This window comes from Nonomuraea sp. NPDC048892 (assembly GCF_040649735.1).
Classification (GTDB): domain Bacteria; phylum Actinomycetota; class Actinomycetes; order Streptosporangiales; family Streptosporangiaceae; genus Nonomuraea; species Nonomuraea maheshkhaliensis.
The window spans coordinates 227,623-454,449 of the sequence record NZ_JBEZFZ010000003.1; the positions used below are offsets into that span (position 1 = coordinate 227,623).

The 226,827-nt window shown below is 71.3% G+C and carries 212 protein-coding genes and 1 riboswitch (2 of these 213 cut by a window edge); of the genes, 94 read left to right on the plus strand and 118 right to left on the minus strand.

Annotated elements, in window-relative coordinates; genetic code table 11:
* A protein-coding gene (locus tag AB0C28_RS10745; protein WP_357844713.1) for a hypothetical protein crosses the window boundary here: on the minus strand, positions 1–841 show its 5' portion. It extends 287 nt beyond the left edge of the window; the window shows 841 of its 1,128 coding nt (coding positions 1–841); it begins with the start codon at positions 839–841; the stop codon falls past the left edge of the window.
* Positions 842–981: 140 nt separating this feature from the next.
* Here AB0C28_RS10745 and AB0C28_RS10750 point away from each other — a divergent pair, with 140 nt between their 5' ends.
* Positions 982–4,104 (plus strand): LuxR family transcriptional regulator, encoded by a 3,123-nt coding sequence (locus AB0C28_RS10750; RefSeq protein WP_358073697.1) that lies wholly within the window; start codon positions 982–984, stop codon positions 4,102–4,104.
* Positions 4,105–4,106: 2 nt separating this feature from the next.
* Positions 4,107–4,982: an alpha/beta fold hydrolase gene (locus AB0C28_RS10755; protein WP_358073698.1), complete on the plus strand. Its 876-nt coding sequence runs from the start codon at positions 4,107–4,109 to the stop codon at positions 4,980–4,982.
* 62 nt (positions 4,983–5,044) lie between these two features.
* On the opposite strand, the gene AB0C28_RS10760 is transcribed toward AB0C28_RS10755, so the two are convergent.
* Positions 5,045–5,530 (minus strand): glutathione peroxidase, encoded by a 486-nt coding sequence (locus tag AB0C28_RS10760; RefSeq protein WP_106234396.1) that lies wholly within the window; start codon positions 5,528–5,530, stop codon positions 5,045–5,047.
* Between the two features lie 188 nt (positions 5,531–5,718).
* On the opposite strand from AB0C28_RS10760, the gene AB0C28_RS10765 reads away from it, so the two are divergent.
* Both AB0C28_RS10765 and AB0C28_RS10770 read left to right on the plus strand, forming a co-directional pair.
* A complete protein-coding gene (locus tag AB0C28_RS10765; RefSeq protein WP_357844704.1) occupies positions 5,719–6,117 on the plus strand; it encodes a transglycosylase SLT domain-containing protein in 399 nt (132 codons plus the stop codon).
* 335 nt (positions 6,118–6,452) lie between these two features.
* Positions 6,453–6,908 (plus strand): lytic transglycosylase domain-containing protein, encoded by a 456-nt coding sequence (locus tag AB0C28_RS10770; protein ID WP_357844701.1) that lies wholly within the window; start codon positions 6,453–6,455, stop codon positions 6,906–6,908.
* Between the two features lie 28 nt (positions 6,909–6,936).
* Here AB0C28_RS10770 and AB0C28_RS10775 read toward each other — a convergent pair whose 3' ends face one another.
* The 3 genes from AB0C28_RS10775 to AB0C28_RS10785 all read right to left on the minus strand — a co-directional run bounded on the left by AB0C28_RS10775 (position 6,937) and on the right by AB0C28_RS10785 (position 12,496).
* On the minus strand, positions 6,937–7,584 hold the full coding sequence (locus AB0C28_RS10775) for a TetR/AcrR family transcriptional regulator C-terminal domain-containing protein (RefSeq protein ID WP_358073699.1): 648 nt from the start codon (positions 7,582–7,584) through the stop codon (positions 6,937–6,939).
* Positions 7,585–10,654: 3,070 nt separating this feature from the next.
* Positions 10,655–11,938 (minus strand): ATP-binding protein, encoded by a 1,284-nt coding sequence (locus AB0C28_RS10780; protein ID WP_358073700.1) that lies wholly within the window; start codon positions 11,936–11,938, stop codon positions 10,655–10,657.
* 84 nt (positions 11,939–12,022) lie between these two features.
* Entirely contained in the window at positions 12,023–12,496 is a 474-nt protein-coding gene (locus AB0C28_RS10785; protein ID WP_358073701.1) for a nucleoside deaminase, read from the minus strand.
* A 214-nt stretch (positions 12,497–12,710) separates the two neighbouring features.
* Between AB0C28_RS10785 and AB0C28_RS10790 the strand changes: the two genes are divergently transcribed.
* Together AB0C28_RS10790 and AB0C28_RS10795 are read left to right on the plus strand one after the other, a co-directional pair.
* Positions 12,711–14,435, plus strand: a complete 1,725-nt coding sequence (locus tag AB0C28_RS10790) for an ABC transporter ATP-binding protein (protein WP_357844690.1) — start codon at positions 12,711–12,713, stop codon at positions 14,433–14,435.
* Positions 14,432–16,273 carry an ABC transporter ATP-binding protein gene (locus AB0C28_RS10795; protein ID WP_357844687.1) on the plus strand — a complete coding sequence of 614 codons (1,842 nt, stop codon included), beginning with the start codon at positions 14,432–14,434 and terminating at the stop codon, positions 16,271–16,273. Before AB0C28_RS10790 ends, AB0C28_RS10795 begins: the two co-directional genes overlap by 4 nt.
* A 100-nt stretch (positions 16,274–16,373) precedes the next feature.
* Here AB0C28_RS10795 and AB0C28_RS10800 read toward each other — a convergent pair whose 3' ends face one another.
* The 5 genes from AB0C28_RS10800 to AB0C28_RS10820 form a co-directional block, all read right to left on the minus strand.
* On the minus strand, positions 16,374–16,658 hold the full coding sequence (locus AB0C28_RS10800; RefSeq protein ID WP_357844684.1) for a hypothetical protein: 285 nt from the start codon (positions 16,656–16,658) through the stop codon (positions 16,374–16,376).
* Between the two features lie 122 nt (positions 16,659–16,780).
* On the minus strand, positions 16,781–17,116 hold the full coding sequence (locus AB0C28_RS10805; protein WP_357844681.1) for a DUF202 domain-containing protein: 336 nt from the start codon (positions 17,114–17,116) through the stop codon (positions 16,781–16,783).
* A 3-nt stretch (positions 17,117–17,119) separates the two neighbouring features.
* A complete protein-coding gene (locus AB0C28_RS10810; protein WP_357844678.1) occupies positions 17,120–17,446 on the minus strand; it encodes a DUF202 domain-containing protein in 327 nt (108 codons plus the stop codon).
* 66 nt (positions 17,447–17,512) lie between these two features.
* Positions 17,513–17,899: a hypothetical protein gene (locus AB0C28_RS10815; RefSeq protein ID WP_357844675.1), complete on the minus strand. Its 387-nt coding sequence runs from the start codon at positions 17,897–17,899 to the stop codon at positions 17,513–17,515.
* A gap of 47 nt (positions 17,900–17,946) precedes the next feature.
* Positions 17,947–18,900: an alpha/beta hydrolase gene (locus AB0C28_RS10820; protein ID WP_358073702.1), complete on the minus strand. Its 954-nt coding sequence runs from the start codon at positions 18,898–18,900 to the stop codon at positions 17,947–17,949.
* Between the two features lie 228 nt (positions 18,901–19,128).
* On the opposite strand from AB0C28_RS10820, the gene bla reads away from it, so the two are divergent.
* The 5 genes from bla (at position 19,129) to AB0C28_RS10845 (ending at position 25,746) form a co-directional block, all read left to right on the plus strand.
* The gene (bla, locus tag AB0C28_RS10825; RefSeq protein WP_357844669.1) at positions 19,129–20,073 is read left to right on the plus strand and encodes a class A beta-lactamase; all 945 of its coding nucleotides are present in this window, start codon (positions 19,129–19,131) and stop codon (positions 20,071–20,073) included.
* Positions 20,073–22,283: a transglycosylase domain-containing protein gene (locus AB0C28_RS10830; RefSeq protein WP_358073703.1), complete on the plus strand. Its 2,211-nt coding sequence runs from the start codon at positions 20,073–20,075 to the stop codon at positions 22,281–22,283. Before bla ends, AB0C28_RS10830 begins: the two co-directional genes overlap by 1 nt.
* A 170-nt stretch (positions 22,284–22,453) precedes the next feature.
* The gene (cseB, locus tag AB0C28_RS10835; protein ID WP_358073704.1) at positions 22,454–23,164 is read left to right on the plus strand and encodes a two-component system response regulator CseB; all 711 of its coding nucleotides are present in this window, start codon (positions 22,454–22,456) and stop codon (positions 23,162–23,164) included.
* Positions 23,165–23,271: 107 nt separating this feature from the next.
* Positions 23,272–24,684, plus strand: coding sequence for an ATP-binding protein (locus AB0C28_RS10840; protein ID WP_358073705.1), 1,413 nt, complete (start codon positions 23,272–23,274; stop codon positions 24,682–24,684).
* Positions 24,685–24,765: 81 nt separating this feature from the next.
* Positions 24,766–25,746, plus strand: a complete 981-nt coding sequence (locus AB0C28_RS10845; RefSeq protein ID WP_358073706.1) for a hypothetical protein — start codon at positions 24,766–24,768, stop codon at positions 25,744–25,746.
* Positions 25,747–25,863: 117 nt separating this feature from the next.
* Here the strand turns inward: AB0C28_RS10845 and AB0C28_RS10850 are convergent, their stop codons facing one another.
* Genes AB0C28_RS10850 through AB0C28_RS10875 form a run of 6 tightly spaced genes read right to left on the minus strand, consistent with a single transcriptional unit; the run spans position 25,864 to position 32,577 of the window.
* Complete coding sequence (locus AB0C28_RS10850; protein WP_357844654.1) at positions 25,864–27,153, minus strand: ABC transporter substrate-binding protein; 1,290 nt, start codon at positions 27,151–27,153, stop codon at positions 25,864–25,866.
* Positions 27,154–27,169: 16 nt separating this feature from the next.
* On the minus strand, positions 27,170–28,336 hold the full coding sequence (locus AB0C28_RS10855; RefSeq protein ID WP_357844651.1) for a branched-chain amino acid ABC transporter permease: 1,167 nt from the start codon (positions 28,334–28,336) through the stop codon (positions 27,170–27,172).
* Complete coding sequence (locus AB0C28_RS10860; RefSeq protein WP_358073707.1) at positions 28,333–29,220, minus strand: branched-chain amino acid ABC transporter permease; 888 nt, start codon at positions 29,218–29,220, stop codon at positions 28,333–28,335. The genes AB0C28_RS10855 and AB0C28_RS10860 overlap by 4 nt, the downstream gene beginning before the upstream one ends.
* Entirely contained in the window at positions 29,217–31,067 is a 1,851-nt protein-coding gene (locus tag AB0C28_RS10865) for an AMP-binding protein (RefSeq protein WP_357844648.1), read from the minus strand. The genes AB0C28_RS10860 and AB0C28_RS10865 overlap by 4 nt, the downstream gene beginning before the upstream one ends.
* On the minus strand, positions 31,064–31,828 hold the full coding sequence (locus AB0C28_RS10870; RefSeq protein ID WP_357844645.1) for an ABC transporter ATP-binding protein: 765 nt from the start codon (positions 31,826–31,828) through the stop codon (positions 31,064–31,066). Before AB0C28_RS10870 ends, AB0C28_RS10865 begins: the two co-directional genes overlap by 4 nt.
* Positions 31,816–32,577, minus strand: a complete 762-nt coding sequence (locus AB0C28_RS10875; RefSeq protein ID WP_346110659.1) for an ABC transporter ATP-binding protein — start codon at positions 32,575–32,577, stop codon at positions 31,816–31,818. The genes AB0C28_RS10870 and AB0C28_RS10875 overlap by 13 nt, the downstream gene beginning before the upstream one ends.
* A gap of 127 nt (positions 32,578–32,704) precedes the next feature.
* Here AB0C28_RS10875 and AB0C28_RS10880 point away from each other — a divergent pair, with 127 nt between their 5' ends.
* Complete coding sequence (locus tag AB0C28_RS10880; protein ID WP_326638317.1) at positions 32,705–32,962, plus strand: UBP-type zinc finger domain-containing protein; 258 nt, start codon at positions 32,705–32,707, stop codon at positions 32,960–32,962.
* Between the two features lie 35 nt (positions 32,963–32,997).
* Here the strand turns inward: AB0C28_RS10880 and AB0C28_RS10885 are convergent, their stop codons facing one another.
* Entirely contained in the window at positions 32,998–34,572 is a 1,575-nt protein-coding gene (locus tag AB0C28_RS10885; RefSeq protein ID WP_357844641.1) for a Na+/H+ antiporter, read from the minus strand.
* A 156-nt stretch (positions 34,573–34,728) separates the two neighbouring features.
* Positions 34,729–36,006 (minus strand): hypothetical protein, encoded by a 1,278-nt coding sequence (locus AB0C28_RS10890; RefSeq protein ID WP_358073708.1) that lies wholly within the window; start codon positions 36,004–36,006, stop codon positions 34,729–34,731.
* A gap of 251 nt (positions 36,007–36,257) precedes the next feature.
* Here AB0C28_RS10890 and AB0C28_RS10895 point away from each other — a divergent pair, with 251 nt between their 5' ends.
* A complete protein-coding gene (locus AB0C28_RS10895) occupies positions 36,258–38,234 on the plus strand; it encodes an ATP-dependent DNA helicase (protein WP_358073709.1) in 1,977 nt (658 codons plus the stop codon).
* A 43-nt stretch (positions 38,235–38,277) separates the two neighbouring features.
* Here AB0C28_RS10895 and AB0C28_RS10900 read toward each other — a convergent pair whose 3' ends face one another.
* The 8 genes from AB0C28_RS10900 to AB0C28_RS10935 all read right to left on the minus strand — a co-directional run bounded on the left by AB0C28_RS10900 (position 38,278) and on the right by AB0C28_RS10935 (position 44,851).
* Entirely contained in the window at positions 38,278–39,033 is a 756-nt protein-coding gene (locus tag AB0C28_RS10900) for an SGNH/GDSL hydrolase family protein (RefSeq protein ID WP_358073710.1), read from the minus strand.
* A complete protein-coding gene (gene aroQ / locus AB0C28_RS10905; protein WP_357844631.1) occupies positions 39,030–39,464 on the minus strand; it encodes a type II 3-dehydroquinate dehydratase in 435 nt (144 codons plus the stop codon). Before aroQ ends, AB0C28_RS10900 begins: the two co-directional genes overlap by 4 nt.
* On the minus strand, positions 39,461–40,531 hold the full coding sequence (gene aroB, locus AB0C28_RS10910) for a 3-dehydroquinate synthase (RefSeq protein ID WP_358073711.1): 1,071 nt from the start codon (positions 40,529–40,531) through the stop codon (positions 39,461–39,463). Before aroB ends, aroQ begins: the two co-directional genes overlap by 4 nt.
* 64 nt (positions 40,532–40,595) lie before the next feature.
* Positions 40,596–41,096: a shikimate kinase gene (locus AB0C28_RS10915; protein WP_346110651.1), complete on the minus strand. Its 501-nt coding sequence runs from the start codon at positions 41,094–41,096 to the stop codon at positions 40,596–40,598.
* Positions 41,097–41,174: 78 nt separating this feature from the next.
* Positions 41,175–42,356 (minus strand): chorismate synthase, encoded by a 1,182-nt coding sequence (gene aroC, locus AB0C28_RS10920; protein ID WP_358073712.1) that lies wholly within the window; start codon positions 42,354–42,356, stop codon positions 41,175–41,177.
* A gap of 44 nt (positions 42,357–42,400) precedes the next feature.
* Positions 42,401–42,982, minus strand: a complete 582-nt coding sequence (locus tag AB0C28_RS10925) for an A24 family peptidase (RefSeq protein ID WP_358073713.1) — start codon at positions 42,980–42,982, stop codon at positions 42,401–42,403.
* A gap of 220 nt (positions 42,983–43,202) precedes the next feature.
* Positions 43,203–43,742: an SseB family protein gene (locus AB0C28_RS10930; RefSeq protein ID WP_357844618.1), complete on the minus strand. Its 540-nt coding sequence runs from the start codon at positions 43,740–43,742 to the stop codon at positions 43,203–43,205.
* 11 nt (positions 43,743–43,753) lie between these two features.
* A complete protein-coding gene (locus AB0C28_RS10935) occupies positions 43,754–44,851 on the minus strand; it encodes a ring-opening amidohydrolase (RefSeq protein ID WP_358073714.1) in 1,098 nt (365 codons plus the stop codon).
* A 183-nt stretch (positions 44,852–45,034) separates the two neighbouring features.
* Here AB0C28_RS10935 and AB0C28_RS10940 point away from each other — a divergent pair, with 183 nt between their 5' ends.
* Positions 45,035–45,697, plus strand: coding sequence for an alpha/beta fold hydrolase (locus AB0C28_RS10940; RefSeq protein ID WP_358073715.1), 663 nt, complete (start codon positions 45,035–45,037; stop codon positions 45,695–45,697).
* A 72-nt stretch (positions 45,698–45,769) separates the two neighbouring features.
* Entirely contained in the window at positions 45,770–46,882 is a 1,113-nt protein-coding gene (locus tag AB0C28_RS10945) for an FUSC family protein (RefSeq protein WP_358073716.1), read from the plus strand.
* Positions 46,883–46,954: 72 nt separating this feature from the next.
* Here AB0C28_RS10945 and AB0C28_RS10950 read toward each other — a convergent pair whose 3' ends face one another.
* From AB0C28_RS10950 to AB0C28_RS10960, 3 genes are all read right to left on the minus strand, one after another.
* Entirely contained in the window at positions 46,955–47,329 is a 375-nt protein-coding gene (locus AB0C28_RS10950; RefSeq protein ID WP_357844606.1) for a type II toxin-antitoxin system death-on-curing family toxin, read from the minus strand.
* On the minus strand, positions 47,326–47,511 hold the full coding sequence (locus AB0C28_RS10955; protein WP_358073717.1) for a CopG family transcriptional regulator: 186 nt from the start codon (positions 47,509–47,511) through the stop codon (positions 47,326–47,328). Before AB0C28_RS10955 ends, AB0C28_RS10950 begins: the two co-directional genes overlap by 4 nt.
* A gap of 109 nt (positions 47,512–47,620) precedes the next feature.
* The gene (locus AB0C28_RS10960) at positions 47,621–48,787 is read right to left on the minus strand and encodes a pyridoxal phosphate-dependent aminotransferase (RefSeq protein ID WP_358073718.1); all 1,167 of its coding nucleotides are present in this window, start codon (positions 48,785–48,787) and stop codon (positions 47,621–47,623) included.
* Positions 48,788–48,812: 25 nt separating this feature from the next.
* Here AB0C28_RS10960 and AB0C28_RS10965 point away from each other — a divergent pair, with 25 nt between their 5' ends.
* Genes AB0C28_RS10965 through AB0C28_RS10995 form a run of 7 tightly spaced genes read left to right on the plus strand, consistent with a single transcriptional unit; the run spans position 48,813 to position 55,542 of the window.
* On the plus strand, positions 48,813–50,519 hold the full coding sequence (locus tag AB0C28_RS10965) for an alpha/beta fold hydrolase (protein ID WP_357844597.1): 1,707 nt from the start codon (positions 48,813–48,815) through the stop codon (positions 50,517–50,519).
* Positions 50,516–51,442, plus strand: a complete 927-nt coding sequence (locus tag AB0C28_RS10970) for a DUF418 domain-containing protein (protein WP_357844594.1) — start codon at positions 50,516–50,518, stop codon at positions 51,440–51,442. The genes AB0C28_RS10965 and AB0C28_RS10970 overlap by 4 nt, the downstream gene beginning before the upstream one ends.
* The gene (locus AB0C28_RS10975; RefSeq protein WP_357844591.1) at positions 51,402–52,178 is read left to right on the plus strand and encodes a carbon-nitrogen hydrolase family protein; all 777 of its coding nucleotides are present in this window, start codon (positions 51,402–51,404) and stop codon (positions 52,176–52,178) included. Before AB0C28_RS10970 ends, AB0C28_RS10975 begins: the two co-directional genes overlap by 41 nt.
* Positions 52,179–52,223: 45 nt before the next feature.
* Positions 52,224–52,670: a hypothetical protein gene (locus tag AB0C28_RS10980; RefSeq protein WP_357844588.1), complete on the plus strand. Its 447-nt coding sequence runs from the start codon at positions 52,224–52,226 to the stop codon at positions 52,668–52,670.
* Positions 52,667–53,059, plus strand: coding sequence for a hypothetical protein (locus AB0C28_RS10985; protein WP_346110638.1), 393 nt, complete (start codon positions 52,667–52,669; stop codon positions 53,057–53,059). The genes AB0C28_RS10980 and AB0C28_RS10985 overlap by 4 nt, the downstream gene beginning before the upstream one ends.
* Positions 53,060–53,110: 51 nt before the next feature.
* A complete protein-coding gene (locus AB0C28_RS10990; RefSeq protein ID WP_357844585.1) occupies positions 53,111–53,590 on the plus strand; it encodes a sigma-70 family RNA polymerase sigma factor in 480 nt (159 codons plus the stop codon).
* Positions 53,587–55,542 (plus strand): hypothetical protein, encoded by a 1,956-nt coding sequence (locus tag AB0C28_RS10995; protein WP_358073719.1) that lies wholly within the window; start codon positions 53,587–53,589, stop codon positions 55,540–55,542. Before AB0C28_RS10990 ends, AB0C28_RS10995 begins: the two co-directional genes overlap by 4 nt.
* On the opposite strand, the gene AB0C28_RS11000 is transcribed toward AB0C28_RS10995, so the two are convergent.
* Both AB0C28_RS11000 and AB0C28_RS11005 read right to left on the minus strand, forming a co-directional pair.
* The gene (locus AB0C28_RS11000) at positions 55,539–57,023 is read right to left on the minus strand and encodes a carboxyl transferase domain-containing protein (RefSeq protein WP_358073721.1); all 1,485 of its coding nucleotides are present in this window, start codon (positions 57,021–57,023) and stop codon (positions 55,539–55,541) included. The two genes, AB0C28_RS10995 and AB0C28_RS11000, sit on opposite strands and share 4 nt — an antisense overlap.
* Before the next feature lie 74 nt (positions 57,024–57,097).
* The gene (locus AB0C28_RS11005) at positions 57,098–58,255 is read right to left on the minus strand and encodes a CoA transferase (protein ID WP_358073723.1); all 1,158 of its coding nucleotides are present in this window, start codon (positions 58,253–58,255) and stop codon (positions 57,098–57,100) included.
* A 77-nt stretch (positions 58,256–58,332) separates the two neighbouring features.
* Between AB0C28_RS11005 and AB0C28_RS11010 the strand changes: the two genes are divergently transcribed.
* Entirely contained in the window at positions 58,333–58,863 is a 531-nt protein-coding gene (locus AB0C28_RS11010) for a hypothetical protein (protein ID WP_357844574.1), read from the plus strand.
* Positions 58,864–58,870: 7 nt separating this feature from the next.
* On the opposite strand, the gene AB0C28_RS11015 is transcribed toward AB0C28_RS11010, so the two are convergent.
* On the minus strand, positions 58,871–59,554 hold the full coding sequence (locus AB0C28_RS11015; protein WP_358073725.1) for a histidine phosphatase family protein: 684 nt from the start codon (positions 59,552–59,554) through the stop codon (positions 58,871–58,873).
* A gap of 70 nt (positions 59,555–59,624) precedes the next feature.
* On the opposite strand from AB0C28_RS11015, the gene AB0C28_RS11020 reads away from it, so the two are divergent.
* Positions 59,625–60,518: an NAD(P)-dependent oxidoreductase gene (locus AB0C28_RS11020; RefSeq protein ID WP_357844569.1), complete on the plus strand. Its 894-nt coding sequence runs from the start codon at positions 59,625–59,627 to the stop codon at positions 60,516–60,518.
* A 31-nt stretch (positions 60,519–60,549) separates the two neighbouring features.
* Here AB0C28_RS11020 and AB0C28_RS11025 read toward each other — a convergent pair whose 3' ends face one another.
* From AB0C28_RS11025 to AB0C28_RS11035, 3 genes are read right to left on the minus strand one after another with little or no spacing between them, the layout of a single operon-like run.
* Positions 60,550–62,358: a hydantoinase B/oxoprolinase family protein gene (locus AB0C28_RS11025; RefSeq protein WP_357844566.1), complete on the minus strand. Its 1,809-nt coding sequence runs from the start codon at positions 62,356–62,358 to the stop codon at positions 60,550–60,552.
* A complete protein-coding gene (locus AB0C28_RS11030; RefSeq protein ID WP_357844563.1) occupies positions 62,351–64,351 on the minus strand; it encodes a hydantoinase/oxoprolinase family protein in 2,001 nt (666 codons plus the stop codon). Before AB0C28_RS11030 ends, AB0C28_RS11025 begins: the two co-directional genes overlap by 8 nt.
* A gap of 6 nt (positions 64,352–64,357) precedes the next feature.
* A complete protein-coding gene (locus AB0C28_RS11035; RefSeq protein WP_357844560.1) occupies positions 64,358–64,741 on the minus strand; it encodes a hypothetical protein in 384 nt (127 codons plus the stop codon).
* A 76-nt stretch (positions 64,742–64,817) separates the two neighbouring features.
* Here AB0C28_RS11035 and AB0C28_RS11040 point away from each other — a divergent pair, with 76 nt between their 5' ends.
* Positions 64,818–65,492, plus strand: coding sequence for a thymidine kinase (locus tag AB0C28_RS11040; protein WP_358073727.1), 675 nt, complete (start codon positions 64,818–64,820; stop codon positions 65,490–65,492).
* Here the strand turns inward: AB0C28_RS11040 and AB0C28_RS11045 are convergent.
* The 4 genes from AB0C28_RS11045 to AB0C28_RS11060 are packed head-to-tail and all read right to left on the minus strand — an operon-like array spanning position 65,449 to position 68,341.
* Positions 65,449–65,868, minus strand: a complete 420-nt coding sequence (locus AB0C28_RS11045; RefSeq protein ID WP_346110626.1) for a MarR family transcriptional regulator — start codon at positions 65,866–65,868, stop codon at positions 65,449–65,451. The two genes, AB0C28_RS11040 and AB0C28_RS11045, sit on opposite strands and share 44 nt — an antisense overlap.
* 59 nt (positions 65,869–65,927) lie before the next feature.
* A complete protein-coding gene (locus tag AB0C28_RS11050; protein ID WP_357844553.1) occupies positions 65,928–66,599 on the minus strand; it encodes a DsbA family oxidoreductase in 672 nt (223 codons plus the stop codon).
* Positions 66,600–66,647: 48 nt separating this feature from the next.
* Positions 66,648–67,544 carry a hypothetical protein gene (locus AB0C28_RS11055; protein ID WP_357844550.1) on the minus strand — a complete coding sequence of 299 codons (897 nt, stop codon included), beginning with the start codon at positions 67,542–67,544 and terminating at the stop codon, positions 66,648–66,650.
* A 56-nt stretch (positions 67,545–67,600) separates the two neighbouring features.
* Positions 67,601–68,341: a carbon monoxide dehydrogenase subunit G gene (locus AB0C28_RS11060; RefSeq protein WP_358073729.1), complete on the minus strand. Its 741-nt coding sequence runs from the start codon at positions 68,339–68,341 to the stop codon at positions 67,601–67,603.
* Between the two features lie 95 nt (positions 68,342–68,436).
* Here AB0C28_RS11060 and AB0C28_RS11065 point away from each other — a divergent pair, with 95 nt between their 5' ends.
* The 3 genes from AB0C28_RS11065 (at position 68,437) to cydB (ending at position 71,793) form a co-directional block, all read left to right on the plus strand.
* Positions 68,437–69,351: a polysaccharide deacetylase family protein gene (locus tag AB0C28_RS11065; protein WP_358073731.1), complete on the plus strand. Its 915-nt coding sequence runs from the start codon at positions 68,437–68,439 to the stop codon at positions 69,349–69,351.
* 197 nt (positions 69,352–69,548) lie between these two features.
* Positions 69,549–70,904, plus strand: coding sequence for a cytochrome ubiquinol oxidase subunit I (locus AB0C28_RS11070; protein WP_358073733.1), 1,356 nt, complete (start codon positions 69,549–69,551; stop codon positions 70,902–70,904).
* Between the two features lie 10 nt (positions 70,905–70,914).
* The gene (gene cydB / locus AB0C28_RS11075) at positions 70,915–71,793 is read left to right on the plus strand and encodes a cytochrome d ubiquinol oxidase subunit II (protein WP_357844539.1); all 879 of its coding nucleotides are present in this window, start codon (positions 70,915–70,917) and stop codon (positions 71,791–71,793) included.
* Between the two features lie 14 nt (positions 71,794–71,807).
* Here cydB and AB0C28_RS11080 read toward each other — a convergent pair whose 3' ends face one another.
* The 5 genes from AB0C28_RS11080 to AB0C28_RS11100 are packed head-to-tail and all read right to left on the minus strand — an operon-like array spanning position 71,808 to position 76,388.
* Entirely contained in the window at positions 71,808–72,539 is a 732-nt protein-coding gene (locus AB0C28_RS11080; RefSeq protein WP_358073735.1) for an ABC transporter ATP-binding protein, read from the minus strand.
* Between the two features lie 28 nt (positions 72,540–72,567).
* The gene (locus tag AB0C28_RS11085; RefSeq protein WP_357844532.1) at positions 72,568–73,299 is read right to left on the minus strand and encodes an ABC transporter ATP-binding protein; all 732 of its coding nucleotides are present in this window, start codon (positions 73,297–73,299) and stop codon (positions 72,568–72,570) included.
* Positions 73,296–74,255: a branched-chain amino acid ABC transporter permease gene (locus AB0C28_RS11090; RefSeq protein WP_357844529.1), complete on the minus strand. Its 960-nt coding sequence runs from the start codon at positions 74,253–74,255 to the stop codon at positions 73,296–73,298. The genes AB0C28_RS11085 and AB0C28_RS11090 overlap by 4 nt, the downstream gene beginning before the upstream one ends.
* A 28-nt stretch (positions 74,256–74,283) precedes the next feature.
* Positions 74,284–75,162, minus strand: a complete 879-nt coding sequence (locus AB0C28_RS11095; protein ID WP_358073737.1) for a branched-chain amino acid ABC transporter permease — start codon at positions 75,160–75,162, stop codon at positions 74,284–74,286.
* Entirely contained in the window at positions 75,159–76,388 is a 1,230-nt protein-coding gene (locus tag AB0C28_RS11100; protein ID WP_358073739.1) for an amino acid ABC transporter substrate-binding protein, read from the minus strand. Before AB0C28_RS11100 ends, AB0C28_RS11095 begins: the two co-directional genes overlap by 4 nt.
* Positions 76,389–76,489: 101 nt before the next feature.
* Between AB0C28_RS11100 and AB0C28_RS11105 the strand changes: the two genes are divergently transcribed.
* On the plus strand, positions 76,490–77,602 hold the full coding sequence (locus AB0C28_RS11105) for a LacI family DNA-binding transcriptional regulator (RefSeq protein WP_357844519.1): 1,113 nt from the start codon (positions 76,490–76,492) through the stop codon (positions 77,600–77,602).
* 69 nt (positions 77,603–77,671) lie between these two features.
* Here AB0C28_RS11105 and AB0C28_RS11110 read toward each other — a convergent pair whose 3' ends face one another.
* From AB0C28_RS11110 to AB0C28_RS11155, 10 genes are all read right to left on the minus strand, one after another.
* The gene (locus AB0C28_RS11110; protein WP_357844516.1) at positions 77,672–78,088 is read right to left on the minus strand and encodes a hypothetical protein; all 417 of its coding nucleotides are present in this window, start codon (positions 78,086–78,088) and stop codon (positions 77,672–77,674) included.
* 77 nt (positions 78,089–78,165) lie between these two features.
* Complete coding sequence (locus tag AB0C28_RS11115) at positions 78,166–78,591, minus strand: hypothetical protein (RefSeq protein ID WP_357844513.1); 426 nt, start codon at positions 78,589–78,591, stop codon at positions 78,166–78,168.
* 96 nt (positions 78,592–78,687) lie between these two features.
* A complete protein-coding gene (locus tag AB0C28_RS11120) occupies positions 78,688–79,689 on the minus strand; it encodes a hypothetical protein (RefSeq protein WP_357844510.1) in 1,002 nt (333 codons plus the stop codon).
* 68 nt (positions 79,690–79,757) lie between these two features.
* Entirely contained in the window at positions 79,758–82,118 is a 2,361-nt protein-coding gene (gene cutA, locus AB0C28_RS11125; protein WP_358073741.1) for an aerobic carbon-monoxide dehydrogenase large subunit, read from the minus strand.
* Complete coding sequence (locus AB0C28_RS11130; RefSeq protein WP_357844504.1) at positions 82,115–82,594, minus strand: (2Fe-2S)-binding protein; 480 nt, start codon at positions 82,592–82,594, stop codon at positions 82,115–82,117. Before AB0C28_RS11130 ends, cutA begins: the two co-directional genes overlap by 4 nt.
* Positions 82,584–83,450 (minus strand): FAD binding domain-containing protein, encoded by an 867-nt coding sequence (locus tag AB0C28_RS11135; RefSeq protein ID WP_358073743.1) that lies wholly within the window; start codon positions 83,448–83,450, stop codon positions 82,584–82,586. The genes AB0C28_RS11130 and AB0C28_RS11135 overlap by 11 nt, the downstream gene beginning before the upstream one ends.
* Positions 83,447–84,859, minus strand: a complete 1,413-nt coding sequence (locus AB0C28_RS11140) for a solute carrier family 23 protein (RefSeq protein WP_357844498.1) — start codon at positions 84,857–84,859, stop codon at positions 83,447–83,449. Before AB0C28_RS11140 ends, AB0C28_RS11135 begins: the two co-directional genes overlap by 4 nt.
* 211 nt (positions 84,860–85,070) lie before the next feature.
* A complete protein-coding gene (locus AB0C28_RS11145; protein ID WP_357844495.1) occupies positions 85,071–86,393 on the minus strand; it encodes a solute carrier family 23 protein in 1,323 nt (440 codons plus the stop codon).
* Positions 86,394–86,535: 142 nt separating this feature from the next.
* A complete protein-coding gene (locus tag AB0C28_RS11150) occupies positions 86,536–86,739 on the minus strand; it encodes an RNA-binding S4 domain-containing protein (protein ID WP_357844493.1) in 204 nt (67 codons plus the stop codon).
* 22 nt (positions 86,740–86,761) lie between these two features.
* Positions 86,762–88,363, minus strand: coding sequence for a PucR family transcriptional regulator ligand-binding domain-containing protein (locus AB0C28_RS11155; protein ID WP_346111616.1), 1,602 nt, complete (start codon positions 88,361–88,363; stop codon positions 86,762–86,764).
* Positions 88,364–88,493: 130 nt separating this feature from the next.
* On the opposite strand from AB0C28_RS11155, the gene AB0C28_RS11160 reads away from it, so the two are divergent.
* The 8 genes from AB0C28_RS11160 (at position 88,494) to AB0C28_RS11195 (ending at position 98,630) form a co-directional block, all read left to right on the plus strand.
* The gene (locus AB0C28_RS11160; protein WP_357844489.1) at positions 88,494–89,348 is read left to right on the plus strand and encodes a DUF2877 domain-containing protein; all 855 of its coding nucleotides are present in this window, start codon (positions 88,494–88,496) and stop codon (positions 89,346–89,348) included.
* A complete protein-coding gene (locus tag AB0C28_RS11165; protein ID WP_358073745.1) occupies positions 89,345–90,703 on the plus strand; it encodes an FdrA family protein in 1,359 nt (452 codons plus the stop codon). Before AB0C28_RS11160 ends, AB0C28_RS11165 begins: the two co-directional genes overlap by 4 nt.
* Positions 90,700–92,079 carry a DUF1116 domain-containing protein gene (locus AB0C28_RS11170; protein ID WP_358073747.1) on the plus strand — a complete coding sequence of 460 codons (1,380 nt, stop codon included), beginning with the start codon at positions 90,700–90,702 and terminating at the stop codon, positions 92,077–92,079. The genes AB0C28_RS11165 and AB0C28_RS11170 overlap by 4 nt, the downstream gene beginning before the upstream one ends.
* 256 nt (positions 92,080–92,335) lie before the next feature.
* Positions 92,336–94,486 (plus strand): protein kinase, encoded by a 2,151-nt coding sequence (locus AB0C28_RS11175; RefSeq protein WP_358073749.1) that lies wholly within the window; start codon positions 92,336–92,338, stop codon positions 94,484–94,486.
* Between the two features lie 41 nt (positions 94,487–94,527).
* The gene (locus AB0C28_RS11180) at positions 94,528–95,100 is read left to right on the plus strand and encodes a TetR/AcrR family transcriptional regulator (RefSeq protein ID WP_358073751.1); all 573 of its coding nucleotides are present in this window, start codon (positions 94,528–94,530) and stop codon (positions 95,098–95,100) included.
* A gap of 52 nt (positions 95,101–95,152) precedes the next feature.
* Positions 95,153–96,448 carry an MFS transporter gene (locus AB0C28_RS11185; RefSeq protein ID WP_358073754.1) on the plus strand — a complete coding sequence of 432 codons (1,296 nt, stop codon included), beginning with the start codon at positions 95,153–95,155 and terminating at the stop codon, positions 96,446–96,448.
* Positions 96,445–97,272, plus strand: coding sequence for an MOSC N-terminal beta barrel domain-containing protein (locus AB0C28_RS11190; RefSeq protein ID WP_357844472.1), 828 nt, complete (start codon positions 96,445–96,447; stop codon positions 97,270–97,272). The genes AB0C28_RS11185 and AB0C28_RS11190 overlap by 4 nt, the downstream gene beginning before the upstream one ends.
* Before the next feature lie 80 nt (positions 97,273–97,352).
* Positions 97,353–98,630, plus strand: coding sequence for an MFS transporter (locus AB0C28_RS11195; protein WP_358073757.1), 1,278 nt, complete (start codon positions 97,353–97,355; stop codon positions 98,628–98,630).
* 13 nt (positions 98,631–98,643) lie between these two features.
* On the opposite strand, the gene AB0C28_RS11200 is transcribed toward AB0C28_RS11195, so the two are convergent.
* A complete protein-coding gene (locus AB0C28_RS11200) occupies positions 98,644–100,146 on the minus strand; it encodes a bifunctional 3'-5' exonuclease/DNA polymerase (protein ID WP_358074414.1) in 1,503 nt (500 codons plus the stop codon).
* A gap of 207 nt (positions 100,147–100,353) precedes the next feature.
* Positions 100,354–101,565, minus strand: a complete 1,212-nt coding sequence (locus AB0C28_RS11205) for a metallophosphoesterase (RefSeq protein WP_357844466.1) — start codon at positions 101,563–101,565, stop codon at positions 100,354–100,356.
* Between the two features lie 423 nt (positions 101,566–101,988).
* On the opposite strand from AB0C28_RS11205, the gene AB0C28_RS11210 reads away from it, so the two are divergent.
* A complete protein-coding gene (locus AB0C28_RS11210; RefSeq protein ID WP_357844463.1) occupies positions 101,989–102,402 on the plus strand; it encodes a tetratricopeptide repeat protein in 414 nt (137 codons plus the stop codon).
* Between the two features lie 117 nt (positions 102,403–102,519).
* On the opposite strand, the gene AB0C28_RS11215 is transcribed toward AB0C28_RS11210, so the two are convergent.
* Positions 102,520–104,196 (minus strand): FAD-binding oxidoreductase, encoded by a 1,677-nt coding sequence (locus AB0C28_RS11215; RefSeq protein ID WP_358074417.1) that lies wholly within the window; start codon positions 104,194–104,196, stop codon positions 102,520–102,522.
* Between the two features lie 31 nt (positions 104,197–104,227).
* On the opposite strand from AB0C28_RS11215, the gene AB0C28_RS11220 reads away from it, so the two are divergent.
* From AB0C28_RS11220 to AB0C28_RS11240, 5 genes are all read left to right on the plus strand, one after another.
* Complete coding sequence (locus AB0C28_RS11220) at positions 104,228–104,737, plus strand: TetR/AcrR family transcriptional regulator (protein ID WP_357844460.1); 510 nt, start codon at positions 104,228–104,230, stop codon at positions 104,735–104,737.
* On the plus strand, positions 104,730–106,226 hold the full coding sequence (locus tag AB0C28_RS11225; RefSeq protein ID WP_358073760.1) for a glycerol-3-phosphate dehydrogenase/oxidase: 1,497 nt from the start codon (positions 104,730–104,732) through the stop codon (positions 106,224–106,226). Before AB0C28_RS11220 ends, AB0C28_RS11225 begins: the two co-directional genes overlap by 8 nt.
* Positions 106,227–106,329: 103 nt before the next feature.
* Positions 106,330–107,205 carry a sucrase ferredoxin gene (locus tag AB0C28_RS11230; RefSeq protein ID WP_358073763.1) on the plus strand — a complete coding sequence of 292 codons (876 nt, stop codon included), beginning with the start codon at positions 106,330–106,332 and terminating at the stop codon, positions 107,203–107,205.
* Positions 107,206–107,305: 100 nt separating this feature from the next.
* Complete coding sequence (locus tag AB0C28_RS11235; RefSeq protein ID WP_080036407.1) at positions 107,306–107,617, plus strand: WhiB family transcriptional regulator; 312 nt, start codon at positions 107,306–107,308, stop codon at positions 107,615–107,617.
* Between the two features lie 300 nt (positions 107,618–107,917).
* A complete protein-coding gene (locus AB0C28_RS11240) occupies positions 107,918–108,568 on the plus strand; it encodes a maleylpyruvate isomerase N-terminal domain-containing protein (RefSeq protein ID WP_357844451.1) in 651 nt (216 codons plus the stop codon).
* A gap of 48 nt (positions 108,569–108,616) precedes the next feature.
* Here AB0C28_RS11240 and AB0C28_RS11245 read toward each other — a convergent pair whose 3' ends face one another.
* On the minus strand, positions 108,617–108,850 hold the full coding sequence (locus AB0C28_RS11245; RefSeq protein ID WP_106234268.1) for a DUF397 domain-containing protein: 234 nt from the start codon (positions 108,848–108,850) through the stop codon (positions 108,617–108,619).
* Positions 108,851–108,986: 136 nt separating this feature from the next.
* Positions 108,987–109,868 (minus strand): helix-turn-helix transcriptional regulator, encoded by an 882-nt coding sequence (locus tag AB0C28_RS11250; protein ID WP_357844447.1) that lies wholly within the window; start codon positions 109,866–109,868, stop codon positions 108,987–108,989.
* 129 nt (positions 109,869–109,997) lie between these two features.
* Here AB0C28_RS11250 and AB0C28_RS11255 point away from each other — a divergent pair, with 129 nt between their 5' ends.
* On the plus strand, positions 109,998–110,471 hold the full coding sequence (locus AB0C28_RS11255) for an ATP-binding protein (RefSeq protein WP_357844444.1): 474 nt from the start codon (positions 109,998–110,000) through the stop codon (positions 110,469–110,471).
* Between the two features lie 91 nt (positions 110,472–110,562).
* Here the strand turns inward: AB0C28_RS11255 and AB0C28_RS11260 are convergent, their stop codons facing one another.
* Complete coding sequence (locus tag AB0C28_RS11260) at positions 110,563–111,189, minus strand: phosphoribosyltransferase family protein (protein ID WP_357844441.1); 627 nt, start codon at positions 111,187–111,189, stop codon at positions 110,563–110,565.
* Positions 111,190–111,337: 148 nt separating this feature from the next.
* Positions 111,338–112,435: a ribosome small subunit-dependent GTPase A gene (gene rsgA, locus AB0C28_RS11265; protein WP_357844438.1), complete on the minus strand. Its 1,098-nt coding sequence runs from the start codon at positions 112,433–112,435 to the stop codon at positions 111,338–111,340.
* 295 nt (positions 112,436–112,730) lie between these two features.
* Between rsgA and AB0C28_RS11270 the strand changes: the two genes are divergently transcribed.
* The 3 genes from AB0C28_RS11270 (at position 112,731) to AB0C28_RS11280 (ending at position 115,431) form a co-directional block, all read left to right on the plus strand.
* Positions 112,731–113,279 carry a sigma-70 family RNA polymerase sigma factor gene (locus tag AB0C28_RS11270; RefSeq protein WP_357844435.1) on the plus strand — a complete coding sequence of 183 codons (549 nt, stop codon included), beginning with the start codon at positions 112,731–112,733 and terminating at the stop codon, positions 113,277–113,279.
* Positions 113,276–114,019, plus strand: a complete 744-nt coding sequence (locus tag AB0C28_RS11275; protein WP_358073766.1) for a zf-HC2 domain-containing protein — start codon at positions 113,276–113,278, stop codon at positions 114,017–114,019. The genes AB0C28_RS11270 and AB0C28_RS11275 overlap by 4 nt, the downstream gene beginning before the upstream one ends.
* A 161-nt stretch (positions 114,020–114,180) precedes the next feature.
* Entirely contained in the window at positions 114,181–115,431 is a 1,251-nt protein-coding gene (locus AB0C28_RS11280) for a CHRD domain-containing protein (protein ID WP_357844429.1), read from the plus strand.
* Between the two features lie 257 nt (positions 115,432–115,688).
* On the opposite strand, the gene AB0C28_RS11285 is transcribed toward AB0C28_RS11280, so the two are convergent.
* Genes AB0C28_RS11285 through AB0C28_RS11310 form a run of 6 tightly spaced genes read right to left on the minus strand, consistent with a single transcriptional unit; the run spans position 115,689 to position 122,240 of the window.
* On the minus strand, positions 115,689–116,666 hold the full coding sequence (locus tag AB0C28_RS11285; protein ID WP_357844426.1) for an oligopeptide/dipeptide ABC transporter ATP-binding protein: 978 nt from the start codon (positions 116,664–116,666) through the stop codon (positions 115,689–115,691).
* Positions 116,666–117,640, minus strand: coding sequence for an ABC transporter ATP-binding protein (locus tag AB0C28_RS11290; protein WP_357844423.1), 975 nt, complete (start codon positions 117,638–117,640; stop codon positions 116,666–116,668). The genes AB0C28_RS11285 and AB0C28_RS11290 overlap by 1 nt, the downstream gene beginning before the upstream one ends.
* A gap of 34 nt (positions 117,641–117,674) precedes the next feature.
* On the minus strand, positions 117,675–118,922 hold the full coding sequence (locus tag AB0C28_RS11295) for a threonine synthase (protein WP_358073769.1): 1,248 nt from the start codon (positions 118,920–118,922) through the stop codon (positions 117,675–117,677).
* Positions 118,919–119,773: an ABC transporter permease gene (locus AB0C28_RS11300; protein ID WP_358073771.1), complete on the minus strand. Its 855-nt coding sequence runs from the start codon at positions 119,771–119,773 to the stop codon at positions 118,919–118,921. The genes AB0C28_RS11295 and AB0C28_RS11300 overlap by 4 nt, the downstream gene beginning before the upstream one ends.
* Positions 119,773–120,690 carry an ABC transporter permease gene (locus AB0C28_RS11305; RefSeq protein ID WP_357844415.1) on the minus strand — a complete coding sequence of 306 codons (918 nt, stop codon included), beginning with the start codon at positions 120,688–120,690 and terminating at the stop codon, positions 119,773–119,775. The genes AB0C28_RS11300 and AB0C28_RS11305 overlap by 1 nt, the downstream gene beginning before the upstream one ends.
* Positions 120,687–122,240, minus strand: a complete 1,554-nt coding sequence (locus tag AB0C28_RS11310; protein ID WP_358073774.1) for an ABC transporter substrate-binding protein — start codon at positions 122,238–122,240, stop codon at positions 120,687–120,689. Before AB0C28_RS11310 ends, AB0C28_RS11305 begins: the two co-directional genes overlap by 4 nt.
* Positions 122,241–122,355: 115 nt before the next feature.
* On the opposite strand from AB0C28_RS11310, the gene AB0C28_RS11315 reads away from it, so the two are divergent.
* The 3 genes from AB0C28_RS11315 (at position 122,356) to AB0C28_RS11325 (ending at position 125,239) form a co-directional block, all read left to right on the plus strand.
* Positions 122,356–123,096: an IclR family transcriptional regulator gene (locus AB0C28_RS11315; protein ID WP_357844409.1), complete on the plus strand. Its 741-nt coding sequence runs from the start codon at positions 122,356–122,358 to the stop codon at positions 123,094–123,096.
* Between the two features lie 26 nt (positions 123,097–123,122).
* Positions 123,123–124,118, plus strand: a complete 996-nt coding sequence (locus tag AB0C28_RS11320) for a serine hydrolase domain-containing protein (protein ID WP_357844406.1) — start codon at positions 123,123–123,125, stop codon at positions 124,116–124,118.
* Positions 124,119–124,282: 164 nt separating this feature from the next.
* Positions 124,283–125,239 (plus strand): hypothetical protein, encoded by a 957-nt coding sequence (locus AB0C28_RS11325; protein ID WP_358073777.1) that lies wholly within the window; start codon positions 124,283–124,285, stop codon positions 125,237–125,239.
* A 161-nt stretch (positions 125,240–125,400) separates the two neighbouring features.
* Here AB0C28_RS11325 and glyA read toward each other — a convergent pair whose 3' ends face one another.
* The 4 genes from glyA to AB0C28_RS11345 form a co-directional block, all read right to left on the minus strand.
* Entirely contained in the window at positions 125,401–126,651 is a 1,251-nt protein-coding gene (gene glyA, locus AB0C28_RS11330; RefSeq protein WP_357844400.1) for a serine hydroxymethyltransferase, read from the minus strand.
* Between the two features lie 25 nt (positions 126,652–126,676).
* Positions 126,677–126,759: riboswitch (ZMP/ZTP riboswitch) on the minus strand.
* A gap of 53 nt (positions 126,760–126,812) precedes the next feature.
* Positions 126,813–127,745: a YihY/virulence factor BrkB family protein gene (locus tag AB0C28_RS11335; protein WP_358073779.1), complete on the minus strand. Its 933-nt coding sequence runs from the start codon at positions 127,743–127,745 to the stop codon at positions 126,813–126,815.
* A 109-nt stretch (positions 127,746–127,854) separates the two neighbouring features.
* Positions 127,855–128,229 carry a YccF domain-containing protein gene (locus AB0C28_RS11340; protein ID WP_357844394.1) on the minus strand — a complete coding sequence of 125 codons (375 nt, stop codon included), beginning with the start codon at positions 128,227–128,229 and terminating at the stop codon, positions 127,855–127,857.
* Positions 128,230–128,283: 54 nt separating this feature from the next.
* Positions 128,284–129,048: a TIGR03084 family metal-binding protein gene (locus AB0C28_RS11345; RefSeq protein ID WP_357844391.1), complete on the minus strand. Its 765-nt coding sequence runs from the start codon at positions 129,046–129,048 to the stop codon at positions 128,284–128,286.
* 18 nt (positions 129,049–129,066) lie between these two features.
* Between AB0C28_RS11345 and AB0C28_RS11350 the strand changes: the two genes are divergently transcribed.
* The 5 genes from AB0C28_RS11350 to AB0C28_RS11370 all read left to right on the plus strand — a co-directional run bounded on the left by AB0C28_RS11350 (position 129,067) and on the right by AB0C28_RS11370 (position 132,759).
* Positions 129,067–129,192, plus strand: coding sequence for a hypothetical protein (locus AB0C28_RS11350; RefSeq protein ID WP_326638150.1), 126 nt, complete (start codon positions 129,067–129,069; stop codon positions 129,190–129,192).
* A gap of 60 nt (positions 129,193–129,252) precedes the next feature.
* Complete coding sequence (locus AB0C28_RS11355; protein ID WP_311132608.1) at positions 129,253–129,336, plus strand: putative leader peptide; 84 nt, start codon at positions 129,253–129,255, stop codon at positions 129,334–129,336.
* A gap of 111 nt (positions 129,337–129,447) precedes the next feature.
* The gene (locus AB0C28_RS11360) at positions 129,448–131,136 is read left to right on the plus strand and encodes a nitrite/sulfite reductase (protein ID WP_357844388.1); all 1,689 of its coding nucleotides are present in this window, start codon (positions 129,448–129,450) and stop codon (positions 131,134–131,136) included.
* Between the two features lie 136 nt (positions 131,137–131,272).
* Positions 131,273–132,001, plus strand: coding sequence for a phosphoadenylyl-sulfate reductase (locus AB0C28_RS11365; protein WP_358073782.1), 729 nt, complete (start codon positions 131,273–131,275; stop codon positions 131,999–132,001).
* 23 nt (positions 132,002–132,024) lie between these two features.
* A complete protein-coding gene (locus tag AB0C28_RS11370) occupies positions 132,025–132,759 on the plus strand; it encodes a sirohydrochlorin chelatase (protein ID WP_357844381.1) in 735 nt (244 codons plus the stop codon).
* 27 nt (positions 132,760–132,786) lie between these two features.
* Here the strand turns inward: AB0C28_RS11370 and AB0C28_RS11375 are convergent, their stop codons facing one another.
* Complete coding sequence (locus AB0C28_RS11375; protein ID WP_357844378.1) at positions 132,787–133,509, minus strand: DUF1707 domain-containing protein; 723 nt, start codon at positions 133,507–133,509, stop codon at positions 132,787–132,789.
* Between the two features lie 184 nt (positions 133,510–133,693).
* Here AB0C28_RS11375 and AB0C28_RS11380 point away from each other — a divergent pair, with 184 nt between their 5' ends.
* Positions 133,694–135,043: an ankyrin repeat domain-containing protein gene (locus tag AB0C28_RS11380; protein ID WP_357844375.1), complete on the plus strand. Its 1,350-nt coding sequence runs from the start codon at positions 133,694–133,696 to the stop codon at positions 135,041–135,043.
* A gap of 103 nt (positions 135,044–135,146) precedes the next feature.
* Here the strand turns inward: AB0C28_RS11380 and AB0C28_RS11385 are convergent, their stop codons facing one another.
* The 4 genes from AB0C28_RS11385 to AB0C28_RS11400 form a co-directional block, all read right to left on the minus strand.
* Positions 135,147–135,722, minus strand: coding sequence for an HD domain-containing protein (locus tag AB0C28_RS11385; RefSeq protein WP_346101114.1), 576 nt, complete (start codon positions 135,720–135,722; stop codon positions 135,147–135,149).
* Positions 135,723–135,949: 227 nt separating this feature from the next.
* A complete protein-coding gene (locus tag AB0C28_RS11390) occupies positions 135,950–136,840 on the minus strand; it encodes a maleylpyruvate isomerase family mycothiol-dependent enzyme (protein ID WP_358073785.1) in 891 nt (296 codons plus the stop codon).
* Complete coding sequence (locus AB0C28_RS11395) at positions 136,840–137,055, minus strand: hypothetical protein (protein WP_358073788.1); 216 nt, start codon at positions 137,053–137,055, stop codon at positions 136,840–136,842. Before AB0C28_RS11395 ends, AB0C28_RS11390 begins: the two co-directional genes overlap by 1 nt.
* Complete coding sequence (locus AB0C28_RS11400) at positions 137,055–137,612, minus strand: sigma-70 family RNA polymerase sigma factor (RefSeq protein ID WP_219911586.1); 558 nt, start codon at positions 137,610–137,612, stop codon at positions 137,055–137,057. Before AB0C28_RS11400 ends, AB0C28_RS11395 begins: the two co-directional genes overlap by 1 nt.
* Positions 137,613–137,763: 151 nt before the next feature.
* Here AB0C28_RS11400 and AB0C28_RS11405 point away from each other — a divergent pair, with 151 nt between their 5' ends.
* The 5 genes from AB0C28_RS11405 to AB0C28_RS11425 all read left to right on the plus strand — a co-directional run bounded on the left by AB0C28_RS11405 (position 137,764) and on the right by AB0C28_RS11425 (position 142,834).
* Complete coding sequence (locus AB0C28_RS11405) at positions 137,764–138,189, plus strand: OsmC family protein (protein ID WP_346101117.1); 426 nt, start codon at positions 137,764–137,766, stop codon at positions 138,187–138,189.
* A 110-nt stretch (positions 138,190–138,299) separates the two neighbouring features.
* Positions 138,300–140,426 carry a glycogen debranching protein GlgX gene (gene glgX / locus AB0C28_RS11410; protein ID WP_357844363.1) on the plus strand — a complete coding sequence of 709 codons (2,127 nt, stop codon included), beginning with the start codon at positions 138,300–138,302 and terminating at the stop codon, positions 140,424–140,426.
* A gap of 59 nt (positions 140,427–140,485) precedes the next feature.
* Positions 140,486–141,241, plus strand: coding sequence for a pyrimidine reductase family protein (locus AB0C28_RS11415; RefSeq protein WP_358073790.1), 756 nt, complete (start codon positions 140,486–140,488; stop codon positions 141,239–141,241).
* Positions 141,204–142,469: an ATP-dependent DNA ligase gene (locus tag AB0C28_RS11420; RefSeq protein WP_357844357.1), complete on the plus strand. Its 1,266-nt coding sequence runs from the start codon at positions 141,204–141,206 to the stop codon at positions 142,467–142,469. Before AB0C28_RS11415 ends, AB0C28_RS11420 begins: the two co-directional genes overlap by 38 nt.
* A gap of 26 nt (positions 142,470–142,495) precedes the next feature.
* On the plus strand, positions 142,496–142,834 hold the full coding sequence (locus AB0C28_RS11425) for a hypothetical protein (RefSeq protein WP_358073793.1): 339 nt from the start codon (positions 142,496–142,498) through the stop codon (positions 142,832–142,834).
* 118 nt (positions 142,835–142,952) lie between these two features.
* On the opposite strand, the gene AB0C28_RS11430 is transcribed toward AB0C28_RS11425, so the two are convergent.
* From AB0C28_RS11430 to AB0C28_RS11450, 5 genes are all read right to left on the minus strand, one after another.
* A complete protein-coding gene (locus AB0C28_RS11430) occupies positions 142,953–144,134 on the minus strand; it encodes a hypothetical protein (RefSeq protein ID WP_358073796.1) in 1,182 nt (393 codons plus the stop codon).
* Positions 144,121–144,612, minus strand: a complete 492-nt coding sequence (locus AB0C28_RS11435; protein ID WP_357844349.1) for a SigE family RNA polymerase sigma factor — start codon at positions 144,610–144,612, stop codon at positions 144,121–144,123. The genes AB0C28_RS11430 and AB0C28_RS11435 overlap by 14 nt, the downstream gene beginning before the upstream one ends.
* Before the next feature lie 126 nt (positions 144,613–144,738).
* A complete protein-coding gene (gene pgeF / locus AB0C28_RS11440) occupies positions 144,739–145,449 on the minus strand; it encodes a peptidoglycan editing factor PgeF (RefSeq protein ID WP_357844346.1) in 711 nt (236 codons plus the stop codon).
* Positions 145,450–145,497: 48 nt separating this feature from the next.
* Entirely contained in the window at positions 145,498–146,268 is a 771-nt protein-coding gene (locus AB0C28_RS11445; protein ID WP_358073799.1) for an enoyl-CoA hydratase/isomerase family protein, read from the minus strand.
* Positions 146,265–147,479, minus strand: a complete 1,215-nt coding sequence (locus AB0C28_RS11450) for a CaiB/BaiF CoA-transferase family protein (RefSeq protein ID WP_357844340.1) — start codon at positions 147,477–147,479, stop codon at positions 146,265–146,267. Before AB0C28_RS11450 ends, AB0C28_RS11445 begins: the two co-directional genes overlap by 4 nt.
* A gap of 118 nt (positions 147,480–147,597) precedes the next feature.
* Here AB0C28_RS11450 and AB0C28_RS11455 point away from each other — a divergent pair, with 118 nt between their 5' ends.
* Positions 147,598–148,530 (plus strand): U32 family peptidase, encoded by a 933-nt coding sequence (locus AB0C28_RS11455; protein ID WP_357844336.1) that lies wholly within the window; start codon positions 147,598–147,600, stop codon positions 148,528–148,530.
* Positions 148,531–148,578: 48 nt separating this feature from the next.
* On the opposite strand, the gene AB0C28_RS11460 is transcribed toward AB0C28_RS11455, so the two are convergent.
* Positions 148,579–149,652, minus strand: a complete 1,074-nt coding sequence (locus AB0C28_RS11460; RefSeq protein WP_357844333.1) for a class I SAM-dependent methyltransferase — start codon at positions 149,650–149,652, stop codon at positions 148,579–148,581.
* A 129-nt stretch (positions 149,653–149,781) separates the two neighbouring features.
* On the opposite strand from AB0C28_RS11460, the gene AB0C28_RS11465 reads away from it, so the two are divergent.
* Both AB0C28_RS11465 and AB0C28_RS11470 read left to right on the plus strand, forming a co-directional pair.
* Positions 149,782–151,215 (plus strand): aldehyde dehydrogenase family protein, encoded by a 1,434-nt coding sequence (locus tag AB0C28_RS11465; RefSeq protein ID WP_357844330.1) that lies wholly within the window; start codon positions 149,782–149,784, stop codon positions 151,213–151,215.
* 19 nt (positions 151,216–151,234) lie between these two features.
* Entirely contained in the window at positions 151,235–152,110 is an 876-nt protein-coding gene (locus AB0C28_RS11470; protein WP_357844327.1) for a tetratricopeptide repeat protein, read from the plus strand.
* A 123-nt stretch (positions 152,111–152,233) separates the two neighbouring features.
* Here AB0C28_RS11470 and AB0C28_RS11475 read toward each other — a convergent pair whose 3' ends face one another.
* Both AB0C28_RS11475 and AB0C28_RS11480 read right to left on the minus strand, forming a co-directional pair.
* Entirely contained in the window at positions 152,234–152,626 is a 393-nt protein-coding gene (locus AB0C28_RS11475) for an RNHCP domain-containing protein (protein ID WP_358073802.1), read from the minus strand.
* A 1-nt stretch (position 152,627) separates the two neighbouring features.
* Positions 152,628–152,975 carry an RNHCP domain-containing protein gene (locus tag AB0C28_RS11480; protein ID WP_245955453.1) on the minus strand — a complete coding sequence of 116 codons (348 nt, stop codon included), beginning with the start codon at positions 152,973–152,975 and terminating at the stop codon, positions 152,628–152,630.
* Positions 152,976–153,306: 331 nt separating this feature from the next.
* Here AB0C28_RS11480 and AB0C28_RS11485 point away from each other — a divergent pair, with 331 nt between their 5' ends.
* Positions 153,307–155,670, plus strand: a complete 2,364-nt coding sequence (locus tag AB0C28_RS11485) for an acyl-CoA dehydrogenase (protein ID WP_358073805.1) — start codon at positions 153,307–153,309, stop codon at positions 155,668–155,670.
* Here AB0C28_RS11485 and AB0C28_RS11490 read toward each other — a convergent pair whose 3' ends face one another.
* From AB0C28_RS11490 to ligD, 4 genes are all read right to left on the minus strand, one after another.
* Positions 155,671–156,309, minus strand: coding sequence for a class F sortase (locus AB0C28_RS11490; RefSeq protein WP_358073808.1), 639 nt, complete (start codon positions 156,307–156,309; stop codon positions 155,671–155,673).
* Between the two features lie 214 nt (positions 156,310–156,523).
* Entirely contained in the window at positions 156,524–157,378 is an 855-nt protein-coding gene (locus tag AB0C28_RS11495; protein WP_358073811.1) for an MBL fold metallo-hydrolase, read from the minus strand.
* Between the two features lie 53 nt (positions 157,379–157,431).
* A complete protein-coding gene (locus AB0C28_RS11500) occupies positions 157,432–157,959 on the minus strand; it encodes a hypothetical protein (protein WP_357844311.1) in 528 nt (175 codons plus the stop codon).
* A 158-nt stretch (positions 157,960–158,117) separates the two neighbouring features.
* Positions 158,118–159,119, minus strand: coding sequence for a non-homologous end-joining DNA ligase (gene ligD / locus AB0C28_RS11505; protein WP_357844308.1), 1,002 nt, complete (start codon positions 159,117–159,119; stop codon positions 158,118–158,120).
* Between the two features lie 407 nt (positions 159,120–159,526).
* Here ligD and msrB point away from each other — a divergent pair, with 407 nt between their 5' ends.
* On the plus strand, positions 159,527–159,928 hold the full coding sequence (gene msrB, locus AB0C28_RS11510) for a peptide-methionine (R)-S-oxide reductase MsrB (protein ID WP_358073814.1): 402 nt from the start codon (positions 159,527–159,529) through the stop codon (positions 159,926–159,928).
* A gap of 162 nt (positions 159,929–160,090) precedes the next feature.
* On the opposite strand, the gene AB0C28_RS11515 is transcribed toward msrB, so the two are convergent.
* Complete coding sequence (locus AB0C28_RS11515) at positions 160,091–160,915, minus strand: hypothetical protein (protein ID WP_358073817.1); 825 nt, start codon at positions 160,913–160,915, stop codon at positions 160,091–160,093.
* 263 nt (positions 160,916–161,178) lie between these two features.
* On the opposite strand from AB0C28_RS11515, the gene AB0C28_RS11520 reads away from it, so the two are divergent.
* From AB0C28_RS11520 to AB0C28_RS11530, 3 genes are read left to right on the plus strand one after another with little or no spacing between them, the layout of a single operon-like run.
* On the plus strand, positions 161,179–162,117 hold the full coding sequence (locus AB0C28_RS11520; protein ID WP_358073820.1) for an ABC transporter ATP-binding protein: 939 nt from the start codon (positions 161,179–161,181) through the stop codon (positions 162,115–162,117).
* Position 162,118: 1 nt separating this feature from the next.
* Positions 162,119–163,264, plus strand: coding sequence for an ABC transporter permease (locus tag AB0C28_RS11525; protein WP_358073823.1), 1,146 nt, complete (start codon positions 162,119–162,121; stop codon positions 163,262–163,264).
* Positions 163,261–164,397 carry an ABC transporter permease gene (locus tag AB0C28_RS11530; protein WP_358073826.1) on the plus strand — a complete coding sequence of 379 codons (1,137 nt, stop codon included), beginning with the start codon at positions 163,261–163,263 and terminating at the stop codon, positions 164,395–164,397. Before AB0C28_RS11525 ends, AB0C28_RS11530 begins: the two co-directional genes overlap by 4 nt.
* A gap of 19 nt (positions 164,398–164,416) precedes the next feature.
* On the opposite strand, the gene hemQ is transcribed toward AB0C28_RS11530, so the two are convergent.
* Together hemQ and hemG are read right to left on the minus strand one after the other, a co-directional pair.
* Positions 164,417–165,118 (minus strand): hydrogen peroxide-dependent heme synthase, encoded by a 702-nt coding sequence (hemQ, locus tag AB0C28_RS11535; protein WP_346101140.1) that lies wholly within the window; start codon positions 165,116–165,118, stop codon positions 164,417–164,419.
* Between the two features lie 5 nt (positions 165,119–165,123).
* Positions 165,124–166,527 (minus strand): protoporphyrinogen oxidase, encoded by a 1,404-nt coding sequence (gene hemG / locus AB0C28_RS11540; protein WP_358073829.1) that lies wholly within the window; start codon positions 166,525–166,527, stop codon positions 165,124–165,126.
* Between the two features lie 119 nt (positions 166,528–166,646).
* On the opposite strand from hemG, the gene AB0C28_RS11545 reads away from it, so the two are divergent.
* A complete protein-coding gene (locus tag AB0C28_RS11545; RefSeq protein ID WP_357844287.1) occupies positions 166,647–167,684 on the plus strand; it encodes a DUF4349 domain-containing protein in 1,038 nt (345 codons plus the stop codon).
* Between the two features lie 55 nt (positions 167,685–167,739).
* Here AB0C28_RS11545 and hemE read toward each other — a convergent pair whose 3' ends face one another.
* The gene (gene hemE, locus AB0C28_RS11550; protein WP_357844284.1) at positions 167,740–168,768 is read right to left on the minus strand and encodes a uroporphyrinogen decarboxylase; all 1,029 of its coding nucleotides are present in this window, start codon (positions 168,766–168,768) and stop codon (positions 167,740–167,742) included.
* 328 nt (positions 168,769–169,096) lie between these two features.
* Between hemE and AB0C28_RS11555 the strand changes: the two genes are divergently transcribed.
* From AB0C28_RS11555 to AB0C28_RS11580, 6 genes are all read left to right on the plus strand, one after another.
* Positions 169,097–169,306 carry a hypothetical protein gene (locus AB0C28_RS11555; RefSeq protein WP_357844281.1) on the plus strand — a complete coding sequence of 70 codons (210 nt, stop codon included), beginning with the start codon at positions 169,097–169,099 and terminating at the stop codon, positions 169,304–169,306.
* A gap of 60 nt (positions 169,307–169,366) precedes the next feature.
* On the plus strand, positions 169,367–169,960 hold the full coding sequence (locus AB0C28_RS11560; RefSeq protein ID WP_357844278.1) for a DUF3000 domain-containing protein: 594 nt from the start codon (positions 169,367–169,369) through the stop codon (positions 169,958–169,960).
* A gap of 45 nt (positions 169,961–170,005) precedes the next feature.
* Complete coding sequence (locus tag AB0C28_RS11565; RefSeq protein ID WP_358073832.1) at positions 170,006–171,232, plus strand: ribonuclease D; 1,227 nt, start codon at positions 170,006–170,008, stop codon at positions 171,230–171,232.
* A gap of 118 nt (positions 171,233–171,350) precedes the next feature.
* Positions 171,351–172,496 (plus strand): Gfo/Idh/MocA family oxidoreductase, encoded by a 1,146-nt coding sequence (locus AB0C28_RS11570; RefSeq protein ID WP_358073835.1) that lies wholly within the window; start codon positions 171,351–171,353, stop codon positions 172,494–172,496.
* The gene (locus AB0C28_RS11575) at positions 172,493–173,659 is read left to right on the plus strand and encodes a dihydrodipicolinate synthase family protein (protein ID WP_358073838.1); all 1,167 of its coding nucleotides are present in this window, start codon (positions 172,493–172,495) and stop codon (positions 173,657–173,659) included. Before AB0C28_RS11570 ends, AB0C28_RS11575 begins: the two co-directional genes overlap by 4 nt.
* Positions 173,656–174,522, plus strand: a complete 867-nt coding sequence (locus AB0C28_RS11580) for a sugar phosphate isomerase/epimerase (protein ID WP_358073841.1) — start codon at positions 173,656–173,658, stop codon at positions 174,520–174,522. The genes AB0C28_RS11575 and AB0C28_RS11580 overlap by 4 nt, the downstream gene beginning before the upstream one ends.
* Before the next feature lie 95 nt (positions 174,523–174,617).
* On the opposite strand, the gene AB0C28_RS11585 is transcribed toward AB0C28_RS11580, so the two are convergent.
* The 7 genes from AB0C28_RS11585 to AB0C28_RS11615 all read right to left on the minus strand — a co-directional run bounded on the left by AB0C28_RS11585 (position 174,618) and on the right by AB0C28_RS11615 (position 184,207).
* The gene (locus AB0C28_RS11585; protein WP_358073844.1) at positions 174,618–174,746 is read right to left on the minus strand and encodes a hypothetical protein; all 129 of its coding nucleotides are present in this window, start codon (positions 174,744–174,746) and stop codon (positions 174,618–174,620) included.
* A 595-nt stretch (positions 174,747–175,341) separates the two neighbouring features.
* Positions 175,342–177,918, minus strand: coding sequence for a PEP/pyruvate-binding domain-containing protein (locus tag AB0C28_RS11590; RefSeq protein ID WP_358073847.1), 2,577 nt, complete (start codon positions 177,916–177,918; stop codon positions 175,342–175,344).
* 131 nt (positions 177,919–178,049) lie between these two features.
* A complete protein-coding gene (locus AB0C28_RS11595) occupies positions 178,050–178,991 on the minus strand; it encodes an alkaline phosphatase family protein (protein WP_358073850.1) in 942 nt (313 codons plus the stop codon).
* Positions 178,992–179,113: 122 nt separating this feature from the next.
* On the minus strand, positions 179,114–179,887 hold the full coding sequence (locus tag AB0C28_RS11600; RefSeq protein ID WP_358073853.1) for a TIM barrel protein: 774 nt from the start codon (positions 179,885–179,887) through the stop codon (positions 179,114–179,116).
* Between the two features lie 153 nt (positions 179,888–180,040).
* A complete protein-coding gene (locus AB0C28_RS11605) occupies positions 180,041–181,033 on the minus strand; it encodes a LacI family DNA-binding transcriptional regulator (protein WP_357844253.1) in 993 nt (330 codons plus the stop codon).
* A gap of 260 nt (positions 181,034–181,293) precedes the next feature.
* Positions 181,294–182,460 carry a hypothetical protein gene (locus tag AB0C28_RS11610; RefSeq protein ID WP_357844250.1) on the minus strand — a complete coding sequence of 389 codons (1,167 nt, stop codon included), beginning with the start codon at positions 182,458–182,460 and terminating at the stop codon, positions 181,294–181,296.
* 235 nt (positions 182,461–182,695) lie between these two features.
* The gene (locus AB0C28_RS11615) at positions 182,696–184,207 is read right to left on the minus strand and encodes an LCP family protein (protein WP_357844247.1); all 1,512 of its coding nucleotides are present in this window, start codon (positions 184,205–184,207) and stop codon (positions 182,696–182,698) included.
* Between the two features lie 208 nt (positions 184,208–184,415).
* Between AB0C28_RS11615 and AB0C28_RS11620 the strand changes: the two genes are divergently transcribed.
* The 4 genes from AB0C28_RS11620 (at position 184,416) to AB0C28_RS11635 (ending at position 188,952) form a co-directional block, all read left to right on the plus strand.
* Positions 184,416–185,144, plus strand: coding sequence for a hypothetical protein (locus AB0C28_RS11620; RefSeq protein WP_358073856.1), 729 nt, complete (start codon positions 184,416–184,418; stop codon positions 185,142–185,144).
* Positions 185,145–185,205: 61 nt separating this feature from the next.
* On the plus strand, positions 185,206–186,369 hold the full coding sequence (locus tag AB0C28_RS11625) for a thiolase family protein (RefSeq protein ID WP_357845279.1): 1,164 nt from the start codon (positions 185,206–185,208) through the stop codon (positions 186,367–186,369).
* Entirely contained in the window at positions 186,366–188,468 is a 2,103-nt protein-coding gene (locus AB0C28_RS11630; protein WP_357844241.1) for a 3-hydroxyacyl-CoA dehydrogenase NAD-binding domain-containing protein, read from the plus strand. Before AB0C28_RS11625 ends, AB0C28_RS11630 begins: the two co-directional genes overlap by 4 nt.
* A 97-nt stretch (positions 188,469–188,565) precedes the next feature.
* Positions 188,566–188,952, plus strand: a complete 387-nt coding sequence (locus AB0C28_RS11635; RefSeq protein WP_346101158.1) for an SSI family serine proteinase inhibitor — start codon at positions 188,566–188,568, stop codon at positions 188,950–188,952.
* Positions 188,953–188,987: 35 nt separating this feature from the next.
* On the opposite strand, the gene AB0C28_RS11640 is transcribed toward AB0C28_RS11635, so the two are convergent.
* Both AB0C28_RS11640 and dxs read right to left on the minus strand, forming a co-directional pair.
* Positions 188,988–190,460, minus strand: coding sequence for an amino acid permease (locus AB0C28_RS11640; RefSeq protein ID WP_358073859.1), 1,473 nt, complete (start codon positions 190,458–190,460; stop codon positions 188,988–188,990).
* Between the two features lie 166 nt (positions 190,461–190,626).
* The gene (dxs, locus tag AB0C28_RS11645) at positions 190,627–192,525 is read right to left on the minus strand and encodes a 1-deoxy-D-xylulose-5-phosphate synthase (protein ID WP_357845276.1); all 1,899 of its coding nucleotides are present in this window, start codon (positions 192,523–192,525) and stop codon (positions 190,627–190,629) included.
* A gap of 177 nt (positions 192,526–192,702) precedes the next feature.
* Here dxs and AB0C28_RS11650 point away from each other — a divergent pair, with 177 nt between their 5' ends.
* Genes AB0C28_RS11650 through AB0C28_RS11660 form a run of 3 tightly spaced genes read left to right on the plus strand, consistent with a single transcriptional unit; the run spans position 192,703 to position 195,186 of the window.
* On the plus strand, positions 192,703–193,548 hold the full coding sequence (locus tag AB0C28_RS11650; RefSeq protein ID WP_357844235.1) for a neutral zinc metallopeptidase: 846 nt from the start codon (positions 192,703–192,705) through the stop codon (positions 193,546–193,548).
* Between the two features lie 47 nt (positions 193,549–193,595).
* On the plus strand, positions 193,596–194,411 hold the full coding sequence (locus AB0C28_RS11655; RefSeq protein WP_357844232.1) for a neutral zinc metallopeptidase: 816 nt from the start codon (positions 193,596–193,598) through the stop codon (positions 194,409–194,411).
* A gap of 16 nt (positions 194,412–194,427) precedes the next feature.
* Entirely contained in the window at positions 194,428–195,186 is a 759-nt protein-coding gene (locus tag AB0C28_RS11660) for a neutral zinc metallopeptidase (RefSeq protein WP_358073862.1), read from the plus strand.
* Between the two features lie 72 nt (positions 195,187–195,258).
* Here the strand turns inward: AB0C28_RS11660 and AB0C28_RS11665 are convergent, their stop codons facing one another.
* Genes AB0C28_RS11665 through AB0C28_RS11680 form a run of 4 tightly spaced genes read right to left on the minus strand, consistent with a single transcriptional unit; the run spans position 195,259 to position 199,696 of the window.
* Positions 195,259–196,464: an ROK family transcriptional regulator gene (locus tag AB0C28_RS11665; RefSeq protein WP_357844226.1), complete on the minus strand. Its 1,206-nt coding sequence runs from the start codon at positions 196,462–196,464 to the stop codon at positions 195,259–195,261.
* Positions 196,465–196,499: 35 nt separating this feature from the next.
* Entirely contained in the window at positions 196,500–197,762 is a 1,263-nt protein-coding gene (locus AB0C28_RS11670) for an ABC transporter permease (RefSeq protein WP_357844223.1), read from the minus strand.
* A complete protein-coding gene (locus AB0C28_RS11675; RefSeq protein ID WP_357844221.1) occupies positions 197,759–198,523 on the minus strand; it encodes an ATP-binding cassette domain-containing protein in 765 nt (254 codons plus the stop codon). Before AB0C28_RS11675 ends, AB0C28_RS11670 begins: the two co-directional genes overlap by 4 nt.
* A 57-nt stretch (positions 198,524–198,580) precedes the next feature.
* Complete coding sequence (locus AB0C28_RS11680; protein ID WP_357844218.1) at positions 198,581–199,696, minus strand: substrate-binding domain-containing protein; 1,116 nt, start codon at positions 199,694–199,696, stop codon at positions 198,581–198,583.
* A 462-nt stretch (positions 199,697–200,158) separates the two neighbouring features.
* Here AB0C28_RS11680 and AB0C28_RS11685 point away from each other — a divergent pair, with 462 nt between their 5' ends.
* On the plus strand, positions 200,159–200,689 hold the full coding sequence (locus AB0C28_RS11685; RefSeq protein ID WP_358073865.1) for a GNAT family N-acetyltransferase: 531 nt from the start codon (positions 200,159–200,161) through the stop codon (positions 200,687–200,689).
* Between the two features lie 220 nt (positions 200,690–200,909).
* Here AB0C28_RS11685 and AB0C28_RS11690 read toward each other — a convergent pair whose 3' ends face one another.
* From AB0C28_RS11690 to AB0C28_RS11700, 3 genes are all read right to left on the minus strand, one after another.
* Positions 200,910–201,614: a sulfite exporter TauE/SafE family protein gene (locus AB0C28_RS11690; protein WP_357844212.1), complete on the minus strand. Its 705-nt coding sequence runs from the start codon at positions 201,612–201,614 to the stop codon at positions 200,910–200,912.
* A gap of 549 nt (positions 201,615–202,163) precedes the next feature.
* A complete protein-coding gene (acnA, locus tag AB0C28_RS11695) occupies positions 202,164–204,905 on the minus strand; it encodes an aconitate hydratase AcnA (protein ID WP_357844209.1) in 2,742 nt (913 codons plus the stop codon).
* 143 nt (positions 204,906–205,048) lie between these two features.
* Positions 205,049–205,777, minus strand: coding sequence for a metal-dependent hydrolase (locus tag AB0C28_RS11700; protein WP_358073868.1), 729 nt, complete (start codon positions 205,775–205,777; stop codon positions 205,049–205,051).
* 310 nt (positions 205,778–206,087) lie between these two features.
* Here AB0C28_RS11700 and AB0C28_RS11705 point away from each other — a divergent pair, with 310 nt between their 5' ends.
* The 9 genes from AB0C28_RS11705 to AB0C28_RS11745 all read left to right on the plus strand — a co-directional run bounded on the left by AB0C28_RS11705 (position 206,088) and on the right by AB0C28_RS11745 (position 216,380).
* Positions 206,088–206,807 (plus strand): PadR family transcriptional regulator, encoded by a 720-nt coding sequence (locus AB0C28_RS11705; RefSeq protein WP_358073871.1) that lies wholly within the window; start codon positions 206,088–206,090, stop codon positions 206,805–206,807.
* 31 nt (positions 206,808–206,838) lie between these two features.
* Positions 206,839–207,378, plus strand: coding sequence for a DUF1707 domain-containing protein (locus tag AB0C28_RS11710; RefSeq protein ID WP_357844200.1), 540 nt, complete (start codon positions 206,839–206,841; stop codon positions 207,376–207,378).
* Positions 207,379–207,467: 89 nt separating this feature from the next.
* A complete protein-coding gene (locus tag AB0C28_RS11715; RefSeq protein WP_357844197.1) occupies positions 207,468–208,148 on the plus strand; it encodes a DUF6879 family protein in 681 nt (226 codons plus the stop codon).
* Positions 208,149–208,318: 170 nt separating this feature from the next.
* Positions 208,319–209,377: a sugar ABC transporter substrate-binding protein gene (locus tag AB0C28_RS11720; RefSeq protein WP_357844194.1), complete on the plus strand. Its 1,059-nt coding sequence runs from the start codon at positions 208,319–208,321 to the stop codon at positions 209,375–209,377.
* Positions 209,377–210,927, plus strand: coding sequence for a sugar ABC transporter ATP-binding protein (locus AB0C28_RS11725; RefSeq protein WP_358073874.1), 1,551 nt, complete (start codon positions 209,377–209,379; stop codon positions 210,925–210,927). Before AB0C28_RS11720 ends, AB0C28_RS11725 begins: the two co-directional genes overlap by 1 nt.
* Entirely contained in the window at positions 210,924–211,889 is a 966-nt protein-coding gene (locus tag AB0C28_RS11730) for an ABC transporter permease (protein WP_106234126.1), read from the plus strand. The genes AB0C28_RS11725 and AB0C28_RS11730 overlap by 4 nt, the downstream gene beginning before the upstream one ends.
* On the plus strand, positions 211,886–212,614 hold the full coding sequence (locus AB0C28_RS11735) for an LLM class flavin-dependent oxidoreductase (protein ID WP_358073877.1): 729 nt from the start codon (positions 211,886–211,888) through the stop codon (positions 212,612–212,614). The genes AB0C28_RS11730 and AB0C28_RS11735 overlap by 4 nt, the downstream gene beginning before the upstream one ends.
* Entirely contained in the window at positions 212,611–214,656 is a 2,046-nt protein-coding gene (locus AB0C28_RS11740; protein ID WP_357844186.1) for a hydantoinase/oxoprolinase family protein, read from the plus strand. Before AB0C28_RS11735 ends, AB0C28_RS11740 begins: the two co-directional genes overlap by 4 nt.
* Positions 214,653–216,380: a hydantoinase B/oxoprolinase family protein gene (locus tag AB0C28_RS11745; protein ID WP_358073879.1), complete on the plus strand. Its 1,728-nt coding sequence runs from the start codon at positions 214,653–214,655 to the stop codon at positions 216,378–216,380. Before AB0C28_RS11740 ends, AB0C28_RS11745 begins: the two co-directional genes overlap by 4 nt.
* An 87-nt stretch (positions 216,381–216,467) precedes the next feature.
* On the opposite strand, the gene AB0C28_RS11750 is transcribed toward AB0C28_RS11745, so the two are convergent.
* The 5 genes from AB0C28_RS11750 to AB0C28_RS11770 form a co-directional block, all read right to left on the minus strand.
* Positions 216,468–217,346, minus strand: coding sequence for an ATP-binding cassette domain-containing protein (locus AB0C28_RS11750; RefSeq protein WP_357844180.1), 879 nt, complete (start codon positions 217,344–217,346; stop codon positions 216,468–216,470).
* Positions 217,346–218,287, minus strand: coding sequence for an ABC transporter ATP-binding protein (locus AB0C28_RS11755; RefSeq protein WP_358073882.1), 942 nt, complete (start codon positions 218,285–218,287; stop codon positions 217,346–217,348). The genes AB0C28_RS11750 and AB0C28_RS11755 overlap by 1 nt, the downstream gene beginning before the upstream one ends.
* Positions 218,284–219,168 (minus strand): ABC transporter permease, encoded by an 885-nt coding sequence (locus tag AB0C28_RS11760; protein WP_358073884.1) that lies wholly within the window; start codon positions 219,166–219,168, stop codon positions 218,284–218,286. Before AB0C28_RS11760 ends, AB0C28_RS11755 begins: the two co-directional genes overlap by 4 nt.
* Positions 219,165–220,160, minus strand: coding sequence for an ABC transporter permease (locus AB0C28_RS11765; RefSeq protein ID WP_357844171.1), 996 nt, complete (start codon positions 220,158–220,160; stop codon positions 219,165–219,167). The genes AB0C28_RS11760 and AB0C28_RS11765 overlap by 4 nt, the downstream gene beginning before the upstream one ends.
* A gap of 88 nt (positions 220,161–220,248) precedes the next feature.
* Positions 220,249–222,000 carry an ABC transporter substrate-binding protein gene (locus AB0C28_RS11770; RefSeq protein WP_357844168.1) on the minus strand — a complete coding sequence of 584 codons (1,752 nt, stop codon included), beginning with the start codon at positions 221,998–222,000 and terminating at the stop codon, positions 220,249–220,251.
* Between the two features lie 386 nt (positions 222,001–222,386).
* Here AB0C28_RS11770 and AB0C28_RS11775 point away from each other — a divergent pair, with 386 nt between their 5' ends.
* The gene (locus AB0C28_RS11775; protein ID WP_358073886.1) at positions 222,387–222,851 is read left to right on the plus strand and encodes a lamin tail domain-containing protein; all 465 of its coding nucleotides are present in this window, start codon (positions 222,387–222,389) and stop codon (positions 222,849–222,851) included.
* Between the two features lie 94 nt (positions 222,852–222,945).
* Here the strand turns inward: AB0C28_RS11775 and AB0C28_RS11780 are convergent, their stop codons facing one another.
* The 5 genes from AB0C28_RS11780 to AB0C28_RS11800 all read right to left on the minus strand — a co-directional run.
* Positions 222,946–223,638: a carbonic anhydrase gene (locus AB0C28_RS11780; protein ID WP_357844161.1), complete on the minus strand. Its 693-nt coding sequence runs from the start codon at positions 223,636–223,638 to the stop codon at positions 222,946–222,948.
* Between the two features lie 85 nt (positions 223,639–223,723).
* Complete coding sequence (locus AB0C28_RS11785) at positions 223,724–224,299, minus strand: hypothetical protein (RefSeq protein WP_357844158.1); 576 nt, start codon at positions 224,297–224,299, stop codon at positions 223,724–223,726.
* Positions 224,300–224,428: 129 nt separating this feature from the next.
* Positions 224,429–225,028 carry a response regulator transcription factor gene (locus tag AB0C28_RS11790; RefSeq protein ID WP_357844155.1) on the minus strand — a complete coding sequence of 200 codons (600 nt, stop codon included), beginning with the start codon at positions 225,026–225,028 and terminating at the stop codon, positions 224,429–224,431.
* Positions 225,025–226,137: a histidine kinase gene (locus AB0C28_RS11795; protein ID WP_358073889.1), complete on the minus strand. Its 1,113-nt coding sequence runs from the start codon at positions 226,135–226,137 to the stop codon at positions 225,025–225,027. Before AB0C28_RS11795 ends, AB0C28_RS11790 begins: the two co-directional genes overlap by 4 nt.
* Positions 226,134–226,827: the 3' portion of a histidine kinase gene (locus AB0C28_RS11800; protein ID WP_357844149.1), read on the minus strand. It continues 440 nt past the right edge of the window; only the last 694 of its 1,134 coding nucleotides appear in the window; the start codon falls outside the window, past its right edge — the gene reads right to left on this strand; the stop codon is at positions 226,134–226,136. Before AB0C28_RS11800 ends, AB0C28_RS11795 begins: the two co-directional genes overlap by 4 nt.

The window sequence follows — 226,827 nt, forward strand, 5'->3', positions numbered from 1 at the left end:
CGCCGGCCAGCCGGACCTTCGGGTTCAGCCCGAACAGGCCGTGCCGCATGTAGAAGCCGCCCGGCGCGTACCTGCGCAGCTGCTCGGCGGCGACCCCGCCCTCGATCTTGCGGACCAGGTTGCCTTCCAGCGTGATGCGCAGCGGCTCCTCCGGCACGCCGGTGACGGTGGAGTCCTCGACGACGAGCACGCCCTCGGTCTCGGTCGGCCAGAAGTTGGCGCCGCCGTACGGGAAGGGCCGCCAGTCGCCCGGCCGCAGCGCGCCCGGGTCGGGGTCGAAGGTCAGCCCGGAGAACGTCACGTCGGTCCCGCGCGGTGACGTCACCCGGATCGAGGAGGCACGCGACAACTGGCTCAGCGCCCGCCGCAGCAGCGCGTAGAAGACCTCGGCGGGCAGCCGGCCGCCGGTCAGCAGCGCGCCGGCCGTGGCGGTCATGTGCAGGGACAGGAAGCGGGCGGAGCGGGACTTGATCTGGTCGAAGAAGAGCGGCGCCGTGTGCACCTCGCCCCACCAGGTGCCGCTGATCACGACGTCGGCCTCGCGGAAGGCGGCCGTCTCGATGCCGAGCCACGCCTCCCTGTCCCATCCGCCCGGGGTGAACGGCGGCACCGACAGGATGCGCACGTCCGCGTCGCGCAGGGCCGCGGCGGCGGCGATGGCCTGCACGACGACGGGGTCGACGGTGTGCTCCATCATCAGCAGCACGCGCTCGCCCGGCTCAAGCCGGACGTATTCGCACAGGTTTCGCACACCGGGCATCAGCTCCACGATCGCGTACGGCGACACGGCTGGTTCCGCGACATAGCTGAACGGCGATCCGGAGTAAGGGTTGGTCGTCATGGCGCGCTCCCTGCGGGACGTGGGTCTCGATGCGGTGCCATCCGCAACCTCGTTTCGATACCCCGCCGGTAAGGTGGCGTACCGCATTCGTACCACTACTGTGCGAAGTAGATGCCTTGACGGGGATACAGTCGGCCATTGTGCTTTTCGGCAGATCGGCGGAGATCGCCGCCATCGACGACGTGATCGCCCGGGCCCGAGGGGGCGCGGGCGGGGCCCTGGTGCTGCGCGGGGAGGCGGGCGTAGGCAAGACGGCCCTGCTCGACCTCGCAGCCTCGCGGTGCGGCGCGATGCGGGTCCTTCGGGCGACCGGCGTAGAACCCGAATCCGACCTGGCCTTCGCCACCCTGCACCAACTGCTGCGCCCGGTGACGCTCCCGGCCGGCGGGCTGTCGGGTGGGGTGCCGGGCGGGCCGGCGGGCGGGCTGATGGACGCGCTGCCGGAGCCGCAGCGGGAGGCGGTGCGCGGGGCACTCGGGCTGACCGGGGCGGCCTCCGGTGACCGGTTCCTGCTGGCGGCCGGGGTGCTGTCGCTACTGGCGGAGGCGGCCGTGCCGGACGGGCTGGTCTGCGTGGTGGACGACTTCCAATGGGTGGACCGGGCGTCGGCCGACGCACTGCTGTTCGCCGCCAGGCGCCTGGGCACGGAACGGATCGCGATGCTGCTGTCCGTCCGCGGCGACCTGCCGGTCAAAGGCGTGCCGTCACTGAACCTCGGCGGCCTCCCACCCGACGCCGCCACCGCCCTGCTCACCACCGGCGTCACGACCGCAACGACGGGAGCTGATGCCGGCGCCGTGCCCGGTGCCGATGCTGGAGCCGGAGTGGTGCCCGGTACCGGAGCTGGGGTCGGTGCCGGAGACGGGGCCGTGCCCGGAGCCGGGGTCGTGCGGGAGTTGGTGGGGCTGACCGGTGGGAACCCGCTGGCGTTGCGTGAGATCGTGCGGCTGCTGAGCCCTGCCCAGTTGGCCGGTCGCGAACCGCTGCCGGACCCGCTGCCCGGCGGTGCCCAGCTCTTCGGCGAGCAGGTGGCCGCGTTGTCTCCCCGGGCCCGCCAGGTCGCCCTGCTGGCGGCCGTCGAGGGCGATCTGGACCTGGTGCTGCGCGCCGCCGCCACGATGAACGCCTCGCTGGGTGCCCCTGTGGGTGTTTCAGCGGGTGGCTCGGAGGGCGGCTCGGAGGGCGGCTCGGAGGGCGGCTCGGAGGGCGGCTCGGAGGACCGTCGGGTTGGCGCAGACCGCAGCGCCGCCCCGACGGGCCCTCCGACCGACGCACCGCGAACCGAGTCGCAAGACTACACACCCGCCCTGATCAGGGACTCGACCGATGCGGGGCGGGCTGAGTTGCATGAGTTGGAGGCCGCCGGGCTGGTGCGGGTCTCCGGTGGGGTTGTGCGGTTTCGGCATCCGCTGATCCGTTCGGCCGTGTATGAGGCGGCGGCCCCTGCCGACCGGCGTGCGGCGCACGGGGTGCTGGCCGGGCTGTGTGAGGGGGATCGCCGCGCCTGGCATCTGGCGGCGGCCGTGCTCGGGCAGGACGAAGGGGTCGCCGCAACGCTGGCCGCGACCGCCGCGCGGGCCCGGGAGCGGGGCGGTTACGGCGACGCCGCCAGCGCACTGGCGCGGGCCGCCGAGCTGACCCCCGACCCGGTGATCAGGGCGGCCAGGCTGAAGGACGCGGCCGTCGCGGCCTGGCTTGGCGGTCGTCCTGGGCAGGCCGAGTCGCTGCTGGCCGAGGCCCGTGAGCGGGCCGGCTCCGATCCCGTGACGGCGGCCGAGATCGACCAACTGCGCGGCAGGTTCGAGCTGAACTCGGGCAGCGCCGCCGAGGCCGTGCGGATCCTGTCCGGGGGCGAGAGCTTGAGCATGCTGGCCGACGCGATGGAGGCGGCCTCGTACGTCGGCGACACCGAGGCCATGATCCGGTTCGGGAGCCGGGCGGCGGCCCATCCGGAGGGTTTCCTGCGTGACGTGCTCGTGGGCATCGGCCTGATGCTGTCCGGCGACGGGTCCGATGGCGAGTCCGATGGCGGAGCTGGCAGCAGGTCCGGTGAAGGGGCCGGCAGCAAGTTCGGCGGGCGGGCCGAAGGCGGAGGGCGTGGGCTGCTTGTTCGGGCTCTTGGGCGGGTCGGGGAGCTCACGGAGGCGGCCGAGTTTCTGTGGGCCACGGCGGCGGCCAGTCAGCTCGGTGAGGCCGACCTGTCGGCCGAGTTGGCCGGGCGGGCCGGGCGGGTGGCCAGGGTGTCGGGGATGGCGGGGCAGCTGCCGGTCGTGCTGGAGTTCGTGGCCACCGGCGAACGGATCTCCGGGCGGCTGGCGGAGAGTCAGGCCATCTCCGAGGAGGGGCTGGAGCTGGCCCGTGAGGCCGGTTACCGCAACACGGTGGCCGCGCACCTGGCCAACCTGGCGGTGCTGGCGGCGTTGCGTGGCGAGGAGGAGGACTGCGGGCGGCTGGCGCGGGAGGCGCTGGCCATCGCCGTGCCGCACCGGGTGGGGCTGCGCGTGGGCGTGGCCTCGTACGCGCTGGCCATGCTGGAGCTGGGGCTGGGCCGGTTCGCCGCGGCGCACGACCGGTTCACCGCGATGGCGGCGGCGGGTCCCGGGGCCGGGCATCCGGCCGTGGTGTGGCGGTCGGCGCCGGACCGGATCGAGGCCGCCGTTGGGGCGGGCGACACGCGGGCCGCACGGGCGGCGCTGGAGGCGTACGGGCGATGGTCGGCGCACGCCCGCACCGATGAGTCGCGCGCGCTGCTGGCCCGCTGTCACGCCCTGGTCGAGGACGACGACGGCGGGTTCGAGGAGGCGCTGCGGCTGCACGCCAACCCGTTCGAGGCGGCCAGGACCGGGCTGCTGCTGGGCGAGCGGCTGCGCCGGGCGCACCGTCCAGGCGAGGCGCGGCCCCGGCTGCGGGCGGCCATGGAGACATTCGAGGCGGCAGGGGCGCGGCCGTGGGCGCGGCGCGCGCGGGCTGAGCTGCGCGCGGCGGGCGAGAGCGCGGAGCCCACGCCAGGGCCCACGCCAGGGCCCGCGCCGGGGCCGGGCCCGCTGCTCGACGCGCTGACGCCACAGGAGCTGCGCATCGCCGGGCTGGTCGCCGAGGGCCTATCGAGCAAGGAGATCGCCGCGCGGCTGTTCCTCAGCCCGCGCACGGTCGAGTACCACCTGTACAAGATCTATCCGAAGCTCGGCATCGGCACCCGTACTGAACTCGCGCGGCTGGTAGTTCTACGGAAGGCGGGCACGGCCCGGCAGGACATGCTTTGAGCATGCATATCGACATCTGGAGTGAAGAGTTCGGCGCCGCCACCGACGTGCCGATCCTGCTGGTCATGGGGTCGATGTCCCAGGGGATCCTGTGGCCGGACGAGTTCGTCGGCAGGCTGACGGCGGGCGGTCGCCGGGTGATCCGGTACGACCACCGCGACACCGGCCTGTCCGGCACCGTGGACTTCGCCGCGCACCCGTACACGTGGGAGGACATCAAGGACGACGTGCTGCGGGTGATGGACGCGCACGGACTGGAGAGCGCGCACCTGGTCTGTCATTCGGCGGGCGGGCTGCTCGGGCAGCTGATCGCGGTGGAGCGGCCGGAACGGGTGCGGACGCTCACCGTCATCGGCTCGTCACCGCTCGGCGGCGGCGAGGGCATGGTGATCATGCGGGCGCTGATGGGGCAGCCGCAGCCGGAGGGCAGCCTGCCCGAGCCCGCGCCTGAGTTCACCGGCTTCTACCGCGAGCTGATCGCCGCGCCGCCGCCCCAGGACCGCAGGGAGCGGATCGAGCTCATGATCGCCGAGCAGCGCGTACTGCACGGCACGGCGCTGCCGTTCGACGAGGACGCCGCCCGCCGTCTGCAAGAGCGGATCTTCGACCGGGCCCGCGACCTGGACGCCGTGGCCAACCATCGCCTGGCGGCGGCGGCCAGGCCCGACTTCGAGCCGGTGGGCGTGCTGGGCCGGATCACGGCGCCCACGCTGGTCGTCGAGGGCACCCACGAGCCGGCCAAGCCGGGCCACGGCGCGCTGATCGCGAAGGAGATCCCGGGGGCGCGGCTGCTGATGATCGACGGCATGGGGCACACGCTGCCCCTGGAGGTGCACGAGGAACTGGCCACGGCCGTCCTCGCGCACACCGCCGAGTGACGGCGGCCAGGTAGCACTGCCGGGGTGGCGGCGTCGGGTGGCGCCGCCGGGTTGCCCGCCCGTCAGAGGAGTTTTTCGATGGCCCCCGTGACCGCGGGGTCCTCAGGGGTGGTGCGGGGGCGGAAGCGGGCCACGACCCGGCCGTCGCCGTCCACCAGGAACTTCTCGAAGTTCCACTGGATGTCGCCGGCCTCCCCCTGCTCGTCGGCCGCCTGGGTCAGCTCGGCGTAGAGGGGGTGCCGGCCGGGGCCGTTGACCTCGGCCTTCTCCAGGAGCGGGAAGTCCACGCCGTACGTGGTGGCGCAGAACTGCTCGATCTCCTCCGCCGAGCCGGGCTCCTGGCCGGCGAACTGGTTGCACGGCATGCCGATGACGGTGAAGCCGCGGGGGCCGTACTGCCGCTGGAGCTGCACCAGGCCGCCGTACTGGGGCGTGAGGCCGCACTTCGAGGCCACGTTGACGATGAGGGCGGGCTTGCCGCCCGTCAGTTCCGCCAACGTCGTGGGGGCGTCCGCGAGGGTGCGGAGCGGGATGTCACTGAGGCTCATGATGTGACCCTACAGAACGAGTCAGGACGATAAATGTGACGCAGTCCTCAATCTCGCCACCAATCCCCTGAAAAAGGTATATATCGAGATCTTTACTGACGATCCGCCTTTCCATGGTCAATTCGCTGTAAAGGGAATCAGTCGGGCACTGTGCTGCGGTCCATGAACCCCCTCGAAAGGGAACCCGCATGCCCATGCTCCGCCGTACCGGCGTCCTGGTCCTGACCGCCACCCTGGTGGCGGCGGGCGGCGCCTCGGCCGCACAGGCGCAGAGCTCCCAGACCAGCGGCAAGAACAAGTCCATCGCCCGGCCCCTGGTGGCCGCGCGTGGCTGGAACCTGGCCCAGTTCGGATGCCTGGTGAGCCTCTGGCACAGAGAGAGCGGATGGAACCACCGCGCCGGCAACCGCGCCTCAGGCGCCTACGGCATCCCGCAGGCCCTCCCCGGGCACAAGATGGCCTCGGCCGGCCGCGACTGGCGGACCAACCCCCGCACCCAGATCAGGTGGGGCCTGTCCTACATCAAGGAGCGTTACTCCTCGCCGTGTCGCGCCTGGGCGCACTTCCAATCCCACGGTTGGTACTGACCCAAACCCCAGGTTTGATCGCGTTTTCCGGCAAGGCCCGCCCAGGCAGGCGGCGAACCGGGCAATCCCGCTCCAGCGAGAGGACCTTTTATCCGCAACGATCACACAAACACCTGTCCTTCGCGTGTCCCCATCCGTGAACAGCGGTGACAGCGCGTAATAGGAATCGTGCTAGAGGACACGTCGCGGTGCCCTCCGGGCCGCCCAGCGAGATCGGGCGGAGACAGGAATCCCGGAGGGCCGCGCGGACCCTCCGCGCCCGAGCCACTGGCGCGGACCGGCAGGGCGCCGGCTGACGGCGCCCGTCCGCACGCGACCCGACAGTGAGGATTCACGTGGACAAGCGCGCCCTGAGCGGCACACTCATCTCCGTCACCGCGATCACCGCGTTCGGCACCGCCCTACCGGCCGTGGCCGAGTCCCGGCCACCGATCAGGACCGGGATCTGGACCACGTCGGCGCAGCCGAAGATGGCGGCAGTGCGGCCGTCCAGCCGGAACAAGAAGATCGCTCTCGACCACGTCGTCCAGCGCTCCTGGAACGCCCGGGAGTTCCACTGCCTGGACAACCTGTGGACGCGCGAGAGCGGATGGAATCACAAGGCGCTCAACCGCTCGTCGGGCGCCTACGGCATCCCGCAGGCCCTTCCCGCCGGCAAGATGAGCGGTGCCGGCCGCGACTGGAAGTCGAACCCGGAGACGCAGATCCGGTGGGGCCTGGCCTACATCAAGGGGAGGTACGGCAGGCCTTGCGGCGCCTGGGGGCACTGGAGATCACACAACTGGTACTAGCCCGTTCCGGAGGGCATCCGGAGCGAGCTCACCGGGTGCCCTCCCGACGGCCCGCGTGCGCCTCGATCGCCTTGATCAGCAGTTCGAGCCCGAACTCGAACTCGGCCTCGTGGTCGCACTCGGCCAGCAGCTCCGCCAGCGAGCTCACCTCGGGGAACAGCGTGGGATCGACGCCGTCTGCCGTGATCGTCCTGGTCTGCTCGGGCGCGAACGCGGGCGTCACCCCGACCTCGCGCAGCAGCGATCCGACGATGTAGGCGATGAACATGCGCAACATCCGCACCGCGTCCGCCCCGTCGAACCCGGCACTGCGCAGCGTGGCCAGCGCCCGCTCGACCGGCAGCAGACCGGCGGCGGAGTGGAGCTGGCGGCTGACGACCAGCATGGTCGAGCGCGGATGGTGGTGGGCGATCTGCCGGAAGGCCCGCGCCTGCGTGCGCACCCGGTCGGTCCAGTGGGCATCGGGGTCGTCGGTGAACTCGATCCGGCTCAGCACCGCCTCGGCCACCCCGTTGAGCAGGGCGTCCTTGTTGGGCACGTGGTTGTAGAGCGACATCACGCCCACGCCGAGCTCGGCCGCGATGCGCCGCATGGAGACCGCGTCGGCGCCCTCGCGCTCGATGAGGTCGATGGCCGCGGCGATGATGCGGGCCCGGTTGAGGGGCTCGGAGTGCATAGCTCATTCTACGGATCGCGGTGATCTCAACGATCGCGCCCGGCGCGGGCGCCGATCCGGCAGACTGGGCGTGATGCGGCGGATAGTGACCTATCGCGACGCCGTGGCGCTGCTCGGCGGGCCGAGCGCGATCACGGACGTCCTCGACAAGGCGTCGTCCATGGCCCTGTTCGGGCTGGGCGCGATCGACCTGTTCGACGCGCGGGCTGAGGCCGTACGGCTCGGCGACGTATTCATCCGCCGGTTGCGCGACAAGGTCAAGGGCCTGAGCCGGTACGACACGACGCAGCGGCTGGTGGCGGCGCACGCGGTCATCGTGGTCACCGCCTACCTCGACGCGCTCGTCGAGGTGGATGTACTGCGCGAGCTCACGCCGGACGACCAGCGGAGGATCATCGGCGCGGAGGAGGTCGGGCAGTTGCTGACCTCCTACCAGGCGCCGCTGCCCACCCCCGCCGTCCCGTTCGAGCAGGTGCTCAAAGAAGTCAAGCGGGCCTACACGCACTACACCGCCCAGCTGACCGACATCCTGGCCGGGCTGGAGTGCTGGGATCGCCGGGACGAGACCACCAGGGCCAGGCTCACCCGCGACCTACCTCTGCGCGCGCGACGCCGCTACGAGGAGCTGTTCCACCGGCTCGCGGCCGACTTCCCCGAGGTGGCGTGCTGGGCCGATCGCGTCGATCACCAGGCCACCCGGGCGGAGGTCAGGGAACTGGCGCGCGGGCTCGACGGGATCAGGCGGCAGCTCGCCGCGATCCCGGCGACGCGCACGCCGTCCGACCGGCTGGCGGCGCTGATCAGGTCGAACCGGGCCGTGCTCGACCACCCGTCCGTGTCCGCTGCCAGGACTCCGCCGGGGATGCGGATCCCCCCGCTGGAGCGGGGCTACGTCAACCCCGCCTACCGCCTCCTGCCCTGGCTGCCGACGCCGTATCTGGTCACCGCCGAGGAGGAGTGGGCGGCGCTGCCCCGCCGTCACGACCTGGACTCCTTCCTGGTCGGCCATCTCACCCTGCCGGAGGCCACGTACGCGCCCCTCCTCGTCCTTGGTCAGCCGGGCGCGGGCAAGTCGGTGCTGACCCGGGTGCTAGCCGCCCGGCTGCCTGAGAACGAGTTCCTGCCGCTCCGCGTCGAGCTGCGCGACATCCCCGCCGACAGCGACGTGCTGGCCCAGATCGAGCATGGCATCAGGGCCACGCTGGACGAGGCGATGTCGTGGCCGGATTTCGTGTACGCGGGCAGAGGTGCCCTGCCGGTCGTCCTGCTGGACGGCTTCGACGAACTGCTCCAGGCGACCGGAGTGAACCAGAGCGACTACTTGGAGCGGGTAACCCGCTTCCAGGAGGCCCAGGCCGAGCGGGGCCGGGCGCTGGCTGTCGTCGTCACCTCCAGGACGGCCGTGGCCGACCGGGCGCGGATCCCCCCGGAGACGTCCGTCATCCGGCTGGAGCCGTTCGACGACGAGCAGATCCGTCAGTGGGTCGGCACCTGGAACGACGGCAACGACGGCTACTTCCGCGAGCGCGGCCTCCAGCCGCTGCTGGTGGACCGGGTGCTGACCGTGCGCAACCTCGCGGAGCAGCCGCTGCTCCTGCTCATGCTCGCCCTGTACGACGCCGACGCGAACGCGCTGCGCCTCATGAGTGAGGACCTGCACGAGGCGGAGCTGTACGAACGCCTGCTGCAGGGCTTCGCCGCCCGCGAGATCGGCAAAGTATGCACAGACCTCACGGACGAGGAGCTGGCGCGGGCCGTTGAGAACGCACTGCTGCGCCTGTCGGTAACCGCGTTCGCGATGTTCAACCGGGGCCGGCAGTGGGTCGCCGAGCCCGACCTGGACGCCGACCTGCGGGCGCTGCTGCCGGAGGAGACCTCTTCCGCCCAGAGCCAGGGCCTGCGCCGCTCGCTGACCCCGGCCGAGAGCGTCATCGGCGGCTTCTTCTTCGTGCACACCACCCAGGCGCTCCGCGACGATCAGCGGCTCAAGACCTACGAGTTCCTGCACGCCACGTTCGGCGAGTACCTGGTCGCACGGCTGGTCGTCAGGGAGCTGGCTGACCTGGCGGAACAGCTCGCGTCCACCGCGACTCGCCGCCGTCCCACCCGGCCCGACGACGCCTTCCTGCACGCACTGTTGTCGTTCGCGGCCCTCAGCCTCCGCGCCCCCATCGTGGACTTCCTCAGGTACGGGCTGGCCGCCGTTCCGTCCCACCGGCGCGCGCTGCTCACCCGACACCTGTGTGAGCTGTTCGCCGGCTCGCTGATGGAGCGGCCCGGCTCCCCATACCACGCCTACCAGCCGATACGGGCGGAGGCGACTCTCCGGTACGCCGTCTACAGCGCCAACCTGCTGCTACTCGCCGTGCTGTCGGCGGGTGAGCCCGTCACGGGCACGGACCTGTTCGGCACCGCCCAGCCGGAGCAGGCGAACGAGCGGTGGCGCCGGATCTCCCGGCTATGGCACGCGCAGCTCAGCAGGGCGGAGTGGGACTCGCTCACCCGCACGGTCAGGATCCGCCACTTCGTGAGCGGCCGGAACAGAATGATGACGGCCGCGTTCGAGCGGGATCCGGTCATCGACAGCCACGAGTTGGCCTTCTTCACCTGGCCGGATGGCGAGGACGAGGGCCAGGCTGAGAGCCCGTACCGGATCCGGTCGAGCCGCTCGGCCTGGATGCGTGAGATCGCCTTCCGCGACGACACCACACTCGCTCACCTCTTCGTCGACCTGCTCCCCTACATGACGGAAATCAGCGAGACCCTCGACGCCCACCCCCGCAGTCCCGTCGCCGATCTGCTCGCCCTCCTGCTGAGCCGTGCCCCCGACGTCCGCCCCTACCTGCGGGCGCTGGACCGGCCGCCCACGACGATGTACCTGGATCGTGTGCTGCAGCAGCTGGAGGTGGACGCCCGCCACCTGCCCGGCGCCGACGTGCTGCATATCCTCAACGCCGTCTACGTCGGGGGGCGGGAGAGCGTCCAGCCCGACCGGTTGGAGAACGTCCTGCGCGTCCTGCGCGACCGGCCGGACACCGACCCGGACGCGCTGGCGGAGATGGAGGAGTTGCTAGTCCACTGGGAGGCACAGGACGAGCCGGGTTTCCGGTCCTTCCCCGATCCTGAGGTCTCCCCCGTGGGCCCTGGCGATGTCGCGGGCGATGGGCAGGCCGAGCCCGCTCCCCCCGGTGTCGCGTGACCTGGTCCTGTCCAGCCGAGTGAACCGCTCGAACACGGTCTCCCTCATGTCCTCAGGAATCCCGGGCCCGTCGTCCGACACCTCCAGCAACGCCTCGTCCCCCCGCCGGCACACCGACACCCGCACCCGCGTGTCCCCGTACCGATCGGCGTTGGACAGCAGGTTGGTGAACAGCCGGGCCAGCCGCAGCCGATTCCCCCGGACGAACACGCACGGTTCGAGGCTCAGCGTGACCGGCAGCCGCCCGGGCCGGCGCCCCACCTCCTCCTCGACCATCCGCCCCAGGTCGATGCGCTCCTGCCGGATGTCGCCGCCGGCGTCCAGCCGCGCCATCAGCAGCAGGTCCTGCACGATGTCGGACAGCCGCCGCGCGTCGTTCAGCGCGGCCCGCCAGTCCTCGGAGGTACGCTCCTCCATCCCCGCCTCCAGCCGCACCATCAGTGCCGTGATCGGCGTGCGCAGCTCGTGGGAGGCGTCGGAGACGAACCGGCGGTGCCTGGCCACGGCGTCCTCCAGCCGGGCGAGCGTGTCGTTGACGGTCGTGGCCAGTTCGGCCACCTCGTCCTCGGTGCCGGGCACCTCGATGCGCCGGCTCAGGTCCTCGGCGCTGATCCGCTCCAGGCCGCTCCTGATCCGCTCGACGGGGGCCAGGACGTGGCCGACCCCGTACCAGGCGCCCCAGCCCATCAGCGCCAGCAGCACGCCGGAGGCGCCGAACAAGAGCGCGGCGATGTAGGACGACTCCAGCTGGAACGGCTCGCGGATCGCAGCGTAGGCCACCACCGACCCGTACGCGGTGGCGCGGTTGCTGGTGCCCACGACCACCAGGCAGCCCTCGGGCAGGCACACCCGGGAGCTGACCCGCGAGTCGCCGCCCTCGGGCCGCTCCAGGGTGAGCGGCGGCCGGCCAGCCAGCCCGGCGCTGGCCGCCACCACCTCGCCCTTCAGGTTGACGACCTGCAGCAGGCCGACGCCCGCCTGCGGCGGGATCGGCCCGGTGAACCTGCGGTCGTCGATGAGCGTGGTGATGCGCCGGCTGGCCTCGTCCGCCTGGTCGACGATTCGGTCCCTGGCCCGCGACGGGTACAGGAGCGAGATCGCCGTCGCCCCGCTCAGCAGCAGGATGCCGAACACGACCACCGTCGCGACCGTCATCCTGCACCTGATGGACCGACAGTGCGTCATGCGTCACACTGTGCCACTTTCATGACAAAACGCAGGTCAAACCCACACCCACCGTCAACCGTGGTAGCGGCGGTGCAGCTCGTGGACCTCCTCCGTCAGCTCGGGCACCGGGCCCTCGACGACGACCCCGGGGGCGATCTCGTTGACCGGCAGCGAGCGGACGGGCGAGGCGGGGACGCCCAGCTCGCGCAGCCAGCCGTCGAGCTGGGCGGAGGAGGCGACGTAGACGATGCGGCCAAGACCGACCCAGGCGTGCGCGGCGGCGCACATCGGGCAGTGCTCGCCCGAGGTGTAGACGGTGGCCTCGGCCCGCTGCTCGGGCGTCAGGTGCTCGGCCGCCCAGCGGGCGAGCGCGAACTCCGGATGCCGGGTGCGGTCTCCGGTCGCCACCCGGTTGTGGTCCTCGGCCAGGGCGGCGCCGTCGCCGGAGACCAGTACCGAGCCGAACGGCTCGTCACCCAGTTCCAGGGCTCGGGTGGCCAGCTCGACGCAGCGGCGCAGGTGCGGCAGCTCGGATTGCTCGATCATGGATTCACCATCTCAAACGTGTGTGCGACCGCCGCACGAGCGGGAAACGGTCCGCCGGAAGTGCACGATCTTTCACGTTTGCGCACGTCACATACGGAAACCCCACCGTGAGGCCACAGAAAATCGGTTGATCCCACGTATTAGCCTAGAAGGGATGCCTCCCGATACGCACAAACCTCGCCGTCCCCTGCTCTCCTCCAACTCACTGTGGCGGATGAAGTCCTACCTCCGCCCCTACGTCACCAGATTGATCGTCATCTGGCTGACGGCGATCGCCGGAATCGCCACCGTCATCTCGTTCCCTCTCATCATCGAGAGAGTCATCGACGGGCCCGTGCAACACGGTGACCCCGGCGGGCTGTTCCCCCTCGGGCTGCTCGCGATCGGCGTCGGCGCCCTGGAGGCGCTGCTGATCCTGTTCCGGCGCTACATGCAGGTCCGTCCGGTGCTCGGCCTGGAGACCGCGCTCCGCGACGACCTGTACGAGCACCTGCAGCGCCTGCCCATGGGCTTCCACGGAGACTGGCAGTCAGGGCAGCTGTTATCACGGGCGACCACCGACCTGTCGACGATCCGCCGCTTCCTCGGCTTCGGCATGCTCTTCCTGGTCATGAACGTGCTGCAGGTCGGCGCGGTCACCGTGCTGCTGCTGAACAAGTACTGGCCGCTCGGGCTGCTGGTGCTGGCCTCGGTCGTGCCGATCGTGTGGACCTCGCTGCGCTTCGAGAAGCGCTACATCAGGATCTCCCGCCAGGTCCAGGACCAGCAGGGCGACCTCGCCACGCTCGTCGAGGAGTCCGCGATCGGCATCCGCACGATCAAGGCGTTCGGCCGCCGCCACCACGTCTACGACCAGTACGACGACGCCGCGCTCAAGGTGTACGGCACGTCGATGGACAAGGTGCGCCTGTCGGCCAAGTTCTTCTCCTTCCTGGAGATCATCCCCAACGTCACGCTGGCCCTGGTGGTGCTGCTCGGCGCGCTGGCGGTCGGCCAGGGCGCCCTGACGCTGGGCGCGCTGGTCGCCTTCACCACGCTGATGCTGCAGCTCGTCTGGCCCGTGGCCAGCCTGGGCTACCTGCTGGCCATGGCCCAGGAGGCGATGACCTCCGCCGACCGGCTCATGGAGGTCATGGACACCGTCCCGGCCATCGAGGGCGGCACCGGCACCATCGAGGAGCCGCGCGGCCACCTGCGCTTCGAGGGCGTCGGCTTCCGCTTCGCCGACTCCGAGGAGCCGGTGCTGCGTGACGTCTGGCTGGAGGTGCGGCCGGGCGAGACCGTGGCCATCGTGGGCGCGACCGGGGCGGGCAAGACCACCCTGACCGCGCTGGTGCCGCGCCTGCTCGACCCCACCTCGGGCCGGGTCACGATCGACGGCCACGACGTGCGTGACCTCGACCTGAAGACGCTGCGCTCGGTGGTGGCGACGGCGTTCGAGGAGCCCACGCTGTTCTCGATGAGCGTGCGCGAGAACCTCATGCTCGGCCGGCTCGACGCGACCGAGGAGGAGCTGGCGCAGGCCATCCAGACCGCGCAGGCCATGTTCGTCTACGACCTGCCGTGGGGCCTCGACACCCGGATCGGCGAGCAGGGGCTGTCCCTGTCCGGCGGCCAGCGGCAGCGGCTCGCCCTGGCCAGGGCGGTGCTGAGCAAGCCGCGCGTCCTCGTGCTCGACGACACGCTGTCGGCGCTCGACGCCGAGACCGAGGCCCTGGTGGAGGAGGCGCTGCGGCACGTGCTGCGCGAGGCGACCGGCATCGTCGTCGCCCACCGCGCCTCCACCGTGCTGCTGGCCAACAAGGTCGCGCTGCTGCGTGACGGCACGATCACCCATGTCGGGCAGCACCGCGAGCTGCTGGCCCGGGTGCCCGAGTACCGGGAGCTGCTGGCTCAGGACGCCGACTTCGACGACGCCTCGGAAGGAGCACTGCGATGACCACGACAGCTCCGGAGAAGGGCGGCGACTGGCGCGGCGTCGCCTCCGAGGATCAGGACGAGCTGCCGCAGAAGGTGTCCGTGCTGCTGCGGTCGCGGTCACGGCGGCTGCTCGGCGACCTGCTGCGGCCGTACCGGAAGAAGATCGCGCTGCTCGTCCTGATCATCGTGACCTCCAACGCGGCCGGGCTGTCGATCCCGTTCCTGGTCTCGGTGGGGATCGACGAGGGCATCCCGCCGATCGTGTCCGGCTCGGGCGCCACGGTCCTGGTGACGGTGGTCGGGGTGATCCTGGCCGCCGCGATCATCCAGGCGTTCACCCGGCAGGCGTTCCTCGGGCTGATGGGCTCGATCGGCCAGAACATCCTGCTGGAGCTGCGCCGCAGGGTGTTCGACCACTTCCAGCGGCTGTCGCTGAGCTTCCACGAGGGCTACACCTCCGGCCGGGTCATCTCCCGGCTGACCTCCGACATCGAGGCCATCGCCGAGCTGGTGCAGTCGGGGTTCGACGCGCTGGTCAAGGCGGTGCTGACGCTGGTCGGCACGGCGGTGCTGCTGCTCATCCTGGACGTGCACCTGGGCCTGGTGGCGCTGGTCCCGCTGCCGCTGCTGCTGCTGTTCACCAAGTGGTTCCAGCGGCAGTCGGCCATCGTCTACCGGCGCACCCGCGAGGCGGTCGCCCTGGTGATCGTGCACTTCGTGGAGTCGATGATCGGCATCCGCGCGGTGCAGGCGTTCCGCAGGGAGCCGCGCAACCAGGAGATCTTCAAGCAGCTCAACGACGACTACCGGGCCGCGAACGCGCGCAGCATGTACCTCGGCGCGACGTTCATGACCGGGGTCAGGCTGATCGGCAACATGACGATCGGCGCCGTGCTGCTCTACGGCGGCTACCTGGCTCTGCACGGCGAGGTCAACATCGGCGTGCTGGCCGCGTTCCTGCTGTACCTGCGCCAGTTCTACGAGCCGATGCAGGAGATCAGCCAGTTCTACAACACGCTGCAGTCGGCCGGCGCGGCGCTGGAGAAGCTCTCGGGCGTGCTGGAGGAGGAGCCCTCGGTGCCCGAGCCGCGCGAGCCGGCGTCGCTGCCGCAGGGCAGGGCGCGCGGCAAGGTGCGCTTCGACGGCGTCGAGTTCGCCTACGTCAAGGAGATGCCGATCCTGCCCCGCCTCGACCTGACCATCCCGGCGGGTCAGAGCGTGGCGCTGGTCGGCGCGACGGGCGCGGGCAAGACCACGCTGGCCAAGCTGATCTCCCGCTTCTACGACCCGACCGAGGGCGCCGTGCTGCTCGACGGCGCCGATCTGCGCACGCTCGACGAGCCGACGCTGCGCCAGGCCGTGGTCATGGTGACACAGGAGAACTTCCTGTTCAGCGGTACGGTCGCGGACAACATCAGGTTCGGCCGCCCCGACGCCACCGACCGCCAGATCCGCGAGGCGGCCAAGGCCATCGGCGCCCACGAGTTCATCTCGGGCCTGCCCGACGGCTACGACACCGAGGTGGGCAAGCGCGGCGGCCGCATGTCGGCCGGGCAGCGGCAGCTGGTCGCGTTCGCCAGGGCGTTCCTGGCCGATCCGGCCGTGCTGATCCTCGACGAGGCGACCTCCAGCCTCGACGTGCCGAGCGAGCGGCTGGTGCAGCGGGCGTTGCGGACGATCCTGGCCGACCGGACGGCACTGATCATCGCGCACCGGCTGTCGACCGTGGAGATCGCGGACCGGGTGCTGGTGATGGAGCACGGGCGGATCGTCGAGGACGGCCCGCCCGACCAGCTCATCGCCGCCTCGGGGCGCTTCGCCGGGCTGCACCGGGCGTGGCTGGAGAGCCTGAGCTAGCGTCGCGGTGAGCGAGCGTGGCCAGATAGCCAGATGGTCGCGGTGATCGGCCGCGCAGGCGTGCCCGTCAGGAGCGGGCACGCCTGCCGGCCGTCGGTACTTACCAGTACAGCGGTTTGCGCACCGGGGTGAGCAGCGGCGTCGCGTCGGGCGCGGGCGGCTCGGCCGGTGGGATCAGCTCCGGATGGCGCGACAGGTAGCCGTCCGGGAACATCGTGACGTCCTGGCACCCGCACTGCGGGCAGTTGACGCCCGCCGACGGCGGCGCGGCGGGAAGGCCACGCCGCAGCCAGATCTCCCCCGTGTTTCCGTGGTCGTTCTCGAAGTGCCTGACGACGTAGTCCTCCTGCCAGACGTGCCAGCAGTGGCGGCACTCGAAAGGCACGCTTCTGTGTACTTCTTCCACGAGGTCACCCCCTGCTTCGAGTGTCCGTCCCCTTCCCGGCTTCCCGCAAGCGGCCTTACCGAACACTGACGAGCGCGAGCGGCCGCACCGGACGCCGAGCCTTACCGGACGCCGACGACGAAGGCGATGGCGCCCGCGACCACGCTCAGCGTGCCGAGCCAGGCGAAGACCGCGTCGAGTCCCGCGTCCAGCGGCCGTCCGGCGTGCAGCGCCGCCTGCACGCGGCGGAAGCGCAGTCTCGTCCTGATCAGCAGCACGCCGCCGCAGAGCGCGGCCAGGGCGAAACCGGCGATCGCGAACGCGGGCAGGGCATGCCGCAGGGCCAGCCCGGTCGCCGCCAGGCCGCCCGTGGACAGGGCCACGGCCGTGCGCACCCAGGCCAGCCGGGTGCGCTCGCTCTGCAGGCCCTCGTCCCAGATCTTCTCGCTGCCGGGCACCGGTCAGCCGGACACGACGATGAGGACCAGGGCGGCCACGGCCACGGCCGCGACGCCGTAGCCGAAGACGGCCGCGAGGGCGGGCGGAGGCAGCGGCGCCCGCTGCCGCAGGGCGCGCTGGATGTTACGCCAGCGGGGGTAGGCCATGCCGGCCGCCAGCGCCGAGAGGGTGACCAGCACGACGGCCAGCGTCGTGCGGATCCACGGGACGAACACGTCGGAAGGCAGCGCCGCCATGGCCACCCCGCCCGCGCTGAGCGCCAGCGCCGTGCTCAGCCAGGTGAGGAAGGTGCGTTCGTTGGCCAAGGTGAAACGCGGGTCGGGTTCCATAGGAGAAACGGTAATTCGTCACCATTTCCCCTAGAGAAGGCGGGATTCTCCCGGACGGCTTCAGGCTCAGGTGCAGGCCTGGGTGATCTTCTCCACGTACGCGGCCCCGTCGGTGCCGACCTTCTGCACGGCGTCGACCGCGTCGTTGGCGTCCTTGACGGTGATGCCGGTCAGCGTGGCGGCCAGGTTGTCGGAGGCTTCCTTGATCGTGGTGTTGGCGGCCTTGTCGGAGACGTCGTTGAGCTTGGTCGCCGCGTCGTCGAGCGCCTTGTCCATGGCCTGCGGGTCGTTGGTCAGCTTGGCGATCTCGGCGCCCAGCTCGGCGACGATCTTGGGTGCCTCCAGGCAGGCCTGGGCCTTGTCGATGGTGCTGTTGACCTCGCTGCAACCGGCGGCGAGGACACACGAGGCGAAGAGGGCCAGGGGCACGAACCGGCTTCTGTAGTGAGGCATGATTCGACCCTACCCAAGGGTATGGCCACGTGCTGTGAACGATCGGCTCAGGATAGCGACCGTAGCCATCCGGTGAGGAGCCGGTTGACCTCGTCCGGGCGCTCCTGCTGCACCCAGTGGCCGCAGCCGTCGAGCAGGTGCGCGCCCGACAGGCCGGGCAGCGTCCTGGGCAGGGCCTCGATGGCGCCGCCCATCCACGACGTGGTGGGGTCGAGCTCCCCGCCGACGAACAGCGCCGGCCGCGTGATCGCCGCGCCGTCCCACGCGGCGAGGTCCTCCCAGTCGCGGTCCAGGTTGCGGTAGCGGTTGAGCGCCCCGGTCAGGCCCGTACGCTCGAACTCGCCCGCGTAGACGTCGAGGTCGGCCTCGGTGAGCCAGGCCGGCCTGACGCCCTCGGGGAAGCGGTCGCGCAGCCGCCCGCCGGGCCGGACGCGCCAGGCGCTGTCGCCCATCGTGTCGCCCGACAGGCTGGCGTAACAGCCGGCCAGCCAGCCGCGCACGTCGGGCTCGATCTCGGCCTCGGCCCGCCCGGGCACCTGGAAGTAGCTGACGTAGAACTCCTCGTCGCCGCCCATCCTGGCGAACCCGTCGGTGGGGCGGCGGGGGCCGCGCGGCGCGTACGGGACGCTGAGCAGGCCGACCGCGCGGAAGAGGTCGGGCCGCAGCAGGGCGGAGTTCGCGGCGATCGGCGAGCCCCAGTCGTGCCCGACGATCACGGCGGAGCGCTCGCCCAGCGCCCGGACGACGGCGGCGTTGTCGGCGACGCAGGCCAGCATCCGGTAGTCCGCGACGCGGGCCGGCTTGGACGAGCGGCCGTAGCCGCGCACGTCCACGGCCGCCGCCCGGAACCCGGCCGCGGCGAGCGCGGGGAGCTGGTGGCGCCACGAGTACCACGACTCGGGGAAGCCGTGCACCAGCAGCACCAGCGGGCCGCTGCCCTGCTCGGCCACGTGGATCCGGCCTCCCGGCACCTCGACGAGCCGATGCGTGATCTCGGACATCTCCACCTCTCCCTGCCTCAGCGCGTGCACCCAGCACTATGGCGCGCGCCCGGCGGCCCGCGCCAATCACGTTGCCGTTACGGCAAAGAAGTCCGCTGATCCAGGTTGACCTGCGGTCATTCCGGATCCGATATGAGTTCTTTCGCGATATCGCTATTAGACATCGGCCGAGGGCATCTGCTTTGCTCCTGCCCTCCGGATCCCGATCGACGAAAGCAAGGACTACGTATGCGCAACCTCCGCTGCCCCGCCGCCCTGCGGGCGACCGCGCTGACGGTCTCCCTCCTGGCGGGCGCCGCCCTCGCCTCCGCCCCTGCCACTGCGGCGGCGACGGCGCCCGCAGCGCAAGCGGCACCGTCGGGTGAGGCTCAGGTCAAGAAGGAGCTGCGGGCGCTCGAAGCGTCGTTCGACGGCCGCATCGGCGCGTACGCCATCGACACCGCCAGCGGCAGGACCCTGGCCTACCGGTCAGGTGAGCGTTTCCCGCTGCTGTCCACGTTCAAGGCGATGGCCTGCGCGGCGGCGCTGCACCGGGCCCGCACCAGCGAGCCTGGCCTGATGGACAAGGTGGTCAAGTGGACCGCCGCGGACCTCAAGCCCAACTCGCCGACCACGGAGAAGCACGTCAAGGACGGCCTGACGGTCGCCAAGCTGTGCCAGGCGGCCATCACCCTGAGCGACAACACCGCGGGCAACATGGTGCTCAAGCAGATCGGCGGGCCGGCCGGGCTGACGCGGTACTTCCGTACGCTCAAGGACCCGGTCTCGCGCCTCGACCGCTGGGAGACCGAGCTCAACGACTGGGCGCCCAAGGACAGGCGCGACACCACCACGCCCGCCGCCATCGCCCGCGACCTGCGCGCGGTCACCGCCGGCGGCGCGCTGAACCCGAAGGACCGCGAGCGGCTCAACGGCTGGCTGATCGCGACCGAGACCGGCGGCGCCCGCATCCGCGCCGGTCTGCCGAAGACCTGGACGGTCGGCGACAAGACCGGCACGAACACCGAGATCGGCGCCGGCAACGACATCGCCGTCGTCTGGCCCGCCGGCCGCAAGGCCGCCCCGATCATCCTGGCCGTCTACACCAACCGCGAATCCGCCGGCGCCGTCACGAACGACGCGGCCATCGCGCGTGCCGCCACCATCCTGGCCCGCGGTCTCGGCAGGCTCTGATGGAACGACGGGGGACGAAGATCGCACGCCTGGCCGCGGCGGGGGCCGCGGCCGGCGTTCTGGTGGCGGCCATCGTGATCCCGGCCGTGGGGGGCGCCGGGGCCGGGTTCGTGGCGGCGGCCGAGGAGGTGAACCTCGCGCCCGCCGACCTGACCGAGCCGCCGCCGGCCGAGGTGACGATCGTGCGGGACGCCAAGGGCGGCGAGATCGCCCGGTTCTACGAGGAGTACCGCGAGGTCGTCGGCTTCGACGAGATCTCGCCTGTGATGAAGACGGCGATCGTGGCGATCGAGGACTTCCGCTTCTACCAGCACGGGGCGATCGACATCGAGGGCACGCTGCGCGCGCTCGCCACGAACCTGCGCTCCGGCGGGGTGAGCCAGGGCGGGTCCAGCATCACTCAGCAGTACGTCAAGCAGGTGCTGTTCAACGCGGCCACCACGGACGAGGATCGCCACGCGGCCCTGGAGGCGAGCTACGCGCGCAAGCTGAACGAGCTGCGGTACGCGATGGGCATCGAGGAGAAGTACACCAAGGACCAGATTCTTGCGAAATATCTGAACATCGCGTACTTCGGCGCGAGCGCGTACGGGGTGGAGGCGGCGGCCAAGCGCTTCTTCGGCACGCACGCGGCCGACCTGACCCTGCCGCAGGCGGCGACGCTGGCCGGCGCCGTCCAGGACCCGAACGCCACGGACCCCAACCTGGGCCGGGCGCAGCGCGACCGCCTGCTCAAGCGGCGCAACGTCGTCCTGGACCGGATGGCCGAGCTGGGCGAGATCACCGCGGATCAGGCGGCCGAGGCCAAGGCGGCCAAGCTCGGGTACAAGGGCACTCGCCTGCCCGGCGGCTGCGAGTCCAGCAAATATCCGTATTTTTGTCTTTATGTCCGCCAGGAGATTCTCCGCAATCCCGACTTCGGCCCCACCGCCGAGGCTCGGCTGGCCAGGCTCAACCGCGGCGGCCTGACGATCACGACCACCCTCGACCCCGGCATGCAGGCGGCCGCCGAGCAGGCCGTCGCCCGTTACGTGCACCCCTCCGACTCGCCGGTCGCGGCCCAGGCCCTGGTCCAGCCCGGTACGGGGGCGATCAGGGCGATGGCGGCCAGCAGGCGGTACGGGACGAAGGCGGCCAGGAACGAGATCTCGTACAACGTGGTCGCCGACACCGCGCACGGGGGCGGCATCGGGTTCCAGCCCGGCTCGACCATGAAGACGTTCACCCTGATCACCGCGCTGAAGCAGGGCATGAAACTGGACGACGGGCTGGCCGCCGGGGCGGGCTACCGGGCGCCGTCGTACGCGACGTTCAAGAACTGCGCCGGACAGAGCATCGGCGACCCCGGCCACACCGTCACCAACGACGAGGGCTCCCCCGGCTGGAAGACGCTGCGCAGCGGCACCTGGAACTCGGTGAACACGTTCTTCATGGAACTGGAGGAGCGGGTCGGGCTCTGCGAGACGGTCAAGACGGCCAAGTCCCTGGGCGTGCGGCGGGCCGACGGGAAGAAACTGCAGGAGTACGAGACATTCACGCTCGGCATCAACGAGAGCGACCCGGTCACCATCGCAACCGCCTACGCGGCCATCGCGGCGCGGGGCGAGTACTGCGCGCCCATGGCCGTCACCCGGATCACCGGCCGCGACGGCGAGAGCACCCGCTACCGGCCCAAGTGCCGCCAGGCCCTCGACCCGGCCGTCGCGGACGCCACCGCCGAGGTCCTGTCGGGCGTGTTCACCAAGGGCACCATGCGCGGGGTCGGCGGCCTGGGCCGGGACGCGGCCGGCAAGACGGGCACCACGGACGACTACGCCTCGGCCTGGTTCGCCGGCTTCACCCCCGACCTGGCCGGCGCGGTGAGCCTCGGCGACCCCCGGGGCTCGCAGCGGTACAAGCTGACCGGGGTGACGATCGGCGGACGGTACTACGGGTCGGTGCAGGGGGCGAGCATCCCCGGCCCGATCTGGCGAGACACGATGCTGTCGGCGCTGCGCGGGGTGCCTCCCACGGCGTTCACCCCGGTGGATCAAGCCCGCTTCGGGGGCTGCGCCGAGAGCTGCCGCCCGGAGAAGCAGGACCCTGAACCGACCCCTCTGGGGACCGCCACGCCCGAAACGCCCACCACAGGGGCACCCGTCACGGAGACGACCGCCCCGGCGGCGGAGACCCCGGAGATGACTCTGGACCCCGGCGACATCCTCAACTGACCGCCGACCGCGTCGGGGCGGGGCAGGCGATCAACGCGGCCGGCGTGCCGCCCGCGCCGGGGCGGGCGACCGACCCGCCTCGGCCCGGCGCCCTCCGGCTCGCGTCGTGTGGCGGCGTTCTCCGGCGCGCGGGGTGAGCGGGGGTCGGCCGGGGGCACGTATCGTACAGCGTGACCTGCATCCTGCTCGTCGAGGACGACGACGTCATCCGCAAGACCGTCTCCATGGCACTCGGACGCTACGGTTACCAGCTCGACACCGCCGCCGACGGGCTGAGCGGGCTGGAGGCGTTTCGCGGTGGCGGGCACGATCTGCTCGTGCTCGACGTGATGCTGCCCGAGCTGGACGGCATCAGCCTGTGCCGCCGGGTCAGGGAGTCCAGCCAGGTGCCGATCCTGATGATGTCGGCGCGGGGCGACTCGCTGGACGTGGTGTCCGGGCTGGAGGCGGGAGCCGACGACTATGTGGTCAAACCGGTCGACATCCCGGTGCTGGTGGCCCGGATCAGGTCGGTGCTGCGCCGCGCCGCCGCCCCGGCGGAACCGTCCGGCGGGGCCTCGTCGGGTGGGGCCTCGTCCGGCGAGGCATCGTCCGGTGTGCTGACGTTCGGCGAGCTGAGCGTGGATCCGGCCGCGCTGGAGGTGCGGCTCAGCGGGCGACTGGTCGAGCTGGCCCCGACCGAGATGCGGCTGCTGCTGGAGTTCGCCGCGCATCCGGGCATCGTGCTGGAGCGGGCCACGCTGCTGCGCGAGGTGTGGGACTACGGCTGGGACGGTGACAGCCGTGTCGTCGACCTGTGCGTGCAACGGCTGAGGAAGAAGATCGGCGCGGACCTGATCGAGACCGTGCGCGGATTCGGCTACAAGCTGCGCAGGTCATGAGACGGCGAACTGAGCGGGTCGTGAGACCGGGGTCGTTGCCAGGGCCGTCGTGGTGGACGGTGGCGGGGTCGTTGCCGGGATCAGCGCCATGGAAGGTGGCGGGGTAGGTGCCAGGGTCATTGCGGTGGAAGGTGGCGGCGCTGATCACGGTGGCCTGTTGCGCCGTCGCTGCCGTGGTCGGGGTGCTGGTGCACCGGATGACGTTGGAGCGCACGATGCGGCTGGGCGAAGGCCGGGCGCTGACGGACGTGGCCACGGTCGCGGCGCAGTACCGGACGGGCGCCGCCCCCGAGCAGCCCGTCCCGTGGACCGACTGGATCCGGGATCCGGCCGAGCTGCCCGCGGCCTTGCGCGCGCGGCTCCCCGCCGAGTCCCCCACCGAGTCCTCCACTGGGTCTCCCACCCGATCGCCCACCGACTCGCCGGCCTGGGCGCCCGACGGGTCAGCCGTCACCTGGTACGACGACCAGAAGCCGGATCAGCCGTGGATGTGGGCGGCGCTGCGGGTGCACGGCGGGTTCGTCGCCACGTCCAAGATCGACATGAGCTCGGACCTCGCGGGCCTGCGCGCACTCGACCGCGCCATGGTACTGGCCGCGCTGACCGCGCTCGCCGTGGTGGTACCGCTCTCGGCCCTCCTCGCCGAGCCGGCCAACCGGCGACTCCGCCGGGTCGCCGTCACCGCCCGCCGGATCGCAGCCGGCGACCTGGACGCCCGCGTCGCCACGGCGAAGAGAGATGATCCGGGAGGCCAGGACGAGATCGCCACGAGAAAGGGGCGCGGTCCTGGTCAGCGGCAAGGGATCGGCGTGACGAAGCGGCCCGGCCGGGGGGACGAGATCGCTGACATCGCCGTCGCCGTGGACTCGATGGCGGCGAGCCTGCAGCACCGCCTGCTGGCCGAGCAGCGGTTCACCGCCGACGTCGCGCACGACCTGCGCACCCCCATCATGGGCCTGGTCGCCGCCGTCGAGTTGCTGGACGAGGGTGAGGCGGCCGACCTGGTACGCGACCGCGTACAGGTACTGCGCTCCCTGGTCGAGGACCTGCTCGAAGTGTCCAGGCTGGACGCGGGCGCCGAGGTGGCCGATCACGTACGGGTGCCGCTGGCCGAGCTGGCAGCGCAGTCCGCGGCCCGGGTGGGCGTCGAGGCACGGGTGGTGATCCCGGACGGCGGCGAGCCGGTCGCCGTGACCGATCCGCGCCGTCTGGACCGGATCGTGGCCAACCTCGTGCTGAACGCCCGCCGCCACGGCGAGCCCCCGGTGCTGATCACCGTACGAGACCACCTGGTCGAGATCCGCGACCACGGCCCGGGTTACCCGCAGGAACTGCTGGCCGAGGGCCCGCGCCGCTTCCGCACCGGCGCCGCCGAACGCGGCCGGGGACACGGTCTCGGGCTCACGATCGCGCTGGGCCAGGCGGGTGTCATCGGCACGGAGCTGTCCCTGGCCAACGCCGAGGACGGCGGCGCGCTGGCCACCCTCCGTCTCCCCCGCCGGGATCCGGGCACCTCCTGATACAGGGTTGATACACGATCAAGCCGGTCCGGAGACACGGTCACGACGGGACGAACACATGGGCGGCGCAGCATGGCCGCCATGTCACGTTCATCCGCGTTCAAGCTGCCGGTCCGGCTGCCGCGCCTGCTGCCGATCCTGACCGTCGTCCTGCTCGCGGTGAGCGGCCTGGCCGGCTGCGGAGCCGTGCCGCACGTCGCCGGCGCGACCGTCTCCGGCGTGTCCCTGCCATGGCCGGGCGAGGGGCAGGCGGCGGTCGAGGTGGAGGGGCTGGGCAGCCTGGGCGTCAGCGGCGAGGCGGAGCCGGTGCCGATCGCCAGCGTGACGAAGGTCATGACCGCGTACGTGATCCTGCGCCGCCACCCGCTGAAGCCCGGCGAGGACGGCCCGCTGGTCGAGGTGGACCGGACGGCCGCGGACGAGTCGTACTCGGGGCAGGAGTCCACCGTGCCGCTCCTTGAGGGGCGGCGGATCCGGCTGCGCCGCCTGCTGGAGCTGATGCTGGTGCCGTCGGGCAACAACGTGGCCCGCCTGCTGGCCCGCTGGGACGCCGGTTCGGAGGAACGCTTCGTCTCGCGGATGAACGCCGCCGCCCGCCGCCTGGGCATGGCTGCCACCATGTACACGGGAGCCAGCGGCAACGAGGACAGCACCGTCAGCACCGCCGCCGACCAGCTCGTGCTGGCCGGGGCGGCGATGCGCGACCCGGTGTTCCGCGCGGTGGTGGCGCAGGGCGACGCCGCCGTGCCGGGCGACGTCAGAAGGCTGCCCAACACGAACGCGCTGCTGAACCGGCACGGCGTCGTCGGCATCAAGACCGGCTCGGGCACGGCCGCAGGGGGCAACCTGATGTGGGCGTCCCGGGTGCGGGGCCGCCTGGTGCTGGGGGTGATCCTGGGTCAGGCGGCCGGAAGTGACCCGGTCACCGGCAAGACGGCCGCGCTGGAGGCGGGGGCGAGGATGAGCGCGGCGGTCGAGCGGTGGCTGCTCGAAACGACGACGGCCCAGGCCCACCCCGGCTCAGGGGCGGGCGCGGCGGCGGGCGATCCGGCTCACAAGTGAGCGCGGCGGCGGCTCACCCGTCTCGCGGGCGAGCGCGCCACCGCACAGCGCCACCGCACAGCGCCACCGCCCAGCGCCACAGCCCAGCGCCACCGCCCGGCAAGCGCCGCCGAGCGGCTACAGCTTGGTGTAGCAGGGCCCGTCGAACGTGTACGCCTGCGCCGTCGGCCCCACGAAGAAGTCCTTGGCGATCGTCACCCCCGTCGTCGCCTTGTCGTCCACCTTGTTGATCAACGTCTGCCGGAACACGGACGCCCCGCTGGCGTCGGCGTAGTTCCCCGCCTCGGGCGGCAGCATGCCCTCGTAGTCCACGCTGGTGAGCGTCTTCACCGCGGCGAGCAGCCCCTTCCTGCTGATGTCCCCGCCGGCGACCATCTTGTCCAGGGCGGCCTTCATCGGGTACGCCCACGCCCACCCCGAGGTGTAGCCGTCGTTCGGGGTCACGCCAGGCAGGGCATCGCGCATCGCCTTGTGGCCGGGGGTGTCGGCGTCCCAGGGCTTACCGGGGGCCGACTGCTCGTACAAGGCCTTCAGCGCGGGCGCGGCCGGCGACTGGAGAAGGGCGGGGTTCCAGGTGGGGCCGGTGCCGATGAAGCGGCCCTTGTAGCCGGCCGCCGCCGTCTGTCCGACGATCGTGGCGGCGTCCGCCGGGCCGGTGGTCAGGATGACCAGGTCGGGCTTGTTCTTGGTGATCTCGGTGATGGCCCGGCCCTGCTCGGTCGCGCCGGACGGCGTCTCGACGCTGGTGAACGTCAGCTTGTTGCGCTCGGCGGCCACCTTGGCGCCGGCCGCGGCGTCCGCGCCGTAGTCGCCGGCCAGGTGCACGGCCATGACCGACTTCGGCTTGTACGTCTCCACCGCGTAGTCCACCGAGTTCATCGCCTCCACGCAGTAGTTGGAGCCGGTCTCGATGATGACGTCCTCGAACTCCCAGGCCGAGGTCCAGGAGGCGGGGGCCGCGACGATGGAGTTCGCCTTGAGGTCGCCGATGATGGCGGCCGTGGTGGGCGAGCCGAGCGTCTGGGCCAGGCCCAGCACCTGGTCCTTGATCTCGTTGTAGACCTGCCGGTGCACCTCCGGGTTGTACTTGTTGTCCTTGACGTACCGGGTGACGTCCACCTCGTACCGGCCGCCGATGCCGCCCGCCTTGTTGACCCGGGCCCAGAACGCCTTCTGGGCGTCGGTGATCGGCACGGCCAGCGCGGCGAAGGGGCCGGAGGTGAGGTCGGAGACCGTGCCGAGGTAGATGCAGCCCTTCTTGGTGTCGACGGCGGACGGGCACGGTTCGGTGGTGACGCCCGGAGCCTGGGCGCCGCCCTTGCTGCCCTCGTCGTCCCCCCGGATGACGCCGCACGCGGACAGAAGGGCCACTATGGCGATACTCACCAGCACATAGCGACTCTTCATCAGGAATCCCTTCTGATCAGTACGAGAAAGGCCAGGACTTCCAGTAGTTGCGGACCCGGATCCACAGGCCGAACAGGCCCCGGGGCTCGAAGATGAGGAACAGCACGATCAGCAGCCCGTACAGGACGGTCTCGACCTGGAACACGTTCGGCGTCTGCGTGGTGTCGCCGCTGATGAACGGCACCAGCGCCGGCAGCGACCTGGTCACCGGCTGCAGCAGCGAGATGAACAGCGCGCCCGCGATGGCCCCCGACACCGTCGCCACCCCGCCGATCAGCACCATCGCGATGAACTGCACCGACAGCAGCAGGTTGAACGAGCCCGGCTCGACGTAGCCGGAGATCGTGTAGAGCAGGCCGCCCGCGCAGCCCGCGTAGAAGGAGGAGATGCCGAAGGCGAGCACCTTGTACCTGGTCAGCGGCACTCCGATCACCGCGGCCGCGATGTCCCGGTCGCGGATGGCGGCGAAGGCGCGGCCGACGCGGGAGCGGGCCAGGTTGCGGGCGGCCACGGCGAAGACGATCAGCAGCGCCAGCATGAGCGTGTAGAGGACCTGCTCCTTGGTGCCGAACGGCCCGTCCTGGTCGAGGCGGACGCCGAGCAGCTCGGGCACCGCCGCCTCCCGGCCGACGCCTGGGCCGCCGGTCAGTTCCTGCCACTCCTTGAAGACGTGCTCGCCGAGGAAGACCAGCCCGAGCGTGACGACGGCCAGGTAGAGGCCGCGCAACCGGCCGGCCAGCGGCGCCACCAGCACCCCGGCCGCGGCGGCGACCAGGCCGGCGGCGGGCAGCCAGATCCAGACCTCCGCGATCCCGAAGCCGATGTTCTCGCCGTCCACCGGGCCGGAGAGCGCGGCGGCGGTGTAGGCGCCGATGGCCACGAAGAACGCGTGCCCGAGCGAGACCTGGCCGGCGTACCCGGTGACGATGTTGAGCCCGATCGCGCCGATGGCCAGCACGTACGCCCCGGCCAGCACCTCCAGCGACCGGTCCTGCAGCAGCACCGACAGCCCGAACGCCAGCGCCACCAGCAGCAGCGTCCACAGCCGCTTGGCGGGGGTGTCGAGCAGGGCCATGTCCTGGGCGTAGGAGGTGTAGAGCAGCGGCCGGCCGCGCACCCTCCGAGACCGGCCGGTCGGTATGTCTGGGGCGACGGATGCCGCCTCTTCCCGCGTCTCGGTCATACCCGTTCGACCTCCCGGGTCCCGAACAGCCCGTACGGTTTCACCAGCAGGACGATCAGCATCACCACGTACGGCGACACGATCGCGAAGTTCTGCCCCAGCCACGGCGCGAACTCCCCCTGGTACGACTGGAACAGCGACTCCACCACCCCCACGACGAGCCCGCCGGCCACCGCGCCGCCGAGCGAGTCGAGCCCGCCCACGATGATCGCCGGCAGCGCCTTCAGCGCGATCACCCAGGTCATCTGCTCGATCCCCTGGCCGGTGCCGACGAACATGCCGGCGATGGCGGCCAGGAATCCGGCCAGGCCCCACGACAGCGCGAAGACCGCGCCCACGGAGACCCCCTGCGCCAGCGCGGTCTCCTGGTCGAAGGCCGCCGCCCGCATGGCCAGCCCGTAGCGGGTGTGGCGGAAGAAGGTGAACAGCAGCGTGACGAGCACGGCGGTGACCACCATCATGGCCAGCCAGCGCGACTGCACGACCAGCGGGCCGAGCGACACCTGAGTGAACCCCCACGGGTCGCCGACCTGGCGCACGTCCCTGCCGATGAAGCCGTTGACCACCACCCGCACGACCACGTCGATCCCGAGCGTGATGATCGCCACGACGAAGACCGGCCGGCCCACCATCGGCCTGATCGCCACCCGTTCGATCGCCAGCGCGACACCGGCGATGAGCAGCGCCGACAGCAGCACGGCCAGGTAGAAGCCGGTCACCTCGGCCAGGTAGCTGACGGCGACCGCGCCGGCCAGCATGAGGGCGGGCTGGGCGAAGCTGATCACCCGCGTGGCCTTGTAAATGATCACGAAGCCGAGCGCGAGTAACGCGTAGACCGAGCCGTTGCCCAGCCCCCTGATCACCGTCTCCAGCAGGCCCTTCACCGGGCGTACATCCCTTCGACCAGGTCCTCGAAGAGCTTGGCCACGGCCGAGCGCTTGACCTTCTGGGTGGCGGTCAGCTCACCGTCCTCGTGGTCGAGCTCCTTCGGCAGGAACGCGAACCGCTTGATCTGCTCGACGTAGGCGAAGCGGGCGTTCACCTCGGTCACGACCCCCTGGACGAGCTCCCGCACCTCCGGTTTCTCCGACAGGTCCCGATACGTCGTGTACGGCAGCCCGCGCCGCCGCGCCCACTCCCCCACCGTGTCCGCCTCGATGCCGATCAGCGCCACCAGGTACGGCCGCTGGTCCCCGACGACCACGGCCTCCTTCAGGTACGGCGACGCCTTCAGGACGTTCTCGATCTCGCTCGGCGCGATGTTCTTGCCGCCGGCCGTGATGATGATGTCCTTCATCCGGTCGGTGATCCTGATGTGCGTGCCCTCGGCCCATTCGCCCACGTCGCCGGTGTGCAGCCAGCCGTCCTCGTCCAGCACGTCCGCCGTGGCGCGCGGGTTGCGCCAGTAGCCGGCGAAGTTGCCCGGATGCCGGGTCATGATCTCGCCGGTGGCCTCGTCGATCTTCACCTCGGCGCCGGGGTGCGGCTCGCCGACCGTGCCCAGGCGAACCCGTCCTGGACGGTTGGCGGTGGCGATGGCGGTGTTCTCGCTCATGCCGTACACCTCGTGCATGGGCAGGCCGATCCCCATGTAGAACTTGAGCACGTCCGGCGCGATCGGCGCGGCTCCGGAGGCGGCGTAACGCACGCGCCGCATGCCGAGCCGCTCGCGCAGCGCGCGGTAGCAGAGCAGCCAGCCCGCCCCGTACGCGGCCCGCGTCCAGAACGTGTGCCTGCCGCCGGTGCGCACCAGCGCGGTGCCGATGCGGTCGGCCACGCGCAGCCAGAACCGGGTCAGCGCCCGCTTGACCGGCGAGGCCGACTCCAGCCTGATGTCCACCTGGGCCAGCACCTTCTCCCAGATGCGCGGCACCCCGAACAGGATCGTCGGCTGCACCTCGCGCAGGTTGGCCTGGACGGTGTCGATGGACTCGGCGAAGTTCACCTGCACGCCGGCCGCCGCGTTGAACCAGACCGTGAACGCCCGCTCGGCCACGTGGCACAGCGGCAGGTACGACAGGATGAGATCGCGTTCCGACGGCGGCGGCGAGGCGAACCCGCCGCCCTCGACCAGGACGCGTACGGCGAACTCGACGTTCGCGACGGTCAGCATCACGCCTTTGGGCGGCCCGGTGGTGCCGGAGGTGTAGATGAGCGTCATCACGTCCGACGGGCGCGCCTCGGTCATCCGGCGCTCGACGGCGCCGGGGTGCGCGGCGCGGTGCCCGGCCCCGAGGGCGAGCAGCTCGGGCCAGGACATCAGGACGTCGTCGTCGTAGCGCCCGCGGATGCCGCGCGGCTCCAGATAGACGATCCGCCGCAGCTCGGGGCACTCGCCGAGGACGGACAGCGCCTTGTCCACCTGCTCCTGGTCCTCGGCGACGAGGATCTTCGCGCCCGAGTCGGCCAGCAGGTAGGCGACCTCGGCGGACGGGTTGGTCGGGTAGAGGCCGACCGTGATGGCCCGCACGGCGACCGCGCCCAGATCGGCGTACAGCCATTCGGGGCGGTTCTCCGCGTGCACGGCCACCCGGTCGCCCGGCTCGACGCCGAGCGCGAGCAGGGCGTGCGCGACCAGCTCCACCTGCGTCCAGTACGCGCCCCAGGTGACCTCCTGCCAGATGCCGAGGTCCTTGTGCCGCATGGCGACGGCCCCGGGATCGCGCGCGGCGCGCTCGCGCACCCTCGTGACGATGGTCGCCGTGGCCTGGGCCTCGGTCCGCACGCTCATGCCGTTCCTCCCAGGTACGCCTCGATGACCGCCGGGTCCCGCTGCACCTCCACCGGGGCGCCGAGCGCGACCTGGCGGCCGAAGTCGAGCACGAGCACCCGGTCGGCCAGGTCCATGACCAGCCCCATGTCGTGGTCCACGAGCACGACGGGGATGCCCAGCTCGTCTCGGATGTCCATGACGAACCTGGCCATGTCCTCGGTCTCCTCCAGGTTCATGCCGGCCACCGGCTCGTCCAGCAGGAGCAGCTTCGGCTCCATCGCCAGCGCGCGGCCCAGCTCCACCCGTTTCTGCACCCCGTACGGGAGCAGCCGCACGGGGTGACGGCGCCACGGCTCCAGTTCGAGGAAGTCGATGATGTCCTCGACCTTGGCGCGGGCGGCCAGCTCGGCCCGGCGGGCGCGGCCGTACCAGAGCAGGGCCGACAGCGCGCCGTAGCGGAAGTGGTGGTGGCGGCCGAGCATCAGGTTGTCCAGGACCGTCAGGTTGTGGAACAGCTCCACGTTCTGGAACGTCCTGGCCATCCCCATGGCGGCGATCTCGTGCGGGCGGCGGGCCAGCAGGTCCTCGCCGAGGAACGTGACCCGGCCGCTCTGGGGCCGGTAGACGCCGGACAGCACGTTGAAGATCGAGGTCTTGCCGGCGCCGTTCGGCCCGATGATGGCCAGCAGCTCCGCCTGGCGCACCTCGAAGGAGACCCCGTCCACGGCCTTGACCCCGGCGAAGCTCAGGTGCACGTCCTCGAAGGTCAGGAGAGCCATCGCTTCCTCCGCTTGTAGTGCTTGACCTCGCGGAAGGACCGGACGGCCCCCAGGTAGAACTCCTTGATGTCCTCGTCGGCGAGCAGTTCGCCGGCCGGCTTGTCCATGACGATCTTGCCGGTCTCCATGACGTAGCCGTGGGAGGCGATGGACAGGGCCATGGTGGCGTTCTGCTCGACCAGCAGGACCGTGGTGCCCTGGCGGTTGATCTCGACGATGAGGTCGCGGACCTGGCCGACCAGTGACGGCGCCAGGCCGAGACTGGGCTCGTCCAGCAGCAGGTACTTCGGGCCCGCCATGAGCGCGCGGCCGACGGCCAGCATCTGCTGCTCGCCGCCCGACAGGTAGCCCGAGACGCTTCTGCGCCGCTCGCGCAGCAGCGGGAAGAGGCCGTAGACGCGGTCCAGGTGGGACTCGCCCGCGGTGTGGCCGCCGACTTTGAGGTTCTCCTCGACGGTCAGCTCGGCCAGGATGCGGCGGCCCTCCATCACCTGGCTCACCCCGCGGCGGACGATCTGCGCCGGCCGCAGGTGGTGGATGGGCTCGCCCTCCAGCGTGACGCCGCCCTTGGTGATCTCGCCGTCGTGCACGCCGAGCAGGCCCGAAAGGGCTCGCAGCAGGGTGGTCTTGCCGGCGCCGTTCGCGCCGAGCAGGGCCACGATCGAGCCAGGCGGGACGCGGATGCTCACGCCGCGCAGCACGAGCATCACGTCGTCGTAGACGACCTCGAGGTTGCGTACCTCAAGCACGCGCGGCTCCTCGGGATTGTGTGGCCTGTGTCACTCCCCCCGATGACCTCAATGTCCACGTTCGCCCGCCCAGCGACAAGGGCCCCGGCCGAAATTCGAACGCGACTCTCGGCCTAGGATTTCGAGTATGGCAATTTGTGAGCATCTTTCTCAGGCCGCCGACCCCGCCGCCAGGACGCCCGACGGGTGCGAGGAGTGCCTGGCCCACGACGGCCGGTGGGTCCATCTGCGCCGGTGCCTGGAGTGCGGGCACATCGGGTGCTGCGACTCCTCGCCGGCCAAGCACGCCACGGCCCACTTCCACGAGAGCGGCCATCCGGTCGTGCAGTCCTACGAGCGCGGCGAGAACTGGCGGTGGTGCTTCGTCGACAGCCAGATGGGCTGACGCGCTGGGCCGGGGGGCTCCTCCGGCCGCGTGTGTCAGCGTTCGAGGATGGCCTCTTCGAAGTCGAGCTGGGCCATCACTTCCCGCAGCACCTCGTCGTCGAGGCGGCGCTCGTCGCGCAGCCGGACGAAGACCTGGCGCTCGGCCTGCAGCATGTCGCGGCGCAGGCGGCGGTAGAGCGCGCTCGGTGTCTCCGCGCCGCCGGGGCCGGTGCCGCCGCCGAGGCGCTCCCACGCCGACAGGGAGCGCCGCCACGACTTCTCCCTGAGCTGGTCGATGACCTGTTTCTGGATCTGGTCGGGCTCGCCCTCCTGCTCGCCGACCAGCCGGTCGAGCTCCGCGAGCCCCGCTTCGAGCGCCGCCTGCTGGGCCGCCGCCTCCGCCAGGCGGTCGTCGTAGCGCTCCTGCTCGCTCGACACGCGCAGCCGCCTGATCAGCGCGGGGAACGTGGTGCCCTGGATGAGCAGCGTGCCGATGACCGTGGTGAACGTCAGGAACAGCAGCAGCGCCCGGTCCCTGGCCGGCACCGTGGGCGGGATGGCGAAGGCCGCCGCCAGCGACACCACGCCGCGCATGCCCGCCCAGCCGAGTATCACCGTCTCCGCCGCCGTCGGCCGCGTACGGCCGAGGAGCTTGAGCAGGTAGGTGTGGCCGAACATCCAGGCGAACCTGGCCACAATGGCGACCGCCAGCACCGCCCCGGCGTAACCCGCCACCTCCCAGGCCCCGTAGCCGGTGATGCCCTTGATCACGGTCACGAGCTGCAGCCCGATCAGCGCGAACACCACCGCTTCGAGGAAGAAGTCGGTGACCTTCCACACGGCATCGGACACCAGCCGGGTGCCGAACCCGCGCAGATGCATGCGATTGCCCAGGTAGAGGCCGACGATCACCACCGCGATCACGCCCGAGGCGTGCACGGACTCCGCCGCCAGGTAGGCGGCGAACGGGATCAGCAGCATCAGCGTGTTCTCCACCAGCGAGTCGCGCGTCCGCTGGAACAGCCACGCCAGCGCGAACGCCAGCACCAGCCCGATCACCACCCCGCCGGCGGCGGCGAACACGAACTCGCCCAGCCCTTCCCACACGCTGACCGCGCCGCCCAGCGCCGCCCCGATGGCCACCCGGTAGAGGGTGAGCGCGGTGGCGTCGTTGAACAGGCTCTCGCCGATGAGGATCGTCAGCGCCCGGCGCGGCAGCCCCAGCCGCCGGCCGACCGCGACGGCGGCCACCGCGTCGGGCGGGGCGATGATGGCGCCGAGCGCGAACGCCAGCGCCAGCGGCAGGTCCGGCAGCATGAAGTTGACCAGCATCCCGACCACCGCCGTGGTGAACAGCACCAGCCCGACCGACAGCAGCCCCACCGACCGCCTGACGTCACGCAGGCGCAGGTAGGAGCTGTCGAGCGCGGCGGAGTAGAGCAGCGGCGGCAGGAACACGTAGAGCACCAGCTCGGGCTGCAGCGGCACCGCCGGCACCATGGGCGAGACCAGCAGCCCCGCGGCCACCAGCAGCAGCGGGGCCGGCCAGCCCATGCGCCTGGCGACGGCCGCCACGGCGATGGCGCCGGCGGCCACCAGCAGCAGTTGCAGGCCCATGGTCGATGTCAACGCCGCGCCCCTCCCACGCCCAGCCCGATGGGGTCGGGACCGCCCTTCGGAGCCACGGCTCCGCGGGGCTCGCTCCACGACTCGTGATCGGCCGCCGGGGCCAGCCCTGGCCCGATCGTCTCGCGGTGAGCGTACCCGGTGGGACGGGGTGAGCCGTCACCACTCCCTGCGGTCGCTTCTCTCGTGATAGTCGGGCTGGTCAGGACGCAGGCGCTCGCCCGTGGAGAACATGGGGTCCCCGACGTAGGGGCGGGACATGTCGTCGGGATGCTGCCCGGACGCGGGCGGGTACTGCTGGTCCGGCCGGCCGAGGGTCATCAGCGGGTCGACCGGGTTCGGCTGCTGAGGGCTCTGGTAGGAGCCGTAGTCGTCGTGGACCGGCGCCGGCTGCGGCGGCTGCGGGGCGGTGTGGCGGCGGCCCGCGCCGGGGATGCCGTGCATGGGCGTGCCCAGGCCCGCCGTGCTCTGCTGCGGCTGTGCCTGAGTCTGGGGGTGGGCCTGGGGGTGGGGCTGCTGGTAGGCGTCGGGGCGGCGGCCGCCGTACGGGTCGGAGGGATAGTCGGCGGCCGCGGGCGCCTGGTAGCGGTCGGCCGCCTGCGAGGGGAAGCCGAGCGGGTCGGTGCTCAGCGGGGCCTGGCGGCGCTGGTCGGAGCCGGGCATCTGGTAGACGGGCTCGTTGTCCACGTACTGAGGGCCGGTGAACGGCTCGGGCTGGACCTGCTGGGTGTAGGAGTGGGGGCCGCTGAGCGGGTCCTGGCCGTACTGGTGGGGTCCGCTGAGCGGATCGGAGGTGTACTGCGGGCCGCTGAAGGAGTCGCCGGCGTACTTCTGCTGGGGGCCGGTGGAGTCGACGTACTGGGGGCCGGTGAAGAGGTTGCGCGGCTCGCCGTACGCGGGGGTGCTGTCCCTGGAGGGGTCGGCGTAGTCGCCCCGGCCGGCGGCGGGGTTGGCGGCGGGGTCGGCGTAGCCGGTGTCGCGGGGGGCCGTCGTCTCGCCGTAGGAGGCCACCAGCTTGTCCTGGTGTGCCGCAGGGGTGCCCCTGGCCACGAGGACGTCGCTGGGCGACAGCGCCGCCGTGGGCCGCTCGTCGAGCTGCGGCTGCCGGGGCGGCTGCTGCCCGGGCTGCTGGCCCGGTTGCTGTCCGTGCTGGCCGGGGCGGTGGTAGGTGCCGGTGCCCGGCATGACCTCGGTGCCGGGTTCGGGCGCGGGCACGGCGGGCTGCTCGCCCGTGGCCTCCGCAAAGCCCTCGTCGAGGGTGTCGAGCAGCCGCCCGACGTCCTCCATCGGCATGCGGAAGCTCGCGGTGCACATCTCGCCGCGCCACAGGCTGAGGACCAGCGTGCCCTCATGCCACGTGACCCGGAGGCACCGCTCCTGACCTCGTGCATCGAAGAAGACTTCGCCGAACGACGGCAACGGGACAACTTCCGACATGGCAGACATACTGCTTTAACCAGCCTTTATTCGTCCACTCAACCCCGGAAAACCCTGTGTAACCGGCCTTCCCATCTACTCCCGGAACCCCTGTGGTCACAACCCGTGAAGACACTACGTCACCGGCTGGAGTTCCGATCGCCCAGTGTGCCACGCAACCCGGCGGGAGTTTTCGCGAACGCCAGGATGCGTCTGGCCGATCACACGGCGTTCGGCGCGGCGGCGCCGGAGAGCGGGTAGCGTTTACTGCCGTGCCGGACTCCCATCTCCCGTCAGTGGACGAACTGCTCAGCATCGCGGTTAAAGCTCTCGGAGGGAGCGAACGTCAGGGCCAGATCACCATGGTCCAGGCGGTGCAGAAGGCCATCGACACCGAGGAGCACCTGGCCGTCCAGGCCGGCACGGGCACCGGCAAGTCGCTGGCCTACCTGGTGCCCTCCATCCGCCACGCGATGGACAGCGACACCCCCGTGGTGATCTCCACGGCCACCATCGCGCTGCAGCGCCAGCTCGTCGACCGCGACCTGCCCCGGCTGTCGGAGGCGCTGGCCAAGGAGCTGCCGCACGAGCCGACGTTCGCCATTCTCAAGGGCCGCCGCAACTACCTGTGCCGCTACAAGGCCACGGCCGGCTGGCCCGAGGAGGACGAGCAGGACCAGCTGTTCGACCCGCGCGAGGTGAGCGCGACCGGCCGCATGGTGCAGCGCATCCAGGAGTGGGCCGAGGAGACCGAGACCGGCGACCGCGACGAGCTGGTGCCCGGCGTGAGCGAGCAGGCCTGGCGGCAGTTCTCCGTGAGCGCCCAGGAGTGCCTCGGCGCCAGCCGCTGCCCCTCGGGGGCCGAGTGCTTCGCCGAGCTGGCCAGGGCGCGGGCCGGCGAGGTCGACGTGGTGGTGACCAACCACGCGCTGATGGCCATCGACGCCATGGGCGAGCTGCCGGTGCTGCCCGAGCACGAGGTCGTGGTGGTCGACGAGGCCCACGAGCTGGTCGACCGGGTGACCTCCGTGGTGACCGGCGAGTTGTCGGAGTCGTCGGTGATGCTGGCGGTGCGCCGGGTCGGCCGGCTGATCGACCAGCCCCTCGCCGACCAGCTCATGGAGGCCGGCGAAGACCTCAAGGCACTGCTGGCCGCCGCGCCGCCCGGCCGCATCGACGAGCTGCCCCAGGTGCTCGGGCTGACGCTGCAGCTCATCCGCGACACCTCCTGGCGCTGCGTCACCGCCATGGGGCCGCGTAACGCCGACAAGGACGACCCCGACAAGGCCGGGCAGCGCAAGGCCGCGTTCAACGCCCTGGACGAGGTGCACGACACGGCGGTGCGCATGCTGGAGGCGTACGGCCACGACTCCGAGTCCGACCGCGCCGAGGTGGTCTGGCTCGACGCCGGCACCGACCGGCGCCCGCCGGCGCTGCGCGTCGCGCCGCTGAGCGTGAGCGGCATGCTGCGCGACAAGCTCTTCGGCGAGCGCACGGTGGTGCTCACCTCGGCCACGCTGGCGCTCGGCGGCACGTTCGACGCGCTGGCGGCGCAGTGGGGGCTCGGCGACGGCAAGGGCTGGCAGGGCATCGACGTCGGCTCGCCGTTCGACCACCCGCGCGCGGGCATCCTGTACGTCGCCAAGCACCTGCCCCAGCCGGGCCGCGACGGGCTGCCGCAGCAGTACCTCGACGAGATCACCGAGCTGATCGAGGCGGCCGGGGGGCGCACGCTGGGTCTGTTCTCCTCGATGCGCGCGGCCAAGGCGGCCACCGAGGCGCTGCGCGACCGGCTGGACGTGCCGCTGCTGTGCCAGGGCGACGACTCGACGATGCTGCTGGTCAAGCAGTTCGCCGAGGACGAGCCGACCTGCCTGTTCGGCACGCTGTCGCTGTGGCAGGGCGTGGACGTGCCCGGGCCCTCGCTGCGGCTGGTCATCATCGACCGGGTGCCGTTCCCGCGCCCCGACGACCCGCTCACCTCGGCCAGGCAGCGGCACGTGGCGGCCAGGGGCGGCAACGGCTTCATGGCGGTGGCCGCCAATCACGCGGCGCTGCTGCTGGCCCAGGGGGTCGGGCGGCTGCTGCGCTCCCAGGACGACAAGGGCGTGATCGCGGTCCTGGATCCCCGGCTGGCGACCGCCCGCTACAGCGGCTTCCTGCTGGGCTCGCTGCCGCCGTTCTGGCGCACGACCGACCCGGCGGTCCCCCGGGCCGCACTCAAGCGCCTGGCCACCGAACCCGCCTGACCCGCGTCCCCGGGCCGTACCTGCGGCCCGGGAAAGGTGCCGGTCAGGACCAGGGGGCGAGGTCGGGGCGTTTGGGCAGGATGCCGTCGCCCGACGACACGCCGCGCAGGCGGCGCGACATCCACGGCACCAGGTGCTCGCGCATCCACTGGGCGTCCTCGCGCCGCCGGGCCCGAGGATCGACGGAACGCTCGGGCCAGTCCATGCGCCAGTCCTCGAACGGCACGCCCAGCACGTCGAGCACCCGGGCCGCGACGAGCCGGTGACCGTCCTCGTTCATGTGCAGCCGGTCGGCGCTCCAGGCCCGCCAGTCGCGCAGCCCCTGCATGGACCACTGGTCGACGAGGCGGCACCCGTACAGGTCGGCGATGGAGCGCAGGTGCAGGTAGTAGATGGCGAATCGGCCGCGCAGGCGCCGCATCAGCGGCGTGTCACGCGGATCGACGCCGGTGAACAGCAGCACGTCGGCCCCGCCCGCGCGCAGGTCGCGCACGGCCCGCGCGAGGGTCTTGGCCATCACGTCGGGGTCGCTGCCCGGCCTGAGCAGGTCGTTGCCCCCGGCGCAGAAGCTGACCAGGTCGGCCCCCATCTCCACGGCCACCGGCACCTGCTCGGCCGCGACCTGGTCGAGGAGCTTGCCCCTGACGGCCAGGTTGGCGTAGCGGAAGGAGGGGTCGTCGGCGGCGAGCCGCTCGGCCACCCGGTCGGCCCAGCCCCGGTAGTGGCCGTCGGGACCGGGATCGTTCAGCCCTTCCGTGAAGCTGTCGCCGAGGGCGACGAAGGACTTGTAGTGCCTCATGAGGTGGTGTTCATCTCCGCGATAGCGTGCAGCGCAAGGACGTACGACTGTAGTCCGAAGCCCGCGATCGTGCCCGTCGCCACCCCGGCCACGACGGAGGTATGACGAAACTCTTCCCTGGCCGCGGGATTGGAGATGTGCACCTCGATGAGCGGGGCGGTGCGCTGGGCCACGGCGTCGCGCACGGCGTAGGAGTAGTGGGTGAAGGCGGCCGGGTTGAGCACCACCGGGATGCGCCCGTCGCACGCCTCGTGGATCCAGCCGATGAGCTCGGCCTCGGAGTCGGTCTGGCGCACGTCCACGTCGTGGCCGAGCTTGCCCGCGGTCTCGCGGCAGAGCTGGACGAGGTCCTCGTAGGTGGAGGCGCCGTAGACGCCGGGCTCGCGCTTGCCGAGCCGGCCGAGGTTGGGCCCGTTGAGTACGAGGATCATTCGGCGATCTCCTTGTAGGCGGCTTCGAGCAGCTCTTCCGCGGGGCCTTCGAGGCGGCCGGGCTCGGCCAGGCCGTCGAGCACGACGAAGCGCTGCTTGGCGCCGCGGCTCTTCTTGTCCAGGCGCATGTGGTCGCGCAGGCGCGGCCAGGCGTCGGCGCGGTAGGAGACGGGCAGGCCGACGCCGGTCAGGATGGCACGCGTGCGTTCGACGAGGTCGGCGCGGCCCGCCAGCCTGGACAGCTCGGCGGCGTAGACCATGCCGATGGCCACGGCCTCGCCGTGGCGGATGCCGTAGTGCTCGTCGCGCTCGATGGCGTGGCCGAGCGTGTGGCCGTAGTTGAGGATCTCGCGCAGCCCGGCCTCGCGCAGGTCGGCGCCCACGACGTCGGCCTTCACCCGGATCTTGCGCTCGATCAGCTCGCGGGTGTGGGGGCCGCCGGGACGGGTGGCCGCCTCGGGGTCGGACTCGACCAGCCGCAGGATCTCCGGGTCGGCGATGAAGCCGCCCTTGATCACCTCGGCCAGGCCCGCCACGTAGTCGCGCCTCGGCATGCTGTCGAGCGTGGACAGCTCGCACAGCACGCCGGCGGGCGGCAGGAACGTGCCCACGAGGTTTTTGCCCTCGGCCGTGTCGATGCCGTTCTTGCCGCCGACCGCCGCGTCGACCATGGCCAGCAGCGTCGTCGGCACCAGCACGACCTGCACGCCGCGCAGCCACGTGGCCGCCACGAACCCGGCCAGGTCGGTCGTCGCTCCGCCGCCCACGCCGACCACGGCGTCGGACCTGGTGACGCCGTGGCGGCCCAGCTCGGACCAGAGCCGCGCGGCCACCTCGACGCTCTTGGCCCGCTCGCCGTCGGGCACGGTCAGCTCGACCACCTGGTAGCCGGCCTCGGACAGCGCCGCGCGGACCGGCCGGGAGATCTCCGGCAGCGTCTCGGGGCTGACCACCGCTACGGTGCGCACGCCGGGCTTGAAGAGCGTGGCCAGCTCGGCCAGCACGCCGGTGCCGACGACGACGTCGTAGGGGCTGTCGCCGCGCACGTGGATCCGCGTCGCGGTCACGAGGCCACCACCTTCACGCTCGCGATCACCCTGGCCTTCGCGGCGGGGCCCGCGCACGGACTCGTCATGCGCCCAGGCCCTTCACGATCTCGTCGGCCAGGTCGGCCGGCTCGCGCTTGTCGGTGACCACCGTCATGACGGCCAGCCGCTCGTAGATCGGGCGCCGCTCCTCCATCAGCTTCTTCAGCTGGCTGCGCGGGTTGAGCACCAGCAGCGGCCTGGCGGAGGCGAGCCCGACCCGCTGGATCGCGTCGGAGAGCCCGACCTGGAGGTAGACCACGTGCTGGCCCTGGAGCAGCGTCTGTGTCTCCGCGTGCAGCACGGCGCCGCCGCCGAGCGACAGGACGCCGTCGTGCTCGGCCAGCGCCCGGCGCACGGCGTCGTGCTCCAGCTCGCGGAAGCGCTCCTCGCCGTCCTCGACGAAGATGTCGGAGACGGGCTTGCCCGCCACGGCCTCGATGTCGGCGTCGGTGTCGCGGAACCCGACGCCGAGCCGCTCGGCCAGCAGCCGCCCGAGCGTGGTCTTGCCGGATCCGGGCGGCCCGATCAGCACAACCCTGCTCATATGTCGCTCACCATTCTCATCCGCACCGTGCTCAGTCGTCTCACCCGCACTGGCTCACTTGGCGCATCCGCGCCGGGCTTACTTGATCACCATGGAGGAGAGGTAGCCGGACAGGTTGCGGGCGACCTCCTCCACGGAGTCGCCGCCGAACTTCTCGATCGCCGCGTCGGCCAGCACCAGCGCCACCATCGCCTCGGCCACGATGCCGGCCGCGGGGACGGCGCACACGTCGGAGCGCTCGTGGTGGGCCTTGGCCGCCTCGCCGGTCTTGACGTCGATCGTGGCCAGCGCCCTCGGCACCGTCGAGATGGGCTTCATGGCGGCGCTGACCCGCAGGACCTCGCCGTTGCTCATGCCGCCCTCGACGCCGCCCGCGCGGTTGGTGATGCGGCGCACGCCGTCGTCGGTGGTGTATTCGATCTCGTCGTGGGCCTGGGAGCCGGGACGCCGTGCCGTCTCGAAGCCGTCGCCGACCGCCACGCCCTTGATCGCCTGGATGCCCATGAGCGCGCCGGCCAACCTGGAGTCGAGCCTGCGGTCCCAGTGGGTGTAGCTGCCGAGGCCCGGCGGCAGGCCGTAGGCGAGCACCTCGACGACGCCGCCGAGCGTGTCGCCGTCCTTGTGCGCCTTGTCGATCACGGCGACCATCGCGGCGCTGCCCTCGGCGTCGGAGCAGCGCACCGGGTCGGCGTCGATCCTGGCCAGGTCGCCGGGGCCGGGCAGCACCAGGGACGGCGTGCGCGCGCCGCCGATCTCGGTCACGTGGCTGACGATGTCGACGCCGAGCGCCTGCTTGAGGAAGCGCCTGGCGACCTCGCCGAGCGCCACTCTGGCGGCGGTCTCGCGGGCGCTGGCCCGGTCGAGCACGTTGCGGGCGTCGTCGAAGCCGTATTTCTGCATGCCCGCCAGGTCGGCGTGGCCGGGGCGGGGGCGCGACCTGGGCGCGTTGCGGGCCAGGCCCTCCAGCTCGGCCGGGTCGACCGGGTCGGCCGACATGACCTTCTCCCACTTGGGCCACTCGGTGTTGCCGACGCGGACGGCGACCGGGCTGCCCATGGTGCGGCCGTGGCGGACGCCACCGGCGATCGTCACCTGGTCCTGCTCGAACTTCATCCGCGCCCCGCGACCGTAGCCGAGCCTGCGGCGGCGCAGGGCCTCGTCGATGGCGGACGTGGTCACCTCAACCCCGGCCGGCAGGCCTTCGAGGATGGCGACGAGTTCGGGGCCGTGGGACTCTCCGGCGGTCAACCAGCGCAACATGCGTACAAGTCTTCCACGTACCGCCTAGTGAGATGTCCCTCCGGTCACCATGCGAGACAGAGTGTCGTGAGCGCCCCCAGCAGCATGAAGGGGCCGAAGGGGAACTGCGTGTCCCGCGTGCCGCGGCCGGTCAGCAGCAGGGCCAGGCCGTAGAGGGCGCCGAGCAGCTGCCCGCAGAAGGCGGCCAGCACCACGGCCTGCCAGCCGAGCGCGCCGGCGGCCATGCCGATGAGCCCGGCCAGCTTGACGTCGCCGAACCCCATGGCCTGCGGCCTGACGAGCCAGAGCAGCCCGTACGCGGCCACCAGCGCCGCCCCGCCGGCCAGCGCCCTGGGCAGCTCGCCGGTCGGCAGCAGCGCGAGCGCGGTGATCGGGTACGCCGGCAGCGTGATCGCGTCGGGCAGCGTGCTGGTACGCCAGTCGATCACCGCCAGGGCGAGGCCGATGACGGCGAAGCACACGTAAGGGAGCCCCGCCCGCCACGCGACCAGCGCGGCCACCCCGGCGCACACCGGCTCCAAAGCGGGCCAGGACGGGGCGGGCGCGGGGAGGTCGTCGTAGGAGCGGGCCAGCGCCCTGATGCGGTCTCCGCAGAACAGGCCGATCAGCGCCATGAGTGCGACCACGCCGCCGACCATAACCCGCACACCCACCCACCCGCAGGCCACCCCGCATAGTGAGCATGACCGCTCCGCTCCGCGAGTCCGGCCGCGCATCCCGCCCGGCCCAGAACCCGGGCCCGCCCCGCTCCGCCGGGAGCCCTGACACGGTCCCGCTCCGGCGCGTGTCGCACCGCATCGCCCGTCATCACACCCCGCCGGACACCGGCCTTGCCGATATCTGGACTTATCCGTTCTTGCGGGAGAACCAGCGGCGCCGGCGCGGGGCGGCGGGCGTCACCTTGGCCACTGTCACCCCGCTGAGCTCGCCCACGGTGCCGGACTCGACCGCGGCCAGCGCCGCCAGCACCTCGCCCTCGATCACGAACTGCACAGGCCCGGCCACGTCCACCACGACCGCCGCCGCCCGCTCCTGCACGGCGGCCTGGCAGACCTGCAGCGCGGTGGCCTGGATCGGCCGGGCGTCGGGCCGCCACCTGGTCAGCGCGTCGGTGCCGGTGAAGGCGAGCACCGCCTGCCTGCCGTCCTGCCCGACGAGCTTGGGCAGGGCCATCTCGCTCTCCTTCTCCTGCTTCAGGCCGTGCGCGCCGACCTCGGTCTCGGTCAGGAGCGCGACCACGGGCACGAGCAGCCGCGCGCCGGAGAGGGCGTTGAGGACCTCGGCGGGACCGGCCGTGCCCGCTTCGTACGCGGACAGGGCGGCGGCCACGGCGGGCGCCGCGGCGCCGTCGTCGTGGGGATCGAGGGGCTGCGGGATGCTCGGCACAACCTCCGAGACTACCGCTGCCCCAGGTCGGCGATGGCCGCGACCGGCCCGCCGCCGGATGGCCCCTGGTGCACGGCGGCCACCGAGACGAACACCGCCGGGTCGCCCGTGACCGAGGCCGCCACGCCGCCCACCGCCGCCTTGATCTGCCGGTGCCAGTGCACGTCGGAGTCGTCCAGCATGATGTTGCGCCGGCCGCGCACCCGCCCCGACGGGTCGGCCTCGCACTTCATGAACACGTTGACCAGCCGCCCGTCGAGGTCCGACGGGTGCGGGCGGTCGGGCAGCGCGAGCCCCGCGTCCCTGATGGCCTCCCAGATGCCGTCGGCGTCAAGTGCGTCCTTCATGACGCTGTGCCCGATGCGGTAGCGTCCGCCGATCCCGCGGACGTTCCCCACCAGCACGATCTGCGCCCGGTCCAGCTCGACGCCCGACGAGCACGAGGCGACGGAGGAGTAGAGCGACAGGTCCTTGTGGATCTGGTCGGCGCTCGGCATCTCGATCTCGCCGAGCGCGACGGCGATGCCGAGCGCGGTGGTGGAGTTGGACAGGTCCATGGAGGGGCCGGTCTCCTCGATGGCGGTGTCCTGGCCACGGTTCTTGGCGTCGGTGATGGTGGCGAGGGTGAGCAGGGGCGTCTTGGTCTGTACGTAGTGCACGTCGCGCGGGTCGTCGATGCCGGCGATCTTCATGGCCTCGCGGACGCCCGCGGCGACCTTCTCCACCATGGCGGGCCTGCCGATGTCCTCGGGCAGGATGACCTCGCTCATCGCCACCCCGACCGACAGCCGCGGCTCGTCGGTGGCGGGGGCGTCGGCGGTGGTGGCGAAGATGGTGGCGTGGGGGCTCAGGATGCCGTCGGTGCCGCCCGACCACACCAGCGGCACGCTCTCCGGCGCCGGATGCCCGTGCTCGGCCAGCACCTCGCGGAAGGCGCGGTCGGCCAGGATGCGGGTGTAGTCGTTGACGCCGCCGTTGCCCTCGGTCTTGCCGACCACGGCCAGCACCCGCTCGGCCTCGATCACCCCGTCGGCGATGAGCCGCGACAGCCCCGAGGCGTCGGTGACGCTCTCGATCGGCACTTTGCGCACTTCGATGGGGTCCGGCATGCGTAGCCCTTTCTCCTGGCGGCGGTCCCCCACGCTACCGAGCCCGGTCGGCGGGGTTCATGGTCAATGTGTGCCCACGTAGTCCGCCGGTGATGTCAAGGTGCGCTCAGCGTCCGGCTCCGGGGGCGCGACGCCGGCCCGGGGGCCCTTGGGGCCCGGGGGTCCAGGGGTAGGGTCGCGGACGTGATTCGCGACGCGCACGTCAACGGGATCAAGCTCGTCTACCGGGAGGAAGGCGACCCCGCTGCTCCCCCGCTCCTGCTGCTCCACGGCCGGACCGCCGACCACAACGACTGGAACGGCATCACGCAGCGGTTCGCGGCCCGGCGCCATGTCTTCGTGCCCGACCTGAGGGGCCACGGGGCCAGCGACCGGCCGGGCTCGTACCCGCTGCCCGAGATGGCCGAGGACATCGCGGCGCTGCTCGACCACGTCGGCGCCGCGCGGGCGGCGGTGGTCGGGCACTCGCTCGGCGGCGTGGTCGCCTACCACCTCGCCATGCGGCATCCGGACCAGGTCGCGCGGCTCGTCCTGGAGGACCCGCCGCCCGCCCACCCTCTCACTGGACGCGAGCCGATCGTGGAGGACGGGTCCACCGGGTTCGACTGGCGGATGATGCACGACACGGAATGGCAGATGCTGAACCCCGATCCGGCGTGGGCCGAGGGCCTGACCGGGATCACGGCGCCGACGCTGGTGCTGTCGGGAACGCTGAGCCCGTTCGAGCCCGACGTGGCGGCCCGCATCCCGGGCGCGCGGCTGGTCAGGATCGAGGCCGGGCACCTGATCCACATGGACGCCCGCAAGGAGTTCCTGAGCGTGGTGGAGGCGTTCCTCGACGAGTGAACGCGATCGGACGAAAAGGGACCAAAAGGGTGATGATGTGACCTTACCGTCACAATGATCAGGCATCGTGGAATGGTGCGAACCCGGCTCAGCGATCTCGTCAAGGACCGGCTGGGCACGTTCGGCCTGATGGCTCCCTCCATCGCGCAGTGCGCGGTCGGCGCCGCCCTGGCCTGGATCATCGCCACCCAGCTGCTCGGCCACTCCCATCCGTTCTTCGCCCCCATCTCCGTGCTGATCTGCGTGGGCGTCGGCCTCGGCCGGCGGCTGCGCCGGCTCGTCGAGCTGGTCGTCGGGGTCAGCCTGGGCGTCGGCGTGGGCGACCTGCTGGTGTCGTGGATCGGCTCGGGCGCCTGGCAGCTCGGGCTCGTGGTGGCGCTGGCCATGGCGGTGGCGGTGGTGCTGAACAGCGGCGCGCTGTTCGTCGCCCAGGCGGGCTCGTCGGCCGTGCTGGTGGCCGCCCTGGTGCCCGGCGAGGACGCGGGCGGCCTGGACCGGATGGCCGACGCGCTCACCGGCGGCGTCATCGGCATCGTGGCGGTGGCGCTGCTGCCCGCGAGCCCGTTCGCGATCGCGGCCAAGCACCTGTCGGGGGTGCTCGACGCGCTGTCTACAGTGATGGAACGGGCGGCGGAGGCGATCGAGAAGCGGGACGCGGACCTGGCGGCCGAGGCGCTGGACGAGGCGCGGGCCACGCAGGCGGCGGTGGAGGAGTTCGAGGAGGCGCTGGCGACCAGCAAGGAGATCGCGATGATCTCCCCGCTGCACTGGCACCGGCGCGCCCGCCTGGCCCGCTACGAGACCGCCGCGCTGCCGGTGGACCTGGCGCTGCGCAACGCGCGGGTGCTGAGCCGGCGCACCCTGGCCTCGCTCGGCGAGGCGAGCCCGCCGCCTGCCGCGCTGGCGGAGGCGATGCGCGAGGTCTCGGAGGCGGCGCTGCTGCTGCAGCTCGAACTCGGAGCCGGCCGGGAGCCGACGCTGGCCCAGCAGGCGCTGCTGGCCGTGGCGGCGCGAGAACGGCCTGACGGGCTGGGCTTCTCGGCGCACGTCATCATCGCGCAGCTGCGGTCGGTGGTCGTGGATCTGTTGCAGGCGACGGGGATGGGGCACGAGGAGGCGACGGCGGCGCTGACCCCCCTCGACGAGCCGAACGGCGCGACCGACGAGGCGGCCCAGCGGCGCTGAGCGTCACCCGGGAGGGGCCCCACCCGGGTGAGCGAGGGCCCTCACGTGGCTGAGCGTCGTCCGCGGGCGGCCTCAGACGAAGGTGCGCAGCACGTCGGCGATCTCGTCCAGGTCGGTCATCTTGCCCGATGCGACCGCGATGACCAGGTCATACGCGGAGTCGTCGTCGACAGGATCGAGCTCTACTCCGTTCCTGGCCAGGAAGACGTAGGTCAGCAGCCAGCCCGCTCGCTTGTTGCCGTCGACGAACGGATGGTTGGTGACCACCGAGTGGAGCAGCGCGGCGGCCTTGACCATGAGGTCGGGATAGGCGTCCCGGCCGAACAAGGAGGTCTGGGGCCGCAGCAGAGCCGCATCGAAGAGCCCCAGGTCCCGGACTTCGATAGGCCCTCCGACGGCTCTGCGGGCGACGCGCAGCCCTTGCTCCAGGCTGATGTAGCTGGTCACTCGCCGAGCCTCCGCAATAGGTCGGCGAATCGCTGGGCGCCCTTCTCCGCCAGGGCGTCAGTGAGCTCGTCTTCCGAGACCCGCTGAAGGTAGTCGTCAATGGCCCGCAGGGCTATCTGCTGCATGCTCCGCCCTTCAGCCTCCGCGCGCTTGCGGAGGGCTTCGGTCTGCTCGTCGCTCAAGCGAAGGGTCATAGCCATGCCCCCATCGTAGACACGAGGTGGTATCACCGCGATACCATGACAGAGAGTTTATCTTCCGTCACGATGAGTCAAGACCGTCGCGGGCCGTTCAGGAGGACAGGCGCTTCAGCCGGGTGACCGCCTCGTCGATGACCTCGTCCTTCTTGCAGAAGGCGAACCGCACGAAATGCCGCCCCCGTTCCTGACGGTCGTAGAAGACCTGCGTCGGGATGGCCACCACCCCAGCCAGCTCGGGCAGCCGCCGGCTGAGCTCCAGCCCGTCGGAGAAGCCCAGCGGCCGGATGTCGGTCTGCACGAAGTACGTCCCCGCCGGCCGCAGCACCGAGAAGCCCGCCGCCGACAGCCCCTCCATCAGCCGGTCCCGTTTGTCCTGCAGCCCGGCCCTGAGCGCGGCCACCCACTCCAGCTCGTGCCGCAGCCCGTAGGCGACGGCGAGCTGCCACGGCGCGTTCGCGGTGAACGTGAGGAACTGCTTGACCGTCTGCACCGCGGTGACCAGCTCGGGAGGCGCGCACACCCAGCCCGTCTTCCAGCCGGTGACGGAGAACGTCTTGCCGGCCGAGGAGATCATCACCGTGCGCTCCCGCATGCCGGGCAGCGTGGCCATCGGGATGTGCTCGACCCCGTCGAAGGTCAGGTGCTCGTACACCTCGTCGGTGATGGCGATCAGCCCGTGCTCCTGGCAGAGCTCCGCGATGGCGGTCAGCTCGTCGCGGGTGAAGACGGTGCCGGTCGGGTTGTGCGGCGAGTTGACGAGCACGGCCCTGGTGCGCGGGGTGACGGCGGCGCGCAGCTCGGCCGGGTCGAAGGTGAAGCGGCCCTCGGAGGGGCGCAGCGTCACCGGCACCAGCCGGGCCTGGGCCAGCGCGATCGAGGCGGCGTAGGAGTCGTAGTAGGGCTCGAACGCGATCACCTCGTCGCCCGGCTCACACAGCGCCAGGACGGTGGCCGCCACGGCCTCGGTGGCGCCCACCGTGACCAGGATCTCGCCCACGGGATCGTAGGAGAGCCCGTAGTGGGCGGCCCGGTGTTCCGAGACCGCCTGCCGCAGCTCCAGCACCCCGGGGCCCGGCGGATACTGGTTCGCGCCCGCGCCGATGGCCTGGACGGCGCGGTCGAGCATCGCCGCGGGACCGTCGGTGTCGGGGAAACCCTGGCCGAGGTTGATCGATCCGGTCTGGACGGCGAGCGCGCTCATCTCCGCGAAAATCGTCGTGCCGAAGGCGCGCATCCTGGTAACAAGTGGTTCGGTCACGGCTCCACACTATTAGTCTCGTCGCGTGATCATTCGGGTCGTGCTCGCCCTCGCTCTGTCCGCGCCCCCCGTCATGACTCCTTCGGGACCCGCTCCGAGTGCCTGCCCGGTGCCCGTGCCCGCCCGTACGAGCTGCGCCTTCCTGGAGGTTCCCGAGCGCAGGGACGCCCCCCAACGCGAGATCCAGGTCGGGTACGCCGTGCACATGTCGGACGCGCCGGGCCGCAGACCCGACCCGATCGTCTACATGAGCGGCGGCCCCGGCTCGGCGTCCACGCAGCTCATCGGCTTCCTCTCACAGATGTTCCCCGACCGCGACGTGGTGACGATCGAGCAGCGCGGGAGCCGGTTCTCGCGGCCCGTGCTGGCCTGCCCCGAGACCGCGCAGGCGCTGCTCGGGAGGCTGCGCCGGCCGCCCGCGGACGTCGGCGCCGCCGCCGTCCGGTGCCGGGAGCGGCTGAGTGAGCAGGGCGTCGACCTGCGCGGCTACAACACGAAGGAGATCGCCGCCGACGTGGCCGCGCTGCGGCGGGAGCTGGGGTACGACACGTGGAACCTGTTCGGCGTCAGCTACTCCACCAGGGTCATGCTGGCCGCGGCCGCGGCCGACCCCGAGGGCGTGCGCTCACTGGTGCTCGACTCCTTCCTGCCCGAGGGCGTCGCCTGGTACGACGACCGTGACGGGAACCTGACCGACACCATGCGCCGCCTGGGCGTCGAGGACCGCTTCGCCGCCGTGCGCGAGCGGCTGAACCGTTCGCCCGCCCTGGTCCCGACGACGGATCCGCTGCTCGGCAGGGAGTTCACGGCGCGGATGAGCGGTGACGACGTGGCCGCGATCCTGGCCGAGGCGGTGCAGGAGAGCGACGTGGCGGCGGTGGCGCCCGCGCTGGTGAACGCGCTGGCGCGGGGCCGCGACGAGCTGCTTGCGCCGCTGGCCGACGCGGCGGGCGAGGGGCTGGTGTCGCACGAGTTCGGGCTGTATCACGCGGTGCAGTGCCAGGACGAGGTCCCGTTCAACACCTTCACCCCCGCGTCCCGGTTTTTCACGCTGAACGCCGACAAAGCGGTATGTGACGCCTGGCAGCTCCCCAAGGCCGCACCCGTGAACGCCACCACCAGGGCCCCCGTCTACGTGCTCGGCGGCGCCGACGACCCGACCACCCCGCCCAGGACCGCGCGGCCCGCCGCCGAGGCCCTGCCCGCGGCCCGGTTCCAGGAGTTCGGCGGCGTCTCCCACGCCGTCTTCCTGACCAGCGCGTGCGCCCGCGCCAGGATCGTGGCGTTCGTCGCCGACCCCGCGTCGTACGCCGTCACCGCCTGCCCTGACGACCCGCGGGCCGCGCGGACGGGCGACCTGCACGTGACCGCGGCCCCGTACCTGATCTCGCGCTCGCCGTGGCTGGCCGCGCCCTTCGTCCTGTTCGCGCTCGTCTCCCTGGCTCAGCTCGTCTCGGGCGCGCTCAGGGGCAGGGCGGTGCGGGCCTTCGGGGGCCTGGCGGGCGTGGCGTTCACCGGGCTGATCACCGACTCGGTGCTGACCCTGGTGGCACGGAACGAGACCGCGCTCGCCGTCGGGCTCCCCGGCCTGGCCTGGCCGTACACGTGGATCGCCGTCGCCTCGGTGGTCCTGGGCGCCGCCGCGTTCCTCCACGAGCGCAAGCTGCGGCTCCTCGCGGCGGCGGTCACCGGTGCCGGATTCCTCGTATGGTGGTTCACCTGGGTCCTGTGACGCGCATCCGTGAGCTCGACGCCCTCCGCGGTTTCGCGGTGGGTGGCATCATGCTGGTCAACACCTGGCAGCACACCGAGAAGAAGCCGCCCGTCCCTCTCGACTGGACGATCGAGGCGCTGTTCCAGAGCCGCTTCTACCCGATCTTCTCGATGCTGTTCGGCATCAGCTTCCTGCTGTTCCTGCGCGGCCACAGCCGCTGGACGCTGCTGAGCAGGCTGTTCTGGCTTTTCTGCATCGGCAAGTTGCAGCACCTGTTCTACGAGGGCGAGGTGCTGACCGACTACGCCTTCTACGGGGCGCTGGTGCTGCTGCCGGCCTCGTTCCTGCCGGGAGCCCTGCCGGTGCTGCTGCTGGGCGGGGTGGTGACGACGTGGGCGCTGCTGCCTCCCGTGGGCGGCGGGGTGCTGCTGATCCCCGGGCTGTTCCTGCTCGGCATGGGGCTGTGGCGCCTGCGGCCGTCCAGAACGCTGCTGCTGCCGGGTTTCGCGACGGCAGCGGTGACCTCGGCGCTGCTGAGCGTGGGGTGGGTGCTGACGGACGAGTGGACCGTCTACAGCCTCGCGGCCCTGACGGGCGCGGCGGCGTACTGCCTGGGGCTGCTGCTCGCGCTGGGCCCGCGCCTGTCGGCGGTGCTGGAGCCGCTGGGCCGGATGGCGCTGACCAACTACGTCTCGGGCACGGCGGTGATCGTGCTGGCGAAACCGCTGCTGAACGCCGATCCGACCCGATGGGCGGTGGTCGCGCTGGCGGCGGTCACGATCGCCGCGCAGATCCTGTTCAGCCGATGGTGGCTCGGACGTCACAGGTACGGCCCCCTGGAGTGGGTATGGCGGTGCCTGACCTTGTTCCGGCCGATGCCCAACCGGCTAGAGTCGAGCCGTGACCAGAATCGCCCTCTGCCAGATCCCGGTGTCCCCTGACCCGTCGGCCAACCTCAAGAGGGCCAGAGAGGCGCTGGCCGCGGCCGGTGACGCCGAGCTGGCGATCTTTCCAGAAGCCACGCTGACCCGTTACGGCAGGCGCATCACCGACCTGGCCGAGCCGCTGGACGGGCCGTTCGTGACGGGGCTGGCCGAGGCCGCCCGCGAGCACGGCACCGCGGTGATCGCCGGCGTGTTCGAGCCGGGCGACGGGCGGGTGCACAACACGGCCGTGGCCATCGACGCCCAGGGCGAGGTGCGGGCCGCGTACCGGAAGATCCACCTGTTCGACTCGTTCGGCGCGAAGGAGTCCGACCTGGTCGCGCCCGGCGCGGGGCCGGTCGTGGTGGAGCTGGCCGGGGTCAAGGTGGGGCTGGTCATCTGCTACGACATCCGCTTCCCCGAGCTGACCAGGGCGCTGGTCGACCAGGGGGCCGAGCTGTTCGCGGTGATCGCGGCGTGGGGCTCGGGCCCGCTCAAGGAGGATCACTGGGTGACCCTGGTCAGGGCCAGGGCGCTGGAGAACACCATGTGGACCGCGGCCGTCGGCCAGGCGCCCAATCCGGCCGAGTCGTCCGACGGGTTCGGGGTGGGCCGCAGCATGCTGGTCGACCCGATGGGCGTGGTCCGCGCCGACCTCGGCACCGGCCCCGGCGTGCGGGTCGTGGAGGTCGACCACGAGTGGACGGCGACCGCCCGCGCGACGCTTCCGTGCCTGGAACACCGCGTGCTGTAGGCCCTGGCGGTCCACCGGGGGGTAAAGCGATCGTAAAGTAGTAGCGTGAGCGGAACGCAGATGCAGAAGGTGGTCCCGCCGCGTCTGCTCGTGCCATATCTGTCGGGCAAGCGCACGGTCATCTCAGGCTACGTCTACCGGGTGCAGGACTGCGTCCGGCTGACCACCCCTGAGGCCCTCTACCACGGGCTCGACCTGTCCTTCGATGGATCGGAGCTGTTCCCCGAGGTGCCGGAGATCTATCTCATGCGCTGGCAGGCCCGCGACGTCGACACCTACGCGGTGCCGTACGGACCCCACATGGGGGGTGACTGGAGCGACGCGCCGCCCTTCGCCGGCAACGGGTTCACCACCTCGTCCGAGCACGTGGTGCCGCAGTTCCACACCGTCCCGATGCCGATCCCTGCGGGGGCCGAGATCATCCATGTCACCGAAGACGGCGAGCGGCCGTTCGCCGGCTACGACGGGCTGACCTGGCGGCCGTCCGCATGAGCGACGAGATCACGCCGGTCGCCTCCGGCTTCGTGGCCCGCTTCGGCGAGCGCACCCTGCCCGCCGCCCTCGGCCCCGGCAACGACGTGGTGCTGTTCAGCGAGGAAGAGCTCGACGGCTTCGAGCCCGCCTCCGGCTACTGGCGCCGGGTCGTGCCCAGGGCGCAGGTCGAGTGGCTGGTGCTGATCCGCACCGTGGGCGCGTTCGGCGGCGAGCCGTGCATCGTGCTCGACGAGGACGACGACGGGCTGCACATCGCCTACACCGGCCACAGCGGCATGAAGGCCGAGGCGCTCGGCTACTGGATGGTCGACCACGGCGCCTACGAGGTCGTGGTGCCCCGCGAGGAGGTCTTCTCGATCCGGGTCGAACGGATTCCGGTCCCCTAGTCAACCGGCCGCCGCCGCGGGTGTCTCTAGGGTGTGATCGAGACTGCGACCATGACGCAGCCGTCGTCCGCCGAGTTGTTCGCGGCCCACTACCACTCGCTGGTACGGCTGGCCGGGCTGCTCGGCGCGGATGACCCCGAGGACATCGCCCAGGAGGCGTTCTCCCGGCTGCACACCAGACGGCTGCGCGACGACGGGGCCGCCCTGGCCTACCTGCGCTCGACCGTCTGCAACCTGACCCGTAACCGCCTGCGCCACCTGCGCCTCGTCCGGCTGCGCCGCCCCGACCCGCCGGAGCCCGTACGCAGCAGCGAGCAAGCCGTCCTGGTCTCCGAGGAGCACAGGGAACTGCTCGCGGCCGTGGACCGCCTGCCGCGCCGCCAGCGCGAGGCGCTCGTCCTGCGTTACTGGCTGGACCTGTCGGAACGCGAGATCGCCGATGCCATGGGCGTCTCGCCGGGATCGGTGAAGACCCACGCCAGCCGGGCGCTGGCGGCCCTGGGCCGGGCGCTGAAGGAGGATGACCGGTGAACGAGCTGGAAGAGCGGCTGCGGGCCGCGTTCGACGCCCGGGCGCAGACCTTCGAGACCCGGCCGGACGCCTGGGCCCGCACGCGGGAGCGCCGCCCGTGGCGGCGCCTGGCCGGCCGCACGCTGGTCGCCGCGGTGCCGGTGACGCTGCTGGCAGCGCTGGTGACAGCGCTGGTGACGGGGCTCGTGCCTGTATGGCTCGGCGGAGGACGGGACGGGGACGCGTCGTCCGACGCCGACGCCGTGCACGAACGGCTCATGCAGGACAGGACCGCGGCCGGCGAGGAGGTCACCGTGGACAACCCGACGGAGGACCGGCCGCTGCGGCTCTGGTTCGCCACGGCGAAGGCGGGCTACCGCGAGCTGTGCTTCGTCGTGGAGCGGGCCGACCTGGACCCGTACGGCGGCTGCACGCCTATCACAGACGAGGTGATCACCGAGAGCTGGTTCGTCGGCAGCACCCTGCGGGACGGAGCCGAGACCGCCATGGACTGGGGGGTGGCACTGCCGGGCGTGGGAGGCGTCACCGGCGTCGCCGCCGACGGCGAGAAGTTCTCCGGGACGGTGCTGCGGCCCGAGGGCGCGCCGTACCGGCTCTGGACCGTGACCTACCCGGCCCGGCACGCGATGGCGAAGATCGAACTCGTGGACGACCAGGGCCGGGCCCTGGGCGAGGAGTCACGCGAGCGGCTCACAGGGCAGCAGCTCGGCACGGCCGCCGGCGCGCCCGTGGACCTGCCCGCCGGGGTCACGGCGCGGCCGTACCGGCAGGGCCGGGACACCGAGGTGACCTGGTCACGGCACGGCGCGCACCTGGCGTCGGCGCCGGTGAAAGCGCTGGCACGGAACGCGGTCATCCCGGGCATGGAGGAGAACGTGATCACGGGCATCGCCCGCGCGGATGTCGCCAGGGTCACGATCACCTTCCCCGGCGGCGCCTCGAACGATTTCGTGACCCGGCCCGATCCTTGGGGCCTCGGCGTGGCGCTGTTCGCCGGGGAGAACCCCGTGGGCGCCTGGCGGGAGGGCTCCGAGGTGGTCGCCTTCGACGCGGGCGGGGCCGAGCTCTGGCGCCAGACCGACAAGGAGGGCGCCGTGGCGGACGCCATCCCCGCCGCCGGTGAGGTGATGACGCTCCCGGGCGGCCTGCGTACCTGGTTCAGCGATGCCGTGGGCCCGGGCAGGACGACGATCTGCCTGTCAGGAGACTCCTCGCCAGGGGGCGGTGTGAGGTGCCAGGGCGGCGCCACGAAGAACTCGCCGCATCCGCTGAAGGCGGTCACCTACCTGCCGGCGCCGGGCTCCACCACGTACATCGGAGTGGCCGGCGAGAGCTGGGAGTCGGTGCGGGCGGTGCTGTCCGACGGGCGCCGGCTCGACGCGGCCTTCCTGCGCGGCAAGGGCACGCCGGCCCGGATCTGGCACGTCACGGTCCCGAACGGCGACGCGGTGCTCGTCGGCTTCACGGTGCGGACGAAGGACGGGCGCGTCGACCGGTATCCGGAGACGAACCCCTCCTGCGGGCGCAAGGCCGTGGGGACGGAGGCCGGCCGCCAGAGCCTGGCCGCGGGGGTGACGGTCCTGGTCGCCGAGCCGAGCTGCCTGGCCTTCTTCGAGCACGGCGAGCCGTCGCCGTCGCTGCCCGGGCCGCTGCCCGGCGAGAGGCTGAGCGACCTGCTCACCGCCGAACGGCCGGTGCGCTGGTCCTACGGCGCCACCGCCTGGTACGGCTACGGCCCCGCCGGCACGGCCAGGGTCGAGCTGCGCACCTCCAACGGCCTCACCGTGACCATGGACGCCGTGCCCGACCAGTGGGACCAGGGCGTCACGCTGTTCGCGGCGCCGATCCCGAAGGGCGCCCAGTTCGCGGCCGGCATGTCCATCACGGGCTACGACGCCGCCGGCACGAAGCTGTGGCAGGACGGGCCCATGACGCAGGACAAGCCCTCCTAGCCGAGGTTGCGGAAGCGGGCCTGGCGGGCCGTGAAACGGTCCGCCGGGCTCACCCGCAGCAGTTGCGCGATCTCGTACTCCAGCGCCCGCCCCACCCGCTCACAGAACTGCCTGGGCTCGTAGGCGGCGTCGGGCACCTCGGGGATGACCCGGTCCACGATGCCGTCGCGGCGCAGGTCGGTGGCGCGGATGCGCTGCGCCTGGGCGATCTCGGGGGCGAAGTCGACCGAGCGGTAGAGGATGGCCGAGGCGCCCTCGGGCGGCAGCGGCGACAGCCAGGCGTGCTGCGCGCACAGCACCCGGTCGGCGGGCAGCAGCGCCAGCGCGGCGCCGCCCGCGCCCTCGCCGAGCAGCAGGCAGACGGTCGGCGCGTCGAGCATGACCAGCTCGGCCATGCAGCGGGCGATCTCGGCGGCCAGCCCGCCCTCCTCGGCCGCCTTCGACAGGTCGGCCCCCGCCGTGTCGACCACGGTGACCAGGGGCAGCCCGAGCTCGGCGGCCAGCCGCATGCCGCGCCTGGCCACGCGCAGCCCGGCGGGGCCGAGCGGCGAGTTGGTGCGCTGCAGCCGCCGGTCCTGGCCGAGCACCACGGCCGGCGCGGTGCCGAACCTGGCCAGCGCCAGCAGCAACCCCGGCTCGTTCTCGCCCTCCCCCGTGCCGCTGAGCGGGGTCACGTCGGAGGCGGCGAGCTTGAGCAGCGTACGGACGCCCGGCCGGTCGTCGCGGCGGGAACGGGTGATCGCCTCCCACGCTTCCACCGGTCGCAGGTCCTCCTCTGGCGGCTCGCCCGCGACGATGCCGGACTTGTCGGCGGCGAGCACGGCCAGCGCCCTGATGGCGATCTCCCGCGCGTCGCCGGCCGAGACGACCGCGTCGAGCAGGCCCTTGCGGTGCAGGTTCTCCGAGACCTGGACGCCCTCGGGGAACGGGTAGCCGTGCAGCGACTCGAACACCCTCGGCCCCATGAACCCGATCAGCGCCTCAGGCTCGGCCGCCGTGACGTGCCCGAGCGAGCCCCAGGACGCGAACACCCCGCCCGTCGTCGGGTGGCGCAGGTAGACGAGGTAGGGCAGGCCGACCGCCCGGTGCGCCTGGATCACCGCGGTGATCTTCACCATCTGGACGAACGCGAGCGCGCCCTCCTGCATGCGGGTCCCGCCCGAGGCCGGCGCGGCCAGCATGGGCAGCCCCTCGCGGGTGGCCCGCTCGACGGCCGCGGTGAACCGCTCGGCCGCGGCGACCCCGATCGAGCCCGCCATGAAGGAGAACTCGCACGCGGCGACGGCCACCCTGCGGCCGTCGAGCAGCCCCTCACCGGTGATCACGGCCTCGTCGTAGCCGGACTTGACGCGGGCCGCGGCCAGCTCGTCGGCGTAGGAGGAGCCGGGCTCGGCCGGATCGGCGGGCGGCACGTCCCACGACTTCCACGACCCCCGGTCGAGGACCGTGTCGATCAGTGTGCGCGCGTCCGGACGGCTCACTATCGCTCCCTAGTTGTCGGTCAACGCTGAAATGTTGACGCACGAGCGCCCTCGACGGTGCCGCCGATTTCCGATCATCGTTCACGTTCTTCCAGCCAGGCGAGCACCGCGTCGCCGTCCTGGCCGAGCATGGGCGGCGCGGTGTGCTCGATCCCGGTCAGCCCGTCGAACCGCAGCGGCGGCCCTGGCAGCTCGATCTTGCCCAGTACGGAGTGCTCCACCTCGACGACCAGGCCCTGCGAGCGGGTCTGGTCCCAGGTGTAGACCTCGTCCAGCGACCTGATCGCGCCCGCGGGCACGCCCGCCTCGCCGAGCCTGGCCAGCCAGTGGGCGCGGTCGTGGGCTCCGAGGGCCTTCTCCATGTCGGCGACGAGTTCGTCGCGGTGCTCGAACCGGTCCCTGTTGGTGGCGTAGCGCGCCTGGGCCGGGTCGATGCCGAGCAGCGCGGCCACCTTGCGCCACTGGCCCTCGTTCGCGGCGGCGATCTGCAGCATGCCGTCGGCGCAGCGGAAGGCGCCGTAGGGGGTGATGGAGGCGTGGTGGTTGCCGCTCGCGGCGGGCACCTTGCCGCCGACCGTCCAGGCGGTGCCGTGGTAGGAGTGGACGCCGGTGATCGCGGCGAGCAGCGAGGTGCGCACCACCCTGCCCCTGCCGGTGCGCTCGCGCTCGTAGAGGGCGCCGGCCACGCCGTACGCGCCGTGGATGCCGGCCAGCAGGTCGGCGATGGAGGCGCCGACGCGGTAGGGCTCGTCGGCCGATGGCCCGGTCAGCGACATCAGGCCGCCCTCCCCCTGGGCGATCTGGTCGTAGCCGGGGCGGCCCCCTTCCGGGCCGTCGTGGCCGAAGCCGGTGATCGACAGGATGACCAGGCGCGGGTTGAGCTCGTGCAGGCGCTCGACGGAGAAGCCGAGGCGGTCGAGCACACCGGTACGGAAGTTCTCGACGAGCACGTCGCTCTGGCGCACGAGGCGTTCGATGAGCTCTTTGCCCTCGGCGGACTTCAGATCGACGGCGATGGACTGCTTGTTGCGGTTGGCTGCCAGGAAATAAGTGGAAATTTCGCTATCAGGCCCGACGAAGGGCGGCCCCCAGCCACGTGACTCGTCGCCCCCGTCCGGATGCTCTACCTTGATCACCCGAGCGCCCAGGTCACCGAGCATCTGCGCGGCGTGCGGGCCGGCCAGGGCCCTGGACAGATCGAGCACGACGATGTCACCGAGGGGTCCGAGCAAGATCCAGCCTCCTCCTTGCGTTCGGGGTGAAAGAACATTCTCTCAGGAGGCCGCCCCGCGTCACCTACCCTGGGTCGATGATTGAGCCGGCCGAGCGCATCAGGCGCCTGCGGCCCTCGTGCGGTCCCGTGCGCCTCGTCGCCGTGGACGGGCCTGCGGGGGCGGGCAAGACGACGTTCGCGAATCGGCTGGCGGCCGACCTGGGCTGCCAGGTCGTGCACAGCGACGACTTCCCCGTGCCGTGGGAGGAGGGGCCTGGCGCCTGGTTCCACGCCCTGGAGGCCCAGGTGCTGGAGCCGCTGCGGAACGGCCTGCCCGGCGGTTTCCGCAGGTACGACTGGGTGCGCGGGACGTACGCCGAGGAGGTGGCCGTGCCCGTGGCGCCCGTTCTGGTCGTCGAGGGCGTCGGCACGGCGCGGGCGTCGGTGGCGGAGCTGCTGGCCTACGTCGTGTGGGTGGAGGCCGGTGAGACGGTACGGCTGCGGCGCGTGCTGGAGCGGGACGGGCCGGAGCTGGAGCCCCGGTGGCGGGAATGGTTCAAGGCCGAACAGGCATGGTTCGCCGCCGATCGCACCCGCGAACGCGCCGATCTCGTCGTCGAAACGTGATGTGTCCTCAAGGCCAAGGGGCGAGGTGGGTGATGTCGTTGAAGCTGACGAGCTCGAACCCGGCGTCGCCGGTGTGCCAGATCGAGACGGACGCGTTCAGCACGGGCGCGAAGTCCAGCACCGCCGCGAGCTCCGCGTCGGGACCCCCGGCGATGACGTGGCGCAGCCCGAGCACCACCGAGTCGTGCGCGACGATCAGCACCCGCCGCCCGTCCGCGCGCCCGTCCAGGTCGTGCACGAAGGCGCGGAGCCTGAGCACGACGTCGGCGAGCGACTCGCCGCCTGGCGGCCGGTAGGAGTATTCGCCCTCGGATCGCCTGCGGGCCAGCTCCTCGGGGAACCGTTCGCCGATCGCGGCCAGGTTGTAGGGCGCGAGCAGCCCCGCCTCCTGGTCCCTGAGCCGTTCGTCCACGGTGACGGGCGGCGGCGGGCCGCCCCACGACGCCAGGGCCAGCTCCCAGGTGTCGAGCGCGCGCCGGTAGGGCGAGCACCAGACCAGCTCGGGCACCTCTCCGGGAGGCAGGGCGGCGAGCAGCCGGCCGAGCGCCGCCGCCTGGGCCCGGCCCAGCCCGGTCAGGCCCACCTCGTCGTCGCCGCGTTCGTAGACGAGCGGCGTGTCGCCGGCCCGCTGGTAGGCCAGGTTGGCCTCGCTCTCCCCGTGTCGTACCGCCATGATCCGCGCGACGCCCATGCTCTCATCCTCACACGCCGCCGTTCACCCCCGGCCGAGCGAGCCGGACCGCCCGGCATATCGTGATCCCATGAGTGTTGTCGCGGTTCTCGGAGCCGGGCTCATGGGGCTGCCCATGGCCCGCAATCTGGCCGGGGCGGGCCTGCGCGTGCGCGCGTGGAACCGTACCAGGGACAAGGCCCTGCCGCTGGAGGCCGACGGCGTGGTGGTCGCGGACTCGCCGGCCGGGGCGGTCGAGGGCGCCGACGTCATCGTCACCATGCTGAGCGACGGTGACGCCGTGCACGACGCGATCTCCGCCGCCGCGCCGGGGCTGCGGCCCGGGCAGGTGTGGGCGCAGATGAGCACGGTCGGCGTCGACGCGGTCGGGCGGCTGGCCGCGCTGGCCGGGGCGCACGGGCTGACGTTCGTGGACGCGCCGGTGCAGGGCACCAGGCAACCGGCGGAGCAGGGCAAGCTGGTCATCCTGGCGGCGGGTCCGCAGGCGGCCAGGCAGGCGCTGGAGCCGGTGTTCGCGGCGGTCGGGCAGCGGACGCTCTGGCTCGGCGAGGACGGCTCCGGCGGCGCGGGCACCAAGCTGAAGATGGCCACGGTCAGCGTCGGCATCTCGATGACCGCCGTCATCGCCGAGGCGCTCTCCCTGGCAGAGGGGCTCGGGCTCGATCCCGACCTGGTGCGGCAGGTGATCGCCGGCGGGCCGATGGACAGCGCGTACTTCCAGGCCAAGTCGAAGGCCCTCCTGGAGGGCGACTTCACGCCGTCCTTCTCGGTGCGCAACGCCGAGAAGGACACCCGCCTCATCACCAGGGCGGGCGAGACGGCCGGGGTCAGGCTCGACCTGGTGGCCGCCGCCGGCGAGCGCTTCCGCCGGGCCGAGGCGGCCGGGCACGGCGACGAGGACATGGCGGCGACGTACTTCGCCGCCTTCGACCCCGAGCGGGACACGCGACCGGACGGGCCGTGAGGGGCGGGCCCGCGCGGCTCGGGCACGCCCCTTAGAGTTCGTCCACGTCCGCGTGCGGCCGGCCGCCGGAGAGCTTGGCGTAGCCGGGGCCCCGGTCGAAGAAGCGGTCGGCCGGGGGCCGCAGGCGGGCGCGGAGCTCGGCCGTGCCCTGCTCGTCGATGCGGTCGCCGTCGAGCACCACGCCGTAGTCGCCGAGGGCCCCGGCGATCGACACCTTCCCGTCGCGCACGTCTGCCGCCACCGCGCGGGGGTCGCGGTCGTACGGGGAGCCCCAGCCGCCGCCACCGGTGGTGCGGATCCTGATCAGCTCGCCCGCCTGCACCTGGTGGTCGTCGACCAGCCCCTCCATCTCCTTGCCCGCGATCTCGACGCGGAACGGCCGCCCGGCCAGGCCGCCGTTGACGCCCCAGCAGGACAGGATCGAGCGGTCGGCGATCGACATGTACGACGCGTCGCGCAACATCCGGATGTGCTTGTCGTAGCCGAGCCCGCCCCGGTACATCCCCGGCCCGCCGGAGTCGCAGGCCAGCGCCAGCCGCTCGACCCGGAACGGCCACCTGGCCTCGGCGAACTCGACCGGGATGTTGCGCGAGTCGGGCACCACGTGGATGGTGTCCTCGCCGTCGGCGTACCAGCGCCCGCCCGAGCCGCCGCCCAGGACCTCCCGCATCAGGTACGGGGCCCCTTCCGCGTCGACGCCGTGGACGCCGGTGTAGCGGATGGTCTCCTGGTCGGCCGGCATGCGCCCGCCGGTCGCCTTGGCCAGCACGCCCGCCAGCACGCCGAGCAGGCGCAGGATGACGAACGTGCGGGCGTTGGTGGGCGCGGGGAAGACCGGGGTGAGCAGCGTGCCCTTCTCCGGGAAGATCATCTTGATCAGCGGCACGACGCCCTCGTTGACGTCCAGCTCCGCCATGCGCTCCGGCGTGTCGGCCAGGTTGCGCAGCACCGGGGCCAGCCACTTCTTCAGGAACACCCCGTCGGCGTAGTCGCCCGCGTGGTTGATCGGCCCCTTGGCCTGCGGCGAGGTGCCGGTGAAGTCGATGGTCAGCGGCGAGTCGGCGGCGTGGTCGACGGTGAGCGTGATGCGCTGGGCGTGCAGGCGGGGCTCGTCCACGCCGTCGTGCTCGGCGTAGTCCTCCCACACGTACGTGCCCTCGGGGATCTTGGCCAGCAGCTCCCTGCGGAACGTCTCGGTCGTCTTGTCGATGATGGCGTCGAAGCACTCCTGCACGGCCTGCTTGCCGTAGCGTTCGAACAGCTCACCGAGCCGCCGCGCGCCCATCAGGCAGGCCGAGCACTCCGCGTCCAGGTCGCCCGCCAGCGAGTCGGGCATGCGCGAGTTGCGCGTCATGATGCGCAGCGCGGCCTCGTTGGGCTCGCCGGCGTCCCACAGCTTGATCGGCGGGACCATCAGGCCCTCTTCGTAGACCGAACGGGCATGGGAGGGCATGGAGCCGGGGACCGCGCCGCCGATGTCGTCGTGGTGGCCGAACGCCTGCACGAACGCGACCACCTCGTCCTCGTGGAAGACGGGCACGGTGACGCACAGGTCGGGCAGGTGACCGATGCCGCCTTCCGACAGGTAGACGTCGTTGTGGAAGTAGACGTCGCCCGGCTTCATCGTCTCGATCGGGAAGTCGCGCACGACGGGCTGGACGAGCGCGCTGTAGGAGCGGCCGGTGAGCTTGCGCAGGCGGGCGTCGTGGATGCCCGCGCGGAAGTCGTGGGCGTCGCGGATCATCGGCGAGCGGGCCGTACGCGCGATGGCGGTCTCGACCTCCTTCTCGACGGAGGCCAGCGTGCCTTCCACGATCTCCACCAGGATGGGATCAGTCACGACTTATCTCCACATTTCCGTATTCGTCCACCTTTGCCGTGAAGCCCGGATGGATCGGAATCGTCGAGCCGTACTCCTCGATCACCGCGGGCCCCTGCACCGTGGCGCCGGGCCCGAGCGCGGAGCGCTGGTGGATCGGGGTGTCGCGGGTCTCGTCGAAGTGCACGGGACGGACCGAGGTGGCCCCGTCGCCGGCCTTCTCCAGCCGCCTGATGACCGGGCGGGTGATGGGGCCGATGCCGGAGACGCGCAGGTTGACCCATTCGACGCCGTGGCGCGGGTCGTCGCGGTAGGCGTAGCCGTAGAGCTTCTCGTGGGCCTCGTGGAAGCGGGAGACCACCTCGGCCTGCCACTCGTCGTCGATCTCGCCGGCGGGGGCGGGCACGCGGACCTCGTACGCCTGGCCGTAGTACCGCAGATCGGCGCTGCGCTGGTAGACCGGGTCGGCGAAGCCCTCGCGGTCGAGCGCCTCGCCCGCCTGATGCTCCAGGTCGTGGAAGATCTCGACGGCCTTGCCGAGCGAGAGGTCGCGGGTGACGTACGTACGGACGTAGTCGTTCTTGACGTCCACCGTGAGCAGCCCGAACGCCGAGACGTTGCCCGGGTCGCGCGGGACGATCACGGACGGCAGGCCCAGGATGTCGATCAGCCGGCACGCCAGCAGCGGCCCGGAACCGCCGAAGGTCACCAGCGGGAAGTCCCGCACGTCCAGCCCGCGCTTGACGGTGAGCTGCCTGATGGCGTTGCTCTGGTTGAACGCGCTGATCTCCAGGATCCCGGTCGCCGTGCGCTCGGGGGTGAGGCCGAGCTTGTCGGCCAGCGCCTTGACGCCGGTGCGCGCGGCCTCGACGTCCAGCGGGATCTCCCCGCCGAGCAGGTGGGGCGGGACCCGGCCGAGGAACACGTGCGCGTCCGTCACCGTCACCTCGGTCCCGCCCTTGCCGTAGCAGAGCGGGCCGGGGTCGGCGCCCGCGGACTTGGGCCCGACCTTGAGCGTGCCCTCGGGCGAGATCCAGGCGATCGAGCCGCCGCCGGCGCCGACCGTGATGATGTCGATCATCGGGATCTTGCACGGGTAGCGGCCGACGGAGCCCTCGGTGGTGATGGACGGCTCGCCGTCGATCACCACGGCCACGTCGGTCGAGGTGCCGCCGCCGTCGAGGGTGATCACCGACTCGTGCCCGGCCGTCGAGGCGATGAGCGCCGCGCCGAGCGCGCCGGCCGCCGGGCCCGACAGGACCGTGGTGATGGGCTGGTTGACGACCTCGCGGGCGGACAGGATGCCGCCGTTGGACTTCATCACCGAGAACGGCTTGCCGAGCCGGGTGGACAGGTTGGCGATGTAGCCGCGCATGGCCGGCTTGACGGCGGCGTCGACCAGGGTGGTGACCGAGCGCTCGTACTCGCGGTATTCGCGCAGCACGTCGCTCGACAACGAGATCACCGCCTCCGGGTGCTCGCGCCACAGCACCTCGCGCATGCGGCGCTCGTGCTCGGGGTTGGCGTAGGAGTGCAGGAAGCAGACCCCGATCGCGGTGATGCCCTTGGCGCGGAACCAGCGGGCCACCTCCACGGCCTGCTCCTCGGAGAACGGCCACACCTCGTCGCCCCGGTGGTCGAGCCGCCCGCCGACGGTCCTGACCAGGTGCACGGGAACGATCCTCGGCGGTTTGACCCAGAAGTAGGAGTTGCCGTAGCCGTCGGGCACGCTCTGCCTGGCGATCTCCAGGATGAACTCGAACCCCTCGGTCGTGATGAACCCGAGGCTTTCGATCCGGTCTTCCAGCAGGCGGTTCGTGGCCACGGTGGTGCCGTGCACGATGGCGCCGGCGTCGAGCCGGCCCAGCTTCTCGATGCCCGCGAGAAACCCGTCGGCCGGGTTCGCGGGGGTCGAGGGGGTCTTCGTGGTGAGGATCTCACCGGTCTCCTCGTCCACCGCCACAATGTCGGTGAACGTTCCTCCGGTGTCGACACCGATACGGACGCTACGCATGACTCCTCAGCTTCGGCGCCGGCCGAGCACTTCGTCGATGACTCGGGGCGCGTTCTGTGTGCCGACGTAGGCCGCCAGCCTGACCACCATCTCCTGGGAACGGGCCAGCTCGGCCTCCACCCTCGCCTTTCCTGACTGCCCCGCCTGAACGCCGAAGTATGCCCCGATAATGGTACCGATCACCCCCGCGACTCCCGCGAAGAGCGCGGCGAACTCCCCGGTGGCGAACACGGCGGCGCCGAAGGCGACCAGGACCGCGAGGATACCCGCCACGACCACGAGGAAGCCGTACCGCCATCGGGTGGCGTCCGCCTGGGCGGCCGTGAGGTCGTCCGGGGTCATCATCGCGTCGAGCGACTCCGGCCGGGACGGGGAATTGTCGGTGACCACTGATTCCTCCAGATACTCAGGGGACAAAATGTCCCACGAGGTCATGGGACAAGCCAAGCCACTAAGCTGGCGGCCCGTGACTGAACTGTCTGCCTTGTCCGCCGTGCCCTCTGGAGCCAGGGATGCCGTACTGAAGTTCTACTTCGGCCCCATGGACTGCGGGAAGTCCACGCTGGCGCTCCAGATGAACTACAACCACGGACGGCAGGGCCGGCGTGGCCTCGTGCTGACCAAGCACGACCGCTCCGGCGGCCCGAAGGTGACCAGCAGGATAGGGCTCGGCCTTGAGGCCATCGAGGTGGTGGACTCCCTCGACCTGGTCCGGCTGGTGACCGCGCACGACCGCATCGACTACCTCATCTGCGACGAGGCCTGCTTCTACACCGTCGAGCAGATCGAGCAGCTGGCCGACCTGGTGGACGGCCACGGCGTGGACGTCTACGCCTTCGGGCTGGCCTCGGACTTCAGGTCGGTGATGTTCCCGGCCGCGCAGCGGCTGTTCGAGCTGGCCGACGAGGTGTGCCGGCTGCAGGTCGAGGTGCTGTGCTGGTGCGGGCGGCCCGGCCAGCTGAACGCCAGGATCGTGGGCGGGGCGATGGCGCGTACCGGCGAGCAGGTGGTGATCGGCGACACCGACGCCGCGCACGTGCGCTATCAGGTGTTGTGCCGCCGCCACCACCGGGCAGGCCGGCTCGGGGAGGGCGCGCTCAGCCCGCTGGAGGCGGGACCAGGCGCTCCAGGACGTCTCTGAGGAGCCCGGCGTCGCCGCCGGACAGCGAGGACAGGAACTCCTCCTCCGCCGCGTCCACGGCGATCCTGGCCACGCCCAGCGTCTCGTGCCCGCGCTCCGTCGGCTCGACCACGTTCTTGCGCCGGTCGTCGGGGTGCGGGCGGCGGCGCACGAGGTCCTTGCGCTCCAGCGCGTCGACCATCGCCACCATCGTGGTGCGGTCGATCCCGAGCCGCCTGGCCGCGTCGAGCTGCGACATCGGCGCGGGCGAGTCGAGCAGCGCGAGCACTGCGAACTCACGCCCGTCGATCCCGTACGGCTCCAGCGCCGCTCCCGTCAGCTCGGTCAGGCGCAGGTTGGCGTGCTTGAGCAGATAACCAAGGCGACGTCTCGACACCCTGCGATTCTCCCACCCGTCTCCCACCCATCTCCACCCGCCGAGAACTCCGGCGACGCTCAGACCGCGCAGACGCCGTCGTCGTCGCAGCCTTCGGCCGGCGCGGCAAGCTGGGTGATCGGCGTCTGGCCGGTACGCTCGGCCACCTCGTCGATCGCGGCGGCGAAGGCGTCGACCGGCTGCGCGCCCGACACGGCGTACTTGCCCTCGAACAGGAACAGCGGCACCCCGCTGATGCCGAGCGAGCGGGCCCTGGCCAGCTGCTCGCGCACCTCCTCTGCCCCCTCTCCCGTGTCGGTCACGCCCACCTCGGCGGCCAGCTCGGCCAGCACACCGGCGTCGGCCACGTCGCGGCCCTCGGTGAAGTAGGCGCGGAACAGCCGCTCGGCCATCTCCTCGCCGAGCCCCTGCCGGCCGGCCACCTCGATGAGGCGGTGGGCCCGCACGGTGGTCGAGTTGAGCGCCCGGTCGTAGTCGAGCTCCAGGCCCTCCTCGGCGGCGGTGCCGACGACCCGCTCGATCATCTGGCGGGCGTTGGGCCCGAACTTGCGCTCCATCGACGGGATCAGCGGCTCGCCCTTCGCCGGGGCGTCCGGGTTGAGCTGGAACGGCCGCATCGTCACCTCGATCGAGCCGCCCTTGTCACGGAACCGCTCGGCGGCCTTGGTGAACCTGGCGTGGCCGATGTAGCACCACGGGCACACGACGTCAGAGAAAATCTCCACCTTCATGTCGGCCTCAACCGCCGCCGCCCGCCGTTGATTCCTATCCCGTGCTTCCTATCCGGCGGCCAGTTCCTCCAGCCGGTACGGCAGGTACGCGGAATCGTCGACCAGCGCCGAAGCCCCGCGCCACCAGCCGAACCACTCACCGCTGCGCCACATCCAGTCCACCCGCTCGATGGCGGCCACCACGTCGCCCACGGTCCGCCAGCTCTCGCCGAGCTGCTCGCGGGTGGCCCCGTGGCGCATCGCCCACGCGCGCAGCACGTCCGCGGCGGCGGAGGACACCTCGCGCGCGTAGGGGTCGGGGCTCTCCCCCGGCAGCCGGTGCGGCCCGAGCCCGGCCGCCACGCCCCAGCTCCACTGGGCCTCGGCCGGGCGGGAGTAACGCAGCGACTGGAAGTCGAGGTTGGAGCCGAGCTCCTCGTCGGCCCTGCGGGCGACGACCGCGTCGAGCCTGCCGCCCGCGTCGAAGTGCACGACGAGCCGCTGACCCGGCCGGACGTCAGGCGGCAGGTCGAAGCGGTCCTCGGCCTGCCAGGAGTTGAGGTCGACCTGCGCCACGGGCGCGCCCCAGAGCTGGTCCGCGGCGTCGTCGGCGATCCAGGCGGCGAGCATCTCCAGCGCGGTCAGATCGGTCCACGGCTCGATCGCGACGGCCGTGCGCACCACCTCGTCGGGCGCGGGCAGCTTGCCGCCCCTGGACCTGCCCCACCACTCCTCGCCCAGCTCCCGGGTGCCGACCAGCAGCGCGGCGATGGCGGCCAGCTCCGCCGAGCGCCTGGTGAGCTGGGCGCCGAGGGCCAGGTCGAGCGTGCGCCTGGTGCGGTCGTCGCCGAGCACGGGGCGCACGTCGCCGATCAGCATCTCGGCCGTCGGGCGGTCCTCGCCCAGCAGGTTGTGTACGACTCGCCTGGCCTCGGTCCGTGCGTCTTCAGCATGTGCCTGCCGCATACCGCCACGCTACGCCGGGAGATCCTTTTCCGCGAGAGTCCGCGACGCCACCACCCTCAGGCGTCGCGCCGCCATCCGCGCCCGAGCAGCCAGCCCACCGCCGCCCCCGCGAGCGCGACGCCCGCGCCCATGCCGAAGGAGGCCAGCATCACCCACGGGCGGGTCTCGGCGTGCCGCGCGGCGGGCCGCTCATAAACCGTCCCCGCCGCTCCCGCCGCCCCCGCTGCTCGCTGCGCCTGCGCGGGCTGGACGGGATCGCCGGGCCGGTCCTGCTGGGCGAGCGCGCCCGGCGCGCCCGGCGCGGCAGGCGTGGCGGGCGTGACGGTCGTGCCGTTGGGCGCGGGCTCGCAGATCTCGGCGGGCGCGCGCAGGTGCTCATCGACGGCCGAGAAGAACTCCGCCGCCGTCCGCCTGGCCGCCGCGCCCAGCATCCGCTGCCCGACCCCGCCGATCATGCCGCCGATCACGGCCTCGGCGTCGTAGTCGACCCGCGTCCCGCCGTCGACCTCGCTCAGCCGGACCTGGACGGTCGCGTCCACGGTCCCCGGCGCGCCCTGCCCGCACGCCCGCAGCGTGAAGCTCTCCGGCGCCAGCGGGTCGCCCAGCGAGACCTCTCCCTGGTAGACGCCCTTGATGGAGGCCACCCCCGCGTTGACCGTCATCCGGTACGTGTCCGGCCCCGTCTCCTCCAGCCGCTCGCATCCCGGAATGGTGCGCACCAGCACCTCCGGATCCCGCAGTGCCGTCCACGCCTGGTCCCTGTTCACGCCGATCACGGCGCTGCCCGCCACCTTCATGGGGCCACTTTAGGCAGACGGGGACGGCCCGATAAGGGCAACACCTGCCAGACGCGGGCCCGGCGCCATGATCAGGACTGGCAAGATGGTGCCCCATGCGCAGGGGGCGGAGGACGTACGGGGTGATCGGCGGGCCGATCGGCGCGGCCGCCGGACGGGCGGTCGGCGGGGCGTGTCTCGTGATCCTGGCGGCCTGCGCGCCGGCGGGGACCGGCACCGGCGCATCCGGATCGGCGACCCCGACGACTCCCGCGAAGGCACCCTCCACAGCACCCTCTTCCGGACAGCCGACCGGCGAGCCGCCGGCCGGCCCGCCCGGTGTGAAGCCCCGGGCGGGTGAGGTGCGCCCGATCGAGCACGACGGCGACCTCCCGCCCGTGATCAGCTCCCTCCCCACCAAGCGCAAGGTCGTCTTCCTGACCATCGACGACGGCTGGGAGCAGGACCCCGGCTTCGCCGCGCAGATCCGCGACCAGCGCATCCCGGTCACCGCCTTCGCCATGCGCGACGCGGTCGAGGCCAAGGGCACCCCGGACGAGGCGGGCGGCCGGGCCCGTTACGTCGGCGCCGGCAAGTGGGGATATTTCCGGCAACTGCGGGACGCGGGGGTCCCCGTCGAGAACCACACCCTCACCCATCCCGACCTCCGCCTCCTCGGCCGCGACGCCCAGCGGAGGGAGATCTGCGGCGCCGCCAAGCTCATCGGCAAGCAGGTCGGCACGCGGCCCACGCTGTTCCGTCCGCCGTTCGGCGCCTACAACACCGACACGCTCATGGCCGCCAGGAGCTGCGGCGTGACGGCCGTGCTGCTGTGGACCGCGACCGTGCAGCCGGGCGGCAAGATCGCCTACCAGGTGCCCGACAAGCGGCTGCGCCCCGGCGACATCCTGCTGATGCACTTCCGCCCGAACCTCGCCAGGGACTTCCGCGTCCTGGTCGGCAAGATCCGGCGGCGCGGCTACGAGCTGGGGAACCTTCAGGCGTACCTGGCCGCCGCCCGGATTCGCTGAGGTCCGCCGCACGGCGTACCCGCTTGTCAGCCCGGCGGGGGACGCGCAGGAGGGCCCGCACGCGCGATCCTCGACAGCGATCAGAAATCCAGCAAAAAGGGATGTGACCAAGAACGCATCCCATTGCTCTACAGCTTGTAGTACTACTGGGGGTAGATGTACTACAGCTTGTAGAGCTCAGGGAGTCGGCGGGGAGTATGGACGCACTAGACCTTGCGCGGTGGCAGTTCGGGGTGACCACCGTCTACCACTTTCTGTTCGTGCCCTTGACCATCGGTCTCGGGATCTTCGTGGCCGGCCTGCAGACGGCCTGGCACCGCACGGGCAAGGAGCAGTACCTGACGCTGACGAAGTTCTTCGGAAAGCTGTTCCTGATCAACTTCGCCATGGGCGTGGTGACCGGCATCGTGCAGGAGTTCCAGTTCGGGATGAACTGGAGCGAGTACTCCGTCTTCGTGGGCGACGTCTTCGGGGCGCCGCTGGCCATGGAGGCGCTGCTGGCGTTCTTCATGGAGTCGACGTTCCTGGGCCTGTGGATCTTCGGCTGGGACCGGCTGCCGAAGCGGGCGCACCTGGCCTGCATCTGGGCGGCGGCCATCGGCTCCAACATCTCGGCCTACTTCATCCTCGCGGCCAACGCCTGGATGAAGCACCCGGTGGGCTACGAGGTCGTGGACGGCAGGGCCAGGATGACCGACCTGTGGGCGGTGCTGACCAACTCCACGGCGCTGGCCCAGGTCCCGCACGTGATCGGGGCGGCGTTCATCGTGGCGGGCGGGTTCGTGCTGGCGGTGTGCGGTTACTGGATGTTGCGGACGCGGCGTACCGGCGGGGGCGAGATGTGGCGCGGCGCGGCCCGCGCGGCGCTGGTGATGACGGCCGTCGCGGGAGTGCTCGTCGCGGCCACCGGCGACACCTCCGCCAAGCTCATGTACGAGCAGCAACCGATGAAGCTGGCCTCGGCCGAGGGCCTCGAACGCGACACCGCCGCAGCGCCGTTCAGCCTCGCCCCCGGCATCGAGATCCCCGCCGTGCTCAGCTTCCTGGCCACGAACGACCCGGGCGCCACCGTCCAGGGCATCGAGGACCTGCAGCGGCGCTTCGAGCGGCAGTTCGGCCCCGGCGACTACCGGCCGGACCAGACGATCGTGTTCTGGTCGTTCCGGGTGATGATCGTGTTCGGGCTGTCCACGGTGGGCCTGTCGGTGCTCGGGCTGTGGCTGACCCGCCGCCGGCGTCCCTTCCCCGCGTGGCTCTCGCGGGCGCTGCTGGCGTCGCTGCCGCTGCCGCTGGTCGCAGTGACCGCCGGCTGGCTGCTCAGCGAGATCGGCCGCCAGCCGTGGACGGTCGCCGGCGAGCTGCTGACGGCCTCCAGCGTGTCGCCGGGCGTCTCCCTGGCCGAGGTGGCCACCTCGCTGACCCTCTTCACCCTTCTCTACAGCGCGCTTGCGGTGGCCGAGACCGTGCTGCTGACCAGGCACGTCCGCACGGGCGTTGCGGAACGGGCGCCGCTGCCCACGGCCGAGCGGCGCGAGCCGTCCCTGATGTACTGAGGAGCAGACAATGATCGAGTTGTGGTTCGCCGTCATCGCCTTCCTCTGGACCGGCTACTTCGTCCTTGAGGGCTTCGACTTCGGCGTCGGCATGGTGGCGCCGCTGGTGAGCAGGAACGGCGAGGAGCAGCGCGCCGGCCTGGCGACCATCGGCCCGGTGTGGGACGGCAACGAGGTGTGGCTGATCACCGCGGTCGGCGCCATGTTCGCCGCCTTCCCCGTCTGGTACGCGGGTCTGTTCAGCTCCTTCTACCTGCCCGTGACGCTGGTCCTGGCCGGGCTGATCGTGCGCGGCGTCGGGCTGGAGTGGCGCGGCAAGGTGACGCACCCGGTCTGGTGCGACCTCGGCATCGTGGTGGGCAGCGCGCTCCCGGCGTTCCTGTGGGGTGCGATCTTCGCCTCGCTGCTGTTCGGCGGCGTCGCCCCCGCCCTGCTCGGCGGCGCGTTCACGCTGGCGGTGTGCGCACTGCACGGCGCGGTCTTCCTGGCGCTGCGGACCACGGGCCCGGTGCGCCGCCGCGCGCGGACCGTCGCCATGGCCGCCGGCGCCGTGACGATCCCGGTGGCCGTCTTCGCCCTGTCGGGCCTGGGCACGGCTCCGGCCCTGGCCGCGATGGCGGCGCTGGCCGCGGCCACGGCGCTGATCTGGCGGCGCAGGGAGGGCTGGGCGTTCACGGCCACGGCGGGCGCGATCGTGCTGACCACGCTGGCGGTCTTCATGGAGCTGCGGGTACGGCCGCTGCCGGGGCTTACCCTGGCCGAGGCGGCCTCCGGCGACTACACGCTGACCATGCTGACCTGGATCGGGCTGATCACGCTGCCGTTCATCATGGTCTACCAGGGGTGGACGTACTGGGTGTTCAGGAAGCGGATCAAGGTGCCCGCCTGACCCACGGCGGACGCTCAACCGGCGGGGGCGCCTCCCAGGTAGAGGCGGCCCAGCCGGGGGTCGGCGGCCAGGTCGCGGGCCGGGCCGGTGATGTGCACCCGGCCGAGGTCCAGCACGCAGCCGAGATCGGCCATCTCCAGCGCCCTGCGCGCGTTCTGCTCCACCAGCAGGACCGCCACGCCGGTCCTGCGCATGAGGTCGATCTGGTCGAAGACCACCTGCGTGTTGCGCAGGTCGAGGCCCATCGACGGCTCGTCGAGCAGCACCACGGACGGCTCCAGCATCAGCGCGCGGGCGAACTCGACCTGCTTCTGCTGCCCACCGGACAGCAGCCCCGCCATGCCGCCCCACCGTTCGCGCACCACGGGGAACAGGTCCTTGACCACCTCGATCCGCTCTTTCAGCCGAGCCTGGTCGCGGACGGTGAACCCGCCGAGCCGCACGTTCTCGGCCACGGTCATCTCGCGGAACACGCTGTGCCCCTGCAGCACGTGGGCCAGGCCCAGCCCGAGCAGCCGCTGCGGCGACAGGCCCGTCACGTCCCTGCCGGCCAGCAGCACCCGGCCCGACCTGGGCGCGAGCAGGCCGCTGGCCACCTTGAGCGCGGTGGACTTGCCCGCGCCGTTGGGGCCGACGAGGCAGACGACCTCACCGGCGCGGACGGTCACGTTCAGCCCGCGCAGCACGGGCGCGCCCCTGCCGTACCCGGCCACCACGTCATCCAAGGCCAGCACGGGCTCAGACACCGTTTCAGACACCGTTTCAGACACCGTTTCAGACACCGAGATACGCCTCCAGCACCCGCGGGTCCTCCCGCACCTCGGCGGGCGGCCCCTCGGCGATGGGCGCGCCGCGGTCGAAGACGATCACGTGGTCGCACATGCCCATCACCATGTCCATGTTGTGCTCCACGACCAGGAACGTGCGGCCCTCGGCGTTGAGGTCGCGGACGAGGCCGGTGATCCGGTCGATCAGCGCCGGGTTGACCCCGCCCGCGGGCTCGTCGAGCAGCACCAGGTCCGGCTCGGCCATGAGCACGGCGGCCAGTTCGAGCAGTTTCTGCTGGCCGTAGGACAGGTCGCGGGCCTCGGCCTCCTCCAGGTGCTCGATGCCCATGCGGCGCAGCCAGTGGCGGGCCCGTTCCATCTCGCCCGCGTCGCGCAGCCCCGCCATCAGCTCGCGCAGCCGGGTGCGACGGACCGCGACCAGCATGTTCTCCAGCACGGTCAGGCGCGGGAAGACGCGGCAGAGCTGGAAGGTGCGGCCGATGCCCGCGTGGGCGATCCGGTGCGGCGAGTGCCGGGTGATCTCCCTGTCGCGGTAGAGCACCCGCCCGGAGTCCGGCCTGATCAGGCCGGTCACGATGTTGAAGAACGTCGTCTTGCCCGAGCCGTTCGGCCCGATCAGGCCGTTGATCGCGCCGTCGCGCAGCTCGACGGTGACGCCGTTCACGGCCAGCACGCCGCCGAACGACTTCGTCAGCCCCTCCGTCCGCAGCGAGCTCATGACGAGACCCCATGCAGCCGCTGGTCCGCGCTCTCGTCGGGGATGGACGGACCCGCCCGCCGCCGGGTGAACCTGGCCAGGATGCCCTCCGGCATGAACAGCACCACCAGCACGAGCACCAGCCCCGTCGCGGTCAGGTGGATCTGCGTCTCGCCCAGCGCGATCAGGAAGTACTCCCCCGCCGGGGCCACGATGAGCGCGCCGAGCAGCGGCCCGAGCAGGTGCCTGACGCCGCCGAGCAGGCTCATGAGCACCATGTACGAGCCGATCAGGATGGAGAAGACGAAGATCGGGTCGAGGCTGCCGAACCAGAGCGCGTACAGGCCGCCGGCCAGCGCCACGAACAGGGCGGACAGGGCGAAGGCCGCCACCTTGTACGCCCCCGTCGGCACCCCCAGCGACTCGGCCTTGTCCTCGTCCTCCCTTATGGCCCGCAGCCCCGCGCCGAAGCGGGAACGGGAGATCTGCCACCAGGCCAGCAGCGCGACCCCGAGCAGCGCCAGGAACAGGTAGAAGAAGACCAGGTGCGTCTGGCCCCTGTGCAGGTCGGGGAAGGGCGAGGGCACCTGGAGGCCGGTGGAGCCGCCGGTCAGCGAGCGCCAGCCCTGCACGACGAGGTTCATCATCGACACGAGCGCGATGGAGACGATCACGAACGAGGCGCCGCGCACGCGTACCGCCGCGATCCCGACGCCGACGGCGAACACCGTGACCAGCAGCGCCGAGACCGGCAGGGCGACGAGCCAGGGCACGTCCAGGCGCACGACCAGCAGCCCGGTGCCGTACGCGCCCAGCCCGAAGAAGGCCGAGTGGCCGAGCGAGACGTAGCCGGTGAAGCCGCCGAGCAGGTTCCAGGAGGTGGCCATGGCGGCGTACATGACGGTCAGCGCGCCCGCGTACACCAGGTAGTAGTTGGGCACCAGCCACGGATAGGCGATCGCCAACACAGTGATCATCAGGGGGGCCAGCAGGGGCAGACCTCTTCTAGAAACGGTGCGCAAGCCGGCCTCCGAAGAACCCCTGGGGGCGGACGAGCAGGGCCAGGAAGAGGAAGACGTAGAACATCATGGTGGCCCAGGTGGCGTCCACGGTCACCAGCACGACACCCTCGACCACGCCGAGCAGCACGGCCGCGAGCGCGGCGCCGGTCACGCTGCCCAGGCCGCCGACCACGATGACGGCCATGAGCTTGCCGATCCAGACCCAGTGGGAGGCGGGGAAGAACGGCGTGATCAGCGCCAGCACCGTGCCGCCCACGGCGGCCGTGGCCAGGCCCACGCCGAAGCCGTAGCCGGCCACGCGCTCGGTCTGGATCCCGACCAGCCTGGCCGCCTCGCGGTGCTGGATCGTGGCCCGCAGCGCCTGCCCGAATTTGCTCCTGACCAGCACCGCGAACAGCACGGCCAGGGTGAGCCCGGCCACGCCAAAGGCGATGATCTTGTCGTACGGGAGGTGCACGCCGGCCACGGTGAGCGAGCGGGTGGCGTAGTCCATGCTGACCGACTTGTAGGAGCCCGTGTAGAACGTGCCGAGCAGCCCTTCGATGGTCAGCGCGAGCCCGAAGGTCAGCAGCACCGACATCATCGCCACGTTCTCCGGCGTCAGGCGGGCGATGAGCAGCCGCTGCACCGCCACGCCCAGCACGAAGAAGAGCGGGACGGTCACCGGCAGCGCCAGGAACGGATCCACGCCGAACACGGTGTGCGCGGTGTAGGTCAGGTAGGCACCCAGGAACAGGAACGCCGGGTGCGCCACCATGACCACCCGCATCACGCCGAAGTACAGCGACAGGCCGGAGGCCAGCAGCGCGTAGAGCCCGCCGGTCAGCACGCCCAGGGCCAGGCCCTGTGCGAGCAGGCTCACCACGGCTTCTTCGGATAGACGATGCCGGCGGTCTTCGCCTGCTCGGGCAGCACGATCTCGACCTTGCCGTTCACGTACTGCTGGATCATGTGCGCCTGCTCGGGCCGGCCCTTGTCGTCGAACGACAGCGGCCCCACGACGGTGTCGAACGTGGCCTGCCCGATGTGCGCGGTCAGCTTGTCCTGGCACTCCTTGGACGGGTCCGCGCACTTGGCCGCGTTCACGGCCGCCTCGACGATCTGGCCGACGGTGTAGCCGTTGGCCGCGTCCTCGTTGGCGTCGCCGCCGAACATCTCCTTGTAGCGCTTGACCAGGTCCTGGTTGCCGGTGAACGTGGCGGTGGCCGACCAGCCGACGGGCGAGATGACGTGCTCGGCCGCCCCCTTCACCGCGGCGGGGAACTCCGCCAGCGTCGGCCCCGTCGAGAACGCGGCCAGCTTCGGCTGCACCTTGAGCTCCTGCAGCGCCCGCACCAGGCCGACCGAGTCCTCGAACTGCGTGCCGCCCACGACCAGGTCGGGCTTGGCCGCGGCGATCTTCGCGGCGATGGGGGCGAAGTCGGTGGTCTCCGGCGGGTACACCTCGTCCACGACCGTCTTGATCCCGGCCGCGGCCAGCTTGTCGCGCAGCCCGTACGCGGTGCCCTGGGCGAACGGGTCGTCCAGGCTCGCGTACGCCGCCGTCTTCGGCCGCTGGTCGGCGGGCAGCTTGGTGAGGTAGTCGGCCAGATAGTTGTAGTGGTCGCTCGCGATGGCGGGGGCGGCGTAGAAGAGCCGCTTGAAGCCCTGCTCGAACACCTCGGCGGCGGCGCCGGCGGGCTCCACGAACAGCATGCCGTACGACTCGGCGACCTTCGCCGCCGGGATGACCAGGCGCGAGGAGAACGGCCCGAAGACCAGGTCCACCTTGTCCTGGGTGATGAGCGACTCGTAGTCGGAGCTGACCCGGTTGGGGTCGGAGGCGTCGTCGCGGAAGATCAGCTCGACCTTCCTGCCGAGCAGGCCGCCCTTGGTGTTCACCCGGTCGGCCCAGACCTGGTAGCCCTCCTGGATGCCCTTGCCCGGCTCGGAGAAGTCGCCGGTGAGCGGGAGGGAGACGCCGATCCGCACCGATCCCTTCTGCTGTCCCGGCGACTGCGCCGCGCCGGGTTCGTCGGTCTTCGCGCAAGCGGTGAGCGCCAGCGCGCAGAGGGAGATGATCGCCAGGCCCTTGCTTACTCTTGCCATCGAGGAGACCCCCGTCAGAAGAGGCGAGCGAAAGCGCTTTCGTAAGCGCTTTCGGTTACGATTACACGGGATCTCGCCCCATACAAGGGGGTACGCACCGCATGGCAGAACGCCCTTCCCCGCGGCCTTCCCCACCCGACGCCCTTGTTGGCCCTCGCACGGCCGCCCCGCCTGGCGCGCTTCCCGGCGATCTGCCCGGTCCGCCGCGCCTGATCGACGTGGCCAGGGCGGCCGGGGTGTCGCTGGCCACCGCCTCGCGGGCGATGACCGGCAGCGCCGGGGTGAGCCCCCGGGTCGCCGCGCACGTGCAGGCCATCGCCGCCCAGGTGGGGTACGTGCCCAACAGCCACGCGCGGGCGCTGGCCGGCGGGCAGGCGTCCATGGTCGGGCTGGTCGTGCACGACGTGGGCGACCCGTACTTCGGCGAGATCGCGCGGGGCGTGCTGCGCGAGACGGACAGCCGCGGCTACCTGGCGCTGATCAGCCAGACCGAGCGCGACCCGCGCGCCGAGCTGGCCAGGATCCGCGCGCTGCGGGCGCACCGGGTGACCTCGATCGTGCTGGCCGGCTCGGGCTACGTGGACGCGCGCACCGAGACCGACATCGCGGCCGAGCTGCGCTCGTTCACCGCGGCGGGCGGGCGGGTCGCGGTGATCGGCCGGCACCACCTGCCGGTGGACGCGGTGCTGCCCGACAACGCCGCCGGCGGCGCGACCCTCATGCGTCACCTGCTCGACCTGGGCCACCGCCGGCTCGGCGTGCTCGGCGGCCCGGCCAACCTGACCACGGTCGAGGACCGGCTGGCCGGGCTGCGCACCGCGTACGGGGCGGCAGGGCTCGACTGGGCGTCGGTGCCGGTCGTGCACGGGGACTTCACCCGCGAAGGCGGCGCGGCGGCCACGGCCCGGCTGGTGCGCGCCCACCCTGAGCTGACGGCGGTGGTCGCGCTCAACGACCCGATGGCGGTGGGTGCGCTGTCGTGGCTGCTCAACCACGGGCGGCGGGTGCCGGAGGAGATCTCGGTGGCCGGGTTCGACGACGTGCCGGTGGCCAGGGACGTCTACCCGGCGCTGACCACGGTCAGGCTGCCCATGGTCGGCATGGGCAGGCAGGCCCTGGAGCTGGTGCTCAAGCCGCCCGCCACCCGGCCGCGCCGCCGCCGTACCCGGCACGAGCTGGTCGTCAGAGCCTCCACGGCCGCACCGCGCCCCTGAGAGAGAGTCGGGTGCGGTACGGAAACGCGCCGGCCACCGGATTCACGGTCCGGTGGCTGGAAGCGTGCGTCAGCCGACGACCTTCATCTGCTTCGTCCGGTGGTCGGTGAGGTGCAGGTCGCCGCCGAGCCGTTCCTTGAGCAGGTCGAGCACCTTGCGGCTGGACAGGACCGTCCAGAGGTTGCCCACCAGGTGCGGGTTGTACTCGGGAGCTGCGTCCATCCAGGCGTCCTTGCCTGACTGGCTGGCGAACGTCGTGACGAAGAACTCGCCGTCCGGTGTCCGGCAGAAACCCGTACGGATCTCGGCGGCGTCGACCTGCATGCGAGGCGTGCAGCCGACCTTGGCGGAGATCTGCTCGACCGTGAGCGGCGCGGCGACGGCCAGCTTGCCGGCGGACGCGACGTAGCCGCCGCTCCCTGAGGAGCAGCCGGCGACCAGCGCCGCCAGCAGCGCGACAGCGGTCAGGCGGGGAATTGTCGTCATGAGCGGGGGTACGCGGCCCTTCCTACCTCGGTTCAGACTCATACCGTCCGGATATTCGGCCGGTTATCCGGGCCCGGCTACTTCGGCGCAGGCGTCTTGGAGACCCGGTGGTCGGTCAGGTGCAGGTCGCCGTTGAGCGGGCCCTTGATCGTCTCAAGCACCTGCAACGGCCCCAGCACGGTCCACTTGGGTCCGACCAGATGGGGGTTGTACTCGGGAGCCCGGTCCATCCACTCGTCCTTGAGCTTCTCCGTCTTGAACGTGTTGACGAAGAACTCACCGTCCTGGGTCTTGCAGTACGCCGTACGGACCTCGTCGGCGTCGACCTGCATCTTGGGCTTGCAGCCGACCTTCTCGGAGATCTGCTCGATCGTGAGCGGAGCGGGGTTGGGGGGCTGGTTCTTGCCTGCTGCGACGTAGTCGCTCCAGCCGCCCCCTGAGGAACAGCCGGCGACCAGTCCGGCCAGCAGCGCGAAAGCGGCCAGACGTGGAAATGTCGTCATGTGCGAGGGTACGCAGGCCCGCCCGGCGCGGTTCACCACCGGACGACACCGGTTCGCCATCGGTTCGCCACGGGTACGCCGCCGGGCACTCCAGACTCACCTCAGCACGACGCACCCGCGCGCTTCGAGCCGGGCCAGCACCTGCGGCTCGCCGTCCAGCTTGTTCCACCGCAGATCGAGTTTCTCCAGGTCAGGCAGAGTGTCCGGAAGCTCGCGCAGCCGGTTGTTACGCAGGTCGAGCTGCTTCAGCCCGGCGGGCAGCGACTCCGGCAGCCGGCCGAGCCGGTTGTCGCGGAGGTCGAGCACCTTCAGACCTTCCGGCAGCCGCCCGGGCAGCTCCCGCAGCCGGTTGCCCTGGAGATGCAGCTCGCGCAGCCGGGGCAGATCGCCGATCGTGTCCGGCAGGGACTCCAGCCGGTTGCCGTAGAGCCGCAGCTCCACCAGCGACGCCATGGAGCCGAGCGAGGCGGGCAGGCGGGTGAGCCGGTTGTCGGTCAGGTTGAGGTAGGCCAGCCGGTCGAGCCGCCCGATCGACTCCGGCACCTCGGTGAACAGGTTGTCGCTGAGGTAGAGGTAGTCGGTCAGCGGCAGGTCGCCGAGCTCGGCCGGGATCTCGGTGAGCCGGTTGTGGCCGAGGTCGAGCATGCGCAGCCGGGACAGGGCGCCGATGCCCGCGGGAAGCTCGGTGAGCGCGTTCTGGGCCACGTTGAGCGATTCGAGGCCGGTCAGCTTCCAGAGCGTGTCCGGGAGCGTGGTGAGGCCGTTCGCGCCCGCGGCCAGGTGCCTGAGCGTCGCGGGCAGCCTGTCGGGGAGCTCGGCGAGGCGGTTGCCGTACAGGAAGAGGCTCTCCAGGCGCGGCGGGCAGGCGGGGAAGGACGTCAGCGCGTTGCCGTCGAGGTGGAGCGCGCGCAGCGTGGTCAGCCCGGACAGGTCGGGCAGCGTGCGCAGGCCGTTGCCGTCGAGGCGCAGCTCCTCCAGCGCGGCGAGCCCGGCCACCCGTTCCGGCACCTCGGCGATCTCGTTCCAGGCCAGGTCGATCAGGCGGACGTCATCGGGCACGTCGGGAAAGACGGTCAGACCGGAGTCGGGGGCACGCATGCCGCCGATCATCCCACCCCGATGAGCGCATGCCGCTCATCTCGTCGGCACATCTCGTCGGCGCAGGCTCACCGGCCGTGGCGCCGCCTCGCCTCGAACAGCTCGGACGGCGAGATCGGCATGCGGTCGATCGCGAAGCCCTCGGCGTCCTCGATCGCCGAGGCGATGACGGCCGAGACGGGGATCACGCCGGCCTCGCCCGCGCCCTTGATGCCGAGCGGGTTGAGCGGCGACGGCGTCTCCAGGTGGTCGGTCTCGACGCGCGGGACCTCGGTGGCGTACGGCATCAGGAAGTCCATGAAGGAGGCGTTGACGAGCTGGCCGTGCTGGTCGTAGACCATGCGCTCGTAGAGGGCGCCGCCGATGCCCTGGGCGACGCCGCCGTGGATCTGCCCCTCGACGATCATGGGGTTGATCAGCCGGCCGCAGTCGTGCACGACCGCGTACCGCACGACCTTGATCTCGGCGGTGTCGGGGTCGGTCTCGACGATCGCGGCGTGCATGCCGGCCGCGAACGTGGACCTGATCGGCGAGTAGTAGTCGCGCCCCTCCAGCCCCGGTTCCTCGCCCTCGGCCACCGGCGGCCGGTCGGGTGAGGCCGTGCCGGAGAACTGGGTGGCCTTGGCCGTCTCCTCGTCGAAGGCGTACCGCAGCGGGTTGGCCAGCACCGCGACCGTGGACAGCGGGATGGACGCGGAGGGCGTGCCGGCCACGTGCACGAGGCCGTCGGCGATGTCGAGGTCGGCCGGGTCGGCCTCCAGGGCGTCGGCGGCGATGCGCAGCGCCTTCTCGCGCACCTTACGGCAGGCCAGGGCGATGGCGTTGCCGCTGACCACGGCCGCGCGCGAGGCGAACGTGCCGACCGCGTACCCGAACCTGCGGGTGTCGCCGGTGACCACGCTGACGCGCTCGATGGGCACGCCCAGCTCGGTCGCCGCGATCTGGGCGAAGGCCGTCTCGTGGCCCTGTCCCTGCGAGGTGAGGCCGGTGGAGACGTGCACCCGGCCGTCGGAGGTGATCTGCACGTGCCCGCCCTCGTACGGGCCGACGCCGGTGCCCTCGACGTAGCAGCCGATCCCGATGCCCCTGCCGGGACGCCGTTCGAAGGAGTCCCAGCCGATGAGCTCCTTGATCATGCGGAGCATCTCGGGGTAGTCGCCGCTGTCGTAGATGAGCGGCCGACCGTCCTGGAAGATCATCCCCTGGTCGTACGGGAACTCCTCGGGGCGGATGAAGTTGGCCTCCCTGACGGCGGTGCGGTCCTTGCCCAGATGATGGGCGATCTTGTCCATCGTGCGTTCCATGCAGAACACGCCCTGCGGCCGCCCGGCCCCCCGGTAGGGGGTGACCTGCACGGTGTTGGTGTAGACGGCGGTGAACTCGACCCGGTAGGCGCCCACCCGGTACGGCCCCAGCAGCTGCGTGGAGGTGACGATCGGCACGATGATCCCGTACGGCGTGTAGGCGCCGTGATCGTGCAGGATCGTGACGTCCAGTCCCAGAACGCGCCCTTCGTCGTCGAACCCCACCCGCACGTGCTGCACCTGCGCCCGCTCGTGCGCGGAGGAGATGAAGTGCTCGCGCCGGTCCTCGGCCCACTTGACCTCGCGCCCAAGCGTCATCGCCGCCCAGGGGACGAGCACCTCCTCCGGCCACGGGTGCACGATCTTGACCCCGAAGCCGCCGCCCACGTCGGGCGCGATCACCTCGACGTGGGGCAGCGGCAGGCCGAGCGTGGCGGCCACCGCCATGCGGACGCTGGTGGAGGTCTGGGTGCTGGAGTAGACGCGCAGGTCGCGGCCGTCCCAGCGGGCGTACACGCCGCGGCCCTCCAGCGGCATGCTGGCGCTGCGCTCGATGTCGAGCCGGAAGTCCAGCGTGTGCGGCGCGGCTTCGATCGCCTCCCTGGCGCCGTGCCCGCCGGGCAACGCGACCTCCTGGACGAGGTGCGCGCCGACGTTGCCCGGCACGTCCTCGTGCACGAGCTGGGCCCCGTGAACCGCCTCCTCCAGGCCGACGACCGGCTTGAGCAGCTCGTAGTCGACCTCGATGAGCGCGCAGGCGTCCTCGGCGGCGTACCGGTCGGCGGCCACCACCATGACCACCGGCTCGCCGACGTGCCTGACGACCTCCTTGGCCAGCGGATAGGCGGTGCGCCCGTGGGTGAGCGCCGGGTGCGGGATGAGCAGCGGCAGCGCCCGGCCGACCCGTTCGGGCAGGTCCTCCCAGGTGTAGACGGCGACGAGGCCCTCCACGTCGAGCGCGGGGCCGACGTCGATGTCGCGGATGCGGGCGTGGGCGTGCGGCGAGCGCACGAACGCCGCCGCCAGCGCCTCCCGGCCCAGGTCGTCGAGGTAGCGCCCCTGCCCGGTGAGCAGCCGCGGATCCTCGCGCCGCTGGACGGGCTCGCCGAACAGCTTCGTCGTCATGCTTCCTCCGCCTGCAGCTCGGCGGCCCGGTGGACGGCCTTGACGATGTTCTGGTAGCCGGTGCAGCGGCACAGGTTGCCGGAGATGCCCTCGATCACCTCGTCGTCCGTCGGGACCGGATTGTCGGCCAGCAGGGCCGTCACCGTGCACAGGAAGCCCGGCGTGCAGAACCCGCACTGCAGCCCGTGGCACTCGGCGAAGGCCCGCTGCACCGCCGAGAGCCGGCCGTCGCTCCCGGCCAGCCCCTCGACGGTGGTGATCTCGGCCCCGTCCACGGTCACGGCGAACGTCAGGCACGAACGCACCGGCCGGCCTTCGAGCAGCACCGTGCAGCAGCCGCAGACTCCGTGCTCGCAGCCCACGTGGGTGCCGGTCAGGCCGAGGTCGTGGCGCAGGCAGTCGGACAGCAGGCGGCGCGCGGGGACGCGGACCCGCCTGGGGGTGCCGTTCACGACGAGGGTGATCTCATGCTCCACGGGCCGCCGCCCCTTCCCGCGCCGCGTTCCGCAGCGCCCGCTCGGCCAGCACGCCCACCAGGTGACCGCGATAGGCGGCCGTGGCGTGGATGTCCTCTTCCGGATCGGTCGCCTCGCGTACGAGGGCCGCCGCCGCCTTCCAGTCGGCCCGCTCCACGGGCCCCACGTCGCCCAGGTCGACCACGACGGGCCCGGCGCCGACTCCGACGCAGGCGGCCCGCGCGCGGGCCGTGCCGTCCGCCCCGACCGTGACGACCGCGCACACGCCCGCCAGCGCGTAGTCGCCGTGCCTGCGGCTCACCTCCTCGAACGCGGCGCCGCTCCCCTCCGGCAGCGCCGGGAAGAACGCCGACACGGCCAGCTCGTCCGGGCGCAGCGCCGACTCCATGGGGCCGACGAAGAACTCCTCCGCCGGCACCTCCCGCAGCACGGGCCCGCCGTTCGCCGTCTCCCAGCGGGCCGCGAGCACGCTGCCGCGCAGCACGGCCAGCACGGCGGGCAGCTCGGCCGCCGGGTCGGCGTGCACGAGGCTGCCCACCACCGTGCCCCGGTTGCGGATCACGGGGTGGGCGACCAGCTTGAGCGCGCGGGTGAGCAGCGGATGGGCCATGGCCCGCTCGACCTCGGCGTGCCTGGCCAGCGCGCCCACCTTCACCCCCTCCGGGGTGACCTCGGTCGCGCCGAGCCCGTGGACGCGGTTGATGTCCACGAGGTGGGCGGGCGCCGCCAGCCGCATGTTGAGCATCGGGATGAGGCTCTGGCCGCCGGCCAGCACCTTGCCGTCCACCTCGGCGAGGGTCCGCAGCGCCCCGCTGAGGTCGCGGGGCGCGTGGTACTCGAAGGGCGGCGGCTTCACCCGGCCTCGCTCCTGGCGGGCTCGGGACTGCGGCCGGCGATGGCGCGCAGCAGGTGGTATCCGCCCAGCACCACGATCGTGCCGAGCGCGATGCCCTCAAGGGTGAAGTCTCCGCCGATGAAGTGGCTCACAGGTCCGATGGCCAGGATGATGCCCGCTCCGGTCGGAACCATGTTCACAGGATCGGCGAAGTCCACCTTGTTCTCGATCCAGATCTTCGCGCCGAGCAGGCCGATCATGCCGTAAAGGATCACGGTCACGCCGCCGAGCACGCCGCCGGGCGTGGCCGCGACCAGCGCCCCGAACTTCGGGCAGAGGCCGAACAGGATCGCGATGATCCCGGCGATGTAGTAGGCGGCCGTCGAGTAGACCTTGGTGGCCGCCATCACGCCGATGTTCTCGGCGTACGTGGTCGTCGGCGATCCGCCGACGGCACTGGTCAGCACGGTCGCGACGCCGTCGGCCGTCACCGCCCGCCCCACGTACGGGTCCAGGTCCGTGCCGGTCATCTCCCCCACGGCCTTCACATGCCCGATGTTCTCCGCGATCAACGCGATCACGGCGGGAAGGACCAGCAGCACGGCCGAGGTCTTGAAGTCGGGCGCGTGGAAGCTGGGCAGCCCGAACCAGGGCGCGGAGGACACGGCGTCGAAGCTGACCCGGTCGTGCGGGAAGGCCGTCGCCACGCAGTACGTGCCCTCCGCTGGGCAGGCCGCCCCCGCCGCGTCACGCAGGTTGGCCCCCGGCAGCACCGACGTGACCGGTCCCGCGGTGATGTCCAGCAGCCACGACAGGACGAACCCGGCGACCAGCCCGATCAGCACGCCAACGCGGCCGATGAACCCCTTGAACGCCACGATCACCACGAACGTGATGACCATCGTGACGAGCGCCATCCAGTGGTCCTGCGGCCAGTAGACGTCCGCCACCACGAACGCCAGCCCGAACCCGATCAGCATCACCACCGCGCCGGTGACCACGGGCGGGAAGACGCGGTGGATGATGTCCACGCCGAGGAAGTGGATGGCCAGCCCGGCCAGCGCCAGCACGAACCCGGCGACCAGGATCGCGCCGGTCACGACGGCGTCCGCGCCCGCCGTGTCGCCGCCGGCGGCGGCCCTGATGGCGAACACGCCGCCCACGAAGGACGCGCTGGTGCCCAGGTAGCTGGGCACCTTTCCCTTCACGATCAGCAGGAACAGGATCGTCGCGACGCCCGACATCATCACGGCGACGTTCGGGTCCAGCCCCATCACCAGGGGGAACACGAACGTCGCGCCGAACATCGCGATCACGTGCTGCGCCCCGAACCCCACCATCCGGGGCCAGCTCAGTCTTTCGTCGGGTTTGACCACCTCGCCCGGGGCGAGGTGTTTGCCGTCACCGTGTCTGGTCCATCCCACAACCATGCGAGCCCCTCTTGTACTGGGCGGTTGGGCCGGCGGCACGCTCCGCTTGCGGGCACATTAGGCCCGACGGCACGCGCCTACACGGGCATGATCTGCCAAATCTGACCGGCAGACCAGGGTGAACCTCGCGCACATGAGAAGTGTCGGCGTGTGAGGGGGGCTCGCAGGGGCTCGCGGTGGCGTGTGGGGGACCGACACGCGGGGGACCGGCCTACTGGCGGTCGTCCTGCCGGCGGGTGACGCGCAGCAGGTGGTACCCGGCCAGCAGCACGATGGTGCCCAGCGCGATCCCGCTCAGCGCGAACGTGCCGGTGATCGGCAGCGCGACGGGCCCGATGGCGCAGATGATCCCGGCCCCGACGGGCACCAGATTGACCGGGTCCGACAGGTTCACCCGGTTCTCGATCCAGATCTTGGCGCCGAGCAGGCCGATCATGCCGTACAGGATGGTCGTGACGCCGCCCAGCACACCGCCGGGGGTCGCCGCGACGAGCGCCCCGAACTTGGGACAGAGCCCGAACAGGATCGCGATGACGGCCGCGATGTAGTAGGCGGCCGTCGAGTACACCCGGGTGGCCGCCATGACCCCGATGTTCTCAGCGTACGTCGTGGTCGCGGGACCGCCGACGGACGTGGCCACGACCGTGCCGACACCGTCGGCCATGACCGCCCGCCCCATGTAGGCGTCCACGTCGGCCCCGGTCATCTCCCCCACGGCCTTGACGTGCCCCACGTTCTCGGCGATCAGCGCGATCACCACGGGCAGAACCAGCACGATCGCCGACACCTCGAACACGGGCCCGTGCAGCGACGGCAGCCCGATCCAGTCGGCCTGCGCGACGCCCTCCAGGTTCACCCGGAAGTGCTCGGTGACCCGCCCGCTGTCGTCCGGCGCCAGGATCCGGCCGCCGACGAGGTCCCATCCCCACGACAGCACGAACCCGAACACGAGCCCGAGCAGCACCCCGATCCGGCCCAGGAAGCCGCGGAACACCCCGATGAACACAAACGTGGCCGCCATCGTCAGCAGCGCCACCCACGGGTCCTTGGGCCAGTAGACGTCCGCCGCCACGTACGCCATCCCGAACCCGATCAGCATCACCACGCCGCCGGTGACGATCGGCGGGAAGACCCGGTGGATCACGCCCACGCCCAGCCGGTGGATCGCGTACCCGCACAGGGCCAGCACGACGCCCACGACCAGCAGCGCCCCGGTGACGGTCGCGTCGCCGCCCCCGGCCGCCCTGATCGCCACCACGGCCCCGACGAAGGACGCGCTCGACCCCACGTAGCTCGGGATCTTGCCCTTCACGATCAGCAGGAACAGGATCGTCGCCACGCCGGACATCATCACGGCCAGGTTGGCGTCGAGCCCCATGACGAGCGGGAACACGAAGGTCGCGCCGAACATGGCGATGACGTGCTGCGCCCCGATCCCGACCATCCTGGGCCAGCTCAGGCGCTCGTCCGGCTTGACCACCTCACCCGGCGTCAGGCGCTTCCCATCGCCGTGCACCTTCCACCCGAACGCCACGCCCGCACCCCGATCTCCCGCCTGACCAGCGGATTCGTCTCCCTGACTCATGTCGGAGAGCACAATAAGGGGTGCGCGTTCAGTTCCAGTACGCCGGGCTGCCCGCTCGGTGCGTTTCCGGCGCGCCCGATGTCCGCCGCGTTCACTCCACCCGGATCGAGAAGCCTTCCCCGCTCACGACCTGCCCCGCCCGGATCTTGGCTCGCTTGCGCAGCTCGACTTCCCCGTCCACCGAGACCATCCCCTCGGCGATGAGGTGTTTGGCCATGCCGCCCGTCTCCGTGATCCCGCAGTACTTCAGCAGGTCGCACAGCGGGATGTAGTCAGAGCGCAGTTCGAAGTCCACGACGCCCCAGCCTAGACGCAGGCTAGATGCCCCGCATGCGCAGCACGTGCAGCGCCAGGGTCAGGTTGAGCCGCAGGTGGGGGTCGTCGGTGAAGTTGCCGAGCAGCCGTTCCAGCTTGCCGATCCGGTAGCGGAGCGTGTTGTAGTGGAAGTGCAGCCGCCGCGCCGTCTCGGCCACGTTCAGGTTGGTCTCCAGCAGCACCTGGAGGGTGCGCCGCAGGTCGGCGTTCTCGGCGTCGTCGTCGGAGGCCAGCGGCCCGAGCGTCTCCCGTACGAACGCGTGCAGTTCGTCGGTGTCGTTGACCAGCGACAGCAGCCGGTACACGCCGAGCTGGTCGAAGTGGGCAACGGCTCCGGGCCCGTGCAGCTGCCGGCCGACCCTGGCCGCCTTGAGCGCCTGCGAGTACGCCTCCGGCAGCGTCGCCGCCCCGGGGCTGGGCCGGGAGGTGCCGGTGGAGAAGGTGGCGGGCGGCACGTCGGCGAAGGCCGAGGCGGCGTCCTTGGCCACCCTGGCGGCGTCGATGCCGGCGTCCACCACGGCCACCACCTCGTGGGAGAACCCGGCCACCGCGCCGCGCGGGTCGTGCCGCCTGATCGCGGCCGTCCAGCAGGACACCAGCCGGTCCTGGGCACTGCGCTCGTCGCCGTCCGGGTCCAGCTCGGCCACCAGGACGGTCACCGTACGCGCCAGGTCCCAGCCGAACGCCCTGGCCCTGGCCGTGATCCGCTCGGCGGTGCCGGCCCGGCCGGTGAGCACGTCGCGCAGGAAGTCGGCCCGGTACTTGCTCTCGACGGCGTTGACCGCCTCCTGCCGGGTGACGACGAGCGCGGCGACGGTGGCGGCACGTTCCAGGATGCCGACGTCGCTGGTGCTGATCGCCCCCGACGGGCTGTAAGCGACGATCCTGCCGTGGTGGTGGCCGCCGGCCAGGACGGGCACCGAGGCGAAAGAGCGCACCCGGCCGCCCGCGGGCGAGAGCGGCGGGCCCTCGCGGGAGATCGACTCGCGCAGCACCTTCACGTGCTCGGCGGCCCCGGCGGTGGCCAGCACGCCGCCCGAGCCGTCCACGGCCGCCACCGACACGTCGAGCAGCTGGGCCACCTCGGCGGCGACCTCGTTCAGCCCGCCCCCGGCCAGCACCACCTGCACCAGCGCCCGGTGGGCCTCCTCCGCCCTGGCCAGCACGGCGGCCTGGCGGTTGAGGATGTCGGTCAGCACCTGGTTGAGGATGTCGTCGAAGCCGACGTCGTTCGGCAGCAGGATGAGGGGGAAGCCGAGCCGGTCGGCCTGCTCGACCATCTCGTCGGGCAGTTCGTCCACGTACCGGCCGAGTTTGATGGCCAGCGCGGCCAGGCCGCGCTCGTCCAGGTCGGCGACCAGCCGGCCGAGCGACTGGGGGGTGTTGCGCAGCGGGTAGCCGGTGGTGAGCAGCAGCTCGTGCGGTTTGACCCAGGCCAGGATGTCGGGCACTTCCATGACGTTGAGCCGCTGCACGATGCGGCCCAGCCCGCTCTCCCCCGCGATCAGCCGGGCGTCGGCGAGGGTGGACACGCCGAGCACCTCGCCGACGGACACGCCGTGGATGATCGTGCCGGTGCTGGCGAGACGGACGGGGGGCTCCATGCAGAGATTGTGAACCCACAAGCGGTCTGTCAGGAAGAGCCAACCTTCCCGCTGACTGTTGGCAAATTTACCCGTACGGAGGGTTCACCGGCCGTTCTACGGTCAGGACCAAGGTCGGTTGGGAGGTCTGGTGACCGTCAGTACTCATGCTCGGCGTACCCGCGTCCACGTGTCCGGCGCGGCCAGTACGGCGGTGCGCCCTGTCCTCGAGTCCCAGCGGCGCCCGGCCCGGGTGCTGGCCGCGTTCCCCGCGGGCGTGTACCTGGAGGTCAGGACCGATCTGGAGCCGTCCGTGATCGCCGTGATCACCGGCGAGGCCACCCGGCTGCCCAATTCCGTGCTGCTGTCGACGCCGCTGCCCCATCTCACGGTGGGTGACGAGGCGACGGTGGGCGACCGCACGATCGATCTGGGGCCGCTGAGCCTGAGCGTACGGCGATGGTGGGATCCCGCCCCGCCTCTGGGACGGCTCGATCCGGCCCGCCTGGCGGACGCGGAGGCCGCACTGGCCGATCCGCCGGGCGCCGGGCTGGCCGGCGACGAGGCGGTGGAGCTGCTCGCCGACAGCTGCGCCAAGGGCTGGCTGCTGGGCGCGGTGACGGCGGCGGAGCGGCTGGTCGGGCTCGGGCCGGGGCTGACGCCTAGCGGCGACGACGTGCTGGCCGGGCTGCTGGTGACGCTGCGGCACCTGGGCCGAGCTGCGCGGGCCGAGCGGCCGGTGTGGCTGGCCGGCTGGCTGGCGGCGACCGTCACGTTCGACGCGCGGACGCGGACGACGCCGCTGTCCGCCACGCTCCTGCACTGCGCGGCCAGGGGCGAGGCCAGCCCCGAGGTGATCGCGGTGCTGCGCGGCATCGCGGGCAGACAGGCGCTCGAACCGGCCCTGCGCCGGCTGCACCGGCTCGGCCACACCTCGGGCGCCGACCTGGCCCAGGGCGTCGCGATCGGCGTGCGGGCCGTGCGGTCGCTGAGCGGGGCCCGATGAACGGCCTGCCCCAGGCGGTGCTCGTACGGAGAGGGACCTACCACGACTCGGTGACGCTGATGCGGGTCAGCCGGGCGCTGTCGGAGCTGCCCGGCGTGCACGCGGCCATGGTCGCCATGGCGACCGAGCTCAACGTGTCAATCCTGCGGGAGATGGGCTTCGGCGTGCCGGAGGCGGAGCCGGGCGACCTCGTGATCGCCGTACGGGCGCGCGACACGGACGCGGCGGTCGAGGAGGCCGACCGGCAGCTGACCGCGGCGCCCCGGCCCGGGGAGACCTCCGACGAGCAGCCGCCGCTGACCACCCGCTCGGCCGCCGCGCGCGGCCCCGCCGATCTCGTCCTGGTCTCGACCCCGGGCGAGTACGCCTTCTTCGAGGCCCTCGACGCCGTCGAGGCCGGCCTGAACGTGATGATCTTCAGCGACGGCGTCCCCGTCGAGCGGGAGCGCCTGCTCAAGGAGTGGGCCGAGGCGAAAGACGTCCTGGTCATGGGCCCCGACTGCGGCACCTCCGTGATCGCGGGCGCGGGCCTGGGCTTCGCGAACGTCCTGACGCCCGGCCCCGTCGGCGTGGTCGCCGCGTCGGGCACCGGCGCGCAGCAGGTGACGTGCCTGCTCGACCGGGCCGGCACCGGCGTGAGCCACGTGCTCGGCGTGGGCGGCAGGGACCTGTCGGCCGAGGTGGGCGGGCTGTCGGCGCGGCGGGCGCTGCGCCTGCTCGACGACGACCCGGGCACCGAGCTGATCGTGCTGATCTCCAAGCCGCCTGCCCCCGAGGTGGCGCGGGCCATCGAGGAGTTGCCGCTGCGCACGCCCGTGGTGCGGGCCCTGCTCGGGCCGGGCGCGCCCGATCTGACGGAGGCGGCCGAGCAGGCGCTGCGCGCGCTCGGCCGGCCCGTCCCCGAGTGGCCGTCCTGGCCCGCCTGGCGCGGCGGCCGGGCCACACCGGAACGGATCAAGGGTCTGTACGCCGGCGGCACCCTGAGCGTGGAGGCCGCGGCGGTGGCCGGCGCCGGGGACTCCGGTGACTTCGTCGACTTCGGTGATGACGCCTACACCAGGGGCAGGGCGCATCCGATGATCGATCCCGCGCTGCGCGTGGAGGCGCTGGGGCGGGCCGAGGCGACGGACGTGGTGCTCATGGACGTCGTCCTGGGCCACGGCGCCGACCCCGATCCGGCCGCCTCGCTCGCCCATCCGATCGCCCGCAGCCCCGCCACCGTCGTGGTCGCCCTGATCGGCACCGAGGGCGATCCGCAGGACCTGCACCGCCAGGCGGGCGCCTTCCGCGAGGCGGGCGCGGCCGTCTTCCTGTCCAACGCCCAGGCCGCCCGCCACGCCAGGAGCCTCCTTTGACCTCTTTGCTCGACGCCCCGCCCCGGGTGATCACCGTCGGCGCGGGGCTGCTGGACGAGGCGCTGCGGGCGCAGGCCGTGCCGACGACGCCGGTCGCCTGGCGCCCGCCGCTGCCCGGCACCGCGGAAGACCTGGCCACGGCGCTGGCCGACCCGCGCAGGCACGAGGCGAACGAGCGGGCCGTGGCCCGGCTCGTCTCCGCCCGCCCGCACCTGGTGGGCGTGCGGCGCGCGTCCGAGGTGCTCGGCGAGGGCGTGTTCCTGCACGCGGGCCCGCCGATCACCTGGGAGCGCGCGTCGGGCCCGATGCGCGGCGCGCTGATCGGCGCGATGCTGCTGGAGGACCTGGCGGCCGACGAGCGCGACGCCGCCGACCGGCTCGCGGCGGGCGCGGTCGAGCTCCGCCCGTGCCACGAGCACGCCGCCGTCGGCCCGATGGCGGGCGTGGTGAGCCCGTCCATGTGGCTGTTCGAGGTACGCGACGACGAGCACGGCGGCACCGCGTACTGCTCGCTGAACGAGGGCCTGGGCAAGGTCCTGCGTTACGGCGCGTACGGGCCCGAGGTGCTGGAGCGGCTGCGCTGGATGGACGCGGTGCTCGGCCCGTCACTGGCGGGCGCGCTTGAGCGTACGGGCCCGATCGACCTGCGCTGGCTGATGGCGCAGGCCCTGCAGATGGGCGACGATCTGCACAACCGCAACCGCGCCGCCACCTCGCTGCTGCTGCGCGAGCTGGCCCCCGCCGTGGTCGAGGCCGCCCCGTCCGACGCCGCGGCGGTGCTCCGCTTCATCCACGGCAACGACCACTTCTTCCTCAACGCCGGCATGGCCGCGGCCAAGGCGGCCACGGACGCGGCCCGCGACGTCCCCGGCTCGTCCCTGGTCGTCGCCATGGCGCGGAACGGCACCGACTTCGGCATCCAGGTGTCGGGGCTGGGCGGGCGCTGGTTCACCGGGCCCGCGGGCGTGCCCGACGGGCTCTACCTCGGCTCGTACGGCCCCGCCGACGCCAACCCGGACATCGGCGACTCCACGATCACGGAGACGTCGGGGGTGGGCGGGTTCGCGATGGCGGCGTCACCGGCGATCGTGCGGTTCGTCGGCGGCGAGGTGGCGGCCGCGGTGCGGGCCACCCGTTCCATGTACGAGATCACGCTGGCCGAACATCCCGCCTTCCAGATTCCCGGCCTCGGTTTCCGCGGCACGCCGGTCGGCATCGACGTCACCCTCGTGGCGCGGACGGGCCTGCTGCCCGTGGTCAACACGGGAATCGCGGGCCGGGTCGCCGGGACGGGGCAGGTCGGGGCGGGGCTGGTCGAGCCGCCGGTGGAGGCGTTCACCAGCGCGCTGCACGCGCTGGCCGAGGCGATTAAGTGATCCTTTTTGATATCCGACATATCACCACGTCGGAACTCATGTAAGGCAACATCACCTTCCCTTGCGCATTCGCCGCCGATATCGTAACCATCCTCATAATCTGCAAGTAGCGTGGAAACGCACGTGACGGATGAGGCGAGATGGGGGCGGGAACATGGCAGCCGACCGCTTGCTCAGCGGGCCCGGCTCAGAGGGAGGTGCCACGGGGGGCGCTTCGCAGAGCCAGGGACGCCTGATCGGCAGGCGCTACCGACTGATGTCGCCCGTCGGCAGAGGCGGCATGGGCATGGTGTGGCACGCTCATGACGTGCTGCTCGACCGGGACGTGGCGGTCAAGGAGCTGATCCTCCCCTACGGTCTCGACCACGCCGGCAAGCAGGTCGCCCACCGGCGCATGCTGCGCGAGGCCAGGTCGGCCGCGCGGCTGACGCATCCCGGCATCGTGACCGTTCACGACGTCGTCGAGGAGGACGGCCGCCCCTGGATCGTGATGGAGCTGGTCCGGGCCTGGTCCCTGGAGCAGGCCGTACGCCAGAGCGGGCCGCTGCCGGTGATCCAGGCCGCCGAGATCGGCATCCGGGTGCTCGACGCGGTGCGGCACGCGCACGCCGCCGGGATCCTGCACCGCGACATCAAGCCGGGCAACGTGCTGCTCACCTCGGACCGGGTGGTGCTGACCGACTTCGGCATCGCGGCCATCGAGGGCGACGTCACGATCACGCAGACCGGGCTGCTCATGGGCTCGCCCGCGTACATCCCGCCTGAGCGCCTGTCCGGCCAGCCGATCACGCAGGCGGCAGACCTGTGGTCGTTCGGCGCCACCCTGTACGCCGCAGTCGAGGGCCGCCCGCCCTACGAGGGGCCCGACCCGGTCGCGGTGCTCGGCTCCGTGCTCACCCAGGACCCGATCACGCCGCAGCGGGCCGGCTCGCTGCTGCCGGTGATCGAGGGGCTGCTGCTCAAGGACCCGGCGCGACGGCTGACCTCGGCCCAGGTCATCGAGATGCTGGAGGCGGTGCTGCGCGCGCACGGCGCCCCGCGCCCCCGTGCGCCGGAGACGCTGCCCAGCCAGTCCGACCCCACTCCCGCGGGGCTGCTGCCGCCGCTGGAGACCCCGTCGGGGCCGATGCCCTCACGGATCGTGGAGACGCCCTCGGGTCCGGTACGCGTGCCGTACGACCCGCAGGGCAACCCGTCCGGCGGCTACTCGATGCCGCCCTACGAGGGTCTGACGAGCCCGTCGGCCGGCCACCGTACCGACCAGCTGCCGCAGTTGCCGCGCACGCCCGGCGCCCCCGGCGCCCCTTCCGGCCCGCGTCCCGGCACGTACGACTCGCTCGCGAGCAACTCGGGCGGGTACGACTCCCTGGCGAGCTCCTCCGGCCCCTACGACTCCTTGGCAAGCAACTCGGGCCCGTACGACTCCCTGGCGAGCAACTCGTACGACTCCTTCGCGAGCTCCTCCGGCCCGTACGACTCGCTCGCGAGCACGTCGGGCCCGGCCGGGATGCCCTTCGGCGCTCCCCCCGGACCCAGGCAGGGCCGGCACCCGGACGACGACCTGGACAGCCCGGCCTGGCCGCGTCCCCAGCCGATCCTGCCGCTGACCAGCGACAGCCGTACCTCCGGCGCCACCCCCTGGCCGCTGGCCTCGCCCGACGACCTGCGCGAGCAGTCGCGCGGCCTGTCGCGCGACATCGGCCGCGACCGCCTGACCACGCTGCCCAGCGCCACCCCGCGCGCGGGCAAGAGCCGGCGCAGGAGCGACGAGGACGACGGCCCCTGGGTGCGCGACGGCCGGCCCACCCCGCTGACGATCATCGGCTCCCTGCTGGCGCTGACCGTCGTGACGGGCGCCGTGCTGATCATCCTGACCGGCGGATCGCCGACGGCGCCCCCCGCGACGACCGCCGTCGCCACGGGCGCCGCCACGTCGGGCGTCTCGCCCCTGAAGGCGGACGAGGGGCCGTCCAGCGCGCCCGAGGGGTACACGATGCACACGGGCGCCGGTTTCGCCGCCGCCGCGCCCGCGAGCTGGAAGCCTGGCGACGACGGCGACAGGTCCACCTTCACCGGGCCGAAGGACTCCGGGATGCGGATCGTCGTGGAGAAGGCCACGCCGCAGTCCGACGGCGGGCTGACGGCGCTGGGCCGGCAGGAGGCGGACGGCGGGCTGGAGAGCTACATCCAGGTGCAGCTCCAGAGCGTGGACTACCGCGACTGGCAGGCCGCCGACTGGGAGTACACCTACACCACGCCCAGCGGTGTCCCCATGCACGCGCTGACCAGGTACGTCTCGATCGACAAGAAGGCCGCGTTCAAGATCACGTTCGATCTGCCCGAGCTCAAGTGGGACGACCAGGCCGGCACCCGTGAGGTGTTCCTGAACACGTTCCGGCAGGCCTGACGTATTGCACTGACCATTCCAAAACGGGTAGCGTGCCTCTCGTGGCACGACCGAGGAAGTTCGAGGAGACACGGGCGGTCGAGGCGGCCATGCGCGCGTTCTGGGACGCGGGCTACGAGGCCACCTCGACACAAGACCTGTGCGCCGCGACCGGCCTCGGGCGCAGCAGCATCTACAACACCTTCGCGAGCAAGCACGACCTGTTCGAGAAGGCGCTGCGGCACTACACGGGCTGGCGCAACGCGGAGTTCGCCGAGCTGATGGCGAGCGAAGTGCCGGTCAAGGAGAAGATCAAGACGCTGCTGTGGTGGTCGGTCGACCCCGACCCCGACGAACCGGCCGGCTGCCTGGTGATCAACACGCTGGTCGAGCTGGCCCCGCACGACCCGCACATCGCCGACCTGCTGCGCCGCGACACCGACCTCCGGGTCCAGGCCATCAGGTCCGCCCTCGAGACCGCCCGGCTGCGCGGCGAGATCGGCGCTGACAAGGACCCGCTGGCCCTGGCCCACTTCGTCACCGCCACGATCAACGGCCTGGGAGTGGCCAACAGGGGCGGGGCGAGCCGGGCCGCGCTCGAGTCGATCGCGAACGTCGCGCTGGGCGCGATCTGATTTTCTGCTGCCCTTGTTTTGTACTGATCAATCTAAAATTGAGGAGGTCGCCATGCCGTTGGCGGTCTACATCCTGGGACTCTCCATCTTCGCCCAGGGCACGTCCGAGCTGATGCTGGCCGGGCTGATCCCCGTGCTGTCCGAGGATCTGGGCGTCTCCGTGCCGGAGGCGGGGCTGCTGATCTCGGCGTTCGCGTTGGGGATGCTGGTGGGCGCGCCGGTGCTGGCCATCGCCACCTCGCGCTGGCCGCGCCGTACGGTGCTGCTGGCGTTCACCGCGATCTTCGTGCTCACCCACGTCGTCGCCGCGCTGACGTCGAGCTACGGCGTGCTGTTCGCCACCCGCGTTGCAGGAGCCTTCGTGTACGCGGGCTTCTGGGCCGTGGCGGCGAGCACCGCGATCGGCCTGGTGCCCGTCAACGCCCGGGCCAAGGCGATGAGCGTGCTGGCCGGCGGGCTGACGGTGGCGACCGTGCTCGGCCTGTCCGCCGGGACGATGATCGGCCAGCACCTGGGCTGGCGGGCGGCCTTCTGGACGGTCGCCGCGATGTCGGCCCTGGCCGGAATCGGCGTCTTCGTCACCATCCCGGGCGGCCGCCCGCAGCCCGCCACGAAGCAGCCCGCGACGCCGGGCGCCGCTCCGGGCACGGCTCCCGGCACGGTTTCGGACGCCGCTCACAACGACGCCTCTGATGCCGCTCCCGGCCCGGCCTCCGGGATCGTCGCCGAGTTGCGGGTGCTGGCCCGGCCCGCGCTCTGGCTGGCGTACGCGACCACCGCCATCACCACGGCCGCTCTCCTGGCCTCGTTCAGCTACCTGAGCGCCCTGCTCATCAGCACCACCGGCCTGGACGCCGCCTGGGTGCCCGCCGTCCTCGCCCTGTACGGCGTGGGCTCGCTGATCGGCATCACCATCGGCGGCCGGATCGCCGACGCCCGCCCCTTCCCCCTCCTGTACGCCGGCATCACCGGCGTCATCCTGACCTCGGCCGCCCTGGCCGCCTCCGCGACCACGGCCCTGATCGCCATCCCGCTGATCTTCCTGCTCGGCGCGTTCGGCTTCGGCACCAACCCCGCGCTGAACGCCCGCCCCTTCGCCCTGGCCAGGAACGCCCCCACGCTGGCCGCGGCGGTGAACGTCTCCGCCTTCAACGTCGGCATCACCGTGGGCCCCTGGCTGGGCGGCCTGGCCATCGGGGCGGGCCTCGGCTACGCCTCGGTGGCCTGGATCGGCGCGGCGATCGGGGTGGTGGCCCTGGCCGCCGTGGTGCTCGCCGCGGCGCTGCACCGCCGGGTTCCGGTCACGCCGGAAACCGCCGGGGCAGGTCCGATACGGTCGGCCGTATGAGGCTGGCGAGCATCTCCTTCTATCCCGTCAAGTCCACGGCCGGACATGAGGTCACCACGGCCGAGGTGGAGCCGTGGGGCCTGGCGGGCGACCGGCGCTACCTCGTCACCGGCGCGAACGGCGAGGTCCTCACCGCCCGCGTGGAGCCGCGCCTGCTGGCCTGCGTCGCCCGCCTCGACGGCGACGCGCTCACCCTGACGGGGCCGCACGCTCCGCCGCTTCCGGTCTCGCCCGCCACGTGGCGTTCCACCGTGCAGGTGTGGGCCACCCGGGTCGAGCTGACCGACTGCGGCGACGCGGCGGCGGAGTGGCTGAGCGCGCTGGTGGGGCGGCCGGTCCGGCTCAAGTGGCTGGACGACCCCACGCGGCGCCCCGTCAATCCCGCCTACGGCCGCCCCGGCGACCGGGTGAGCCTGGCCGACGGCTATCCCCTGCTGCTCACCTCGGCCGCCTCGCTCGCCCGGCTCAACGACTGGATCGCCGAGACGGCCCTGGAGCGGGGCGAGGAGCCGCCCGCGCCGCTGCCCATGCGCCGGTTCCGGCCGAACGTCGTGATCGACGGGGCGATCGACGGGGTGACGGAGCCGTTCGCCGAGGACGAGTGGAAGCGGCTGCGCATCGGCGAGGTGGAGTTCCGGGTGACCAAGCGGTGCGACCGCTGCGTGATGACCACGGTCGACACCTCCACGTTCACCAAGGGCGTGGAGCCCATCAGGACGCTGGCCCGGTTCCGCCGATGGGAGGGGAAGGTCTGGTTCGGCGTCAACCTGATCCCGGACGGGCCCGGCCGGCTCGCCACGGGTGACCCCGTCACCGTTTTCTAACGAAAAATGCCGCTTTCCCGATAGAAATTCATTCACCGTCCTTTTTGGGGCGATGTTAGGGGTTATGCGAGACTTCACGGGTGACGAGTGCCCCCACGAAGCCCGCAGTCTCCTCAACTGACCGGATCACCCGCGTCCAGCGGCGCACCCTGATGGTGCTCTCGGCGGCGCAGATCGTGGGCGGGGTGGGGGTGGCCGTCGGGCTCGCGCTCAGCTCGGTCGTCGTCGACGAACTGTCCGGCTCCACGGTGATCAGCGGCTTCGCCGGCACGGCCACCGTGCTCGGCGCGGCGCTGCTGGCCCTGCCCACGGCCAGGGCGTCGGGTCAGGGCGGGCGCCGGGCGGGGCTGTCGCTGGCGTACCTGGCGGCGCTGGCCGGGTGCGCGATCTCGGTGCTGGCGATCAGCCTGCGCGCGTGGCCGCTGCTGCTGGCCGGGCTGGTCCTGGTGGGCGGCGGCAGCGCGGCCAGCCTGGCCTCCCGCTACTCCGCCACGGACCTGTCGCCCAAGGACCGCTCGGCCCGGCACCTGTCACTGGTCGTCTGGGCCTCCACGATCGGCTCCGTGGCCGGTCCGAACCTGGCCAAGCCCGCCGACCAGATCGGCATGCGGCTCGGGCTGGTGGAGAAGGCGGGGCCGTTCGCGTTCGCGGCGCTGGCCTTCGCGCTGGCGCTCGTCGTCGTCATCGGCTTCCTCCGCCCCGACCCGCTCAAGCTGGCCCGCGAGCTGAACGGCACCGGCGACCCGGGGCCCGGCCGTAACCGGACGATCAGGACCGCGTGGCTGACCCTGCGCACGACCCCGATGGCCCGCCGCGCCCTGGTCATGATCGCGGTCAGCCACACGGCGATGGTCTCCGTCATGTCCATGACTCCGGTCAAACTTCACCACGACGGCTCGAACCTGGACGTCATCGGCCTCGTGATCAGCCTGCACATCGCCGGCATGTACGTGCTGTCGCCCGTCGTCGGCTGGCTGGCCGACAAGGCGGGCAAGGTGCCGGTGCTGGTGCTCGGCATGGCGCTGCTGCTGAGCGCCGCCGCGCTGGCCGGCACGGCCGGGCACCGGGTGTGGCAGGTCACGGCGGCGCTGGTGCTGCTCGGCCTCGGCTGGTCCTGCGGCCTGGTGGCCGGCTCCGCGCTGGTCTCGGAGTCGGTCCCGCTGGAGGGCCGCCCCGCGGTCCAGGGCCTGTCGGACCTGCTCATGAACGTCTGCGGCGCCACCGGGACGATCGTCGCCGGGGCGATCGTCGGCATGCTGGGCTACGGCATGCTGGGCCTGGTCGTGGGCATCATGGTCGCCGCCGCAGGCCTGTGGCTCACCGCCGTCTGGCGCCGCCCTGCCCCCGATCCCGCCTGACCCCACCCGGGGGTTATTTGGCGTCCGCGTAGGAGGAGACCGCCACCGCCTCCATCGGGAACCGTACCGGCGTCTGCCCGAACAGCAGCCGGCTCGCCTCGGCCGCGGACTCGGTCACCGCCGCCATCACCTCCGCCGCCTGCTCCGCCGGGCAGTGCACCATCACCTCGTCATGCTGGAAGAACACCAGCCTGGCCGGCTCGGGCAGCCGCCCCCGCAGCACCGCCAGCAGCGCCAGGGCCCACTCCGCCGCCGTGCCCTGCACCACGAAGTTGCGGGTGAAGCGCCCCCTGTCTCTGGCCGCGCGCCCGCCCTCGGGCCCGGACACCAGCTCCTTCCACCGCGCCGACGGCGGCGGGCTGGTGCGGCCCAGCCAGGAGCGGACGATCCGGCCCTCCTCCCCGGCCTTCGCCGCGTCCTCCACGAACTGGTACGCCTTCGGGAAGCGCTGGCGCATCACGGCCAGCAGTTTGGAGGCGTCGCCGCTGGTGCCGCCGTACATGGCGGAGAGCATCGCGATCTTGGCGTTGTCGCGCTCGCCCCCGAACGCCTGCGCCAGCGCGGAGTAGAGGTCGATCTCGCCCGCCGCCCTGGCCAGCCCCACGTCGCCGGCCATCGCGGCGAGCACCCTGGGCTCCAGCTGCGCCGCGTCGGCGACGACGAGCACCCAGCCTTCGTCGGCCATCACCACGCGCCGCATCACCTTGGGGATCTGCAGCGCCCCTCCCCCGCTGGTGGCCCACCGCCCGGACACGACCCCGCCCACCACGTATTCGGGCCTGAACCGCCCGCCGCGCACCCACTGGTCGGCCCACGCCCACCCGTGCGCGCTGAACAGCCGCGCCAGCTCCTTGTAGGCCAGCAGCGGCGTGACCGCCGGATGGTCGATCCGCTTCAGCTCCCACGACCTGGTCGTCTTCAGCTCCACCCCCGCGCCCTTGAACGCCTTGACCAGCTGCTGCACCGAGTCGGGGTTGACCGGCTGGCCGAACGCCGCCGCCACCTCGCCGGCCAGCGCCTGCAGCTTGGCCGGGCGCATGCCGTGGACGGGACGCGGCCCGAGCAGCTCGGTCAGCAACGCGTCGTGCACGTCGCGGCGCCAGGGCATGCCCGCCTGCGTCATCTCGGCCGCCACCAGCGCGCCCGCCGACTCGGCCGCCACCAGCAGCCGGAATCTGCCCGGCTCGGGCAGCGCCGCGATCCTGGCGAGCTGGCCGGCCAGCACCTCGGCCACCGCCTCCGCGCCGAGCGGCTCGGGCGCGAACAGCGTGCCGGGCGCGTTCGGCTGCTCATCCGGCACGGGCAGGCCGTGCAGCCTGGCGTGGGCGGCCCTGGCCGAGCTGGGCTCGCCGTAGCGGCCCTCGGCGGCCAGCAGCAGCCCCTCGGTGAGGGCGAGGTCGTGGCAGCGTGCCACCCGCACGCCGCTCTCCAGCAGCGGCGGGTACGCCTCCCGCGTGTCGGCCCACACCCACCGGGGCCCCTGGGCCGCCTCGATCTCACGCACGGCTTCGGCCATCCCGCTGGGGGGACCGTCGGCGGGAAGCCCCGACGTGTCCCCGACCGGCAGCAGCCTCTCCCCCGCGACCACGACGTGCACGAGGTCAAGAGTGCCAAACGCCTCCGACAGAAAGCCCGCCAGGTGCCCGCCAGGTGCCCGCCAGGTGCCCGTCGCGTGCCCGTCGCGTGCCCGTCGCGTGCCCGTCGCGTGCCCGTCAGGTGCCCATCAGACGGTCAGCGGGATGCGCACCTCGTCCTCCAGCGGCGGGTCCAGCTCCTGCCCCAGGCACCCCGTGGCCCCGAAGCACCGCAGGGTGAGCTCTTCACCGGTCACCGTGACGTGCAGGAACTGCTTGAAGAACGGCGGCGTGTCCCAGTCGGACAGCTCGGACAGGAACCGGTGGAACACCTTGTCCACCGGCAGCCGCAGCGGCCACGGCCAGGCCCCGAGCAGCCGGGCCGCCCACCGCATCCGCTGGGTGATCCGCACGGGCCCGGCCATGGTCCTGACCGGCTCGTTCCCGACGTGCTCCGACGTGATGCAGGCCGCCTCGGACGGCGTCAGGTAGAGCCACCTCATCCGCAGCCGCTTGGCGTAGAGCTGGCTGTAGAAGGACAGCGAGTCGCCGCGCAGCGGGTAGCACCTGAAGTCGTCCTCGTGCACGCCGGCCACGTCCACCCGGCCGATGATGTGAGTGGCGTGCATGAACGCGCCGCCGCCGCCCGTCACGACGTACTGGATCACCCTGCCGTCGTCCAGCCTGACCGGGTAGCGCTGGTAGTTGTGCACGTCGCCGCCGATGGCCGCGACGTACCGGTGCGCCGGGTCGCGCACGATGTCGTCGATCGTCCCGCCGCCCTCCAGCCGCGACGGCTTGTAGACGTTGCCGGTGTAGATCGGCTTGCCGGTGACGAGGATCTTCGGCCGCGGGTCGCGCGAGACGCGCCGCAGCCACTCGGTCTGGGCCCGGTCGATCACGTTGCGGATGCCGGTGTCGACGCCCACGACGAGCAGGCTGTCGCTCTCGATCACCCAGTACGGTCCCGGCTGCGCCGCCGGCGGGCTCGCCTGCTGCGACGGCCTGCCCCGCAGCGTGCGCGCCTCGGCCAGAGCGGCCTCGTCGATCGTCTCCGGCTTGCGCCACAGCAGCCCGCGCAGCCCCCGGTCCGGCTTCGGCTTCAGCGGCGGCGCGTCGCAGAAGACCCGCATGAAGCCGCCGAGCCCGTCGTACCAGTCGTGGTTGCCGGGGATGGCGTAGATCGGGGCGTCATAGGCCTGGTACGGACGGAAGAACTTGTCGCCGTATTCGTTGCCCGATCCCGTCGGATAGATCACATCGCTGGCGATGACCGCGAAGGACGTCTTTTCCCCGATTTTCAGCAGGCCCGGAACAACGGCGTACTGCGATGCGTCTCCCTCACCCGTATCGCCCAGCAACAGGAAAGTGAAATCTCCCCCTACCGGCGGCTTGATGCGAAATTCCTGGTCAATCCCCCGCGCTTCCTGCGCCTCAACCCAGCGCGCGCGGACCTGTCCTGAAGGATCACCGAACAAGCCCGCCAGGATCTCGTTGCGCGAGAGCCAGAGCGTTCGTAAATTGAGCCAGGAAAAACCACGGCGGTCCGGTCTGAGCTGCGCGAACGTCCCCGTCTGCGCACAGGCCCATCCGGCGCCCTCCTCAGAGATCCGGGACGACGACTGCTTTCCTCGTTCGGCCGCAACTTCCACCATGACCACATCTTTACGGTGATCTACCATTCGCGCATCCTGAACGCTCCGTACCGTAAGGAACACACAAGGTGCGCAATGGTGTAGCCTCACCCCCCAAGCAAGCGGTTGGGACCGCCCAGGGAGGCTCCCATGACCCGTAACGGCCCGGACGACGCGACCCGGAAGGGCACTTCGGAAATGGACGCCATCGTAGGTCTGCTGGCATTCGCCCAGACCCGGCCGCGCTGGAGCGGCAGCGCCGCCCTGGACAGCGCGAGTCAGGCGATCGCCAGGAGCAGGGCGCTGGCGGGAAAGTCCCCCGGCGAGTACACCGAACTGCTCGCCCGCTGCCTGCGCACGACCGCCGGGCTGCAGTTGCGATGGGGCCGGGCGACGGAGGCGCTGCCGCTCGCGCAGGAGGCGGTGGCCGTCGCCCGCTCGATCGGCGGCGGGCCGCTGGTGCTCTCGCTGGTCTGCCTGGCCACGGCCCTGGAAGCCCTGCACCGCTACAGCGAGGCCGCCGCCACCATGGCCGAGGCCGAGCGGATCCCCCGCACCGACTGACCCGCCCCGGCTTCCCGCCCGGAGGCGGGTCGCCGGCGCGGGGTTCCGGACGCGGCCGGTCGCGGACGCGGGGGGCGGGCGCGGGCCGCGGACGCGAGCTACGGGCGCGGGACGGGACTACGGAGGCGGGGGGATGAGGACGCCGGGGTTGAGGATGCCGGCCGGGTCGAGCTCGGCCTTGACCGCGCGCAGGACGGCCGAGCCGAGCGGGCCGATCTCGGCGCCGTACGCGTCGCGGTGGTCGCGGCCCACGCCGTGGTGGTGGGTGATGGTGCCGCCCGCCTCGACGATGGCCGCGTTCACCGCCGTCTTGGCCCGCTGCCACTGCGCGACGGGGTCGGCGTCCTGCGGGGTGACGACGGTGAAGTACAGCGAGGCGCCGGTCTCGTACACGTGCGAGATGTGGCACATGACGAGCGGCGGGTGCGCCGGGCCCAGCGCGCCGAGCAGCGCGAGCCTGACGGCGTCGTAGAGCCGGGGCAGGTTCGACCAGAACCCGGCCGTCTCCAGCGTCTCCACGGTGGCGCCGGCCGCGAGCAGGGAGTCGCGCAGGTACGGCGCGGAGAAGCGGCCGCGCTCCCACGCCCGCCCCGGCTCAGGCCCGAGCGGCTCACCGCCCATGCGCGCCAGCACGGCCGACGCGGCGGCGTGCCGCGCCCCGATCGCCGCCCCCTCATACCCGGCGATCAGCAGACACCCGGACCCGCCAGCGCCATCGGAGCCGCCCGAGCCGTCGGGCCCACCGGCGCCATCGGAGCCGCCCGAGCCGATCGAGTCCGGCTTGGCCAGGCCGATCAGGGTCTCGGTCTCGTCCGAGAGCCGGAGCACCGCCGGCAGCGGCCCCTCCTGGGCGAGCGCCCGTACGGCGGCCGAGCCGGCCGTGAACGACGGGAAACGCCAGCCCTCGTAGCGGCGCTCGGCCGGCGCTCGCCGCACGCGCAGCCGCAGCGACGTGATGACCCCGAAGGCGCCCTCCGAGCCGAGCACGAGCTGGCGCAGGTCGGGCCCGGCCGCCGACTTGGGCGCCCGGCCGAGGTCGAGCGTGCCCGACGGGGTGGCCAGGGTGAGACCGACGACCATGTCGTCGAAGCGGCCGTACCCGGCGGAGGCCTGCCCGCTGGATCGGGCCGCGGCGAACCCGCCGAGCGTGGCGTACTCGTACGACTGGGGGAAGTGTCCGAGCGTCAGCCCGTGCCCGGCCAGCAGCCGCTCGGCGTCGGGAGCCCGCACCCCTGGCTCGAACTCGGCCACCATCGACTCGGCGTCCACCGACCGCAGCCGGTCGAGCCGCCCCAGGTCGAGCGCGATCACCCCGGCGAAACCGGACCCCGCGGCGGCGCGCTCGGCGGGGCGCTCAGCGGGGCGCTCGGACGGGCGCTCGGCGGCGAGCCCGCCGACCACCGAGGTGCCGCCGCCGAAGGGCACGACCGCGATCCGCTCCTGCGAGCAGAGCCGCAGCAGCTCGGCCACCTCCTCGTGCGAGCCGGGCAGCACCACCGCGTCGGGCGCGGCCGAGCCGTCGCCGGCGCGCATGAGCAGCAGGTCTGGGGTGGACTTGCCACGCGTGTGCCTGACCCGGTCCTCGTGGCCGGTCCGCACGTTCGCGGCTCCGGCGATCTCCGCGAGCGCCTTGAGCAGCGGCTCGGGGAGAGCGACCGGCGCGAGCCGCACCGACTCCAAGCCGGCGGCGGGGGTGGCGGGCGCGCGTACGCCGAGCAGGTCACGCAGCAGCCCCCGGACGCTCTCGGGCAGCTCGCGCGCCTGGGCGGGGTCGCCCCAGCCGGACCACGACATCGGTTCTCCAGTCACGCATACACTGTGACACATGACGTCGATTCGTCACAACGATGAGGTTCTGGACGCGGCCCGCGACTGCGTGCTCGCCTACGGCGTGCGCAGGACGACGCTCACGGACGTGGCGCGCAGGGCCGGGGTGTCGCGGATGACGCTCTACCGCCGCTGGCCCGACGTGCGCACGCTGGTGGCCGATGTGATGACCAGGGAATGGGTACGGGTGGTCGAGGGGCTGGACACCTCCGACCCGGTACGCGCGGTCGTGGCGGGCGTCAGGGGGCTGCGCGGGCACCCGCTGTGGCGCAAGATCGTGGAGGCGGACCCTGAACTGCTCGTGCCGTATCTGCTCGACCGGCGCGGTGCCACCCACGAGGCGGTGCTGGAGGTGCTGGAGCCGGTCGTCGGCGACGCGCGCAGGGCCAGGGCGGTGCTGCTGGTCGCCCAGTCGTTCCTGCTGTCCGCCCCGACCATGCTCGACCCCGTGACGCTCGACGAGCTCGACGACGAGCTCGCCGCCCTGCTGGAGGCCTACCTTGGATAGCTCGCTGAACGCCGCCAGACGATCCCGTGAGCTGCGCCGGGTCGCCGAGGAACGGGTGGACGTGCTGGTGGTGGGGCTGGGCGCGACGGGCGCGGGCGCCGCGCTCGATGCCGCCTCACGGGGGTTGAGCGTAGCGGCGATCGACGCGCACGACCTGGCTTTCGGCACGTCCAGATGGAGCTCCAAGATGGCGCACGGCGGGCTGCGCTACCTGGCCAAGGGTCAGGTGGACGTCGCGTACGAGAGCGCGGTCGAGCGCGGGATCCTGCTCCGCAGGACGGCTCCGCACCTGGTGAAGGCGCACCCGTACATGCTGCCGCTGACCCGGGCGGTGTCGCGCAGGCAGGCGGCGCTGGTGATGGCCAGCTACCGGATGGGCGACGGGCTGCGGGCCGCCGCGCGCACCTCCCGCCGGCTCCTGCCGGGCCCTTCCCGACTGAGCGCGGCCCGCGCCCGCACACTGTCGCCCGTGCTGGCCTCCGACGGGCTGCGCGGCGCGCTGCTGTCGTGGGACGGGCGGCTGCTCGACGACGCCCGCCTGGTGGTGGCGATCGCGCGGACCGCCGCCGGGCACGGCGCCCGGGTGCTGACCAGGTGCCGGGCGCTGCGGCTGACCGGTACGGGCGCGGACGTGCGCGACGAGCTGACCGGCGAGGAGTTCACGATCCGGGCCAGGGTGGTGATCAACGCCACCGGGGTGTGGGCGGGCACCCTCGACCCGGCGGTGGAGCTGCGCCCGTCCCGCGGCACGCACCTGGTGCTCGAACCTGGCACGCTGCCGGGGCAGATCGCGGGCATGCACCTGCCGATCCCCGGTGAGAGCAACCGGTTCGCGCTCGTGCTGCCGCAGCGCGACGGCCGCGTCCACGTCGGGCTCACGGACGAGCCGCTGGAGGGGCCGATCCCCGACGTGCCCGAGGCGCCCGAGAAGGACGTCAGAGCGCTCCTGGAGGTGCTGAACGGGGTTCTTGAGGCTCCGGTGACCAGAGAGGCGGTCGCGGGCGTCTACGCGGGCCTCAGGCCGCTTCTGGCGGCCGACGGGCGGACGGCCGACCTGTCCAGGAGGCACGCGGTGCTCACGGACGGCGGCGTGGTGACCGTCGTGGGAGGCAAACTGACGACATATCGGCGCATGGCCGAGGACGCGGTGGATCGAGCGATCTCGTACGGGAACCTCCGGGCCGGGCGGTGCCGTACCCGCAAGATCCCGCTCGCGGGCGCGGGCCCGGTGCCGTCAGGGGCGCCGGCGCGCCTGGCCGAGCGCTACGGCGCGGAGGCCGCGGCCGTGCAGCAGCTCGTCAAGGAGCACCAGGAGGAGGTCGGGCTCGGCCTCACCGAGGGCGACCTGCTCTGGTCGGCGCTGCACGAGGGGGCGCTCGACGAGGGCGACCTGCTCGACAGGCGGACCAGGATCGGCCTGGTCCGGAGGGACAGGGACCGCGCCCTGCCGGCGACACGGGCCGTACTCGATCGAATCTCGTCCGCCTGACCCATCCGATCCGTTAGGTTAGTCTTACCTAAGTCGGATCGGGGAAAGGACAGGCACGTTGGCGAGGGGCTGCGAGCATCCGGCGGGATGCCACACAGGGGAGGTGCCCACGCTGGCGAGTGCCACCGTGGGAGCCAGGCTGTGGCTGCTCATCGAATACACCAGAGCCTGGCCTTCGCGCCTGGAAACGCTCGAACTTCCGGGAAAAATCTCAGAACTCGTCCGCCGGGCGCTCGAACGCGGTATCCGGCCCCAGCTGATCCGCCGTCCCGGGAGGCGAACCCGCCCGCAGGAGCAGGGGATCCGTGTGCTAGTGGCCTACGCGGCGGGGCCGAACCCCTGGCTGGCCTCGGGTGTCGTCGCAGGTCCCGACGATCTTGACCTGGACGCGCTGGTGGCGGGAGTGGTCCCGGAGTCCTGCATACTTGAAGACGAGCCGGTATTTCTGGTCTGCACGCACGCCAAGCGCAATGTGTGCTGCGCCCGCATTGGACTACCCCTCGCTCGGTCACTGGCGGAAAACCTGCCGGACAGAGTATGGGAAACGTCACACGTTGGCGGCGATCGGTACGCCGCCAACCTCGTGTGCTTGCCACACGGAATTTTCTACGGCAGCATGTCTCAGGCTGCTGCGTTGGCAGCGGCTAACGCGTACCGGTCGGGCGAGGTCATTCTCGACCGCTACCGGGGACGCGCAGGCATCCCTGAGCCATTGCAGGCCGTCGAGCACTTCGCCCGAGCCCATACGGGAGAGTGCTCCGTCGGCGCGGTGGCCGTGGAATCCTCCAGGACGGACGGCGACGTCACCGAAGCCATTGTGCGCATCGGCGACGTCCGGCTCCAGGTTGTGGTCGAGCCATCGGCGTTCACGGCGCCGTGTGGCACCGCTTCGGCTTGCGCCGAGACGATCACCACCTACCGGCTGGTTTCGCTGGACAGGCTCACGCCTGTGCGGTACGCCACGCCCGCTCTCGCCTGAGCAGGGAACATCACGGCCCTACGTTGCGTTGGAACAGTGACGCCAAAAGCGTCCAATGCGGCTCAATTACCGAAATACCTCTCACGAAGGTGGTTTTCTCATGTCTCAGGTACGTCGGCAGCTCGCCCGCCCGCGCCCCAGCTGGGGTTGGCAGGATGATGCCGCGTGCCGGGGTGAGGACCTCGTGCTCTTCTTCGGCCCCGACGGGGAGCGGCAGCCCGAGCGTGACGTACGAGAGCGGAAGGCCAAGGCGATCTGCGCCCAGTGCCCTGTCCGCAACGAGTGCCTTGATTACGCGCTCTCCCGGCCGGAGAAGTACGGCACGTGGGGCGGTCTCAACGAGGACGAGCGGGCGAGCGAGCGTCGCCGTCGCATGCGCCGCGCGGCCAGCGCCGGCATCTCCGCCGCCTGACACACCCGGCAGCGTCACCATCGCGTGATCACGCAGTTGTCCCGATGAACCAGAGCCTGGCCAGCCAAGCGCAGGCTCTGGCGAACCCGGTCGGGACAACTGCCTGATCAGGCGACCACAGTCAGAAACCCCCGGCTCTACCGGGGGTGGCACATGAAACGGACCGCGGGCGCCAGCCGCGGTCCGAAGTCATTTCCAGGGTCGTTCCCGGCGGGCTCATTCATGGGCTCATTCATGGGTCGTCGCCCCGGGCTTCGGCTCGCCACGGGTCGAGTGGGGCGTGCCGCTAGGGTGCCTGACATGTCGGCATCTGATACCGCACCAGTGACCGCGGACGACCTGGACGAGATCGTGCGTCTGGCCGTCGCAGTCCTCGCGGACACCACCGAGCCCGCCTGGAACGCCAAGGCGGGCGACCTCGAATGGACCTGCTGGGAGACCGCCGAGCACCTGGCCGACGACCTGTTCGCCTACGCCGTCCAGCTCGGCCTCACCACGGGGCCGCTGGACGTCTACATCCCCTTCGCCGCCCAGAGCCGCCGCTCCGGCGGGCCGCGCAACTCCGTGCACGCCGACCGGGCCTCGGGCGTCAGCGGGCTGATGCAGGTGCTGCAGTCGAGCGGCGCGCTGCTGAGCGCGATGGTGCGCACGGCGCCTCCACACGCGCGCGCCCACCACGTCTTCGGGCCGGCGGACGCTGAGTCCTCGGCCGCGATGGGCCTGGTGGAGACCCTGGTGCACACCCACGACCTGGCTCAGGGCCTGGGGCTCGGCTGGAATCCGCCCGGAGAGATCTGCGCGCGGGTGCTGAACCGGCTCTTCCCCGATGCCCCGCGCGACACCGAGCCATGGGCCACGCTGCTGTGGGCCACGGGCCGCGCCGAACTTCCCGGACGTCCGCGCCTGACACGGTGGCGCTGGCACAACGAACCGCCGTCACAGACTCCGTGACCGAAACCCGTTGCCGATACGACCGTAACCAGCGACGGCGTGGCCGCGTCAGACGATGAGGTCGTCGAACTCCCCGTCCTTGGCCCCCAGGACGAACGCGGTGATTTCCGCCTGGGTGTAGACCAGGGCGGGCCCTTCGGGGAAGCGTGAGTTGCGCATGGCGATCTCCCCGGTGGGCAGGTTCGCGACCTCGACGCAGTTCCCGTTCGGATTGCTCCGCTTGCTCTTGCGCCAGACGACGGGAAGGCGGCCGGCGGACGTTCCGTTGTGGAACTCATGCATGGGGACGGCTCCTCGCGATCTTACGGATGCACGTGCATCCGCGTTTGCGAGCTGACAATACGGCAGCACGAAGAACTCCATATACCGGACGACCAAAAATCACGGTATGGAGTGGATCACAGGGATATACGGGAACTCATCCAGAGATGAGCCGCTCCAGGAAGCGCCTGGTCGCCTTCGGCTCCTCCGCCTGGATGCTGAGCCGGTCCATGACCTCCATGTACTGGTCGGAGTCGGCGGGTTTGTCCAGGTAGAGGGCGCTGGTGAGCTGCTCCATGTAGACGACGTCGGGCAGCTCCCGCTCGGGGAAGCGCAGGATGCTGAACGGCCCGCCGGCCGCCGCGTGACCGCCGCGGTCGAACGGCATGATCTGCACCGTGATGTTCCGCTCGGCCGTCAGGTCGAGCAGGTGGGCGATCTGCCCGCGCATCGTCTCCGGGCCGCCCAGGGTGCGGCGCACGACGGCCTCGTCGATCACCGCCCAGATCGTCAGGCCGCTCTCCAGCCGCTTCTGCCGCGTCGTGCGCAGCGTCACCCGGCGGTCCAGCTCGGCCCTGGACGCCTTCTCGTGGGCCAGCTCGATCACCGCCCTGGCGTAGGCGGGGGTCTGCAGCAGGCCGGGGACGAACTGGTTCTCGTACGTACGGATGCTGGACGCGGCCCCCTCCAGACCGATGTAGACCTCGAACCAGGAGGGCAGCAGGTCGCCGTACTGGTGCCACCAGCCAGGGGCGTTGGCCTGCTTGGCCAGGGCGAGCAGGGGCTCGCGCTCGGCCGGGTCGGTGACGCCGTAGAGGGTCAGCAGGTCGGCCACGTCGCGCTGCTTGAAGCTGACCTGGCCGAGCTCCAGCCGGCTGATCTTCGCGTGAGATGCGCGAATCGAGTATCCGGCGTCCTCGCGCGAGATACCCTGCTCCGTACGGAGCCTGCGCAGTTGGGTCCCGAGCAGGATCCGCAGCACTGTCGGGCTTCCCGGCGAATGGCGGAGAAGCTGCCCTTCCGCGCTCTGTGCGCTCACTGCACCGCTCCTAGGTCATCTGCACGTGCAGATGCGATTCGCATCCGTAAACTATGAAAAGTCTTGCATCGGTAAGCGCTCCCCGTAAAGATGGGCATTGGATCACCAGACCGCGCTTCGGGGGCCAGGATGACGACTTTCGACGCTCGGCCGCAAGCCGCCACCGGCACCCGGCCACCAGGATGGCTGTCGCCCATTCTGGTGGAAGGACGCGCCGGGGAGTGTGATGCCGTCTTCCCCTTCCACCAGCGCACCGCTCTCGAACCCGCCTGCGTGGCCATGGCGCGGCGCTTCGTCGACCAGACGCTCGGCTCCTGGGGCGCGCTCGACCTGGCCTTCGACACCCAGCTGGTGGTCTCCGAGCTGGTGACCAACGCGATGCGGCACGGCGGCGGCGCCGCGCAGTTACGGCTGGTCTCGCACGAGGCGCAGCTCGCGTGCGTGGTGACCGACCGCAGCCGGACCGTCCCCGTGACCTCGGCGCCCGACGTGTTCTCCGAGTACGGGCGCGGGCTGCGGCTCGTGGACGCCCTCTGCACGACGTGGGGGTGGCTCTCCCCCGGCGGCTCGCACAAGGTCGTCTGGGCCGTCATCGCCGGCTGACCGGCACGAGAAGGCCCAGCCCCGGGAGCCCAGTCCCGAAAAGCCTCCTTCCCGGCCAGGCTCGGTCCGGGAAACCTCCGTCGCGGGAGCCTCAGCCCCTGTCCAGCAGGCGCAGGACGTCGGCGTCGGTGAGCTGTTCGAAGTGCTCGTACCACTGGCCGACCGCCCTGAAGTCGATCGGCGTGAGCAGCACCACCACCTCGTCGGCCTCCGCGCGCAGCGACTCGACGGTGTCCGTGGCCCCGACGGGGACAGCCAGCGTCACCTTCGCCGGCCGGGCCCTGGCGACCGCCCGCAGCGCCGCCCGCGCGGTGCTGCCCGTGGCCAGGCCGTCGTCCACCACGATCACCTCCCGGCCTTCGAGCGGGGGCAGCGGCCGATCGCCGCGATAGGCGCGGACCCGGCGGGCCAGCTCGCGCCGTTCGTGCTCCACCACGTGCGCCACGGACTCGGGCGTCAGGCCCAGGCGGTTCAGCAGCGTCAGGTCGAACACCGGCTCGCCGCCCTCGGCTATCGCCCCGACGCCCAGCTCGGGCGTCGGGGGATAGCCGATCTTCCTGGTCACCAGCACGTCGAGCGGCGCGCCGAGGGCCCGCGCGATGGGCGCGGCCACCGCCACGCCCCCGCGCGGCAGGGCCAGGATCACGGGGTCGTGCGCGTCCTGCAGCCGTTCGGCCAGCAGGGCCCCCGCTTCGGCCCGGTCCGCGAAGTACTCCATGACCTGTGCTTACCCGCTGACGGCCGCTCCTCGCCTCCGCTCATTCCCGCGATCGGCGATGCCTTTCACGGGCGCCACAGCGAGCCACAGGGAGCCACAGGGAGCCACAGGGAGCCACAGGGAGCCACAGGGAGCCACAGGGAGCAGGCTACGGGCGGTTGCGGCCCGAGCGGCGCATCTCCTTGGTGATCACCTTCCACTTGTTCTGCTGCTCCTTGCGCAGCCGCGCGTCGGTCCTTGAGGCCATCCAGGCGGCCTCCCGCTGGAGCTTGCGCCAGCTCTCCAGCCGCCGCTCCGGCAGCTCGCCGCTCTCCAGGGCGGCCAGCACCGCGCAGCCGGGCTCGCCGTTGTGGCCGCAGTCGCCGAACCTGCACCGCTCGGCCAGCGCCTCGATGTCGGCGAAGACGAGGTCGACGCCCTGGCCGATGTCGTAGAGGCCCACCCGGCGGATGCCGGGCGTGTCGATGATCAGCCCGCCGCCGGGCAGCGGGATCAGCTCCCTGTGCACGGTGGTGTGCCGGCCGCGCCCGTCGGCCGCGCGTACGTGCTGGGTCTCCATGACGCCGTCGCCGGCCAGCGCGTTGACGAGAGTGGACTTGCCCGCGCCCGACGGGCCCAGGATGACGGCGGTGCGCGAGCCGCCGAGGTAGGAGGCGGCCAGCTCGACGCCGTCGCCGTGCAGCGAGGAGACGGCGTGCACGTCGACACCGGGCGCGGCGACGCGGACGTCGTCGAGCAGGCCGTCGAGGCCGTCTTCGAACAGGTCGGACTTGGTGATGAGCACGACGGGCGTGCCGCCGGACTCCCAGGCCAGGGCGACCAGGCGCTCGATGCGGCCGAGGTCGGCGAAGTCGGTCGAGTGCATCGACGGCTCGGCCACGAAGACGACGTCGACGTTGGCCGCGAGCACCTGGCCCTGGCCGTCGCCCGACAGGCCCCCGACGGAGTCGCGGCTGACGCCGCCCCGGACGAAGGCGGTGCTCCTCGGCAGGACCTCGTCGAGCTCGTAGCGGCCCTCGGGGAGCCATCGGAGCGCGACCCAGTCGCCGACGCACGGCAGTGCGACCGGGTCGGCGGCGGAGGCGCGGCGCACGCGGGCGCCGTATTTGGCGTGATGCTGGCCGTCAGCGGCGATCACCTCGGCGGCGCCGCGGTCGATGCGGGCCACGCGGGCGGGGACGGTTTCGGCCGGCAGCTCAGCGGCGCGCAGGTCGCTCCAGCCGAGCAGGGAAAGGTCGTGAGACAACGCGATGAACCTTTGTTTCGAGAAGGAAGAGGAAAAGGGCTGCTCAGGTGAGCGCCCGGAGGTGGACTGACGGCACGCTGAAAAAGGCGACCCGCATAGGTCCTCACCTCCTCGATCTCGAACTGTCGTCGGGGCGACTCTACGCAGACTGCCGCCACCGATGCAATCGCATTATCTTCCGCGATTCGTTGAACCGCCCCCTGGCCACTGGCCGTACCACCTCCCGACGGACTGAGAAAGGGGAATGATGCGAATAAGCACGTATCCCCCGCCCTCGGCCGAGGAAGCCGCCCCGATGGGGAAGCCGCGCCTACGCCACTGGATCCGGCGCGTGCGCCCGGATGACGAGGTGGTCGTGTCCGCGCTCTACCGGGAATATCACAGGCCGCTGCTGGCATTCGTGATCCGGCTGACCGCGGGCGATCGGCAGTGGGCGGAAGACGTGGTGCAGGAGACCATGATCAGAGCGTGGCGCAGTGCGGAGCGGCTCGACCCGGATTCTGTCTCGCTGATGCCCTGGCTCGCCACGGTCGCCAGACGTATCGTGATCGATGACCGGCGACGCCGGGATGCCCGGCCGCGGGAGTCGGGCGACGGAGCGCTGGAGAGCATGCCCGTGCCGGACGAGATGGAAGGACTGCTGCACCAGGTGGTCGTGTCCGAGGCGCTGAAGGCGTTGTCGCCGGCCCACCGCGAGATCCTCAACGAGACGATCCTGCGGGACCGGTCGGTCAACGACGCCGCCAAGGCGCTCGGCATCCCGGTGGGCACCGTGAAGTCCCGGGTTTACTACGCCGTACGCGCGTTGCGGATCGCACTTGAGGAGAGGGGGGTGACGGCGTGACTTCGAGAGTCGAGCACACGGATGTGGGGGCCTACGCGCTCGGATTGCTGGACGAGGACGACAGGCTGGCCTTCGAGGCCCACCTCCTCGGCTGCTCACAGTGCCGGTACGAACTGTCCGACCTGGCCGGCGTGGCCAACGTGCTGCACGGGATCGGACCCGTCCATGATCTCGGCCCCCCTACCGTTGACCTCCCCTCCGGCGGGGAGGACGACGTGGTCGGCCTGCTCCGGCGCAAGAAGGCGGCCGACAGGCGGACGCGCAGGGGGACGTTCGTGATCGGGATTGCGGCCGCGGTCACGCTGGTGGCGGGCGGCCTGACGATCGGCACGCAGCTCGACGCGGGAGAGGCGGCGCCGGTCGCGCAGGGTCACGGCGGCCACATGAGCACCGACATGGGCCCGGCCGAGCAGTTCTACACCGAGGGCCGCCCCATCGAGGGCAAGGGCGTCGACGGGGTGACGGGCGGGCTGGTCGTGGAGTCCAAGGGGTGGGGCACGCACGCGGCGCTCAAGCTGTCCGGGGTGAAGGGGCCGCTGGAGTGCGAGCTGATCTCCGTCGGCAAGTCGGGTGAGCGCCGGGTGATGACCGGGTGGTCCGTACCTCCAGCCGGGTACGGAGTGCCGGGATCGCCGACGCCGCTCTACATGCACGGCGGCAGCGCGACGCCGCTGAAGGACATCGACCACTTCGAGGTGGTCACCTCGGCAGGTAAGAAGTTGCTCACCGTCCAGGCCTGACCGGTTCGCGGGAAGCCCTTCCACCGCTGGTGGGAGGGCTTTTCTCGATTTATCGGGCGAATTCGCGAAATATGCGCGCGACGGGGTGAACCCGCCCCGCTCCGGGCGCGTACTGCCTGCCGTACTGACCGGAATATCAGAGTCCTTGACGAGGTGCCGTAATGTCCAAGCGAAGAATCCTGGTCCCCGCGCTGCTGGCGGCGGGAGCGCTCCTCGCCGGGCCGGTGAGCCCGGCGCAGGCCGCCGCCGACGACGTCTATCTCGCGGCCGGTCTGCGCGGCGCCGGCGAGGTCGGAACCCCTGGCGACGCGGACGGCGCCTCGACGGTCGTGCTCAGGATCAGCGGGAACCAGGTCACGTTCGCGGCCCGGTGGAACGGGATCGGCGTGCCCACCGCGGGCCGCGTGCACGCGGGCGCCAAGGGCACGGAAGGCGACGTCCGGCTCGACTTACTTCCCGGGTCACTGCCCGGCTCCGCGCTGGGCGTGACCGGCACCGTCACCGCCGCCGCCGACGTGGTCAGCGCGCTCGTCGAGAACCCCGGCGGCTTCTACGCCAACCTGTACGACGCCGCCCACCCCAAGGGCGCGGTACGCGGCCAGTTCCACCGGCTCAGCAGGCCGGTCGACCTCAACGGCGTCCTGCACGGCGGCGACCAGGCCACGCTCTCCGCCCGGACCGGGGGCGAGTCGGGCGGACAGGCCACCTGGTGGCTGCGTCCCGGCGGCTCCTCGATCGCCTACACCGTCACCTGGTCGGGCCTCGGCCGCATCACGGGCGGGCACCTGCACAAGGGCACGCCGGGGCGGCACGGCGCCGTGGCGGCGGAGCTGTTCACCGTTCCCCGTGGGCTGCCCGCGAACGTGACCGGCGTCACCGGGGAGACGCCGGTCGCCCCGAAGGTGGCCAAGCGCATCGCCGCGGGCCCCGGCGCGTACTACGCCGACCTGCGTACCGCCGAACTCGGCGACGGCGCGGCCCCGGGCCGGCTGTCGGGCGCGGCCTTCACCCATCCGCGCGGGTTCACCGCCGAGGTGCTGCGCGGCAGCCAGATCTACGCCTGCACGCAGCTTCCCGCGGGCGGCTTCGGCTTCACCCAGCTCGGCGTGACGGCCCAGCTCCGGCGCGGCATCGACCACTCGTTCGTCACGCCCGCCTCCGGGCCGCCGCAGTGGGTCGCCCCCGACGGCAGCGCGGTGCGCGGCGCGGTGTTCTCCAGGACGCCGAACGGTGCGCACATCCCGGAGCTCGTCCTCGACGCCACGCAGGCGGGCGCGGGCACCGGGCTGCTGGCCCAGGCCACGCAGATCCTGCGGCTGAACACCACGGGCGGCGTCGCCCCGGCCGGCGCGTGCGAGCCGGGCGCCGAGGTGAGCGTCCCGTACGGGGCCGACTACGTCTTCCTCGGCTGAGGCGAGACGAGACGAGGCCGAGCTAGGGAGAGCAGAGCGAGGCCGTAGGGGGACGGTTCTGTCCCGTCCCCCGAACGGCCGTTCCGGCCGATCCGGCCTGGTCAGCCGGTCGGCCGCCGCGACGGGGTACTCCGGCCACCCCGGTCGCGACCAGCGCCCCGCCGCACACAGGAGCCCGTGCGGCGGGGCGCTCCGCCGCATCCGGCCGGAGTCCGCAAAGCCCACTCCCCACACCCGGCCGGAGCCCCGGCACCGGGTCACACCAGGGCGGAGGCGTCCGAGACCGGGAAGAGGCAGGCGGCCGTGTGGCCGGGGTCCTCCTGGGCGGCCAGCGGCGGCCGGGTGTGCGCGCACTCGTCGCGGGCGGCCGGGCACCGCGTGCGGAAGCTGCACCCGGACGGCGGGTCGGCGGGCGACGGCGGGTCGCCCCTGAGCACGATGCGCCGCCGCGTCCGCTCCACCTTCGGGTCGGCGACAGGCGCCGCCGACAGCAGGCTGTGCGTGTACGGATGCCGCGGCGCGGTGAACAGCGTCTCGGTGTCGGCCAGCTCGACGATCCGGCCCAGGTTCATGACGGCGACGCGGGTGGCGATCTGCCGCATGATCGACAGGTCGTGGGAGACGAACAGGTACGTCAGCCCCCGTTCGGCCTGCAGCCGCTTCATCAGATTGATGATCTGCGCCTGGATGGAGACGTCGAGCGCGCTGACCGGCTCGTCGCAGATGACCAGTTTCGGCTCCAGCGCGAGGGCTCTGGCGATGCCGATGCGCTGCCGCTGCCCGCCGGAGAACTCGTGCGGGAACCGGTCCTGGCTGCCCGCCTCCAGCCCGACGGCGTCGAGCAATTCGGCCACGCGGTCGCGGGCGGCGGCCGAGCGGCGGCGCACCCGGCCGTGGGTGATCAGGGGCTCGGCGACGATGTCGCCCACGCGCATGCGGGGATTCAGGCTGGCGTACGGGTCCTGGAGGACGACCTGCATGTCCTCGCGCACGGACAGCAGCTCCCGCTGCCGCAGCCCGAGCAGCTCCTTGCCGTCGAACCAGATCTCGCCCCCGCTGGCCTCCACCAGCCGCAGGATGAGCCGGGTCAGCGTGGTCTTGCCGCAGCCCGACTCACCGACCAGCCCGAGCGTCTCGCCGGGGCGCACGTCGAACGAGACGTCGTCCACGGCGACCACCCCCGAGCGGAACTCCTTGCGCACGCCGCGCAACGACAGCAGCGGCTGCTCGGCCATCAGAGACTCCCTTCCAGCAGGCAGGCGGCGCTGTGTCCCGGCGCGCGCTCGGTCAGCGGCGGCACCGTCGCGGAGCACTCGGGCATGGCCAGCGCGCACCGGGGATGGAACGCGCAGCCGCCCGGCGGCGAGAACAGATTCGGCGGGCTGCCGGGGATCGGGTCGAGCGCGGCGCCGCCGGGGACGTCGGAGCGGGGCATGGACCGCAGCAGCGCCCTCGTGTACGGCATCCTGGGCGCCGCGAACACCTCGTCCACGGCGGCCAGCTCGACCGGGCGCCCCCCGTACATGACCAGGACCCGGTCCGCGCAGCGGGCCACCACGCCGAGGTCGTGCGTGATGAGCACGATCGCCATCCCGAAGCGTTCCTGCAGCCCGGCGAGCAGCTCCATGATCTGCGCCTGGACGGTCACGTCGAGCGCGGTCGTGGGCTCGTCGGCGATCAGCACCTTGGGCCGGCAGGCCAGCGCGATGGCGATCATCACGCGCTGCCGCATGCCGCCGGAGAACTGGTGCGGGTACTCCCCCGCCCGCTGCTCGGGGTTGGGGATGCCGACCTCGCGCAGCGCCTGGACGGCCTGGGCACGGGCCTGCGACCTGGACAGGCCCTGGTGCAGGCGGAGGGATTCGGCGATCTGCGCCCCGACCGTCTTGAGCGGGTTGAGGCTGGTCATCGGGTCCTGGAAGACCATGGCGATCTCGTTGCCGCGGATCGCGCGCATCTCCCGTTCCGACAGCTTCAGCAGGTCACGGCCGCCCGACAGGATCTCGCCGCCGGTGTAGTGGCAGGGCGGGGTGGGGTGCAGGCGCAGGATCGACAGGGCGGTCGCGGTCTTGCCGCTGCCCGACTCGCCGACGACGGCCAGGGTCTCGCCCGCCTTGACCGACAGGGACACGCCGTTGACCGGTTTGACCGTGCCGGCGTCCAGGCGGAACTCGACGTGCAGGTCGTTGATCTCCAGCACGCTGCTCATCGGATCGCCTCCGGGCTCGGATGGGCGGTGCCGGTCATACGAGGCCCTCTCTGAAGATGCGCAGCAGCTCGGCCGGGTCGGCCTGGACGGTGCCGGCCGGCGGGCGGGCCGCCTGGGCGAGGGCGGAGGGCTGCTTGAGCGCGCCGCCCGTCACCACGCTGACCACCGTGTCGCTCTCCGACACCCAGCCCTGGGCGCGGGCGCGCAGCAGGGCGGCGGTGGAGGCGGCGGCGGACGGCTCGGCCAGGACGCCCTCCTCGCCGAGCAGCCGCATGGCCTCGAACAGGTCGTTGTCGTCCACGGCGACCACCCGGCCGCCGGATTCGTAGACGGCGCGCAGCACGCGCGAGCCGCCCTGGATGGGGGCGTCACCGGCGATGCTCTGGGCCACGGTCTTGTTGGCGTCACCGTGGCGTCCCGCGACCGGCTTGCCCTCGGCGAAAGCGCGCACGAGCGGGGCCGAGGCGGCCGGCTGGACGCCGACCATCTTCGGCAGCCGGTCGATCAAGCCCAGTTCGCGCAGCTCGCGAAAGCCCTTCCAGGCGCCGTAGAGGCCGCCGCCGGTGCCGACGGGGTGCACCATCACGTCGGGCGCGCGCCAGCCGAGCGCCTCGCAGATCTCGTACGCGTACGTCTTCATCCCCTCGTGCCGCACCGGGTTGATGAAGTTGACGAAGCAGTAGAAACCCGCCTCCGACAGGGCGCTCACCCCGGCGAAGATCTCCAGGCTTGAGCGGTAACGCAGCCGCAGCACACGGGCGCCGCTGAGGCTGATGGCGGCGATCTTGGACTCGTTGGCCACGTCCTCGACCAGGACCGTGGCCTCGATACCGGCTCTGGCGGCGTACGCGGCGAAGGAGGCGCCGGCGTTGCCCGAGCTGTAGGTGAACGCCTGTTTGACGTCCAGCGCCCGGGCGAAGCCGACGGCGACGGAGAAGCCGCGGTCCTTGAAGCTGCCCGTGGGCATGAGGGTGTCGTTCTTGATCAGTAGGTTGGGCAGGCCCACGTGGCGGCCGAGCCTCCTGGTGGGCATCAGCGGGGTGTCACCCTCGCCCAGGTAGAGGGGCGCGGCGCCGCGCGGCAGCGGAAGCAGATCCGACCACCGCCACAGGCCGAGGTCACGGCGGGCGGCGGCCCGCTCCGTGATCCGGCGGGGGTCGGCGGGGCCGAGGTCGTAGCCGATCTCCAGCAGGCCCCCGCACGCCTCGCAGAGGAGGGCGGGCTTGTCCAGCGAGAAGGTGGCGTGGCAGTCGTCGCACTTATAGTGGGTGGCGAGGTTCATCGATGGTATGCCTTCGGGTCGGCGACGTCGCGGAGCAGGTCGCCGGTGACGTTGATCGCGAGTGTGGTCATCATGATGGCAGCGCCGCTGAAGACCGCGATCCACCACGCCCCGCGCAGATAGAGCTGGCCGTCGGCGAGCATGCTGCCCCACGTCGGGACGCTGGGCGGCACGCCGAGCCCCAGATAGCTGAGCGACGCCTCCGCGACGATCATCGCGGCCACCTGGAGCGTGCCGATGGTGGCCAGGGGGGCGACGATGTTCGGCAGCAGGTGGCGCACCATGATCTGCGGGCCGGTGTCGCCGATCGCCCTGGCCGCGGTGACGAACTCGCGCTCCCTGAGCGAGAGCACCTCGGCGCGGACCACGCGGGCGTACGACACCCAGCCGGTCAGGCCGAGCACGAGGATCAGGAAGAGCAGGCTCGGGCCGAGCACCGCGATGATGGCCAGGGCCAGCAGGATCGAGGGGAAGGCGAGCTGCACGTCCGCCAGGCGCATGAAGACCTGCTCGCGCCAGCCCCGGTAGTAGCCGCTGACGACTCCGACGGCCGCGCCGACCACGCCCGACAGCAGCGTGGCGGCCAGGCCGACGAGGAGGGAGACGCGGGTGCCGTACATGATCCGGCTGAGCACGTCGCGGCCGAGCTTGTCGGTGCCGAGCAGGTAGCCGGGCTCGCTGCCGTCCATCCAGAACGGCGGGCGCAGCTTCAGCTGCAGGTTCTGCAGGTTGGGGTCGTGCGGCGCGATCAGCGGCGCGAAGATCCCGACGAGGACGACGAGCCCGATGATTCCCACGGCGACCTTGGCGGCGTGGTTGCGGCGCAGGGCGCGCAGGGTTGCGGTGAGCATCAGGACAGCCTCACGCGGGGGTCGAGCAGAGCATAGGACAGGTCCACGATGAGGTTCACGATGACGAACACGGCCGCCAGGAACAGCACCGTGGCCTGCATGAGCGGATAGTCGCGGTACGTGATCGCCTCGACGGTCAGCCGGCCGATGCCCGGCCAGGAGAAGACCTGCTCGGTGAGGATGGCCCCGCCGAGCAGGCTGCCGACCTCCAGGCCGACCACGGTGACGACCGGCAGCGAGGCGTTGCGCAGGCCGTGCGCGGTGACCGCCTTGAGGCCGGACAGGCCCTTGGCCCTGGCGGTGCGGATGTAGTCCTCGCCGAGCACGTCGATCAGCGACGAGCGCAGCAGCCTGGCGATCATCGCGGCCGAGTAGAGGCCGAGCGTGATCGCGGGCAGCACCAGGTGGGCCGGCGAGCCGGTGCCCGAGGCGGGCAGCCACTGCAGGTTCACCGCGAAGATCAGGATGAGCAGGATGCCGACCCAGAACGCCGGGGTGGACTGGCCGACCAGGACCGAGGCCATGACCGAGGTGTCGGTCGCGCTGCCCCTCCTGACCGCGGCCACGATCCCGGCCGGGATCGAGACGATCAGGGTGAACGCCATCGCGGCCACGGCCAGGTCGATCGTGAGCGGCAGGCGCTCCATGATGACCTCGAACGCGGGGCGGTGGAAGAACACCGACTGGCCGAAGTCCAGGCCGAGCAGGCCCGTCATGTACGAGACGTACTGGTCGAGCAGCGGCCGGTCGAAGCCCAGGCTCGCCCGCAGCGCGCGCTCCTGCTCGACGGTGGCCTCGGGCGGCAGCATCTGCTGCACCGGGTCGCCGGCCAGCCTGACGATGAAGAACGCCACCGTGGCCACGCAGAACAGCACGAGCAGGGTGTGGCCGACCCTCTTGCCGATGAAACCGATCATGAGGTGGCGAGTTTGGCGGTCGCCATGGCGAGGGTGCCGTTGGCGTTCGTCTTCCACTGGACCCGGTCGCTGACGGCGTACAGGATGCTCGCCTGATACAGGTAGAGGAACGGCGACTCCTCGATCATCAGCTTCTGCAGCGCGGTGAACGCCTCCTGCCGGGTGTCCGGGTCCACCGACTGCTCTTCGGTGTCGATGAGCTTGTCGGCCTGCGGGTTGTTCCAGCGGCTCTGGCGGCGGTCGTGGCGGACGAACGACTGCAGGTTGCTGGAGGCGTCCATGGTCCAGCCGGAGTTGCCGACGAAATACATCTCGCCCAGCGCCTTACGGTTGTCCGAAACCAGGCGGCCCTTGAACGTGGCCGGGTCGAGCAGCGACACCTCCGCCTTGACGCCGACCGCGGCGAGCTGGCCGGAGATGGCCTGCGCGATGTCCTTGTCGGCGGTGGAGGACGACAGCTTGAGGCTGAAGCCGCCGGAGTGTCCCGCCTCGGCCAGTAGGCTCTTGGCCTTGGCCACGTCGTGCTGGAACGGCCGCACGGAGGCGTCGAAGCCGAACGCCTGCTTCGGGATGAGTGTCGGGGTGCGCTCGGCGGCGCCGTTGAGCACCGACGTGATCAGGGTGTCCACGTCGAGGGCGTGGTTGAGCGCCTGGCGCACCCGCTTGTCCTTCAGTGGGCCCTCTTCTGTGTCGAGCGAGACGAAGAACGTGCGCACGCCCGGCGAGGTGACGACCTTGAACCCCGGCGCGTCACCGAGCTGCTGGGCGGCGTCGGGGGTCAGGCCGGTCACGATGTCCAGCTCGCCGGACTGCAGCGCGGCCAGCGACGACGACGGGTCCGGCATGACCTTGAAGGTGAGCTGCTCGACGGAGGGCTTGCCGTTCCAGTACTTCGGGTTCGCCTTGAGCGTGATCTGGCTGTCGCGCTGCCACTGCTCGAACGTGAACGGCCCGGTGCCGACCGGGTGTTCGGCGAAGACCTTGTCGCCCTTCTCCTTGATGTACTTCGGCGGCACGATCACCCCGCCGAACAGCGACAGCTTGGCCGGCAGGATCGGGTCGGGCTCCTTGGTGACCAGGTCCACGGTGTGGGTGTCGATCACCTTGGCGCCGGTGACCAGGCGCAGCTCCACGATCGGGGACTGCGTGGCGGGGTCGATGAGGCGCTCGATGCTGTAGGCCACGGCGGCGGCGTCGCACGGCTCGCCGTTGTGGAAGGTCACGTTCTTACGCAGGTGGAAGCGCCAGGTCTTGTCGTCCTTCGACTCCCACCGCTCGGCCAGTCCTCCGACCAGCTGGTCGCCGGTGTCCCTGACGGTGAGCGTGTCGAAGACGTTGATCAGCACGTTCATGGAGGGCAGGTCGCCCTGCTTGTGCGGATCGAGGGTGGTGGCATCCGCGGCCAGCGAGACCCGCAGCGCGGACGCGGCGGCGCCCTGGCCGCCGGTCGATGGCTTGGTGCTGGCGCAGGCTCCTAGGGAGAGCGCCGCCGCGGCGAGGCCGCCGAGCTTGAACAGATCCCGGCGGGTCGGCAATTCGCGGACGGACATGAATCCCGCCTCCCTTTCTTACGTTTCACATGGTGAAATCTCGTATCACGTGGTTGAATATGGCTCGTTTCGGTTATGTCCGTCAAGCCTTTTGGGTCAGGTGACAATGAACTCGGTGGAGAAGACCCTGGTCGTGCTGGGGGCACTGGCCGGCCACGACCAGCCGCGCCGCCTGGCCGACATCGCCCTGCGGACCGGCATCAACAAGACGACCGTGCACCGGATTCTGCAGATCTTCATCGCGCAGGGGTACGCCGTCTCGCACGGCGACGGCACCTACGCCTCGGGCCCGGCGATCCTCGCGCTGGCCGGGGCGGCGCTCACCGATCGCGACATGACCACGCTGGTCCGGCCGATCCTGGAGAACCTGCAGCGCAACACCACGCACACGGTGCACTTCGCGATCCGCAGCGGCTCGTCGGCCGTCTACCTGGCCAAGGTGGAGTCGCAGCAGCCGTACCGGATGGCCTCGCGGGTCGGGACGCAGATCGCGCTGCACTGCACGGCGATCGGCAAGGCGATCCTGGCGCACCTGCCCGAGGAGCAGGTGCGCGCCGTGCTGGCGGCCACCGCGCCGCTGATCAGCAACACGCCGAAGACGATCGTCGAGCCCGAGCTGCTGATGGCCGAACTGGAGGAGGTGCGCCGGCGCGGGTACGCGGTCGACGACGAGGAGAACGAGACCAACGTGCGGTGCGTCGGGGCGGTCGTCCACGACGCGGCCGGCACGGCGGTGGGCGCGGTCAGCGTGGCGGGGCTGACCCTCAACCTGAACGAGGACGACGTGCCGCTGCTCGGCCCGCTGGTGGTGGCCGCCGCCGCCCGGGTCTCGGCGGCGCTGGGGAGGAACACATGACGGTGCCGCATTCGGCGAGGTGGGTTTTGACGCGGGCGAGAGAGGAGCGCGCGTTCTCGGGGGCCGCGTGGGCGTGGGGCCGTTCGGCCGGCCCGGTCGAGCTCGGCACCCTCGGCACGCTGAGCTGGGACGGCGACCCGGTCGGCACGGACACCCTGTGGGACCTCGCCTCGGTCACCAAGCCGATCGTCGGCCTGGCGGTCATGGCGCTGGTGGAGTCGGGCGAGCTGACCCTGGACGACCGGATCGCCCACCACCTGCCGCGTTACGCGGGCACCGACAAGGCGGACATCACCGTGTCCGAGCTGCTCACCCACACCTCCCGCATCCCAGGTCAGCAGCCCCTCTACCGCCGCTTCCCGACGCGGGAGAAGCTGCTGGACGCCCTCGTGGACCTGCCGCTCCGCCCGGAGCCGGGGATGGAGTACAGCTCCCAGGGCTTCATGATCCTCGGGCTGATCGCGGAGAGCGCCTCGGGAACGTCCCTGGACCGGCTCGTACGCGACCGGATCACCGCGCCGCTGGCCATGGACGCCACGACCTTCGTGCTCCCCGAGCCGGACCGGGCCAGGGCGGCGGCCACCGAGGACTGCCCGTGGCGCGGCCGGGTCGTCCAGGGCACGGTGCACGACGAGAACGCCGAGGTGCTCGGCGGCGTGGCCGGTCACGCGGGCATGTTCGGCACGGTGTCCGACCTGGCCCGGCTGGGCCGCTGGCTGTGCCGGGGCGGCGGCGGCCCGCTCGCGCCGCGCACGCTGAGCGTGATGACCGGCACCCGGCTGCTCGGCCGCACGCTGGCCTGGCAGGCGCACGAGCCGCCGCTGAGCAGCGGCGGCGACCTGCTCACCGCGGCGGCTTACGGGCACAACGGCTTCACGGGGACGAGCCTGTGGGTGGACCCTGAGCTGGACTTCTTCGCGGTGCTGCTGACCAACCGGGTGCACCCGACGCGCGACTCGGACGCGATCGGCCGCATCCGCAGAACCTTCCACAACGCCGCCGTCACGGAGGCGCTGTCATGACCCGGAACGCGTCCGAGGATCTGGCGAACACACCCGTGCGCGTGATCGGCTCCCCGACTCCGGCCCGCCTGACGGTCTCCGGCGGAACCGCACGACTGAACCCTGAACCGAATGACGCCCCGGCAGCCGAAGAGGCCGGGGAACTGTGGGCGGGACCCGGATGGGTGGACCTTCATGCCCACGTCTACGACGCGATGACCGAGATCAGCCTGCCACCCGACCGAGTGGGCCTCGACGCGGGCGTGCACGTGCTGGCCGACGCGGGCAGCGCCGGGCAGGCGACCATCGACGGCCTGGTCCGCTACGTCCTGCCCACGGCCAGGACCCGGGTGCGGGCCTGGCTGAACATCGGCTCCCACGGCCTGGTCCACCTGCGGGAGACCGCCGACCCGTCGTTCATCGACGTGGACGCCACCCTGGCCGCCATCGAGCGGCACCGGGACGTGGTGTGCGGGGTGAAGGTGCGTTCCAGCGGCCTGATCGTGGGCGCGATGGGCCTGCAGCCGCTCCAGCTCGGCCGCCTGGTCGCCAGGGAGGCGGGCCTGCCGCTGCTGGTCCACGTGGGCGAGGCGCCGCCGCTGATCGACGACGTGCTCGACCTGCTGGACACCGGCGACGTGGTCACCCACTGCTACCACGGCAAGACCGGCACGCCATGGACGGCGGGCGGCGCCCCGGCCCCGTCGCTGGCCCGCGCGCTGGACCGGGGCGTGCTGATGGACGTGGGTCACGGGGCGGCCAGCTTCAGCTTCGAGGTGGCGTCCCGCGCGCTCGCGGCCGGCTTCCCACCGCACACGATCAGCACGGACGTCCACGTCCGCAACATCAGCGGCCCGGTACACGACCTGGCCACCACGATCACGAAGCTGATGGCCTGCGGAATGCCCCTGGAGGAAGCGATCGACGCGGTCACACGACGACCACGCGAAATCCTCCGAATGCCGGAACCGTGGCTAGCCCCCGACGGCACGATCCACCACGCGACGCTCTTCCACGTCACCACCACGGCCCCGAAGAACCGCGTCTACAGGGACGCCAAGGGCGACACCCTGACCTCGAAACAGCACATCATCCCGGTGGCCACCATCAAAAACGGCACCATCACCAGGACGAGCGGCTGAACAACCGTCGGCGGGCAGAGAGAACCGCCGTCACGGCCAACGTCGCGCCGTGACGGCGGCCGACCACGTGCGGGTCAGAGGCCGTCACCCTGGAGGCCCTCAACCCCGTGCGGCGGGCGGCGCCAAGCCGGCACCGCCGTAACCTATAAAGATTGTGGCTTTTAAAGGCCGGGAGCAGGGAACTGCGCAGTGAGCTCGCTCACCTCGTGGTGGACACGGGCAATAACAGACTCAGCATCACCCTTGGCGAGCGCGGTGACGACCTCGTCCATCCAGGCGCCGATCTGGCGCATCTCGGCCTCGCCCATGCCGCGCGACGTCACCGACGGCGTGCCGATGCGGATGCCGGACGGGTCGAACGGCTTGCGCGTGTCGAACGGCACCGTGTTGTAGTTGGTCTCCAGGCCCGCGCGGTCGAGCGCCTGGGCGGCGGGCTTGCCGCCGATGCCCTTGGGCGTGAGGTCGAGCAGGATGAGGTGGTTGTCGGTGCCGCCGGAGACCAGGTCGAACCCGCGCGAGGCGAGCTCGTCTGCCAGGGTCTTGGCGTTGGCGACCACCTGGTGGGCGTAGTCGCGGAACGACGGCTGGGCGGCCTCGTGCAGCGCGACCGCGATGGCGGCGGTGGTGTGGTTGTGCGGGCCGCCCTGGAGGCCGGGGAAGACGGCCTTCCTGAGCGCGGTGGCGTGCTCGTCGCTGGTGGCCATGAGCATGGCGCCGCGCGGGCCGCGCAGCGTCTTGTGCGTGGTCGTGGAGATCACGTCGGCGTGGCCGACCGGCGACGGGTGGGCGCCGCCCGCGACCAGGCCGGCGATGTGGGCGATGTCGGCGGCCAGTACGGCGCCGACCTCGCGGGCGATCGAGGCGAAGCCCTCGAAGTCGATCGTGCGCGGGATGGCGGTGCCGCCGCAGAAGATCAGCTTGGGCCGGTGCTCCAGCGCCAGCTGCCGGACCTCGTCGAGGTCGATGCGGCCGGTGTCCTTGCGCACGCCGTAGCGGACCGGGTTGAACCACTTGCCGGTGGCCGAGACGGACCAGCCGTGGGTGAGGTGGCCGCCGAACGGCAGGCCCATGCCCATGACGGTGTCGCCGGGCTCCAGGAAGGCCATGTAGACGGCGAGGTTGGCGGGCGAGCCGGAGTAGGGCTGCACGTTGGCGTGGTTGACGCCGAACAGGGCCTTGGCCCGCTCGATGGCCACGGTCTCGATCTGGTCGATGACCTGCTGGCCCTCGTAGTAACGCTTGCCCGCGTAGCCCTCGGAGTATTTGTTGGTCAGCACGGTGCCGGTGGCCTCGAGCACGGCCTTCGACACGTAGTTCTCGGACGCGATCAGCTTGACGGTGTCGGACTGACGACGCTCTTCCGCCTTGATGAGCTCGGCGATCTGCGGGTCGACGCTAGCGAGAGAACTCATGACTCTCCTGTCATCGTTGACGAATTGCGAAGACCCAGGCGCACGGCCTCCGCTCCTTTCGCTCCCCGGTGGTCGATCCCACCCAATGCGCCAGTCGCGTCACGCCTAGACGATAGCGGATGCGGGCAGGCGCTCATCGCCTCGTGATCAGGAGCGGCGCCCTATTTGGCGCGGCCCACGCCGGGCCAGAGCCGGTCGACCTCCGCGTTCAATATCGCCCCGATGAGCACGGCCAGCGCGGTGATGTAGAGCCACAGCAGCAGTGCGATCGGCGCCGCCAGCGACCCGTACACCGAGACGGGCGAGAACCAGGCGGCCAGCACCGCGCGCAGCACCGCCGCGCACAGGATCCACAGGAACAGCGCCAGGATGGCCCCGGGCAGCTCGCGGTACCACTTGGTGCGCACCGGCACGCTCACGTGGTAGAGCACGGTGAGGAAGAGCACCGAGCCGATGATGACGACCGGCCAGTAGAGCAGGTCGATGAGGATGCCGTAGTCGGCAGGCAGGGCGTCCTTGATCAGGGTCGGGCCGACGACGAGGATCGGCATGACGATGATCCCGATGATCAGCCCGATGACGTAGAGGCCGAAGGACATCAGCCGGGTGCGGATGATGCCGCGCTCCTCCCCCAGCCCGTAGGCGACGGAGATGAGGTCGACGTAGACGTAGAGCGCCCTGGAGCCGGACCAGAGCGACAGCAGGAAGCCCAGCGAGATGATCGACACCTTGCCGGCGTCGTCGCTCAGCACGTCGGTGATGAGCGGGTTGATCACCTTGTTGAGCGCGTCGTCGGTGAACAGCAGCCCGGCCTGCTCGATCACCCAGGTCTTCACCTGAGTGACGACCGTGGGGCCCAGCCAGGTGCCGAGCTTGCCCAGCACGCCGATCAGGCCCAGCACGAACGGCGGCAGCGACAGCAGCGCGAAGAACGCGGCCTCACCGGCCAGGCCGGTCACCCGGTAGGTGACGCCGGCGTTGGTGGACGCGCGCACGATCGCCCACGACTTGGTGTCGAGCACCCAGTTGAGCCGCGCGCGGGCATGGGAGACCAGGCCGCGCTTGGGCCGGGCAGGCGCATCGGTGGACGTCATGGCACCCAACGGTTATTCGCAGTGACTCTTCGGCACAGCTTACGTCCCCCGCGCCACCTCTAGCGGCCCAGTCGCCGTCAGTCGTGGCCAGACGGCGGTCAGTCGGTGGTCAGTCGTTGTCGACGATGCGCGCGCCCAGGGGAAGGAGGGAGACGGGGATGAGCTTGAGGTTGGCCACGCCCATGGGGATGCCGATGATGGAGATGAACAGCGGGATCGAGGTCACCACGTGCCCGATGGCCAGCCAGATGCCGGCCACCACGCACCAGATGACGTTGCCGAGCAGGGAGAAGACGCCCGCGTCCGGGTCGCGCACGACCGTCCGGCCGAACGGCCACAGCGCGTACGCCGCGATCCTGAACGAGGCGATCCCGAAGGGGATCGTCACGATCAGGATGCAGCAGATGACGCCGGCCAGCGCGTAGCCCAGGGCCAGCCAGACGCCCGCGAACACCAGCCAGATGACGTTGAGGATTGTGCGCATGCTCACAGCATGTCACCGATCATGAGGCCGGCGTCATCCGGCGGAACCCTGGCCTCACCCCGACTTGGGCGCCCGTCCCTTCCCAGGGCCGCCGGCGAACGCCTGGGCGATCTCCATCCAGGCCCGCGCGGGGCCGGGGGTGGTCTCCAGGCCGGTGTCCGACAGGTGGATGCGCTGGGTCACGACCAGGCAGAAGTCGAGGATCGTCCCACGGACGACGTCGGCGGCCTCCTCCGGCCCCGCCGTCCACGTGCCGCCGCCTGGCAGGCTCAGCTCCACCCGTACGGGCTCCTCGGGGACGGGCAGTGCGCGCACGGCGAAACTGTAGGGCCGGGCCCTGAAGCCGATCGTCGCCACGTGCCTCAGCCGCTCCGTCGGCTCCCTGACCACGCCGAGCGCGTCGGCGACGTCCTGGCCGTGCGCCCACGTCTCCATGAGCCGCGCGGTCGCGAACGAGGCCGCCGACATCCGCTGCCCGAACCACGGGAGCCGGTCACGGGCGTCGAGCGTGGCGAACACCTCAAGGGCGCGGGCACGGGAAGCGCCGAACCAGGCGTGCAACTCGCCCGGCGGCATCCCCCGCGTCGCCTCGGCGACGTCGTCCACGGAGCCGAACCGGCCGAGCAGCGCGTCGTAGCCGGCTGAGTCGGTGGCGGCGAGCACGGCCGCGTCGTCGAACCAGGCGAGGTGGCTCACCTGGTCACGGATCGCCCACCCCTCGGCGGGGGTGGGCCGCTCCCAGTCGTCGTCCCGCAGGGGCTGGAGCAGTTCTTCGAAGGAGGCGGTCTCGGCACGCAGGTCGCCGAGCAATTCGGCCATGAGGTCCATAATGCAAGCGTGATCTGCGAGAGCTGCAAGGACAAGCGTCACGAGGACTGCCGCGGCGGCTCATGGTGCGACTGCCAGCACAAGACGGAGGAGCAGCCCCAGGAGTCGGATCTGGACTGGCCACGCCAGGGGTGAACCATCCCACACTCTGGACCCCGTCTTGGACATCCCGGACAGCCGGAGTAATCTCGAACCATGCCAGCGGACCCCATGCTCGTCGGTCGACGCCACGTCGATCTTCAGCGTGTCCGCAGTGCCATCTGTTGCGACGCCCGCTAACTCACTTGTTTCTCTACCGCTGAGCGCGTCGCATTCTTCCTCTCCAGCCCTGCCCTCGATGATGAGGCCAGGTGGGAACACCGCGCGCGCCCATGAATCGAAGGACGCGCAATGAGCACCCCTGCCAGCCGCACTCCTGCCAGCCGGCACCACAAACGCCCGCGCGGCGAAGGCCAGTGGGCCCTCGGCTACCGCGAGCCGCTCAACAAGAACGAAGAGAACAAGAAGAACGACGACGGCCTCAACGTCCGCCAACGGATCATCGACATCTACTCCAAGCGGGGCTTCGACTCGATCGACCCGGCCGACCTGCGCGGGCGCATGCGCTGGTACGGCCTCTACACGCAGCGCAGGCCCGGCATCGACGGCGGCAAGACCGCCATCCTGGAGCCCGAGGAGCTCGACGACCGCTACTTCATGCTGCGCGTGCGCATCGACGGCGGCCAGCTCGACCTGGCCCAGCTCCGTGCGATCGCCGACATCTCCAACGAGTACGCCCGCGGCACCGCCGACATCACCGACCGCCAGAACATCCAGCTGCACTGGATCGAGATCGAGTCGGTGCCCGACATCTGGGAGCGGCTGGAGGCCGTCGGCCTGTCCACCACCGAGGCGTGCGGCGACACCCCGCGCGTGATCATGGGCTGCCCGCTCGCCGGGATCGACACCGACGAGGTGATCGACGCCTCAGACCAGATCACGGAGATCTACGACCGGGTCGTCGGCAACCCGGCCTACTCCAACCTGCCGCGCAAGTTCAAGACGGCGCTGAGCGGCTGCCCGGCGCACTGCACGGTGCACGAGATCAACGACATCGCGTTCGTCGGCGTGGTCAACGAGCAGGGTGAGGCCGGCTTCGACCTGTGGGTCGGCGGCGGGCTGTCCACCAACCCGATGCTGGCCAAGCGGCTCGGCGTGTTCGTCAGCCCCGACAAGGCCGCCGACGTCCACGAGGGCGTCGTCGGGATCTTCCGCGACTACGGCTACCGGCGGCTGCGCCACCGGGCCCGGATCAAGTTCCTGGTCAACGACTGGGGGCCGGAGAAGTTCCGCGAGGTCCTGGAGACCGAATACCTCAAGGAGCGGCTGCCCGACGGGCCCGCGCCCGAGCTGCCCCGCGGCAACCGGCGCGACCACGTGGGCGTCTTCCCGCAGAAGGACGGCAACTTCTACGTCGGCTTCGCGCCCAAGGTGGGCCGGGTCGACGGCGACACCCTGCACCGGATCGCCGACATCGCCGAACGGCACGGCTCCGACCGGGTCCGCACCACGGTCGAGCAGAAGATGGTCGTCCTCGACATCGCGCCCGACCGGGTCGACTCCGTCGTGGCCGAGCTGGAGGCGGCCGACCTCCAGGTCAACCCGTCCACCTTCCGCCGCCAGACGATGGCCTGCACCGGCATCGAATACTGCAAGCTCGCCATCGTCGAGACCAAGGCCACCGCCATGGACCTGATCGACGAGCTGGAGCGGCGCCTGCCCGACTTCCAGGAGCCGCTGACCATCAACGTCAACGGCTGCCCCAACTCCTGCGCCCGCATCCAGGTGGCCGACATCGGCCTGAAGGGCCAGCTCGTCGTGGACGAGAACGGCGACCAGGTCGAGGGCTACCAGATCCACCTCGGCGGCTCGCTCGGCACCAACGCCGGGTTCGGCAGGAAGGTGCGCGGCCTCAAGACCACCGCCAAGGCGCTGCCCGACTACGTGTCGCGCGTCGTGTCCAACTACGACAGCCAGAAGAAGGAAGGCGAATCGTTCGCCGACTGGGTCCAGCGAGCAGACGAGGCCGACCTGAAATGACCACACGAGCGGTCCCCTTCCACTGCCCCTACTGCGGCGACGAGGACCTCGAGCCCTACCAGGGCGACGGCGGCTGGTACTGCCGCGCCTGCGCTCGTGCCTTCAAGCTGAAATTCCTGGGAATCGGAGTGAAGATATGACGCTGGCCGACATCGAGATCGGGTTGAGAGAGCAGCGCGACGCGCTCGACCTTCAGGACATCGTCGAGTCCGCCGCGCTGTTCCTGGAGGGCGCCCCCGCCCGCGAGATCATCCGCTGGGCGGCGGCCACGTTCGGCGACCGGCTGTGCCTGACCTCCTCGATGAGCGACACCCTCCTCATCGACCTGGTGAGCAGGGTCAAACCCGGCGTGGACGTGTTGTTCATCGACACCGGCTACCACTTCGCCGAGACGATCGGCACGCGGGACGCCGTGCGGCAGGTCTATGACGTCAACGTGATCGACATCAAGCCGTCGCGGACGGTCGAGGAGCAGGACCGCGACCTCGGCCCCCGCCTGTTCGGCCGCAACCCCGACCTGTGCTGCTACCTGCGCAAGGTCGAGCCGCTCAACCGGGCGCTCGAGCCGTACCTGGCGTGGATCTCCGGCATCCGCCGCGACGAGGCGACCAGCAGGACCGGCACCAAGGTCGTGGAGTGGGACGCCAAGCGGCAGATGGTGAAGGTCAACCCGATCGCGGCCTGGACACAGGAGGACGTCGACAACTACATCGCCGACAACGGGGTGCTGATCAACCCGTTGCACTATGACAACTACCCTTCGATCGGCTGCGCCCCGTGCACGCGGCAGGTCGCCGAGGGTGAGGATCCGCGCAGCGGACGCTGGGCGGGCCTGGGGAAGGTCGAATGCGGCATTCACCTGTGATCCCCAGTGGGGGACCCGTCCCGTTGGCAGGCGGGACGGCCCCCGGCGGCGTGCCACTGGTGGCGGTGGCCCACGGGTCGCGAGACCCGCGCGCCGCCGCCACCGTGGCCGCCTTGCTCGGCCAGGTGCCGCTGGACGTCAGGGTGGCCTATCTCGACCACAGCGCTCCCACGCTCGGCCAGGCGCTGCGCGGCCTGGAGCGGGCCGTGGTGCTGCCGCTGCTGCTCACCGAGGCCTATCACAGCCGGGTGGACCTGCCGGCCGCGCTCAACGAGGTGCGCGCCCGCGAGCCGCGCCTGCTCGTCCACTACGGCCGCACGCTCGGGCCGCATCCGGCGCTGCGCTCGGCGCTCGAACGGCGGCTGACCGAGGCGGGCGTGACCGTGGGCGACCCTGAGACGGCCGTGGTGCTGGTCTCGGCGGGTTCCAGTGACGCCAGGGCGAACGGGGTCGTCGCCGCGCTGGCGCGGGGCTGGCGGCGTTCCGGCTGGTGGACCGTCACGGCCGCGTACGCCTCCGCCGCCCGTCCCTCCCCCGCCGAGGCCGTGGCCGCGCTGCGGCGGGCGGGAGCGCCGAGAGTGGTCGTGGCCCCCTACCTGCTGGCTCCCGGCTACTTCGCCGACAAGGTGCGGCGCGAGACGCTGGAGGCGGGCGCCGAGGTGGTGGCCGACGTGCTCGGGCCCGCGCCCGAGCTGGTGGACGTGCTGCTGGAACGGTACGAGGCGGCCCAGCGGCAACCGGTGCCCCTGGCGGGCTGACCCGCGGGCCGATCGCGGCTTTCCGGCTCAGTAGCCTCGGCCCAGGTCGCGGTGGGCGTCGCGGATCTGCCTGTTCAGCTCGCGGGTGTCGGCGCGCAGCTGGCGGCCCAGCTCGCGCCAGTCCTCGCCGTGCAGCCGCCGCCAGTGCTCGCGCCAGGCGGTGAGGCGGCGCTGGAGCGGCTGGGCGTACGAGTCGCCGACCACCTTGACGTCACCCATGATCGCGTACGCCTGCACCCGCACCACCGGCACGTTCATGCCCGGAGGCGCCTGGTCCACCTTGACCTTCTTGTCGCCCATGATCGCCATGCCGTCGAGGTCCACGTTCACCCCGTCGGGGACGATGATCTTGACGTCGCCCATCACGGAGACCGCCAGGATCTCCACCCGGTCGGTGCGCACCTCGGCCTCGCGCAGGTCGAGCACGACGTCGCCCATCACCGCGACGGCCCCGAGCTCCTGATCGATGCGCCACGTGCCGCGCCGCTTGGAGTCGCCCATGACGCCGACGAACCACCGCCGCTTCCTGCCCTCCTGGGGCACGGCGGGAGCGGGGGCGGGCGTGCCGGCCGCGGGCAGGTCCTGGGTGAGCAGAGCCAGCTCGGCGTGGGTGGTGGCGGTGTAGGCCGCCTCCGTCCTGTCCGTCAGCTCGACGAGTGAGAGCCGGCCCTCGACCGAGGCGACACGGAGCTGCTCGACGACGGCCTCGCGCTCGGCGTCCGACGCGCGGAGCTCACCAGGATCAGTCATACTCGCAACATATCGCGTTTCGAGCGCCTTGAAGCTCCTACTTTGGTAGGAATCACGACACCCTGCGAACGATGCAGGTTCGGCATCGTCATTGAACCCCGGCGGGGGCCGGGTGCGTACCACGCCATGACACGGGGCCCTGGCTTGGTCCGGGGCGCGGCCGGACCAGGCTAGGGTCCCTGTCATGCATGAGGAACAGCTCTACCGCGCGGCGATGAACGGCGAGATCGAGACCGTCGGCAAGCTGCTCGCCTCCGGCGCCGATCCCAACACGCCCAGCGAGGGCGAGGAGGGCGGGCTGCCGCTGTGCGCGGCCGCCGCCAGGGACCGCACAGAGGTGGCCAGGGCGCTGCTCGACGCCGGCGCCCAGGTCGACGGCCGGGAGGACGGCGGCTGGACGGCGCTGCTCTGGGCCGCCACCAACGGACAGGCCGCGGTCGCCCGGATGCTGATCGAGGCGGGCGCCGACGTGGATGTCACCAACGACGACGGCGACACCCCGCTCGCGCTGGCCGCCAGGCGAGGCGCGCTGGGCGTGGTGCAGGTGCTGCTGGAGGCCGGGGCCGACCACGAGAAGTACGACGGCGAAGGCGACTCCCCGCTGGAGATCGCCAGTGCCTGGGTGGGCGTGCACCTGGAGAGCGCGCTGATGGACCAGTTCGAGCAGGACGACTGGGAATACGTCGTGGCCCGCCAGTACGCCAAGGACGGCACCGAGCTGATCACCGTGGCCGGACGCTCGGCCGACGGCTCCGAGAGCGACCAGGTGCAGGCCCAGCGCGGCCACGCGGCCGTCGCGACGCTCCTGGAGGACGCGGCGGGCGTCTACACCCCGATCGAGCGGCTCGTGGCGCGGGCCCTGGCCCACCGCGACATCGACGAGGACGCCGAGACCTGGTGGATCGTGGCCGACACGCTGAACAAGCGGGGCGACGAGGAGACGTACGACGCGCTGACCCGGCTGTGCCTGAGCGAGGACGCGAGGGAGCGGGAGTTCGGGGTCGACGCCATCTCCCAGTTCGGGTTCACCGAGGACGGGGAGAAGCCGTACCTCGACCGGACCCTGCCGCTGCTGCAGAAGATGGTCACCACGGAGAGCAACCCGCAGGTGCTGCGCTCGGTGCTGGCGGGGCTGGGGCACCAGGGCGATCCGCGGGCGCTGCCGTACGTGCTCGACGTCATCGGGCGGCCCGGTCACAAGCGCACGATGACCGACCCGATCGCGCTGGCCGACGTGCTGCCGCCGGACGACGAGGAGGGGCTGGCGCTGCTCATCTCGATGACCGAGGACGACGACTCCGAGATCCGCGACTGGGCCACCGCCGGGGTCGCCGGGCTGGCCGCCGACACGCCCGGGATCAGGGAGGCGCTGGCGGCCCGGCTGAGCGACACCGACCTGCGCACGGTGGCCGAGGCGACCCGCGGGCTGGCCCTGCGCGGCGACGAACGGGCCGCGCAGGGGGTCGAGCGGGTGCTGGCGGAGAGCGACGACGAGTATGCCAGGGAGCTCGTCACCCGCCCCGCCGGCGAATAAGGCCGGTAGAGGCCCGTACGGCCCGTCAGCGAGCCCCGGCGCCTGGTCTCCCGGACGGACCGCCGGCGAGCCCGCGGCGCCGCCCGCCGGGCCGTCGCGGCTGTCAGTCGCCGTTGAGCACGCGGACCACCCAGTCGAGGGTCCCCGTGCTCAACGCCTCCTCGGCCAGCCGCTTGCCCGTCGTGGTCGTGAGCGCGGCCAGGGAGCTGTCGATCCAGCCCTGCACGTTCTGGTGCCCCTGCTCGCGGTATTCGACGGCCTGGATGAGGCACTCCAGCTTGTCGGCGTCGCGCGCGCAGACGGCCTCCAGGCTGGCCTTCTCCTCGTACTCGCCGACCGCGTCGCCGACCATGTCGGCCACCTCCGCCGGCACGCCCCGCATCTGGTCCGCGGTGACGTCCTCGTTGGAGGGCGGCTTGAGGTAGCGCTTGCCGATGTACGGGATGTCGGTGATGCGGGTTTCCTGCGTGTCGTGGAACAGGCTCATGAACGCGGCCCGCTCCGGGTCGGCCCCTTCCAGCCTGGCGATCACACTGGCGATGACGGCGGCGCGGAAGGAGTGCTCGGCGATGCTCTCGGGGTCGCGTACGCCCGCCACCAGCCAACCGGTCCGCTTGTAGCGCTTGAGCAGCCCGAACTCGTACAGCAGGCCCGCAAGACCTGTCACTTCGTCCGCCACGAGGACCCCCCTCTCGTCATGAGCCGAGCCTAGACGACGACCTCCGCGATCACCGGCCACCACCCCGGCCGTCGCTCCGGTCGTTCTGCTGAAATGACGGGCGCGCCGGCGATTCCCGCTATGAACCCCCAACAAGCGGTCAAATCTCCGCCGTTCACCAGGGAGCAGCGATATTCGGAAATCACGCTTTTGCGGGATATGCGGTAAATGACGCGGCAAAAGCTCTTTCAAGGGCCGGAAAGGGCGGGGGCCGAGAGGAGGATGTCCCTGGCCAGAGAGAGGTCTCCCTCCAGTTCCGCGGGAAAGTCCCCCGGGTCTCCCCTGCCACCGAGCAGGAAGCAGAACGTCACCACGTCCGCCGTGATGCGCACGTCCGGCTCGCCCGGCTCGGTGTCGGCGACGCCCAGGGCGACCCGCCACTCACCGCCGCCCGCACCCGTCAGCGTCACGTGCGCCGTGCGGCCGGTGCCGTCCATGCCCGACATGAACATCGTGAGGGGCAGCAGGCGGGCGCACAGGTCGGCCTGGAGATGGATGTGGCCGGCGACGGGGTCGGGCAGCCGGATCTCGGCCATCTGGGCCGCGTCGGCCGTGTGGATCCACGTCTCCAGGCTCCTGGCCAGGATGTGGTCGCTCGCCACCACCTCAAGGCCGTCCAGCGTGGTCAGGGTGGTGGGCGGCAGCTCGGCCAGGTGGCGGCAGAGGGCGTCGGCCTGGGCGCGCCAGTCCCTCCTGGTCTGTTCGGGGCTGCGGGCACGTTCGTAGGCTTGGAGGTCGTTCGTCCGGCTCGTCGAGTCGGGCGCGCCGATCGGCGGGCCCAGCACGGGAGCTCCGACGGAGGCGGCCAGCAGGCTGTCCTTGGCGGCCAGGTGGGCGACGAGCTCCTGCAGCGTCCAGCCCTCGACGATGACGCGCGACCAGTTGTCCTCCGCGGCCGAGGCCAGCAGGGCGTCCATGGCGGCCACGCGGCCGGCGTACGGCTCGGCCCAGGCGGCGGTGGGGGCCGCGGGCCTGCGCCGGGCCCTGGCCCCGGACAGGAGCTGGGGTCGCAACGAGTGGGCCGGCACCGCCGGGTCCTCCATCATCGCGTCCAGATAGAGACGCTCGACGGGGTCCATCACACCTCTTCCTGCGCGTGCGTGGACGCTGGGCACGTGTGCGGCGGCCCCGCGTCCGTAAGACTGCTTCCCGCGTGCGCGAACACCGGCCGCGCGTACGGCGATCCCGCCTGCGGCGATCCCGTCTGCGCCGGGCGCGCGTGCGGCGATCCCGCGTCCGGCGTGCCGTTCGCGGGCGCGAACGCCCGCCCGGCGTGCGGCGGCGCGGTGTTCATCACACTTCCTCCTCGGCGAGCGCGTCCGCCAGGCGCCGCAGCGCCAGCCGGATGCGCGATTTGGCCGTGCCCTCCGGCACGCCCAGTTCCTCTCCGACCTGCCGGTAGGTCCTGCCGCCGAAGTACGCCAGCTCGACCGCTTCCCGCAGGCCGTCGGGTAACGACGTGACCGCCTGCCGGACCCGTTCCGCCTCGTCGGCGGCGAGCACGGTGTCCTCCAGCCGCACGGGCTCGCGTTCGAACAATCTCGGGCCGAGCGCCGAGACCCTCCTGCGCTCCTCGGCGCGTACGTGATCGACCGCGCGCCGGTGGGCGATCGTGGCCAGCCAGGCACGCAGCGTGCCCCGTTCCGGGTCGTAGGCCAAAGGCCGCTCCCAGAAGACGAGGAACACCTCCTGCGTGATGTCCTCGGCGATCACCCGGTCCCTGGTGACCCGCAGGGAGAGACCGAAGATCAGCGAGGAGAGCCGATCGTAGACCTCACCCAGAGCGGACTCATCGCCGCCGACCACTCGCTGATGCAGCAGGCGGTCGTCGTACGGTGCCTCCACTGGCACCACACTCCCGTTTAATCCGGACCAAGGCGGCGGGTGCGCCGCGACCCGAGCATGTCATTATTCGCGGCAAATGTAGAGCCGGATGACGGTCGGCGTGCCTGTTTCGCCGCGCGATAAGGTCGGAAGTCCATACAGGAGGGAGCACAACGCCATGGCCACCACACGCACCGCTACCACACAGTGGAAAGGCGCCTTGCTCGACGGTTCGGGCACCGTGTCGCTCGACACGTCGGGAGTCGGCACGTTCGAGGTTTCCTGGCCGTCCAGGGCCGAGGCGGCCAACGGCAAGACCTCGCCCGAGGAGCTGATCGCCGCCGCCCACTCGTCCTGCTTCTCGATGGCGCTGTCCCACGGGCTGGCCGGGGCCGGCACGCCGCCGGAGTCGCTGCGCACGAGCGCCGACGTCACGTTCCAGCCGGGTGAGGGCATCACGGGCATCGTGCTCACCGTGCAGGGTCACGTGCCCGGCCTCACGGCCGAGCAGTTCCAGGAGGCCGCCGAGACGGCCAAGGCGAACTGCCCGGTGAGCAAGGCGCTGACGGGCACGACGATCACGCTCAAGGCCGAGCTGCTCTAGCCTCCCGCCCGCCACGGAGCCCCTCCCGACGTGGGGTTCCGTGGCTCGCGAGCGAAGCGATCGAGCCATAACAAGACCAAGACCGCTTCAGCGTGCGACAATTGGGCCACATGCGTGAGGTCTGGCCGGGCGAGCCCTATCCACTCGGCGGCACCTGGGATGGCGTTGGCACCAGTTTCTCGGTGTTCTCCGAGGTCGCCGAGCGGGTCGAGTTGTGCCTTTTCCACGATGACGGCTCCGAGGAGCGCGTCGAACTGCCCGAGGTCGACGGGTTCGTCTGGCATGGCTACCTGCCGGGTATCCAGCCGGGTCAGCGCTACGGCTATCGCGTCCACGGGCCCAACGAGCCGTCCCACGGCCACCGGTGCAACCCGGCCAAGCTGCTGCTCGACCCCTACGCCAAGGCCATCGACGGTGAGCTGACCTGGAACCAGGCGCTGTTCCCCTACTACTTCACCGATCCGACCAGGCGCAACACCGAGGACAGCGCGCCCTACATGCCGAAGAACGTGGTGATCAATCCGTTCTTCGAGTGGGGCAACGACCGGCTGCCGCGCATCCCGTACCACGAGACCGTGATCTACGAGGCCCACGTGCGCGGGCTCACCATGCGCCACCCCGACGTGCCGCCCGACCTGCGCGGCACGTACGCCGGCATCGGGCATCCCGCGATCATCGAGCACCTGCTGTCGATCGGGGTGACGGCGGTCGAGCTGATGCCGGTGCACCACTACGTTCCCGAGCACTTCCTGGTCGCGCGCGGGCTGACGAACTACTGGGGCTACAACACCATGGCCTACCTGGCGCCCCACGGCCGCTACTCCAGCGCGGGGACGCGGGGGCAGCAGGTGCTGGAGTTCAAGGCCATGGTGCGGGCGCTGCACGAGGCGGGCATCGAGGTCATCCTCGACGTGGTCTACAACCACACGGCCGAGGGCGACCACATGGGGCCCACGCTGGGCTTCAGGGGCATCGACAACGCCGCCTACTACCGGCTGCACGACGGCGACCGGCGCTACTACCTCGACTACACCGGCTGCGGCAACTCGCTCAACGTGCGCTCGCCGCACGCGCTGCAGCTCATCATGGACTCCCTGCGTTACTGGGTGCTGGAGATGCACGTCGACGGGTTCCGCTTCGACCTGGCCTCGGCGCTGGCCAGGGAGCTGCACGACGTCGACCGGCTGAGCGCGTTCTTCGACCTGATCCAGCAGGATCCGGTGATCTCGCAGGTCAAGCTGATCGCCGAGCCGTGGGACGTCGGTCCAGGCGGCTACCAGGTCGGGAACTTTCCGCCCCTGTGGACGGAGTGGAACGGCAAATATCGCGACATCGTACGAGATTTCTGGCGGGGCACCCACTCGGCCCTGCCCGAGTTCGCCTCCCGCCTGACCGGCTCCGCCGACCTGTACGAGTCCTCCGGCCGCCGCCCCGTCGCCTCGATCAACTTCGTCACCTGCCACGACGGCTTCACCCTCGCCGACCTGGTCTCCTACGACCACAAGCACAACGAGGACAACGGCGAGGACAACCGCGACGGCACCAACGACAACCGCTCCTGGAACTGCGGCGCGGAGGGCCCGGTCGAGGACCCGGAGATCGTCACGCTGCGCCGCCGCCAGCGCCGCAACTTCCTGGCCACGCTGTTCCTGTCGCAGGGCGTGCCCATGCTGTCCCACGGCGACGAGATCGGCCGCACCCAGCGCGGCAACAACAACGCCTACTGCCAGGACAACGAGCTGGCCTGGGTCGACTGGTCGATGGTGCGGCCCGAGTCCGATCTGCTCGACTTCGTCCGCGCGCTGTCGAAGCTGCGCCGCGAGCATCCCGTCTTCCAGCGCCGCCGCTTCTTCCACGGCCGCCACCCCGACAACGGCAAGCGGGACCTGGTCTGGCTCACGCCCGGCGGGCGCGAGATGACGGCGGGCGACTGGCACATCAGCTACGCCAAGTCGCTGATGGTCTATCTGAACGGCGAGGCGATCACCGAGCCGGGGCCGCGCGGCGAGCGGATCGTCGACGACTCCTTCCTGCTGCTGATCAACGCCCACCACGAGAACATGCCGTTCACGCTGCCCGGCGAGGAGTTCGGCACGGCGTGGCTGCCGGTGCTCGACACCAACCACGACACGGTCGAGGACGCGTTCCTCGACGAGCGCTGGCTGCCCAACGCCGTGGTGGCCGTCACGGCCCGCTCGCTCCAGGTGCTGCGCCAGCCCAGACAGCCCAACCCCTGACCAGAGGCCCCGCGCTCCCCTCGGGGTTGATTGTCGGTGCGGTGTGCCAAGGTAGAGGAGTGCGGCGCATCTATCCCGACATACAGGACAACCCGGACATCGTGCAGGCGTACGCCTATCCCGAGGGCCGTCCGTGGCTGCGGCTCAACATGGTGTCCAGCGCCGACGGCGCGGCCTGGCTCGACGGGCGCTCCGGCGGGCTGTCCAGCAAGGGTGACAAGCGCATCTTCCAGACCCTGCGCGGCCTGGCCGACGTCATCGTCGCGGGGGCCGCGACCGTCCGCAAGGAGAAGTACGGCCCGGTGCCGCCGCGCGAGTGGTGGGCGGAGATCAGGCGGGGCCGGCCCGAGGTGCCGCCGATCGCTGTGATCACCCGCAGCCTCGATCTCGACCTCGACGGCGAGCTGTTCACCAGCGCGCCCAGCAGGACCATCGTGATCACCTGCGAGGCCGCCCCGCACGAGCGGCGCAAGACGGCGGCCGAGCGGTCCGACCTGATCGTGGCCGGCGAGCAGGGCGTCGACCTGCGGCGGGCGGTGGCCGCGCTGCACCACCGGGGCCTGACCAGGGTGCTGTGCGAGGGCGGCCCCCGGATCAACGCCCAGCTCTCGGCCGACGGCCTGGTCGACGAGCTGTGCCTGACGATCAGCCCGCTGCTGGTCGGGGGCGGCGCGGCCCGCATCCAGAACGGCGAGCCGGCCCAGACGGCACTTGAACTCAGTCAGGTGCTGGAAGAGGAGGGGGTCCTCTTCTGCAAGTACACGAGGGAGCAGAGCCATGACCGACCGGACGCCGAGCCCGACTCCGGAGCCTGACCTGGACGCGACCACGCCGCCGGAGGCCGATGCGGACGCGACCGCACCTGCGGCGGCGCCGTCACCGAAGGCTCAGGCGGCCGAGAAGGCCGCACCGGAGCCTGAAGCCGAGCCGGAGCCGGTGCCCAATCTGCCGGTGCGGCCGCCGGTGGCGCCGATGCTGGCCAAGCCGGTCAAGGCCATGCCCAAGCAGGACGGCACGCTGTTCTACGAGCCGAAGTGGGACGGCTTCCGCTGCATCGTCTTCCGCGACGGCGACGAGGTCTACCTGGGCAGCCGCAACGAGCGTCCGTTCACGCGCTACTTCCCCGAGCTGGTCGAGGCGGTGCGGGCCGAGCTGCCCGACAAGGTCGTCGTGGACGGCGAGATCGTGCTGCCCATGGGCTCCCAGCTCGACTTCGACGCGCTGCAGCAGCGCATCCACCCGGCCAAGTCGCGGGTGACCATGCTGTCGGAGCGCACACCCGCCCAGTTCGTCGCCTTCGACCTGCTGGCGGTGGGCGACGAGTCGCTGCTTGAGGCGCCGTTCGCGGAGCGGCGGGCCCGGCTGGAGCAGCTCTTCCCCGAGGACAAGAGCGGGTCCGTCCGGCTCACACCGGTCACGACCAACGAGGAGCAGGCGGGCGAGTGGTTCGAGATGTTCGAGGGGGCCGGGCTCGACGGCATCATCGTCAAGCCGGGTGACCAGCCGTACGTGCCCGACAAGCGCACGATGTTCAAGGTCAAGCACGAACGCACCGCCGACGTCGTGATCTGCGGCTACCGGGAGCACAAGTCGGGTCCGATCGTGGGCTCGCTGCTGCTCGGCCTCTACGGCGACGACGGGCGGCTGCATCACGTGGGCGTGGCGGCCTCGTTCCCGATGAAGCGCAGGGCCGAGCTGGTCGAGGAGATCAGGCCGTACCTCGCCGAGCTGAGCGAGCATCCCTGGGGCCACTGGGCCGAGCAGGCGACGGCCAACGCCGGCCAGCCGGCCGCCGGGCCCGCGACGGGCGGGCAGCGGGTGCCCGGGGCGGTGTCGCGGTGGAACGCCAAGAAGGACCTGTCGTTCATCCCGCTGCGGCCCGAGCTGGTGATCGAGGTGGCCTACGACCAGATGGAGGGCGACCGGTTCCGGCACACCGCGCAGTTCCGACGGTGGCGGCCCGACCGTACGCCCGAATCATGCACGTATGAGCAGTTGGAGCGTCCAGTCAGTTACAACCTCGATGACATCCTTGCCCGATAGCCGATAATCCCGTTATATCTCGACATATGACTACTGGGGATGAACTACGAGCCGCCGTGTCCGCGCGTCGCGACCTCGGGCCGGAGTTCGAGGACGCGGTCGTGGAGTCGTTCCTCGACCGGATGGGCACCGAGATCGACCGGCGGGTGGACGAACGCGTGGCCCAGCTCACCCCGGAGGCCGGCAAGGCGGCCCGCTCGGGACCGACGGAGGCGCAGCGACTGGCCCTGGCCATCGTCTCGATGGCCCTGGGCACGATCATGACCCTGGTCCTGATCTTCGCGGACCGGGCCAACGGGCTCTTCTGGATCTGGCTCGGGATCGTCATAGTGAACGGGATCTACAACTCCGGCAAGAAGAGCTGACCCGACACGTGTGACCCGGCAGCCGGCCGGGTGCTCGGCAGGCCCGCACTGCCGAGCCGTCCCTCGCGCGTGATCGGGTGCTCGGCAGGCCCGCACCCCTCGCGCGTGATGAGAGCTCTCAGCTGAGAGCCTTGAGGTTGACCACCCAGATGACATCGCCCGCGCTTCTCGCCAGGAGCCGCCGGCCGGTGCCGGAGGGCGGGACTTCGTGCGAGCCCGGCGGCTCGAAGCCGGCGCTCGCTCCCGTGGTGAGGTCGAACAGCCGCCGCCCGTCGTCCAGGACGGCGAACCGGTTCAGGGCCGGGGGCTCCGTACTGGCGCCGGGCAGCGGCACCGTCCGTGAGCCGTCCGTCCGCCGGGCGAACGGCTTGCCCGCCCTGTCTTCGCGGATGCACCAGTCGGACGAGCACAGGTGCAGCGGAGCATGCAGGCACGCGGACGACGCGCACAGATCTGCCGCCAGTCGCCGTTTCTCTCCCGTCACGACATTGAGCAACTCGGCCGGTTCCTGACCGAGGACGGCAGGCTCGGTCGCGAGCATCACCCACGGCAGGTCCAGCGCGAGGGCGTTCTCGGCGCCGGGTATCGGCTGGGGCGGGCCGCCGGTGAGTGCCGTTCGACGGGCGCCGGCCCCGTCGAGCATGATCAGGTCGTCGCCGATGAGGTCGAAGGGGCCCCCGAGCGTCGGCGGTAGCTTGCGCGGCGTGCCCCCGGGCAGCGGCACCGTCCAGTACTCGGGGAGACCGAGCTTCCTGAGTGCTGAATCCGCCTGCTCCAGCGCTCTGTCGACGGGATCGGCCGGCCTGCTCTTCCGCTCGGCGTCGCCCTGCTGGACGTTGACCTTCCAGACGACGTGCCGTTCGTTGGCTCGTACGTCGCGGATGTCGACCGGGGCGGGCAGTCGCACCACGGGAGTGATCTCGCCGGTGGACGCGTCATACCTGTCGAAGCCGCGTTCGGTGACCAGCAACAACCGGTGAGCGTCTATCGCCTCGATTCCCTCGTACGTGTGGCCGTCCAGGGAACGGGCCGGAACCTTCACGGTCGCCCGGGTGACGCGTTCGGCCAGGTTCGACGCGGTGGGGCCGGGTGTCGCCGCCGGCAGGGATGTCAGCGAAGCCGGCCTGACCACGGCGGTGACGACGCCCACGACGACGGCGACGGCGCACGCGGCCAGGGCCGCTCCGGCGCGGCGGCGCCTGCGGCGGCGGCGCAGGGCGTCGATTCCGGCGAGCAGATCCTCGGGCGGCCCGCACTTGGCCGCCGCGTTCAGCGTTTTCGTCAGCTCATCCTCGAACATCGATGTCCCCTGCGTGTTCGCGGTTCCAACCGGTCTTGAGCTTGTCGAGCGCCCGTGCGGCCTGGCTGCGCACCGTGCCCCTGGACACCCCCAGCGCATCGGCGATCTCCTCGTCGGAGAGGTCGCAGTAGTAGCGCAGGACGATGACCGCGCGCTGGCGCGGGGGTAATCGCGTCACCAGGCGCCACAGCCCCGGTTCGCCGTCGAAGCGGGCGATGTCGGCGTCGGCGATGCCCTCTTCGGGAACTCTGCCGACCAGACGTTCCCGCTTGATCCGGCGCCAGGCGCTGATGTGCAGCCGCGCCATGGTGATGCGGACGAATCCTTCGGGGTCCTGCTTCTTGCGCACCCTCGACCAGGAGCCGCTGAGTTTCAGCAGCGCCTCCTGGGCCAGGTCGGCGGCATCGTGCGGGTTGCCGGTGAGCACGAGCCCGTAGCGCAGCAAGGCGGGCCCGCGGATCTGTACGAACTCCGTCATACTCCCCGGCTGCTCCACATCCGTCACCTTTCATCTCTTTCCCGCCCAGGACGCGAGGCGAGACCCTGGCTGTTGCACATTCCAGGGAACGAGATGCATCTGTGATGCCGGGCTACCTGGCCGAGCTCAGGCGTCCAGCCAGATGAGGCCGGCGAAGCGGCCGCCTGGGCGTTCGCGGCGGTGGGAGTAGAGCTCCTCCGACTCGATCGTGCAGCGTGCGTCGTGGCGTACGTCGGGGACGCCCGCCGCCCGGAGCTGGGACTCGATGCCGGCCCGCAGGTCGAGTGCGGGAGTCTCCCAGGAGGTGGTGGACCAGGTGGCGGGCACCTTCGCGGCGACCTGTTCGCGCAGGTCGGCGGGCACCTCGTAGCAGCGGCCGCACGCGCCGGGGCCGATCATGGCGGCCATCCTGCCGGGCTCCGCGCCCTTGGCGGCCATCGCCTCCACCAGGGCCGTGGCGATGCCCGCCTCGGTGCCGGGGCGGCCGGAGTGGGCGGCGCCGATCATGCCCGCCACGGGGTCGGCCACCAGGACGGCGGGGCAGTCGGCCCCGAGTGAGGCCAGCGCCAGGCGGGGCTCGGTGGTGAACACGCCGTCGAGCATGGGCGGGTCGTCGCCGAACGGCTCGCTGACGTACGCCACGTCGGCGCTGTGGACCTGGCGCATGAACACGATGGCGCGCACGCCCAGCTCGGCCGCCACGCCCTCGCGGTTGGCCCGCACGGCGGCCGGGTCGTCGCCGACCATGCCGCCGAGGTTGCGCGTGCCGTAGGGCGGGGCGCTGACCCCTCCGTTGCGGTCGGTGATGGCGACGTGGACACCGGGGGCGAGCTGCATGCCTCCGATCTTAGGCCGAGGATGAGGTCCGGTCCGGCGCCACCCGGATCAGTGGCCCTCCCAAGTCATCTGCTGCTTGGTGAGGAAGGCGGGGACGGCTCTGTGGAAGTCGTCGCTGCCGAAGACCGTGGCCACGATGTCGTCCCCGTCCGGCACATTCGCCACCCGCAGCCGCCTGACCGCCTCCTTGGCCGCCCACATCGACAGCGGCGCGTGCGAGAGCAGCCGCTCCTCCGTCTCCGTCTGCCGGTCTGCGAGCTCCTCAGGCTGGCAGACCTCGCCCACGAAGCCGGCCGCGTGGGCCTCCTCGGCGGTGAACATGCGGGCCCGCATCAGCATGTCCAGGGTTCTGGCGGGGCCGAGATGGTGGACGAGCAGCGAGTACGTGTTCATGGACAGGCAGTTGCCGAGCGTCCTCGCGATGGGAACGCCGAACCTCGATCCCGGCACGGACAGGCGCAGATCACAGGCGGCGGCCACGATGAGGCCCGCGCCCACGCAGTAGCCCTGGACGACGGCCAGGGTGGGCACCTTGACGCTTTCGAGGCGGCCGATGATGCGCTCGACCTTGCGCTCGTAGGCGACGCCGTCCTCCCCGTCGGTGAAGGCGGTGAACTGGGCGATGTCCGTTCCGGCGACGAACGCCCGCCCGCCGGCCCCCGAGATCGTGAGCAGCTTGATGCCGGGGTCGGCGTCGGCGCGTTCGCAGGCGTCGTAGAGGCCGTCCCACATGGCCCAGGTCAGCGCGTTGTGCTGGGCGGGGCGGTTGAACACCACCCGCAGCACGGGCCCGTCGGTGGTGACGATCAGTTCGCTCACACGATCTCCTTCGGGGTGGCGGATTGGGCCGCCGCGCCTTCGGCGAGCAGCCGGTCGATCTCCCTCTCGGTCAGGCCGCACTCGCGCAGCACCTCGACGGTGTCCGCGCCGAGCGGCGGCCCGGCGGTCCCGCGCCTGGTGGGCGTGCCGGAGAAGCGCATGGCCGAGCCGAGCTGGCGTACGGGGCCCATCTCGGGATGCTCGGCATCCCAGAAGAAGCGCCGCCGGGTGAGGTGATCGTCGGTGAACACCTGCGCGTAGTCGGCGATGGGCGCGCAGGGCACGCCGGAGGCTTCGAGCACGGCGACGACGTCGGCCGTGGTGCGCCGCGTGGTGACCTGTTCGATGGCGGGGATGAGCTCGTGGCGCAGGCCGTGCCGGTCGTGGGCGTCGGCGTAGCGTTCGTCGGCGAGCAGGTGGGGCAGGCCGAGCGCGGTGCACAGGCCGTGCCAGGTCTTGGGGGTGACCGCGCCGACCGTGCACCAGCCGTCCGCGGTCCTGATGGCCTGGTACGGCGCCGTGCTCTGGTGCGCCGAGCCGAGCGGCCGGCCGGTCTCGCCGGTGGCGAAATACCTGCCCGCCTCCCAGATGGCGAGTGACACGGCCGACTCCAGCAGCGACACGTCCACGTGCTGGCCCCGGCCGGTCAGGGCGCGGGCGTGCAGGGCGGAGACGGCGCCGAGGGCTGCGTAAAGGCCGCAGGCGAGGTCCGCGACGGGCACGCCGACCTTGACCGGGTCGCCACCTGGCATGCCGGTGACGCTCATGAGGCCGCCGCGGGCCTGAGCCATGATGTCCAGCCCCGGCAGATCGGCCAGGGGGCCGTCCTGGCCCCAGCCGGAGGCGGAGACGTACACGAGGCCGGGGTTGAGCTCGCTGAGGTCGGCGTAGCCGAATCCGAGCTTGCGCATGGCGCCGGGGCGCAGGTTCTCGACCAGCACGTCCGCCTCCCGGATCAGGCGGAGGAAGGCGGCGGCGCCGGACTCCGCCTTGAGGTCGAGGGCGAGCGATCGTTTGTTCCTGTTGAGCCGGGCGAAGGGGGAGCTGTGGCCGGCCGTGAACGGGCCGATGGCGCGTACCTGGTCACCGCCGTGGGGATGCTCGACCTTGATGACGGTGGCGCCCAGGTCGGCGAGTTGCATCGTCGCGAAGGGGGCGGCCATGAACACGCCCACCTCGACGACTCGGACACCGGAGAGCGGACTGGTCATGGGGTATGAAACCTCACTTCAGCCGGGTCTGATCTATTGTCTCCATAAGACCGGCAAAAGGGACAGAGATCCACCCGCTCGGCCGCGCCGAAGTGATCCATGACGAGGAGGCTTCCCGATGACCAGCCTGGCCGAGCTCCACGCGCTGATGGAGCGCCTGGGGCACCCGGTGGTGCCCGCGCAGAAACCCGCCGCTCCCGTGACGTCGCGCTTCCCGGACGGGGCTTCGTACCGGTTCGAGATCCCCAGCGTCGAGGGGCCCGAGGTGCTGGAGGCGGTGGTCGCCGAGGCCGACCGGCTCGGCGTGCCGGTCGCGAGAACCTCGCAGGGCAGCGGCGTGATGATGCTGACGGACGATGAGATCGGGCGGATGGCCAGGCTCGGCGCCGAGCGGAGCATCGAGGTCAACCTGTTCCTCGGGCCGAGAGCCGCCTGGGACACCGGCGGCCAGGCCAAGCTCACCCAGGCCGTGGGCGCGGCGGCGCGCGGGAACGCGATGGTCGCCGCCTGCCTGGCCGACGCGCTGCGGGCTTGCTCGCTGGGCATCCGCAGCCTGCTCGTGGGCGATCTCGGCACCCTGGACGTGCTGCGGGAGCTCAAGGCGGACGGGACGCTGCCGCCGAACCTGGTGCTGAAGACGTCCGTGCTGATGCCGCTCACGAACGGGCCGACCGCCGCCGTCTACGAGCGGCTCGGCGCGACCACGGTCAACGTGGGCACCGACCTCACCGTGCCGCACCTGGCCGAGATCCGCGCGGCGACCGGGCTGCCGATCGATCTCTACCTGGAGGTGCCGGATGATCAGGGTGGGTTCGTCCGGTTCTACGAGGCGGTGGAGATCGTCCGGGCCGCCGCTCCCGTCTACCTGAAGATGGGCCTGCGCAACGCGCCCAACATCTACCCCTCCGGCGGCCATCTGGGTGTGGTGCCGAAGGAGCTGGGCCGCGAGCGGGTCCGGCGGGCGGCGCTGGTGCAGCGGCTGATCGAGCAGCTCGATCCCGAGCTGGCCAAGCCGTCCCAGACCTCCGACCTCGGCGTACCGGAGCCGTAGCCCGGCCCGGCTCGACCGCAGCCCGGCCCGGCTCGACCGCGGCCCGGCTCAGTCGTGCAGGCGGTGGACCGTGAGCGGGCCGCCGCCCCAGCGGCCGATCGCCTCCTCGTCGGCGAAGGCCAGCACCCGCATCATGTTGCCGCCGTCGCTCGCCTCCACACTGCGCCGCAGCCGGGCGGCGTGGGCGGGCGACAGTTTGGTGGTGCCGGCCTCGACCGTGTCGCCGTAGTGGTGGGCGAAGGCGGCACCGGCGAACCCGGTGCGGGCCAGCAGCGTGCGCACGGTCTGCGGGGAGTAGAACATCAGGTGGTTCTTGGTGAAGCCGCTCCACTTCGACCCGTACGCCTTGAGCAGCAGCGAGCGGGCGTTCACGGTCAAAATGAGCAGCACCCCGCCGGGCGCCAGCAGGCTCCTGAACCGCTGGAAGTCCTCAAGCGGCCGGGGCAGGTGCGCGAGCACCGACCACAGCGTGATCACGTCGAACCCGCCGGCGGCGATCTCCGGCACGTCCTGCGGCGCGCCGAAGTAGGTACGGGCCCGGCTCAGCCGCTCGTTGGCCTGGGCCACCGACTCGGGCGACAGGTCCACGCCGTAGGCGTCGAAGCCGCGCTGCTCGGCCAGTTCGAGGAAGAGGCCGACACCCGAGCCGAAGTCGAGCAGCCGCCGCTCCTTGCCCTCGTCGAACACGGGCGACATCGCCTTCATGGTCAGGTCGTAGCGGCGCTGCCGGTTGGCGGCGTACTTGCCGGTCAGGAAGGTGCTGTAGCCGGTGGAGTACAGGTCGCCGAGGCGTTCGGGCCTGACGTTGGGGTTGCGGTAGAGGAAGCCGCAGGCGGGGCAGCGGACGACGTGGTAGCGCCAGCCCTTGCCGCCGGTCGGCTCGAAGAGCGGCTGCTGGCGGGACTCCCCGCACATCATGCAGTCGAGGAACTCCTCGATCTCGCCCAGCGGGCGCAGCCGTTCGTAGGCGGCGCGCGACATGATCGGCGCGCGGCCGGTCAGCCGGCGCCACTGCGCCTCGCGGATGAGCCGCTCTCCCGGCCGCACGTAGACCCGCTGCGCCCAGGGGACGCGGTCGTAACGGGAGCCGTAGGCCAGTTTGGCCAGGAATCTGTTGGTCATCGCCACCACCCTTCGTGCGGTTGTGCCCGGGCCGTCCCTGTCTAAGCGTCCGCGTTCGGGCGCTTTACGTGATCTTTTGTGATTCCTCCGCTCTGGCTCCGCGAATCGAGCAAGCATATGCTTGGTCGCGTGCCTGACTACCGCAACCTGATCGGCGGCGAGCTGGTCCCCGCCGCACGCCAGATGGACACCGTCAACCCCGCCACCGGCGAGCCATGGGCCCGTATCCCCGCCAGCGGCGCCGCCGAGGCCGAGGCGGCCGTCGCCGCGGCCACCCGCGCCTTCCCCGCCTGGTCGGCGCTGCCCGCGGCGGCCAGGGCGCACGTCCTGCGCAAGGTGTCGGAGCTGTTCGGCCGGCACGCCCAGGAGCTGGCCGAGCTGGAGACGCGCGACAACGGCAGGATCCTGCGCGACACGCTGAAGCGGGACCTGCCGGGGATGGCATACCTGTGGCAACTGGCCGCCGGGCAGTGCCTCGACGCGGTCAAGGGCGACACAGTCGTGCTCGGGCCGGACGCACTCGGGCTGACGCGGCGCGAGCCGTACGGGGTGGCGGTCTGCATCATCCCGTGGAACTCCCCCATCTCGACCTTCTCGGCCAAGGCCGCGTACGCGCTGGCCGCCGGGAACACGGTGATCGTCAAGCCGGCCGAGCAGGCGAGCGCGTCGGTGCTGCGGCTGGGCGAGCTGCTGGCCGACGTCTTCCCGCCCGGCGTGCTCAACATCGTCAGCGGCCTGGGCGAGGAGGTCGGCGACGCCCTCGTACGCCACCGCGGCGTGGGCAAGGTCAGCCTCACCGGCTCGACCGAGACCGGCCGGGCCATCACCAGGGCCTCGGCCGACGCGCTGAAGCCGCTGACGTTCGAGCTGGGCGGCAAGTCACCCAACATCGTCTTCCCCGACGCCGACCTGGACGCCGCCACCCAGGGCGTCACCGTGAACTCCGTCTACACGGGCAACGCGGGACAGGTGTGCGTGGCGGGCTCACGCATCCTCATCCACCGCTCGATCTGGTCGGAGATGCTCGGCCGGATCGAGCGCGCCTGCGCGGACCTGGTCCTGGGCGACCCGCTGGACCTGGCGACGACGATGGGGCCGATCGTGTCGGCCGGGCAGTACGAGCGGGTGACGTCGTACCTGGAGCTGGCCGAGAAGGAGGGCGCGCGGCTCGTCTTCGGCGGGCGGAGCGGCGCCGAGGTGGTGCCTGAGCTGCCCGGCGGCTACTGGGTGGCGCCCACGCTCTACACGAGCGAGGACAACGCGCTGCGGGTCTGCCAGGAGGAGATCTTCGGGCCGGTGGCGGTGGCGCTGCCGTTCTCGACCGACGAGGAGGCGCTGGCGATCGCGAACGACTCACCGTACGGGCTGGCGGCCGGCGTGTGGACCCGCGACCTGGGCCGGGCCCACCGCTTCGTCCGCGATCTGCGCAGCGGCACGGTGTGGGTGAACACCTTCCGCCAGATGCCTCCGGGGCTGCCGTTCGGCGGGGTCAAGGACAGCGGGTACGGCCACGATTCGGTGCTGGAGTACACCCGGGAAAAGGCAGCCATTATCCAGATCTAGTCGGATACATTTACCCCTCATGAGCGAGGGGATCAAGGACACGTCAGGGCTGTCTGAAGCGGCCGCACAGTCCCGGGCATCGGTGCTGCGCAGCCGGGCCGAATCGTACATCGCCCTGTCACGGCACGACGCCGCGATCGCGGATCTGACCGAGTCGATCGCGCTGGTGCCGGACAACGCCAGGGCCTGGCGGCTGCGCGGGGAGAGCCATCGCGTGATCGAACGGTACGAAACCGCGCTCGACGACTTCGACGAGGCACTGAAACTGGAGCCGGACAGCGCGTACGCCCTGGGCTCGCGCGGCCAGACCTACGCCGCCATGGGCCGCCTGGAGGAGGCGATGGCCGACTTCGAGCACGCGCTCACGCTGTCGCCCGACTCCCTGTGGATCCTGGAGGCGAAGGCCGACGCCCTGGTGGACCTGGACCGGCTGGACGAGGCCCTGGCCGAGCACGGCAAGATCATCGCGTTGAACGAGGAGCTGGCGTACTCGTGGGTCGCCCGCGGCGACCTCTACCAGCGGATGAACCTCTACGCGGAGGCGATCGACGACTACACCAAGGCCCTGGAGGCCGACCCCGACTACGTGCGGGCGCTGAGCCGCAGGGGCGAGGCGCTGCGCATGGCCGACCGCTACGAGGAGGCGCTGAAAGACCTCAACCGGGCGCTGGAGCTCGACCCCGGCAACGACCGGGCGCTCGGGAGCCGGGGCGCGGTGCTGAGCGAGCTGGGCGACAACGAGGCGGCGCTGAAGGACCTCGACGCCGCGATCGAGCTGGATCCCGACTACATCTGGGCCTACCGGGTGCGGGGCGAGATCTTCCAGGAGCTGGACCGGCACGAGGAGGCGGTGGCCGACTTCACCCGGGCGCTGCACCTCGAAACCGACGACTGACGCGCGTCACGCGGCGCCCCCGTACCCGCCTTTTACGTGGGGCAGCCCCGTACCCGCCGGTCACAGGAGGTGGTCCCGTACCCGCCGGGGCCGCGGGCGTACCGCGGCTCCGGCGGGGCGGGATCACAGGGCCAGCAGGGCGCTGACCGGCAGGCGGGTGTCCGACAGCGGGCGCATGGCGATGCGCAGCAGTGCCAGCGCGTTGTCGTCGCCCGCGATGCGGTTGGCGCTGAGCCCGCCGCAGGACTGGCAGCAGTGGATGATCAGCCACTCGCCGTCCCCGCGCACGGACACGCTCAGCGCCGACATCCTGCCCCGGCACTCTGCCCGCCGATCCCCCGGGATCCGGTGGTCGACGTGCAGACTGGTCAGGCAGTTCGGGCAGTGGTTGCGGTGCGCGGTGCCGGGCGCGAGCATCGGCACGTCCAGCCGGCACCCGACGCAGCGGAACGCGTCCGCGTGGAAGAGCTCTTTACGTCGCTGGGGCCGTTCCCGGCCCGGGTTCCTCCTCGGCATGTCACAGATCACCGAACGCCTCTAGCGGGAACGGCGGCTGCGCCAGCGGCCTGACGGCCATGCGCATGAGGATGAGCTGGTTGTCGTCCCCGCAGATGGGGTTGGACGTCAGCTCCCCGCACCGGGTGCAGCGATGGATGACCATCCATTCGCCGGTGCGCAGGACGGCGATCGAGATCGGGAGCATGCGTGATCTGCACTCGTCCCGCAGGTGCAGCGAGTGCAGGCAGCTCGGGCAGTGGTTGCGGCGGGCGCCGTCGGGTGCGACCGCGGCGACGGTCAGGCCGCAGCGTACGCACGGGAATGTCTCGGTGTTCGCGAGCGAACGAGGTTTTCCGTCGGTGGACAACCTGGGTACTCCTTGCCGGAATGTCATCTTTGACGAGAGTTCGCGAAGGTTGCGAGAAGGTTCGCGAAATGGCAGCAAGGAAGCGCCCGAGCGGGCCTCGCGGGGCACGCCGGTGGAAGGGCGGACGGATGTGGTGACGCCTTACGGGGTCGGGATCCGCCTGTGGGTACGGCGAGGCGCGCTGGGCGCGGTGCCGGGCATAGACCCCTCCCCTGCGGGCGTGACTGCCCGGAAGCTCCACTGAACGGACACGGCGAGCGTAACGAGGCATGACGTCCGGTCGCCAGCCATTTTTGTGGAGATGAGCGGAATGATGTTCTAGATTCGGCCCATGGGCATCGGGCTGACCGAGGAACACGTCGAGCTGGCCGCCTCCGTACGCGGCCTGGCCGGCCGGGACCGCAGCCACGCGGCCCTGGCCGGGCAGGGGCTGCTGGGGCTGCACCTGGACGAGGAGTGCGGCGGGCAGGGGTACGGCCTGCTGGAGCTGTGCGTGGCGCTGGAGGCGCTGGCCGAACGGCAGGTCGGCGGGGCGTACCTGCCGTCCGTGCTGGCGTCGGCGGCGCTGGCGTGGGCGGACGGCGCCCGTCCGCTGACCGGCGAGGCGCGTCCGCTCACCGGCGAGGCGCGTTCGCTGACCGCCGACGTGCGGGCCCTGATAGGCGGCCTCGCCGACGGCGCCCTGACCGCCGCCGTAGCCATGGGGCCACCCACGGACCAGGGCTTTCTGGCGCTCGGGTCGGCGGAGGCGGATCTGTACCTCGTTCCGGTCGAGGGTGAGGGCGGGGCGTGGGCGGTGCTGGATCGCGGCGACGTCAGCGCCGAGCCCGCCGACGGCGTCGATCTCGACCGGCCGCTCTGCTCGGTGACCGCGCGGACCGTGCCCGCCGCCCGAGTGCTCGGCGACGTTCCGGTACGGGAGCTCGCGGCCGTCCTGCTCGGCGCGGACGCGTGCGGCGTGGCGGAGTGGGCCGTGACGACGGCGGCCGAGCACGCCAAGGTCCGCGAGCAGTTCGGGCGGCCGATCGGGCAGTTCCAGGGCGTCAAGCACCGGGTGGCCGACGCCCTGGTGACACTGGAACAGGCCAGAGCCGCCGTGTGGGACGCCGCCAGAGCCCTCGACGAGCACCGCGCCGACAGCGCCCAGGACCACGCCCCAGACAGCGACACAGGAAACAGCACGACCGGCGACACCGCTGGCACCCCGGCCAGCCACCACGACCGGCACCCAGACGGCGACGCGGCCCCGTCCGGTGGGAATGCCGGGAGCAGCCGGCAGGCCGAGCTGCGAGGCGAGTCCGGGATGTGCGATGAGGCGCGGCTGGCTGTGAGCGTGGCGGCGGTGCTGGCGCCTGATGCCGCTGTCCGGTGTGCGGCGGATGCGATCCAGGTGCTCGGCGGTATGGGGTACACGTTCGAGCACGACGCCCACCGTTACTACCGCAGAGCGCTGTCCGACCGCATGCTCGCCGGCGACCCCGGCCCGTGGGCGGAGGAGACGGCGCGGCTGGCCGCGTCGGGCGTGCGGCGGCGGATGGAGCCGGACCTGCCGGAGGAGGCCACCGCGCTCAGGGACCGGATCAGGGCCGAGGCGGCGTCGCTGCGAGCCGAGGAGCCGGTGGCCAGGCGCGGCCGGTTCGCACGTGAGGGATGGCTGATGCCGTACCTGCCGCGTCCCTGGGGCCGGGACGCCGGGCCGCTCGAACAGGTGATCATCCACCAGGAGTTCCGCGACCTGCGCCGACCGAACCTGGGCATCGCCGCCTGGGCGGTCCCGTCCATCGTCCGGTACGGCACCCGCGAGCAGCAGGAACGGTTCCTGCCCGGCACGTTCACCGGTGAGATCGTGTGGTGCCAGCTCTTCAGCGAGCCCGGCGCCGGCTCCGACCTGGCGGGGCTGACGACGAAGGCGGAACGGGTGGAGGGCGGCTGGTCGCTGACCGGCCAGAAGATCTGGACATCCCTCGCACAGTACGCACATTGGGGCATCTGCCTGGCCCGCACCTCCCCCGACCGGCCCAAGCACGACGGCATCTCCTACTTCCTGGTGGACATGGCCTCCCCGGGCGTCACCGTCAAACCGCTCAAGGAGATCAACGGGGACGAGATCTTCAACGAGGTCTTCCTCGACGCCGTCTTCGTACCGGACGACCTGGTGGTGGGGGCGGTGAACGACGGCTGGCGGGTGGCCCGCGACACGCTCTCCCACGAACGCGTCGCGCTCGGCGACTCCTGGGGCCCTGGATCGCGGCACACGGACATGGCCGCGCTCATCGCCCGCCTGCCCGAGCTCCGCCAGGCGCAGCGCGAGCGCGCGGGCCGGCTGTGGGCCGAGGGTCAGGCCATCTCGGCGCTCGGGCTACGGGTGACGCTCACCCAACTGTCAGACGCCCAGCCGCCAGGCTCTCCGCAGCCGGGCTCCCCTCCATCAGGCTCCCAGCCTCCAAGCTCCCGGCAATCGGGCTCCCGGCAGTCGAGCGCGGGGGGCCGGGGCACCGCCTCCAGTGTGCGCAAGCTGCTCGGCATGCGGCACTCCCAGGAGATCTCGGAGTTCTGCTGGTCGCTCGCGCCCGCCGACCCGTACTGGAACCGCATGATCATCACCACCCGAGCGTTCACGATCGGCGGCGGCACGACGGAGGTCCAGCTCAACATCATCGCCGAACGCGCCCTGGGCCTGCCTCGGGATCCGTGATCAGTCCTTGAGCCGATACGGGGCCGCGAGGTGGGCGTACACGATCGTGTTGTCCGCGTAGCTGTGCGCCCGCCGGTCGAACGTACCGCCGCAGGTCACCAGCCGCAGCCCGGGGTAGGCGAGCTTGGCGTAGACCTTCTTGGCGGGAAATGTGCGCTTCGGGGTGTGCTCGACCTTGTCCACGACGAAGACGGCCACCGAGCGATCGGCGCGCAGCACCTGCACCTGGTCGCCGCGCCTGACCTCCTTGAGCCGGGCGAAGACGGCCGGCCCCGAGCGCGTGTCCAGGTGGCCGGTGATCACGGCGGCGCCGCGCTGTCCGGGGACGGGGCCATAGCGGTACCAGCCGGCCAGGTCGGGAGGGTCGAACGGCGGGTTCTCGATGGCGCCCTCCGCGTCCAGGCCCAGCTCCATGAGGGGCGCGGCCACGCCGATGGAGGGGATGTAGACGGCGGTGGGCTTGGCCGCCTTCATGGGCCTGGCCACCTTCGACAGCGGCACGTCCATGATCGGCAGGTCGCTCGCCGCCGGTCCTGGGGCTTTGTCCTGCCAGGCGACGGGTGCGGGGTCCGTACCGCCGTCCAGCGCACCGGCGATCCCCAGCCCGATCAGCGCCACCCCGGCCAGCGACACGACCACCGCCGCACCCGCGATCAGCCGAGCTCCCGCCGCCCGCCGAGTTCGCGTTCCGGTATCCAGCCCGGCATACGGCCCGGTGTCCGACCTGGTATCCGGCTCAGTAGCCGGCATCGCGTCCGACAGGCGACGCCGGGCGGGCTCTGACTGCGGGAACGGCGACGCGGGCGGCGGTGGTGGTGGCGGAGGTGGCGGTGGCGGTGGCGGTGGCGGCATGCTAACCGCCACCGCCGCCGGCCCGGCCGGAGGCGTCGCGTTCGCGTCTTCTGGCGAGGCTCTGGAGTTGCCCGTTGTGCACCTCGGCCACCCATTCCCAGCCGGCCCTGGCCGACGGGCCGACCCGAGGGTCGCTCGGCTCGCGGCCCTCGCGCAGGGCGAGCACGTACGCCCGGTCCAGCTCGATCCGCGCACGCACCTGACCGGGCCCGCCGACCGACCCGTGACCGGGGACGACGAACTCGACGCCGTCCGCCACGTCCTCCAGCAGTCGCAGCGCGGACAGGTAGTCCTCGATCGGGTCGGCCCCGTCCTCGACGTCGAGCATCGGGACCAGGACGTCGGACAGCATGTCGCCGGCGACGAGGACCCCGCGTTCCTCGATGAACAGCGCCGCATGGCCGGGGGCGTGCGCCTGGTGCTCGATGATCCGGACCCGGGGGCCGTCCCAGGGAACCTGCTCCGTCCCGGTGGGCAGGGCGGTGATGTCGCCGAGCAGGTCCGTCGGGACCTGCCCAGCGATCTCCGTCTCGCTCAGGTGGTCGGCGACCCGCGCCTTGGCCTCCGGGCTGGACAGTTGCTCGCGGACGGCCTCCGCGCAGCGGGCCGTGCCGTAGCGAGGAGCCGTGCCGAACGCCGGGTGCCAGATGACGTGATCCCAGTCCGGATGCGTCGCGAAGCCCGCCACGACGCTCTGTCCCGCGCCGGACAGGTCGTTCGCGAGGCAGGCCAGTTCGTGGTGCTGGATCCCGGGGTCGATGAGCAGCACGCCGTCGCGGCCGTGCACGACGACGCCGTTGGTCTGGACGAACTCGCTCTCGTGGACCAGCACACCCGCTGCGACCTGCCTCAGCACGAGGGCTCCTTCCCCAGACGGACATTTCGAAGCCGCGCCATCCGAGGGCCGCGCTATTCGGGCGGTGCGGGCCGGCTCGTGCGGCGGGCAGCGAAGCCGGCCAGACCCGCACCGGCCAGGAGCGCCGCGCCGCCCACCGCGAACGGCCACACCGGCCCGCCGCTCGCGGCGAGCGCGCCCCCACCCGTCTCGGGATGCCCCTTCGGCACCCTGTGCTCCTCCTCCCCCGCCGGCCGCCATGGCGGTTCGCTCTCCCGTGTGCCCGGCCGTGAGCCCTCCCGCGTGGGCGGCTCCGACCAGGACTCCTCGTGCTGAGGGGCGCTCGACCAGGAGTCCGAGGGGCGATCCTGAGGGGACTCGCCGGGCTGGGGGCCGCCGGACGGCTCGTCGCAGAGCAGCGGCAGTGGAAGCAGGCAGACGACCTCCGTGCCGGGCACCTGCCGGCCGGGGTCCACGGCGCCGGCGAGAGCGGGACCGGAGAGAGTAGGCGCAGAGAGAGCAGGCGCAGAGAGGGTGGAGGCGGCGGAGGCGGTGCCCAGACCCGCCGCGAGGCTCACTCCCGCGACCGCGAAGGCGGTCACCGCTCCAGCCGCTGCGAGACGTCGCGCTCTTGCCATGGGAAGGCTCCAGACTCGATTGTCGCCCCCCGACGCACATGAGAGCCTGGCGAATTATTAGACCGCCAGTCAAGTAATGTGACCGAAGTGAAACCAGCCGACCACGGAGGGTTCGGCGACCCTCAGGTGTCGGACCGGGCCTTGCTGGGCTGCACCCGCTTCGGCTCTCCCGGCATCTTCGGATAGTTGGGCGGATAGGGCATGTCGCCCCGATCGTCCTCGGCGTACATCTCCAGGAGGCGCTCGATCGAGTACGCCTGGTCGTCGATGGCCGCGTGCACGTCGCCCACCTTCGCGAACCGGACCGGCACCGTGCGCAGGTCGAAGTCGCGCGGGTCGGCGTCCTCCAGCTCCTCCCAGGTCAGCGGAGTCGAGACGGGGGCGTGCGGCTGAGCCCTGACCGAGTAGGCGCTGGCCACCGTGCGGTCCCTGGCGTTCTGGTTGAAGTCGATGAACACCCGCTCGCCGCGCTCCTCCTTCCACCACGCCGTGGTGACCAGGCTCGGGTCACGCGCCTCGACCGCCCTGGCCAGGGCGATGCCGGCGTGACGTACCTGGATGAAGTCCCAGCGCGGCTCGATCCGCACGGCGATGTGCACGCCGCGGTTGCCCGAGGTCTTCACGAACCCGGTGATGCCCAGCTCGCCGAGCACGTCCCTGGTCAGGAACGCCGCCCGGCGCGCCGCGTCGAACTCCAGGCCCGGCTGCGGGTCCAGGTCGACGCGCAGCTCGTCGGGGTGCTCGACGTCGGCCGCGCGCACCTGCCAGGGGTGGAAGTCGATGGTGCCGAGGTTGGCGCAGTAGGCGATGGCCGCCACCTCGGTGACCCGCAGGGACTGTGCCGTACGGCCGCTCGGGAAGGTCACGGTCACGGACTGGAGCCAGTCGGGATGCTTGGGCGGCATCCGCTTCTGGTAGATCGCCTCGGTCTGTACGCCATCGGGATGGCGCTTGAGGTTGGTGGGCCGGTCCTTGAGCGCCCGGAGGGCCCCCTCGCCGACGCTCACGTAGTACTCGACCAGTTCCCGCTTGGTCGCGCCGATCTCAGGAAAGTAGACCTTGTCGGGATTGGTGACCTTGACGGTCCTCTCTCCCACCTCGAGCTCTATGTACGGCGATGCCATGCCCCCGAACCTACCCTGCCCACGCCCTCCACTCCGTGAAGAGCGGGCAGTGCCACCAGACGCCATCGCTCAACCGGCAGTGCGGACGGCCGAACGCCGTCGATGGCGGACCTGCGGGGTGGGCCCGCCCCGGAGCCGCCTCGGTGGCGGGACCGGGGGCTCGACGGGACGGGCCGCTGAGAGCGTCCGCCGCCGTTCCGGGCGCTGGCGCGCCACCCGGCCGGCCGTTCCGATCCCCAGCGGCGCCAGCACGGGCGTGGGCTGTGCCGCTCGGCGGATCTGCGGACGATCTCACCCCTTCACAGGAGGCGATGACACCCCCATGCCTACAAAGACGCGAATTCACCCCAGAACGGATGCTTCACCCTCTGGAGATCTCTTTTTGCCCGATCTCGTATTCTGGGTCCATGGACAAGGTGGTCAAGAGCGAGGCCGAATGGCGGTCCGAACTGTCGCCCGAGGAGTTCCACGTCCTCAGGGAGTCCGGGACCGAGCGCCCGTTCACGGGGGAGTACGTCGACACCAAGACCGAGGGGGTCTACTCGTGCCGCGCCTGCGGTGCCGAGTTGTTCCGATCGGACACGAAGTTCGAGTCACACTGCGGCTGGCCGAGTTTCTTCGAGCCGTCCGAAACCGAGTCGGTGCGGCTGATCGAGGATCGCAGTCTCGGCATGGTCCGTACGGAGGTGCGGTGCGCGCGGTGCGACTCGCATCTGGGGCACGTCTTCCACGGCGAGGGCTACCCGACGCCGACGGACGATCGCTACTGCATCAACTCCGTCTCGCTCCGCCTCGAACCCAAGCAGTGATCACGTAGCGACAGCGCGTATCGATCGCCTCTCACGGGTACGAGTGCCGCGTGCGGTTTGTACATCTTCGCCACCGCTGGGTGACGATCGAGACCATCGGTCGGGTCATCACCCAGCGGTGTGACGTGTGCGCGAAAACCCGCGTCCGCGTCCGCTGACCGGTCATCCCGGCGCCGGGTGGGTGACGCGGCAGCTGCGGTCGGAGCGGCCGAGGATGTTGGCGAGCACCGGGTTGCCGTTCCCGCCGAACTCCGCCTGGACGAACACGACCGGGTCGGCGACCCCGCGCTCATGCATGTAGGCAAGGCCGCGCTCGCACAGGGTGATCGCGGTCAAGGAATTGTCCGCCGTCTCCGGCAGGTCCGTATAAATGCGCAAATATCCGCCGACTGTGCGAATGTCCTTGAGGCGTTTCATCGCCTTGTCGCCCGGGCCCCAGTTGGCACGGAAGTACCGCGCCGCCTCCTGATCGGTGTGCCGGGACGGCCCGTCGGCCTTGTACCCCTCCCCGTCCGCCGGATCCGGCCCTCCGGCCAGCACGTCCTCCGCCGATGTGCTGCCCGCGACCAACCCGGGATCGGCGGCCCCGCCCTCCCGCGCGGTGTCCCCCTGCACAGCACCTTCCCGCCCGGTGCCTCCCTGCGCCGGGCCCGCTTGCGCTGGATCCGCCTGCCCGGTGGGCCCGGACGCCTGAGCTCTGGGCGCCTGCCGCGTCTCGGCCCCCGCACTCGCCACACCCTTGCCTGGCTCCTCGGGCGAACCGCCACCGCCCACCGTCGGCGAGCCACCCAGCCCGGCCGCAGGCGAGCCGTCAGCCCCACCCGGCAGCCCGTCCTCCCGCACCATCGCTCCAGGCGACCTGTCTGCAAACCCGAAGGCCAGAGCCGCGCCGCCCTCTCCGCGCAACGCCCCGCCGAACGCCCCGTTCACCCCGAGCAACCCAGCGGCCCCACCCGCCAGCACCAGCACCCCCGCCACCAACCGCAACCGCCTCCGGCCCCGCCCTCGCGCCCGCCCGTTCCCACGCCGTCCCGCCGCATGCCGTCCCGCCGCATGCCGTCCGGCCGGTCGTCGTTCTGGTCTTTCCGGCTCTGCCACCCCGTCCTCCGGTTCCCCGTTGGAACGTGCCACCCCGCGTACGCCCAACGACCAAGAGATTTCCCCTGATTGTGACAAAGGGGATAGATCAATTCAGTGGGATCGCCAACATGGGTCTTGCTGGGTACGAATCCGGCCACCAGACTTCGCTTGTGTCGACGGACGAGATCCTGAAATGTCGCAATCTGCGGAAGACGTTCGGTGATCTCGTCGCCGTGGACGACGTCAGCTTCACCATCACGGCGGGCGAGACCTACGGCCTGCTCGGCCCCAACGGCGCCGGCAAGACCACCACGATCTCCATGATCGCCGGCATCCTGGCCCGCGACGGCGGCGACGTGTTCGTCTGCGGCCGCCTCCACGGCACCTCCAGCGCCTGGGGCAAGCGCCGCATCGGCTACGTCCCCCAGGACCTGGCCCTCTACCCCGACCTCAGCGCCCGCGAGAACCTGCGCTTCTTCGCCCGCCTGTACGCGCTCGGCCGCGCCGAGGCCCGTACCGGGATCGAGGAGGTGCTGCGGGTCGTCGGCTTGACAGACCGGGCGAAGGACCCCGTCAAGGACTTCTCCGGCGGCATGAAGCGGCGGCTCAACATCGGCGTGGGCCTGCTGCACCGCCCTCCCCTGCTGATCCTCGACGAGCCCACCGCCGGCGTCGATCCGCAGAGCCGCAACGCGATCCTGGAGAGCGTCGCCGCGCTGACCGGCGAGGGCGTCGCGGTCCTGTACACCACGCATTACATGGAGGAGGCCGAACGGCTCTGCGACCGCATCGGCATCCTCGACCTGGGCCGGATCAGGGCCGAGGGCACCCGGCGGGAGCTGGTCGGCCTGGTGGGCGAGCTGGACCGGATCACGCTGACGGCCGACGGGACGCGACCCGTACCGGAGCTGGAGGCCCTGCCCGAGGTGCGCGAGGTCGGCGTGCGGGAGGGCCGGCTCGACGTGATGGTGGAGGACGCGCGCAGCGCGCTGCCCCGGGTCCTGGCGGCGGCCACCGAGGCCGGCGTGGTCGTGCGCGCGGTGGAGGTGCACGAGCCGAACCTGGAGTCGGTCTTCCTGCATCTCACCGGCAAGGCTTTACGGGACTGACATGGGGCCGCTGCTGCTCATCACCGCCAAGGACCTGCGTCAGCGGGTCAGGGACAGGTCGCTGTTCCTGCTGGCCCTCGTGGTGCCGTTCGGGCTGGCGGCGATCTTCAGCGTGGTCTTCAGCGGCGTCGACCGGCAGGAGACGGCCACGTTCGCGGTGGCCGACCAGGACGGGGAGCAGATCGCGCGCACGTTCACCGAACAGGTGCTGGCCCCGCTGGAACGGCGGCGGGTGCTCAGGCTCAGGACGGCGGCCACCGAGCAGGAGGCGCGTGACCTGATCGCGCGCGGCCAGGCCCGCGCCGCCTACGTCATCCCGGCCGGGTTCAGCCGTGCCGTGCTGAGCGGGCGGCCTGCCACGCTGCGGGTGCTCGGGGACGCGAACGCCCCGATCGGCTCGTTCGTGGCCCGCTCGGTCGCGGACGCGTTCGCGGCCGAGGTCCGGTACGTGCAGGTGGCGCTGGCGGTCAGGGGCGGCGGCTCCCCGCAGGAGGCCGCCGCCGTGCCCGCGCCCGTCACGCTGGAGGACCTGACGGCCGAGCGCCGGCAGTTGTCGCTGGCGGAGAGCTTCTCGGCCGGTATCGCGGTGTTCTTCCTGTTCTTCACCGTACAGTTCGGGTTCAGCTCGATCCTGGACGAACGCCGCGACGGCACGCTTGCCAGGCTGCTGGCCGCGCCGGTCCCCCGCGCCACGATCGCCTTCGGCAAACTGCTGAGCGGCGTGGTCGTCGGCGTGATGAGCATGACCGTGCTGGTCGTCGCCTCGTCGCTGCTGCTGGGCGCCCGCTGGGGCCACCCGCTCGGCGTCGGGCTGCTCGTCGTGGCGGGCGTGCTGGCGGCCACCGGGGTGATGGCCCTGGTCGCGACCGTGGCGCGGAGCACCGAGCAGGCCCAGAACGGGCAGGCCGTGGTGGCGGTGCTGCTCGGCGTGCTGGGCGGCGTCTTCATCCCGTTCCAGCAGCTGGGTGAGACGTTCGCGACGCTGAGCCTGCTCACCCCGCACCGGTGGTTCCTCCAGGGGCTGGCCGACCTGCACGGCGAGCACGCGCCCGTGCTGGCCCCGGTGCCGACGCTGGCGCTGCTGGGGTTCGCCGCGGTGACCACCGGGATCGCGCTGACGAGGCTGAGAAGGATGCTGCGCCCATGATCGCCATCGCCTGGGTGAACCTGGTCAGGCTCTTCAGGGCCCGCGCCAACCTCTTCTTCGTGGTCGTCTTCCCGATCGTGCTGATCATGGTGCTGGGCCTGTCGTTCGGCTCGGGCTTCGTGCCCAGGCTCGGCGTCGCGGGCGACGCGGGCGCGCGGGCGGCCGAACTGGTGGCGGCGCTGGAGCGGTCCGGGCGGATGGAGGTCGTCCGGGTCGGCGACGACGCCGAGGCCCGCGAACTGGTCGAGCGCGGCAGGCTCGCCGCGGCGCTGATCATCCCGGCGGGCTACGAGGGCGCCATGTCGGGCCGTGCCCGGGTGTCGCTGCCGCTGCTGAGCCGGAACGAGCCTTCCTCGCTACAACTGGGCGCCGCCGTGCGCTCGGTGGTGCAGCAGGTCGCGATGCCCGCCAGGGCCGCCGCGTACGCCCGCGACGGCTCCTTCGACCAGCGCCTGGCCAGGGCGGAGGCGGTCCGGGTGCCGGGCGTCACCGTGGCCTACGCCACCATCGGCGCCCCCGCGGAAACCGGGAGCGGCGACGGATTCGTCACCGCCGCGAGCACACAACTGCTGCTGTTCACGTTCCTCACCTCGCTGACCGGCGCGACGGCGCTGATCGAGACGAGGAGGTACGGCGTCTCGCGGCGCATGTACGCCACGCCGATGGCCATCGGCCGGATCCTGCTCGGCGAGGCGGCGGGGCGGGTGGCCGTGGCGCTGGCCCAGGGGCTGATCATCATGCTCGGCTCGGCGCTGCTGTTCGGCGTGCGCTGGGGCGACCCGCTCGGCGCGGCCGCGTTGCTGCTGGCGTTCTCGCTCGTCGGCGGCGGGGCCGGGATGCTGCTCGGGGCGGCGATGCGCACCGAGCAGCAGGCGCTCTCCCTCGGGCTGCTGCTCGGCCTGGGGCTGGGCGCGATCGGCGGCGCGATGGTGCCGCTCGACCTGCTGCCCGGCACGATGCGGCAGGTCGCGCACCTCACCCCGCACGCCTGGGCCATGGACGGCTTCGCCGAGCTGCTGGGCCGCGGCGGCACGATCGCCACCGTGCTGCCGCAGCTCGGCGTGCTGGCCGGGTACGCGGCCGCCCTGTTCGCACTCGGCGCGTGGCGGCTGCGCGCCGCGCTGACCCGTTGAGGTTCGCCGGCAAGGCCTGTCAGGGCAGGGCGGCGACGAGCTCCTGCACCGGCTTGCGGGCGCCGGTGTAGAACGGGATCTCCACGCGGGTGTGCCGACGCGCCTTCGCCGCCCGCAGCGTACGCATGAGGTCGACGATCCGGTGCAGCTCGTCGGCCTCGAACGCGAGCATCCACTCGTAGTCGTTGAGCGAGAAGCACGCCACCGTGTTGGCCCGCACGTCGGGATAGTCGCGCGCCATCCGGCCGTGCTCGGCCAGCATCGCCCGGCGCTCGGAGTCCTCCAGCAGATACCACTCGTAGGAGCGGACGAACGGATAGACGCTCACGTAGGCGCGCGGCTCCTCCTCGGCGAGGAAGGCCGGGATGTGCGACTTGTTGAACTCGGCCGGCCGGTGCAGCGCCATCGCCGACCAGGCGGGCCTGGTGCGCCGGCCCAGCTCCGTGCGGCGGAACCGGGAGTAGACGTCCTGGAGGTCCTCGGGCGTGGCAGCGTGCCACCAGAACATGAAGTCGGCGTCGGCCCGGAAGCCCGAGACGTCGTAGACCCCCCTGGTCACGACGTCCTTGCCGGCGGCCTGGTCGAGCAGCTCCTGGACCTCCGCCGCGAGGTTGTCGCGGTCGCCTGGGCACGGCTCGGTCAGCTGGAAGACCGACCACATCGTGTAACGGATCACCTGGTTGAGATCGCGGGCCTTCGGCCGCGGAGCGCCCTCTGTCATGGCTCCTATTCTCCTCCGCCGGTCAGGTGGTCCAGAATCCGGGCGGCGGCCGTACGCGCGGTGCCGATGCAGGCGGGGATGCCGATGCCGTCGTAGGCGGCGCCGCACACGGCCAGCCCCGGCTGCACGGCGACCGCGGCGCGCACCCTGGCCACCCGGTCGAGGTGGCCCACGTTGTACTGCGGCAGGCCGCCGCCCCAGCGCGTCACCCTGCTGTCGACCGGCAGGCCACGCACGCCCATCACGTCGGCCATCTCGGCCATGGCCAGGGAGACCAGCTCCGTGTCCTCGCGCTGGAGCAGGTGCTCCTCGCCGATCCTGCCGATCGAGCAGCGCAGGATCACCAGGTCCTTGGCCAGGTGGGGCCACTTCACCGAGCTGAACGTGACCGCCTTGACCGGCCGCCGCTCCACCGGCGGGACCAGATACCCGCTGGAGGCGGGCGGCTCGGGGAAGGCGTCCACGGGATAGGCCAGGGTGACCACGGCCATGCTCGCGTACTGGATGCGGGCCAGCTCGGCGGAGGCCTTGGGCGCCTCGGCCTTGAGCAGCCTGGCCGCCGCCGGGCCCGGCGTGGCCACGATCACGGCGTCGGCCTCGATGATCTCCGGTCGCGGCACCGGGCCCGTCACCAGCCGCCAGCCGGTCTCGGTCCTGTGCAGCTCGCGTACGGTCACGCCGGTCCTGACCTCGGCCTCCGACGCCTTGGCGACCGCCTCGGGCAGGGAGCCGATGCCGTTCCGCAGCGACGTGAAGACGGGGCCGGCGTCCTTGGGCGCCTCCTCGACGAGCTGCCTGGCCGCGGTCAGCAGCGAGCGCTCAGAACGGGCCACCGCCGCCACCCGCGGCATCGTGGCCTCCAGTGAGAGCATGTCGGCGCGGCCCGCGTAGACGCCTCCGAGCAGCGGCTCGACCAGCCGGTCGACCACCTCGGCGCCCATCCTGGCGCGGATGTAGGCGGCCACGGACACGTCGGTGCGGACGAGGGTCGCGGGCAGGATCTGGTCGAGCGGCACGCGTACCAGGCCGCCGGGCGAGACGATGCCCGACTTGGCCAGCTCGGTCAGGTCGGACGGCACGCCCATGACCTGGCCCTTCGGCAGGTGGCGGAGCGTGCCCCTGGTGTAGACGGCCGAGCGCGTGGTGCCGGGGAGCACCAGGTCGTCACCGAGGCCGACCGCTCTGGCCAGCTCTTTCCCCTCGGGACGCCGGGCCAGCATGGCCTCCGCGCCGGCGTCCACGCTCACCCCGGCGACCTCCGAGGCGTACAGTTTGCCGCCGATGCGCGGCGAGCCCTCCAGGACCGTCACCTTGATCCGGTCGACGGCGCCCTGGTGCAGATACCACGCGGCGGTCAGCCCGGAGATCCCCGCGCCGATGACGACCACGTGCGCCCGTTTCCCATCCACGCCTCCCGACGCTACCGCCTCACCCCGGTGCTCAGCTCTTCGGGCCGGTGATCTGACACAGTGATCTGAACGTGATGGTCCCGGTCAAACCGAGGCGGTGCAGGGGCCGTCATTAGGGCATGAGGAGAATCCGGTACGGCATCGCGTTATCGGCGGCCTGTGCCGCCCTGGCCTTGAGCGGTTGCGGGGGCGGGGGCGGGCTGGTCCAATCCGACTCGGGGAGCCAGGCCGCCGGCGCCCCTTCCCGGGAGTACGCGGCCCAGCGCGCTCCCCAGGACGCCGCCGCCCAGGACGGCGACGTGCGGGAGCAGGCGGCCCGGCCGCAGGCGGGGCGGGCCGGAGTGGCCGCCGATGTCAAGGTGACCCGGCAGGACCGGCAGGTCATCTACACGGGGAACATGACCGTACGGGCCAAGCAGGTGAGCACGGCCGCTCAGCAGGCCAAGCAGATCGTCACCGCCGCCGGCGGCTACCTGTCGCAGGAGCAGACGAGCTCGGCCAGCGACACCGAGGACTCCGCCACGCTGGAGTTCAAGATCCCGCCGGCGAAGTACGCCGAGGTGGTGGGCCGGTTCGGCAAGGAGCTGGGCAAGCAGCTGTCGATGCGGCAGGGCACCGAGGACGTCACGCTGAAGGTGGCCGACGTCGAGAGCCGGCTGAAGTCGGCCCAGGAGTCGCTGGAGTCGCTGCGCACGCTGCTGAAGAAGGCGGACACGATCGGCCAGGTGCTGCAGGTCGAGCGGGAGATCTCCACCCGGGAGGCCGACCTGGAGTCGTTGCAGGCGCAGCAGAAGGAGCTGGCCGCGCAGGTCTCGATGGCCACGCTGAGCCTGCAGCTGGTGGGCCCGGCGGCCGAGGTGGTGGATCCGGTGGAGGAGCCGGCCGGGTTCCTCGGCGGGCTGAAGTCCGGATGGAACGCACTGGTGTCGTTCACGAAGATCGCGCTGACCGTGATCGGGGCGCTGTTGCCGTGGCTGCTGTTCGCGTCGCCGCTGATCGCGCTGGTGGTCTGGCGCGTCCGGCGTGACCGCGCCCGGCGCCCCGCTCCCCCGTCCGGCCCGGCGCCGGCCCAGCACGCGGGCCGGCCCACGGAACCCGGCCCCTCGGAGCCGAGCCCCGAGGAGCCCGGCCCAGGCAAGGAGGCCGTCGAAGCCTGACCGCCCGGCGCGGCACGCTTGGCCGATGGGACCCGACCGGTCGTCGGGGGGACGTTCAGGCGGTGGGGGTGTGCTCGTGGACGAGGTCGGTGAGGCGCTTGAGCTGGTCGGGATCGGTCGAGGGCAGCACGCCGTGGCCCAGGTTGAACACGTGCCCCTCGGCCGCCTCGCCCCGCCGCAGCACCTCGCGCGCCTTGCGCTCGACCACCTCCCACGGCGCCAGCAGGATCGCCGGGTCGAGGTTGCCCTGCAGCGCCTTGCCGGGCCCGACCCGGCGGGCGGCCTCGTCGAGCGGCACCCGCCAGTCGACGCCCACGACGTCGGCCCCTGCCTCGCCGAGCACGCCGAGCAGCTCGCCGGTGCCCACGCCGAAGTGGATCCGCGGCACGCCGGCGACACCCTCGAAGATGCGCCGGGTGTAGGGGAGGATGAACTCGCGGTAGTCGTCAGGCGCCACCGCCCCCACCCAGGAGTCGAAGAGCTGCACGGCCGAGGCTCCGGCCGCGACCTGGATGCGCAGGTGTTCGAGGACGATGCCGGTCAACCGGTCCATGAGCGCGTGCCACAGCTCGGGGGCGCCGTACATCATGGCCTTGGTGCGGTCGTGGTTCTTGGACGGGCCGCCCTCGATCAGGTAGGAGCCGAGCGTGAACGGCGCGCCGGTGAAGCCGATGAGCGGGGTGGCGCCGAGCTCGCCGGTCAGCGCCTTAATGGCCTCGGTGACGTAGGGGATGTCGCCTGGCTCCAGCGGGCGCAGCGCCTCGATCCCCTTGGCGTCGCGGATCGGGTCGGCGATGACCGGGCCGACGCCCGGCTTGATGTCGAGGTCGATGCCGATGGCCTTGAGCGGCACCACGATGTCGCTGAAGAAGACGGCCGCGTCGACGCCGAGGCGGCGGACCGGCTGCAGGGTGATCTCGACGATAAGGTCGGGCGTCGCGCACGCGGTGAGCATCGGCACGCCCGCACGGACCTTGTGGTATTCCGGCAGCGACCGCCCGGCCTGACGCATGTACCAGACAGGGGTGTGGGGCACGGGTTCGCGGCGGCAGGCGCGCAGGAAGGCGGAGTCGGCGAGGTTCACCAGACAAGGGTGCCACGGGCGGTGGCCGGTCACGACACCGGCGCGAGGTGTCGGAAAAAGATGCATTGGACACCCCAAATCATGATCAGATAGTCAGATGAAGGTTTACCGGTCTGCTCGGCATCGGCAGCGCACACGGGTCGAACACACCCCATGCCCGCCCAGAGAGCCGGTCTCGACTGGGCCAAATGTTGCCCAAGCCACCGCGCGGCATCGATTCAGCGACCACTTTCGGGACACGCCGAGCGCGTTGCGGGGAATTGTCAGCGGCTCGTGCCAACGTCGGAGCCACGACCCGAAGAAAGGCCCCGGTTCGATGACTCATGCGATGACCGCGTTGTGGAGTTCTCCAGAGCGCCGCAGTGAACGCTGCCCCGCCTGCGCCGACGAGCGGCCTTTCGAGCAGCCGCCGTGCCTCGACGGGCACGAGCCCGGCGAGTGCCCCGAGTGGGCCTGCCTCGGCTGCGGCCACGCGATCACGCTCGGCACCGTGGAGTCCACCCGCCCGGCACGCCAGCTGGTTACGGCAGCGGCTTGATCACGAAGGATGAGCACCCCCGTGGTCCCCTTCCACCCGTCTTCGACCTACGCTTCGGCTATGACGCTCGGTGACCAGCCGCCGCCCGCCGCGTTCACGCGTGCCGCGGCGAGCCTGCGGCAGGCCGAGGTGCGCCCGGAGATCGAGCTCGAAGACCTGCCCGCGCCGCAGCGGCTGGCCCCCTATTCCGCGGCCATCGGCGCGTCGGTCTACCGCGACGACGACGAGCTCGCGGTCGGCCGGCTGATCCTGCTCTACGACCCCGACGGCCAGCGCGGATGGGAGGGCCCGTTCCGGCTGGTGGCCTACGTCAGGGCCGACATGGAGCCGGAGATCACCTCCGACCCGCTGCTCGGGCCCGTCGCCTGGAGCTGGCTGACCGAAGCTCTCGACGCGCATCAAGCCGACTACTCGGCCGCTGGCGGTACGGTGACAAGAGCCGTTTCCGAGGGGTTCGGCAACAAGGCCGACGACCCGGTCACGACCGAGCTTGAGCTGCGGGCGTCGTGGTCACCCGCGCAGGAGGATCTGTCCGGCCACGTCGCCGCCTGGTGCGACCTGATGTGCGTGGCCGCGGGCATCCCGCCGCTCCCGCCCGACGTGGCCGCGCTGCCCCGCCGACGTGATGATCCGGAGAGTGACCGAACGAAGTGAGGGCACCAGTCAAGACAGCACGCGCGTCATGAGGTCGGTGAACTCATGACAGAAGAACGCACAGTGGAGCCACTGCTGGAGCCGCGCGAGGGCATCCCCCCCGTCGTCGCCGACGCCGCCGGGCTGGACGAGGTCGTGGCGCGTTTCGCCGCGGGCACGGGCCCGGTCGCGGTCGACGCCGAGCGCGCCTCCGGCTACCGCTACGGCAACCGCGCCTATCTCGTGCAGCTGCGCCGCGCCGGAGCCGGCACCGCGCTCATCGACCCGATCGGCTGCCCCAACCTGTCGGCGCTCGATCAGGCCGTGGCGGAGGCCGAGATCGTCCTGCACGCCGCGTCGCAGGACCTTCCGTGCCTGATGGAGGTGGGGTTCAAGCCGCGCGAGATGTTCGACACGGAGCTCGCGGGCCGGCTGCTCGGCTACGAGCGGGTAGGCCTCGGCACGATGGTCGAGACCGTGCTCGGGCTGCGGCTGGAGAAGGGCCATTCGGCGGCCGACTGGTCCACCAGGCCGCTGCCGGAAGACTGGCTGCGTTACGCGGCGCTCGACGTGGAGGTGCTGGTAGAGCTGCGCGACGTGCTCCACAGGGAGCTGGCGGATTCGGGCAAGCTGGAGTGGGCGCGCGAGGAGTTCGCCGCCGTGCTCGGCACCCCGCCGCCGGTGCCGCGCTCCGATCCGTGGCGCCGCACGTCGGGCATTCACAAGGTACGCAACGTCCGGGCCCTGGCGATCGTGCGGGAGCTGTGGACCATGCGCGACCAGATCGCCCGTGAGGCCGACCTCGCGCCGGGCCGGGTGCTGCCGGACTCCGCGATCGTCGCCGCCGCGCTGGAGGGCCCGCGTACGAAGAAGGCATTGACCGAAATTTCAGCATTCACCGGGCGAAGTGCGCGCAGGCACATGAACGACTGGCTCGCCGCGGTGGCCAGGGCCAGAAACCTGCCCGACCACCAGCTGCCCCAGCCCAGCACGCCCGGTGACGGCCCGCCTCCGCCCAACCGCTGGGCCGACCGCGACCCGGCCGCCGCCAAGCGCCTCGCCGCGGCCCGCGCGGTGGTCGCGGCGCTGGCCGACGAGCACCACATGCCCACCGAGAACCTGCTGCAGCCCGACGCCGTACGCAGGCTCACCTGGGAGCCGCCCGCCGAGATCACCGACGAGAGCGTGACCGCCCGGCTGCGCGAGCTCGGCGCCCGCGAGTGGCAGCTCTCCCTCGCCGCCCACCCCATCGCCAAGGCCCTGGCCAGGCTGGAGGTACGCGGCGGGCCCTAAGCTCGACACCGGGTGCACTCACCCGCGGTCGAGGCTCACCTGAGGTTCGCGCCACTTGACGCCCTCGGTGGCCCGGCCGTACCGTTCGGGAAAGCGCTTTCCATGTGAAGGGAACCTCATGAGCGTGCGCACCATCGGGGTCGTGATGAACGGCGTCACCGGGCGGATGGGCTACCGCCAGCATCTGGTCCGTTCGGTTCTGGCCATCAACGAGCAGGGCGGCGTCACGCTCTCGGACGGTTCCAGGGTCAAGCTCAGGCCCGTACTGGTCGGCCGCAACGCCGACAAGCTTTCTGATATCGCTACAAAGCATGACATTTCGGATTTCACCACCGACCTCGACGCGGCCCTCGCCTCCGACGACAACCTGATCTACTTCGACGCCCAGGTCACCAGCGCCCGGGTGAAGGCCGTGCTAAAGGCCATCGAGGCGGGCAAGCACATCTACGCCGAGAAGCCGACGGCCGAGTCGACGCAGGAGGCGCTCGCGCTGGCCGAGGCCGCTGCGGCCAAGGGCGTCAAGAACGGCGTGGTGCAGGACAAGCTCTTTCTCCCCGGCCTGCTCAAGCTGAAGCGGCTGATCGACGGCGGCTTCTTCGGCCGGATCCTGTCGGTGCGCGGCGAGTTCGGCTACTGGGTGTTCGAGGGCGACTGGCAGGAGGCCCAGCGCCCGTCGTGGAACTACCGCGCCGAGGACGGCGGAGGCATCGTGCTCGACATGTTCCCGCACTGGCACTACGTGCTGGAGAACCTGTTCGGCCGGGTCCGGTCCGTCTACGCCCAGGCCGTGACGCACATCCCGGAGCGGGTGGACGAGCAGGGCAACACGTACCAGGCGACCGCCGACGACGCCGCGTACGGGATCTTCAACCTTGAGGGCGGCATCGTCGCCCAGATCAACTCCTCCTGGACGGTTCGCGTCAACCGCGACGAACTGGTCGAGTTCCAGGTGGACGGCACGCACGGCAGTGCGGTGGCGGGCCTGCGCAACTGCCGCGCCCAGCACCGCTCAGCCACCCCGAAGCCCGTCTGGAACCCCGACCTCCCGGCCACGGCCCGCTTCCGCGACGGCTGGCAGGAGGTGCCGGACAACGCCGAGTTCGACAACGGCTTCAAGATCCAGTGGGAGGCGTTCATCCGCCACGTGCTGGAGGACGCGCCCTTCCCGAACGACTTCGCCTCGGGCGCCCGGGGCGTGCAGCTCGCCGAGCTGGGCCTGCGTTCGAACGCCGAGGGCCGCAGGATCGAGGTGCCGCAGCTGTGAGGATCGACCTGCCCTGCTTCGGGACGTACCCGCTGAGAGAGCCGGTGAGCTGGCCGGTCGTCGCGACGCCCGCCTCCAGCCGGATCGTGTACGCCGCCGCCCACGTCGTGGCCGATCCGCTGGGCGACAACACGCCCGGCTCCCCCGCGGCCGTGGACTGGGAGGCCACGCTGCGCTTCCGCCGCCACCTGTGGTCGCACGGCCTGCGCGTCGCCGACGCCATGGACACCGCGCAGCGCAACATGGGCCTGGACTGGGCGGCCACCAAGGAGCTCATCCGGCGCAGCGCCGAGGAGGCCCGCGCGTACGGCGACCCGGCGACGCTGGTGTCCTGCGGCGCGGGCACCGACCACGCGCCCGATGCGGCCGACCTGAACACGATCACCGCCGCGTACGCCGAGCAGATCGAGACCGTCCAGTCGGCGGGCGCCGGCGTGATCGTCATGGCCTCCCGCCAGCTCGCGCGGGCCGCCTCGGGCCCGGCCGACTACCACCAGGTGTACGGCAAGCTGTTCGGCCTGACCGACCGCCCGGTGATCCTGCACTGGCTGGGCGAGATGTTCGATCCGAACCTGGCCGGCTACTGGGGCTCGCGCGACGTGGCGGCGGCCACGGACTCGTTCCTCGAACTGATCCACGCCCACGCCGCGATGGTGGACGGCGTGAAGGTGTCGCTGCTGGACGAGGAGCACGAGGTGGGGCTGCGCGCCGCGCTGCCCGAGGGCGTCAAGCTGTACACGGGTGACGACTTCAACTATCCGTCGCTGATCAGGTCGGGCTCGCACGCGCTGCTCGGCATCTTCGACGCCATCGCCCCGGCCGCCGCGGCGGCGCTGCGGGCGCTGGACACGGCAGAGACCGCGGGTGACGAGGCGGAGCGGGAACGGGCGCTGGCCGCGTACGAGGAGATCCTGGCCCCGACGGTGCCGCTGTCGCGGAAGATCTTCGAGGCGCCCACGTACAACTACAAGACCGGCATCGTCTTCCTGGCCTGGCTGAACGGCCACCAGGACGCGTTCGCCATGGTGAACGGCGCGCAATCGGCCCGCTCGCTGCGGCACCTGTCGGAGGTGTTCCGCCTGGCCGACCAGGCCGGGCTGCTGACCGACCAGGAGCTCGCCGTACGCCGCATGAAGGCGCTGCTGGAGGTGAACGGCCTGTGAGCCTGTCGCTGAACCAGTGGACGACCAGGCGATGGTCCCTGGCCGAGGCCGTGGACGGCTGCGTACGGCACGGCCTTCCGGCGGTCGGGCTGTGGCGGGAGAAGGTGGCCGAACAGGGCCTCGCGGAGAGCGTCAAGCTGGTACGTTCCGCAGGGCTGCGGGTCTCGTCGTTGTGCCGGGGCGGCTTTCTCACGGGTGGCGGACTGCCCGGCGAAGAGGGGAAGAGGGCGTTCGCCCAGGCGCTGGAGGACAACCGGCGGGCCGTGGACGAGGCGGCGGAGCTTGAGGCGTCCTGCCTCGTGCTGGTGGTGGGCGGTCTGCCGGGAGTGCGGCCGGGCGAGGCGCTGCCCGCGACCGGGTTCACCCGTGATCTGGCCGGGGCCAGGGAACGGGTGGCCGAGGCGCTGGCGGAGCTGGCCCCGTACGCGGGTGAGCGCGGGGTCAAGCTGGCCCTGGAGCCGCTGCATCCGATCTACTGCCCGGACCGCGCCGTGCTGTCCACACTGGGGCAGGCGCTGGAGCTGAGCCTGCCCTTCCCCGAGGAGCAGGTCGGCGTGGTGGTGGACACCTTCCACGTGTGGTGGGACCCGAGGCTGTTCGAGGACATCGCGCGGGCCGGTCGCCGGATCGCCAGTTACCAGGTGTGCGACTACCTGCATCCGCTGCCCGAGGACGTGCTGCTCGGGCGGGGCATGATGGGTGACGGGGTGATCGACTTCCGGCCGATCACGGAGGCGGTGCTGGCCGCCGGATACACCGGGGACGTCGAGGTGGAGATCTTCAACGCCGACATCTGGGCGGCCGATCCCGACGAGGTCGTGGCCACGATGAAGACCCGCTACGCGGACGTCGTGCTCCCCTGAGCCCGGGCGCCTCGCCGACCCGCCGCCCTGAGCCGACCGCCGCCCGGTGGCGACCCGCTGCCCGGCGGGGCCCCCGAGCTCCTGGGGGCCTGCCGTCACTCCGGCTTGTCCCAGACCAGCAGGTAACGGCGCAGCAGCAGGCGGCGGAACCGGCAGCCGGGCAGCACCTCGCGGGCCAGCCGTTCGGTCTCGCCCCACGACAGCACCGGGGGCAGGGAGGGCACGCTCTTGCCCGGCCCGCTCTTCGGGCCGGGCCGGAGCCGCAGCCGCTGTCGAGCGCCGCTCGCAGCTCACGGCATGAGCTTCATCACCAGGCTCTGGTATTGACATCCTCCCCCTCTTGAAGGGAGGGGGATTCCCACGGTCACCCGTGAGGTTTCCTGCTTCATCGCCGGTCGCCCGCCCGAGAAAGGGATCTCTCGTTGAGGTCTTACACCAGCTCCACAGGCGTTTCGCCTCTCCGCCAGCCCGGCGGCGAGGGTATGTCCGATCGTTGCTCCGGCGGCTTGGTCATCGCCACCGTCGAACGCACTACCGAACCTCGCCGCTTCGCGCCGCGTTTCGACGGCAGTTCATCCAGCGGCGAATCGCCTGCCCCTGTCCTGCTCCGCAGGGGTCCGATTCCTCCCCCCCGCCTGAAGGCGCGGGTTCTTCGGAGGTTTCTGATGAACGTTGTGGTTCCTGTAGGGCTCGGACATTCGATCGCCATAGCGGCCGGGGGTTCGCCGGCTCCGGGCTTTCATCCCGTTCGTCTAGGTCCGTCGCGGGACACAAGGCCGGTCGCCAGGACGGTCGCCAGGACGGTCGCCAGGACGGTCGCTAGGACGGGAGCGTCACCGTGCCGGCGGCGCCGTCGACGGTGATCTCCTGGCCCGAGGTGATGCGGTGCGTGGCGTCGGCCACGCCGACGACGGCCGGGATGCCGTACTCCCTGGCCACCACCGACCCGTGCGACATCGCCCCGCCCATCTCCATCACCAGGCCGCCCGCCGTCAGGAACAGCGGCGTCCAGCCGGGGTCCGTCGAGGGGCAGACCAGGATCTCGCCCGGCTCCAGGTGCGCGCCGATCGGGTCGAGCACCACCCGGGCCACGCCGGTGACCGTGCCTGCCGAAGCCGGCGTGCCCGTCAGCGCGCCGTCGGCGGCGGGCTGGGCGAGGGCCTCGGGCTCCGTGCCGTCGGACAGCAGCACCCGGGGCACGTGCCGGCGCCGCCGCTCCCGCTCGTACGTCTCCCGTCGCCGCGCCACCAGCTCCCGCAGGTCGGCGCCCGGGTCGAGCGCGGCCCGCGTCTCGCGCAGGTCGAGGAAGAACACGTCGCCGGCTGATTCCAGCACCCCGCGCCCGGCCAGGTGTTCCCCGACCACGAGCAGGCTGCTCCGGATCGCCGCCAGGGTCTTGACCAGGTAGAACTTGGGCAGCTCGCGCAGCCCGGCGTATCTGCGGGTGCGTCCGAGCCCGAAGCGCACGACGGCGGCGCGCCAGCGCCCCTTGAGCCGCGCCCGCGCCACCACGTGGGCGATGGCGGCCCGCGCCTCCCGCTCGCCTCTGGCGAACTGCGCGGCGGGCGCGAGGTCGGGGTCGCCGTCCATGCGCAGGTAGTTGGCCAGCACGCCGAGGATGTGGGCGGGCTCCTCCGACCATCGCGGCACGCCCAGGTCGATCTCGGCGACGCCGCGGTGGCCGTACTTGGCGAGGAAGGCGGTGATCTCGCGCTGGGCGACGGGCGGCAGCCGTTCCTCCCGGTAGCGTCGGACCAGCTCGGCCACCGTCAGCTCCTTGAACGGCTCCGGCTCGACCCGCGTGGCCAGGTGCCACAGTTCGAGGTCCATCTCCGTGGTCGGGTTGTGGGGCACGCTGCGCAGCACGTCGCCCATCTCGTTGATCGGCACGCCGGAGAGCTTGGACGCCAGCGCGAACAGGCCGTACCCGGTGACCGCGATCGGCATGACCGAGATGATCAGCGGGAACGTGCGGACGAGGACATGCTCGGCGTGGTCGAGGCGCTGCGCCGGGGTGGCCCAGTCGGGTACCCGCAGCCGCCGGTCGAGCTCCTCGCCGAGGCGGACCGTTAAGGCCAGCGCCCGCTCGGGCCTGGTGAGCGCCGTCAGGACGCGGGACGGCACGTGCACGTTCCTGATGAAACGGGCCAGACCGCGCAGGAACGGACGGCGGGAGGTGTGCGCCAGGGACAGGCGCGGGTCCTCGAACAGCCGCTCCATCACCGACACCGCGCGGGCCTCCCCCAGCGTCAGCGCGCGGGGCAGAATGGCGCGGCCGTTGCGGGAGCGTACGGCGGCGGTGAGGTCGAGCCACAGCCGCTCCCCCGAGCTCGTCAGGAAGGCGGCGCCGTCGAGCGGGTCGGCGGGCGCGTGCCCGGCCAGGCCCGCGCCACCGGCGCTGATCACCCGGAACGCCGCCTGCCCCATCGGGGTGAACGGGCCCATGACGCCCTGGGCGACGTTGACGGAGAAGAAGACCCGCAGGCCGGGACGGGGCCGCTCGGGCAGCGGGTAGAGCGTGGTGATGGGCCTGGCCTGGGTGAGCCAGAGCCGCCCTTCGTCGTCGATGGCCCATTCGGTGTCCTGCGGCGCGCCGTAGTGCCGCTCGACGCGGGTGCCCAGCTCGGCGAGCCGGAGCACCTCCTCGTCGGTCAGGCAGAGCCCGTCGTACGCGGTCTCGACCCGCTCGGTGCCGCCGCCCGGCAGGGAACGGATGGCCAGCCGCTTGTCCCCCGCGTGACGTTCGAGGATCCGGCCGTCGAAGACGAGGAAGCGGTCGGGGTTGACGGCGCCGGAGACGACCGCCTCGCCGAGCCCTGGACTGGCGTCGATCACGGCCTCGTGCCGCCGGCCCGTCACCGGGTTGGCGGTGAACATCACGCCCGCCACCCGCGCGTCCACCATCACCTGGACGACCACCGCGAGCCGCACGGCGGCGTGGTCGATGTCGTTGGACTCGCGGTAGGCCACCGCGCGGTCGGTCCACAGCGAGGCCCAGCAGCGGCGGACGGCGTCCACCACCGCCGCCCCGCCCACCACGTTGAGGAAGGTGTCCTGCTGGCCGGCGAAGCTGGCGAACGGCAGGTCCTCGGCGGTGGCGGAGGAGCGCACCGCGACGGGCACGTCGTCGCCGAGCGCCGCGTAGGACTTCAGGATCTCCTCGTGCACGTCGTCCGGCACCGGCGCCTGGAGCAGGTGCCGCCTGGCCCGCGCGGCCAGGTCTTCGCCGCCGGTCTCAAGACCCTGCGCGACCTGCCGGTACGCCTCCGTGGTCAGCACCCAGCCGGGCGGCACGGGCAGGCCCGTCCTGGTCAGCTCGCCGAGGTTGGCCGCCTTGCCGCCTACCTCGGCGAGCATGCCCGCGTGGATCTCGGAGAACTCCAGAGCCGTCTTCATCGAATGCTCCCTGCCGGTTCAGCGTCGTTTCATCTCCAGTGTCACGCAGTCCGGCAAAGAATTCAACACATGATGAATCAACCGTGGCAGGGCGAGTCGTCGGTGGGCGAGTTGTCCTGGGGCGAGCCGTCCTAGGACGAGCCATCCGCGCGGGAGCCGTCCAGGGGTGAGCCGTCCAGGTCCCAGGCCGGGTCGAGGTCCACGCCTAGTGCGGCGAGGACCGTCGGGGCCACGTCCACCAGCCGCGGCCCCCGCAGCGGGCTCCCGCCCAGGTCCTCGCCCAGCCGGTTGGCGATCACGAAGACCGTGCGCTCCTCGTCGGAGGTGCCGCCGTGGCCGCCCGCGTCCACGTGCCCGTGGTCGGTGGTGACCAGCACGGTCCAGCGCTCGTCCGGGTACGAGGGCCGCGCCCGGATCGCGGCGAGCAGGCGGGCGAGGTAGGCGTCCTGGGCCTCCAGGGCCGCGGCGTACTCGGGGCAGTGGGGGCCGAGGTCGTGGGCCACCTCGTCGGTGTCGCCGAGGTAGACGAACGTGGCGTCCGGGTTACCGGTGCCCAGCAGGCGTTCGGCGGCCTCGGTGACCTGCTTGTCGGCCAGGGCCCAGCCGATGGCGTACCCGTCGAAGGCCAGGCGGTGATCGATCCCCGGGCCGAAGGCGCCGTGCTCGGCGAGGGCGGCCCAGGAGAAGAGGGCGGCGGTGATGAGGGTGGGGCGGGCCAGCTTCACCCGCGTCAAGAAGTCCGGAAATTTCGTGAACTGGTGGCTCGCGAAACCGTTGTCCACGACGCCGTGTTTGTCGGGCCAGACACCGGTGGCGATCGACGACCACCCGGGGCCCGAGTCGGTACGCGACCGGATCACCCGGCCGCCGTCACCCGCCTCGGGACTCTTGGGCACGACCTCGCCGGGCGACTCGGTGCGCGGCGTGCCGGCCTCACCGTAGGGGAGGAGGCTGGTGCCGTACGCACCGGTGGACATGAGCGCCTTCAGAGTGGGCGCGGGCAGCTCCATGAGCCGGTCGTACCGCAGGCCGTCCATGCCGACGACGAGCACCTTGCTAGAGAATACGGACATCCCCCCATCTAAGCGCCCATCCCCACCGAAACCCATCCACCCACACCGAACGCCGACCGGCGGCTGACGAAACGCCCCGCGAACGGCGCATCCCACCCACGGAGAAGCTCAGTCGGCGATTTTCAGGGGGTGAATCGGCGTATCCACTCGGCGGCGCCCGGAAGGATCTCCTCGACCGGTGCCACCTGCGGATACCACGTTCGCTCCCACTCCAGCGACACCCAGCCGTCGAAGCCGGTCTCACGCAGCAGAGCGCCCGCCTCGTCCAGGGGCACCGACCCGGTCCACATGGGCACCGGCGTGGTGTCCTGCGCCGAGACGGCGTCCTTGATCTGCACATACGACAGGTACGGCGTCAGCTCGGCCAGCGACCGCGCCGGCGGTTCGCCGTGCCGCCACGGGTGGAGCAGGTCCCAGAGGGCGCCGGTGGTCTCGGGGCAGTCCGCCTCCGCGAGCAACCCGGCCACGGCGGCGCCGGTCGCCATGCTGTCGTGCGTCTCGACGAGCACGCGGCGGCCCAAGTCGGCGGCGGGTCCTGAGACCGCCTTGAGCCGCCGGGCGCCGACGGCCGGATCGTCGCCGCGCGGGAACACCCGTACACCGGGTGCACCAAGGTCGGCGGCCAGCCGCAGGTCGGCGAGGAGCGCCTCGATCACCGGCTCATCCGGCCCCGGCTCACATATACCGACATATCCGGCCAGCGCGGCGATCTCCAGCCCCGCCCCCTCGACCCGTCCGCGCACCGAGGCCCGCTCCTCGCGACCGAGTCCCGCGTGCACGCCGGTGTCCGGATGCAGCCGCAGCTCCAGCCCCTGGCAACCGTGCCCGGTCGCGATCTCGATAGCCCTGTCCAGCCCTTCGCCGGGCATCCCCAGCGTGCTGACCGCCAGCCTCACACCATTCTCCCCATCAACACAGCGCCTCCACACGGTCCACACCGGCCTTCATCACCAGCACGCCACCCTCCGAACAACCTCACCCGACCAAGAACGGGCCCGCAATGATCCCCTCGGCCACCCGCCATCTTCCTGGAGCGATGGTCGCCGGGGTCAGGGGAGTCTCCGGACGCTTTCCCGGAGGACGACCTCGCCGGCGACCTGTTCGACCACGATCGGGTCGTCCTCGTTCAGCGCCAGGACCAGCGCCCGCGCCCCCATGTCCTTCAGCGGCAGCCGTACGGTCGTCAGCGCGGGCACATGATCACGGAGCGTGACGATGTCGTCGAAACCGGCCACCGAGACGTCCTCCGGCACCCTGACCCCGCGCTCGCGGTAGGCCGCCAGCGCCCCCACCGCCATCACGTCGTTGACCGCGAACACGCACGTCGCGTCCCCGACCTGCTGCGCCGCCGCGTAGCCGCCGTCGCGGTCGAAGGGGCCGTGGATCACCTGCGGGGCGGGCAGGCCGAGCTCTGCGAGCGCGCCCGCGAAGCCGGCGCTCCGGTCGGCCGCCGTCACCAGGTGCGGCGGCCCGGCCAGCACCGCGAACCTCGTGTGCCCCAGCCCCGCCAGCGCCCTGGCCAGCTCGGCCGCGCCCTGCCGGTTGGCGGGGGCGACGGTGTCGACGCCGAGCAGGTCCTGGCCGACGCAGGCCGCCCTGCCGCCGCCCGCCTGGTAGCGGGCCAGTTCGTCGCGCAGCCGCCCGGTGACGCCGGGATCGGCGACGCGCGAGCCGACCAGCAGGACCGCGCGCACGCGCTGGGCGTGCAGCGTCGCCACGTACGCGATCTCCTGCTCGGGGTCGCGATGCGTCGTGCCCACCATGACCAGCAGCCCTTCGGTGGCCGCCGCCCGCATGGCGCCGTCGGCCAGGGCGGCGAAGTAGGGGTCGGTCAGGTCGTGGACGACGATGCCGATGACGTTGCTCGCCCCTCGGGCCAGCGTCTGGGCGGCGATGTTGGCCCGGTAGCCGAGTTCGTCCGCGGCCTGCTCGACGCGCGCCCGCAGGGCCGCGCCCACCTGGCGGGTGCTGCCGTTGAGCACCCGCGAGGCGGTCGCGAGCGAGACGCCCGCCTGCTTGGCGACGTCTTCCAGCGTGACCACGAGACCTCCCGGAAAGCGGTTTCCAAGTCTGCCAGACCGGCACCTGGATCCGCATCCTGCCACGCCCCGGCCCCCGTACAACAGGATGCCGCACCCCGGAAGGGACATCGCCCGTCACATCCGCGGCAAAGCCCTCCGCCGCAACCGACTCGCCCAGAAGGACGCGCGTCCTCACGCTCATGACGACGCAGCCGACGGACGCCGGAAAGAACACAACCGGCCGCGCCCGTGAAGGGCGCGGCCGGCCTCACGTCATCGGGTCAGGCCCAGGGGAACAGGATGTCGAGCAGCCCCTTGCGCTCCTCCTGCGTCGGCGCGGGCACCGGTGCTTGCGTCGTCCCGGAGTCGGTCTCGGTCGGCGTCTGGCTGTCGTTGTCCGTCTGCTTGTCCGAGGTGTCGGTCTCGACCCCGTCGCCCCGGCTGTCGGTCTCGTTGATCCGGCCCTGCGGCTCACGGGTGGGCCGGTTGGTGGCCCTCGTGGTCGGCTTCGACTCGCGGGTGGCGGTCGGGCGGGCCGAAGGCTCCCGCGTCGCGGGCTGGCGGACCCGCTGCTGCGGCGTCGCCGGCACCGAGGCCCGCGGCTGGTCCGGCTGGTCGGTGGTCGTGTCCACGGGCTCGTCGTCGGCGGGCTCCTCGGACTCCTCCTCGACCGGCTCGTCCTCGGGCAGCGCCGACTCGGACGGGGTGTTCACCTCGCCAGCGCTCGCGCACTGGGCGCCCGAGCAGGGGTCGTCGGAGGACGTACCGGTGAGCATCCAGCCGGCGCCCACGCCGACGATGACGACCGCGACGGCCGCCACCAGCAGCACCCGTGTGCGGCGGCGCACCTCGCCTTCGCCCTTCGCGCGCCCGCCGTAGGAGTCCTTGCCGTCGCCGTCGTCGGTCCAGCCGGAGCCGAGGAAGCCGCGCTTGGGCCGGTCGTCGTCGAGGTCGTCGCGCTCGTCGCGGTCGCTGTCGTATCCGCGGTCCAGCGGGAGGTACGGGTTGTCGCTGTCGACCCGGTGCGGCCCGCTGAGCCCGTCGTCCAGGTCGTGCGGCCCGCTGGGCCCCCCGAAGTCGTGCGCTCCGCTCGGGCCGCCGAAGTCGTGGGCGCCGCTGGGCCCGCCGAAGTCGTGCGCGCCGCTCGGGCCACCGAGGTCGTAGCCCCCGGACGAGCCCAGCACGTCATGCGGACCGCTCGCGCCGCCCAGCGCGTCGCGGGAACCCGGTCCGTCCAGCACGTCATGGGGCCCGCCGAGCACGTCGTGCGGGTCAGGGGCGAGCAATCCCCTCGGCGGGGGGTCGTCGAGCACGTCACGCGGCCCGTCGATCGGTTGCGAGCCCTTGTCAAGAGGCAGGATGTAGGTCTCGTTGCCGACCACCTGGATAGCGGGTTGCTCGTCGGTGTCCTCGGTGCTCCACCGGGGGGACAGCACGTCACCCGTCATCAACTCCGGGTTTAACGGCCTACCCTGCCCATCCTCGTATGGCCTGTCGTTCTCGTCGCGCGCCACGGTGGAACCTCTCTAGTTCGAAATCAGACCGCGCCCCTTCCTACCATTACTTGTCGGGATATTTCACTTGTTTCGCTAGAATTACTCTCCGTAACATTCGCCCCAATGACGTTTCCCGTCACGTCTGTACGGGTAGATAACGCCTTCACCCACACGGGTCAGTACGGGGTCACTTGCACGGGTTCGTGTTGCTGTCGACGACCCTGTCCTTGAGCGAGTCGGGAATCGCCGAGACGACCCGCACGCCGGGCCAATCCCTGCCGATGACGAGCTGGATGATCGGCCCGCCGGGCGCCTGGGCGGCCTTCGCCTTCCCCTTGTACGGCTGCGCCGTCAGCGGCCTGACCTTGCCCGCGACGGGCGTGCGCTTGTCCTTCGACAGCCGCGCGGCCACCGCGTCACCGTAGGCGGGGCCCTGCTCGGCGTCCTTCTTGGCATACCGTACGGCGGTCGTCGGGGTCAGGGCGGCGTTGCCCACCTGCGTGACCACGAACCCCTGGGCGGCCAGCTCGTCGGCCACCTGGAGCGCCTTGCCCTCCTCGCCGGTGGCGTTGAGCACCTGGAGGCGCACCTGCTTGTTCTCGATCTTCGGCGTGGACGGCTTGCCCGGGGTGGGGGCGGCGGTGACCTCGACGTCGTTGCGCACGCTCTCGAAGAAGTTGCTCGCCGCCGGCTCGGAGAACTGCACCCGCGCCTTGTCCTGCGGGTACTCCTCGATCGGTACCGTGATGCCCTTGAGCTCCTTGGCGGTCAGGCCCTTGACGCTGTTGGCGATCTCCAGCATCCGGTCGAGCGACAGGCCGTCGTCCACGGTCACGGCCTTGATGCCGGCCTGGAGGAAGTCGTTCAGCTTGCCCGGATCGGTGAGCAGGCCGCCGCTGGTGATCTCCTTCAGCACCTGGGTGAGGAAGATCTGCTGGCGGGTGATCCGGCTCAGGTCACTGCCGTCGCCCAGGGCGTAGCGGGTGCGTACGTACCCCAGCGCCTGCTCACCCTTCACCCGGTGCTTGCCCGGACCGAGCACGAGCTTGGCCTTCGGGTCGTTGACCGCCTTGGGCAGGCAGATCTCGATGCCGCCGATGGCGTCGATGATGCCCTTGAAGCCGGTGAAGTCCACCTTCACGAAGTGGTTGATCTTGATGCTGGTGAGGGATTCGAGGGTCTTGATCGTGCAGTTGATGCCGCCGTCGTTGAAGGCGGAGTTGATCTGACGGATGCCGGGGGTGAGCGCGGTGCCGTTCCTGGCCTTGCACGAGGGGATCAGCACCATGGAGTCGCGCGGGAAGCTGATCATGGTGGCGTTGTCGCGGTTGGGGGCGATGTGCAGGAGCATGATCGTGTCCGTGCGCTCCCCTGCGCCCACGGTCGTGGCGCCGTACTTCTGGTTGTTGCCGTCGCGGGAGTCGGAGCCGACGAGCAGGACGTTGAGCGCGCCGGTGTCGGGCGGCCGGCTGGGGCCGACGTCGATGGCGTCGCGGACGATCTGGCCTTCGAGGTAACGGTAGTAGCCGTAGCCGCCGAGCACCGAGGCCACCAGCACGATGGTCAGCCCCACGGCCACCCAGCCGAGCGGCGTCAGCGGGTTGCGCCGGGGCTCGGAACGGCGTCCTCCATGGTCCGGCGGAGGTAGGGGTGGCGCGACCCTGCGGCCAAGAACCGCCTCGTCCTGCTGCTCCCTCATGCGGTTCACCCCTCGCACCATGATCGCGAAGCATAGCCACAAACAGGCCCTCAAGAGGACAGGTCCCAGCATCTCGCGCCTACTTCGCTCCTCCATGATGGAACAGACCTGGCGTCCTGGGTACTCATGCGTCACCTCCATCGAGGGCTCCATCCAAAGCACGCGAATGCGGGGCGTCATGACGCACAGTGCCGTCATCATGACGTTCATGCTGTTGACCGAGATGGCGTCTCCCCCCGGCGCCAAGGAAATGGCGAGGCTGCGCGAGCGGGCCAGAGCCGGCCGGCGCGGCGCGTTCGTGGCGCTGGTCGCCTCGATTTCGCTGCTGGCCACCGCGCAGTTGATCGCCGACAGGGCTGCGACCAGGGAGCAGGTGCTGCCGCAGGCCCTGCTGTCCCTCGGCGTCTTCGCCGTCGCCGTGCCCGCGCTGGCGCTCACCCAGGTGGTGTGGGGTGTGCGCGCCCGCATGGTGCGGCGGCGCGAACATGAGCTGTACGCCTTCGTCCGCTCGGGCCGGGCCCGCCCGCTGACCCGGCTGGCCGTCGCCGCGGGCTGGACGGTGACGCTCCTGCTCGGCTGGACCGTGCCGCGCTTCTTCCGCGAGGCCGCCTGGTACACCTTCGCCGACGTGCTGGCCTGGACCGTCGAGGTCCTGTCGGTGGTGAGCGTGGCCGCGGGGGTGTTGTTCCTGCTGCTGTGGGCCCGCGACGTGGCCGGGGCCGTGACGCGCGCCCTGCGCTCGGGCGGCTCACCCGGCGATCCCTGGGACCCCGGCCTCGGCACGCGCCCGCGGAAGGGCGCGGTGCTCTGGACGGGCGCGGTCGTGGCGGTCGTGGCCCTGCTCGGGGCCCGCGCCCACCTCTGGGAGCCGGCCACCGGCACCGTCTACGTGCTGCTCGCCGCCGCGCTCGTCTGCGGAGTAGTTACTGACGAGTAGCATAGACACGGAACCCCTGCTAACAACGAGGAGCGAATCCGTGCCTTCCTCTCGTGACGTCGTGTTCGTCGACGGCGTGCGCACACCTTTCGGCAGGTCAGGGCCGAAGGGGCTGTACGCGGAGACCCGCGCGGACGACCTGGTCGTCCGCGTCATCCGCGAGCTCATCAGGCGTAACCCCAACCTGCCCCCCGAGCGCGTGGACGAGGTCGCCATCGCCGCGACCACCCAGATCGGCGACCAGGGCCTGACCATCGGCCGATCGGCGGCCGTGCTGGCCGGGCTGCCCAAGACGGTGCCCGGTTACGCGATCGACCGCATGTGCGCGGGCGCGATGACCGCGGTGACCACGGTCGCGGGCGGCATCGCGTTCGGCGCGTACGACATCGCCATCGCCGGCGGCGTCGAGCACATGGGCCGCCACCCCATGGGCGAGGGCGTCGACCCCAACCCGCGGTTCCTGTCGGAGAAGCTGGTCGACCCGAGCGCCCTGGTCATGGGCATGACGGCGGAGAACCTGCACGACCGCTATCCCACGATCACCAAGGAGCGCGCCGACGCGTACGCGGTGCTGTCGCAGGAGAAGGCGGCCAAGGCGTACGCCGACGACAAGATCCAGCCCGACCTGGTGCCGACCGCGATCAGGACGGCGGAGCGGGGCTGGGGCCTGGCCGTCGAGGACGAGGCCCCGAGGCCGGGCACCACGATGGAGGCGCTGGGCGGGCTCAAGACGCCGTTCCGGCCGCACGGCCACGTCACGGCCGGCAACTCCTCCGGCATCAACGACGGCGCCACCGGCTGCGTCGTGGCCGCCGCGAACATCGCGGAGGAGCTGGAGCTGGGGCCGAAGATGCGGCTGGTGTCGTACGCGTTCGCGGGCGTGGACCCCGAGGTGATGGGCGTGGGGCCGATCCCGTCCACCGAGCGGGCCCTGCGGCTGGCGGATCTCGACATCTCCGACATCGGGCTGTTCGAGATCAACGAGGCGTTCGCCGTCCAGGTGCTGGCGTTCCTGGAGCACTTCGGCATCGCCGACGACGATCCCCGCGTGAACGCCTACGGTGGCGCGATCGCCTACGGCCACCCGCTCGCCTCCTCGGGCGTACGGCTGATGACGCAGCTCGCGCGGCAGTTCGGCGAGCGTCCCGACGTGCGTTACGGCATCACCACGATGTGCGTCGGCATGGGCATGGGCGGCACCGTGATCTGGGAGAACCTCGCATGAGCAACGACACCAACGGCATGGACACCTGGCGTTCGCTGCTCAGCGAGCGCAACAGCGACGAGGTCGTCACCAAGGCGCTCGTGCGCGACGTACGGCTGCCGTACGGGGCCGGCACGATGGCGCTGATCACGCTGGACAACGGCTTCGACCACACCAAGCCGAGCACGTTCGGCCCGCACGGGCTGTTCGCGCTCAACGGCGCGCTGTCGGAGATCGCCCAGCGCACCGACCTGGCGGCCGTGGGCGTCACCGGCAAGCCGTTCGTGTTCGCCGTGGGGGCCGACCTCAAGGGCGCGGCGAGCCTGGCCACCCGGGAGGAGGCGCTGGCCATCGGCGCGCTCGGCCACCACGTCTTCCGGCGGCTGGGCGAGCTGGCGATCCCGTCGTTCGCGTTCGTGAACGGCGCGGCCATGGGCGGCGGGCTGGAGATCGCGCTGCACTGCAGATACCGGACGATCTCGGCGGGCGTGCCCGCGGTGGCGCTGCCGGAGTGCTTCCTCGGCCTGGTGCCTGGCTGGGGCGGCACGCAGCTGCTCCCCCGCCTGATCGGCCCGGCGAACGCGATCAAGCTGATCATCGAGAACCCTCTGTCGCAGAACCGCATGATCAAGGGCAAGGACGCGTACGCGCTGGGCGTCGCCGACGCGATGTTCGAGCCCGCCGACTTCCTGGAGGAGTCGCTGCGCTGGGCCGCCCGCGTGGTCAAGGGCGAGGTCACCGTGGAGCGGCCCGCCCGTGACGACGACTGGGCCAAGGCCGTCGGCGACGCTCGTTTCCTGGTGGACATGAAGCTGCGCGGCGCCTCGCCCGCCCCGTACCGTGCGCTCGATCTGATCGCGCTGGCCGAGACCGCCACCCGCGACGAGGGCTTCGCCGCCGAGGACGAGGCGCTGGCCGACCTGCTCATGAGCGATGAGCTGCGGGCCGGGCTCTACTCCTTCGACCTGGTGCAGCGCCGGGCCAAGCGGCCCGCGGGGGCGCCGGACGCCGCGCTGGCCCGCAAGATCACCAAGGTCGGCGTGGTCGGCGCGGGGCTCATGGCCTCGCAGATGGCGCTGCTGTTCGCCCGCCGCCTGGAGGTGCCGGTCGTGCTGACCGACCTCGACCAGGCCAGGCTGGACAAGGGCGTGGGTTACGTGCACGCCGAGGTGGACAAGCTGCTCGGCAAGGGCCGCGTGTCGCAGGACCAGGCCAACCGGCTGAAGTCGCTGGTGAGCGGCTCGCTGACGAAGGACGCCTTCGCTGACGCCGACTTCGTGATCGAGGCCGTGTTCGAGGACCTGGCGGTCAAGAAGCAGGTGTTCGCCGAGGTCGAGGCCGTGGTCTCGGCGCAGTGCGTGCTGGCCACCAACACCTCCTCGCTGTCGCTGACGGAGATGGGCGCGGATCTGGCGCATCCTGAGCGGCTGGTCGGCTTCCACTTCTTCAACCCGGTCGCGGTCATGCCACTGCTGGAGATCATCAGGGGCGCGGCGACGGACGACGCCACGCTGGCCACCGCGTTCGCCGTGGGCAAGGCGCTGAGGAAGTCGTCGGTGCTGGTCAAGGACGCTCCGGCGTTCGTGGTCAACCGGCTGCTGACCTGCTTCATGGGCGAGGTCGTCGCGGCCGTGGACGAGGGCACGCCGCTGGAGACCGCCGAGCACGCGCTCGACGGGCTCGGGCTGCCGATGACGCCGTTCGCGCTGCTGCAGCTCGTCGGGCCTGCGGTCGGCCTGCACGTGGCCGAAACGCTGCACGAGGCGTTCCCCGACCGCTTCGGCGTCTCGGAGAACATGGCCAAGCTGGTCGCCTCGGGCAAGCCGGGCGTCTACCGGCCGGACTTCACCCTCGACCAGGAGGCGGTGGCGCTCTTCGCGGGCGGCTCGTCTCCCTCCACGGCCGAGCAGGTGCGCGAGCGGGTGCTCGCCGCGCTGGCCAGGGAGATCCGCGTCATGCTGGACGAGGGCGTCGTGGCCGCCGCCCAGGACATCGACCTGTGCATGATCCTCGGCGCCGGCTGGCCGTTCCATCTGGGCGGGATCACGCCGTATCTCGACCGGACCGGCGTCGCCCGGCCGCGTTTCCTCGCGCCCGGTGTGGCCTCGCTGCCGGCCTGATTTTAAGGGCCTTTGAGGAGGCTCGCACGCGGGCCTCCTCACCTCCGCCCTGGCTCCGTCGTAGCGTATGGTGCCGTCCTACGAACGGAGAGTAACCATGATGAGAGCAGCAGGCACCCTCGCGCTCTGCGGCACCCTCCTGGCGGGCGCGTCGTCGCCCGCCCTGGCCGTCGCCCCGCCCCCCAAGGTGCAGCTCAAGATCGTCGACGCGGCCAAGAGCGGGGTGACGAAGACCGTCTGGCTGCACTGCGCGCCCGCCGGCGGCACCCACCCCAACGCCCGCGCGGCCTGCCGCCAGCTGGAGCGGGTCGGCGGCAAGCCGGCCGACCTCAACGTGCATCCGAACGCCGTCTGCACCAAGGAGCTCGCGCCGCACGCCGTCGTGGTCGTGGGCCGCTGGTACAGCTCGCGCGTGCAGTGGGCCAAGGTCTTCGCCAACGGCTGCCTGGTCCGCGCGGCCACCGGGGCGGTCGTCTCGCTCTGAGCACCCGCTGAGGGCCCGCCCCGGTGATCCCGGTCTCAGTGGCGGGCCTTCTGCCAGGGCATCGCGGTACGGCTGTGCCAGTAGCCGTAGGCGAAGTAGAGCACCACGCCGATGACCATCCAGATCAGGAACCGCAGCCAGGTCTGCACCGGCAGGTTGAGCATGAGGTAGAGGCAGGCCAGCACGGACAATGCCGGCAGCACCGGCACCAGCGGCGTCTTGAACGCCCGCGGCAGGTCCGGCCTGGTCCTGCGCAGGACGACCACGCCGATCGAGACCACCACGAACGCGAACAGCGTGCCGATGTTCACCAGTTCGGCCAGCTCGCCGAAGGAGACGAAGCCGGCCAGCGCCATCGTCACCACCCCGATGAGCGTCGTGAGCCGGGCCGGGGTGCCGAACTTGGGATGCACCTTCGCCATGGAGCGTGGCAGCAGCCCGTCACGGCACATCGCGAACAGCACCCGGGTCTGGCCCAGCAGCAGCACCAGCACCACGGTCGTCAGGCCGGCGATGGCGCCCAGGCCGATGATCGTGGCCAGCCAGGGCTGTCCGACCGCGGTGAAGGCGCCTGACAGGGGCGCCTCGGTGCTCAGCTCGCTGTAGTGCTGCATGCCGACGACGACGAGCGAGACGGCGACGTACAGGATCGTGCAGATCACCAGCGAGCCGATGATGCCGCGCGGCACGTCGCGCTGCGGATTGACGGTCTCCTCCGCGGCGGTGGCCACGATGTCGAAGCCGATGAAGGCGAAGAACACGATCGCCGCGGCGGAGAAGATGCCGATCACGCCGAACGCCACCGGCGTGATGCCGAACATCACCTGGAACAGCGGCGCCTCCAGCCCCTCCACGCGCGGGGTGGAGACCGCCTCGGGGATGAACGGCGTGTAGTTGGCGCCGTTGATGAAGAACAGCCCCGCCACGATGACCAGCAGCACCACGGCGACCTTGGTGATCACCAGGATCAGGTTGACCCGCGAGGACAGCTTGATCCCGGCCACCAGGACCGCGGTCAGGATCGCCACGATGGCGACGGCGGGGACGTTCACCACCGGATCGGCGCCGGCGATGGAGGGGGGCAGGTTCAGCCCGAACGTCGACAGCAGCGAGGCGAAGTAGCCCGACCAGCCGACCGCCACCACGGCCGCGGCCAGCGCCAGCTCCAGGATCAGGTCCCAGCCGATCACCCAGGCGGGGAACTCGCCCAGGGTGGCGAAGGAGAAGGTGTAGGCGGACCCGGCGACCGGGATGGTGGAGGCGAACTCGGCGTAGCACAGGGCCGCGAGTCCGCACACGATGCCGGCGACGACGAACGAGACGGCCACGGCGGGCCCGGCCGTCTCCTTGGCGACCTGTCCGGTCAGCACGAAGATCCCGGTGCCGACGATCACGCCGATGCCGAAGACCGTGAGGTCCGTGGCGGTCAGGCGCTTTCGCAGCTGGTGTTCGGGGGCTTCGGTGTCGCGGATCGACTGCTCGACAGTCTTCGTGCGAAAGATGTCCACGATCTGCGATATTTCCCACACCCAGGGTGATCATGCCCGTAACCGGGTACAGGCTTGGATCACCTCAGGGCAGGGACAGGAGCGCGGGCCGGTGCAGCGGACCCGCGCGGGACGTCAGCGCTGGTGGTCAGTGGCGGTGGTCAGCGGCGGTGGTCAGCCGCGGTGGTCAGCGGCGGGCGGGCTCTGCGGCGTTGCTGCGCCGAGCCACCGCCTCGGTGATCTGGCGGGCCAGGTCCTGGCCGGTCAGGCCGATCCGGCCGAGGATCTTGGCCCGCTTGGCGTGGTCGAGGAACTGCTGCGGGATGCCGTAGGTGCGTACCGGGACGTCGACGTCGGCATCGCGCAGCAGGCGGGCCACGGCGTCGCCCACGCCGCCGACGCGCCCGTTGTCCTCGACCACCGCGACCAGCTTGTGCGCGCCGGCGGCCAGGACGAGCGCCTCGTCGAGCGGCTTGACCCAGCGCGGGTCGACCACGGTGGCCGAGATGCCCTGGGCGTCGAGCAGGACCGCGGCGTCCATGCAGACCTGCGCCATCGGGCCCACGCCCACCAGCAGCACGTCGGGCTCGGCCTCGGCGGCCCGCAGCAGGTCCATCTCGCCCAGCTTGCCCACCGCCTCGATCGGCTCGGCGACCGGGCCCTTGGGGAAGCGCAGCACGGTGGGGCCGTCGGTGACCTCGACGGCCTCGCGCAGCAGCTCGGTCAGGCGGTCGCCGTCGCGCGGCACCGCGATGCCGAGCCCGGGGACGACCTGGAGGATCGACAGGTCCCACATGCCGTTGTGGCTGGCGCCGTCGTCGCCGGTGACGCCCGCCCGGTCGAGCACGACCGTGACCGGCAGGCGGTGCAGGGCGACATCCATGAGGAGCTGGTCGAAGGCGCGGTTGAGGAAGGTGGCGTAGACGGCCACGATCGGGTGCAGGCCGCCGAGGGCGAGCCCGGCGGCGCTGGTCAGCGCGTGCTGCTCGGCGATGCCGACGTCGTAGATGCGGTCGGGGTAGGCCTCGGCGAAGGCGTTGAGGCCGGTCGGGTGGAGCATGGCTGCGGTGATCGCGACCAGGTCGTCACGCTCCTTGCCGAGCCGGACGAGCTCCTCGCTGAAGACGTTGGTCCAGATGCGGCCCTTGGGCTTCTCCGCGCCGGTGGCGCGGTCGAAGGCGCCGGGCGAGTGGAACTGGTCCTCGTCGTGGTTTTCCGCGGGGGTGTAGCCGCGGCCCTTCTGGGTGAGGGCGTGCACGATGACGGGGCCGCGGAAGTCGCGGGCCTGGCGCAGGGCCGCCTCCATGGCCTGCTCGTCGTGGCCGTCGATGGGGCCGACGTATTTGAGGCCGAGGTCCTCGAACATCACCTGCGGCGCCAGGACGTCTTTGACGCCCTTCTTGAAGCCGTGCAGGGCGTCGTAGAGGACGGGAACGTTGCCGATCTTGTCCTTGACGTATTCGAGGACGTCCTCGTAGCGGCGGTTGACCCGCAGCGAGGACAGGTGGGAGGCCAGGCCGCCGATCGTGGGCGAGTAGGAGCGGCCGTTGTCGTTGACCACGATCACGACCGGCAGATCCTTGATCGCGGCGATGTTGTTGAGCGCCTCCCAGGCCATGCCGCCGGTCAGGGCGCCGTCGCCGATCACCGCGACGGCGGTGCGGCCGGCGTCGCCCGAGGCGTCACGATCGCGGTGCAGCTTGAACGCCTTGGCCAGGCCGTCGGCGTAGGACAGCGCGGTCGAGGCGTGGGAGTTCTCCACGAAGTCGTGCTCGGACTCGGCCTGGCTGGGATAGCCGGACAGGCCGCCCTCCTGCTTGAGCGCCTCGAAGCCGGCGGCCCTGCCGGTGAGCAATTTATGCACGTACGACTGATGGCCGGTGTCCCAGATGATGGGGTCGCGGGGTGAGTCGAACACGCGGTGGAGGGCGATCGTGAGTTCGACCACACCGAGGTTGGGGCCCAGGTGTCCGCCGAACCTGGCGCAGGCGTCGACGAGGACATCACGGATCTCCCCCGCGAGCTGTGGCAGCTCCTCGACAGTGAGCCGTTTTACGTCCTGCGGTCCCTCGATCGAGCCCAGCAACCCGCTCACGGATCCGACCCCCTCTGCTCTTTTGCGCCGATCCCCAAGAGTCTAGTTCGCGGATGCCTCACTGACTCCATCGAGTCAAATCCACCCACATATGTCCGATCTTGACCTAGTCTTTCGGTACCTATGAACTCCGTCCCCAAAAGCAGACTCGCGACCCTTGTGGCCGCCATGCTGGCACTCGTCCTGGCAGCGACGGCTCTGGTGCTCGTTCTGGCGGACGTGGCCACGACGTCGGCGGCCCCCGTCAACGAGGGCCAGCAGCTCGCCTCACCGCCCGCCAAGCTGGCCGCCGACCGGAGACAGGGGGCCGGAGCGGCCGGCCGGTCCCGGGCGACGGCCAATCCCCTCTACAAGACCGGACGCCTCACCGACGTGAACTGCGCCCCCGGGGCGCTGCCCGCCGGGAGCATGGTGGCGTACCGGCGTTTCCTGACCCGCGTGACCTTCTGCCTGAACAAGGCGTGGGCGGCGCAGTTCCGCAAGGCGAAGATGCCCTTCGCCAAGCCGCGGCTGCGCATCATCACCAGGAAGATCAAGACGCCTTGCGGCGCGTGGAACACCGGCGCCGACGGCGTCTACTGCTCCACCGACCGCACGATGTACCTGATGATCAGCAAGTCCCAGCTGCGCAACCCGTTCCCGCTGGGCATCACCCGCCTGATCGCCCACGAGTACGGCCACCACGTGCAGCAGGTCTCCGGCATCTGGACCTACTACTGGTCCGCGCGCTCCGTCGCGGGCAAGGCCAAGCGCCTCCAGCTCTCGCGCAACTCCGAGCTGCAGGCCGAGTGCTTCTCCGCGGTCTTCATGAGCACGATGCGCGGCACCCCGCTCGTCACGGACGCCGACTGGGCGTACACGGTGGGCTGGTTCAGGAAGAACGGCGCCAAGGGCTGGCCGCAGAACGACCACGGCCGAGGACCGACGCAGGCGGCGTGGATGACGCGCGGGTTCAACCGCGGCACCCCCGGCTCCTGCAACACTTGGGCGGCCAATCCCCGAAATGTCACCTGATTGATCTTCTTTACCTGGAACTCCTTCTTTCATTAGGGTTCCGTCTCATGCGTATCCCCCGAACGGCGTTGCTGGCGGGTGCCCTGGCGAGCGTGCTCCTCGCCGGCACCGCCCACGCCGCCGCCTCCTCCTCGGCGCCCGCCTTCAAGGCGGCCTTAGCGAAGAACCCGATCTACAAGACGGGCAAGCTCGGCTACAAGACGTGCGACGAACCGGACGTCCAGAGCGCCGATCTGGACGAGGTCAGGGTCTACCTGGAGGGGGTGCTCGACTGCCTCGACGCCGCCTGGAAGCCCGTGGTCCAGCGCGCGGGCTTCACCTTCGGCAAGCCGACCCTGCGGCTGACCGGCAAGGCGGGCGTGCCGACCGGATGCGGCAAGTTCCCAGCCGGCGCCCAGGCGGTCTACTGCCCGACGAACAGGCGGATCACCTTCCTGGTGGAGCCGGGCACCGTGGAGGAGCCCAACGACCTGTGGCTGATGGTCGTGCTGGCCCACGAGTACGGTCACCACGTCCAGCGGCTCACCGGCATGCTCGGCGCGATGACGCGCTACAACGGGAAGAACGCGGCCCGGGTCCTGGACGAGTCGCGCCGGATCGAACTGCAGGCCGAGTGCCTGTCCGGGACGTTCGTCGGCAGTGTGTGGCACTCCCTGGGCCGCAAGGAGACCGACTTCACCTTCATCGCGAGGAGAGGCGGCAGCGGGTCCGTCCTGTCTCTCCTCGGCATCAAGGGCAAGGACCAGGCCCAGCAGACGCACGGCAGCGCAAAGAACATCGGCGCCTGGCTCACGCGGGGATACGACACCGAGTCGGCCGGCGGCTGCAACACCTTCAAGGCGCCCAAGTCGCAAGTGTCCTGAGCCCTCCACCGGGATCATGCGCGTTCTCCTCGCCTTCCTCGTAGCACTGGTCACGTGCGTGGTCGCGGGACTGCTCCCGCCCGCGCCCGCGCGGGCCGCGGCCAGGATCGGCCAGGGCGGGCTGCTGGGCTCGGCGGGCGGGGAGGTGGTGGCGCAGAAGTGCGCGGTCCCCGAGATCAGGCCGGGGAGCACGGCCTCGCTCCGGGCCTTCCACCGGGCGATGGCGGCATGCGCGGACCGCTTCTGGGCGGGCAGGTTCGCCGCCGCCGGGCTGGCGTACGACTCTCCCGGGGTCACGATCACCACGGGCGGCGACTCGGTCTGCGGGGCGATCACCAGCAGCGGGGCGCAGTACTGTCCCGAGCAGCGCACGATCGTCGTCCGGATCACCAAGGGCGACCTGCGGGATCCGTTTCGGATGAACCTGGCGCACTCCGTCGCGCACGAGTGGGGTCATCACGTGCAGCAGCTCATCGGGGTGCTGAACGCGCAGGCCGCCCTGTACGCGCCCGCCTCCAAGAGCGCGCGCAGGCTGCTCAGCCACCGGCTGGAGATGCAGGCCGAGTGCTTCGCCGGGGTCTTCTACAGCGCCACGCTCAAGTCGATCGGGCCGGACATCGGCTGGAAGGACTGGCTGGCGGCGGTGCGCTCGGCGAACGAGAGCGACATCCACGGCAAACCGCGCAACCTGGCGTCCTGGCAGGACCGGGGTTACCGGGGCGGGACCGCCGGGTTCTGCAACACCTGGACGGCCGGCGAGCACAAGGTCACCTGAACCCGCGACGGCCCCACGTCCGCACAATCCGGGTATTTCGCCGTAAGTCAGGGCGCGAGGCGTTCTCGCGGGTCAGGCGGTCACGCGGGCCAGGACCTCCAGCGGGTCGGCCAGGACGTGGGCGAAGGCCAGTTCGGCGGCCCCGACCAGGGTGGCCGCGTCGCCGAGGGCCGAGGTACGCAGCCGCAGCCGCTCACGCTGCGGCGCCATCGCGTGCAGGGCGAGCTGTGTCCGCACCTGCGCGGCCGACCCGAGGTAGATGTCGCGCAGAATGCCGCCGAAGACCACGATCTCCGGGTTGAAGATGTTCACCAGATTGGCCACGCCCAGCCCGAGCCAGTCGCCGACCCGGCTGAGCGCCTCCTGGGCCACGATGTCGCCCCGGTCGGCCGCCGCCACGACCGTGCGCACCGCGTCACGGCCGTGCTGCCCGGCCGCGACCCGCCCGGCCGACTCCAGCAGCGCCCGCTCCCCCACCTCGGCTTCGAGGCATCCGTGCGAGCCGCAGCCGCAGGCGCGCCCGCCGGGGTTGACGACCATGTGGCCGACCTCGCCGCCGTAGCCGTCGTGGCCGCCGAGCAGGTGGCCGCCCGCGATGATGCCGCCGCCGATGCCGACGTCGCCGTGCAGGAAGATGAGGTCTCTGACGGCCGCCCCCACGCCGCGGCTGTGCTCGGCGAGCGCGGCCAGGTTGGCGTCGTTGCCCACGCTGACGGGCAGGCCGAGCCCGAGCCTGCGGGCCAGTTCGTCGCCGAACGGCACCTCGTCGGCCATCAGGTTGGGCCCGAACTTGATCACGCCGTCGCCCTTGCGCACGCCGCCCGAGACCGCCGCCGCCGCGCCGACGCAGACCGTGTCGTCCCTGGTCTTGCGGCGCATCTGCCGGGCGAACCCGGACAGCGTCCCGGCCAGCTCGTCCAGCTCGAACCGGTCGCGGTCGCGTACGCACTCCTTGCGGTCGAGGATCACCCCGCCCAGCCCCACGCGGGCCACGGCCAGCCTGTCGGGGCCCACGTCGAAGGCGAACACGTACACCCTGGCCGACTCGGGGCGCACCACGAGCGAGGGCCGGCCGGCCCGGCCCGTCTCTCGCGGCAGCTCCTCCCGCACCAGCCCCGCGGCGGTGAGGTCGGAGGTCAGGGCCATGATCGTGCTGCGGTTGAGCCCCATCTTCGCGGTCAGCTCGGCGCGCGAGATCGGCCCGCCCAGATGGACGTGGCGAAGCAGCGCGCCGAGGTTGTGGCGTCTGATGTCCTCTTGGGAGGGGCCGGCACGCATGGTCTGGGGTTCCTTCAGGGGCTGTGAGTCGCTGATCACCTTAGACCAGCGGCAGCCGCCCGCTTGCGTGCGAGGGCGTCGACTCCCGCCGCGAGCAGCAGCACAGACCCGGTGACCAGGTATTTCACGCTGGCCCCGTACCCCATCAGGCCCATCCCGTTCTCGATCACCGCCACCACGGCGCCGCCGAGCACGGCGTCGAGCACCCTGCCCTTGCCGCCGAACAGGCTGGTGCCGCCGATGACCGCCGCGCCGACCGCGTACAGCAGGACGGAGCTGCCGCCCGTGTTCGGGTCGACGGAGCTGGCCCTGGAGGCGGCCACGATGCCGCCGATCGCGGCCATCGAGGAGCAGATCACGAACGCGCTGATCTTGATCCGGTCGACCGGGATGCCGGCTCGCCTGGCCGCCTCGGTGTTGCCGCCGACCGCGTACAGGTGGCGTCCGAACCCGGTGCGGCGCAGCACCAGCGTCCACACGACCAGCAGCACCAGGATGATCGGCACCACGATCGGCACGCCGGTGAGCGAGACGAGCGCCGGGTTACGGCTGCGCTCCAGGTTGAGCGCGGCCACCGCGAGCCCGGCGAAGAGCGCCAGCATGCCGACGCGGAAGGCGATCAGCGACAGCGGGTCGGCGACCAGGCCGCGGCTCGCCCGCTTCCTGGCCCGCCTGAGCTGCACGCCGGCGAAGATCGCCACGCACGCCGCGTAGACGGCCCAGCCGAGCCAGGGCGGCAGGTTCTTGTTGGCGATGGCGACGATCACCTCGTCGCGGACGGAGATGTTCGTGCCCTCGTCCACCAGCACCAGGACCAGGCCCTGGAAGGCGAGGAACGCGGCCAGGGTGACCACGAACGACGGTATGCCGACCTTGGCGACCAGTGAGCCCAGCACCGTGCCGATGATCACGCCGGTGAGGATGGCCGCCGCCACGCAGACGTACCAGGGCAGACCCGCGCTGGCCAGGGTGACGGCGAGCACCGCCGCGCAGACGCCGCTGGCGAAGCCCGCGGACAGGTCGATCTCGCCGAGCAGCAGCACGAACACCAGGCCCATGGCGATGAGCGTGACGGCCGCGCCCTGCGTGAACAGGTTGGCGAAGTTGATCGCCGTGACGAAGGAGGGACGGGCGGCGGCGAAGACCGCGCAGAGCACGACCAGGCCGAGCACGGCCGGCAGCGCGCCCATGTCGCCGCCGCGCACCCGCTGGATGTAGGCGAGGAAGCTGTTCCTGATGGATGGGGCCTCCGCCGCCGTGACGATGGCCTCCCCGGGAAGTTCTTTGACCTTGTTCATGGGGTGACCCCGTTCTTGAGGCCCAGTTCGCCGCTGCGGCCGGAGGTGATCAGTTCGACGACCTGGGCGTGCGTGACGTCGGAGGTCTTGACCTGGGCGGCCATCCTGCCGAGGTAGAGCGCCGCGATGCGGTCGGAGACGGCGAACACGTCGTTCATGTTGTGCGAGATGAGCACGACGGCCAGGCCGGTGTCGGCCAGCCGGCGCACCAGCTCCAGCACCTGCGCGGTCTGGGCCACGCCCAGCGCCGCGGTCGGCTCGTCCAGGATGACGACCTTGCTGTTCCACAGCACGGCCTTGGCGATGGCCACGGTCTGCCGCTGGCCTCCCGAGAGGCTGGAGACCTGCTGCCTGATCGACTTCACCGTCCGTACGGACAGGCCGCTCAGGGTCTTCTCGGCCAGCTCCTCCATGCTGTCCTCGTCCAGCAGGATGCCGTTCTTGCGCTCCCTGCCGAGGAACATGTTCTGGACGATGTCGAGGTTGTCGCACAGGGCGAGGTCCTGGTAGACGATCTCGATGCCCAGCTCGCCCGCGTCGCGGGGACTGTGCACGTGGACCTCGGCGCCGTCGAAGAGCACCTGGCCCGAGTCGATCGGGTAGATCCCGCCGATGCACTTGACCAGGGTGGACTTGCCCGCGCCGTTGTCACCGACGAGCGCGGTGACCTGGCCGGGGTAGGCGGCGAACTCGACGTCGTGCAGGACCTTCACCGGACCGAAGCTCTTGTCGAGCCCGCGCACTTCAAGGAGGGGGTTCATGTGGCTCCCTAAACGGGGGTACGGCCGCGCTCGTGACGCGGGCCGTACCCCTGGGTGTTATTGAATGCCTGCCTCGGTGCACTTCTCGGCGAAGTCACCCTTGCAGAGTTCCTCCTTGGTGACGTAACCGTCGGCCACCACGTCCTTGACGTTGTCGAGGTAGATGGCCTGCGGCTCCATCAGCTCGGCGGGCACGTCCTGGTTCGTCTCCGGGTCCTTGACGCTGCCGCTGGCCGTGGGCTTCTCACCCTTGGCCAGGGACACGGCGAGCTTGGCCGCGGCGTCGGCCTCCTTCTTGACCGCCTTGTAGACGGTCATGCACTGGTCGCCGGCCAGGATGTTCTGCAGACCCTGGACGGTGGCGTCCTGACCCGTGACCGGGACCTTGCCGTTGAGGTTGTTCTTCCTCAGCACCGTGATGGCGGCGTTGCCGAGGCCGTCGTTGGCGGCCAGGACACCGGCGATCTTCGGCTGCTCGGTCAGCATCTGCTCGAAGATCGTGCCGGCCTGGGTGTTGTCCCAGTCGGGCACGGACTGGTCGGGGCCCTTGACGTAATCGCCGGAGTCGAACTTCGGCTTCAGCACCCCGTCGTAGCCCTCCTTGAACAGGGTGGCGTTGTTGTCCGTCGGCGACCCGTTCAGGTAGGCGACGATGGGCTTTTCGACCTTCTTGTCGGTCAGGCACTTGCTGAGGCCTTCGCCCTGGAGCGTGCCGACCTTCGTGTTGTCGAAGCTGACGTAGTAGGCGGCGCCGCCACCGAGCGTCAGACGGTCGTAGTCGATCGTGGGCACGCCCTGAGACTTGGCCTTCTCGATCACCGTCTTGCCGGTGCCGCTGTCCAGGTTCACGATCATCAGGACGGTCGCGCCGTTGGTGATCATCTGGTCGGCGATGGTCTGGAACGCGGTCTTGTCGTTCTGCGCGTTCTGGATGTCGTACGCGACACCCGCCGCCTTGAACGCCTCTTCGAGGTACTTACGGTCAGCCGTCTCCCACCGGGCCGAGGACTTGCTGTCCGGCAGGATGACACCGATCTTGCCGGCCGCGGCGGCCGAGGAGGCCGGGGCGGACGAGGTCGACGTAGTGGTCTGGCCGCCGTCGCCCCCGCAGGCGGTGAGACCTAGTGCGAGCGCGGCTGCCGCGGCGGTCATGCTGAGGATCCCCTTGCGCATGGTGCAGGGTCCTTTCTTCCGGAGGGGCCCGGATGAATGTTGTTTGCGGCAACGTATTCCGGGATCGAGCGCATGGGAAGGGGGTCGAGGCGGCTAGTTTGTTGTTTCCGGTAACAATCCAGAAACGTCACCTCAATCCACCCGACGCCTGCCGGCAACCGTCCGGGGTGTCCAGCGCCGGTGGCACCGGCGCCGGCGCACTCGCGGTCGGACGCGTTCGTGAGGGCGCGGATGAAGACTTGGGTCCGCGCTGGAAGGGCTGCGGCCGATCCGACCCGCGATCCCCTGCCGCCGGCTCGTGGGGTGCGCGGGCCGTCCGGAGCGAGTGCGACCCCGGCCTGTGGGGGCGTCGGCCCTCCGGAGCAAGTACGACCTCGGTCTGCGGGTGGGTCGGCCCTCCGGAGCGAGTGCGACGTCGGTCTGCCTACAATCGAACGTCAACCGACAGTCCTGCGAGGTCCCATGCCATCTTCCGGTCACGAGCGGGCACCCCGTCCTGCGGTGCGGCCGCTCACCGCCGATGATCTCCCCTGGCTGGAGACGCTGTTCGCCGAGAGGTGGGGCGGGAGCGTCTCCGTGAGCCGCGGTGTCGCCCACGACACGACGGCGCTGCCCGGGGTCATCGCGCTGCTCGACGAACAACGGGTCGGCGTCGCCACCTACCGGATCGACGGCCGGGAGTGCGAGCTCGTGACGCTCGACTCCGTACGTGACGGCGCGGGCGTGGGCACCGCTCTCGTCGACGCCGTGGCCGGGGCGGCACGCGCCGAGGGCGTCGAACGGCTGTGGCTGATCACCACCAACGACAACCTGCGGGCGCTGCGCTTCTACCAGCGGTACGGCTTCGACCTCGTCGCCGTGCACCGTGACGCGGTCGCCCGGTCTCGCGCGCTCAAGCCGTCGATTCCCGAGATCGGGCTGGACGGAATCCCCATCCGGCACGAGCTCGAACTCGAACTCCCGCTGCCGCCCTCCCCCGGAAGCGGCGGGTGAGTCCCGACGACCGGCGACCGGCGAACGCGAACCGCCGCCACCGACGGATGAGAACTGCCGCTACTGGCAGGCGTGAACAGCCGTCGCCAGCGGGCGTGAACTGCTGCGGCCGGCGGGTGCGAGCTGATCGGTGATGCCGATCACCCCGTGACGTGGGCACCGCCCTCGCCACCTTCGTCGGCGGAGCGTTCGCGGCGACGGCACGCGGTCGCGTGCCGTGTCAGGGGAGCCAGCCCTGGGTGAGGGCGTTCTGGGCGATGAGGGCCAGGGCGGAGGCTGCGGCCACCACCAGCACCGCCGTCCGTGCGCGGCCGCCGTCGAGGTAGCGGCGCAGGCGTCCCGAGACCAGGAAGCCGAGCACCATCGGCACGATCAGCGCCGCTCCCGTCAGCAGGGCGCGGGCGGGTAGTTCGTCCACGTACGCGAGGATGGCCAGCGACTGGGCGGCGCTCAGGAAGAAGAACATCGCCAGTGTCGCCCGGATCTGCGGACCCTTGGCGCTCTGATAGACGAGACCGATCGGCGGGCCGCCGATGCCCGTGGCGGTGCCGGTGACGCCGGAGACGAAGCCGGCCGAGGTGATCGTGAACCCATTGCGCGGCACGCTCAGCGCCCGCCCGGTCAGCGCCACGGCGAGCAGCACCATGACCGCCACGAAGAGGCTCCTGGCCTGCACGGTGAAGGTGACGACGATGGCGCCTCCGATCACGCTGCCCGGCAGCCGGCCAAGCGCCGCGAACACGACCCCGCGCCAGTCAACCTTCCGCCATTCGACGGCCAGGGTGAACAGCGGCAGGACCAGGTTGACCACCTGTGCGGCGCCGGGCATGAGGTCGGGGACCAGCATGGTCAGCACCGGGACGGCGACCAGCCCGAGCCCGAAGCCCACCCCGCCCTGCACGATCGCGCCCGCGAAAACCGCCAATCCTCCGACAACCAGGACCAACGCCGCATCACCACCCATGCGGCAGAGTCAATCATCACACCGACCGGCGTCTTCCACCGTGTCACCGTGCTCTCGGTGCTCTCGGTGCTCTCGGTGCTCTCGGTGCTCTCGGTGCTCTCGGTGCTCGGTGCTCGGTGCTCGGTGCTCTCGGTGTACGCCGCGCGTCCCAGGCTGAGGCCGCGTGTCCTAGACAGGATCGCGTCCCAGGCGGGGGCCGCGTATCCCCGGCCGGCCCGCGCGGGCGTTCTTTCGACGGTTGTGCGCCGCCTGGGCCGCTCGTGGGCGCGTCTGACGACCGTACCGGGCGCCGGGGTGCCGGGCGCCCCGCGCACGGCCGAGAGACGCCTGTACGACGCCCTACGCGACGAGAAAGCCGCCCCGCGGGGGTTACCCGCGGAGCGGCTCTCAGGTGTCGGGTGGTTCCCCCGATACGGGCGCGTGAGGATCACGCCCAACCCCCAGCACGCAGGCCAAGGGCTTCCGGCCCCCGCCCGGCTCATGACCGGGCAGGGGCGAGGAAGACTCAGGTCACTTGGCGAGCAGCGAGCGCAGGACGTACTGCATGATGCCGCCGTGCCGGTAGTAGTCGGCCTCGCCGGGGGTGTCGATGCGGACGACCGCGTCGAACTCGACGTCGCCCGCCTTGACGTGCACCGTGCGCGGGATGCCGCCCTGGTTGAGCTCCTCGACGCCGGTGATGTCGAACGTCTCCTCGCCCGTCAGCCCCAGCGACGCGGCCGAGCCGCCCTCGGGGAACTGCAGCGGGAGCACGCCCATGCCGATCAGGTTGGAGCGGTGGATGCGCTCGTAGGACTCGGCGATGACCGCGCGCACGCCGAGCAGCGCCGTGCCCTTGGCCGCCCAGTCGCGCGAGGAGCCGGAGCCGTATTCCTTGCCCGCCAGCACCACCAGCGGGGTGCCGGCCGCGGCGTAGTTGACGGAGGCGTCGTAGATGAACGACACCGGCGCGTCGGGCTGGGTGAAGTCGCGGGTGTAGCCGCCCTCGGTGCCGGGCGCGATCTGGTTGCGCAGGCGGATGTTGGCGAACGTGCCGCGGATCATCACCTCGTGGTTGCCGCGCCGCGAGCCGTAGGAGTTGAAGTCCTTGACCTCGACGCCGTTGGCGCGCAGGTAGTCGGCGGCGGGGGTGCCGGGCTTGATGGAGCCGGCCGGGGAGATGTGGTCGGTGGTGACCGAGTCGCCGACCTTGACCAGGACGCGGGCGCCGGAGATGTCGGACACCGGCTCCGGCTTCTCCGGCATGCCGTCGAAGTAGGGGGCCTTGCGCACGTAGGTCGAGTCGGGGTCCCACTCGAAGGTGTTGCCCGTCGGGATCGGCAGCGAGCGCCAGTGATCGTCGCCCTTGAACACGTCGGCGTAGTCGCGCTCGAACATGTCGCGGCCGATCGAGGAGTGGACCACCGAGGCGATCTCCTCGGGCGAGGGCCAGATGTCGCGCAGGTAGACGGGCTCGCCGTCGGCGCCGAGGCCGAGCGGCTCGGTGTCGAGGTCGAGGTCCATGGTGCCGGCCAGCGCGTACGCCACGACGAGCGGCGGCGAGGCCAGGTAGTTCATCTTGACGTCGGGGTTGATCCGGCCCTCGAAGTTGCGGTTGCCGGACAGGACGGCGGTGACCGCGAGGTCGTTGGCCTGGATGGCGTCGGAGATCTCCGGCAGCAGCGGGCCGGAGTTGCCGATGCAGGTGGTGCAGCCGTAGCCGACGAGGTTGAAGCCGATCTTGTCGAGGTACGGCTGGAGGCCGGAGCGCTCGAAGTAGCCGGTGACGACCTGCGAGCCGGGGGCGAGCGAGGTCTTGACCCACGGCTTGCGGGTGAGCCCCTTGCCGACGGCGTTGCGGGCGAGCAGGGCCGCGCCGAGCATGACGTAGGGGTTGGAGGTGTTGGTGCAGGAGGTGATCGCGGCGATGGAGACGATGCCGTGGTCGATCTCGAACGTGCTGCCGTCGGCCAGCGTGACCGGGACCGGCTTGTGCGGCCGGACGCCGTTGGCGGTGGCGTTGGAGGCGGGCGCGTCGGAGGCGGGGAAGCTCTCCTCGACGGCCTCGTCGACGCCGTCGCTCACGTAGTTCTGGACGTCGTGCCGCCAGGCCCGCTTGGCGTCGGACAGCGCGATGCGGTCCTGCGGGCGCTTGGGGCCGGCGATCGACGGGACGACGGTGGCCAGGTCGAGCTCGATGTACTCGGAGAACACCGGCTCGGGCGAGGACGGGTCGAGCCAGAGGCCCTGCTCCTTGGCGTAGGCCTCGACGAGGGCGATCTGCTCCTCGGAACGGCCGGTCAGGCGCAGGTAGTCGACGGTCTGGCCGTCGATCGGGAAGATCGCGCAGGTGGAGCCGAACTCGGGGCTCATGTTGCCGATCGTGGCCCGGTCGGCCAGCGGCACGGAGGAGACGCCCTCGCCGTAGAACTCGACGAACTTGCCGACCACGCCGTGCTTGCGCAGGATCTCGGTGATCGTCAGCACCAGGTCGGTGGCGGTGGCCCCGGCGGGCAGCTTGCCGCTGAGCTTGAAGCCGACCACGCGCGGGATGAGCATGGAGATCGGCTGGCCGAGCATCGCGGCCTCGGCCTCGATGCCGCCGACGCCCCAGCCGAGCACGCCGATGCCGTTTTCCATCGTGGTGTGCGAGTCGGTGCCGACGCAGGTGTCGGGGTAGGCCCTGGTGACGCCGTCGGCGTCGCGGGTCATGACCACGCGGGCCAGGTGCTCGATGTTGACCTGGTGCACGATGCCGGTGCCGGGCGGGACGACCTTGAACTCGTCGAAGGCCGTCTGGCCCCAGCGCAGGAACTGGTAGCGCTCGCGGTTGCGCTCGTATTCGCGCTCGACGTTGCGCTGGAAGGCGTCGGGGTGGCCGAAGTAGTCGACGATGACCGAGTGGTCGATGACCATCTCGGCCGGCGCCAGCGGGTTGATCCGGGCGGCGTCGCCGCCGAGGTCGCGCACGGCCTCGCGCATGGTGGCCAGGTCGACCACGCAGGGCACGCCGGTGAAGTCCTGCATGATGACGCGGCCGGGCGTGAACTGGATCTCCACGCTGGGCGCCGCCTTGGGGTCCCAGCCGCCCAGCGCACGGATGTGGTCGGCCGTGACGTTGGCGCCGTCCTCGGTGCGGAGAAGGTTTTCCAGCAGGATCTTCAGGCTGTACGGGAGGCGTGCGGCGCCTTCTACGGCATTCAGCCGGAAGATCTCGTATGCCGCGTCGCCGACGCGTAGCGTGTCACGGCTGCCGAAGCTGTTCGCGGACACGGTGATTCGCCTCCTCCATCAGACATGTGTTCAACAGAATCCTGCCGCACTCCCTGACCGAGCAGTACGTTAGGTAAACCTAACTCGCAGGTGGCGGCGGATCTCTCGACGTCAAGATATCTCTAGAGTATCTCGACATCAAGTTAAACGGGTGCCAGCCGCCAGAAGAGCAGCCCGATGATCGCCACGGACAGGATCGGGGCCAGGATCTTCTGCTCGAACGTCCGGCCCGTCTTGATGCCGATCTTCCACGGCAGCACGAACTTGGCCCCGAGCGGCCAGAGCACCGGGCAGCCCCGCTCGGTCATGCAGTCGCCGACGACGTGGATGAGGCAGCCGACCCCCACCGCCAGCCCCAGCCAGGCGTAACCCACGTCGAGAGAGCGGAAGACGGCGTAGAGCCCGGCGGTCATGCCGACGTTGACCATGGCGGACCCCATCTTGTTGCCCGGGATCCCCACGCCGACCGCGCGCAGGGCCAGGCCGATGAGCAGCACGACCATGATGTCGCGGCCTAAGGGATAGGCGTCGGCCAGGAAGTGCGCGCCGACCCCGATCGCCACCGCGAAGAGCAGCGAGTGGGTGGCCCCGCGATGGCCGCCGGACAGCCAGGCCACGGCCTTGCTGAGCGCCCATGTCACGGGCCCGAACGTCTGCGCGATCGTCGCGCTCGGGTGGTCGAGGTCGGGCAGCATCGCGGCGCCCGCGCAGATGATCGCCCCGGCGATCAGCTCGGCGGGACTGAGCGCGGTGGCCATGATCCCGGTTTCGATGAATCGTGACGACTCGTTGACCAATGGCAGAGCGGCGAGAGGCGGAGCCAGCCCCAGCCAGGCGATGGCCCCGGTCATCGCGTGAGAGTGCCCCATCATGATCGGGACTGTACGGCAAAGAACCGCTTGACGCGCCGCGGCGGGCCGGAACGCTCCACGGCCGACAGGGGAATGTCGCGCAAACGCAGACGAGGTCGTCTCCGCGGCGACAGCACCCCCCAGCCCTGCCGACGCGGAACGACCTCGTCTGCTCTACACAACGAGCGCCTCCCCAATCCTGTTCCCGGATTCCGCAACTTTTTCGTGATCTGGCTCACGTCCGCACCTCGCTTGCGAACGACATAGTATCGATATATCTTTGACGCATCGAGAACAGATCGCGATATAGGAGGAAGTAATGGTGCACAACATGGCAGCAGGGTCACCTTGGCCCGGCGCACATGACTACAAGCGCGCGGCCCGCGAGGCGTTCCGGGCCATGGCCGACGCCTTCGAGCAGGTCGGCGGCCACCACCACGGCGGCCCCCACGAGCGGCGCCAGCGCGGCAGGAGAGGCGGGCCCGGCCCGTTCGACTTCGGGCGCGGAGGTCCGTTCGGGCCAGAAGGCCCGTTCGGTCCTGGCGGCGGCCCGTGGGGCGGCGGCCACCGAGGCTGGGGCGGCAGGAGCCGTAAGGCCAAGCGGGGCGACGTGCGCGCCGCGATCCTGGCCCTGCTCTCCGAGCAGCCGCGCAACGGCTACCAGATCATCCAGGAGATCGCCGAGCGCAGCGAGGGCGGCTGGAAGCCCAGCCCCGGCGCCGTCTACCCGGCGCTGCAGCAGCTCACGGACGAGGGCCTGGTCGTCTCGGAGGAGAACGAGGGCCGCAAGACCTTCCGTCTGACCGACGAGGGCCGTAACTACATCGAGGCACACGCCGACGAAGTCCGCGCTCCCTGGGACGAGATGCGTCCGGACATCGACGACAACACCGCTGATCTCTGGCATATCGCCCGACAGTCGGCATTCGCCATGATGCAGGTTCTTCAGACCGGAAACGACGCACAAATCCGCGAAGCGCGTAAGACTCTGGTGGAGACCCGGCGCAAGCTCTACCAGATCCTGGCCGACGGCGACCCGGGCGAGGAGTGAGCGACCGCTCGGGAGGACGAGGAGCCCAGGCATGGACAGCAGCGAACTCCGCATCGGCGACGCCGAGCGCGAGCAGACCATGGCCGCTCTGCGCGAGAACTTCGCGCAGGGCCGCCTGACCCACGAGGAGCTCGACGAGCGCCTCGACCGGACGCTGGCCGCCAAGACGGCCCGCGACCTGGCCCAGGTGACGGCCGACCTGCCGGGTCAGCAGCCCGCCTACCGCGAGCAGGCCTCACCGTACGCGCCGCCGGCCGACCCGTACGGCATGGGCGACTGGCGGGCGGCGATGCACGCCCACCGCAACCAGATGCGGGCCGTGCACCACGACCACCGCGAGATGCACCGCGCCGCCCGGCAGGCCTGGCGCGACGGGATGCGCATGCGTGGCCCGATGCGGGGGCCCATGAGAAGAGGGCACGGACCCCATCCCCTGGTGCCCGTGCTGTTCGTCCTCATGGTCCTCGGGCTGATCTTCGGCGGCTTCGGGGTGTTCAAGGCACTGCTGGTGGTGTGGCTGGGGGCACTGCTGTTCTCCCTGGTGCGCCGCCGTTTCCACCACCGCGGCTGACGGCCGCGCCCCGGTCGTTTTGGGCCTTGACCCGGTCAGAGGCTCACCTGATGATCTGGGCGGGTCTTCGACGCTAAGGGGAAATCCGCATGACCGAGCAGGGCACTCCGGTCCGCCAGACGAATCCGTTCGCCGCCGTCGCCGACGCCGACGGCCTCGTCCTGGATGTGCCGGAGTACCAGGCCCGGTTCGAACACGACCACGCGGCCTGCACGGAGCCGATGTGGAAGCTGGAGCGCGCGCAGGTCTTCTACGAGCCCGACGTGGCGAGCTGGCGGGCGATGATGGACGGCGACTGGGGGCGGTCGCTGGCGCTGATCGAGCGGGTGGCCGGGCCGCTGGCCGACTACTTCAGACACCGCCAGCCGGTCAGGCGGGTACGGGTGGTCGAGTTACCCATCACCGCCTACCTGCAGTGGGAGATGCACATCCTGGCGTTACGGGCCCGCGCGGGCTCCCCCTGCCGGACGGTGCCGGCCGAGCGCGTCGCCGCCCTCGAACCCCTGCCCGAGTTGGTGATCTTCTCTCCGTCCCTCATGTACGAGGTCCTCTACGACCAGCACGGCGGAGGCAGGGGCGGCCGGCGGATCACCGACACGGAGGTCGTCGGCCCCTGTCTGCGGGCGGTGCGGGCGCTGTTCGACGAGGGCGAGGAGGTGGGCGCCTTCCACGAGCGCGAGGTCGTGCCGCTCCCGCCGCCGATGATCACCGACGAGATGCGGGCCGCGCTGCCCGCCTACGCGCACCGAACCGAGGAGTTCAGGGTCTGACCGCACGACGCCGATGAGGGGGCGCTCCCGCCAGGAGCGCCCCCTCATCGGCGTTGACACGATTCGGTCAAGGTCGCATCCGTTGACCCAGATGTTGCAGTGTGACATTGTACTGCTTCAAGACAGCTTGTCACCTGCGGAAACATACGCACCATGAGATAGAGGTGCCTGTGAAATCACTGTCCATCCCCCGCCGGAGGCCGGCCATCGCCGCCGCCGCCGCGCTTCTGAGCCTCGCTCTCGCGGGCTGCAACTCCGACGTCTCCCAGGTCTACTCCTCCAGCGCCCCGCCCAGCGGCAAGACGGGCCCGGTGCGCATCGCCCTGCTCGCCTCCTCCAGCCAGAACGGCTTCAACAAGGCCGTCTACGACGGCGCCGTGGCCAGGGCCAAGGAGTACGGCGACGTCGAGGTCACCATCTTCGACGGCAAGTTCGACAGCCAGACCCAGTTCAACCAGGTCCAGAACGTCGCCAGTCAGGGCACCTACGACGGCATCGTGCTGGTGCCCAACGACAACGTGGGCATCGCGGCGGCGATCCCGGCCGCGGCCCAGGCCAAGATCCCGGTCGCCACCACGCTCTTCCCCGTCGGCCCCAAGCTGACCGAGCTGAAGCCGCAGGTCGAGGGCATCGTCTCCACCGTCGCGGCGAACACGGAGGAGAACTCCAAGAAGCTCGCAGAAGGCGTGGTGAAGTACTGCGAGGGCAAGGACCCGTGCCGGGTCGCGATCCTCATCGGCCAGCTCCAGTTCCCGTTCGACAACCTGCGCAACAAGGCCTACCGGTCGGTCCTGGACGGGCACGCCAACATCAAGGTCGTGGCCACGGGCCAGGGCAACTACGACCGCGACACCTCGCTCAAGGCCATGCAGAACATCCTCCAGGCCAACCCCAAACTCGACGTGCTGCTGTCCAACGCCGACCAGCAGACCATCGGCGCCCAGGTCGCGCTGGAGAGCGCCGGCGTCGACCTGACCAAGATGTACGTGACGGGCGGCGGCGGCAACCAGGAGGCCATCAAGCAGGTCCGCGCCGGCAAATGGGCGGCCGACCAGGTCGACTTCCCCAACAGCATGGGCAAGGCCGCGCTTGAACAGGTGGTGAACGCGGTGCGCGGCAAACCGGTCACGCCGGTCATCGACGCCAACACGCTGGGCCCCGTACCGGTGATCGTCACCAAGGAGATCCTGGGCGAGCACCCCGACTTCCAGGGCGAGTGGGCCGATTGATGCAGGGCGCGACTCCGGCGGTCACCGTACGCGACCTGTCCGTCCGCTTCGGCTCCACGCAGGCGCTCGACTCGGTGTCGCTGTCCCTCGCCGAGGGCGAGGTGCACGGCCTGGTCGGCGAGAACGGCGCCGGCAAGTCCACGCTCGGCAAGGTCATCGGCGGGCTCTACCAGCCGGACTCCGGCGACCTTGAGGTGTTCGGCCGCCCGGTGCACCGCTGGGACACCAGGCGGGCGCAGGACGCCGGGGTGGTGATCATCGCCCAGGAGCTGTGCCTGGTCCCGGCCCTGACCGTGGCGGAGAACGTGTTCCTCGGCCGGGAGAGCCACACGTTCGGCGTCCTGCACGCGGACCTGCGCGCCCGCTACCGGAACCTGGAGGAGCTCTGCGGCTTCGGGCTCCCGCCCGACGCGCCGGTCGGGACGCTGCCGATCGCCGATCAGCAGAAGGTCGAGATCATGCGGGCCCTGGCCCGCGAGGCGCGCGTCATCGTGATGGACGAGCCGACGTCGTCGCTGACCGCCGACGAGAGCGAGCGCCTGCACGAGATCATGCGCTGGCTGCGCGAGCGCGGCACGACAGTCGTCTACGTCACCCACTTCCTGGACGACGTGCTCGGCAACTGCGACCGCGTCACGGTCATGCGGGACGGCCGGGTGATCAGGACGGCCCAGGCCGCGCAGGAGACCAAGGCGGGCCTGGTCGAGGCCATGCTCGGCGAGCCCGTCGACATGCTGCTGCCCGACCTGCCCGAAGCGCCGCCGCCGGAGACGGAGCCGGTGGCCGAGATGCGCGACGTGCGCGGCGCCGCCGTCAGGGGCGTGTCCCTGCGGGTCCGCCCCGGCGAGATCGTCGGGCTGGCCGGGCTGGTCGGCAGCGGGCGGACGGAGATCGCCCGGGCGCTCTTCGGCTGCGACCGGATCGAGTCGGGGCAGATGCTGTTCCGCGGCGAGCCGGTCACGGACGCCTCGCCCCGGGCGTCGATCGCCCGCGGCATGGCCATGATCCCCGAGGACCGCCGCGCCCAGGGCCTGGTGCTGCCGCGCCCGGTCCTGGAGAACGTCACCCTGCCGCACCTGGGCCGCTTCACCCGCGCCGGGGTGCTGTCACGCCGGACCGAGCGCGCCGCGGTGCGCGAGCTGGTCGAACGCCTCGGCGTACGCCCGGCCGCGCTCGACGGCGACATCTCGGTCTACTCCGGCGGCAACCAGCAGAAGGTGCTGTTCGCCAAATGGCTGCTCGGCCGCCCGGAGTTCCTCATCCTCGACGAGCCCACCAGAGGCGTGGACGTGGGCGCCAAGTCCCGCATCTACCAGCTCATCGTGGAGATCGCCGCGGCCGGCACCGGCATCCTGCTCATCTCCTCCGAACTGGAGGAGGTGGTCGGCCTCAGCCACCGGGTGCACCTCGTCCGCGGCGGCGCGGTCGTCGGCGAGGTGTCGGGGCCGGGCACGTCCGTGGACGAGATCCTGCAGCGCCTCTTCGAGGTCGAGCAGCCCCAGCCCGAGCAGCCGCCCGCCAACGAAACGGAAACCGGAGGAAGGCCATGACCGCCACCGCATCGGCGCGAGCGGGATCCGGCGTCAACGTGCCGGCCCTGGTCCGCCACTACGCCGTCCTGATCATGCTCGTGGCGCTGTTCGTGGTGCTGAGCGTCTCGACGTCGTCGTTCCTCACGCTCACGAACCTGCTGAACATCCTCAACCAGAACGCCCCGCTGGCGATCATCGCGGTGGCCGGGACGCTGGTCGTCATCTGCGGCGGCTTCGACCTGTCGACCGGGGCGATCTTCAGCGTCGCGAACGTGGTGGCCGCCTGGGTGGCGCTGCACCTGAACAGCCCCGTGCTCGGCCTGATCGCCGCGCCGCTGGCCGGCGCCGCGCTGGGCCTGGTGAACGGGGTGGCGATCACCCGGCTGCGGATCCACTCGTTCCTGGCGACGCTGGCCTCCAGCCTCGTGTACGCCGGGCTGGCGGTGCTGATCACCGGCGGGTTCCTGATCAGCGTCCAGGCCACCGGGTTCACCGCGCTCGGGCGCGGCGGGATCGGCCCGGTCTACTACGCGATCGTCATCCTGGCGCTCTTCGCCCTGCTGTCCGGATTTTTGCTGAACCGCACGGCTTTCGGGAGGTACGTCCTGTCCGTCGGCGGCAACGCCGAGGCCGCCGAGCTGTCCGGCATCCGGGTGAACCGGATCAAGCTCTACACGTTCCTCTACAGCGGCCTGGCCGCCGGCATCGCGGCCGCCATCGGGGTGTCGCGGATCGGCACCGGGCAGCCGCAGGCGGGCGACGGCATGCAGCTGCTGGCCATCGCGGCGGTCATCCTCGGCGGCACCAGCATCTACGGCGGCGTCGGCGCGATCTGGCGCTCGGTCTGCGGCGTGTACCTGCTGGCGCTGATCGACAACGGGTTCGACATCCTCAACGCGAACCCGTTCTTCAAGGACCTGACGACCGGTGTGGTCATCCTGGCCGCGGTCGCACTCAGCGTGGCGAGCAAACGCCGATGATCGAGCTGTCGGTCCTGGTGCTGCCCGACCGCGATCCCGCCGCCTTCGTCGCCGACGTACGGGCCGCGGAGGCGCTGGGCGTGCGCACCGTGTGGACCTACGACCATCTGACCTGGACCCCGCTGAAGGACCGGCCCTGGCACGCGGCCGTGCCGATGCTGGCGGCGGCGGCCGTGTCCACCTCCCGGGTACGCCTGGGCACGCAGGTGGCCACGCCCAACTACCGCCATCCGGTCACGTTCGCCAAGGAGATCATGACGCTCGACCACCTGAGCGGCGGCCGGCTGGAGATCGGCGTCGGGGCCGGCGCGGAGGGCGCGGACGCCGCCGTGCTCGGCGACCCGCCGCGCTCGCTCGCGGAGCGGGCCGAGCGCTTCGCGGAATGGCTCGACCTGCTCGACCACCTGCTCACCCACGACGTCAGCACCGTCCACGGCCCGCGCTACAGCGCCGTCGAGGCCCGCCAGATCCCCGGCTGCCTCCAGCGCCCGCGCGTGCCCCTGACCGTGGCCGCGACCGGGCCCCGCGCGATGGCGCTGGCCGCCAGGCACGGCCAGGCCTGGGTGACCTACGGCGCCTACCGCCGGCGGGACGAGGGCTTCCACGAGCTCACCCTGCACTGGCCGCGACCGGACGACGCGAGGGGGATGCCGTCCGGCGCGCTGGACCTCGTCGCGGCCACGCACCAATCATCCAGAAGGCCATCGAGGAAGGCGGAACGATGAGCAGGCTTGCGATCGACGTCGGCGGCACCTTCACCGACGTGGTGGAGCTGAACCCCGACACGGGCGCGCTCAGCTTCGGCAAGGTCCCCACCACGCCGGACGCGCCGGCCCGCGGCGTCATGGACGCCTTCGGCCTGGCCGAGTCCGGCACGCCGGCCATCACGATGTTCACGCACGGCACCACGCTGGGACTGAACGCGCTGCTCACCAGGACGGGAGCGCGCACCGCCGTCATCGGGACGAAGGGGTTCCGTGACGTCTACCTGCTCGGGCGCACCGACCGCAGGACGAACTACGACATCACCTACCGCAAGCCGCCCGCACTGCTGGACCGGTACGACACCTTCGAGGTGCGCGAGCGGTGCCGGTTCGACGGGAGCGTGCACACACCGTTCGACGACGAGGACGCCCGCCGGGTGGCCGCCGTCGTCGCCGAGCGCGGGTACGGCTCGGTCGCGGTGGCGTTCCTGCACTCCTACGCCAACCCTGAGCACGAGCTGCGCATGCGCGAGGTGCTGGCCGAGGTCGCGCCCGACGTGGCGGTCACGCTGTCGCACGAGCTGTCCAGGGAGTACCGCGAGTACGAACGGACCAGCACCGCCGTGCTGGACGCGTACGTCAAGCCGATCGTGCACCGCTACCTGCGCGAGCTGGAGGGTGAGCTGGAAGGCGGCGGCTTTCGCGGCCGGTTCCTGATGACCCGCTCCGGCGGCGGCGCGATGACCGCGCAGGCGGCCCGCGAGCAGCCGGTGAGCCTCATCCTGTCCGGCCCGGCGGGCGGCGTGATCGGCGCGGCGGCGCTGTCGAGACTGCTGGACGAGCCCAACCTGATCACCATCGACATGGGCGGCACCAGCCTCGACGCCTCGCTGATCCTCGACCACGAACCCGTCCTCTACCAGGGCGCGGAGTTCGAGGGGCTGCCGATCAACACCCCGTCGCTCTACATCCACACCATCGGCGCCGGCGGCGGCTCCATCGCCTGGCTGGACGAGGCGGACGCGCTGCAGGTCGGCCCGCAGAGCGCGGGCGCGGCGCCGGGACCGGCCTCGTACGGCAGGGGCGGCACCGCGCCCACGTTCACCGACGCCGCCCTCGTGCTGGGCCACCTCGGCTCGGACAGCCCGCTCGGCGGCAAGCTCGCCCTGGACCGCGAGCTGGCCGACAAGGCGCTGCAGCCCATCGCCACCCGGCTCGGCCTGGCCACCGAGGCGCTGGCCCGCGGCGTCGTGCAGATCTCCACCATGAAGATCATGGGCGCCGTCCGCGCGATCACGGTGGAGCTCGGGCGCGACCCGAAGGACTTCGCGCTGCTGTCCTTCGGCGGCGGAGGCGGCCTGGTGGCCGTCGAGGTCGCCAGGGAGCTGGGCATCTCGACCGTGATCGTGCCGCCGGGGCAGGGCGCGTTCTCCGCGTTCGGCATGTTGCTGGCCGACGTGCAGCACGACTTCGCCCGCACCGCCGTCACGCCGCTGGCCGCGCTCGACGCGACCGCCGCCGATGCCGTCTACCGGGAGATGGAGGCGGCGGCGGTCGAGCAGCTGGAGTCGGAGGGCTTCGGGCCGGACAGGCGCGCGCTGGTGCGCACGCTCGACGTGCGCTACCAGGGGCAGGAGCACTCGGTCACGGTCGCCTTCCCCAACGATCCGGCCACGTTCGCCGCCGCCGTGGAGTCCGCCTTCGCCGAGCTGCACGAGCGGCAGTACGGCCACACGATGGACGACCCGGTCGAGGTCACGACCCTGCGGCTGCGCGCCACCGGCACGGTCGACAAGCCCGAGCTGCCTACCGTGGCGGAACGCGCCTCCGGCGAGCCGCGGCCGGCCGGGACCCGCCGGGTCTACCTCTCACCGGACGAGCCGGCCGTCGAATACCGCGTCTACACGCGCGAGGAACTGCTGGCGGGCGACCGCGTCGCCGGGCCCGCCGTGATCACCGAGCACACGGCCACGTCCGTCATCCACGCCGGCGACAGCCTGAGCGTCGGCCGCTACGGCGAACTGGTCATTTCCGTCAGCGACCGGACCGGGGGACAACAGTGAGCGAAACGATCAGCACCGACTCCATCACCACTGAGATCATCCGGCACGGCCTGCTCGCCGCCGCCGACGAGATGGCCCGCAACCTGTGCCGCACCGCCTACAACACGGTGGTGTACGAGATCCACGACTACGGCATCGGCATCCACGACGCCCAGGGTGACGTGGTGGCTGACGCGCCGGGCATCGCGGTGTTCACCCGCGGCAACGACCACGGCATCAAGCGGGCGGTCGAGTTCCTCGGCCACGACGCGCTGGAGCCCGGCGACGTCTTCATCCTCAACTATCCGTACTGGGCCTCGGCCCACACCCTGGACCCGCTGGTCTTCGCGCCCATCCACCACGAGGACGAGCTGATCGGGTTCGCCTCCTGCCGCATCCACGTGCTGGACCTGAAGCAGAAGGACCCCGGGTACGTCCTGGACTCCACCGACATGTACCAGGAGGGCCTGTTCTTCCCGTGCTCGAAGCTCTACCGGCGCGGGGTGCAGAACGACGACGTGTTCAACATCGTCCGGTTCAACAGCCGGATGCCCGAGCGCACCATCGGCGACATCCAGGCGCAGGTCTCCGCGTGCGTGACCGGCGTGCGCCGCACCCAGCAGATCGCCGCCAAGTACGGCGCCGGCGTGCTGAGCGCCGCCATGGACGCGATCAACGACCACGGTGAGCGGCTGGCCCGGCTGGCCCTGGCCAAGCTGCCGAAGGGCACCTGGACGGCGCACGACTTCGTGGACAGCGACGGCGTGGACACCGACCGCCTGATCAAGATGAACGTCACCGTGACCATCGGCGACGACGAGATGGTGATCGACTGGACCGGCAGCGAGCGCGACGTCAAGGGCCCGATCAACCTGCCCGTCGGCCAGACCGAGGCGTTCTGCAGCCTCGTCTTCAAGGCGCTGACCACGCCGGACACCCCGGTCGTGGCGGGCAACTTCCGGCCGCTGCGGGTGGTCACCGAGCCAGGGTCGGTGATGCACGCCGTGCCGCCGATGCCGACGTTCACGCTGTGGACCGGGCTGCTCGGCGGCGAGGTCGTGCTGAAGGCGCTGGCCCAGGGCATGCCGGACCGCGTGCCCGCCTGCTCGGGCGGCGACGTGTGCTCGATGATGGGGCTCGGCGTCAACCCGCGCACCGGCGAGGCGTGGCTGGAGGCCACCAACGAGGCCGTCGGGTTCGGCGGGCACGCGGGGGGCGACGGCGAGGACGGCATCATGCACCTGTCGGAGCCCGGCTGCCGCAACAACCCGGTGGAGGTGCTGGAGACCAAGTCGCCGATGTTCATCGAGTCGTACGGCTACCGTCCCGACAGCGGCGGACCCGGCCGGCACCGGGGTGGCGTCGGCGTCGGCCGTACGTACCGGTTCACCGCCCCCTCGACCGGCATCTGCCTGGTCTACAAGACCAGGACCAGGCCGTGGGCCATCGGCGACGGGATGCCCGGCGAGAGCAACCACGTCATCCTCAACCCCGGCACCGGCCGCGAGGTGGTGCAGGGCGGCAGCTACAACCGGCTGGAGGCGGACGAGGTGCTGGTCAACAACACCGGCGGCGGGGGCGGGTACGGGGACCCGTTCGAGCGCGAGCCGGGCCGGGTGGCCGCGGACGTCCGCAACGGGTTCGTCAGCGTGACGGCGGCGGCCCGCGACTACGGCGTGGCGGTGGACCCGGTCACGTTCGAGGTGGACGCGGAGGCCACCGGACGGCTGCGCGCCGGCCGCTGAGGGCACGCGGGCGCGAAAGGCGGGCCGGCCGCAGGGCATGCGCCCAAGGCGGGCCGGTCGCCGGGAGCATCCCGGCGACCGGCCTCCTCAGCAGGTGTCCAGCCGGGCGCAGGCCACGAAGTGGCCCGGATCGGCCTCGGCCAGGCCACCCGCGCCGCCGCCCCGCTCGTGGTAGAGGCAGGTCTCCACGGGCACGGCGTCGTCCCAGGTCTCGTGCAGGCGCGGCACCGCCGACAGCAGCTCGCGCGTGTACGGGTGCAGCGGGTCGCCGAAGACGCGCTCGGTCGGCCCCATCTCCACCACGCTCCCCCGCCGCAGCACCACCGTGCGCTCGGCGAGGTAGTTGCCGAGTGACAGGTCGTGCGTGATGTAGAGCACGCTCAGCCCCCTGATCTTCAGCTCGGCGAGCAGGTTGAGCACGTCGATCCGGGTGGAGGCGTCGAGCATGCTGGTGATCTCGTCGGCGACCAGCAGCTTGATGTCCAGCAGCAGCGCGCGGGCGATGAGCAGCCGCTGGAGCTGGCCGCCGCTGAGCTGGTGCGGATACTTGCCGAGCACCTGCCCGGGGTTGAGCCGCACGTCGCGCAGCGACTCCTCGACCTTGGCCGCCCACTCGGGCCCGGAGACGGACGAGTAGTACGCCTCCTTGATCATGGTGAACACCCGGTCGGCCTTGAAGACGGGGTTGAAGGAGCTGAACGGGTCCTGGAAGATGCCCTGGACCCGCCGGTAGTACTCCTTGCCCGCGCGCACCGGCAGCCCGTCGAAGGTGATGGAGCCGCTGGTGACCGGGTTGAGGCCGAGGATCATCCGGCCGATGGTGCTCTTGCCGCTGCCGCTCTCGCCGATCAGGGAGACGACCTCGCCGGGGACGACCTCGAAGCTCACCCCCTGCACGGCCGCGACGCTCTTGCCGCCGAAGGCGCCGATCCGGAATTCCTTGGTGACGTCGTCGAGTCTCAGCATCAGGCCTTCCAGCAGGCTACGTGGTGGTCGGGGGCGAGCTCGGCCACCGGCGGCTCCTGCGCGCACTCCTCGCCCGCGATCGGGCAGCGGTCGCGGAACCGGCAGCCCGTGGGCGGGTCGAGCAGCGACGGCGGGCTGCCGGCGATGCCTTCGAGCCTGCGCTCGGCGTAGCGGACGCCGACCTCGGGCAGGGAGTCGAGCAGCAGCCGCGTGTACGGGTGCCGCGGCGCCTTGACGATCACGTCGGCCGGGGCCTTCTCGGCGAGTTTGCCCGCGTACATGACCATGATCGTGTCGGCGATGTGGTGGGTGAGCGCGATGTCGTGGGTGACGAAGATCATGCTCTTGACGTAGCCGCTGTCGCGGAAGCCGAGCAGGGCGCGGGCCACGGCCTTCTGCGTGGAGACGTCGAGCGCGGAGGTGACCTCGTCGGCGATCAGCAGGGACGGGTCGAGCAGGGTGGAGATGACCATCACCATGCGCTGCTTCATGCCGCCCGACAGCTCGATCGGGTAGCGGTCGAGCACCTCGCGGCGCAGCCCGACCTGGTCCATCCGGCGCTCCAGCTCGGCCGTGTCCAGGGTGGTGCCGCGCGATCTGAGCAGTTCGGTGACCATTCTGCGGATCTTGCGGGTGGGGTTGAGCGCGCTCATGGCGTACTGCGGGATGAGGGAGACCTCGCGGAAGCGGAAGTCGTTCATCCGGCGGTCGTCGTCGATCGGCAGCTCGTGGCCGTCGAGCGTGACCGTGCCGCCGACGCGGCGCATGCGCCCGTCCATCCGGATGAGCGACTTGCCCAGCGTGCTCTTGCCGCAGCCGGACTCGCCGACCAGGCCGAGTATCTCGCCGTCGCCGAGTTCGAAGGTCATGCCGTCGAGGGCGCGCACATCCCCCTTGAGCGTCCTGTAGTACACCCTCAGCTCGCTGACCTGCAGACTCATGTCTCCCTCAGTTTCGGGTTGAAGACCTCGTCGAGCCCGACGTTGGCCACGTACAGGGCGCCCACGATGGCGGTGATGGCCGCTCCCGGCGGCACGAACCACCACCACATGCCGAGCTGGAGCGCGCTCCACTGGTTGGCGTTCTGCAACATCAGGCCGAGCGAGACCCCCTCGGTGGGGCCGAGGCCGATGAAGTCCAGCGAGGAGGCGATGAGCACGGATCCGCCGAACAGCAGGATGAACGTCATGAACAGGTAGGAGCTCATGTTCGGCGCGATCTCCCTGGCGATGATCTTGCCGGTGCCCGATCCGCTCATCCTGGCCAGGTCCACGAACTCGCGCGTACGCAGCGAGAACGTCTGCGCCCTGATCGCCCGCGCCGCCCACGGCCACTGCGTCAGCCCGATGAACAGGCCCTGCACGGCCACGCTGCGGATGCCCAGGTAGGCGTTGATGATCAGCAGCACGGCCAGCGTCGGGATGACCAGGATGACGTTGGTCAGCATGTTGAGCACCTCGTCCACGATCCCGCCGCGGTAGCCGGCCACGAAACCGACGAACATGCCGATGACCGCCGCGATGCCGCCGCCGATCACGCCCACCACGAACGTGCTGCGCAGCCCGTGCACGAACTGCAGGAACACGTCCTGACCGAACGTGGTGGTGCCGAACCAGTGCTCGCCCGACGGCGGGCTCATGGGCCGGGTGCCGTAGTCGTTGGGCACCCCCGCGAACAGCAGCGGGCCGAACAGGCCGAGCAGGAGCAGCACGAGCACGATCCCGAACCCGGCCAGCAGTTTGCCGTTGCGCACCGCGAAGTAGAGCGCCTCGCGGCGCACGCCCGCCGGCTCGCGCGGGGCGACTTCCTGGATCGTCGTCATGCCTGGGCACCCGCCATTCCCGCCCTGGTACGCGGATCGACCACGACGTAGACGATGTCGATGATGAAGTTGGCGATCAGCACGCCGAGCACGATGAACAGGAACGTGCCCTGCAGCAGGAAGAAGTCCTTGTTCTGGATGGCCTTGAGAATCAGGCTGCCGAGCCCCGGATAGGCGAAGACGATCTCGGTGACCAGCGCCCCGGCCACCAGCACGCCCAGTTGGAGTGCCAGCCCGGTGATCTGGGGCAGGACGGCGTTGCGGAAGGCGTACCTGCGGATGAGCCTGGTGGGCGCGCCGAGCGCGGACAGGTAGCTGGAGTAGTCCGACTCCAGCTCATAGATGATCATGTTCCGCATGCCGATCGCCCAGCCGCCCAGCGCCACCAGGAACAGCGACAGGAACGGCAGCGTCCAGTGGTGCAGCAGGTCGAGCACGAAGGTCCACGACCAGTTGGGCCGCATCGAGAAGCTGTAGCCGCCGGCCACCGGGAACCAGCCGAGCAGCACGCCGAACCCCCAGGCCAGCAGCACGGCCAGCCACATGTACGGCATCGCCGTCAGCACGTAGCCGACCGGCAGGACGGTGTTGTCGAGCAGCTTGCGGCGGGCGGCGTAGGCGCCGAACTGGTTGCCCACCACCCAGCTCAGCAGCACCGAGGGGACGATCAGCGCCAGCGTGTACGGCACCGCCTGGGTGATCACGTCGGCGACCGGCGTCGGGAAGAGCCAGATGCTGATCCCGAAGTCGCCCTGCGCCAGCGCGCCCCAGAAGTTGACGTACTGCTGCCACAGCGGCTGGTCCAGGCCGAACAGGTTGCTGTAGTAGGCCCGCATGGCCTCGACGGCCTGGGCGTTGGTGACGTTGGCCCGCGCGACCATGCTGGCGATCGGGTCGCCCGGCATGAAGCGCGGGATCATCCAGTTGACCGTGACGGCGACGAAGAAGGTCAGCCCATAAATGAGGAGTTTTCTACCGAAATAACGACGCACGTGTTTTGTCTCCGGGAGGGGCCCTCCGCCCCGGATCCCAGTGGCGGGTCTCGGGGCGGAGGGCCGGAGGATTCGTCCGGTCAGGTCGTCACGAGCCGGAGGGCTGCAGCTGGGTGAGCGTCTCGAAACCGCCCAGTTCCAGCCAGTTGCGCCACATCACGGCACCGGTCTTGGGCGCGCCGCCCGCGGCGGACGGCCAGTTCTTCCACACGCTGGTGCTGGACTGGGCCCACAGGCCGTTGTACCAGAGCGGGATGATCGGCATGTCGTCCAGATGGATCTTCTGCAGCTCCGAGATGATCTTCTGCATGCCGGCGGTGTCGTCGGTCTTGACCTGGTCGAGCTGCTCGACCAGCTCCCAGGCCTTCTTGTTCTCGTAGCGGGCGAAGTTGACCGTGTTCTGCTGCTTCTGGATCGGCAGCTGGAACATGTACTCGTAGTAGGTGTACGGGGAGTTCGACAGCTGCCGCTCGTTGTTGATGAGCAGGTCGAAGTCGCCCTTGGCCCGCTGCTCGACCAGGGCGTTGAAGTCGGGGAAGTCGGGTGTGATCTGGATGCCCACGGTCTTGGCGCTGGCGGAGATCGACCGGGCCGACTCCATCCAGTCGGTCCAGCCGGACGGGACGATGAGGCTCAGGCTGATCTTGGAGCCGTCCTTGTTCTCGACGTACCCGTCGCCGTCGCCGTCCTTGTAGCCCGCGTCCGCCAGCAGCTTCTTGGCCTTGGCCGCGTCGAAGGTGAAGCCGGAGGATGAGACCACGTTCTGGTCCACGTACTTGTCCCACTGGGGCAGCAGGCCGGTCGGGCTGGCGGCCTTGACCAGGTTGCCGTACACGCCTTCGACGATCTTCTTGACGTCCACGGAGGCGGCCAGCGCCTTGCGGAAGGCCGGGTCGTCCATCGGCTTCTTGGTGGTGTTGGGCACCAGCCAGGCGGTGTTGGCCGAGAGCATGTAAGGGGGCTCGTTGTAGTACGTGGTCAGCCCGAAGTTGCCCTGCACCAGGTTGGCCACGCCGGGCAGGAAGTTGTTGCTGAGGTCGAGCCCCTTCTGCAGCAGCATGCCCATCGCGACCTCGTTGCTCGGGGTGGCGATGTCGACGATGTAGCGCGGCTTGGGCTCCATGCCGAGCGCCGACTTGCCCCACCAGTCGTCGCGCCGCTGCAGCACCACGCGGTCCTGGTCCTTGCTGAGGAACTTGTACGAGCCCGTGCCCACCGGGTTCTCGTTGATGCCGTCGAGCACCTCCTGCTCAGAGCGGCCCTTCCAGACGTGCTCGGGGACGATCGAGCGGCTGTAGAGCATGAAGTCCCACTGCTGGTAGTTCGCCTTGGAGAAGGTGAACTTCACCGTCTGGTCGTCGGTGGCCTCGACCGACTTCAGCCAGTTCCACAGGTGGTGGTACGGGATCGTCTCCATCTTGCCGAGCTCGAAGGAGAAGGCGACGTCCTTGGCGGTGAACGGCTGGCCGTCGGACCACTTGATCCCCGGCCGGAGCTTGACCTCGTACGTGGTGTCGCCGGTCCAGGCGCCGCTCGCCGCCAGCCACGGGCTCAGCTTGGCCGCGGTGGTGTCGTAGTGGAACAGCGTCTCGTACACCAGGCCCTTCGTGCCGACGGCCGAGTCCCATTCCCTGATGGGGTTGAAGTTGGGCGGCGGCCCCCACTGCGTGCCCGTGGTGTAGAGCGTCTCGTTGCGCGGCAACTGGTCGGGGTTGGCCACGGCGCCCTGGCTCTGCGGCTGGGAGGCCGGCGGGGTCGGCGTGGATCCGCCGCCGGTGCAGGCCGCGGCGAGCAGGCCCGCCGCCACGAGCGGAATCAAGATCCGAGCCCGGTTACGCATCGCTTCTCTCCTTCCTCCGCGCACGGCGCGAAGGTTCGCAGATCTGGCTAGACACCCCGATGGGACGACCTCCGCCGGGCCGACCTGGGAGCGCTCCCAAGACTGAGGCGAAAGCCGGTGAGCGATCATTTTTCGGTAGATGGATGAGGACTGAGGGATCCGCTGAACCGGATAAGTACCGCGAACGTAAATTCCACGTGACCGCGCCGTCAAGAGCCGTGACGTTTTCGAGACGTGCTCCGGCAAACGCTCTCAACGGCCGGGATCCCCTCTGTGCAGGCACGATGCGGAACGGCCCGATTGACCGGTTCAACCCTTGGCGATCTTGCCAACCACGCGAGGTAGTCCGCCGTCCTACTTCTGTCACATATGCCAGAAAGGACTCAATGGTGAGACTTGTCCCCACAGCCGTCGCCACGATCGTGGCGATGGCGACGCTCGGCACGGCGCCGGCCCAGGCCGCGGCTCCCCGGCTGAAGATCGCGAAGATCTTCTACGACTCCCCGGGGGCCGACAGCCGCTCCAGCAGCTCGCTGAACGCCGAGTACGTCACCCTGCTCAACACCACCAAGCGGGCTATCAAGCTCAAGGGGTGGAGCGTACGGGACAAGACGGGTTACACCTACACGTTCATGGCCGGCGTCGTCCTGAAGGCCAGGAAGCGGATCACCCTCCGCTCCGGCCGGGGCACGGACGCGAACGGCCCGGGCGGCCGCATCGTGCACTGGAACCGCGACCGGTACGTCTGGAACAACGACCAGGACACCGCCTACGTCCGCGATCCCAAGGGCAGGCTCGTCGACTCGTGCTCCTACAAGGCCAGCACCGGGTCCGCCTCCGTCGGCTGCTGACCGCTCGCCGCCCGCAGGGGCTCCCTGCGGGCGGCGGGCCGTGCCGGGCTGGACGACCCTGGCAGACGTCCTCCGGGCACTTTCGCGAAAGCGGTCACACCAGCCGGGTGACCTTGCCGGTGTCGAGCGAGTAATACCCGCCCACGATCTTGAGCTTCCGGTCGGCGATGCGCGAGGCGAGCAGTTTGTCGGCCTTGAGGTCGGCCACGACCTTGGTGGTGTTGATCCGGATCATCCGGTCCACGTCCCCGCGGGCCAGCTCATAGGCCGGTCGCAGGTCGGTGACGATGCGTTGCAGGTGGCCGGGAAGCTTCTCGCCCTCCTTGAGGGCGTGGGCGGCGGCGGTGACCGCGCCGCAGCGCTGGTGGCCGAGCACCACGATCGCAGGTGTGTCCAGTTCGGCGGGGCCGTACTCGATGGCGCCGGCGACGAGGGGGTCGACGGTCTGGGCGGCGCTGCGTACGGTGAGGATGTCGCCGATCCCCACGTCGAAGACGATCTCCGGGGGGACGCGGGAGTCGATGCAGGTGACGACCACCGCGTACGGTTCCTGCTTCCTGGCGACCTCCGCGCGGCGGCCGAGGTCCTGGTGGGGACGGGTGGAGGCGTCGGCGGCCCAGCGCCGGTTGCCCTCGCGCAGCTTCGCCCACGCCTCGTCCGGGGTGGCGGGCCGGCGCGCGGAGGGTTGTGCGAGGCCGCGCGCCGGCCCGCCGTCTAACAGGACCCCTCCGGCGGCCAGTCCGGTGGCGAGTAGTACCGCACGACGGCCCATGATCTTCTTAGACATGGGATCCAGTATGCAGTACACCGTATGTGCCTTGACTGCCGGGTGCCGTCCTTCTCAGGCACGGCAGGGGCCTGCCTCGTACCTGCTACTCGCACAGCGTGACGGTCTCGGCGTCGCACTTGTCGGTGCCGTCGCCGCCGTTGGCGCTGTCCAGCCCGGCGGCCCCGATCAGGACGTCGTCGCCCGCGAGCCCCGCCAGGCGGTCGTCGCCGTCCTGACCGGCTGCCAGGTCCACGGCCGTGCCGCCGACGAAGGTGTCGGAACCCGCCCCGAGCGCCACCCGCGAGCGCAGCGTGGTCCGGTTCCTGACGTCGTCGTCGCCGTCCCCGGTGCTCACCGCGATGAGGGTGACGCCGGTGGCCGGGCAGGCCGACTGGTTCTTGCTGACCGCCACGCACGGAGCGGCCGGGATCACCACGTCGCCGTCGTTCTGGACGATCAGCCGGTTCCCTGCCTGCGCGACCGAGATGCCGTCGGACGCGGCGCCCGAGACGATCTGCAGCACCCCGCCCGACACGCTCACGTTGGTGGTGGCGTGGGCCGGCCCGGCCACCGCCATCAGCGCGGCGGCCAGCGCCGCCCCCGCGGTGAGCGCGCGCACCCCGTGCCGTCGCAGGACGGTGGCTCTGGAGCGGCGCTCTGTCCCCCGTGTCGTACTCATGTATCCCCCTCTGTCGGATGACAGGCCGCCGCGATCGGCGACCGGAGACGAGTACAACGCGGAACGGGACCTGCCCTCAGTGCCGGACCGGACAGGCCGTCTGTGGCGTTTTACCTGTCCGCGGGGTGATCAGAGCCAGCCCATGCGCTGGGCCGTGCGGATGGCCTCCAGCCGGTTCTGGGCGTTGAGCTTGGTCATGGCGCTGGACAGGTAGTTGCGCACGGTGCCCTCGGTCAGGTGCAGCTCGGCCGCGATCCTGGAGATCGTGGCCCCGTCGCCGGCCAGGCGCAGCGCGTCGCGCTCGCGTTCGGTCAGCGGGCTGTCGCCGGCGGCCATCGCGGCGGCGGCCAGCTCCGCGTCCAGGTAGCGGCCGCCCGACTGGACCTTGCGGATGGCCATGGCCAGCTCCTCGGCCGAGGCGTCCTTGCCGAGGAAGCCGCTGACGCCCGCCGCCATGGCCCGGCGCAGGTAACCGGGGCGGCCCAGGCTCGTCAGGATGACGATCTTGCACTGGGAGCTGATCCGCTCGGCCGCGCTCAGCCCGTCCATGCCGGGCATCTCGATGTCGAGCACGGCCACGTCGGGCCGGTGTTCGGCGACGGCGGCCACGACCTCGTCACCCCTGCCCACCTGGGCGACGACCTCGATGCCGTCCTCCAGGTCGAGCAGGGCCGCGATGGCCCCGCGGATCAGGTGCTCGTCGTCGGCCAGCAGCACGCGTGTGGTCATGCCGGCACCGCCGCCCTGAGCCGGTAGCGGCCGTCCGCGGTGGGCTCGGCCTCCAGGGTGCCGCCCGCCGCGCGTACCCGCTGGGCCAGCCCCGCCAGGCCGTTGGGCGCGTGTTCGCCCGCGGGCCCGCTCACGCCGTCGTTCGACATCTCCAGCACCCCATCCTCGATCGTGATCGTGCAGCGTTCGGCCCTGCTGTGCTTGAGGACGTTGGTCACGCCCTCGCGGACGACGGTGGCCAGCAGCGTCCGCGTCTCCGGTGGCAGCGCGCCGGTGTCGGCGCGCACGGTGCAGCGCACGCCGGCCGCCTCCAGCACCGCCCGTACGCTGGCCAGGACCTCGTCCAGGTCGATGGCCCGGTAGTTCTGCACGGCGGCGCGCACCTCGCGCAGCGACCGCCTGGCCAGGTCGCGCACCTCGAACATCTCGGCCGCGGCCGCATCCCGGTCGGAGGCGAGCGCCCCTTCGGCCCGCTCGGTCCGCCGCGCGACGTCGGCGAGGCTCTGGCCGAGCAGGTCGTTCAGGTCGCGGGCGAAGCGCAGCCGCTCCTCCGAGACCGCCAGTCTGGCCAGCGCCTCCTCACCCTCGTGCGCCTCCGTGGTCAGGCGCCAGAGCGCCAGGTTGGCCCACACCACGGCCAGGCAGATCACCGTGAACACGGTCTGGACCAGTATCAGCAGGGAGATGATCCACCCGCCGATCCACCACACGAACAGGTTGGCCAGCACGATCGAGGCGAAGGCCACCACGATGGCCACGCGCTTGCGGACGAAGGGCGCGAGCAGCCCCAGCCAGGTGGGGATCGCCCAGATCTGCGCGAAGATGACCAGCAGCGCCACGGCGAGCACGCCGGTGACCGCCAGCACGACGGTGGGCCGCCTGCCGCCCTGCACCGCGATCCGGAACGGACGGGTGCTGAGCACGTTGAAGGCGAGCAGCACGACGACGCCGCCCAGCACCGCGAGCGGCGGCGTGCCCTGCTGCCAGTTGAGGTAGAAGGCGTAGTAGCCGAACAGGGGGAAGAACAGGATGATGTCCGTGCAGTAGACGATCAGCCAGCGGACCCTGGTCAGCTTGGAGGAGTTCCTGATCCGGTCCCACGCCTTCACGCCGGCACCGCCGCGCGCAGCAGGAACTCCCCGTCCTTGGTCGGCTCGGCGGAGAACGAGCCGCCGGCCGTGACCAGCCGCTCGGACAGGCCGCGCAGGCCGTTGCCGGGCGTGGCGGGTGCGGCGGGCCGCTCCCCCACCCCGTCGTTGACCATTTCGAGCACGCCCCCGTCGATCCTGATCGCGCACCGGGTGGCCGCGCTGTGCTTGAGGACGTTCGTGCCGCCCTCACGCACCGCCCAGGCCAGCAGCGTCCTGGCGTCCGGCGACAGGTCGTCGAGCCGGGTCTCGATCACGCAGCTCGCGCCCGCAGCCTCCAGCGCGGTGCGTACGCCCGCGAGCTCCTCCTCCAGGTCGAGCGCCCGGTAGTCGTGCACCGCCTGCTGCACCTCGAACAGCGACTTGCCTGCCAGCCGGCGCACCATGGCCATTTCAGCCGCGGCACGGTCGACATCCTCGGCGGCGTCCTTGGTGGCGAGCTTGGCGGCCAGTTCGCTCTTCAGCGTGATGACCGACAGGCTGCGGCCGAGCAGGTCGTGCAGGTCGCGGGCGAAGCGCAGCCGCTCTTCCGCTACGGCCAGCCGGGCCCTGGCCTCCCTGCTCTTGTGCGCGTCCCTGATCACCCACCAGAGCCAGCGCCACACCAGCATGCCCAGGACCATGATCGTGCAGTTGAAGGCCGCGACGGCC

What these genes read in the sequence shown, in the direction of transcription:
- AB0C28_RS10755 (WP_358073698.1), top strand. Translation starts at nt 4,107, where the DNA reads ATGCATATCGACATCTGGAGTGAAGAGTTCGGCGCCGCCACCGACGTG.
- AB0C28_RS10760 (WP_106234396.1), bottom strand. Translation starts at nt 5,530, where the DNA reads ATGAGCCTCAGTGACATCCCGCTCCGCACCCTCGCGGACGCCCCCACG.
- AB0C28_RS10765 (WP_357844704.1), top strand. Translation starts at nt 5,719, where the DNA reads ATGCCCATGCTCCGCCGTACCGGCGTCCTGGTCCTGACCGCCACCCTG.
- AB0C28_RS10775 (WP_358073699.1), bottom strand. Translation starts at nt 7,584, where the DNA reads ATGCACTCCGAGCCCCTCAACCGGGCCCGCATCATCGCCGCGGCCATC.
- AB0C28_RS10780 (WP_358073700.1), bottom strand. Translation starts at nt 11,938, where the DNA reads ATGACGGTCGCGACGGTGGTCGTGTTCGGCATCCTGCTGCTGAGCGGG.
- AB0C28_RS10785 (WP_358073701.1), bottom strand. Translation starts at nt 12,496, where the DNA reads ATGATCGAGCAATCCGAGCTGCCGCACCTGCGCCGCTGCGTCGAGCTG.
- AB0C28_RS10790 (WP_357844690.1), top strand. Translation starts at nt 12,711, where the DNA reads ATGAAGTCCTACCTCCGCCCCTACGTCACCAGATTGATCGTCATCTGG.
- AB0C28_RS10795 (WP_357844687.1), top strand. Translation starts at nt 14,432, where the DNA reads ATGACCACGACAGCTCCGGAGAAGGGCGGCGACTGGCGCGGCGTCGCC.
- AB0C28_RS10810 (WP_357844678.1), bottom strand. Translation starts at nt 17,446, where the DNA reads ATGGAACCCGACCCGCGTTTCACCTTGGCCAACGAACGCACCTTCCTC.
- AB0C28_RS10815 (WP_357844675.1), bottom strand. Translation starts at nt 17,899, where the DNA reads ATGCCTCACTACAGAAGCCGGTTCGTGCCCCTGGCCCTCTTCGCCTCG.
- AB0C28_RS10820 (WP_358073702.1), bottom strand. Translation starts at nt 18,900, where the DNA reads ATGTCCGAGATCACGCATCGGCTCGTCGAGGTGCCGGGAGGCCGGATC.
- bla (WP_357844669.1), top strand. Translation starts at nt 19,129, where the DNA reads ATGCGCAACCTCCGCTGCCCCGCCGCCCTGCGGGCGACCGCGCTGACG.
- AB0C28_RS10830 (WP_358073703.1), top strand. Translation starts at nt 20,073, where the DNA reads ATGGAACGACGGGGGACGAAGATCGCACGCCTGGCCGCGGCGGGGGCC.
- AB0C28_RS10845 (WP_358073706.1), top strand. Translation starts at nt 24,766, where the DNA reads ATGTCACGTTCATCCGCGTTCAAGCTGCCGGTCCGGCTGCCGCGCCTG.
- AB0C28_RS10850 (WP_357844654.1), bottom strand. Translation starts at nt 27,153, where the DNA reads ATGAAGAGTCGCTATGTGCTGGTGAGTATCGCCATAGTGGCCCTTCTG.
- AB0C28_RS10855 (WP_357844651.1), bottom strand. Translation starts at nt 28,336, where the DNA reads ATGACCGAGACGCGGGAAGAGGCGGCATCCGTCGCCCCAGACATACCG.
- AB0C28_RS10865 (WP_357844648.1), bottom strand. Translation starts at nt 31,067, where the DNA reads ATGAGCGTGCGGACCGAGGCCCAGGCCACGGCGACCATCGTCACGAGG.
- AB0C28_RS10870 (WP_357844645.1), bottom strand. Translation starts at nt 31,828, where the DNA reads ATGGCTCTCCTGACCTTCGAGGACGTGCACCTGAGCTTCGCCGGGGTC.
- AB0C28_RS10880 (WP_326638317.1), top strand. Translation starts at nt 32,705, where the DNA reads ATGGCAATTTGTGAGCATCTTTCTCAGGCCGCCGACCCCGCCGCCAGG.
- AB0C28_RS10890 (WP_358073708.1), bottom strand. Translation starts at nt 36,006, where the DNA reads ATGTCGGAAGTTGTCCCGTTGCCGTCGTTCGGCGAAGTCTTCTTCGAT.
- AB0C28_RS10900 (WP_358073710.1), bottom strand. Translation starts at nt 39,033, where the DNA reads ATGAGGCACTACAAGTCCTTCGTCGCCCTCGGCGACAGCTTCACGGAA.
- aroQ (WP_357844631.1), bottom strand. Translation starts at nt 39,464, where the DNA reads ATGATCCTCGTACTCAACGGGCCCAACCTCGGCCGGCTCGGCAAGCGC.
- AB0C28_RS10915 (WP_346110651.1), bottom strand. Translation starts at nt 41,096, where the DNA reads ATGAGCAGGGTTGTGCTGATCGGGCCGCCCGGATCCGGCAAGACCACG.
- aroC (WP_358073712.1), bottom strand. Translation starts at nt 42,356, where the DNA reads ATGTTGCGCTGGTTGACCGCCGGAGAGTCCCACGGCCCCGAACTCGTC.
- AB0C28_RS10935 (WP_358073714.1), bottom strand. Translation starts at nt 44,851, where the DNA reads ATGCCGGACCCCATCGAAGTGCGCAAAGTGCCGATCGAGAGCGTCACC.
- AB0C28_RS10945 (WP_358073716.1), top strand. Translation starts at nt 45,770, where the DNA reads ATGGTGCGAACCCGGCTCAGCGATCTCGTCAAGGACCGGCTGGGCACG.
- AB0C28_RS10985 (WP_346110638.1), top strand. Translation starts at nt 52,667, where the DNA reads ATGAGCGACGAGATCACGCCGGTCGCCTCCGGCTTCGTGGCCCGCTTC.
- AB0C28_RS10990 (WP_357844585.1), top strand. Translation starts at nt 53,111, where the DNA reads ATGACGCAGCCGTCGTCCGCCGAGTTGTTCGCGGCCCACTACCACTCG.
- AB0C28_RS11010 (WP_357844574.1), top strand. Translation starts at nt 58,333, where the DNA reads ATGATTGAGCCGGCCGAGCGCATCAGGCGCCTGCGGCCCTCGTGCGGT.
- AB0C28_RS11015 (WP_358073725.1), bottom strand. Translation starts at nt 59,554, where the DNA reads ATGGGCGTCGCGCGGATCATGGCGGTACGACACGGGGAGAGCGAGGCC.
- AB0C28_RS11020 (WP_357844569.1), top strand. Translation starts at nt 59,625, where the DNA reads ATGAGTGTTGTCGCGGTTCTCGGAGCCGGGCTCATGGGGCTGCCCATG.
- AB0C28_RS11030 (WP_357844563.1), bottom strand. Translation starts at nt 64,351, where the DNA reads ATGCGTAGCGTCCGTATCGGTGTCGACACCGGAGGAACGTTCACCGAC.
- AB0C28_RS11050 (WP_357844553.1), bottom strand. Translation starts at nt 66,599, where the DNA reads ATGAAGGTGGAGATTTTCTCTGACGTCGTGTGCCCGTGGTGCTACATC.
- AB0C28_RS11055 (WP_357844550.1), bottom strand. Translation starts at nt 67,544, where the DNA reads ATGCGGCAGGCACATGCTGAAGACGCACGGACCGAGGCCAGGCGAGTC.
- AB0C28_RS11060 (WP_358073729.1), bottom strand. Translation starts at nt 68,341, where the DNA reads ATGAAGGTGGCGGGCAGCGCCGTGATCGGCGTGAACAGGGACCAGGCG.
- AB0C28_RS11065 (WP_358073731.1), top strand. Translation starts at nt 68,437, where the DNA reads ATGCGCAGGGGGCGGAGGACGTACGGGGTGATCGGCGGGCCGATCGGC.
- AB0C28_RS11070 (WP_358073733.1), top strand. Translation starts at nt 69,549, where the DNA reads ATGGACGCACTAGACCTTGCGCGGTGGCAGTTCGGGGTGACCACCGTC.
- cydB (WP_357844539.1), top strand. Translation starts at nt 70,915, where the DNA reads ATGATCGAGTTGTGGTTCGCCGTCATCGCCTTCCTCTGGACCGGCTAC.
- AB0C28_RS11085 (WP_357844532.1), bottom strand. Translation starts at nt 73,299, where the DNA reads ATGAGCTCGCTGCGGACGGAGGGGCTGACGAAGTCGTTCGGCGGCGTG.
- AB0C28_RS11090 (WP_357844529.1), bottom strand. Translation starts at nt 74,255, where the DNA reads ATGATCACTGTGTTGGCGATCGCCTATCCGTGGCTGGTGCCCAACTAC.
- AB0C28_RS11100 (WP_358073739.1), bottom strand. Translation starts at nt 76,388, where the DNA reads ATGGCAAGAGTAAGCAAGGGCCTGGCGATCATCTCCCTCTGCGCGCTG.
- AB0C28_RS11105 (WP_357844519.1), top strand. Translation starts at nt 76,490, where the DNA reads ATGGCAGAACGCCCTTCCCCGCGGCCTTCCCCACCCGACGCCCTTGTT.
- AB0C28_RS11110 (WP_357844516.1), bottom strand. Translation starts at nt 78,088, where the DNA reads ATGACGACAATTCCCCGCCTGACCGCTGTCGCGCTGCTGGCGGCGCTG.
- AB0C28_RS11115 (WP_357844513.1), bottom strand. Translation starts at nt 78,591, where the DNA reads ATGACGACATTTCCACGTCTGGCCGCTTTCGCGCTGCTGGCCGGACTG.
- AB0C28_RS11120 (WP_357844510.1), bottom strand. Translation starts at nt 79,689, where the DNA reads ATGCGTGCCCCCGACTCCGGTCTGACCGTCTTTCCCGACGTGCCCGAT.
- cutA (WP_358073741.1), bottom strand. Translation starts at nt 82,118, where the DNA reads ATGACGACGAAGCTGTTCGGCGAGCCCGTCCAGCGGCGCGAGGATCCG.
- AB0C28_RS11140 (WP_357844498.1), bottom strand. Translation starts at nt 84,859, where the DNA reads ATGGTTGTGGGATGGACCAGACACGGTGACGGCAAACACCTCGCCCCG.
- AB0C28_RS11155 (WP_346111616.1), bottom strand. Translation starts at nt 88,363, where the DNA reads ATGGAGCCCCCCGTCCGTCTCGCCAGCACCGGCACGATCATCCACGGC.
- AB0C28_RS11165 (WP_358073745.1), top strand. Translation starts at nt 89,345, where the DNA reads ATGAACGGCCTGCCCCAGGCGGTGCTCGTACGGAGAGGGACCTACCAC.
- AB0C28_RS11175 (WP_358073749.1), top strand. Translation starts at nt 92,336, where the DNA reads ATGTCGCCCGTCGGCAGAGGCGGCATGGGCATGGTGTGGCACGCTCAT.
- AB0C28_RS11185 (WP_358073754.1), top strand. Translation starts at nt 95,153, where the DNA reads ATGCCGTTGGCGGTCTACATCCTGGGACTCTCCATCTTCGCCCAGGGC.
- AB0C28_RS11190 (WP_357844472.1), top strand. Translation starts at nt 96,445, where the DNA reads ATGAGGCTGGCGAGCATCTCCTTCTATCCCGTCAAGTCCACGGCCGGA.
- AB0C28_RS11200 (WP_358074414.1), bottom strand. Translation starts at nt 100,146, where the DNA reads ATGGCCGAAGCCGTGCGTGAGATCGAGGCGGCCCAGGGGCCCCGGTGG.
- AB0C28_RS11210 (WP_357844463.1), top strand. Translation starts at nt 101,989, where the DNA reads ATGACCCGTAACGGCCCGGACGACGCGACCCGGAAGGGCACTTCGGAA.
- AB0C28_RS11215 (WP_358074417.1), bottom strand. Translation starts at nt 104,196, where the DNA reads ATGTCGTGGTCCGGCTGGGGCGACCCCGCCCAGGCGCGCGAGCTGCCC.
- AB0C28_RS11220 (WP_357844460.1), top strand. Translation starts at nt 104,228, where the DNA reads ATGACGTCGATTCGTCACAACGATGAGGTTCTGGACGCGGCCCGCGAC.
- AB0C28_RS11235 (WP_080036407.1), top strand. Translation starts at nt 107,306, where the DNA reads ATGTCTCAGGTACGTCGGCAGCTCGCCCGCCCGCGCCCCAGCTGGGGT.
- AB0C28_RS11240 (WP_357844451.1), top strand. Translation starts at nt 107,918, where the DNA reads ATGTCGGCATCTGATACCGCACCAGTGACCGCGGACGACCTGGACGAG.
- AB0C28_RS11245 (WP_106234268.1), bottom strand. Translation starts at nt 108,850, where the DNA reads ATGCATGAGTTCCACAACGGAACGTCCGCCGGCCGCCTTCCCGTCGTC.
- AB0C28_RS11255 (WP_357844444.1), top strand. Translation starts at nt 109,998, where the DNA reads ATGACGACTTTCGACGCTCGGCCGCAAGCCGCCACCGGCACCCGGCCA.
- AB0C28_RS11260 (WP_357844441.1), bottom strand. Translation starts at nt 111,189, where the DNA reads ATGGAGTACTTCGCGGACCGGGCCGAAGCGGGGGCCCTGCTGGCCGAA.
- AB0C28_RS11270 (WP_357844435.1), top strand. Translation starts at nt 112,731, where the DNA reads ATGGGGAAGCCGCGCCTACGCCACTGGATCCGGCGCGTGCGCCCGGAT.
- AB0C28_RS11280 (WP_357844429.1), top strand. Translation starts at nt 114,181, where the DNA reads ATGTCCAAGCGAAGAATCCTGGTCCCCGCGCTGCTGGCGGCGGGAGCG.
- AB0C28_RS11285 (WP_357844426.1), bottom strand. Translation starts at nt 116,666, where the DNA reads ATGGCCGAGCAGCCGCTGCTGTCGTTGCGCGGCGTGCGCAAGGAGTTC.
- AB0C28_RS11290 (WP_357844423.1), bottom strand. Translation starts at nt 117,640, where the DNA reads ATGAGCAGCGTGCTGGAGATCAACGACCTGCACGTCGAGTTCCGCCTG.
- AB0C28_RS11295 (WP_358073769.1), bottom strand. Translation starts at nt 118,922, where the DNA reads ATGAACCTCGCCACCCACTATAAGTGCGACGACTGCCACGCCACCTTC.
- AB0C28_RS11300 (WP_358073771.1), bottom strand. Translation starts at nt 119,773, where the DNA reads ATGCTCACCGCAACCCTGCGCGCCCTGCGCCGCAACCACGCCGCCAAG.
- AB0C28_RS11305 (WP_357844415.1), bottom strand. Translation starts at nt 120,690, where the DNA reads ATGATCGGTTTCATCGGCAAGAGGGTCGGCCACACCCTGCTCGTGCTG.
- AB0C28_RS11310 (WP_358073774.1), bottom strand. Translation starts at nt 122,240, where the DNA reads ATGTCCGTCCGCGAATTGCCGACCCGCCGGGATCTGTTCAAGCTCGGC.
- glyA (WP_357844400.1), bottom strand. Translation starts at nt 126,651, where the DNA reads ATGAGTTCTCTCGCTAGCGTCGACCCGCAGATCGCCGAGCTCATCAAG.
- AB0C28_RS11335 (WP_358073779.1), bottom strand. Translation starts at nt 127,745, where the DNA reads ATGACGTCCACCGATGCGCCTGCCCGGCCCAAGCGCGGCCTGGTCTCC.
- AB0C28_RS11340 (WP_357844394.1), bottom strand. Translation starts at nt 128,229, where the DNA reads ATGCGCACAATCCTCAACGTCATCTGGCTGGTGTTCGCGGGCGTCTGG.
- AB0C28_RS11345 (WP_357844391.1), bottom strand. Translation starts at nt 129,048, where the DNA reads ATGGCCGAATTGCTCGGCGACCTGCGTGCCGAGACCGCCTCCTTCGAA.
- AB0C28_RS11355 (WP_311132608.1), top strand. Translation starts at nt 129,253, where the DNA reads ATGCCAGCGGACCCCATGCTCGTCGGTCGACGCCACGTCGATCTTCAG.
- AB0C28_RS11360 (WP_357844388.1), top strand. Translation starts at nt 129,448, where the DNA reads ATGAGCACCCCTGCCAGCCGCACTCCTGCCAGCCGGCACCACAAACGC.
- AB0C28_RS11365 (WP_358073782.1), top strand. Translation starts at nt 131,273, where the DNA reads ATGACGCTGGCCGACATCGAGATCGGGTTGAGAGAGCAGCGCGACGCG.
- AB0C28_RS11375 (WP_357844378.1), bottom strand. Translation starts at nt 133,509, where the DNA reads ATGACTGATCCTGGTGAGCTCCGCGCGTCGGACGCCGAGCGCGAGGCC.
- AB0C28_RS11380 (WP_357844375.1), top strand. Translation starts at nt 133,694, where the DNA reads ATGCATGAGGAACAGCTCTACCGCGCGGCGATGAACGGCGAGATCGAG.
- AB0C28_RS11390 (WP_358073785.1), bottom strand. Translation starts at nt 136,840, where the DNA reads ATGGACCCCGTCGAGCGTCTCTATCTGGACGCGATGATGGAGGACCCG.
- AB0C28_RS11395 (WP_358073788.1), bottom strand. Translation starts at nt 137,055, where the DNA reads ATGAACACCGCGCCGCCGCACGCCGGGCGGGCGTTCGCGCCCGCGAAC.
- AB0C28_RS11405 (WP_346101117.1), top strand. Translation starts at nt 137,764, where the DNA reads ATGGCCACCACACGCACCGCTACCACACAGTGGAAAGGCGCCTTGCTC.
- glgX (WP_357844363.1), top strand. Translation starts at nt 138,300, where the DNA reads ATGCGTGAGGTCTGGCCGGGCGAGCCCTATCCACTCGGCGGCACCTGG.
- AB0C28_RS11420 (WP_357844357.1), top strand. Translation starts at nt 141,204, where the DNA reads ATGACCGACCGGACGCCGAGCCCGACTCCGGAGCCTGACCTGGACGCG.
- AB0C28_RS11425 (WP_358073793.1), top strand. Translation starts at nt 142,496, where the DNA reads ATGACTACTGGGGATGAACTACGAGCCGCCGTGTCCGCGCGTCGCGAC.
- AB0C28_RS11430 (WP_358073796.1), bottom strand. Translation starts at nt 144,134, where the DNA reads ATGTTCGAGGATGAGCTGACGAAAACGCTGAACGCGGCGGCCAAGTGC.
- AB0C28_RS11435 (WP_357844349.1), bottom strand. Translation starts at nt 144,612, where the DNA reads ATGACGGAGTTCGTACAGATCCGCGGGCCCGCCTTGCTGCGCTACGGG.
- pgeF (WP_357844346.1), bottom strand. Translation starts at nt 145,449, where the DNA reads ATGCAGCTCGCCCCCGGTGTCCACGTCGCCATCACCGACCGCAACGGA.
- AB0C28_RS11450 (WP_357844340.1), bottom strand. Translation starts at nt 147,479, where the DNA reads ATGACCAGTCCGCTCTCCGGTGTCCGAGTCGTCGAGGTGGGCGTGTTC.
- AB0C28_RS11455 (WP_357844336.1), top strand. Translation starts at nt 147,598, where the DNA reads ATGACCAGCCTGGCCGAGCTCCACGCGCTGATGGAGCGCCTGGGGCAC.
- AB0C28_RS11460 (WP_357844333.1), bottom strand. Translation starts at nt 149,652, where the DNA reads ATGACCAACAGATTCCTGGCCAAACTGGCCTACGGCTCCCGTTACGAC.
- AB0C28_RS11470 (WP_357844327.1), top strand. Translation starts at nt 151,235, where the DNA reads ATGAGCGAGGGGATCAAGGACACGTCAGGGCTGTCTGAAGCGGCCGCA.
- AB0C28_RS11475 (WP_358073802.1), bottom strand. Translation starts at nt 152,626, where the DNA reads ATGCCGAGGAGGAACCCGGGCCGGGAACGGCCCCAGCGACGTAAAGAG.
- AB0C28_RS11485 (WP_358073805.1), top strand. Translation starts at nt 153,307, where the DNA reads ATGGGCATCGGGCTGACCGAGGAACACGTCGAGCTGGCCGCCTCCGTA.
- ligD (WP_357844308.1), bottom strand. Translation starts at nt 159,119, where the DNA reads ATGGCATCGCCGTACATAGAGCTCGAGGTGGGAGAGAGGACCGTCAAG.
- msrB (WP_358073814.1), top strand. Translation starts at nt 159,527, where the DNA reads ATGGACAAGGTGGTCAAGAGCGAGGCCGAATGGCGGTCCGAACTGTCG.
- AB0C28_RS11525 (WP_358073823.1), top strand. Translation starts at nt 162,119, where the DNA reads ATGGGGCCGCTGCTGCTCATCACCGCCAAGGACCTGCGTCAGCGGGTC.
- AB0C28_RS11530 (WP_358073826.1), top strand. Translation starts at nt 163,261, where the DNA reads ATGATCGCCATCGCCTGGGTGAACCTGGTCAGGCTCTTCAGGGCCCGC.
- hemQ (WP_346101140.1), bottom strand. Translation starts at nt 165,118, where the DNA reads ATGACAGAGGGCGCTCCGCGGCCGAAGGCCCGCGATCTCAACCAGGTG.
- AB0C28_RS11545 (WP_357844287.1), top strand. Translation starts at nt 166,647, where the DNA reads ATGAGGAGAATCCGGTACGGCATCGCGTTATCGGCGGCCTGTGCCGCC.
- AB0C28_RS11555 (WP_357844281.1), top strand. Translation starts at nt 169,097, where the DNA reads ATGACCGCGTTGTGGAGTTCTCCAGAGCGCCGCAGTGAACGCTGCCCC.
- AB0C28_RS11560 (WP_357844278.1), top strand. Translation starts at nt 169,367, where the DNA reads ATGACGCTCGGTGACCAGCCGCCGCCCGCCGCGTTCACGCGTGCCGCG.
- AB0C28_RS11565 (WP_358073832.1), top strand. Translation starts at nt 170,006, where the DNA reads ATGACAGAAGAACGCACAGTGGAGCCACTGCTGGAGCCGCGCGAGGGC.
- AB0C28_RS11570 (WP_358073835.1), top strand. Translation starts at nt 171,351, where the DNA reads ATGAGCGTGCGCACCATCGGGGTCGTGATGAACGGCGTCACCGGGCGG.
- AB0C28_RS11590 (WP_358073847.1), bottom strand. Translation starts at nt 177,918, where the DNA reads ATGAAGACGGCTCTGGAGTTCTCCGAGATCCACGCGGGCATGCTCGCC.
- AB0C28_RS11595 (WP_358073850.1), bottom strand. Translation starts at nt 178,991, where the DNA reads ATGTCCGTATTCTCTAGCAAGGTGCTCGTCGTCGGCATGGACGGCCTG.
- AB0C28_RS11610 (WP_357844250.1), bottom strand. Translation starts at nt 182,460, where the DNA reads ATGACGGGTGACGTGCTGTCCCCCCGGTGGAGCACCGAGGACACCGAC.
- AB0C28_RS11615 (WP_357844247.1), bottom strand. Translation starts at nt 184,207, where the DNA reads ATGAGGGAGCAGCAGGACGAGGCGGTTCTTGGCCGCAGGGTCGCGCCA.
- AB0C28_RS11620 (WP_358073856.1), top strand. Translation starts at nt 184,416, where the DNA reads ATGCTGTTGACCGAGATGGCGTCTCCCCCCGGCGCCAAGGAAATGGCG.
- AB0C28_RS11630 (WP_357844241.1), top strand. Translation starts at nt 186,366, where the DNA reads ATGAGCAACGACACCAACGGCATGGACACCTGGCGTTCGCTGCTCAGC.
- AB0C28_RS11635 (WP_346101158.1), top strand. Translation starts at nt 188,566, where the DNA reads ATGATGAGAGCAGCAGGCACCCTCGCGCTCTGCGGCACCCTCCTGGCG.
- AB0C28_RS11650 (WP_357844235.1), top strand. Translation starts at nt 192,703, where the DNA reads ATGCTGGCACTCGTCCTGGCAGCGACGGCTCTGGTGCTCGTTCTGGCG.
- AB0C28_RS11655 (WP_357844232.1), top strand. Translation starts at nt 193,596, where the DNA reads ATGCGTATCCCCCGAACGGCGTTGCTGGCGGGTGCCCTGGCGAGCGTG.
- AB0C28_RS11660 (WP_358073862.1), top strand. Translation starts at nt 194,428, where the DNA reads ATGCGCGTTCTCCTCGCCTTCCTCGTAGCACTGGTCACGTGCGTGGTC.
- AB0C28_RS11665 (WP_357844226.1), bottom strand. Translation starts at nt 196,464, where the DNA reads ATGCGTGCCGGCCCCTCCCAAGAGGACATCAGACGCCACAACCTCGGC.
- AB0C28_RS11670 (WP_357844223.1), bottom strand. Translation starts at nt 197,762, where the DNA reads ATGAACAAGGTCAAAGAACTTCCCGGGGAGGCCATCGTCACGGCGGCG.
- AB0C28_RS11675 (WP_357844221.1), bottom strand. Translation starts at nt 198,523, where the DNA reads ATGAACCCCCTCCTTGAAGTGCGCGGGCTCGACAAGAGCTTCGGTCCG.
- AB0C28_RS11680 (WP_357844218.1), bottom strand. Translation starts at nt 199,696, where the DNA reads ATGCGCAAGGGGATCCTCAGCATGACCGCCGCGGCAGCCGCGCTCGCA.
- AB0C28_RS11685 (WP_358073865.1), top strand. Translation starts at nt 200,159, where the DNA reads ATGCCATCTTCCGGTCACGAGCGGGCACCCCGTCCTGCGGTGCGGCCG.
- AB0C28_RS11700 (WP_358073868.1), bottom strand. Translation starts at nt 205,777, where the DNA reads ATGATGGGGCACTCTCACGCGATGACCGGGGCCATCGCCTGGCTGGGG.
- AB0C28_RS11705 (WP_358073871.1), top strand. Translation starts at nt 206,088, where the DNA reads ATGGCAGCAGGGTCACCTTGGCCCGGCGCACATGACTACAAGCGCGCG.
- AB0C28_RS11710 (WP_357844200.1), top strand. Translation starts at nt 206,839, where the DNA reads ATGGACAGCAGCGAACTCCGCATCGGCGACGCCGAGCGCGAGCAGACC.
- AB0C28_RS11715 (WP_357844197.1), top strand. Translation starts at nt 207,468, where the DNA reads ATGACCGAGCAGGGCACTCCGGTCCGCCAGACGAATCCGTTCGCCGCC.
- AB0C28_RS11725 (WP_358073874.1), top strand. Translation starts at nt 209,377, where the DNA reads ATGCAGGGCGCGACTCCGGCGGTCACCGTACGCGACCTGTCCGTCCGC.
- AB0C28_RS11730 (WP_106234126.1), top strand. Translation starts at nt 210,924, where the DNA reads ATGACCGCCACCGCATCGGCGCGAGCGGGATCCGGCGTCAACGTGCCG.
- AB0C28_RS11735 (WP_358073877.1), top strand. Translation starts at nt 211,886, where the DNA reads ATGATCGAGCTGTCGGTCCTGGTGCTGCCCGACCGCGATCCCGCCGCC.
- AB0C28_RS11740 (WP_357844186.1), top strand. Translation starts at nt 212,611, where the DNA reads ATGAGCAGGCTTGCGATCGACGTCGGCGGCACCTTCACCGACGTGGTG.
- AB0C28_RS11750 (WP_357844180.1), bottom strand. Translation starts at nt 217,346, where the DNA reads ATGCTGAGACTCGACGACGTCACCAAGGAATTCCGGATCGGCGCCTTC.
- AB0C28_RS11755 (WP_358073882.1), bottom strand. Translation starts at nt 218,287, where the DNA reads ATGAGTCTGCAGGTCAGCGAGCTGAGGGTGTACTACAGGACGCTCAAG.
- AB0C28_RS11760 (WP_358073884.1), bottom strand. Translation starts at nt 219,168, where the DNA reads ATGACGACGATCCAGGAAGTCGCCCCGCGCGAGCCGGCGGGCGTGCGC.
- AB0C28_RS11770 (WP_357844168.1), bottom strand. Translation starts at nt 222,000, where the DNA reads ATGCGTAACCGGGCTCGGATCTTGATTCCGCTCGTGGCGGCGGGCCTG.
- AB0C28_RS11775 (WP_358073886.1), top strand. Translation starts at nt 222,387, where the DNA reads ATGGTGAGACTTGTCCCCACAGCCGTCGCCACGATCGTGGCGATGGCG.
- AB0C28_RS11780 (WP_357844161.1), bottom strand. Translation starts at nt 223,638, where the DNA reads ATGTCTAAGAAGATCATGGGCCGTCGTGCGGTACTACTCGCCACCGGA.
- AB0C28_RS11785 (WP_357844158.1), bottom strand. Translation starts at nt 224,299, where the DNA reads ATGAGTACGACACGGGGGACAGAGCGCCGCTCCAGAGCCACCGTCCTG.
- AB0C28_RS11790 (WP_357844155.1), bottom strand. Translation starts at nt 225,028, where the DNA reads ATGACCACACGCGTGCTGCTGGCCGACGACGAGCACCTGATCCGCGGG.